This window comes from Spirillospora sp. CA-142024 (genome assembly GCF_050942325.1).
GTDB lineage: Bacteria > Actinomycetota > Actinomycetes > Streptosporangiales > Streptosporangiaceae > Spirillospora.
This window is the reverse complement of sequence record NZ_CP192077.1, coordinates 4,042,750-4,270,120: the sequence shown is the minus strand read 5'-3', so window position 1 is coordinate 4,270,120 and position 227,371 is coordinate 4,042,750. Positions and strand designations below refer to the sequence as shown.

At 71.8% G+C, this 227,371-nt stretch carries 205 protein-coding genes and 1 tRNA gene (1 of these 206 cut by a window edge); 97 read left to right on the top strand and 109 right to left on the bottom strand.

The annotated features are described in order from the left end of the window. Positions 1-113, top strand: the end of a protein-coding gene (locus tag ACQPZP_RS20580; RefSeq protein WP_433479213.1) for an SDR family NAD(P)-dependent oxidoreductase. It extends 742 nt beyond the left edge of the window; only the last 113 of its 855 coding nucleotides appear in the window; its start codon lies off the left edge, out of view; it ends in the stop codon at positions 111-113. Here ACQPZP_RS20580 and ACQPZP_RS20575 read toward each other — a convergent pair. Together ACQPZP_RS20575 and ACQPZP_RS20570 are read right to left on the bottom strand one after the other, a co-directional pair. After that, positions 104-718 carry a TetR/AcrR family transcriptional regulator gene (locus ACQPZP_RS20575; RefSeq protein WP_433479212.1) on the bottom strand — a complete coding sequence of 205 codons (615 nt, stop codon included), beginning with the start codon at positions 716-718 and terminating at the stop codon, positions 104-106. The genes ACQPZP_RS20580 and ACQPZP_RS20575 overlap by 10 nt on opposite strands. A gap of 99 nt (positions 719-817) precedes the next feature. Then, positions 818-3,802, bottom strand: coding sequence for a right-handed parallel beta-helix repeat-containing protein (locus ACQPZP_RS20570; RefSeq protein WP_433479211.1), 2,985 nt, complete (start codon positions 3,800-3,802; stop codon positions 818-820). Between the two features lie 188 nt (positions 3,803-3,990). On the opposite strand from ACQPZP_RS20570, the gene ACQPZP_RS20565 reads away from it, so the two are divergent. After that, positions 3,991-4,806: a lysostaphin resistance A-like protein gene (locus ACQPZP_RS20565; RefSeq protein ID WP_433479210.1), complete on the top strand. Its 816-nt coding sequence runs from the start codon at positions 3,991-3,993 to the stop codon at positions 4,804-4,806. On the opposite strand, the gene ACQPZP_RS20560 is transcribed toward ACQPZP_RS20565, so the two are convergent. The 8 genes from ACQPZP_RS20560 to yhfZ are packed head-to-tail and all read right to left on the bottom strand — an operon-like array spanning position 4,798 to position 12,289. Beyond that, the gene (locus ACQPZP_RS20560) at positions 4,798-6,012 is read right to left on the bottom strand and encodes a phosphopentomutase (RefSeq protein WP_433479209.1); all 1,215 of its coding nucleotides are present in this window, start codon (positions 6,010-6,012) and stop codon (positions 4,798-4,800) included. The genes ACQPZP_RS20565 and ACQPZP_RS20560 overlap by 9 nt on opposite strands. Continuing rightward, the gene (locus tag ACQPZP_RS20555; protein WP_433479208.1) at positions 6,009-7,181 is read right to left on the bottom strand and encodes an alanine racemase; all 1,173 of its coding nucleotides are present in this window, start codon (positions 7,179-7,181) and stop codon (positions 6,009-6,011) included. Before ACQPZP_RS20555 ends, ACQPZP_RS20560 begins: the two co-directional genes overlap by 4 nt. Further along, the gene (locus ACQPZP_RS20550; RefSeq protein ID WP_433479207.1) at positions 7,172-8,263 is read right to left on the bottom strand and encodes a hypothetical protein; all 1,092 of its coding nucleotides are present in this window, start codon (positions 8,261-8,263) and stop codon (positions 7,172-7,174) included. Before ACQPZP_RS20550 ends, ACQPZP_RS20555 begins: the two co-directional genes overlap by 10 nt. Further along, positions 8,260-9,189 carry a phosphotriesterase family protein gene (locus tag ACQPZP_RS20545; protein WP_433479206.1) on the bottom strand — a complete coding sequence of 310 codons (930 nt, stop codon included), beginning with the start codon at positions 9,187-9,189 and terminating at the stop codon, positions 8,260-8,262. The genes ACQPZP_RS20550 and ACQPZP_RS20545 overlap by 4 nt, the downstream gene beginning before the upstream one ends. A gap of 1 nt (position 9,190) precedes the next feature. Beyond that, a complete protein-coding gene (locus ACQPZP_RS20540) occupies positions 9,191-10,579 on the bottom strand; it encodes a YhfT family protein (protein ID WP_433479205.1) in 1,389 nt (462 codons plus the stop codon). 35 nt (positions 10,580-10,614) lie between these two features. Next, the gene (locus ACQPZP_RS20535) at positions 10,615-10,974 is read right to left on the bottom strand and encodes a DUF2620 family protein (RefSeq protein ID WP_433469434.1); all 360 of its coding nucleotides are present in this window, start codon (positions 10,972-10,974) and stop codon (positions 10,615-10,617) included. Next, positions 10,971-11,348 (bottom strand): hypothetical protein, encoded by a 378-nt coding sequence (locus ACQPZP_RS20530; protein ID WP_433479204.1) that lies wholly within the window; start codon positions 11,346-11,348, stop codon positions 10,971-10,973. The genes ACQPZP_RS20535 and ACQPZP_RS20530 overlap by 4 nt, the downstream gene beginning before the upstream one ends. A gap of 11 nt (positions 11,349-11,359) precedes the next feature. After that, positions 11,360-12,289: a GntR family transcriptional regulator YhfZ gene (yhfZ, locus tag ACQPZP_RS20525; RefSeq protein WP_433479203.1), complete on the bottom strand. Its 930-nt coding sequence runs from the start codon at positions 12,287-12,289 to the stop codon at positions 11,360-11,362. Positions 12,290-12,430: 141 nt separating this feature from the next. On the opposite strand from yhfZ, the gene ACQPZP_RS20520 reads away from it, so the two are divergent. Continuing rightward, positions 12,431-14,080, top strand: coding sequence for a glycoside hydrolase family 13 protein (locus ACQPZP_RS20520; protein ID WP_433479202.1), 1,650 nt, complete (start codon positions 12,431-12,433; stop codon positions 14,078-14,080). A gap of 4 nt (positions 14,081-14,084) precedes the next feature. Here ACQPZP_RS20520 and ACQPZP_RS20515 read toward each other — a convergent pair whose 3' ends face one another. From ACQPZP_RS20515 to ACQPZP_RS20505, 3 genes are all read right to left on the bottom strand, one after another. Then, on the bottom strand, positions 14,085-14,501 hold the full coding sequence (locus ACQPZP_RS20515) for a hypothetical protein (RefSeq protein WP_433479201.1): 417 nt from the start codon (positions 14,499-14,501) through the stop codon (positions 14,085-14,087). Positions 14,502-14,704: 203 nt separating this feature from the next. Further along, positions 14,705-14,899, bottom strand: coding sequence for a hypothetical protein (locus ACQPZP_RS20510; RefSeq protein ID WP_433479200.1), 195 nt, complete (start codon positions 14,897-14,899; stop codon positions 14,705-14,707). Between the two features lie 163 nt (positions 14,900-15,062). Then, positions 15,063-16,412, bottom strand: a complete 1,350-nt coding sequence (locus ACQPZP_RS20505) for a sugar ABC transporter permease (RefSeq protein ID WP_433479199.1) — start codon at positions 16,410-16,412, stop codon at positions 15,063-15,065. A 188-nt stretch (positions 16,413-16,600) separates the two neighbouring features. Between ACQPZP_RS20505 and ACQPZP_RS20500 the strand changes: the two genes are divergently transcribed. Then, entirely contained in the window at positions 16,601-17,008 is a 408-nt protein-coding gene (locus tag ACQPZP_RS20500) for a hypothetical protein (protein ID WP_433479198.1), read from the top strand. A gap of 85 nt (positions 17,009-17,093) precedes the next feature. Here the strand turns inward: ACQPZP_RS20500 and ACQPZP_RS20495 are convergent, their stop codons facing one another. After that, entirely contained in the window at positions 17,094-17,594 is a 501-nt protein-coding gene (locus tag ACQPZP_RS20495) for a pyridoxamine 5'-phosphate oxidase family protein (protein WP_433479197.1), read from the bottom strand. Between the two features lie 76 nt (positions 17,595-17,670). After that, complete coding sequence (locus ACQPZP_RS20490) at positions 17,671-18,219, bottom strand: cysteine dioxygenase (protein WP_433479196.1); 549 nt, start codon at positions 18,217-18,219, stop codon at positions 17,671-17,673. A gap of 103 nt (positions 18,220-18,322) precedes the next feature. On the opposite strand from ACQPZP_RS20490, the gene ACQPZP_RS20485 reads away from it, so the two are divergent. Next, complete coding sequence (locus tag ACQPZP_RS20485) at positions 18,323-20,992, top strand: ATP-binding protein (protein WP_433479195.1); 2,670 nt, start codon at positions 18,323-18,325, stop codon at positions 20,990-20,992. A gap of 26 nt (positions 20,993-21,018) precedes the next feature. Here ACQPZP_RS20485 and ACQPZP_RS20480 read toward each other — a convergent pair whose 3' ends face one another. Continuing rightward, a complete protein-coding gene (locus tag ACQPZP_RS20480; RefSeq protein WP_433479194.1) occupies positions 21,019-21,936 on the bottom strand; it encodes an NAD(P)H-binding protein in 918 nt (305 codons plus the stop codon). A gap of 114 nt (positions 21,937-22,050) precedes the next feature. Between ACQPZP_RS20480 and ACQPZP_RS20475 the strand changes: the two genes are divergently transcribed. Then, positions 22,051-22,989 (top strand): LysR family transcriptional regulator, encoded by a 939-nt coding sequence (locus ACQPZP_RS20475; protein WP_433479193.1) that lies wholly within the window; start codon positions 22,051-22,053, stop codon positions 22,987-22,989. Between the two features lie 7 nt (positions 22,990-22,996). Here ACQPZP_RS20475 and ACQPZP_RS20470 read toward each other — a convergent pair whose 3' ends face one another. From ACQPZP_RS20470 to ACQPZP_RS20455, 4 genes are all read right to left on the bottom strand, one after another. Then, the gene (locus ACQPZP_RS20470) at positions 22,997-23,980 is read right to left on the bottom strand and encodes an aldo/keto reductase (protein ID WP_433479192.1); all 984 of its coding nucleotides are present in this window, start codon (positions 23,978-23,980) and stop codon (positions 22,997-22,999) included. A 394-nt stretch (positions 23,981-24,374) separates the two neighbouring features. Then, entirely contained in the window at positions 24,375-25,817 is a 1,443-nt protein-coding gene (locus ACQPZP_RS20465; RefSeq protein WP_433479191.1) for an FG-GAP repeat protein, read from the bottom strand. Positions 25,818-25,939: 122 nt separating this feature from the next. After that, complete coding sequence (locus tag ACQPZP_RS20460; RefSeq protein ID WP_433479190.1) at positions 25,940-26,176, bottom strand: nitroreductase/quinone reductase family protein; 237 nt, start codon at positions 26,174-26,176, stop codon at positions 25,940-25,942. Further along, on the bottom strand, positions 26,173-26,751 hold the full coding sequence (locus ACQPZP_RS20455) for a dihydrofolate reductase family protein (RefSeq protein ID WP_433479189.1): 579 nt from the start codon (positions 26,749-26,751) through the stop codon (positions 26,173-26,175). The genes ACQPZP_RS20460 and ACQPZP_RS20455 overlap by 4 nt, the downstream gene beginning before the upstream one ends. Positions 26,752-26,873: 122 nt before the next feature. Here ACQPZP_RS20455 and ACQPZP_RS20450 point away from each other — a divergent pair, with 122 nt between their 5' ends. From ACQPZP_RS20450 to ACQPZP_RS20440, 3 genes are all read left to right on the top strand, one after another. Continuing rightward, positions 26,874-27,497, top strand: coding sequence for a hypothetical protein (locus ACQPZP_RS20450; protein WP_433479188.1), 624 nt, complete (start codon positions 26,874-26,876; stop codon positions 27,495-27,497). 187 nt (positions 27,498-27,684) lie between these two features. Beyond that, entirely contained in the window at positions 27,685-28,056 is a 372-nt protein-coding gene (locus ACQPZP_RS20445; RefSeq protein WP_433479187.1) for a hypothetical protein, read from the top strand. 92 nt (positions 28,057-28,148) lie between these two features. After that, complete coding sequence (locus tag ACQPZP_RS20440; protein ID WP_433479186.1) at positions 28,149-28,526, top strand: peptidase inhibitor family I36 protein; 378 nt, start codon at positions 28,149-28,151, stop codon at positions 28,524-28,526. A gap of 62 nt (positions 28,527-28,588) precedes the next feature. On the opposite strand, the gene ACQPZP_RS20435 is transcribed toward ACQPZP_RS20440, so the two are convergent. The 3 genes from ACQPZP_RS20435 to ACQPZP_RS20425 all read right to left on the bottom strand — a co-directional run bounded on the left by ACQPZP_RS20435 (position 28,589) and on the right by ACQPZP_RS20425 (position 31,349). Beyond that, positions 28,589-28,936: a hypothetical protein gene (locus ACQPZP_RS20435; protein ID WP_433479185.1), complete on the bottom strand. Its 348-nt coding sequence runs from the start codon at positions 28,934-28,936 to the stop codon at positions 28,589-28,591. Positions 28,937-29,791: 855 nt separating this feature from the next. Continuing rightward, positions 29,792-30,613, bottom strand: coding sequence for a transporter substrate-binding domain-containing protein (locus tag ACQPZP_RS20430; protein ID WP_433479184.1), 822 nt, complete (start codon positions 30,611-30,613; stop codon positions 29,792-29,794). Positions 30,614-31,130: 517 nt separating this feature from the next. After that, positions 31,131-31,349: a hypothetical protein gene (locus tag ACQPZP_RS20425; RefSeq protein WP_433479183.1), complete on the bottom strand. Its 219-nt coding sequence runs from the start codon at positions 31,347-31,349 to the stop codon at positions 31,131-31,133. Between the two features lie 93 nt (positions 31,350-31,442). Here ACQPZP_RS20425 and ACQPZP_RS20420 point away from each other — a divergent pair, with 93 nt between their 5' ends. After that, positions 31,443-31,775, top strand: a complete 333-nt coding sequence (locus tag ACQPZP_RS20420) for a DUF4314 domain-containing protein (protein WP_433479647.1) — start codon at positions 31,443-31,445, stop codon at positions 31,773-31,775. Between the two features lie 147 nt (positions 31,776-31,922). Here the strand turns inward: ACQPZP_RS20420 and ACQPZP_RS20415 are convergent, their stop codons facing one another. Next, positions 31,923-32,531, bottom strand: coding sequence for an HD domain-containing protein (locus tag ACQPZP_RS20415; protein ID WP_433479182.1), 609 nt, complete (start codon positions 32,529-32,531; stop codon positions 31,923-31,925). 147 nt (positions 32,532-32,678) lie between these two features. On the opposite strand from ACQPZP_RS20415, the gene ACQPZP_RS20410 reads away from it, so the two are divergent. The 6 genes from ACQPZP_RS20410 to ACQPZP_RS20385 all read left to right on the top strand — a co-directional run bounded on the left by ACQPZP_RS20410 (position 32,679) and on the right by ACQPZP_RS20385 (position 36,438). Beyond that, complete coding sequence (locus ACQPZP_RS20410) at positions 32,679-32,894, top strand: hypothetical protein (RefSeq protein ID WP_433479181.1); 216 nt, start codon at positions 32,679-32,681, stop codon at positions 32,892-32,894. Positions 32,895-33,119: 225 nt separating this feature from the next. Further along, positions 33,120-33,224, top strand: coding sequence for a putative leader peptide (locus ACQPZP_RS20405; protein ID WP_433479180.1), 105 nt, complete (start codon positions 33,120-33,122; stop codon positions 33,222-33,224). A gap of 36 nt (positions 33,225-33,260) precedes the next feature. Next, positions 33,261-34,301, top strand: a complete 1,041-nt coding sequence (locus ACQPZP_RS20400; RefSeq protein WP_433479179.1) for an ABC transporter substrate-binding protein — start codon at positions 33,261-33,263, stop codon at positions 34,299-34,301. Positions 34,302-34,303: 2 nt separating this feature from the next. Beyond that, positions 34,304-35,128 carry an ABC transporter ATP-binding protein gene (locus ACQPZP_RS20395; protein ID WP_433479178.1) on the top strand — a complete coding sequence of 275 codons (825 nt, stop codon included), beginning with the start codon at positions 34,304-34,306 and terminating at the stop codon, positions 35,126-35,128. Beyond that, positions 35,121-35,972 (top strand): ABC transporter permease, encoded by an 852-nt coding sequence (locus tag ACQPZP_RS20390; protein WP_433479177.1) that lies wholly within the window; start codon positions 35,121-35,123, stop codon positions 35,970-35,972. Before ACQPZP_RS20395 ends, ACQPZP_RS20390 begins: the two co-directional genes overlap by 8 nt. A 16-nt stretch (positions 35,973-35,988) precedes the next feature. Next, entirely contained in the window at positions 35,989-36,438 is a 450-nt protein-coding gene (locus ACQPZP_RS20385; protein ID WP_433479176.1) for an LLM class flavin-dependent oxidoreductase, read from the top strand. 131 nt (positions 36,439-36,569) lie between these two features. Here the strand turns inward: ACQPZP_RS20385 and ACQPZP_RS20380 are convergent, their stop codons facing one another. Together ACQPZP_RS20380 and ACQPZP_RS20375 are read right to left on the bottom strand one after the other, a co-directional pair. Beyond that, positions 36,570-37,799, bottom strand: coding sequence for an acyl-CoA dehydrogenase family protein (locus tag ACQPZP_RS20380; RefSeq protein ID WP_433479175.1), 1,230 nt, complete (start codon positions 37,797-37,799; stop codon positions 36,570-36,572). Positions 37,800-37,900: 101 nt separating this feature from the next. Beyond that, on the bottom strand, positions 37,901-39,337 hold the full coding sequence (locus tag ACQPZP_RS20375) for a helix-turn-helix domain-containing protein (RefSeq protein ID WP_433479174.1): 1,437 nt from the start codon (positions 39,335-39,337) through the stop codon (positions 37,901-37,903). 150 nt (positions 39,338-39,487) lie between these two features. On the opposite strand from ACQPZP_RS20375, the gene aceA reads away from it, so the two are divergent. The 5 genes from aceA (at position 39,488) to ACQPZP_RS20350 (ending at position 45,217) form a co-directional block, all read left to right on the top strand. Beyond that, complete coding sequence (gene aceA, locus ACQPZP_RS20370) at positions 39,488-40,771, top strand: isocitrate lyase (RefSeq protein WP_433479173.1); 1,284 nt, start codon at positions 39,488-39,490, stop codon at positions 40,769-40,771. 236 nt (positions 40,772-41,007) lie between these two features. After that, a complete protein-coding gene (locus tag ACQPZP_RS20365) occupies positions 41,008-42,525 on the top strand; it encodes a M1 family metallopeptidase (protein WP_433479172.1) in 1,518 nt (505 codons plus the stop codon). Between the two features lie 100 nt (positions 42,526-42,625). Next, entirely contained in the window at positions 42,626-43,414 is a 789-nt protein-coding gene (locus tag ACQPZP_RS20360) for an ABC transporter permease (RefSeq protein WP_433479171.1), read from the top strand. Between the two features lie 25 nt (positions 43,415-43,439). After that, on the top strand, positions 43,440-44,225 hold the full coding sequence (locus tag ACQPZP_RS20355; protein WP_433479646.1) for an ABC transporter permease: 786 nt from the start codon (positions 43,440-43,442) through the stop codon (positions 44,223-44,225). Positions 44,226-44,236: 11 nt separating this feature from the next. After that, positions 44,237-45,217, top strand: coding sequence for an ABC transporter ATP-binding protein (locus ACQPZP_RS20350; protein ID WP_433479645.1), 981 nt, complete (start codon positions 44,237-44,239; stop codon positions 45,215-45,217). On the opposite strand, the gene ACQPZP_RS20345 is transcribed toward ACQPZP_RS20350, so the two are convergent. Continuing rightward, positions 45,166-45,831 (bottom strand): response regulator, encoded by a 666-nt coding sequence (locus ACQPZP_RS20345; protein ID WP_433479170.1) that lies wholly within the window; start codon positions 45,829-45,831, stop codon positions 45,166-45,168. The two genes, ACQPZP_RS20350 and ACQPZP_RS20345, sit on opposite strands and share 52 nt — an antisense overlap. Positions 45,832-45,844: 13 nt before the next feature. Continuing rightward, complete coding sequence (locus ACQPZP_RS20340) at positions 45,845-47,473, bottom strand: sensor histidine kinase (protein WP_433479169.1); 1,629 nt, start codon at positions 47,471-47,473, stop codon at positions 45,845-45,847. 158 nt (positions 47,474-47,631) lie between these two features. On the opposite strand from ACQPZP_RS20340, the gene ACQPZP_RS20335 reads away from it, so the two are divergent. The 3 genes from ACQPZP_RS20335 to ACQPZP_RS20325 all read left to right on the top strand — a co-directional run bounded on the left by ACQPZP_RS20335 (position 47,632) and on the right by ACQPZP_RS20325 (position 50,531). Further along, positions 47,632-48,480, top strand: a complete 849-nt coding sequence (locus tag ACQPZP_RS20335; RefSeq protein ID WP_433479168.1) for an ABC transporter ATP-binding protein — start codon at positions 47,632-47,634, stop codon at positions 48,478-48,480. Then, the gene (locus ACQPZP_RS20330; RefSeq protein WP_433479167.1) at positions 48,470-49,402 is read left to right on the top strand and encodes an ABC transporter permease; all 933 of its coding nucleotides are present in this window, start codon (positions 48,470-48,472) and stop codon (positions 49,400-49,402) included. The genes ACQPZP_RS20335 and ACQPZP_RS20330 overlap by 11 nt, the downstream gene beginning before the upstream one ends. A 73-nt stretch (positions 49,403-49,475) precedes the next feature. Next, the gene (locus tag ACQPZP_RS20325; RefSeq protein WP_433479166.1) at positions 49,476-50,531 is read left to right on the top strand and encodes an ABC transporter substrate-binding protein; all 1,056 of its coding nucleotides are present in this window, start codon (positions 49,476-49,478) and stop codon (positions 50,529-50,531) included. Between the two features lie 80 nt (positions 50,532-50,611). Here ACQPZP_RS20325 and ACQPZP_RS20320 read toward each other — a convergent pair whose 3' ends face one another. Further along, entirely contained in the window at positions 50,612-51,097 is a 486-nt protein-coding gene (locus ACQPZP_RS20320) for a hypothetical protein (protein WP_433479165.1), read from the bottom strand. Between the two features lie 183 nt (positions 51,098-51,280). Between ACQPZP_RS20320 and ACQPZP_RS20315 the strand changes: the two genes are divergently transcribed. Continuing rightward, on the top strand, positions 51,281-51,988 hold the full coding sequence (locus ACQPZP_RS20315) for a hypothetical protein (RefSeq protein ID WP_433479164.1): 708 nt from the start codon (positions 51,281-51,283) through the stop codon (positions 51,986-51,988). A gap of 6 nt (positions 51,989-51,994) precedes the next feature. Continuing rightward, complete coding sequence (locus ACQPZP_RS20310; protein ID WP_433479163.1) at positions 51,995-52,495, top strand: hypothetical protein; 501 nt, start codon at positions 51,995-51,997, stop codon at positions 52,493-52,495. A 53-nt stretch (positions 52,496-52,548) separates the two neighbouring features. Here the strand turns inward: ACQPZP_RS20310 and ACQPZP_RS20305 are convergent, their stop codons facing one another. Then, positions 52,549-53,970 carry an alpha/beta fold hydrolase gene (locus tag ACQPZP_RS20305; RefSeq protein WP_433479162.1) on the bottom strand — a complete coding sequence of 474 codons (1,422 nt, stop codon included), beginning with the start codon at positions 53,968-53,970 and terminating at the stop codon, positions 52,549-52,551. On the opposite strand from ACQPZP_RS20305, the gene ACQPZP_RS20300 reads away from it, so the two are divergent. The 5 genes from ACQPZP_RS20300 (at position 53,969) to ACQPZP_RS20280 (ending at position 57,966) form a co-directional block, all read left to right on the top strand. Next, positions 53,969-54,100 carry a hypothetical protein gene (locus ACQPZP_RS20300; RefSeq protein WP_433479161.1) on the top strand — a complete coding sequence of 44 codons (132 nt, stop codon included), beginning with the start codon at positions 53,969-53,971 and terminating at the stop codon, positions 54,098-54,100. The genes ACQPZP_RS20305 and ACQPZP_RS20300 overlap by 2 nt on opposite strands. A gap of 35 nt (positions 54,101-54,135) precedes the next feature. Continuing rightward, on the top strand, positions 54,136-55,545 hold the full coding sequence (locus ACQPZP_RS20295) for an aldehyde dehydrogenase family protein (RefSeq protein WP_433479160.1): 1,410 nt from the start codon (positions 54,136-54,138) through the stop codon (positions 55,543-55,545). Positions 55,546-55,731: 186 nt separating this feature from the next. Then, entirely contained in the window at positions 55,732-56,481 is a 750-nt protein-coding gene (locus ACQPZP_RS20290) for a hypothetical protein (RefSeq protein ID WP_433479159.1), read from the top strand. Between the two features lie 35 nt (positions 56,482-56,516). Continuing rightward, positions 56,517-57,371 carry a helix-turn-helix domain-containing protein gene (locus ACQPZP_RS20285; protein WP_433479158.1) on the top strand — a complete coding sequence of 285 codons (855 nt, stop codon included), beginning with the start codon at positions 56,517-56,519 and terminating at the stop codon, positions 57,369-57,371. 52 nt (positions 57,372-57,423) lie between these two features. After that, entirely contained in the window at positions 57,424-57,966 is a 543-nt protein-coding gene (locus tag ACQPZP_RS20280; RefSeq protein ID WP_433479157.1) for a hypothetical protein, read from the top strand. Positions 57,967-57,989: 23 nt separating this feature from the next. Here ACQPZP_RS20280 and ACQPZP_RS20275 read toward each other — a convergent pair whose 3' ends face one another. Genes ACQPZP_RS20275 through ACQPZP_RS20265 form a run of 3 tightly spaced genes read right to left on the bottom strand, consistent with a single transcriptional unit; the run spans position 57,990 to position 60,374 of the window. After that, positions 57,990-58,325 (bottom strand): DMT family transporter, encoded by a 336-nt coding sequence (locus tag ACQPZP_RS20275; RefSeq protein ID WP_433479156.1) that lies wholly within the window; start codon positions 58,323-58,325, stop codon positions 57,990-57,992. Then, positions 58,319-59,188: an LLM class flavin-dependent oxidoreductase gene (locus ACQPZP_RS20270; protein ID WP_433479155.1), complete on the bottom strand. Its 870-nt coding sequence runs from the start codon at positions 59,186-59,188 to the stop codon at positions 58,319-58,321. The genes ACQPZP_RS20275 and ACQPZP_RS20270 overlap by 7 nt, the downstream gene beginning before the upstream one ends. A gap of 52 nt (positions 59,189-59,240) precedes the next feature. Further along, positions 59,241-60,374, bottom strand: a complete 1,134-nt coding sequence (locus ACQPZP_RS20265; protein ID WP_433479154.1) for a helix-turn-helix domain-containing protein — start codon at positions 60,372-60,374, stop codon at positions 59,241-59,243. A 125-nt stretch (positions 60,375-60,499) separates the two neighbouring features. Between ACQPZP_RS20265 and ACQPZP_RS20260 the strand changes: the two genes are divergently transcribed. Beyond that, positions 60,500-61,294, top strand: coding sequence for a class II aldolase/adducin family protein (locus ACQPZP_RS20260; protein WP_433479153.1), 795 nt, complete (start codon positions 60,500-60,502; stop codon positions 61,292-61,294). Here ACQPZP_RS20260 and ACQPZP_RS20255 read toward each other — a convergent pair. Beyond that, positions 61,263-61,808: a MarR family winged helix-turn-helix transcriptional regulator gene (locus ACQPZP_RS20255; RefSeq protein ID WP_433479152.1), complete on the bottom strand. Its 546-nt coding sequence runs from the start codon at positions 61,806-61,808 to the stop codon at positions 61,263-61,265. The two genes, ACQPZP_RS20260 and ACQPZP_RS20255, sit on opposite strands and share 32 nt — an antisense overlap. A gap of 57 nt (positions 61,809-61,865) precedes the next feature. Here ACQPZP_RS20255 and ACQPZP_RS20250 point away from each other — a divergent pair, with 57 nt between their 5' ends. Next, on the top strand, positions 61,866-62,267 hold the full coding sequence (locus tag ACQPZP_RS20250) for a VOC family protein (protein ID WP_433479151.1): 402 nt from the start codon (positions 61,866-61,868) through the stop codon (positions 62,265-62,267). Here the strand turns inward: ACQPZP_RS20250 and ACQPZP_RS20245 are convergent. Then, positions 62,261-63,685, bottom strand: coding sequence for an ATP-binding protein (locus ACQPZP_RS20245; protein ID WP_433479150.1), 1,425 nt, complete (start codon positions 63,683-63,685; stop codon positions 62,261-62,263). The genes ACQPZP_RS20250 and ACQPZP_RS20245 overlap by 7 nt on opposite strands. A gap of 50 nt (positions 63,686-63,735) precedes the next feature. After that, entirely contained in the window at positions 63,736-65,382 is a 1,647-nt protein-coding gene (locus ACQPZP_RS20240; protein ID WP_433469372.1) for an FAD-dependent oxidoreductase, read from the bottom strand. A 130-nt stretch (positions 65,383-65,512) separates the two neighbouring features. Here ACQPZP_RS20240 and ACQPZP_RS20235 point away from each other — a divergent pair, with 130 nt between their 5' ends. Then, a complete protein-coding gene (locus tag ACQPZP_RS20235; protein WP_433479149.1) occupies positions 65,513-66,565 on the top strand; it encodes a Gfo/Idh/MocA family oxidoreductase in 1,053 nt (350 codons plus the stop codon). 6 nt (positions 66,566-66,571) lie between these two features. Here ACQPZP_RS20235 and ACQPZP_RS20230 read toward each other — a convergent pair whose 3' ends face one another. From ACQPZP_RS20230 to ACQPZP_RS20200, 7 genes are all read right to left on the bottom strand, one after another. After that, complete coding sequence (locus ACQPZP_RS20230; RefSeq protein WP_433479148.1) at positions 66,572-67,594, bottom strand: coiled-coil domain-containing protein; 1,023 nt, start codon at positions 67,592-67,594, stop codon at positions 66,572-66,574. A gap of 199 nt (positions 67,595-67,793) precedes the next feature. Next, positions 67,794-68,234: an HNH endonuclease gene (locus ACQPZP_RS20225; RefSeq protein ID WP_433479147.1), complete on the bottom strand. Its 441-nt coding sequence runs from the start codon at positions 68,232-68,234 to the stop codon at positions 67,794-67,796. A gap of 27 nt (positions 68,235-68,261) precedes the next feature. Beyond that, positions 68,262-68,332, bottom strand: a tRNA-Asn gene (locus tag ACQPZP_RS20220). A gap of 152 nt (positions 68,333-68,484) precedes the next feature. Beyond that, positions 68,485-69,471, bottom strand: a complete 987-nt coding sequence (locus ACQPZP_RS20215) for a GNAT family N-acetyltransferase (protein WP_433479146.1) — start codon at positions 69,469-69,471, stop codon at positions 68,485-68,487. Positions 69,472-69,550: 79 nt separating this feature from the next. Continuing rightward, positions 69,551-70,534, bottom strand: coding sequence for a methylmalonyl Co-A mutase-associated GTPase MeaB (gene meaB / locus ACQPZP_RS20210; protein WP_433479145.1), 984 nt, complete (start codon positions 70,532-70,534; stop codon positions 69,551-69,553). Continuing rightward, positions 70,531-72,744 (bottom strand): methylmalonyl-CoA mutase, encoded by a 2,214-nt coding sequence (scpA, locus tag ACQPZP_RS20205; RefSeq protein ID WP_433479144.1) that lies wholly within the window; start codon positions 72,742-72,744, stop codon positions 70,531-70,533. The genes meaB and scpA overlap by 4 nt, the downstream gene beginning before the upstream one ends. Further along, positions 72,741-74,564 carry a methylmalonyl-CoA mutase family protein gene (locus tag ACQPZP_RS20200; RefSeq protein ID WP_433479143.1) on the bottom strand — a complete coding sequence of 608 codons (1,824 nt, stop codon included), beginning with the start codon at positions 74,562-74,564 and terminating at the stop codon, positions 72,741-72,743. The genes scpA and ACQPZP_RS20200 overlap by 4 nt, the downstream gene beginning before the upstream one ends. 191 nt (positions 74,565-74,755) lie before the next feature. Between ACQPZP_RS20200 and ACQPZP_RS20195 the strand changes: the two genes are divergently transcribed. The 4 genes from ACQPZP_RS20195 to ACQPZP_RS20180 all read left to right on the top strand — a co-directional run bounded on the left by ACQPZP_RS20195 (position 74,756) and on the right by ACQPZP_RS20180 (position 77,528). Beyond that, positions 74,756-74,965, top strand: coding sequence for an HGxxPAAW family protein (locus ACQPZP_RS20195; protein WP_433469364.1), 210 nt, complete (start codon positions 74,756-74,758; stop codon positions 74,963-74,965). A gap of 2 nt (positions 74,966-74,967) precedes the next feature. Continuing rightward, on the top strand, positions 74,968-75,150 hold the full coding sequence (locus ACQPZP_RS20190) for a hypothetical protein (RefSeq protein WP_433479142.1): 183 nt from the start codon (positions 74,968-74,970) through the stop codon (positions 75,148-75,150). A gap of 123 nt (positions 75,151-75,273) precedes the next feature. Continuing rightward, positions 75,274-76,362, top strand: coding sequence for a carboxylate-amine ligase (locus ACQPZP_RS20185; RefSeq protein WP_433479141.1), 1,089 nt, complete (start codon positions 75,274-75,276; stop codon positions 76,360-76,362). A 218-nt stretch (positions 76,363-76,580) separates the two neighbouring features. After that, entirely contained in the window at positions 76,581-77,528 is a 948-nt protein-coding gene (locus ACQPZP_RS20180; RefSeq protein ID WP_433479140.1) for an anti-sigma factor RsbA family regulatory protein, read from the top strand. Positions 77,529-77,537: 9 nt separating this feature from the next. Here ACQPZP_RS20180 and ACQPZP_RS20175 read toward each other — a convergent pair whose 3' ends face one another. Then, on the bottom strand, positions 77,538-78,482 hold the full coding sequence (locus ACQPZP_RS20175; RefSeq protein ID WP_433479139.1) for a phosphotransferase: 945 nt from the start codon (positions 78,480-78,482) through the stop codon (positions 77,538-77,540). Between the two features lie 404 nt (positions 78,483-78,886). Here ACQPZP_RS20175 and ACQPZP_RS20170 point away from each other — a divergent pair, with 404 nt between their 5' ends. From ACQPZP_RS20170 to ACQPZP_RS20160, 3 genes are all read left to right on the top strand, one after another. Next, positions 78,887-79,672: an SAM-dependent methyltransferase gene (locus ACQPZP_RS20170; RefSeq protein WP_433479138.1), complete on the top strand. Its 786-nt coding sequence runs from the start codon at positions 78,887-78,889 to the stop codon at positions 79,670-79,672. A 211-nt stretch (positions 79,673-79,883) separates the two neighbouring features. Continuing rightward, positions 79,884-81,182, top strand: coding sequence for an acyltransferase family protein (locus tag ACQPZP_RS20165; protein ID WP_433479137.1), 1,299 nt, complete (start codon positions 79,884-79,886; stop codon positions 81,180-81,182). A 93-nt stretch (positions 81,183-81,275) separates the two neighbouring features. Then, the gene (locus tag ACQPZP_RS20160) at positions 81,276-82,454 is read left to right on the top strand and encodes a PucR family transcriptional regulator (RefSeq protein WP_433479136.1); all 1,179 of its coding nucleotides are present in this window, start codon (positions 81,276-81,278) and stop codon (positions 82,452-82,454) included. Positions 82,455-82,669: 215 nt separating this feature from the next. On the opposite strand, the gene ACQPZP_RS20155 is transcribed toward ACQPZP_RS20160, so the two are convergent. The 5 genes from ACQPZP_RS20155 to ACQPZP_RS20135 form a co-directional block, all read right to left on the bottom strand. Continuing rightward, positions 82,670-82,840, bottom strand: coding sequence for a hypothetical protein (locus tag ACQPZP_RS20155; RefSeq protein ID WP_433479135.1), 171 nt, complete (start codon positions 82,838-82,840; stop codon positions 82,670-82,672). Positions 82,841-82,984: 144 nt separating this feature from the next. Then, a complete protein-coding gene (ligA, locus tag ACQPZP_RS20150; protein ID WP_433479134.1) occupies positions 82,985-85,099 on the bottom strand; it encodes an NAD-dependent DNA ligase LigA in 2,115 nt (704 codons plus the stop codon). A gap of 38 nt (positions 85,100-85,137) precedes the next feature. After that, positions 85,138-86,037, bottom strand: a complete 900-nt coding sequence (locus ACQPZP_RS20145) for an alpha/beta hydrolase (protein ID WP_433479133.1) — start codon at positions 86,035-86,037, stop codon at positions 85,138-85,140. Between the two features lie 81 nt (positions 86,038-86,118). After that, positions 86,119-86,994, bottom strand: a complete 876-nt coding sequence (locus ACQPZP_RS20140) for a DMT family transporter (protein WP_433479132.1) — start codon at positions 86,992-86,994, stop codon at positions 86,119-86,121. Further along, positions 86,994-87,167: a hypothetical protein gene (locus ACQPZP_RS20135; RefSeq protein WP_433479131.1), complete on the bottom strand. Its 174-nt coding sequence runs from the start codon at positions 87,165-87,167 to the stop codon at positions 86,994-86,996. The genes ACQPZP_RS20140 and ACQPZP_RS20135 overlap by 1 nt, the downstream gene beginning before the upstream one ends. 233 nt (positions 87,168-87,400) lie before the next feature. On the opposite strand from ACQPZP_RS20135, the gene pfkB reads away from it, so the two are divergent. The 7 genes from pfkB to ACQPZP_RS20100 all read left to right on the top strand — a co-directional run bounded on the left by pfkB (position 87,401) and on the right by ACQPZP_RS20100 (position 92,564). Beyond that, the gene (gene pfkB, locus ACQPZP_RS20130; RefSeq protein ID WP_433479130.1) at positions 87,401-88,327 is read left to right on the top strand and encodes a 1-phosphofructokinase; all 927 of its coding nucleotides are present in this window, start codon (positions 87,401-87,403) and stop codon (positions 88,325-88,327) included. 72 nt (positions 88,328-88,399) lie between these two features. After that, a complete protein-coding gene (gene mtlA / locus ACQPZP_RS20125; RefSeq protein WP_433479129.1) occupies positions 88,400-89,617 on the top strand; it encodes a mannitol-specific PTS transporter subunit IIC in 1,218 nt (405 codons plus the stop codon). 28 nt (positions 89,618-89,645) lie between these two features. Next, positions 89,646-89,945 carry a PTS lactose transporter subunit IIB gene (locus ACQPZP_RS20120; protein WP_433469347.1) on the top strand — a complete coding sequence of 100 codons (300 nt, stop codon included), beginning with the start codon at positions 89,646-89,648 and terminating at the stop codon, positions 89,943-89,945. After that, complete coding sequence (locus ACQPZP_RS20115; protein ID WP_433479128.1) at positions 89,929-90,411, top strand: PTS sugar transporter subunit IIA; 483 nt, start codon at positions 89,929-89,931, stop codon at positions 90,409-90,411. The genes ACQPZP_RS20120 and ACQPZP_RS20115 overlap by 17 nt, the downstream gene beginning before the upstream one ends. Continuing rightward, the gene (locus ACQPZP_RS20110; protein WP_433479127.1) at positions 90,408-91,448 is read left to right on the top strand and encodes a zinc-dependent dehydrogenase; all 1,041 of its coding nucleotides are present in this window, start codon (positions 90,408-90,410) and stop codon (positions 91,446-91,448) included. Before ACQPZP_RS20115 ends, ACQPZP_RS20110 begins: the two co-directional genes overlap by 4 nt. 11 nt (positions 91,449-91,459) lie before the next feature. Next, the gene (locus tag ACQPZP_RS20105) at positions 91,460-91,738 is read left to right on the top strand and encodes an HPr family phosphocarrier protein (protein ID WP_433469344.1); all 279 of its coding nucleotides are present in this window, start codon (positions 91,460-91,462) and stop codon (positions 91,736-91,738) included. A gap of 64 nt (positions 91,739-91,802) precedes the next feature. Then, positions 91,803-92,564: a DeoR/GlpR family DNA-binding transcription regulator gene (locus ACQPZP_RS20100; RefSeq protein ID WP_433479644.1), complete on the top strand. Its 762-nt coding sequence runs from the start codon at positions 91,803-91,805 to the stop codon at positions 92,562-92,564. A 64-nt stretch (positions 92,565-92,628) separates the two neighbouring features. Here the strand turns inward: ACQPZP_RS20100 and ACQPZP_RS20095 are convergent, their stop codons facing one another. The 5 genes from ACQPZP_RS20095 to ACQPZP_RS20075 are packed head-to-tail and all read right to left on the bottom strand — an operon-like array spanning position 92,629 to position 97,400. Further along, entirely contained in the window at positions 92,629-93,942 is a 1,314-nt protein-coding gene (locus ACQPZP_RS20095; protein WP_433479126.1) for an ABC transporter substrate-binding protein, read from the bottom strand. Continuing rightward, complete coding sequence (locus ACQPZP_RS20090) at positions 93,860-95,038, bottom strand: branched-chain amino acid ABC transporter permease (protein ID WP_433479125.1); 1,179 nt, start codon at positions 95,036-95,038, stop codon at positions 93,860-93,862. The genes ACQPZP_RS20095 and ACQPZP_RS20090 overlap by 83 nt, the downstream gene beginning before the upstream one ends. Before the next feature lie 4 nt (positions 95,039-95,042). Next, the gene (locus tag ACQPZP_RS20085) at positions 95,043-95,921 is read right to left on the bottom strand and encodes a branched-chain amino acid ABC transporter permease (RefSeq protein ID WP_433479124.1); all 879 of its coding nucleotides are present in this window, start codon (positions 95,919-95,921) and stop codon (positions 95,043-95,045) included. Then, a complete protein-coding gene (locus ACQPZP_RS20080) occupies positions 95,921-96,643 on the bottom strand; it encodes an ABC transporter ATP-binding protein (RefSeq protein ID WP_433479123.1) in 723 nt (240 codons plus the stop codon). Before ACQPZP_RS20080 ends, ACQPZP_RS20085 begins: the two co-directional genes overlap by 1 nt. After that, positions 96,621-97,400: an ABC transporter ATP-binding protein gene (locus ACQPZP_RS20075; protein WP_433479122.1), complete on the bottom strand. Its 780-nt coding sequence runs from the start codon at positions 97,398-97,400 to the stop codon at positions 96,621-96,623. Before ACQPZP_RS20075 ends, ACQPZP_RS20080 begins: the two co-directional genes overlap by 23 nt. A gap of 237 nt (positions 97,401-97,637) precedes the next feature. Between ACQPZP_RS20075 and ACQPZP_RS20070 the strand changes: the two genes are divergently transcribed. Next, positions 97,638-98,246, top strand: coding sequence for a TetR/AcrR family transcriptional regulator (locus ACQPZP_RS20070; RefSeq protein ID WP_433469338.1), 609 nt, complete (start codon positions 97,638-97,640; stop codon positions 98,244-98,246). 28 nt (positions 98,247-98,274) lie between these two features. Here the strand turns inward: ACQPZP_RS20070 and ACQPZP_RS20065 are convergent, their stop codons facing one another. The 3 genes from ACQPZP_RS20065 to ACQPZP_RS20055 form a co-directional block, all read right to left on the bottom strand. Further along, positions 98,275-99,921, bottom strand: a complete 1,647-nt coding sequence (locus ACQPZP_RS20065; RefSeq protein WP_433479121.1) for a long-chain fatty acid--CoA ligase — start codon at positions 99,919-99,921, stop codon at positions 98,275-98,277. A 130-nt stretch (positions 99,922-100,051) separates the two neighbouring features. Continuing rightward, entirely contained in the window at positions 100,052-100,504 is a 453-nt protein-coding gene (locus ACQPZP_RS20060) for a MaoC family dehydratase (RefSeq protein ID WP_433479120.1), read from the bottom strand. A 358-nt stretch (positions 100,505-100,862) separates the two neighbouring features. Continuing rightward, positions 100,863-101,894, bottom strand: a complete 1,032-nt coding sequence (locus tag ACQPZP_RS20055; protein WP_433479119.1) for a phosphotransferase family protein — start codon at positions 101,892-101,894, stop codon at positions 100,863-100,865. Positions 101,895-102,303: 409 nt separating this feature from the next. Here ACQPZP_RS20055 and ACQPZP_RS20050 point away from each other — a divergent pair, with 409 nt between their 5' ends. Next, positions 102,304-103,164: an alpha/beta hydrolase family esterase gene (locus ACQPZP_RS20050; protein WP_433479118.1), complete on the top strand. Its 861-nt coding sequence runs from the start codon at positions 102,304-102,306 to the stop codon at positions 103,162-103,164. Positions 103,165-103,170: 6 nt separating this feature from the next. Here ACQPZP_RS20050 and ACQPZP_RS20045 read toward each other — a convergent pair whose 3' ends face one another. From ACQPZP_RS20045 to ACQPZP_RS20030, 4 genes are all read right to left on the bottom strand, one after another. Continuing rightward, entirely contained in the window at positions 103,171-103,368 is a 198-nt protein-coding gene (locus tag ACQPZP_RS20045; protein WP_433479643.1) for an MbtH family protein, read from the bottom strand. A gap of 17 nt (positions 103,369-103,385) precedes the next feature. Then, the gene (locus ACQPZP_RS20040; RefSeq protein ID WP_433479117.1) at positions 103,386-104,654 is read right to left on the bottom strand and encodes a lysine N(6)-hydroxylase/L-ornithine N(5)-oxygenase family protein; all 1,269 of its coding nucleotides are present in this window, start codon (positions 104,652-104,654) and stop codon (positions 103,386-103,388) included. A 14-nt stretch (positions 104,655-104,668) separates the two neighbouring features. Further along, positions 104,669-105,685 carry an iron-siderophore ABC transporter substrate-binding protein gene (locus ACQPZP_RS20035; protein ID WP_433479116.1) on the bottom strand — a complete coding sequence of 339 codons (1,017 nt, stop codon included), beginning with the start codon at positions 105,683-105,685 and terminating at the stop codon, positions 104,669-104,671. 103 nt (positions 105,686-105,788) lie between these two features. Beyond that, positions 105,789-117,869: an amino acid adenylation domain-containing protein gene (locus ACQPZP_RS20030; RefSeq protein ID WP_433479115.1), complete on the bottom strand. Its 12,081-nt coding sequence runs from the start codon at positions 117,867-117,869 to the stop codon at positions 105,789-105,791. A 120-nt stretch (positions 117,870-117,989) separates the two neighbouring features. Here ACQPZP_RS20030 and ACQPZP_RS20025 point away from each other — a divergent pair, with 120 nt between their 5' ends. From ACQPZP_RS20025 to ACQPZP_RS20015, 3 genes are all read left to right on the top strand, one after another. After that, a complete protein-coding gene (locus ACQPZP_RS20025; protein ID WP_433479114.1) occupies positions 117,990-119,300 on the top strand; it encodes a salicylate synthase in 1,311 nt (436 codons plus the stop codon). A 591-nt stretch (positions 119,301-119,891) separates the two neighbouring features. Then, entirely contained in the window at positions 119,892-120,521 is a 630-nt protein-coding gene (locus ACQPZP_RS20020; protein WP_433479113.1) for a uridine kinase, read from the top strand. Between the two features lie 153 nt (positions 120,522-120,674). Next, entirely contained in the window at positions 120,675-123,176 is a 2,502-nt protein-coding gene (locus tag ACQPZP_RS20015) for a SpoIIE family protein phosphatase (protein ID WP_433479112.1), read from the top strand. 41 nt (positions 123,177-123,217) lie between these two features. Here the strand turns inward: ACQPZP_RS20015 and ACQPZP_RS20010 are convergent, their stop codons facing one another. Then, on the bottom strand, positions 123,218-123,652 hold the full coding sequence (locus tag ACQPZP_RS20010; protein ID WP_433479111.1) for an ATP-binding protein: 435 nt from the start codon (positions 123,650-123,652) through the stop codon (positions 123,218-123,220). A 553-nt stretch (positions 123,653-124,205) separates the two neighbouring features. Here ACQPZP_RS20010 and ACQPZP_RS20005 point away from each other — a divergent pair. The 6 genes from ACQPZP_RS20005 (at position 124,206) to ACQPZP_RS19980 (ending at position 131,393) form a co-directional block, all read left to right on the top strand. Beyond that, entirely contained in the window at positions 124,206-125,540 is a 1,335-nt protein-coding gene (locus ACQPZP_RS20005; RefSeq protein ID WP_433479110.1) for a hypothetical protein, read from the top strand. Then, on the top strand, positions 125,524-125,973 hold the full coding sequence (locus ACQPZP_RS20000; protein ID WP_433479109.1) for a hypothetical protein: 450 nt from the start codon (positions 125,524-125,526) through the stop codon (positions 125,971-125,973). Before ACQPZP_RS20005 ends, ACQPZP_RS20000 begins: the two co-directional genes overlap by 17 nt. 29 nt (positions 125,974-126,002) lie before the next feature. Further along, positions 126,003-126,500 carry a hypothetical protein gene (locus ACQPZP_RS19995; RefSeq protein ID WP_433479108.1) on the top strand — a complete coding sequence of 166 codons (498 nt, stop codon included), beginning with the start codon at positions 126,003-126,005 and terminating at the stop codon, positions 126,498-126,500. Between the two features lie 436 nt (positions 126,501-126,936). Next, entirely contained in the window at positions 126,937-127,818 is an 882-nt protein-coding gene (locus ACQPZP_RS19990; protein ID WP_433479107.1) for a helix-turn-helix domain-containing protein, read from the top strand. Beyond that, positions 127,815-128,006 (top strand): DUF397 domain-containing protein, encoded by a 192-nt coding sequence (locus tag ACQPZP_RS19985; protein ID WP_433479106.1) that lies wholly within the window; start codon positions 127,815-127,817, stop codon positions 128,004-128,006. Before ACQPZP_RS19990 ends, ACQPZP_RS19985 begins: the two co-directional genes overlap by 4 nt. Before the next feature lie 402 nt (positions 128,007-128,408). Next, positions 128,409-131,393 carry a SpoIIE family protein phosphatase gene (locus ACQPZP_RS19980; RefSeq protein ID WP_433479105.1) on the top strand — a complete coding sequence of 995 codons (2,985 nt, stop codon included), beginning with the start codon at positions 128,409-128,411 and terminating at the stop codon, positions 131,391-131,393. Between the two features lie 70 nt (positions 131,394-131,463). On the opposite strand, the gene ACQPZP_RS19975 is transcribed toward ACQPZP_RS19980, so the two are convergent. Together ACQPZP_RS19975 and map are read right to left on the bottom strand one after the other, a co-directional pair. After that, a complete protein-coding gene (locus ACQPZP_RS19975; RefSeq protein ID WP_433479104.1) occupies positions 131,464-132,717 on the bottom strand; it encodes an SMI1/KNR4 family protein in 1,254 nt (417 codons plus the stop codon). 11 nt (positions 132,718-132,728) lie between these two features. After that, positions 132,729-133,535, bottom strand: coding sequence for a type I methionyl aminopeptidase (gene map, locus ACQPZP_RS19970; RefSeq protein ID WP_433479103.1), 807 nt, complete (start codon positions 133,533-133,535; stop codon positions 132,729-132,731). 88 nt (positions 133,536-133,623) lie between these two features. Here map and ACQPZP_RS19965 point away from each other — a divergent pair, with 88 nt between their 5' ends. Beyond that, a complete protein-coding gene (locus ACQPZP_RS19965) occupies positions 133,624-133,896 on the top strand; it encodes a helix-turn-helix domain-containing protein (protein WP_433479102.1) in 273 nt (90 codons plus the stop codon). 833 nt (positions 133,897-134,729) lie between these two features. Next, positions 134,730-135,563 carry an MHYT domain-containing protein gene (locus tag ACQPZP_RS19960; RefSeq protein ID WP_433479101.1) on the top strand — a complete coding sequence of 278 codons (834 nt, stop codon included), beginning with the start codon at positions 134,730-134,732 and terminating at the stop codon, positions 135,561-135,563. A gap of 125 nt (positions 135,564-135,688) precedes the next feature. On the opposite strand, the gene ACQPZP_RS19955 is transcribed toward ACQPZP_RS19960, so the two are convergent. From ACQPZP_RS19955 to ACQPZP_RS19935, 5 genes are all read right to left on the bottom strand, one after another. After that, positions 135,689-136,816, bottom strand: a complete 1,128-nt coding sequence (locus ACQPZP_RS19955) for a glycoside hydrolase family 5 protein (protein ID WP_433479100.1) — start codon at positions 136,814-136,816, stop codon at positions 135,689-135,691. A 258-nt stretch (positions 136,817-137,074) separates the two neighbouring features. Next, a complete protein-coding gene (locus ACQPZP_RS19950) occupies positions 137,075-137,485 on the bottom strand; it encodes a VOC family protein (RefSeq protein WP_433479099.1) in 411 nt (136 codons plus the stop codon). Between the two features lie 5 nt (positions 137,486-137,490). After that, the gene (locus ACQPZP_RS19945; RefSeq protein ID WP_433479098.1) at positions 137,491-137,955 is read right to left on the bottom strand and encodes a helix-turn-helix transcriptional regulator; all 465 of its coding nucleotides are present in this window, start codon (positions 137,953-137,955) and stop codon (positions 137,491-137,493) included. Positions 137,956-138,031: 76 nt separating this feature from the next. Further along, positions 138,032-138,658 (bottom strand): glyoxalase, encoded by a 627-nt coding sequence (locus ACQPZP_RS19940; RefSeq protein ID WP_433479097.1) that lies wholly within the window; start codon positions 138,656-138,658, stop codon positions 138,032-138,034. A 134-nt stretch (positions 138,659-138,792) separates the two neighbouring features. Further along, a complete protein-coding gene (locus tag ACQPZP_RS19935) occupies positions 138,793-139,410 on the bottom strand; it encodes a TetR/AcrR family transcriptional regulator (RefSeq protein ID WP_433479096.1) in 618 nt (205 codons plus the stop codon). 292 nt (positions 139,411-139,702) lie between these two features. Between ACQPZP_RS19935 and ACQPZP_RS19930 the strand changes: the two genes are divergently transcribed. Beyond that, entirely contained in the window at positions 139,703-140,299 is a 597-nt protein-coding gene (locus ACQPZP_RS19930; protein ID WP_433479095.1) for a 3'-5' exoribonuclease domain-containing protein, read from the top strand. A gap of 121 nt (positions 140,300-140,420) precedes the next feature. Further along, complete coding sequence (locus tag ACQPZP_RS19925; RefSeq protein ID WP_433479094.1) at positions 140,421-140,573, top strand: hypothetical protein; 153 nt, start codon at positions 140,421-140,423, stop codon at positions 140,571-140,573. Between the two features lie 63 nt (positions 140,574-140,636). On the opposite strand, the gene ACQPZP_RS19920 is transcribed toward ACQPZP_RS19925, so the two are convergent. Beyond that, positions 140,637-141,785: a substrate-binding domain-containing protein gene (locus ACQPZP_RS19920; RefSeq protein ID WP_433479093.1), complete on the bottom strand. Its 1,149-nt coding sequence runs from the start codon at positions 141,783-141,785 to the stop codon at positions 140,637-140,639. A gap of 377 nt (positions 141,786-142,162) precedes the next feature. Here ACQPZP_RS19920 and ACQPZP_RS19915 point away from each other — a divergent pair, with 377 nt between their 5' ends. From ACQPZP_RS19915 to ACQPZP_RS19900, 4 genes are read left to right on the top strand one after another with little or no spacing between them, the layout of a single operon-like run. After that, on the top strand, positions 142,163-144,622 hold the full coding sequence (locus tag ACQPZP_RS19915; protein WP_433479092.1) for an ATP-binding protein: 2,460 nt from the start codon (positions 142,163-142,165) through the stop codon (positions 144,620-144,622). After that, positions 144,609-145,079: a roadblock/LC7 domain-containing protein gene (locus ACQPZP_RS19910; RefSeq protein WP_433479091.1), complete on the top strand. Its 471-nt coding sequence runs from the start codon at positions 144,609-144,611 to the stop codon at positions 145,077-145,079. The genes ACQPZP_RS19915 and ACQPZP_RS19910 overlap by 14 nt, the downstream gene beginning before the upstream one ends. A 46-nt stretch (positions 145,080-145,125) precedes the next feature. Beyond that, entirely contained in the window at positions 145,126-145,551 is a 426-nt protein-coding gene (locus tag ACQPZP_RS19905; RefSeq protein WP_433469305.1) for a DUF742 domain-containing protein, read from the top strand. After that, complete coding sequence (locus ACQPZP_RS19900; RefSeq protein WP_433479090.1) at positions 145,526-146,140, top strand: GTP-binding protein; 615 nt, start codon at positions 145,526-145,528, stop codon at positions 146,138-146,140. The genes ACQPZP_RS19905 and ACQPZP_RS19900 overlap by 26 nt, the downstream gene beginning before the upstream one ends. Before the next feature lie 25 nt (positions 146,141-146,165). Here the strand turns inward: ACQPZP_RS19900 and ACQPZP_RS19895 are convergent, their stop codons facing one another. Together ACQPZP_RS19895 and panD are read right to left on the bottom strand one after the other, a co-directional pair. Continuing rightward, positions 146,166-147,740, bottom strand: a complete 1,575-nt coding sequence (locus ACQPZP_RS19895; protein ID WP_433479089.1) for a (2,3-dihydroxybenzoyl)adenylate synthase — start codon at positions 147,738-147,740, stop codon at positions 146,166-146,168. An 8-nt stretch (positions 147,741-147,748) separates the two neighbouring features. Next, a complete protein-coding gene (gene panD / locus ACQPZP_RS19890; protein WP_433479642.1) occupies positions 147,749-148,150 on the bottom strand; it encodes an aspartate 1-decarboxylase in 402 nt (133 codons plus the stop codon). Between the two features lie 78 nt (positions 148,151-148,228). Between panD and entS the strand changes: the two genes are divergently transcribed. After that, complete coding sequence (entS, locus tag ACQPZP_RS19885) at positions 148,229-149,476, top strand: enterobactin transporter EntS (protein WP_433479088.1); 1,248 nt, start codon at positions 148,229-148,231, stop codon at positions 149,474-149,476. Positions 149,477-149,480: 4 nt separating this feature from the next. On the opposite strand, the gene ACQPZP_RS19880 is transcribed toward entS, so the two are convergent. From ACQPZP_RS19880 to ACQPZP_RS19870, 3 genes are read right to left on the bottom strand one after another with little or no spacing between them, the layout of a single operon-like run. Beyond that, the gene (locus ACQPZP_RS19880; protein ID WP_433479087.1) at positions 149,481-152,840 is read right to left on the bottom strand and encodes an amino acid adenylation domain-containing protein; all 3,360 of its coding nucleotides are present in this window, start codon (positions 152,838-152,840) and stop codon (positions 149,481-149,483) included. A 52-nt stretch (positions 152,841-152,892) separates the two neighbouring features. Next, positions 152,893-153,909 carry a FecCD family ABC transporter permease gene (locus tag ACQPZP_RS19875; RefSeq protein ID WP_433479086.1) on the bottom strand — a complete coding sequence of 339 codons (1,017 nt, stop codon included), beginning with the start codon at positions 153,907-153,909 and terminating at the stop codon, positions 152,893-152,895. Further along, positions 153,906-154,865 (bottom strand): FecCD family ABC transporter permease, encoded by a 960-nt coding sequence (locus tag ACQPZP_RS19870; protein WP_433479085.1) that lies wholly within the window; start codon positions 154,863-154,865, stop codon positions 153,906-153,908. The genes ACQPZP_RS19875 and ACQPZP_RS19870 overlap by 4 nt, the downstream gene beginning before the upstream one ends. Positions 154,866-155,079: 214 nt before the next feature. Here ACQPZP_RS19870 and ACQPZP_RS19865 point away from each other — a divergent pair, with 214 nt between their 5' ends. The 3 genes from ACQPZP_RS19865 to ACQPZP_RS19855 are packed head-to-tail and all read left to right on the top strand — an operon-like array spanning position 155,080 to position 158,292. Beyond that, positions 155,080-155,757 carry a TetR/AcrR family transcriptional regulator gene (locus ACQPZP_RS19865; RefSeq protein ID WP_433479084.1) on the top strand — a complete coding sequence of 226 codons (678 nt, stop codon included), beginning with the start codon at positions 155,080-155,082 and terminating at the stop codon, positions 155,755-155,757. Continuing rightward, positions 155,750-156,652: an ABC transporter ATP-binding protein gene (locus ACQPZP_RS19860; protein WP_433479083.1), complete on the top strand. Its 903-nt coding sequence runs from the start codon at positions 155,750-155,752 to the stop codon at positions 156,650-156,652. Before ACQPZP_RS19865 ends, ACQPZP_RS19860 begins: the two co-directional genes overlap by 8 nt. Next, positions 156,649-158,292 (top strand): ABC transporter permease, encoded by a 1,644-nt coding sequence (locus ACQPZP_RS19855; protein ID WP_433479082.1) that lies wholly within the window; start codon positions 156,649-156,651, stop codon positions 158,290-158,292. The genes ACQPZP_RS19860 and ACQPZP_RS19855 overlap by 4 nt, the downstream gene beginning before the upstream one ends. Positions 158,293-158,297: 5 nt before the next feature. Here ACQPZP_RS19855 and ACQPZP_RS19850 read toward each other — a convergent pair whose 3' ends face one another. The 9 genes from ACQPZP_RS19850 to ACQPZP_RS19810 form a co-directional block, all read right to left on the bottom strand. Continuing rightward, positions 158,298-158,444, bottom strand: coding sequence for a hypothetical protein (locus ACQPZP_RS19850; protein WP_433469295.1), 147 nt, complete (start codon positions 158,442-158,444; stop codon positions 158,298-158,300). After that, entirely contained in the window at positions 158,441-159,460 is a 1,020-nt protein-coding gene (locus tag ACQPZP_RS19845; protein ID WP_433479081.1) for a Rieske 2Fe-2S domain-containing protein, read from the bottom strand. Before ACQPZP_RS19845 ends, ACQPZP_RS19850 begins: the two co-directional genes overlap by 4 nt. Before the next feature lie 110 nt (positions 159,461-159,570). Then, positions 159,571-160,365, bottom strand: a complete 795-nt coding sequence (locus ACQPZP_RS19840) for an IclR family transcriptional regulator (RefSeq protein ID WP_433479080.1) — start codon at positions 160,363-160,365, stop codon at positions 159,571-159,573. After that, positions 160,362-161,864: an acyl-CoA synthetase gene (locus ACQPZP_RS19835; RefSeq protein WP_433479079.1), complete on the bottom strand. Its 1,503-nt coding sequence runs from the start codon at positions 161,862-161,864 to the stop codon at positions 160,362-160,364. Before ACQPZP_RS19835 ends, ACQPZP_RS19840 begins: the two co-directional genes overlap by 4 nt. A gap of 58 nt (positions 161,865-161,922) precedes the next feature. After that, positions 161,923-162,975 (bottom strand): branched-chain amino acid ABC transporter permease, encoded by a 1,053-nt coding sequence (locus tag ACQPZP_RS19830; protein ID WP_433479078.1) that lies wholly within the window; start codon positions 162,973-162,975, stop codon positions 161,923-161,925. Further along, a complete protein-coding gene (locus ACQPZP_RS19825; protein ID WP_433479077.1) occupies positions 162,972-163,835 on the bottom strand; it encodes a branched-chain amino acid ABC transporter permease in 864 nt (287 codons plus the stop codon). The genes ACQPZP_RS19830 and ACQPZP_RS19825 overlap by 4 nt, the downstream gene beginning before the upstream one ends. Next, positions 163,832-164,527: an ABC transporter ATP-binding protein gene (locus ACQPZP_RS19820; RefSeq protein ID WP_433479076.1), complete on the bottom strand. Its 696-nt coding sequence runs from the start codon at positions 164,525-164,527 to the stop codon at positions 163,832-163,834. Before ACQPZP_RS19820 ends, ACQPZP_RS19825 begins: the two co-directional genes overlap by 4 nt. An 89-nt stretch (positions 164,528-164,616) precedes the next feature. Then, positions 164,617-165,396 (bottom strand): ABC transporter ATP-binding protein, encoded by a 780-nt coding sequence (locus ACQPZP_RS19815; protein ID WP_433479075.1) that lies wholly within the window; start codon positions 165,394-165,396, stop codon positions 164,617-164,619. Next, positions 165,393-166,586 carry an ABC transporter substrate-binding protein gene (locus tag ACQPZP_RS19810; protein ID WP_433479074.1) on the bottom strand — a complete coding sequence of 398 codons (1,194 nt, stop codon included), beginning with the start codon at positions 166,584-166,586 and terminating at the stop codon, positions 165,393-165,395. The genes ACQPZP_RS19815 and ACQPZP_RS19810 overlap by 4 nt, the downstream gene beginning before the upstream one ends. Positions 166,587-166,721: 135 nt before the next feature. Between ACQPZP_RS19810 and ACQPZP_RS19805 the strand changes: the two genes are divergently transcribed. The 4 genes from ACQPZP_RS19805 to ACQPZP_RS19790 all read left to right on the top strand — a co-directional run bounded on the left by ACQPZP_RS19805 (position 166,722) and on the right by ACQPZP_RS19790 (position 171,301). Further along, the gene (locus tag ACQPZP_RS19805) at positions 166,722-167,576 is read left to right on the top strand and encodes a PaaX family transcriptional regulator (RefSeq protein WP_433479073.1); all 855 of its coding nucleotides are present in this window, start codon (positions 166,722-166,724) and stop codon (positions 167,574-167,576) included. Positions 167,577-167,699: 123 nt separating this feature from the next. Beyond that, positions 167,700-168,095: an STAS domain-containing protein gene (locus ACQPZP_RS19800; protein WP_433479072.1), complete on the top strand. Its 396-nt coding sequence runs from the start codon at positions 167,700-167,702 to the stop codon at positions 168,093-168,095. 97 nt (positions 168,096-168,192) lie between these two features. Further along, on the top strand, positions 168,193-168,822 hold the full coding sequence (locus ACQPZP_RS19795) for a TetR/AcrR family transcriptional regulator (RefSeq protein WP_433469284.1): 630 nt from the start codon (positions 168,193-168,195) through the stop codon (positions 168,820-168,822). Positions 168,823-169,057: 235 nt separating this feature from the next. After that, positions 169,058-171,301: an NACHT domain-containing protein gene (locus ACQPZP_RS19790; protein ID WP_433479071.1), complete on the top strand. Its 2,244-nt coding sequence runs from the start codon at positions 169,058-169,060 to the stop codon at positions 171,299-171,301. Here the strand turns inward: ACQPZP_RS19790 and ACQPZP_RS19785 are convergent. From ACQPZP_RS19785 to ACQPZP_RS19770, 4 genes are all read right to left on the bottom strand, one after another. Continuing rightward, positions 171,231-172,034 (bottom strand): inositol monophosphatase family protein, encoded by an 804-nt coding sequence (locus tag ACQPZP_RS19785; RefSeq protein ID WP_433479070.1) that lies wholly within the window; start codon positions 172,032-172,034, stop codon positions 171,231-171,233. The genes ACQPZP_RS19790 and ACQPZP_RS19785 overlap by 71 nt on opposite strands. Before the next feature lie 68 nt (positions 172,035-172,102). Beyond that, positions 172,103-173,872 (bottom strand): sensor histidine kinase, encoded by a 1,770-nt coding sequence (locus tag ACQPZP_RS19780; protein WP_433479069.1) that lies wholly within the window; start codon positions 173,870-173,872, stop codon positions 172,103-172,105. A 291-nt stretch (positions 173,873-174,163) separates the two neighbouring features. Beyond that, positions 174,164-174,838 (bottom strand): response regulator transcription factor, encoded by a 675-nt coding sequence (locus ACQPZP_RS19775; RefSeq protein WP_433479068.1) that lies wholly within the window; start codon positions 174,836-174,838, stop codon positions 174,164-174,166. After that, the gene (locus ACQPZP_RS19770) at positions 174,829-176,625 is read right to left on the bottom strand and encodes a sensor histidine kinase (protein ID WP_433479067.1); all 1,797 of its coding nucleotides are present in this window, start codon (positions 176,623-176,625) and stop codon (positions 174,829-174,831) included. The genes ACQPZP_RS19775 and ACQPZP_RS19770 overlap by 10 nt, the downstream gene beginning before the upstream one ends. A 329-nt stretch (positions 176,626-176,954) precedes the next feature. Here ACQPZP_RS19770 and ACQPZP_RS19765 point away from each other — a divergent pair, with 329 nt between their 5' ends. Further along, positions 176,955-177,770, top strand: a complete 816-nt coding sequence (locus tag ACQPZP_RS19765; protein WP_433479066.1) for a hypothetical protein — start codon at positions 176,955-176,957, stop codon at positions 177,768-177,770. 13 nt (positions 177,771-177,783) lie between these two features. Here the strand turns inward: ACQPZP_RS19765 and ACQPZP_RS19760 are convergent, their stop codons facing one another. From ACQPZP_RS19760 to ACQPZP_RS19745, 4 genes are all read right to left on the bottom strand, one after another. Continuing rightward, the gene (locus ACQPZP_RS19760) at positions 177,784-178,590 is read right to left on the bottom strand and encodes an SAM-dependent methyltransferase (protein WP_433479065.1); all 807 of its coding nucleotides are present in this window, start codon (positions 178,588-178,590) and stop codon (positions 177,784-177,786) included. A gap of 80 nt (positions 178,591-178,670) precedes the next feature. Next, the gene (gene dinB / locus ACQPZP_RS19755; protein ID WP_433479064.1) at positions 178,671-179,846 is read right to left on the bottom strand and encodes a DNA polymerase IV; all 1,176 of its coding nucleotides are present in this window, start codon (positions 179,844-179,846) and stop codon (positions 178,671-178,673) included. An 84-nt stretch (positions 179,847-179,930) separates the two neighbouring features. Further along, the gene (locus ACQPZP_RS19750; RefSeq protein WP_433479063.1) at positions 179,931-182,855 is read right to left on the bottom strand and encodes a glycoside hydrolase family 48 protein; all 2,925 of its coding nucleotides are present in this window, start codon (positions 182,853-182,855) and stop codon (positions 179,931-179,933) included. 114 nt (positions 182,856-182,969) lie between these two features. Continuing rightward, the gene (locus ACQPZP_RS19745; protein WP_433479062.1) at positions 182,970-184,007 is read right to left on the bottom strand and encodes a LacI family DNA-binding transcriptional regulator; all 1,038 of its coding nucleotides are present in this window, start codon (positions 184,005-184,007) and stop codon (positions 182,970-182,972) included. Between the two features lie 244 nt (positions 184,008-184,251). Here ACQPZP_RS19745 and ACQPZP_RS19740 point away from each other — a divergent pair, with 244 nt between their 5' ends. Both ACQPZP_RS19740 and ACQPZP_RS19735 read left to right on the top strand, forming a co-directional pair. Next, on the top strand, positions 184,252-185,730 hold the full coding sequence (locus tag ACQPZP_RS19740; protein WP_433479061.1) for a cellulase family glycosylhydrolase: 1,479 nt from the start codon (positions 184,252-184,254) through the stop codon (positions 185,728-185,730). Positions 185,731-185,773: 43 nt separating this feature from the next. Beyond that, positions 185,774-187,489 carry a glycoside hydrolase family 6 protein gene (locus ACQPZP_RS19735; protein ID WP_433479060.1) on the top strand — a complete coding sequence of 572 codons (1,716 nt, stop codon included), beginning with the start codon at positions 185,774-185,776 and terminating at the stop codon, positions 187,487-187,489. A gap of 55 nt (positions 187,490-187,544) precedes the next feature. Here ACQPZP_RS19735 and ACQPZP_RS19730 read toward each other — a convergent pair whose 3' ends face one another. Then, positions 187,545-188,600, bottom strand: coding sequence for a lytic polysaccharide monooxygenase auxiliary activity family 9 protein (locus tag ACQPZP_RS19730; protein WP_433479059.1), 1,056 nt, complete (start codon positions 188,598-188,600; stop codon positions 187,545-187,547). An 85-nt stretch (positions 188,601-188,685) separates the two neighbouring features. Further along, entirely contained in the window at positions 188,686-189,666 is a 981-nt protein-coding gene (locus ACQPZP_RS19725) for a LysR family transcriptional regulator (protein WP_433479058.1), read from the bottom strand. 94 nt (positions 189,667-189,760) lie between these two features. On the opposite strand from ACQPZP_RS19725, the gene ACQPZP_RS19720 reads away from it, so the two are divergent. From ACQPZP_RS19720 to ACQPZP_RS19710, 3 genes are read left to right on the top strand one after another with little or no spacing between them, the layout of a single operon-like run. Beyond that, positions 189,761-191,104: a CitMHS family transporter gene (locus tag ACQPZP_RS19720; protein ID WP_433479057.1), complete on the top strand. Its 1,344-nt coding sequence runs from the start codon at positions 189,761-189,763 to the stop codon at positions 191,102-191,104. A 20-nt stretch (positions 191,105-191,124) separates the two neighbouring features. Next, complete coding sequence (locus ACQPZP_RS19715) at positions 191,125-192,462, top strand: acyclic terpene utilization AtuA family protein (protein WP_433479056.1); 1,338 nt, start codon at positions 191,125-191,127, stop codon at positions 192,460-192,462. Further along, a complete protein-coding gene (locus ACQPZP_RS19710; RefSeq protein ID WP_433479055.1) occupies positions 192,443-192,775 on the top strand; it encodes an AtuA-related protein in 333 nt (110 codons plus the stop codon). The genes ACQPZP_RS19715 and ACQPZP_RS19710 overlap by 20 nt, the downstream gene beginning before the upstream one ends. Here ACQPZP_RS19710 and ACQPZP_RS19705 read toward each other — a convergent pair. From ACQPZP_RS19705 to ACQPZP_RS19695, 3 genes are read right to left on the bottom strand one after another with little or no spacing between them, the layout of a single operon-like run. Continuing rightward, complete coding sequence (locus ACQPZP_RS19705; RefSeq protein ID WP_433479054.1) at positions 192,750-193,580, bottom strand: carbohydrate ABC transporter permease; 831 nt, start codon at positions 193,578-193,580, stop codon at positions 192,750-192,752. The two genes, ACQPZP_RS19710 and ACQPZP_RS19705, sit on opposite strands and share 26 nt — an antisense overlap. Then, a complete protein-coding gene (locus ACQPZP_RS19700; protein WP_433479053.1) occupies positions 193,577-194,569 on the bottom strand; it encodes a carbohydrate ABC transporter permease in 993 nt (330 codons plus the stop codon). The genes ACQPZP_RS19705 and ACQPZP_RS19700 overlap by 4 nt, the downstream gene beginning before the upstream one ends. Then, positions 194,566-195,864 carry an extracellular solute-binding protein gene (locus ACQPZP_RS19695; protein WP_433479052.1) on the bottom strand — a complete coding sequence of 433 codons (1,299 nt, stop codon included), beginning with the start codon at positions 195,862-195,864 and terminating at the stop codon, positions 194,566-194,568. The genes ACQPZP_RS19700 and ACQPZP_RS19695 overlap by 4 nt, the downstream gene beginning before the upstream one ends. 268 nt (positions 195,865-196,132) lie before the next feature. Between ACQPZP_RS19695 and ACQPZP_RS19690 the strand changes: the two genes are divergently transcribed. The 3 genes from ACQPZP_RS19690 to ACQPZP_RS19680 are packed head-to-tail and all read left to right on the top strand — an operon-like array spanning position 196,133 to position 201,056. Further along, positions 196,133-197,167 carry a LacI family DNA-binding transcriptional regulator gene (locus tag ACQPZP_RS19690; RefSeq protein WP_433479641.1) on the top strand — a complete coding sequence of 345 codons (1,035 nt, stop codon included), beginning with the start codon at positions 196,133-196,135 and terminating at the stop codon, positions 197,165-197,167. Then, positions 197,164-199,536 (top strand): beta-glucosidase family protein, encoded by a 2,373-nt coding sequence (locus ACQPZP_RS19685; protein ID WP_433479051.1) that lies wholly within the window; start codon positions 197,164-197,166, stop codon positions 199,534-199,536. The genes ACQPZP_RS19690 and ACQPZP_RS19685 overlap by 4 nt, the downstream gene beginning before the upstream one ends. Continuing rightward, positions 199,533-201,056, top strand: coding sequence for a glycoside hydrolase family 43 protein (locus tag ACQPZP_RS19680; RefSeq protein WP_433479050.1), 1,524 nt, complete (start codon positions 199,533-199,535; stop codon positions 201,054-201,056). The genes ACQPZP_RS19685 and ACQPZP_RS19680 overlap by 4 nt, the downstream gene beginning before the upstream one ends. Here ACQPZP_RS19680 and ACQPZP_RS19675 read toward each other — a convergent pair. Continuing rightward, positions 201,053-202,258, bottom strand: a complete 1,206-nt coding sequence (locus ACQPZP_RS19675) for an ROK family protein (protein WP_433479049.1) — start codon at positions 202,256-202,258, stop codon at positions 201,053-201,055. The genes ACQPZP_RS19680 and ACQPZP_RS19675 overlap by 4 nt on opposite strands. A 90-nt stretch (positions 202,259-202,348) precedes the next feature. Here ACQPZP_RS19675 and xylB point away from each other — a divergent pair, with 90 nt between their 5' ends. Together xylB and xylA are read left to right on the top strand one after the other, a co-directional pair. After that, positions 202,349-203,731: a xylulokinase gene (gene xylB, locus ACQPZP_RS19670; RefSeq protein ID WP_433479048.1), complete on the top strand. Its 1,383-nt coding sequence runs from the start codon at positions 202,349-202,351 to the stop codon at positions 203,729-203,731. 11 nt (positions 203,732-203,742) lie between these two features. Further along, positions 203,743-204,900: a xylose isomerase gene (xylA, locus tag ACQPZP_RS19665; protein WP_433479047.1), complete on the top strand. Its 1,158-nt coding sequence runs from the start codon at positions 203,743-203,745 to the stop codon at positions 204,898-204,900. A gap of 45 nt (positions 204,901-204,945) precedes the next feature. On the opposite strand, the gene ACQPZP_RS19660 is transcribed toward xylA, so the two are convergent. The 4 genes from ACQPZP_RS19660 to ACQPZP_RS19645 form a co-directional block, all read right to left on the bottom strand. Then, positions 204,946-206,184: an ABC transporter permease gene (locus ACQPZP_RS19660; RefSeq protein ID WP_433479046.1), complete on the bottom strand. Its 1,239-nt coding sequence runs from the start codon at positions 206,182-206,184 to the stop codon at positions 204,946-204,948. Further along, entirely contained in the window at positions 206,181-206,810 is a 630-nt protein-coding gene (locus ACQPZP_RS19655) for an ABC transporter ATP-binding protein (RefSeq protein WP_433479640.1), read from the bottom strand. The genes ACQPZP_RS19660 and ACQPZP_RS19655 overlap by 4 nt, the downstream gene beginning before the upstream one ends. 110 nt (positions 206,811-206,920) lie before the next feature. Further along, entirely contained in the window at positions 206,921-207,949 is a 1,029-nt protein-coding gene (locus ACQPZP_RS19650) for a peptidoglycan-binding protein (RefSeq protein ID WP_433479045.1), read from the bottom strand. Positions 207,950-207,963: 14 nt separating this feature from the next. After that, complete coding sequence (locus ACQPZP_RS19645; protein ID WP_433479044.1) at positions 207,964-208,509, bottom strand: hypothetical protein; 546 nt, start codon at positions 208,507-208,509, stop codon at positions 207,964-207,966. Between the two features lie 178 nt (positions 208,510-208,687). On the opposite strand from ACQPZP_RS19645, the gene ACQPZP_RS19640 reads away from it, so the two are divergent. Genes ACQPZP_RS19640 through ACQPZP_RS19630 form a run of 3 tightly spaced genes read left to right on the top strand, consistent with a single transcriptional unit; the run spans position 208,688 to position 211,190 of the window. Further along, positions 208,688-209,344: a response regulator transcription factor gene (locus ACQPZP_RS19640; RefSeq protein WP_433469256.1), complete on the top strand. Its 657-nt coding sequence runs from the start codon at positions 208,688-208,690 to the stop codon at positions 209,342-209,344. Next, positions 209,341-210,684, top strand: a complete 1,344-nt coding sequence (locus ACQPZP_RS19635; RefSeq protein WP_433479043.1) for a sensor histidine kinase — start codon at positions 209,341-209,343, stop codon at positions 210,682-210,684. Before ACQPZP_RS19640 ends, ACQPZP_RS19635 begins: the two co-directional genes overlap by 4 nt. Next, entirely contained in the window at positions 210,681-211,190 is a 510-nt protein-coding gene (locus ACQPZP_RS19630; RefSeq protein ID WP_433479042.1) for a mycothiol transferase, read from the top strand. The genes ACQPZP_RS19635 and ACQPZP_RS19630 overlap by 4 nt, the downstream gene beginning before the upstream one ends. On the opposite strand, the gene ACQPZP_RS19625 is transcribed toward ACQPZP_RS19630, so the two are convergent. The 5 genes from ACQPZP_RS19625 to ACQPZP_RS19605 all read right to left on the bottom strand — a co-directional run bounded on the left by ACQPZP_RS19625 (position 211,160) and on the right by ACQPZP_RS19605 (position 217,239). Next, positions 211,160-212,494: a glycosyltransferase family 4 protein gene (locus ACQPZP_RS19625; RefSeq protein ID WP_433479041.1), complete on the bottom strand. Its 1,335-nt coding sequence runs from the start codon at positions 212,492-212,494 to the stop codon at positions 211,160-211,162. The two genes, ACQPZP_RS19630 and ACQPZP_RS19625, sit on opposite strands and share 31 nt — an antisense overlap. 60 nt (positions 212,495-212,554) lie before the next feature. Then, on the bottom strand, positions 212,555-213,748 hold the full coding sequence (locus ACQPZP_RS19620; protein WP_433479040.1) for an Ig-like domain-containing protein: 1,194 nt from the start codon (positions 213,746-213,748) through the stop codon (positions 212,555-212,557). Between the two features lie 194 nt (positions 213,749-213,942). Further along, positions 213,943-215,094: an Ig-like domain-containing protein gene (locus ACQPZP_RS19615; RefSeq protein ID WP_433479039.1), complete on the bottom strand. Its 1,152-nt coding sequence runs from the start codon at positions 215,092-215,094 to the stop codon at positions 213,943-213,945. A 193-nt stretch (positions 215,095-215,287) separates the two neighbouring features. After that, complete coding sequence (locus tag ACQPZP_RS19610; protein ID WP_433479038.1) at positions 215,288-216,073, bottom strand: VC0807 family protein; 786 nt, start codon at positions 216,071-216,073, stop codon at positions 215,288-215,290. 239 nt (positions 216,074-216,312) lie between these two features. Beyond that, positions 216,313-217,239 carry a LysR family transcriptional regulator gene (locus ACQPZP_RS19605; RefSeq protein ID WP_433479037.1) on the bottom strand — a complete coding sequence of 309 codons (927 nt, stop codon included), beginning with the start codon at positions 217,237-217,239 and terminating at the stop codon, positions 216,313-216,315. Between the two features lie 144 nt (positions 217,240-217,383). On the opposite strand from ACQPZP_RS19605, the gene ACQPZP_RS19600 reads away from it, so the two are divergent. The 8 genes from ACQPZP_RS19600 (at position 217,384) to ACQPZP_RS19565 (ending at position 226,080) form a co-directional block, all read left to right on the top strand. Next, on the top strand, positions 217,384-218,721 hold the full coding sequence (locus tag ACQPZP_RS19600; protein WP_433479036.1) for a pyridoxal phosphate-dependent aminotransferase: 1,338 nt from the start codon (positions 217,384-217,386) through the stop codon (positions 218,719-218,721). A gap of 282 nt (positions 218,722-219,003) precedes the next feature. Further along, positions 219,004-219,576: a hypothetical protein gene (locus ACQPZP_RS19595; protein ID WP_433479035.1), complete on the top strand. Its 573-nt coding sequence runs from the start codon at positions 219,004-219,006 to the stop codon at positions 219,574-219,576. 157 nt (positions 219,577-219,733) lie between these two features. After that, positions 219,734-220,291, top strand: a complete 558-nt coding sequence (locus ACQPZP_RS19590) for a CGNR zinc finger domain-containing protein (protein WP_433469246.1) — start codon at positions 219,734-219,736, stop codon at positions 220,289-220,291. Positions 220,292-220,471: 180 nt separating this feature from the next. Next, positions 220,472-221,506, top strand: coding sequence for a GDP-mannose 4,6-dehydratase (locus ACQPZP_RS19585; RefSeq protein WP_433470013.1), 1,035 nt, complete (start codon positions 220,472-220,474; stop codon positions 221,504-221,506). 32 nt (positions 221,507-221,538) lie between these two features. Next, positions 221,539-221,802 (top strand): ubiquitin carboxyl-terminal hydrolase 14, encoded by a 264-nt coding sequence (locus ACQPZP_RS19580; protein WP_433469245.1) that lies wholly within the window; start codon positions 221,539-221,541, stop codon positions 221,800-221,802. Beyond that, a complete protein-coding gene (locus ACQPZP_RS19575) occupies positions 221,802-223,373 on the top strand; it encodes an MFS transporter (RefSeq protein WP_433479034.1) in 1,572 nt (523 codons plus the stop codon). Before ACQPZP_RS19580 ends, ACQPZP_RS19575 begins: the two co-directional genes overlap by 1 nt. 83 nt (positions 223,374-223,456) lie before the next feature. Continuing rightward, positions 223,457-224,335, top strand: a complete 879-nt coding sequence (locus ACQPZP_RS19570) for a LysR family transcriptional regulator (protein ID WP_433469243.1) — start codon at positions 223,457-223,459, stop codon at positions 224,333-224,335. Positions 224,336-224,484: 149 nt separating this feature from the next. Then, positions 224,485-226,080 carry a Na+/H+ antiporter gene (locus ACQPZP_RS19565; protein WP_433479033.1) on the top strand — a complete coding sequence of 532 codons (1,596 nt, stop codon included), beginning with the start codon at positions 224,485-224,487 and terminating at the stop codon, positions 226,078-226,080. Positions 226,081-226,137: 57 nt separating this feature from the next. Here the strand turns inward: ACQPZP_RS19565 and ACQPZP_RS19560 are convergent, their stop codons facing one another. Both ACQPZP_RS19560 and ACQPZP_RS19555 read right to left on the bottom strand, forming a co-directional pair. Beyond that, positions 226,138-227,052 carry an Lrp/AsnC family transcriptional regulator gene (locus tag ACQPZP_RS19560; protein WP_433479032.1) on the bottom strand — a complete coding sequence of 305 codons (915 nt, stop codon included), beginning with the start codon at positions 227,050-227,052 and terminating at the stop codon, positions 226,138-226,140. Positions 227,053-227,127: 75 nt separating this feature from the next. After that, complete coding sequence (locus ACQPZP_RS19555) at positions 227,128-227,310, bottom strand: hypothetical protein (RefSeq protein ID WP_433479031.1); 183 nt, start codon at positions 227,308-227,310, stop codon at positions 227,128-227,130. Positions 227,311-227,371 lie beyond the last annotated feature (61 nt).

Below are 227,371 nucleotides of genomic sequence, written 5' to 3'. Positions count from 1 at the left end.
GCTTCTACCCGATGATCCAGCAGGCCTACGCCGACCGGCTCAAGACCTGGGCCGACGGGCAGGACCTTTCGGCCGAGGCTCACGGCGGTGCCCGGCGCGCGGCTCAGGGTTGAGGCGGCGGGGCGAACAGGCGGTCGATCATGACGTGCAGGAAGGTCTGGAAGCCGGCAAGGTCGGTGTGGCGCGGAGCGCTGCTGGGCGCGTGGCGGTGAGGTATCTCATCGGAGGTGTGGACGGCGCCGGTGTTGAGGAAGCCGTAGACGCACCACATCACGCTCCACACCAGGTAGTCGGGATCGACGTCGGGGGGCACCCGGTCGCGGATCTTGTCGGCGATCTGTGCTGATCGGGGTTGGACGTACAGCACGTCCATGCGGGCCACGTCGGCGGCGTCTCCCATCCATCCGTGCTGCCACAGCGCCAGGGCCTGCGGGTGGCCGGCGTAGAAGTCCAGGAAGGCATCCGCGAGGAGCTTGATGCCTTCCCTGTCGGACGTAAAGCGGGCGACCGCGTCCTCCATGGCCTTGTCCTCGGCCGTGTGGACATGCTGCATCACTTCGCGGTACAGGTCGGCCTTGGTCGCCGCGACCTGATGAACAGAGCCGATGCCATGCCCTGTCGCGTCGGCGATCATCTGCAGCGATGCCCCGTCGTACCCGAGCTCGGCGAAAATCCGGGTCGCGGTCTCGACCAGCCGATCCTTGTCGATCTCCCCCATGTCCTCACTGTATGTGAGGGGTCTGCGACGAGATCTGAGGGGCGACGACCAAGCTCAGCTCAAACGCTTGCACTTGGTCGCAAGAAGCGGGTGCAGGGCCTAGGGGATGTCTTCGGGCGTGAGTGTGGCGAGTTGTTCGGTGGTGAGTTCGGTGCCGGTGCTGGCGAGTTGTTCGGTGCGGCGTGCGTGTGCGGTGACGGCGGCGCGGAAGAGTTTGTCGACTTCGCGTCCGTTGCCGACCCGGAACTCGTCGCGGTTGGCCTCCAGATAGGTGGCCAGGGCCTGTTGGGTGGGTTCGGGGACGCGGTAGTCGGCGGCTTTGGCCTTGCCCAGGAAGATGGAGACCAGGCCCTCGACCGGGTAGGGCTGGAAGTTCAGGGTGCGGGCGAACCGGGAGGCAAGGCCGGGGTTGGTGGCCAGGAACCCCTCCATCTCGGTGGTGTATCCGGCGGCGATGACGATGATCTCGTCGCGGTGGTCTTCCATCAGCTTGACCAGGGTGTCGATGGCCTCCTGCCCGAAGTCGTTGCCCGTTGCGGCTTGGCGGGACAGGGTGTAGGCCTCGTCGATGAACAGCACCCCGCCGCGGGCCCGCTCGAACACATCCGCGGTCTTTTGCGCGGTGTGCCCGATGTACTGCCCGACCAGATCGACCCGTGCCGCCTCGACGACCTGCCCCTGGGCCAGCACGCCCAGCGCGGTGAGCAGTTCGCCGTAGAGCCGGGCGACGGTGGTCTTGCCGGTGCCGGGCGGGCCGGCGAAGATCAGGTGCCCGGTGAAGGGTTCGGCTTCCAGCCCGGCCGCGCGGCGCCGCCGCGCCGAGGCGATCAGGTTCAGCAGGTCACGGATGTCGTTTTTGACCTCCTCCAGTCCGGTCATCGCGGCCAGGCGGGCCATCACGGTGTCGACCTGCCCGGCGTCGCGGGCCTCCCCGAACCGGGCCGCCAGACCACCGGTGTCGAGGTCCAGGTCCTCGGCCACCAGCTGCGACAGCTGTTGCGCCGAGGGTAGTTCCTCCATCTCGCCGAGGCGTTGGGCTTGACGCTCGATCGCGGCCTCGAACACCTGCCGTGCGGCTCGCCCGTTGCCGAACGAGGCGTCCCGCTTCATTGCCGTGAAGTGCGCCAGGATCGCCTGGCGGGCGTCGTCGGCCAGCTGGTAGCCGTCGGTGTCGGCTTGGGCTTGGACGATCTGGACCAGTTCGGCGGGGGTGTAGTTCTCAAACTCCACCGTGCGGGAGATCCGGGAGGTCAGGCCGGGGTTGGCGGACAGGAACTCGCGCATTTCGGCGGAGTATCCGGCCGCGATGACCACGACTTCGTCGCGGTGGTCTTCCATCAGTTTGACCAGGGTGTCGATGGCCTCCTGCCCGAAGTCGGTGCCGGTCGCCTTGCGGGACAGGGTGTAGGCCTCATCGATGAACAACACCCCACCCCGCGCCCTCTCGAACGCCTCGGTGGTGCGCAGCGCGGTCCCGCCGATGTTCTCCGACACCAGATCGGCCCGACTGACCTCCACGACCTGACCCTGCTCGACCACACCCAACGCCGCCAGGATCCCGCCGTACAACCTGGCCACCGTCGTCTTACCCGTCCCCGGCGGACCCGCGAAAACCATGTGCCGCCCGATCGAGGGACCCGGCGGCAACCCCGCCAAACGCCGCCGCTCAGCCACCTTCTGCAGATTCGCCAACTTCCGAATCTCACGCTTCACCCCCGCCAGCCCGACCATCGCCTCCAACTCGGCCAGCAGCACATCCGCCTTCGTGCCGCCCGGTTCTTCCGGGCCGGGCGTCCCGCTCGGCGGCTCGGCCGGCGCCTGGTCCACGGGCTTGGCCGGCGCCTCGCTCTTGACCTCGGCCGGCGCCTGCTTCGTGCCGTCAGCGGTCCCGGCGTTGAACTCGAAATCGAACCGGTCCGGCTTCCCGTTGCGGACACTCGTCAGGTCGTCGATCTCCACGCTCGACCCGAGGCAGGCGAGGATGCCCCGGCCCTGGTTGTCCGCCACCGTGCAGCCACGGAGGGTGAGCTCACTCTCCGGTTCCACCCCCACGCCGGAGCGCTTGCCGCCGCTGATCGTCAACCCTTCCATCAGGACGCGGACGCCGCCGCCCTTGAGGTTGACACCGATCTTCCCCGCGTCGGCGACCCGCCCCCGGACGACCGTGACGTTCGCCTGATCGGAGAAGTAGAAGCCGTTGCCGCCGGCGCCGACGATCTCGCAGTCCTCCAGGAGCGCGACCCCCTTCTGCACTGCCACGCCGGCCTGCCGCGGCGACTCCGTCCTGACCCGCCGGGCGGTCAGCGAGCCGCCGTCCTTCACCCACACCCCGTCGGACCCGGCGTCCGTGATCAGGCAGTCCTCCGCGAGCGCGATGCCCTTGCCCGTCACGATCAGGGACGTCTTGCCCGTGCCGTGGAACGTGCAGTTGCGGATCGCCGCGTCCGCGCGGTCGTCGACCCTGATCCCGACGCTGGCCGGATTGCTGATCGTGCTCGCCTCGATCAGCGGCTTTGACCCCTCGGTCACCCAGATGCCGTGCCCGCCCGAGTCCCTGACCCTGCACGACCGGATGGTCACCGAACTGCCGCTGCGGAGCGCCACCGAATTGCCGCTCGTCCCGGTGACCGAGGTGCCCTCCATGACCCCGGACGCGGCGCTGTACACGACCCCGCCGTCCTCCACCTTGCAGTCCCGCAGGATGAGCCGACCGCCCTTCGACGCCCGCACGGCGAGTGGGGACCGGGTCACGAACTCGCACTGCTCCGCCAGAACGGAACCTTTGTCGAGCTCCACCGCGGTGCCCTTGTCACTCCAGTTCCGGACGATGAGCCCCTCAAGGATCACATTCCCGGTGACCTCGATCGTGGCGACGGTACGGCCGTCCAGCGTGACCGAACCCGGCCCCTCCACGGCCGTCATGACGAAGTCGCCCGAACTCTTGAACCCCGTGTTCGGGTACGAGCCCGGCTCGATCAGGATGTGCCGCCCAGGCGGTGCATCCGGCGGCAGCGGCGCCTTCAGCGCCTCTAGTACGGTTCGATACGCCCCAGGGGAGGTCTGGGACACGACCAGACGGTGCAAGCTCGGCTCCTCACGAATCACCGTAATGGTGCCACGAGGGGGCCCGTTCCCGCTTTTCAGCGGACCCTCGCGCCCTGAACCGGACGCCGCCGACCCGCCGCGCTTCACCCCGGCCGATGGCCTGCGGGGTCAGGAGCCGGACACATCAGACTCCACCGAACCCGCCGGACTCAAGTTACGATCAGCCGGTGCTGATCAGGTGGAAACGCCATGTAACGCACCATCCGCTACTTGGGGCCATCGAGTTGACACTCGCCTGGCACGCCGTCCTGCTGCTGGTCGCGAAGGTTCTGTTGCCGCCACTCGCGCCGGGATGGTTCCCCGACCTCGGGGCTGCCGTCGTCAACATGGTGTGCTTCGGCGCGGTCCTGCTCCTGCTGTGGAGATGGGGCTGGCTTCGCAAGTCCGGGGTGGCCGCCCTGGGCGTGGCGCGCCGCTGGTGGCTCGCTGCGCCCCTGCTGATCGTCGCGTGCTCGTACGCCCTGGCCGGCCTCGCCGGGAGCACAACGGTGGTGGTCAGCAGTCTCGTCTCGCTGATGTGGGTCGGGATCAACGAAGAGGTCTACAGCCGCGGGCTCGTCCAGCAGGCACTCACCCCGCTCGGACCGATTCGCGCCGCAATCTGGGTCGGCGTGCTGTTCGGGGTAGGACACATCCAGAACTACCTTTTCTTCGGCCAGTCCTTGGACGACACGCTCTGGCAGATCCTTTCCGCCGGGCTGTTCGGCTTCTGCTGCGCCGCCCTGCGGTTCGCGATCGGCTCGGTGTGGCCGATGGTGTTCGTCCACGGGTTGGACGACTTCATGCAGATCCGCTCGCCTGGGTCGGCGCCATGGTGGTGGGATGCGTTCGTGTACGCGTTCCACGCCGCGTTCGGGCTGTGGCTGCTGCGACGGTACGGCTCAGGGACGAGGCCCGAGCGCGACCGTTCATCCGTGTCCTTGCGAAGCGCTCCACCTTGCTCCCGCCCGGAAGGTCATGGCTGCGGCTCGGTTTCAGGCTGAGGTCTGCTTTGCGGTGGCTGAAGTCAGGTCTGTCTGTCGCCGGAGGTCGATGCCCAATGCTTCGGCTGCCGTTGCGGCGATGGTCGCCAAGGTGGAGGCGTCTGGGACGGTGCCGGGTGGGAGTAGCTGGTTGTAGTGGAGCACGGGGACGAACTCCCTTGTGTGGAACGGATGGCCGATCGTCGGGTCGTTGCCGTGGTCGCCGGTGACGATCAGGTGATCGTCGGGGCCCATGGCCGCAATGAGAGAGGCCAGTCCCGTGTCGACCTCCTCCAGAAGGGAGCCGTATCTCCGCGCGTCCTGCTGGTGCCCGGCCAGGTCGGTTTCCTGCACGTTCGCCACCACCAGGGCGTCGGCCGTGCGTGCGAGGGCCATGGAGGTCTGCTCGAGGACTTCACCGGTCTCGACGGCCGGGCGGTGCTCGGCGGACGGGCACACGATGATGTCGGCGGCCTTGCCGATGAGGGTCACCGGCAGGCCCGCCGCGGCGGCGCGTGAGGGGAGCTGCCGGGTGTGGTCGATCTCCACGGCCAGGTGGGCGACCCGGAGGCCGTCGTTGACGTAGAAACCCGAGGCGGGCGTGTCCAGTCCCGCCGTGCCGCTCGCACCGGACCGGACGGCGCGCAGGAGCGGTGGGGGGCCGTGGCCGCCGACGGCGATCACCCGGGCCGTCGGAGCCACCGTCCGGACCGTCCGCGCGATGGACAGGATCGACTCGAACGGCAGGTCGTCGAGGCGGCCGCTGACGTTCCAGCTGAGGCCCGGATCGGCTTCGAGGTTGTCGCCGACGACGGCCCCCTCGTCGACGAGGAGGACGGGGAGGTCGTCCAGCGGATGTGCCTCATGCCCGGCCGCGTGCAGTGCGGCCGCGACCGTGTCGATGTGGTCGGAGAACAGGGCGAGGGCCGTCCCGCTCATGTCGGTGCCCATCATCGTCTGGTGGCCGCTGAAGGTGTCCGCGCCCGGGTATCCGAGGGCGGACCGTCCCGCGGACGCCCCGGCGGCGATGGGGAAGGCCAGGCTCTCGTGCGGGTGCAGGAGTCCGAGTCCCAGTGTGCCGAGCGCGGGAAGGCGCAGTGTTCCCCCGGCGGTGTCCAGGACGTGGCCGAGGGTGTGCGCGGCGGCGTCGCCGGGACGCGAGGCGGATGCGTCCGGCATGGCACCGATGCCGAGGCCGTCGACCACGAGGATGGCGACACGGGTCACCAGGGCCTCCCGTGCGAGTCCGACAGGCCGAGGAGCCGGGGCCTGCCCGAGGAGACCCCTCGCAGGGCGCCGACCGCGCTGCGGGTGACGAAGATCTGCGTGCGGAAGGACAGGACGGCGGTGTCGCCGACGCGGAGTGGCGCCCCCGGGGACGGGGCGCCCAGTAGGCGGTAGTAGTCGATGTTCTCGGGCGGAGCGGGTTCGACGGGGAGGCTGAACGGCTCGCCGGCGCTGGGGAACACGAGGGCCTCGTCCGGCCGGCCCCGGGGGTAGAAGCCGCCGCCGAAGACCGCGGGCCGACCGTCCGGGAGGATGTGCGCGATCTCGGAGACGTAGACCATCGCGGGCAGTTCGGGCTGGGTGAGGTCGGTGGCGTGCAGCGGGGTCGTCGCGGTGAGCGCGTGACCGGGCTCCCCGTGGGTGACGCCGTGCGCGGCCAGCAACGGGATGCTCGCGGCGGCCGTCGCGCTGGGCGCGCTGACGACGCTGATGGGCGACCCTGCCGCGGCGAGGCGGGACTTGGCGGTCAGGAGGGTCCGCAGGTTCGGGGTGGGTGCGATCGCCGCGGACGCCTCGTCGTAGAGCAGGCAGGGGAACGAGGTGACGCCTTCGAGGGTCACGGCGTCCATGTCCCGAACCTCGGCGGCGAACTTCTCGACATCGGGCAGGGGGACGCCGCCTTCCTGCCCCGGGTAGATCTGGTCGGTCGCGGCGACCACCCGGGCCAGCAGCGGCTGGGTGATCCCGAGGTGCTCCGCGGCGGCGGACACCGCACGGGCCTGATCGGCTCCGAAGACGGTGACGTACCCGGGGCGCCGGGCCAGCACCTCCCGCATGGCGTTGAACGGGACCTGGACGAGGTGGCCGACGTTGCCCAGCCCGGCCCCGGCGTCCTGGATCGCGCGGGCGTCGCGCAGGTCGATGGCGGCGGCGAGAGGGAGGTGCTGGGCCACCGTCCGGATCACATGCGGGTTGCGTCCCACCTGTTTGAACACCGGCCACAGCCGGACGTCGTGGGCGGCGGCCACCGCGGCGAGCGTCGCGGCGTTGGCGGCGACCGCGTCCAGGTCGATCAGGTAGGTGTCGGGTGGGATGCGGCCGGATCGATGGAGCCCCGCGGCGGCCTCCACGAGCCGCGGGTTGCGCGCCAAGGTCGCGGTCAGGAACACCGGACCTCCCGCAGCGCTCCGGCCAGGATCTTGATCACGAGGTCCGCGCCCGACCGCATCGGGTTGATCCGGATCGTCCAGTCGGCCAGCTCCGGGGTGTCGGCGAGGAAGGTCTCGGAGAGCCGGTAGAAGAGCGGGGTGATCTCGTACCGGGAGTTCGCTCCGACCGGGTAGGGAGCCGCCCCGAACCGTGCGGCCGCCTCGATGACCCGCCGGGCCACGGGGGCGTCCAGCCGCACGAGCACGCACCGGTCCTGCGCGTTGGCGACGCGGACCTGGGCGACCCCGGGAACCTCGCCGGCGTCCAGCCGCTCGGCGATCTCGGTGACGACCGCGGACTGCACGGCCCACAGGACGGGGACGTGGGTCAGCGCGCGCAGGGCGTCGAGCGCCTGCGGCCCCTGCACCTGGCCGCCGCCCGAGTAGTTGTCGGCGTGCACGCGGTCGACGAGGTCGCGCGAGCCGACGACCAGCCCGACGCCCTCGGGGCCGAGCAGCTTGAACAGTGACAGCGCCGACGCCTCCGCGCCCATCTCGACGCCGGTGCGGGGGACGCGGAACGCCGCGTAGTTGTCGTCGACCAGCGCGTGGACGCCCAGGGCCGCGTACCGTGCGATCACGTCGGCCGGATCATAGGAGTCGTCAGGGCGCTGCCTGGAATGCTGGATGTAGATGTAGGGGGCCGCCGCCTCGGCCGGGGATGTGTTGAAGTCGGTCTCGACCAGGTCGAGCCCCATCGAGCGGAAGGTCGTCGCGGTCGTCGCGTAGGCGGGGGAAGCGTGCACGATCAGGCGTTCGCCCGGTGCGAGGGCCGCGGTGAGCATGGCCCTGATCGCGCCGCTGCCCGCGCCCTGGACGAGGACCGCCGCGGGGGCGCCGAGGAAGTCGGCCAGCGCGTCCTCCGTCCGGCGGGTGGCATCGGGACGTCCCCACCGCGGCGTCACGCCGACGTCGGCCGAGAACAGCCGCTGCCCGTCGAAATGGTCCGCCACGCATTCCAGCAGCCGGAACTGCCGGGCCATCGCCTCCTCCAAGGGGACGGTCGGCAGCGGGTGGGTCTCGCGCAGCTCCGGCGCGGTCATCGGGCCTCCCCCGAGGTCAGGAACCGGACGGGATTGTCGTGCAGGATCAGGTGCAGGGTCGTCTCGTCGACGCCCGCGGCCGCCAGCCGTGGCGCGAAGGAACGCAGGACGGTGCCGTATCCGCCGCCGCCGTTCTTCGTCAGGTAGCCGGCGCGGGAGACGTCCGCGCTGAGCAGGAGCCGGTCGGCATGCCCGGCCTCGATCAGGTCGAGCGCCCGCCGGAGCCGGACGTCGTCGCTCTGGTAGGACGTCTTGCCGATCGTGTCGAAGGCGACGTACGCGCCGGCTTCGGCGATCTTGCGGTGGGTCAGGGCGTCGTCCAGGAGGTCCTGGTGACCGATGCTGATCCGGCCGGGGACGACTCCCCCGGCGGTCAGCACGTCGAGCTGCGCGAGTCCGCCGCGGCCGAGGTGGGCGTGCGTGGCGAGCGGCAGATCCGAGTGGAGGGCGGCTCGGGCGGCGGCCTGCAGGCAACGCTCCTCGTCCCCCGAGGGCGTCGGGCCGCTCGTGCCGACCTCACCGATCACGCCCGGCCGGACGGCGGTGCCGTCCAGACCGTTCTCGATCTCGTCGAGCAGCCGGCGGGTCAGGTCCGCGACGCTCGATCCGGCGACGTAGGACGGGTGGAACGCGGCGTGGTAGAACCCGGTCGCCGCCACCACCGCCACTCCGGCACGCTCACTGATCCGGGCGAGCGCGGCGGCGTCCCGTCCCATGCCGAGACAGGTCAGCTCCACGACGGCCGCGAGGCCGTGCGAGCGCCGCAGCGCCGCCAGTTCGCCGGCGACCGCCGTCTCCTCGTCGAGGAGCGCCGCGGGGTCCGGTGCCCGGCCCGCGGGCTCGCGCAGGTCGACGCGCAGATGCTCGTGGGCGAGCACCGGTCCGTCCGGTACTGGGACCTCCCCGAGTACGGTCCTCAGCCTCATGTCATCCCTTCAGCGGAGTGAACAGATCCAGCCAGTGCAGGACGTTCAGCGCGATCCCGGCGACGACGACCGCGGCCGGGCCCGCCGCGAGCCGGACGACCGGCCGTCCGAGCGACTCGTTCAGCAGGTAGAGTCCGCCGACGAGGGCGATGCCGAGCCCGCCGCCCATCTTCGCGGCGGCGGCGATCGCGCCGAACAGGATCGCGATCTCCAGGGTCTTGCCGATCGCGTCGCGCAGGTGGTCCGAGGCGTCCCGGATCGACGGGAGCATCGCCAGGCCTTTGCCGATGTAGGACAGTGCCAGGATCTCCACCGTGAGCAGCACCGCGCCGCCCAGGGCCGCCACCACCACGTTGGGCGCCAGGTAGGCCAGCGGATAGATGAAGGTGAAACCGACGACCTGGTACGCGCCGCTGGCCAGTGCGGTCGTCGCGATGAGCGGCAGGAAGCCGAACGCGCGGTAGAAGTCGACCTGCGCGGCCTCCCCGTAGTCGCCCTTGGCCACCAGGAAGCTCGTCGCCTCGCCGCCGCCGAAGATGTGCAGGTTCACCATCGCGGCGAGGGCGGCGCCGAGCAGCGCGAACCACGGCAGGTGGCGGCGGAGCCGTTCCGCGTTCGCGCCGAACAACGACGCGACGGGGTCCGCGGCGGGCTTCTCGTCCACCGGGGTCTGGGGCGGGATCGTCGCGGCCCCGGGCGCGTCCGCCCGCTCCGCGGCGGCGGCGGCCGTGCGCCGCTCCCGGACGTCCTTGGCCAGGGCGAACCCGAGCAGCATCAGCACGCCCGCGGCCATCGCCAGCGCGCCTGGGAACTGGTCCGGCCACATCTTCATGGAAAGGACCACGAAGGCGACCTCCACGGCGAAGGAGACGAGCCCGTGCACCCGCCCGAACTGGGTCGCGATCGCGATCACCGGGAACAGCAGGAACATGAACAGGATCGGCGTCGCCATCTCCTGCATCGCGGTGAGGAAGTCCACCGGCAGGTCATGTGCCGCGTTGTTGGCCCCGGACAGCCCGAACACGACGAGCGCGCCCCAGGCCCCGCCGAGGATGGGGGCCGCCCAGCGCCGCGGCGCGAAGATGCCGAGGATGTCGGTCGGCAGGAACAGCAGCCAGGGGTTCAGCACCCCGGTCGACAGCGCCATCGGGGCGCCGAGCCCGAAGACGAACCCGGCCGACAGGCCGAACGACACCGCGGTCATCTCGCCGCGGTTGGTGTTCCCCCGGATGAAGTCCAGCAGGAAGGGACGGACGCCGTCGTTGAAGACGGCGAGCGCCATGTTCGAGATCAGCGCGGTGAGCGCGCAGACGGCGACGACGGTGAGGGCCTGCGGCACGGAGAAGTCGAGTTTGTCCGCCGCAGCGGCATAGGAGAGGGCGTAGGGCATGGCTGCCTCCGAGGGGGATTTTCAGGACGGGCCGATCACCCGTTCCGCCGCCGTTCGTTGATGGCACCGGCCAGGACCGGGACGACCTGGTCGGCCTGGTCGACGGAGAAGCCGAAGGCGACCTTGCCCTCGGCGAGCGCGGCCTCGGCGTCGGCCGAAGCGGCCTGGCCTCGGCCGAAGGTGAAGCATCGGGCGGCGCCGAGCAGCCCGACGAGCACACCCAGGGATCCCCCGGCCCCGGTGTGGCACGTTCCGATGTAGTAGTCGGCCTGACCGGCCATCAGCCGCGTGGCGGCGTCCATGTCGTTGGTCACGACGACCTCGAAGCCGCCGATCTCCTCCAGCCGCCTCGCCACGTCGGCCTTGCCGACGCCGCCCACCAGGATCTTCGTCATCGCGTCGCCTCCCGTTGTCCGAACAGGGCCAGATGCAGGGCGAGGAAGCGCACTTCCTGCTCGGGCAGGCCGGCGCCCAGCGCGGACCGGGCCCGTGCGGCCAGCGCCCTCGCCCGCTCCACCGCGTCCGGATGGCCGGCCAGTTCCGCCCGGACGGTCTCGTCCGCCGGGAACTCGGTCAGCGCCGCGCCGTCACGGGCGCGCTGCAGGGCCAGCAGCAGATGGCTGACCAGCGTCCCCGCGCTGTCCTCGGTGACGGCGCCGCCCGCCGTGTCGAGCGCGCTGAGCTCGTCCCGTACGAACCGGCAGATGTCCGGCGCGGCCTGACCGGTCCGTTCGAAGATGTCGAGCCGCTCCGCCAGCAGCCGGTCCATGGTGGTCTCCTTCAGTACGAGGGCAGCCGGTCGCCGGTCAGGACGGCCTGCTGCGTGCGGGTCACGAGATCGGCCGAGATGCGGCCGCGGACCGCGTCCAGCGCCGGGGAGTCGTCGGCGCGGACGGCCAGGACCGCGCTGGAGTTGCGGTCCGCGAGGTCCGCGGAGGTCACCTCGTCGAACGGGATGGTCGTGCAGTCCTCGTCGATGTGCTGGTGGACCTCGTCCAGGTTCCACACCGAGGCGTCCACCTCGCCCCGGCGGAACAGTTCGCCCAGCTGCATGTACGAGGTCTCGACGTACCGGACGGACCGCCCGGAGAAGACCAGCCGGGTGAGCTCCTGCTGGTCGGCGGAACTGGTGTCGACCGCCACGGCCAGCTCCGGATCGTCCAGCGACACCCCCGCCCGGAGCAGCACCCCGTGCGCGCCGACGTACGTCCGCGGACCGAGGTCGGCGAGCCTGGCGATGGGGAACCCCTCGCCGAACTCCTCGAACGCCAGCCGGGACACCGCGATCAGATCGACCTTCCCGTCCATGAGCGCGTCGAGGCGCGCCTGCGCCCCGCGCATGAACGTCAGCGCGAACGGGATCTCGGCGTCCTCGAACGCCGCCCGCAGGCCCGTCGCCAGCCCCTCGTACCGGCGCGAGTACGGCAGCGGCATCGCGGCGAGCATCGTCCCGAGCCCGGCCAGCTGCCACAGCCCGGCCCGGTCGAGCTCCCGGAGGTAGGTGCCGAGGTGCCCGCGCGCCTCCGTCCGCACGGCGCCGGTGTTCTCCAGCAGCTGCAAGGCCGCCTGCACCGTGCCGTTGCCGACCCCGAGCCGCTGCGCGTAGTCGCGGATCCTCGGCAACCGCGAATCCGGCTGCTGGTTGAGCAACTCCGCCGCCAGCCGACGAGCCGCCAACCCGTTCCGCGTCAGGAACCGTGCGTCCAACATGGCTCGGAACAATAACCAGGATCCTGTACAAGCACAAGAGGCCGGCCGATCCGGCCGACGGACTCCACCTCGGCCGGGTGCCGGTGGAGCCTCGTGATCACCTCAATTGCGCATCAAGTGGATCTCCAGACAGTCGCTCGTATGGATCTTTCGAGATGGCACCCTGCGGAGTCCGCAGGCACTCGAGCAGGCGACACACGCTGGTGGCGTGACGCGGTCATCTACCAGATCTATATACGCAGCTTCGCCGACGCCGATGGGGACGGCATCGGCGACCTGGACGGAATCCGCAGCCGGCTTCCTTATCTGGCCGCACTCGGCGTGGACGCATTGTGGATCACGCCGTTCTACGATTCGCCGATGGTCGACGGCGGCTACGACGTCACGAACTACCGCTCGGTGGATCCGACGTTCGGCACGCTCGCCGACGCCTCCGGCCTGATCAGGGACGCGCACGACCTGAAGCTGCGGGTCATCGTCGACATCGTGCCCAACCACACCTCTGACCAGCATGTCTGGTTCCAGGAGGCACTGGCCGCCGGCATCTCCGGTCCGGCGCGGGAGCGCTACGTCTTCCGGCCGGGGCGGGGAGCCGACGGCGAGCTGCCGCCCAACGACTGGGAGTCGGTCTTCGGCGGTCCCGCCTGGACCCGGCTGCCCGACGGACAGTGGTACCTGCACCTGTTCGCCCCGCAGCAGCCCGACCTGAACTGGGAGCACCCAGATGTGCGCGCCGAGTTCGACGATGTCCTGCGATTCTGGCTGGACCTGGGGGCCGACGGATTCCGCATCGATGTGGCACACGGCATGGTCAAGGCGGCCGGGCTGCCCGACGTCGGTGACGCGCCGCAGTCGCGGCTGCTGGGACGGGGCAAGGTGCCGTACTTCGACCAGGATGGAGTGCACGACATCCATCGAGGCTGGCGACGGCTGCTCGACTCCTACCCGGGAGAGCGGATCGGGGTCGCGGAGGCGTGGGCGCCCTCGCTCGATCGGCTCGCCAACTACGTACGGCCGGACGAGTTGCACCAGGTGTTCAACTTCGACTACATGAGGACCGACTGGGACGCCGGTGCACTGCGCTCGGTGATCGAGAAGTCCCTGGCCTCGACCGGCTCCGTCGCCGCACCCACCACCTGGGTGCTGTCCAACCATGATGTCCAGCGGCATGTCACCCGCTACGGCGACGGCGACCTCGGATGGCGGCGGGCCCGGGCGGCGGCGCTGCTCACCCTGGCGTTGCCCGGTTCGGCGTACGTGTATCAGGGAGAGGAGCTCGGCCTGCCCGAGGTGCTCGACATCCCGGCCGAGCTGCTGACCGACCCGCAGCTCGAGAGCGTCAAGGGCGGCCGGGACGGCTGCCGGGTTCCACTGCCGTGGTCCGGCAACGAGCCCCCGTTCGGGTTCGGATCGGGCGGCGGCCGGCTGCCGTCGCCGCCCGAATGGAAGTCGCTCACCGTGGAGGTGCAGCAGGACGACGAATCTTCGACGCTGAACCTCTACCGCCAGGCCCTCCGGATCCGCCGCGACCACCCCGCATTGGGCGACGGTGAGCTGCGCTGGCTGGACGGGCCGCCCGGTTGTCTGGTGTTCCAGCGCAGCGGCCGTTCCAGCGGCCCTCGAATGCTCTGCGCGGTGAACACCGGCGACCAGAGCGTCCAGATCCCGGCTCGCGGCTCGCTCCTGCTGAGCAGCGAGCCGATCCGGACGGAAGGCCAGAACGCGGTCCTCCCACCCGACACGGCCGCCTGGTGGAGCCTTACGCCCGACGGCGGTCACCCGCCGATCTAGATGATCATTTCTTGTCGATCAGTGTGTAGCCGCCGTTGAGCACCGGTGCGTCGGCTGCGGGGGCCATGCACTTGCGCAGTGGACCGTCCCCGGGCCCGGGGCCCCCGCTCAGCCCGATCCGGCCGGGTCCCGCGCCCTTGCGGGCGACGTAGAAGCTGATGCCCATGCGCTCGTGCTTCTTCAGCATTTCCTCCCATGGCCCGCCGGGGGTGGTTCTGGTGAGCGTGCCGGTGACGGTCGCGGTCGGGCCGCCAGTGGTCAGGCAGTCGACGGTGAGGTCACCCCAGTTGGTGATGAACCACGTCCCGTCGGGCATCTTGAGGCGGTGAGAGATCCGGAATGTGCCCCACGATCGGACCACGGTGAAGCCGGCGGCGACGGTCATGCCCAGGACGGACACGCAGCGGGTCCGGTTGATCACGTGGCGCTCCGATCGAGCAGGTGGCGACTTCCGACCTCACCAGCCTGTGACCGCCGCGCCGGCCGCGCTTCCCCTCCCGGATGATCAGACTCCCCCGTGCGAGCGAACCGACGGCCTCGACGTCCGCCTGCACCGGAGCGGCCAGTGGCGGTGAACCCGAGGCCGCCGTCCGACGCTCCGGTCAGGGCATCAGGTGGAGACTGCTACCGGTCCAGTTCGCGTCCCAAGTCCTCCAGTTCGCGTCCCAGGTCTTTCAGATCGCGCGGGTCCAAGCCGCGCAAGGCGTCCCTGAGGGCCTCTCGCTCTTCCTTGCCCAGGCCGCGCACGTCACGTCTCAGGTTCCGCAGGTGGCGCAGGTTCGGCAGATGGCGCCCCAAGTCCTCCAGGTCTCTGCTCACATTCCGCAGATCGCTCAGCGTTGATCATCTCCCTCGTTCAGGTCCCGCGCGGGGCGCTGCAGGACGTCTCAGAGGAGACCGTGCGCGGCTCGGGGGCGTTGTCAGACAGGGCTTGTGCAACGTCCTGAGCCGCAACGACCGTCAGGCCCCGTGACCCGGCTTGTCACGCGGGTCCGGCGGAACGGGTTCGGGGGGACGGCTGGTCACGGTTCGGTTTGCCGTCGCGGGATGCGGCCTGGGACAGCACACCGATTCCAGCCACGGCAAGCAGGAGGGCACCGGTGACGATGTACTTGACCCCGACGCTGTAGCCCATCAACTCCATACCGTTGTCGATCACGGCGACGACGGCACCGCCGAGGACGGCGTCGAGCATCCGGCCCCTTCCGCCGAACAGGCTGGTGCCGCCGATGACCGCCGCGGCGACCGCATAGAGCAGGACGTTGACTCCGCCCGTCTCCGCGTCGACCGAGTTCGTACGCGAGGTCGCGACGATTCCGCCGATCGTGGCCATCGTGGAGCAGATGACGAACGCCGAGACGCGCACCCGGACCAGGTCGATGCCGGCCTGGCGTGCCTTCTGCGGATCGCGGCCGACCGCGTACAGGCGGCGGCCGTAGACGGTACGGCGCAACACGAACGTCCACCACAGGAGCAGCAGCGCGATGCCCGGCACCACGATCGGGACTCCCTTGTGGGAGACCACTGCGGGGTTGGCGCTGCGTTCCAGGTTCAGTACGAACACGCAGGCCGCCGACAACCCCGTCACCGCGACGACGCGCCAGATCGCCCACATCGTCGATTCGCCGGACCGTCTGTGGTGCGTGCCCTTGCGCTTGCGCCGCACCTCGGTCATCCCGTACGCCAGCACGCACGCACCCCAGACCAGCCAGCCCGTCCGAGGTGAGATCGTGCTGTTGGTGATGGCCAGCACCGTCTTGTCGGAAACACTCAAGCCGGCGTTGCCTATGAGGACCAGGACCACCCCCTGGAGCCCCAGCAGGACCGCCAGGGTGACGATGAAGGAAGGGATGGCCGTCCTGGCGACGATCAGGCCCAGGCACAGGCCGACGACCAGTCCGGCCGCCAGCGCTGCGGGCACGGCGAGATACCAGGGCACCTCGCCGTTGTGGAGCAGGACGGCCATGACGGCGCCGCCCAGCCCGGCGGTGTAGCCGACCGACAGGTCGATCTCGCCCAGAATCAGGACGAAGATCAGCCCCATGGCGATGATGGTGACCGCCGCACCCTGGGTGATGAGATTGGCGAAGTTACCGGCCGACAAGAACGATGGCCGCAAGAACGAGAAGAGAGCAGCGAAGACCACCAGGCCGGCCAGTGCGGGCACGGCCCCCAGATCGCGCTCGGCGAGACGTTTCCCACGCCGCGGGCGCTCTCCTCCCGGCGGCCCGAGGCGATCCACCTGAGAGTTGACCGGCGGACCGGATCCAGGGTTCACAGGCACAAGCTCCGATCTACGCACGCCGACCCGTACTTTGAGCAGGCTTCGCACCAGATGCCGCGACGGGGGTGAACAAATTTTCCCTCACGGCGCATCACGCTGCATCACAATCTGCTCTCGATTCCACCTCCTGCCCGCAGACCGGAACCGCCGGGCCCCCCGGAACCATCGGGCTCACCGGGCCGGACGGGGTGCGCGGGGTGGTTCGGCAGCATGGCCCCGTGGTAGGGATGGCGGGCATGAGCGAGACGCCCATCCCATACCCCGGCGACCACGACGGCCCCACACGGGTTCTGCAGCTCCACACGCGCCGCGGGGTCGTGGCCAAGGCCGGCGTCACCGTCGGTATCGACGGCGCCCACTACCACCAGCCTTGGGGCAGGGCGGCCTTCGAGATCCCGGCGGACAAGCCAGTGCACGTTGCCGTGTCGCAGGGAAGCGGCCAGATTGGCGCCGCCGCCACGGTTCTCACCCCTGAGCAGCCATCCGAACTGGAGTACCGCGGCCCTGCGGCCCTCTACCTCGCAGGCGCCATCGGAGCTCCCGGCACTGTGAAGCAGCGGGGCTGCCTGCTCCAACTCGCGATCCTCGCCCTTCTCCCCCTGGGGCTGACGATCGTGATCGTGATCGGCATCCTTCTGGTCTGATGACCGCCGACCCGGCTCTGATCCCCCAGCCGCCACAGATCCGGCCGCGTCACGCCCCTGGTGCTCGAACTCCCCGCTCCCCTTCTCAGGCGCGCTGGCGTTCTGCTCGCTGCCGGATCAGCTCCTCGACCGGGCTCGGCAGAGTCGTCTCGAAGTCGATCAGCTTCGCCCAGGTCGGGGTCACGACGATCCGGACCATGCCGTCGTGGTAGAGCGAACGCACCTCCGCCTCCCACTCGACCCGTTGCTCGGGAGTCATCTCGTAGGTGCTGGTCGCCTGGAGATACTCGTCCGGGATGCCATCGACGTAGTCCAGCTCGGCCCGGCCCCGGATGAGCAAGATCTTGGGCGGGTGCACCTCGGTGTCGATCGTCAAGGCGACCATCGGGTTCTCGCTCAGGGCCTGGAGCTTCGGAGCGTTCTTCGGAGTGCACACGACGATCTCCGAGCCGTTCCAGGCGAAGATGATCGGGATGATGCGAGGTGTGCCGTCCTTGGCGACGTACGCCAGGCGGGTCATGTCGCGAGCCAGCAGTTCCCGACTGATCGGCCGGTTCAGAACCTCGGTGATCTCGTTCGGTTGCACGGTTGCCTCCTGTTGTCGTTCTCGGCCAAGGGTGGAGCCTGTGGCTGTGTCGTACTGCACCTCGCCGACAGCGTGCTCATTTGGTGGCTTCGGCCGGGAGGTCGTAGAAGCGGCGGACGCTGGAGCCGACGCGACGCAGGTCGGTTCCGTAGATGTGCAGGGAGATGGCGGTGTCGTCGCCGATGTTGCGGACGCGGTGAATGTCGCCGGGCGGGGCGAAGCCGCTGACCTCACCGGTCCGGTTCGCATTGCTGCCGATCTCGGTCAGGCCGGTGCCGTCCTCGGAGAGCGCGTACAGGTCCTCATGCTCCACGCCGGCCAGGACGCCGAACACGCACCAGGTCACGTGGTCGTGGACACGGGTCAGCGCGCCGGGGCGCCAGACGATCGCCACCATCGAGAACGATCCGTCCGGCTCCACGTGCAGGAGATGGCCACTGGAGGTGCCGCGCTCGCCGGCGAGTTGATCCGCGGTGAGCAGTTCGGGTGGCGGCAGGTGCTCGTGCAACGCCTCGGCCACGTAGGACGCGGTGTCGCGCCAGCCGGCGTCGCGGGCGACGGCTCCGCGTACCGCGGTGATCAGTTCGTCCAGCTCCACGGCGGAGCGCATGGCTAGGGTGTTCATGGTGTCTCCCCTTCGGGTGTGCTTCCAGCGTCCGCCCGGGGGACCTGCGGTCATCCGTGCTGACCGCAGAGCACCACGGATCCCACCACGGAAAGGGGACCCGGTGGCGGAGCGAATATCGGAGCGGGAGGCCGAGGTGCTGGCCGCGCTCGGCGCGCGGATGTCCAACGTGCAGATCGCGAATCGGCTGCACATATCCGTGCGCACGGTGGAGAGCCACGTGTCGTCACTGCTGCGCAAGTACGGCATGGCCGACCGGTGGGCGCTGGCGGAGCTGGCCCGCTCCGGGGAGCGGGAGCCGGGTCCTGTGGTCGGCCTTCCGGTGTCCGGCACGACGTTCGTGGGCCGCGACGCCGAGCGCGCCGCCGTACTGGCCGCGCTCGAGGAGGCCCGCCTGGTGACGCTGCTGGGTCCGGGCGGCGTGGGCAAGACCCGGCTGGCCGCGGTGGCCGCCGAGAACGCCGTCGCGTCGTTTCCGTCCGGCGGCGGGTTCGTGGACCTGGTGCCGGTGCGCGACGGGTTCGTGGCCCGCGCGGTCGCGACCACGCTCGGGGTCACCGAGGGCTCGCATCAGCCTCTGGACGAGGCGGTCGCGGCACGCCTGGGCACCGGGCGGTCGCTGCTCGTACTGGACAACTGCGAGCACGTGATCGACGAGGCGGCCGCGTTCGCCGAGCGGATCCTGGCCGCCTGCCCGGGCACCCGCGTACTGGTGACCAGCCGGGAACGGCTCGGCCTCCCGGGCGAACGCAGCGTTCCGATCGCGCCGCTGCCGCTCGGCTCGGACGCCGAGCGGCTGTTCCACGACCGGGCGCTGGCCGCCGACCCGGAGTTCGTGGCGGAGCCCGCGGTGATCGCGGACCTGTGCGCGCGGCTGGACGGCGTGCCCTTGGCGATCGAGCTGGCCGCGGCGCGGGGTGCGTCGCTGGGCGCCACGGGACTGCTCGCCGCCCTGGAGGACGCGCTGCGGCTGCTGTCGGGCGGGCGCGGCGGCGACGAGCGGCACCGGTCCCTGCGCGCGGTGCTGTCCTGGAGCTACGACCTGCTCGGCGAGGAGGAGCAGGCGCTGTTCCGCCGGCTCGGGGTGTTCGTCGGGGCCTTCGACCTGGACGCGGCGGCCGCCGTCGGCGGGGACCGGGCGAGCGTCGCGGACCTGCTCGGCCGGCTGGTGGACAAGAGCCTTGTGGTGCACGTGCGCGGTCGGGTCAGCCGCTGGCGCCTGCTGGAGACCGTACGAGCGTTCGCGCTGGCCGAGATGTCGGCCGCAGGCGAGGAGGATAAGACCAGGGCGCACCACCTTCGCTGGGCCGCCGACGCGGCGTCCACGGCGGAGGGCTGGCTCGGTGATCCCGCGTGGCGGGAGGGCTTCGACGCCATGGCCGCGGACCTGCGGGCCGCGCTGGCCGCATCCGGCGGTCCGGGCGAGGTGACGCATCGGCTGGCGAGCGCGCTGGCTCACCTGACCTTCGCCCGCCGGCACCTGCTGGAGTCCTTCGCGCACCACCGGACCGCCGCCGCGGTCGCGCCGGATGCCGCCTCGGCGGCACGCGATCTGCGCGCCGGAGCCGGGTGCGCGCACGTCAGCACCACGTCCAACCAGCACGTGTACGAGCTGCTGCTGGAGGCGGCCGAACAGGCGCGGCGGGCCGGAGACGACCGCGGCCGGGCGATCGACCTGGCCCGCGCGGTCGAGACTGCGGGCCGGTACCCCGAGGCGTTCGAGACCGGCATACCGAACGAGCGCCTGCGCGCCCTCCTCGACGACGCGGTCGCGGCCGGGTCCGGCGACGACCCGGAGGTGGCGGCGTGCGTGGCCGTGGCCCGCGCGTGGCTGGCGGGCCCGGCCAAAGGCGCGCCGGACGGCGAACTCGCCTCGGCCGCCGTCGCCGCCACCCGGGCGACCGCGGACCCGGTCCTGATCAGCTCCGGGCTGTGCGCGGCGGGGACCGCGGCACTGCACGCCGGACGGCTGCGCGAGGCCAACCGCATCACCCGCGAACGCCTGCGGCTGCTGCCGTCCATGGACCGCGACGACCCGTACTGCGCGCCGGAGATCTGCAACACCTACGGCCGCGCCTGCGTCTACGCGATCATGGCCGGCGACCTGCCCGGCGACCTGCCCGGCGGGATGGCCGCGGCGCGGGCGGGTATCGAGGACGACCTGCTGAGCGACACCCACATCACGGCCAGCCGCCTGGTCCAGCCGCTCGTGCTGACCGGCCGCTTCCGCGACGCGATCGGCTACGCCGAACGGATGTGGGACCAGTGGGAACGCGCCGGGCGGCCGGCCCCGCTGTGGATGCTCCCGGCCGTCTGCACAACGGTGCTGGCGTGCGCGATGGTCGAGGAGGACGTCGCGCTGTGGCGGTCCCGCGCCGCGGAGGTGGCCGGCGGCACGCTCGGCACGGCCGCGGTCGCGGCGTTCGTCGACGCCCGCCTCGCCCTCCACGACGTGCGGTACGACGCCGCCGACCCCCTCGTACGCCAGGCCTTCGCCGTCAACGCGCCGCTGGACCCGTACCTGGCGTACGCCCGGGCGGCGGGCGCGGAACTGGCCGTGGCGGCGGGCCTGCCCGACGCCCCGGACCTGCTGGCCGCCGCAACCCCGCACGCCGAGGAGAACGCCTGGACGGCCGCCTGCCTCGCCCGAGCGCGCGGACGCCTCCACGAAGACCCTTCCGAGCTGGCCCGCTCCATCGAAGCGTGGGAACGCCTGGACGCCCAAGCCGAACGAGCCCACACGGAAACCCTGCGAGCCCAGCTCGATGCATGAACGCGGTGACCGGCGGTTCGGTTCGGTCAGCGGGCATCGACTGCCTTCGGCATTGCGAGGACGGCGGGCTTGAGAGTCTGCGCGCACCACTGCGCGAATCCGGTGGCCGGGCCCGCCTGCGGCGAGCGGCCGACGCCCGAGTCCAGGCCCTGGTCCTTGGCGCGCTTCATGTCGACCATGCCCTCGACGAACGCCTCGTCGAGGCCGTGGCCGAGCATTGTGGACCGCAGCTCGTCGAGCGGCTGGCGCCGGTAGCGGACCGGACGGCCCAGCTCCTCGGACATGATGCGAGCCAGGTCGTTCGGCGACAGGTTCTGCGGGCCGAGCACCGGAACACTGCCGACGCCGGACCAGGAGCGGTCCAGCAGCAGCCCGGCCGCCGTCGCGGCGATGTCGGCGACGGCCACCAGCGGGGCCGGACGGTCCGCGGCGACGGTGTCGGAGAAGACGCCGTCCTCACGGATCGAGTCGGCCTCCTCCAGCAGGTTCTCGTAGAAGGACGGGCAGGCCAGGGCGCGGTAGGCGACGCCGGAGCCGGCGATCAGGTCGTCCATGGCCAGGGAGGCGGTGACCAGCCCGGCCTGGGCGGCCTGCGGGGTGCCGCGGCCGAGCGCCGAGACGCCGACGACATGGCCGACACCCCAGGCGGCGAACGCCCGCGCGGCCGGGCGGGTGAAGCCGCTGTACGCCTCGTCGGGCGTGACCGAGGCGTCCGGCGGCACCAGCCAGAAAACGGCGTCGGCGCCGGTGAAGGCGCGTTCGGCGGTCGCGGCGTCGCCGTGCGAGCCGGTGACCACCTCGACCCGTCCGCGGGCGGTCTCGGGGAGCCGGGCAGGATCGCGGACCACGACGCGCAACTCCTCTCCGCGTGCGGGCGCGGCCTCGACCAGCAGCGACAGCAGCCTCCGGCCGATGTTCCCGGTGGGGGCGGTAATGACGATCATGAAAACCTCACGGTCTCTGCCGGATCGTTGAGCCCCCTCATCGTGCAGACCTGAACCGTATTGCCACAATGGGAACTTCAGCATCCAATCATTGCCTGAAACGGAATAATGCCGGTGACGAGCCCAGCCCCGAACCTCGACGCCAACCTCGCCGTCGCCCTCGACGCCCTGCTGACCGAGCAGAGCGTCACCCGTGCCGCCGAGCGGCTGCGCACCTCCCCCGCGGCGATGAGCCGCACCCTGGCCCGGCTGCGCCGGGTGCTCCAGGATCCGCTCCTGGTGCGTGCGGGACAGGCGATGGTGCCCACACCCCGCGCCGAGGCGCTGCGGGACGAGGCCGCCGCGGTGGTTCGCCGGCTGGAGTCCCTGCTCGCCCCGAGCGGCGAGATCGACCTCGCCGCACTCCGGCGCACCTTCACCGTGCAGGCCTCGGACCTGGTCGGCGCGGCGCTGGCGCCGGGTCTGCTCGACCTCGCCCGGCGGCAGGCACCGGGCGTCTCGCTGCGGATACTGGCCGAGGAGTGGGAGGCGGGCCCCGCGCTGCGCGAAGGCCGGATCGATCTGGAGATCGGGGCCATCGACCACGTCGACCCCGAGACCCGGGTCGAAGAGCTGGTCACGCTGCGCATGGCGGTCGGCGTCAGGGCAGAGCACCCGCTCACCAAAGGACCCCTGACGCCTGCCGGGCTGGCCGCGGCCGAGCACGTGGCGGTCAGCCGCCGGGGACGCTTCACCGGCCCGCTGGACGCGGCCTTGGCCGAGCAAGGACTCAGCCGGCGGGTCGGCGCCGTCCTGCCCGGACATCTGGCGGCGATGGCGCTGGCCGCGGTCGGCGACGTGGTCTGCCTGGTGCCGACCGCGCTGCCGGGCGAGCCGCCTTCACCACTCAGCGACGCGGCGCACACGCTGGGACTGCGCCTGCTGGAAATCCCGCTGCCGCTGCCCCCGCTGACGATCGGCATGGCCTGGCACCCGCGCCACACCGCCGACGGAGCCCACCAGTGGCTGCGTGGCGCCGTACGCCGGGTACTCCGTCCGCCTCGGAAGACATGACCCCGTACTACCAGCGGTGATGGACCTGGGCTCGAATCTGACGGTCGTACAGCTCGCGGACGGCATTCAGCGTGGCCTGCGGCAGAGACGGCAGTGCCGCGGCCTGCGCGTTGGCGTGGGCCTGTTCAGGGTTGCGGGCGCCGGGAATCACCGAGGTGACGCCAGGCTGCTGGAGGATCCACAGCAGGGCCGTCTGCGCCGGGCTCGCGCCCGCCGGCGCCAGCGCCGCGAATTCTGCGGCTGCCGCGATTCCGGTCGGGTAGTCGATCCCGGAGAAGGTCTCCCCCTGGTCGAACGCCTCGCCGTGTCTGTTGAACGAGCGGTGGTCGTCGGCCGCGAAGACCGTCTCCGCGGTGTACTTCCCGGTGAGCAGCCCGCTGGCCAGCGGCACCCGGGCGATGATCCCCACCCCCGCCTGCGCCGCGGCCGGCAGAACCTCGTCCAAGGGCTTGAGCCGGAACGGGTTGAGGATGATCTGCACGCTCGCGGTGCCCGGCCGGGCGATGGCGGCCAGTGCTTCCGCGCAGGTCTCCACGCTTACCCCGTATGCCGCGATCCGCCCCTCCTCGACCAGCGTGTCCAACGCGTCGAACACCGCGTCGGAGGAGTACACCGGGCTCGGCGGGCAGTGCAGTTGCACCAGGTCCAGCCGCTCCACGCCCAGGTCGCGGCGCGACCGGTCGATCCAGGCGCGGAAGTTGTCCAGGCTGTACAGCGCCGGGTCCAGTGCCACCCGGCGCCCCATCTTCGTCGCCACCAGCACCCCGGCATCCGGATGGGACCGCAGGAACCGGCCGATCAGTTGCTCACTGCGCCCGTCCCCATACACGTCAGCGGTGTCGAAGAGGGTCACCCCCGCCTCGACGGCGCTCTCGAGCACCGCCAACGCGTCGGCCTCCCGCACCTGTCCCCAGTCCGCCCCCAGCTGCCATGTGCCAAGACCGATTACGGAGACCTTCCGTCCCGTCCGACCCAGGATGCGCTGCTCCATTCGGCTCCTTCCCCTCCTCATTCCTTGCTGACATCAGCTTCGTCGCCGACGGCGCACAAGGCCAAGCATCTGCTCAGGCCGTACCCGCAGCAGGTACGGCGGCCCAGAGGCTACCGGTCGACCTCGGGCTGCAAATTGTTGATCACTCGTGCCGTCCCCTGCGCCGATGCCGCCTTTCCGGGGGTATCGGGCTGTTCAGCGTGTGAGGAGTCAGCCGCCAGCGGCGTTGCAACCGGGTGATCAGGTGCATGCGCATGTGCGGCAGGCCGTGGAGACCGCTCCGGGCACGATCGGCCGTTAGGTGCCCTGTGGGGCGAGGTCGCCGTCGCAGGCGGGACGCACGTGCCGACCTCCGTCGGGTTCACTCAGGTGCCGTGCGGCGATCGCCCCGGGGCTACCCGGTGGGGTCCGAGGCGACGCTCGATCCGAACGCGGAACCGTCCGGTACGCCGTCGCGGGCGGCGAACCAGTTGTCCGCCACCACTGTCGTGCCGAACAGCGCCCGCCAGGGGATCGCGTGGGCGGCGCCCTTGCCGGCGTGCCCAGGGGCGCCGACCACGACTCGCGCCGCACCGGGCCCGAACGCCAGCGCCGCGCCGAAGCGAGCGCCCGCCCGCGGCTCCCCGCCCAGACCGTCGGTCTCCTGGCTGACAGACCCGTCCACCCGCGGGACGGACCCGACCTGCACCCCGTGCACCCGGCCCGCGTCGGCCAGGTCCCCCAGGTCCTCGCCGGGCACGCCGATCGCCACCGACACCTCCGGGCCCGGCAGCGACGCCGACTCGATGACTCCGGCGGCCACGCTCGCGCCGAATCCGTCGCCGTCCTCGCCGGCCCCCGGCACCCCGGGCGTGTCCTGGTGCACGGCCAGGACCTCGGTGGCCTGCCGGCCGTCATAGCCGAGGACGGTCACCATCCCGGCGTCCGCCGCGTCGCCGATGTCCTCACCGGGCGCCCCGACGGCGACGCGAACCGGCAGGGCGGGATCCCAGGCCGCCGCGACGCTCGCGCCGAACCGGTCGCCGGGCTCGGACGCGCCGCTCACTCCGGCGGAGTCCTGGCCGATCCCCATCTCCTCGATCGCCACGACCGGGTCCTCGACGATATGGACCATCCCGGCGTCCTTCTTGCCGGCGACGTCCTCTCCCGGCACCCCGATCACCGCGGTGGGCTTGTCGAACGAGCCCGCCGCCAGCGACGCGCCGAACCGGTCGCCGGCCTCCACGGTGCCGTCGAAGTCCTGCCGGTCCTGGGTCAGCACCGTGACGCCGCCGACCCGGCCACCGCCGACCGACACGACATGGACGGCGCCAGCGTCGGCCTTGGCCTCGGCGTCGCCCAGGTCCTCGCCCGGCGCGCCGACGAGCACGGTGCCGCTCATCCCGGCCACGGCCGATCCGTAGCCGTCGCCCGCCTCGGACCGGTCGGGCACCCCGCCGGCGCCCTGCCGCAGGGTGATCGGCGCGGGCTGCCCGTCCCGCCCCGGACCGAAGACCACATGTACCGCGCCGGCGCCCTCGTCCTCGCCGGGCGCGCCGACGATCAGGTCCGCGGCGCCGTTCCGATCGATGTCGGCCACCGAGACCGACGCGCCGAACCGGTCACCGGCCTCGGGCGAATCGCCGAGCCCCGCCGACCCCTGCCGCACCGGCAGCCACCGATCGCCGCACCACACCTGGACCACGCCGGCCCCGGCCTGCCCGTCGACGGTCGCGGCGGGGTCGCCCACCACCGCCCGCAACTCGCAGTTCTCGGCCGCCTCGGCGGTCCCGATCGGCACGGGCGCGACGAGCACGGCCGCCGCCGCCACTCCCACGATCCTTCGACGTCTGGTCATGAACGCCTCTCCTGCGGGGATTGCCGGCAAAGATCGCTTCTATGGAGGAGACGCCCGATGACCTTGAACGGGTTACCGTGATCTTCCCGCGCAAGACGTGGCCGTTCGGAGCTGAGCGACCACTACGAGCACACCTGATGCATGAGCACCGACTGCATAAGCTCTGACCTGCGTGGACGATATTCGGCGCCCCCACCGCCGTCCGGCCGGCGCGAGCAGGCCAGTGGCGTGACCCGCTCGATCCCCGACCGGGCCCCGACGTGGTGCAGGAGGAGCATCGGCGTGCCCGACAGCGAGCCGCCGGCGTGTCCCCCGTTCGCCCGGAACTCCTCGATGACCCTGGTGTTGAGGTCGTTCACCTGGCCGAACCGTAGACGAGGCTCACCAGGCCGCCCGGCAGTTGCTCGACCTTCAGCAGTTCCAGTCCGTGCCGCTGCTGCGTCCCCGAGAACAGGGCCTTTCCCTTCCCGGCGATGAGCGGGTAGACGATGAGGCGGAGTTCGTCCACCAGCCCGGCGTCGATCAGGCCGGCGGTGATCTGAGCGCCGCCCATCAGGTAGATGTCCTTGCCGGGCTGTTCCTTGAGCGCGGCGATCTCGTCGAGGCCGCGCAGAAACGAGGTGTTCGGCCACTGCGCCGACTCCATGGTGCCCGACAGCACATAGTGCGGGGTCCGCGCGGCGAAGCGCGCCCACTCCAGCTCACCCGGCGTGGGCGGCCGGCCGGTGATCCAGTGGTCCCCCTCTGGCTCGTTCTGGATCGCGGTCCAGTACGACTCATAGCCCGCGTACATCCCCGCGCCGAGCAGGCACGCGTCCACCTGGGCGGTCAGGTCGTAGTCGTCGGACCACGCCGCCACCCAGTCCGCATAGCCCTCCGGGCCTTCCGCCATGCCGTCGACGGAGATCTTCATCGCTGCGATGAGCTTGCGCATGTCACGCCTCCTGGCGTTCGTTGGTAGGTCACCCCACCGACGAACGGCCGCCGGAGAAATCGACAGCCCACCGGACAGACTTCGGCGGACACTGAGCTCGGCTCGCCGCGGACGTGGGCGTCGTGGCAGTGACCGCGGCGCACGACTTCTACCTGTTCTTTGTTGACGTCACGCAGGCGACTGTGGTCCGCCTGGAGCAGTTGCCCCGGCAACTCGACGCCGAGTGGACGCGCGCGGCTGCGTACGAGCGGCGACTGGCCGACGTGCGAGACCTGACGCCCCAGGACCGTGGCACACAGTTCGAGCGGCTCTGGCGGGACCTGCTCTCCTTCCACGGATGGCATCCGAAGAAGATCCGGATCCGCGACGAGGACAACGGCTTCACGGCGTTGTACAACGGCCTCCACATACTCGGCGAGACCCGCTGGTTCGCCACACCGATGAAGGGCGGCAAGATGCGCGAGTTCCTTGCCAAACTCGACACTCGCCCCCAGACCGTCGGCCTGTTCGTGTTGCACTCTGGCTATGACGACGGCGCGCTGAGCCTGCGACTTCGACGGCCATCGCCTGATGCGAGTGCTCGTCCACCCCGCACGGTCATTCCTTGCAACGTCGTACCGGAGCAGCATCGGAGCTGCTGCGGCGACGCCACAAAGGAGACACCACAATGCAGGGATCGGGTGAGACCCGACCGCAGACCAAGGGTCTGCCGACGACGTCGGACTTGGCGGCCGAGGAACGCGTGAAGGCCAAGGCGTTCGAGGCGGCCGTCGAGGCCGGCGAGGCCGAACCTGAAGAGCCGGTGCCCCCGACCTACTGGGGCCCCACCACCTGACCACAGCTGACCAGGCTGTCGTCATACAAGGGGCGCCGCCTCGCGCGGCGCCCCACCTCTTGCCTCCGGGGTTCAGGGAACGCAGGATCGCGCCGCTGGTGTCCTCGTGCCGCGTCTGGACCTTTTCATCGGTCACTGTCGGGCTCCTTGGGAGCCTCGGTGAGGTGATAGGCGACGAACTGGTCATCCCTCTCGGCGCGCTGCCCGTCCTCGACCCCGGCGGCGAGACCTTGGTGAACGCTTCGCGGGCGACGAACACCTGGTTGCGGAGGTCGGTGTTCTCTCGGACGGCTTGGAGCAGCTTGATGATGTTCCGGAGGCCGCTGGGTTTTGGTGCTGGGCTTATGCGCGCGCTGGAACTCCTACCTGGGGTGAAGCCGAGGAGAAGCAGTCGTGAAAACACCCAAGTGTTGACTCCTGATCGGCGGTTCGGGCTCAAACCCAAGAAGCTCGAACCCGTGTCCACATGACCTACGAGATCCGATGGACATGTGCGGTGGCTCGCGTTCATTCGGACATCACGGGGGACCGGCGGTGGCCGGTCTACGGCAGAGAGGGAGCAATGAAAGGTCTCAAGAGCAGGATTCTCGTCCTCGCCGCAGGTGCTGCGGTGGTCTGCGCGTCGAGCGCCATCACCGCGTCGACCGCGCACGCCGCAACCGGATGGGATCGATGCCCCAGCGGCTACTTCTGCATCTTCGACGGCCATGACGGAACCGGAAAAATGGCCTACTTCCAGTGGGGATCGCCCAACCTGGCAGGCCAAGGGATGGACAACATGACCAGCTCCTATTGGAACCGGACCAGCCGGTGGTGGACAGCCTGGGACGCATACAACTACGCCGGGCACTTCGTGTTCACCTCGCAAGCCGGCGGCAGGTCGAACATCCCCGTTGACTGGTTCGCCAACAACCGGGCGAGTTCCTTGAAGGCCACGTGAACAAGGCCGGATAACCCCGAGCAAGGGTCCGTACATCAGGTCGAGGAGCGAGACGAGGAGTTTCACCGTGTCTCCTCCTCGTCAGGTTGCCGCGCCCGCTCCCGGACGACGCGCGCCTGCTCGTCCGTGGTGCGGGCGCGCAGGGCCCTGGCGGCCGGCGTGCCGAGGGAGGACGCCTCGACCAGGTCAGCGATCGTGGCCTCGTCCGGACGGTCGAGCGCGGCGTGGAGTGGGGCGTCATCGAGCGCGCCGAGGGCCTGGCGGGCAAGCGCGTCCGGGTACGGGTCGACGTCGGCGGCGCACCTGTCGCGCGGCTGGAGATGCCAGACCGGCTGTTCGGCGTTGCGTGGCCGCGCGGGGAGATCGCGGTCAGCCTCGCCCTGTCCGGGGCGGACGTCGTCGCCGCACATCGCGCGCTGCGCCCCGCCGACAGAACACCCTCCTGCGCGCCATGCTGGTGGTCCCCAGCGCCGGTGCCGGCCGTGCAGCCGTGGCAGCGCTGCGGGATGCCCAGGCCGCCGCCTCCTCTGTGACCTCGATGGCGACGTCCACCGCCGCTGCTGCAGCCAACTCGGCGCTGCCGACGGTGACTGCGGCCGCGCGGCCGTCACCTCCTGCTACTACGCCGGGCACGGGCTCGTCGGCGGGAAGCGCCATGAGCTGTACCTCGCGCTTCCCGACAGCGAGTGGGAATCGCCCGAGTTCAGCGCCCTCGAATACGAGAAACTTCGAAGTGCGATCCTCGACAGCCCGGCGTCAAGCAAGGTCGTTATCCTCGACTGCTGCTTCTCCGGTCGGGTGCTAGGAGAGCTGATGTCGGATCCGGTCACGTCGGCGCTCGGGCAGATCAGCGACCCCACAAAAGCCGGGGTACATCATTCAGTGACTCGGCCATCGCGTTGTCATACGAATCGGCGACCGAGCCGGCCGAGGCGGTCACGCCCAGGTCGGACAGCCGGGTGGTGTAGCGGAAACTGACGTAAGCAGGCTGCTCCCGCTCTCTCGGGCCGCCACTGGCAACCGCGAGTAGCCCCGTGGCCAGCGGCGCGCTGCTTCTGCCGCGACTGTCCCCCTGCAAGCGCGGATCTGCTTGGCATTCGCTGCAAGCCACGACGCCCCAAATAGCGGCTGCCGCCCGAACAAGATCATGCATGACCGCGGTCCCGCGAGACGGACGGCATCGACGCCTCGGCCACGCGATCGGCTTCACCGGGCGCGGAAAACCCCTGCTCATCGAGCAGGGGTTTGCGTTTGCCGCAACGCGCTTAGCTCTGCCAGGGCGCCGCGAAGCCCTTGTAGGTGCCATCGTGGGTGGCCAGGTTGACCCACTGGTCGATGTACTCCTGGAACTCCTCGTCGCCTCGCGGGAGCAGATACGCCTTCTCAGCGAAGGTGAACGGCTTGTCCGGATTGATCGCACAGAGTTCAGGGTGGAGCTTGGCCTGGTACTTGGTCTCGCTCTCGTCCGTGATCATCACGTCGGCGCGACCGGCCACGATCTCGTCGAAGATGGTGTTGTTGTCGGGATGGGTGATGAGGGTGGCCTTGTGAATGTTCGCCTTGGCGAACTTCTCGTTGGTCCCGCCGGGATTGACGATGACCCGCACCCCGGCCTGGTCGATCTTGACCAGGGAGTCGTACTTGTCCTTGTCTGCGCAGCGGGCAATCGGCGCCTTGCCGTCGACCACGTAGGGCTCGCTGAAGTACGCCTTCTGTGCCCTGGCCAGGGTCACGGAGATGCCGCCCATGCCGATATCACACTTGCCTGCAGTGAAGTCGTCCATGAGCTTGGTCCAGGTGGTCGTCACGAAGTCGGCCTTCACACCAAGACTGGCGGCCAGGTGCTTGGCCATGTCGATGTCGATGCCGGTGTAAGCGCCGGTCTTGGGGTCCCGGTAGGTGAACGGACGGTAGTCACCGGTGGTGCACACCCGGAGCACTCCTCGCCGCGGCACCTTGTCCAGCAGGGTGGCCTGGCTGTGCCCGCCGGGAGCGGCTTTCGCGGGGGCGGTCGGAGCGGGGGCGGCCGTGGCGAAGACGGTGGCAAAGGTGAGGGCCAGGGCTGCTACGGCAGTTCTGCGGCGCATGGTTCTCCTCCTGTTTCGTAGCAGGGGCGAAGACAGGCGTCGATGGAGGAACATCCCCATGCCGCCTGCCGCGGTGGGGAGACGATGGCCCGGGATCGTACCAGCGGAAATGTTGAAAATGGGAGGCAGAACGAGCCTGCAGGCTGCACCACGGGGCCGTTCGTCCCGTGCCGGTGCGATGCCCGAGGCGGACTGTGGACGTTCTGCGCGCCATGCCCATCCTGACCGGCAGACTGTCGCGAGAACCATGATCACCATGCCCATCCCGCTCCCAGAAGGAGCCGTGCACCGCGCAGGTGACGCAACGCCGCCACCAGTTCACCGGTCAGGCGGCCGTGCTCTGCCTGCGAGTGGGGCAGATCATCGAATCGCCGTGCGTACGTAGCGGGTTCTCTTTCCGTTCCTTCAATCGCCTTGCTCAAGCGCAGCAAGTCGGCCGGCCATGTGGGGGCGGAGCGAACGGCCCAACTGCCAAGGCCGGCCTGGTCGAACCTCTTGAGGGCACGAGTCCTCGACTTCACTCGCCGTCGGCGAGCTCCGCCGGATCCTGCGCGAGGGCGGCGGTGTTGAGCGCCCGGGCATCACCGATCTTGCGGAGCGCGGCCTGGGCGTCGCCCTGCGACGGGTAGGCCGATGCTCGCGACGTGGCCTGCTGCGCCCGCAGGTGGGCGACCTCGGTGCGTACCGCCGGATCGGGGATCTGCCCCGCCACCCCGTCCCTCGGCGCCACGTTCACGTGCGGCGCTGATCACCATGATCTCCATGTTCCAGCCGCCCAGCCGCCCAGCCGCCGGACCCGTTCACCGATCCGCATCCCCCGACTACGACGATCAGCGGCAGGAGGCTCCGATGCCCTACCAACCCCGCGGCACGAGCCCTGGAAGGTCACAAGCCGACTCCGCAACGCTGCGCGGCCGCCGGATCCGGCTCCTGTTCACCTCCGACCCCCACGCCCGCCTTCAGCCCCGGCACCCCGGGCACCCTCACCGGCGGTGACCGCCAAGGCACCTTTCTGATCAACTGGGACAACGGCAGCCGCCTGGGCCTGCTCCCGACCAGGACCAGTTCGAGATCCTCAATCAGGCACCACCGGACGCATGTGCCACGGGCTGACCTACAGCCACCCCTGCGCGACCAGCGACGCGAAGGAGCCATGGATTGAGCCATGACGACGCCAGCAGCGATCGGCTACCACCCCGGCGCGGTGGGGTCGATGCGATATCCGGGGCGCGGCGCGGGCCAGGGGGCGGCGCCGCCTTTGTGGCGGTTCAACCCCTCACTGCTCGACCCTCAATGCATGGGAGGTCCGTCAAGCGTCGAGCGGGTTACGGGCGATGCGGTCGGCGACTCCGCCGGCCACGGACAGCGCGGCGGAACTGCCCGGCTTGTGCGCGGCCTGCTCGCGGAAGCAGGCCGTGAACTCCTTGACCAGGTCCAGGCGCGGGTAGCGCTGCAGCACCTCGCCGCGCAGCCCGGCCGGGATCCCGTCGAGGCCGCGGCCGGAGATGTCGATGCCGGTGGCCAGTTCCAGCAGATGTCCCTCGGGATCCTGCTCGATCGGCACCTCCGGCCACATGTGCCGGACGATGATCTCCGAAGCCCGTACCCGCCGCTCCCGGGGCCAGCCCGCGCCGGCACCGAAGACCCAGGCCACGTGGCCGCCCGCCTCCTCGAACGGCACCGTGCGGCTGTCGAACTCCGCCACCAGGCCGATGTCGTGCAACACGGCCGACACATAGAGCAACTCGGCGTCGAACACAATGCCGTTGCGCCGCGCGTGGGCCGCCGCCCAGAGGTAGGAGCGGACGGAATGGTTGAGCAGGGAGGGCGTCTCGTACATCGTGGCCACTTCGAGAGCGCCGCGGCAGGCCGGGCTGTCGGGGATCAAAAGATCGTCGAATCCAACAGATGCCACCATGCTTCCCCATTCTCCGACAACCGAGTCATCGTCAAGACCTGTGAATGGGGTGGGGAGCCAGCCGGCGCTGCCCTCCAAAGTGATCGCTGCGGCCAGGAAGCGGCCATCGCCGACGGCGCGAACGTCAACGCACTCGATGACCGCGGCATGTCCCCGCTGCACCATGCGGTCGCGCGGCGCCGCCCGGACGTTGTGGCGGCATTGCTCGCCGCCGGGGCCGACTCGGCCCTGCAGGCCGCGGGCGGCAACGCCCCGCACTTCGCCGCCTTCGGCCCCGGCCGGACCGTCGAGCCCATCGCCGACCACATCGAACACGACGACCACCGGCGGATCCTCCGCATGCTGGTCGAAGCAGGAGCGTGAACGCACCCAACCGGCGCGCCACGCGCCGTCTCCGGCAGGTCGTGGTCACGTCCGGAACGATCCCATGCCTCGTTTGGTCGGGAGTGACGTAGTCGTGCGGCATCGCCGACCATGTTCGCTCGGCGTCCCCGGTACGGGACGGCGCCCAGCCACACAGCGCGGCACAAGGATTTCGACCACTTTAGTAGGAAATCTTCCCTACTAATCCTATTGACTTGATAGGGAATGCTGCGCCATGCTCGCCGCGTGAGCTGCCGCGAAACCCTCATCGCGCGCCTGCACGTCGACCTCCGGCGGCAGGCCAGCGCCCTGTGTCGGCCCGGGACCTGATTCAACGTCCACGTACGTCCATCCCCGGAGAGCGCAGTGAGCAGCATCATCACGCCTACGACCAGACGCCAGTTCCTCTCGTTCCTTGCGGTGTCGGCGACGGCCGCCACCGCCGCGGCCGCCTGCGGCAGCGCCGCGGGAAGCTCTGCCGCCAAGAAGACCACGACCCTCCGCTACCAGGGCTCGGTCGGCCAGGTCACGCCGGCCGAACTGGCCCAGGACCTCGGATATCTCGGCGGCGTCAAGCTGAAGTGGGTCGGCAACACCATCAGTGGCCCGCAGGACGTCCAGTCGGCCGCCACCGGCCAGACCGACTTCGGCGGGGCGTTCAACGGCGCCGTCATCAAACTGCAGGCGGCCGGTGCGCCGATCACCTCGGTCATCGGTTACTACGGCGTCGACAGGGACCAGTACGGCGGCTTCTACGTGCCCGACGACAGCCCGGTCAAGGCCGCACGGGACCTGACCGGCAAGAAGGTCGGGATGAACACGCTGGGCGCCCACTACGAGGCCGTCCTGGACATCTACCTGCAGCGCAACGGGTTCTCCGCGGCCGACATCAAGAAGGTCGAGCCGCTGGTGGTGCCGCCGATCAACACCGAGCAGTCGCTGCGGCAAAAGCAGATCGACGTCGGCGTGCTCAGCGGGATCTTCCGGGACAAGGCGCTCGCCACCGGCGGGCTCCGCAAGCTGTTCAGCGACTACGACCTGCTCGGCGCCTTCACCGGCGGCACCTACGTGTTCCGCGACGACTTCCTCAAGCGCAACCCCGAGACCGTGCGGGCCTTCACCTCCGGGGTCGCCAAGGCGATCGAGTGGGCCCGGACCACGCCGCGCGACCAGGTCATCGACCGCTTCACCAAGATCGTCCAGACTCGCGGGCGCAACGAGAACGCCGACTCGCTGAAGTACTGGAAGTCCTACGGCGTCGCCGGCAAGGGCGGGGTCATCGCCGACAAGGAGTTCACCACCTGGATCACCTGGCTGGAGCAGCAGGGCCAGATCGCCAAGGGCAAGGTCAAGGTCGGCGACCTCTACACCAACAAGTTCAATCCCTACGCGGGCGGAGGGAGCTGACGGTGACCACGAAGATCCAGATCTCGGGGGTCGGCAAGACCTTCCCGATCCGGGGCGGCGGCGTGTTCACCGCGCTCCAGGACACCGGCCTCGACATCGCAGAGGGCGAGTTCCTCGTGGTGGTCGGGCCGAGCGGCTGCGGCAAGTCGACGCTGCTGGACCTGCTCGGCGGGCTGACCAAGCCGACCACCGGCCGCATCCTGCTCGACGGCGCCGAGGTGACCGGCCCGGCGCTCGACCGGGGCATCGTCTTCCAGCAGTACGCGCTGTTCCCCTGGCGAACCGCGTTGCGCAACGTCGAGTTCGGCCTGGAGGCCAAGGGGCTGCGACGGCGAGAACGCTCCCAGGTCGCCCGACACTACCTGGACCTGGTCGGGCTGGCCGGCTTCGAGGACCGCTACCCCCATGAGCTGTCCGGTGGCATGAAGCAGCGGGTCGCGATCGCCCGCAGCCTCGCCTACGACCCGGACGTCCTGCTGATGGACGAGCCGTTCGCCGCGCTGGACGCCCAGACCCGCGAGCTGCTGCAGGACGAGCTGCTGAGCATCTGGGAACGGACCGGCAAGACCGTCGTCTTCGTCACCCACGGCATCGACGAGGCCGTCTACCTGGGGCAGCGCGTCGCGGTGCTGACCTCGCGCCCGGGCCGCGTGAAGCAGGTCGTCGACATCGACCTCGGCTCCCGGCACGAGAGCGCGGACCTGCGGTCGAGCCCGGCGTTCGCGGCGCACCGGCACCGCGTCTGGTCGCTGCTGCACGACGAAGTCCAGGCCGCCCAGCGGCTGAACGTTCCCCGGACGCGGAAGGAGGCGATCCCCCTTGGCTAGCACGCTGCAAGCCCCCACTGCCGCCAAGCCGACCGCGACGTCCTCACCTCGCTCGCCACGGCGGCTGCTCCGCCGTGCCGCCGGGACGGCGACCGCCGCCGGCCGCCGGACGATCGCGATCATCCTGTTCCTGGCCGCCTGGGAGCTGGCTCCCCGCGCGGGGCTGGTCGACCGCACGTTCCTGCCACCGGTGTCGCAGATCGTCCCGGCGCTGTGGGAACTTGCCCGCGACGGGCAGCTGTGGACCAACACCGAGGCCAGCCTGACCCGTTCACTGACCGGTTTCGCGCTGGCGATCGCGATCGCCGTGCCCCTCGGACTGCTCATCGGCTGGTACAAACCGGTCTCCGAGCTCCTGGGCCCGCTGCTGGAGCTGTTCCGCAACACCGCCGCCATCGCGCTGCTGCCGGTCTTCATCCTGATCCTCGGCATCGGCGAGACCTCGAAGGTGTCGATCGTGCTGTACGCGTGCACGTGGCCGATCCTGCTCAACACCATCAGCGCGGTACGCACCGTCGACCCGACCCTGGTCAAGTCCGCCAGATCGCTCGGGCTGCCCGCGCCCCGGATCTTCCAGAAGGTCGTCCTGCCCGCCGCGGTGCCGGCGATCTTCACCGGAATCCGCCTCGCCGGCGCGACCTCGATCCTGATCATGGTCGTGGCCGAAATGGTCGGCGCCAAGGAGGGCCTCGGCTACCTGATCAACGCGTCCCAGCAGAACTTCGCGATCAACGACATGTACGCGGGCATCATCGCGATCTCGGTCATCGGGCTGGTGTTCAACTACCTGCTGGTCCTGATCGAACGCAGGCTCACCCGATGGCAGACCCCGCTCCAGCGGTGACGGCAGGAGAAGACCGATGACCGACGATCAACGCCTTCTTCACCTCAACGCATTCCTCATGGCCCCCGGCCACCACGACGCGGCCTGGCGGCATCCCGCCAGCCGTCCAGAGCGCGCCACCGACGTCACCTACTTCCAGGAACTGGCCAGGACGGCCGAACGCGGCAGGCTCGACTCGATCTTCTTCGCCGACGGGCTCGCGGTGTGGCACCGCATCGGCAGCAACGTGTCGGGCGGACTGGAGCCGCTGACCCTGCTGTCGGCCATCGCGGTCGCGACCCGGCACATCGGCCTGATCTCCACCGCGTCCACCACCTTCAACGAGCCCTTCACGCTGGCGCGCCTGATCGAGGTGGCCAAGAAGCTGTGGGACAGCTGGGACGACGACGCCGTCCTGCTGGACACCGCCACGGGCCGGTACGCCGACACCGCCAAGGATCTCTTCGTCGCGCCAGAGGCGGAGTAGCCGTACATCGTTTGCCAGGGCGGGTAACCGCCCGGTCTGTCACCAGTGCGGGACACCGACCGCCCGGCGGCACAGCCGATACCGTGGCGGCTTCACAAGCTGACCGTTGATACCGCTGACCTGCGGAGACGCTAGCGGACGGGGAGGCCGGTGATGGTGCGGCCGATGACGAGGCGCTGGATTTCCGAGGTGCCCTCGAAGATGGTGAAGATCTTGGAGTCGCGGTGCATGCGCTCGACCGGGTACTCGCGGGTGTAGCCGTTGCCGCCGAGGATCTGGATGGCCTCCTCGGTGACGTGCACCGCCATCTCGCTCGCCATCAGCTTGGCCATCGAGCCCTCGGCGTTCGCGAAGTCCTTGCCGGTGCGCGCCATCCACGCGGCCCGCCACACCATGAGCCGGGCGGCGTCCAGGCGGGTCTTCATGTCGGCCAGCTTGAAGGCGATGGCCTGGAAGTCGCCGATCTTCTTGCCGAACTGCTCGCGCTCCCGCGCGTACTGCAGGGCGTAGTCGTAGGCGGCGCGGCCGACGCCGAGCGCCATCGCGCCGACGGACGGGCGGGTGGTCTCGAACGTCTTCATCGCGGCCTGGCCCTTGGCGCTCCTGCCCTCGCGGGACCGCGCGATGCGCTCGTCGAACTTCTCCTTGCCGCCGACGATCAGGTGGGACGGGACGCGCACGTCGTCCAGGATCACCTCGGCGGTGTGGGAGGCGCGGATGCCGTGCTTCTTGAACTTCTGGCCCTGCCTCAGCCCGGGGGTGTTCGGCGGGATGATGAAGCTGGCCTGGCCGCGGCTGCCCAGTTCGGGGTGCACCGAGGCCACGACGACGTGGACGTCGGCGATGCCGCCGTTGGTCGCCCAGGTCTTGGTGCCGTTCAGCACCCACTCGTCCTTGGCCTCGTCGAAGACGGCGCGGGTGCGGATCGAGCCCACGTCGCTGCCGGCGTCGGGCTCGGAGGCGCAGAACGCGCCGAGCTTGATGTCGTCGGCGGTGCCGAACATCTGCGGTACCCACTCGCTGACCTGGTCCGGAGTGCCCACGGCGGCGACGGACGCGGCGGCGAGGCCGGTGCCGACGATGGACAGCGCGATGCCCGCGTCGCCCCAGAACAGCTCCTCGAACGCGACCGGGATGCCGAGGCCGGTCGGCTCCAGCCACTGGGTGGCGAAGAAGTCGAGGGAGTAGATGCCGACCTTGGACGCCTCCTGGATCAGCGGCCAGGGGGTCTCCTCGCGCTCGTCCCACTCCTCGGCCGCGGGACGGATGACGTCCTTGGCGAACTCGTGGACCCAGTCCCTGACCTCGCGAACGTCCTCGCTGGGCTCAAGGGAGAACGGCGTCTGCTCGGCGGTCGTCATGATTAATTGACCCTCTCTCCAATAAACAGCTGTTACCAACGGTAGCACCAAGGTGGGTTACCACGGGTAACACCGTGGCCGGAGTCACAGCGGGAGAGGTGTCACCCGGCGGCGTGCCGGTCCAGGAACTCGTAGACGTCCGCCTCGTCCACGCCGGGGAACGCCCCGGGCGGCAGCACCGACAGGACGTGCGAGTGCGCGCGCGCCGACGGCCAGGCCATACCCTCCCACCGGTCGGACAGCGCCTTCGGCGGCCGCTGGCAGCAGTCGCCGTCCGGGCAGGCCGACTTGACCCGCCGGGTCGTCTCCCGGCCGCGGAACCAGCGGGAGTCCTCGAACCGGACGCCCAGCGTGATCGCGAAGTCGCGCTCGTGGCTGGGGTCGATGTGCGACAGGCACCAGTAGGTCCCGTTGGGGGTGTCGGTGTACTGGTAGTAGACCGAGAAGCGGTCCGCGGCGCCGAACACGTGCCGCCCGGCCCATTCCCGGCACATCCGCTGCCCCTCGATCGCGCCGTCCTCGTCCTGCGGGAAGGCCAGGCCGTCGTTGGCGTACGCCTTGTAGATCGTGCCGTTCTCGTCGTTCTTGGTGAAGTGCAGCTCAAGGTCGAGGTGATGGGTCGCGACGTTGGTGAAGCGGTGCGCGGCCATCTCGTAGGAGACGGAGAAGACGTCCGCGAGGTCCTCCACCGACAGTTCCCGCGCGGCCTTGGCCTCCTGGAGGAAGGGGACGACGGTTCGCTCGGGCATCAGGATCGCGGCGCCGAAGTAGTTGGCCTCGACGCGCTGGCGCAGGAAGTCGGCGAAGTCGCGGGGCTGGTCGTGGTCGAGCGCGATGTGCCCGAGGGTCTGCAGCAGGATCGTCCGCGGCGTGTGCATGCCGAGTTGCTCGCGCTCCAGGTAGATCCGCCGGTTGCGCAGGTCGGTGATGGACCGGACGGAACGCGGCAGGTCCTGGACGTACTGGAGGCTGAAGCCGAAGTGGCCGACCAGCGTCATCAGCAGCCCCTGCGACACCGCGCCGCGCCGGTATCCGACGGCGTCGAGGGTCTGGGACGCGACCTGCTCGATCTCGGCGAAGTGGTTGCCGCGTTCGTGCATCTGGCGGCGCAGCTCGGCGTTGGCCTTGCGCGCCTCCTCCGGGCTCGCGGTGGGCTTGGTGCGGCTGCGCTTCAGCTCGCCGTACAGGGCGAGGATGTGCTCGATGACCTCGTTCGGCATCCGCTTGCCGACCTTGAGGTGCGAGAGGCCGAGCGTCCGGTAGAGCGGGTCGCGCTGCGCCTCCTCCAGCTCGATCTCCAGCTGGGCGCGCCGGCTGGGCGGCTGGCGGCGCAGCAGCTCCTCCACCGGGCACTCCAGCGCGGCGGCGAGGGCCTGCAGCAGCGACAGCTTGGGCTCGCGCCGGCCGTTCTCCAGCAGCGACAGCTGGGACGGGGCGCGCCCGACGCGCTCGCCGAGGTCCGACAGCGTCATGCCGCGGGCGCGCCGCAGATGGCGGAGCCGCTGCCCGAACGTCACGAGATCTACATCACTCGTCAAGTTGAGGGGTTCTTCTGGCCGCAAGGTCGTCACCGCTTCATCGTAGCGGAAATTTCGCAGTTCTTTCGTTACTCGCCAGTTCATATTGGGGTTGCGACCCGGGCATAGTCGAGCACAAGCACCCAGGGGACGACACGGAAGGGCAAGACGATGAGCGACAGTCGCCTCAAGGGCGCAGCCGAGGAGCTGCAGCAAAAGTGGGAGACCGACCCGCGGTGGAAGGGCGTCGAGCGGACCTACACGGCCGAGGACGTCATCCGGATCCGCGGTTCGGTCCAGGAGGAGCACACCCTCGCGCGCCTAGGCGCCGAGCGGCTCTGGACGCTCCTGCACGAGGAGGACTACGTCCACTCCCTCGGCGCGCTGACCGGGCTGCAGGCCGTCCAGCAGGTCAAGGCCGGCCTCAAGGCCATCTACCTGTCCGGCTGGCAGGTCGCGGCGGACGCCAACCTGGCCGGCCAGACCTACCCGGACCAGAGCATCTACCCGGCGAACTCGGTCCCGGCCGTCGTGCGCCGGATCAACAACGCGCTGCTGCGCGCCGACCAGGTCCAGTGGGCCGAGGGCCAGGGCGACACGCACTTCCTCGCCCCGATCGTGGCCGACGCCGAGGCCGGGTTCGGCGGCGTGCTGAACGCCTTCGAGCTGATGAAGGGCATGATCGCCGCGGGCGCCGCAGGCGTGCACTGGGAGGACCAGCTGGCCTCCGAGAAGAAGTGCGGCCACCTCGGCGGCAAGGTCCTCATCCCGACCTCGCAGCACATCAAGACCCTCAACACCGCGCGCCTCGCCGCGGACATCTCGAACGTGCCGTCACTGATCATCGCGCGGACCGACGCAGAGGCCGCGACCCTGATCACGACGGACGTGGACGAGCGCGACCGCGAGTTCACCACCGGCGAGCGCACCGCGGAGGGCTTCTACCGGGTCCGCAACGGCATCGAGCCCTGCATCGCCCGCGCCAAGGCGTACGCGCCGCACTCGGACCTCATCTGGATGGAGACCGGCACGCCGGACCTGGAGCAGGCCCGCAAGTTCGCCGAGGCGGTCAAGGCGGAGTACCCGGACCAGATGCTGGCCTACAACTGCTCGCCGTCCTTCAACTGGAAGGCGCACCTGGACGACGCGACCATCGCCAAGTTCCAGCGCGAGCTCGGCCACATGGGGTTCAAGTTCCAGTTCATCACGCTGGCCGGCTTCCACGCGCTCAACTACGGCATGTTCGACCTGGCGCACGGCTACGCCCGCGAGGGCATGACGGCCTACGTCGACCTGCAGGAGCGCGAGTTCGCGGCGGCCGAGAAGGGCTTCACCGCGGTGAAGCACCAGCGCGAGGCCGGCACCGGCTACTTCGACATGGTCAGCACCGCGATCAGCCCGGACTCGTCCACCACGGCGCTGAAGGGTTCCACGGAAGAGGGCCAGTTCCACTGACCCTCGGCGGCCGGTTCCGCCGGCCCGTCCCTCCGGCCTGATCCCCAGGACCCCGAAAGGCCCCCGCGTCCCTACACCCGCGGGGGCCTTCCGGTATGCCAGGGCCCCCTCCCGGGCCCCTCCCAGGCTCCTCCCACGCCCCATCCGCCCCGGCCACATGCGGCGATGGATCTCGACAACTCCCAATAAAAGGAGCATCGTGGGCGCGCTAGATGATCACTCGGAAAGGATCTCTGATGGCGCGTCACCCCCGGTCCATCCGGTCCCGGGCGATCCCCGGCCGGATGCTCCCGCTCGCCGTCGCCGCCGTGAGCGTCGTCGCGCTCGCGCCCGCCGCCTCCGCGGACGGGCACGGCCGGCAGGGGCGCTTCACCCCCGGCGCCCCCGGTGTCGGCGACTCCTACTTCCCGCTGGAGGGCAACGGCGGCTACGACGTACGCCACTACTCGCTGGATCTGAGCTACGACCCCGACTACGACCAGCTCGACGGCACCGTGACCGTCACCGCGCGGGCCACCCAGAACCTGTCGCGGTTCGACCTGGACCTGTCCGGCATGGACGTCGACAAGGTCTGGGTCGACCGGCACCAGGCCCGCTACACCCGGCGCGGCCAGGAACTGGTCATCACGCCGCGCGAGGGCCTGCGGAAGGGACGGACCTTCACCGCGGTGATCAGGTACGGCGGAGTCCCGCAGACCATCGTGGGCTCGCCGATCGTGTTCGGCTCCCCGTACGGGTTCCTGCACACGCCCGACGGCGCGTTCGTCGGCGGCGAGCCGAACGGCGCCAGCACGTGGTTCCCGGTCAACGACCACCCGAGCGACAAGGCCACCTACGACTACACCCTCACGGTGCCGAAGGGCCTGACGGCCGTCGCCAACGGGCGCCCCACGGGGCACCGTTCCGACGTCGCCTCTTTCAGCCGCCGCAGCGCGAAGACCCGCGCCGAGGTCTTCAAGTGGCGCGAGGACAGCCCGATGGCGAGCTACCTCACCACGATCGACATCGGCAAGTGGGACGTGAAGCAGGGCCGCACACCCGGCGGCGTCCCCAACTACACGGCCGTCGACCCGGTACTCCTCGCGAACCAGCCGGACGCGGTGAGCTTCTTCTACGACACCACCAGCGAGGTCACCGACCTGTGGTCGAAGACCTTCGGCAAGTACGCGTTCAGCAGCACCGGCGCGATCGCCGACGACGCCCGCTTCAACGGCCAGCCGCTCGGGTTCTCCCTGGAGACGCAGAGCAAGCCGGTCTACTCCGCGGTCCGCAGCACCGGGACGATCGCCCACGAACTGGCGCACCAGTGGTTCGGCGACGCGGTGTCCCCGGAACGCTGGAAGGACGTCTGGCTGAACGAGAGCTTCGCCACCTGGGCCGCGTGGTACTACACGGAACTGCACGGCGGCCGCAGCGTTCACGACGCGGCCCGCGCCACGTACGCCGCCCGTCCGTTCCCCGACCGTGAGGGCAACCCGTACTGGTCGGTGCTGACCGCCGACCCGCAGCGCGACACCATGTTCAACGACCGCGTCTACAGCGGCGGCGGCATGATGCTGCAGTTCCTCCGGGAGAAGATCGGCGACGAGAAGTTCCTGACCCTTCTCCGGACGTGGTACGCGCGGCACAAGTACGGCAACGGCAACACCGCGCAGTTCACGTCCCTGGCGCAGCAGATCTCCGGGCAGGATCTGAGCGGGTTCTTCAAGGACTGGCTCTACTCCCCCATCAAGCCCGAAATTCCGCAGGGCTGACCCATCTCGGAAGCGGGGCTCTGGGCGCGTCGCGCCTGAGCCCCGCTTCTGTGCGAAATTACGTGGTCGCCCTTGCGCTGTCTGTCTAGGCTCCTGGCAAGTGGGCGTTCTTCCGTGGGTGTGGTGGTACGGCCTCCGCCGCCACACCGCGTACCCCTTCGGCTCCCTGACCGAGTCGCTGACCAACACGGCGTTCGGCTTCATGCGCGCCTACGTCCTGCTGGCGCTGTGGGAGGTCCGTCCGTCGCTCGGCGGTTACAAGGCCGCCGACGCCGCCACGTTCTGCTTCGTCACCCAGGCCCTGATCGGGCCGGTCCAGATCTTCGGCGGGATGGACCTCACCGAGCGCATCCGCAACGGCGACATCGCGATCGACATGCACCGGCCGGTGGGCCTCCAGGGCTGGTGGCTCGCCGACGACCTGGGCCGCGCCGCCGGTTCGCTGCTGCTGCGCGCCGGTCCCCCACTGCTGGCCGGGGCCCTGGTGTTCCCGTTCCGGTGGCCGGGCCCGCAGGCCCTCGCGGCGTTCGCGGTGGCGCTGGTCCTGGCGGCCGTCGTCGGCTTCGCACTGCGGTACCTGGCGGCGATGGGGATGTTCTGGCTGCACGACGACCGCGGCCTGAACGCGGTCACGTTCGTCATGTCGGTGTTCTTCTCCGGGATGATCCTGCCGCTGGTCGTGTTCCCCGGGTGGCTCGGCGAGGCGGCGCGGGCGCTGCCGTGGTCGGCGCAGATCCAGGTGCCGGCGGACGTGTTCCTCGGCCGCTACACCGGCGCCGCGCTGCCGGGGGCGCTGGCGTTCCAGGCGGCCTGGGCGGTGGCCCTGCTCGGCGCCGGAGCCCTGGTCACACGGGCGGCCCGGCGGAGGCTGGTGATCCACGGTGGCTGACCCCGTGCCGGCGGGACCGGCGCGCATGTACAGGCTGCTCGCCTGGACGTGGATCCGGGCGGCGGCGCAGTACCCGGTGTCGATGGTGCTGCTGGCCCTCGTCACGGCGGTCGTCTCCACCCTGGACGCGGCCGCGATCCTGGTGCTGTTCTCGCGGGCGCCGCGCATCGCCGGGTTCGGCGCATCCGAGGTGCTCTTCCTCTACGGCACGTCGGCGCTGTCGTTCGCGTTCTCAGACATCGTCCTCGGGACGACCGAGCGGCTCGGGTACCACGTGCGGGAAGGGTCGCTCGACGCGATGCTGGTCCGCCCGGTGAGCCCGCTGGTGCAGATCGCAACGGAGGGCTTCACTCCCCGGCGCATCGGCAAGCTGGTCCCGGCGGTGATGGTGCTCGTCTACGCGCTGGACCGGCTGGACGTCTCCTGGACGCCCGGCCGGGTGGCGATGGTCCCGGTCATGGTGCTGTCCGGGACGGCGATCTTCGGCGGGCTGTGGGTGCTGACCGGCGCGGTGCAGTTCGTGCTGGTCGACAGCCACGGGGCGAGCAAGTCGCTGACCTACGGGGGCGCGTTCCTCACCCAGTACCCGATGACCATGTTCGCCCGCGACTTCGTCCGCGGGGTGACGTTCGTCGTCCCGCTGGCGTTCGTCAACTGGCAGCCCGCGCTGTACGTCCTGGACCGCCCCGACCCGCTCGGGCTGCCGGGCGCGGTCCGGTTCGCGTCCCCCGCGGTCGCCGCCGTGCTGGGCGCGGTCGCGGCGCTGGCATGGCGGGCGGGGCTGCGGCACTACCGATCGACGGGGAGCTGATGCCGATGGCGATGATCGAGGCCGAGGACGTCGTCAAGTCGTTCACCGTCCGGACGCGCGCGGGCCTGCTGCGGCGGACGCGGACGTCCCTGCACGCCGTGGACGGCGTGTCGTTCACCGTCGAGCCGGGCGAGTTCGTCGGGTACCTCGGCCCGAACGGCGCCGGGAAGTCCACGACGATCAAGATGCTGACCGGGATCCTCACCGCGTCGTCCGGCACCCTGCGCGTGTGCGGGCTCGACCCGTCGCGGCGGCGCACGACGCTCGCCCGCCGCATCGGGGTCGTCTTCGGGCAGCGCACGACGCTGTGGTGGGACCTTCCGCTGCGCGACAGCCTCGCCCTCGTCCGCCGGCTCTACCGGGTCGAGGCCGCGGCGCACCGGGCGCGGCTCGCCGAGCTGACCGCGCTGCTGGAGCTGGAGCCGTTCCTCGGCACCCCGGTCCGGCAGCTCAGCCTCGGCCAGCGGATGCGCGGCGACCTGGCCGCCGCGCTCCTGCACGACCCGGAGCTGCTCGTCCTGGACGAGCCGACGATCGGCCTGGACGTGGTGAGCAAGGCGACCGTCCGCGACTTCCTGGAACGCGTCAACGCCGAACGCGGCACCACGATCCTGCTGACCACGCACGACCTCGGCGACATCGAACGGCTCTGCCGCCGCGTCATGATCATCGACCATGGCCGGCTCGCCTACGACGGCGGCCTGGACGAGCTGCGCCGCACCGTGGACACCGACCGGCTCCTGGTCGTGGAGCTGGCCCGGCCGGGCCCTCCGATCACGCTGGATGGGATCGTGGCCGAGCGGGTGGAGGGGCCACGGCAGTGGCTCCGGCTGCCGCGCTCGGCGAACGCGGCTGCGGTCGTGGCCGAGCTGGCGCGCGACCATGAGGTCCGCGACATCTCCCTGCGGGAGGCCGGCATCGAGGAGGTCCTGGCGGGCCTCTACCGCGGCGACCACGCGTACTGGTGCTCGGGACGCCCTGTGGCGCCGTAGCGGAGCGTCACCACGACCCGCCCGGCCTGGGCGAGGGCGGCGAGGTAGCGCTGGGCCGTGGCGCGGGAGATGCCGACCTGGTCGGCGACCTCGGCGGCGGACCGCGGCTCCTCCGCCCCCCGCAGCGCGTCGGCGATCAGCCGCGTCGTCACCGGCGACTGGCCCTTCGGCGCGGGCGGCTGGCCGTGCAGCGGCGCGTACAGGGCGCGGACCGCGCCGTCCAGGGCCGCCTGGGACAGGTCGTTCTCGCCGGACAGCGCCTCGCGGTACCGGGCGTAGGCCGTGAGCCGCGCGTTCAGCGCGGCGGCGGTGAACGGCTTGACCAGGTAGTGCAGGGCGCCGTGCCGGAACGCCTCCCGGACGACGGCGGGGTCGGCCGCCGCGGTCGCCATGATGACGTCCGCGTCCAGCTCGGGCAGCAGGGTCAGGCCCGAGGCGTCCGGCAGGTAGACATCCAGCAGGACGAGCGCGGGCGCCAGCTCGGCGGCCTTGGACCTCGCCTGCGCCGCGGTGTGCGCGAGCCCGGCGACGGAGAACCCGCGCAGCGCCGCCACGAACCCGGCGTGCACCTGCGCGACACGGAAGTCGTCGTCCACCACCAGCACGTCGATCATGGCCTCGCCTCGTTCATCGCAGGGCCTCCGCGCCGAGCACCCCGGGGAGCCGGGCGACCGCGACGGCGCCGCTGCCGGCCGGCCCGTCCGAACCGGCCTCCACGAACCGCACGTCGCCCTCGCGGGCGCGGGCGGTGCGGCGCGCCAGCCCGAGCCCGAGCCCGCGCGACCGGCCCGCCGCGATGTCCCGGGTCGAGACGCCGTCGTCGAACACGGCGTCTCGGAGCCCGTCCGGCAGCCCGTCCCCGGAGTCGGTGACGGTGACGTGCAGGTCGCGGCCGTCGCCGAGCAGTTCGACCTCGACGCGGGCTGGCCGCCGCCGCCCGAGCCGTGCCGCCTCGACCGCGTTGTCGACGAGGTTGCCGACCACCGTCGTCACGTCCAGGGGGTCGGCGACGCGGCCGGGGACGAAGCTGCCCGCGCCGATGTCGAGCCGGACGCCCTTCTCCGCGGCGACGGCGGCCTTGGCCGACAGGAACGCCCGCAGGTAGGGGTCCGACACCGGGTCGGGCAGGTTGTCGGGGGCGGGCGCGCGGCGGGCGGCGTCCTCCATCAGCGTCCCGATGTAGTCGGCGGCCTCCTCGCTGTGGCCCAGCTGGAGCAGGCCGGAGAGGGTGTGCAGCCGGTTGGCGTACTCGTGCCGCTGCGCGCGGAGCGCGTCGAAGAGGGTGCTGACCGAGTCCAGCTCCCGGGCGAGGGTCTCCAGGTCCGTGCGGTCGCGCATCGTGATCACGGCGCCGAGGTCGCGGCGGTGCCGGCGGACCTCGCGCCGGTTGACGACGAGCACCCGCTCCCCCGCGGTGACGAACAGGTTCGCGGCCTCCCGCTCCCCCGTCAGGACGTCCCGCAGCGTCCCCTCGGGGGCGAGGTCCCCGGCGGGCGTGCCCGGTTCGGGTGTGACGCCGAGCAGCCGGGACGCCTCGTCGTTGCAGACCGCGACCCGGCCGGCGGCGTCCACCGCGACGACCCCCTCGCCGACGCCGTGCAGCACCGCCTCCCGCTCATGGACCAGCTCCACCAGCTCGTAGGGTTCGAAGCCGAGCGTCTGCCGTTTCAGCCTCCGCCCGATCGCTGCGGACGCGAACACCCCGAGCAGCACGGCGCCGGCCACGAAGAGCGACATCTCGCGCAGCAGCTGGCCGAGTTCCTGGTCGATCGCGCGGGCGTCGAACCCGACGCTGACCTCGCCGAGGATGCGCCCGTCCCGCCCGTACAGCGGGACCTTGCCGCGCGCGGACAGGCCGAGGGTGCCGCGCTCGACACGGACGACCTCCCGCCCGGCGAGCGCGTCGGAGGGGTCGGTGCTCACGTGCCTGCCGAGCTCCAGGGGATTCGGGTGGGAGAAGCGGATGCCGCGGTTGTCGGTCACGACGACGAAGAGCGCCCCCGTCCGGACGCGGACCCGCTCGGCGCGGTCCTGGACGATGTGGCCGGGATCGCCGCCGGCGACCGCGTCGGCGATCTCCGGGTCGACGGCGACGGTGCGCGCCACCGTGAGGGCCCGCTGGCCGTACTGGTCGCGGAGCCTGCCGTCGAGCATCCAGGCCACCAGACCGTATCCGAGGACCGCGACCACGACGACCACGCCCACCTGCAGGATCAGCACCTGGCGGGCGAAGGAGATGCGCGGCCGGACGGACATGTCGTGCACGGTAATCGATGCCGGGCCGCCCGCCCACCCGGGCCGCGAGCAGAACGCGCAAAACCCGGGCTAACGCGCGCAACGTGGGGTTTCGCGACTTGCGAGCACATCGCGGGCAAGGGTTCCGGTGACGCGCGCCACATTCGTACGGTTCCGGCGTGTCCAGAACAGCATCGCCCAAGCGAGACAGCACCGAGCGCACCCCCGGCGCGCCCGTGATCGAGCTGGAGAGCGCCACCAAGCGCTTCCGGTCGGCGGGCGGCGTCCACACGGCCGTCCGGGACCTGAACATGTCCGTGGGTCCCGGCGAGTTCGTCGCCGTGGTCGGCCCGACCGGCTGCGGCAAGTCGACCACCCTCTCCCTGGTCTCCGGCTTGGAGCCGGCGTCCGAGGGCCGTGTCCTCGTCCAGGGCCGGCCCGTCGACGGGATCCCCGACGGCGTCGGCTACATGTTCCAGAACGACGCCGTGCTGCCTTGGCGGTCCGTCCTGGACAACGTGGCGGCAGGCCCCCGCTACCAGGGCATGTCCAAGCGGGCGGCCCGCGACCGCGCCCGCGACTGGGTCGAGCGGGTCGGCCTCGCCGGCTTCGAGGGCTACTACCCCCACCAGCTGTCCGGCGGGATGCGCAAGCGCGTCGCGCTCGCGCAGACCCTCGTCAACGAGCCGTCCGTGCTGCTCATGGACGAGCCGTTCTCCGCCCTCGACGTCCAGACCCGCGGCCTCATGCAGGACGAGCTGCTGCGCCTCTGGTCGGGATCGGGCGCCGCCGTCGTGTTCGTCACCCACGACTTGGAGGAGGCGCTCGTCCTGTCCGACCGTGTCGTGGTCATGACCGCCGGCCCCGCGACGATCAAGGGCGTGTTCGACGTGCCGCTCGACCGGCCGCGGAACGCCGAGGAGGTCCGGCTCACCGGCGAGTTCCTCGACATCTACCGCGAGGTGTGGGACTCGCTCCGCGAAGAGGTTCAGATCACCCGCGAGAGAGGGGCCGGCCATGCCGCGTGACGCGGAGACGACCACGACCGAGGCCGTGGTGACCATCGACAAGGCCGCTTCGGCCCCCGGGACCACCGCGTCCGGCGGGGCGGGCGACCGCGGCGAGCTGGCGGCGATCGCGCGGGCGCGCACCGCCGGGCTGCGCCGCGCCCTCGGCATCAACGGCGTGCGGATCGCGCTCGTCCTGGTGTGGCTCGGGTCGTGGGAACTGGCCGCCCGGCACCTGATCGACCCGTTCTACTACTCGATGCCGTCCAAGATCTGGGAGCGGCTCGTCGGATGGTTCACCGAGGGCACCGCGCAGGGGTCGATCTGGGAGCAGATCTCGGTCACCCTGCAGGAGGCCGTCGCGGGCTTCGCGCTCGGCGCGGCCGGGGGCGTCGTCCTCGGCATCGTGCTCGGCCGCAGCCGTTTCCTGTCGGACGTGTGCGCGCCGTTCATCAAGGCCGTCAACGCGATTCCGCGGATCATCCTGGCCTCGCTGTTCATCATCTGGTTCGGCCTCGGCATGCAGTCCAAGATCGCGACGGCGTTCGTGCTGGTGTTCTTCGCGGTGTTCTTCAACGCGTTCCAGGGCGCCCGCGAGGTCGACCGGAACCTCGTGAACAACGCGCGGATCCTCGGCGCCGGCCGGTTCCAGGTGCTCTGGACGATCGTGGTGCCGAGCGCGACCTCCTGGATCCTCGCCTCACTGCACTCGGCGTTCGGGTTCGCCATCATCGGCGCGATCGTCGGCGAGTACACCGGCGCCGACAAGGGCCTCGGCCTGCTCATCAACCACTCGCAGGGCACCTTCGACTCGGCCGGCATCTACGCCGGGATGATCATCATCACGGTGCTGGCCCTGCTCGCCGAGTACCTGCTCACGCTGCTGGAGGGCCGGCTGCTGCGCTGGCGTCCCGCCGCGTCCGGTCACGACGTCCAGATCTGACCCCTCCCCCAAGACGTCCGGACCCGCCCCGGACCCTCCCACCCCGCATTCCGCACGACCAGGAGAAACCGTCATGCCCAGCAAATCCTTCCGAGTGGGCGCCGCGGCGCTCGCCGCGCTCACCGCCCTGTCCTCCCTGTCCGCCTGCCGCGACTCCCGTGCCGGATCCGGCGGGGACGGCGGCTCCGGCGGCACCGTCAAGATCATGGTCGGCGGGATCGACAAGGTCATCTACCTGCCCGCGAAGCTGACCGAGCAGCTCGGCTACTTCAAGGAGCAGGGGCTGAACGTCCAGCTGCTCACCGAGCCCGCCGGCGCGCAGGCCGAGAACGTCCTCATCTCCGGGGACGTCCAGGGCGTCGTCGGCTTCTACGACCACTCCATCCAGCTGCAGACCAAGGACAAGTGCGTGCAGAGCGTCGTGCAGATGGCGGACGTGCCCGGCGAGGCGGAGATGGTCTCGACGTCCAAGGCGGGCTCGCTGACGTCGCCGGCCGGGTTCAAGGGCAAGAAGCTCGGAGTCACCAGCCCGGGCTCGTCCACCGACTTCATCACCCGCGCGCTGGCCGTTCGCAACGGCGTGAAGACGTCCGACTACACGACCGTCAAGGCGGGCGCGGGCCAGACGTTCATCTCCACCATGGAGAACGGCGGCATCGACGCGGGCATGACGACCGACCCGACCATCGCCAAGCTGGTCAGCACCAACAAGGCCAAGGTCATGGTCGAGATGCGCACCGAGGAGGGCACCCGCAAGGCGCTCGGCGGGCTGTACCCGTCCACGTCCCTCTACATGGACTGCGCGTGGGTGAAGTCCAACGGCGAGACCGTGCAGAAGCTCGCCAACGCGTTCGTCAAGACGCTCGGCTGGATCAAGCAGCACAAGCCGGCGGAGATCGCGGCGAAGATGCCGAAGGACTACGCGGGCGGCGACCCGGCGCTGTACGAGAAGGCGGTCGGCGACTCGATCAGCATGTTCAACGGGGACGGCGTCATGAAGCCGGACGCCGCCGAGAACGTCCTGAAGGTGCTGGCGCAGTTCTCGCCCGAGGTCGCGGAGAAGAAGGACAAGATCGACCTGAGCAAGACCTACACCACGCAGTTCGTGACCAAGGCGAAGCAGGGATGACCGGACCGGAGAACGTCTGACCGGACGCGGTACGCGGGCCGGGCCTCGCGCGGAGGCCCGGCCCGTCAGCGTGCCCGCCGTCAGCGAGCCATGCGGTCGCGGTGCATGGCGTTGTAGAAGTCCCGGTCGGCGGCGTCGTCGTCGCGGTCGGCGCCCCAGCGGCGCGGCGCCCACGAGGGCATCAGCAGCGCGAGCCCCATCATCGCGTAGATCCCGGAGCCGAGCAGCATGCGCAGCCCGAAGTCCAGGTCGCCGGCGGGCGGCACCTTGCCCGGCAGATCGAGGACGCCGCCGGGGTCGACCAGGAAGTAGCCCGACAGGCCCAGCAGCGCCAGCGCCGGGACGAGGGACACCAGCGGCGACGCCCACCGGGCCACGATGATCACCCCCATCACCAGGCCCACGGCGGCGAGGAGTGCGAACGCGCCGTAGATGCGGGTGCGGTCGGTGATCGCCTGCCCGGTGCCGTCGAAGGACTGGCCGGCCTGGACGTAGCCCCAGGCCGCGCCGTACACCAGCGCGGGGGTCAGCAGGACGCCGAGAACGAAGCCGAACGCATGGCGCACCGCGCATCACATCCATTCGAACGCGCCCGCCGCCGGGCGCGCATGGTTCCGGTAGCGCCTCAATCAGAACACGCACGCCAGGGATGGCGCACGCAATCCGTACCGTTTTGCGGTGGTTCGTTTTGACGGCCGTTACCCGGGCATCGGCGAGTCATCCGATCCGACGCACGTTGGAGGAACGACATGTCGACCGCGATATGGGTCGTCATCGCCATTGTCATCGCCGCCGTACTCGTCGCCGCCGCCTACCTGGCCCGGGCCAGGTCGCGCTCCGCGCGGCTCCGGCGGCGGTTCGGTCCCGAGTACGAACGGACCGTGGAAAGCGCGGGCAGCCGCGCCGCCGCCGAGCGGGAGCTGCGCTCCCGCGAGCAGCGCCATGAGCGGCTCGAACTGCACGACCTCGACCCCCGCCGCCGCGAGCAGTACCGCGAGCAGTGGGTCCGTGTCCAGGAGCGGTTCGTCGACACCCCGGAGGCGGCGGTCGAGCAGGCCGGCGGCCTCGTCACGGTGGTGATGGGCGAACGCGGCTACCCGACGCACGGCTTCGAGGACAAGGTCGCCCACCTGTCGGTGGAGCACGGCCGCACGATGGACCACTACCGGCGCGCCCACGCGATCAGCGGCAAGGCCTCGTCCAAGGAGGCGTCCACCGAGGACCTGCGGCAGGCCATGGTGCACTACCGCGCCCTCTTCGAGGAACTGCTGGCGCCGCACGACGGGCGGCGGCCCGCAGGCCGCGCCGCCGAGGAGCGCTCCGCAGGAGAGCACACCGCGGACGAGCCCAAGGGCGAGGCGCCCCGCGTGCCTCCCGCCGGGCTGCCCCCTGCCCCTCCCGCCGCGGCGGCCGGCCCTGTGGACGGTCGCCGGGGCGACCGCACGCCGAGGAGCTGATCCCCGATGCAGCACAGGCGAACCGACGACAGCGCGGCGGAGCCCGGCGAGCGCGCCCGCGCGGCCGGAACGGCCGAGCCCGGCGTTCCCGGTGACCTGCGCGTCGCAGGTCCTCCCTCCAAGCCCCCGGTGATGGACGCGCCGGAGCCCGTCCCGGACACGATCCCGGACCCGATCCCCGTCCCGGACGCCGGACAGCGCGAGGCGGCCACCGGGTTTCACGCCCCCTCGGGCGGACCGGAGAAGCTGATGGACCTCGCCGAGGCCGAGCGGTTCCGCGAGCGCTGGCACGCCGTCCAGTCCGCGTTCGTGGACGACCCGGGCGAGTCGGTCCGCAGGGCGGACGACCTCGCGTCCGAGGCCGTCGACGCCCTCGGACGCGCGATCGCCGCACACCGGCGGAAGCTCTCGGAGGCGCTGGGCACGGGTGAACGCGCCGACACCGAGCGGCTCCGCCTGGCGTTGCGCGGCTACCGCGATCTCCTGGACCGCATCTTCGCCGCCTGAGAGCGGCGGACGGGCGCCCACGGATCCGCCGTGGGCGCCCGCCGGTGTCCGGATCAGCCGTTCAGGAACCTGACGACCGCCTCGCGGCCCTGGGTCCCTCGTTCGCGGTTCTGGATGGAGTGGGCGGCGCCCCTGACCACGACGAGCTCGCCGCGCGGGGCGTAGCGGAGTGCTTCGCGCGCCCATTCGAGGGGCGTGGACAGGTCGTGGTCGCCGTTCAGCAGCAGGACGGGAACCGGCAGCCTCGTCCGCCTGGGCTCGGCGGTATGGCGTGCCCACGGCCAGTGCAGGCATTCCTGGATGAACCCGTTGCCGACGGCCGTGTCCGAGGTGAACGGCCAGGTGGCACGGGCGGGGAGGTGCTTGCGCGTCAGGTCCAGCGCGGCCTGGCGGCGAGCGGGAGAGGTCTCGGACGTCCCCCATGGGAACTGCCCGTCCCCGCAGATGGTGGCGATGTGCAGTCCCGAGCTGTACTCCGCGGGGTCGCCGCCGCCCGAGTCGAGCACCTGGAGCAGCCGGTCCAGATGTCCTGGGTTCCCGTGCCGCGCGTCGTGGATCGCCGAGACCACGTCGCCCAGGCCGCCGATGGCGCTCGCGTCCCGGTAGGTCGGATCGAGGAACTCGTAGGCCACCAGCATGTCCCAGATGAGGACGGCGTCCTCGCGGTTGCGGGCGAGCCAGGCCAGGTCCTCGGCAGGGTCGAAGCCGCAGGCGGGTGCGGCCCGGCAGGCGTCCCGCAGGACGCGGGCGGTGGCGCGCAGGCCGGTGAGGTAGAGCATGTCGTCGTGCTGCGGGTCCACGTGCGGCAGCACGGAGTCGAGGACGAGCCTGGTCACGTTCTGCGGGTGGGACGCGGTGTAGGTGGCGCCGGTCATGGTGCCGTAGGAGACGCCGTCCACCGTCCATTTCCGCACGCCGAGGGCGCGGAGCAGCAGGTCGAGGTCGCCGACGGTCTGCTCGGTGGTGAAGTAGTGCCGCCGGTCGCCGAGCACGCCGGCGCATTCCCCGACCGCCGCGGGCGTGGGCGGCTCGATGTCGCTGCCGTCGACCTCCGCCTGCAGCCGCGGGCAGTCGATCGCGCCGAACTCGCCGGTGCCGCGCTGGTCGATCATGACGAACCGGTGGCTCTTCGCCAGCTCCGGCATCCGCTTGGAGATGCCGTCGATGAACGGGACGCCTGGCTGGCCCGGACCGCCGGTCAGGAACAGGAGCACCCCGTTCGGCGCGCCGGCGTTGTCGGCGATGGCCACCTGGAGCCTCAGGGTGTCCTTCCGCCCCGGATGGCGGTGGTCGAGGGGAACGGTCAGGAACGAGCAGGTGAAGCCCGGCTTGCCCGCGCACGGGTGCGGATCGGCCAGCCTCGGGGCGGACGTGGGCGCCGTGTGCGGCGACTGGGGTGCAGCGGCCGCCGTCGCCCCGCCGGATGCGGCGAGGGCGAGGGTGAGGGCGAACACCGCTGTGAAACGTGATCGCATGCGGAGATCATCGCCCGCGGGACGCGGGCCGGCCGCGATCTCGCCGGAACAGGCCATGTCGCCGGCCACCGCCGCCCGCGTCCTCCGGCTCGGCCCGCTCGTCACGAAGGGCGGCGAGGGTGAATACTGAATCCCGTTCGGTAACCCCGTGAGCGGAGGATCAAGGTGTCCGAGAACTTCTCGATGACCATCGACGGCCTGGCCGTGACCGCACCCCGCACCTTCGGCGTGATCGACCCGGCGACCGGCGAGGTGGCCGAGCAGGCGCCCGACGCGTCCAGGGAACAGCTGGACGCGGCGATGGCCTCGGCGCAGGCCGCATACGCGGAGTGGCGCCGCGACGAGTCCGCGCGCCGCAAGGCGCTGCTCGCGGCGGCCGACGTCATGTTCGCCAAGTCCGAGGAGATCGGCCGGATCCTCACACTGGAGCAGGGCAAGCCGCTGTCCGACGCGACCATGGAGGTCGTCGGCGCCGGCGTGTGGCTGAAGTACTTCGCGGACCTGGAGCTGCCCCGCGAGGTCATCCAGGACGACGCCAACGCCCTGGTGGAGGTCGTCCGCCGCCCGATGGGCGTCGTCGCCGCGATCACCCCGTGGAACTACCCGCTGCTCCTCGCGGTCTGGAAGCTCGCCCCGGCCCTGCTCGCGGGCAACACGATGGTCCTCAAGCCGTCCCCGTTCACCCCGCTGTCCAGCCTGAAGCTCGGCGAGGTGCTGCGGGACGTCCTGCCGCCCGGCGTGCTGAACGTCGTCACCGGCGGCGACGACCTCGGCGCCTGGATGACCGCCCACGACGTCCCGCGCAAGATCAGCTTCACCGGCAGCGTCGCGACGGGCAAGCGGGTGGCCGCCGCGGCGGCGCCCGACCTGAAGCGCGTCACGCTGGAGCTCGGCGGCAACGACCCGGCAATCCTGCTGGACGACGCCGACCCGGCCGCGGTCGCCGACCGGCTGTTCGGCGCCGCGTTCCAGAACAACGGGCAGGTCTGCTCGGCGATCAAGCGCGTGTACGTCCCGGACGCGCTCTATGGGGACGTGGTGGACGCCCTCGCCGAGCGCGCGAAGGCCGCCAAGGTCGGCAACGGCATGGACGAGGGCGTCCAGTACGGGCCGATCAACAACAGGCCGCAGTACGAGCGGGTCGGCGAGCTGGTCGCCGACGCGATCGCCGGCGGCGCCCGCGCCGCGGCGGGCGGCAGGCCGATCGACGGGCCCGGCTACTTCTTCGAGCCCACCATCCTCGCCGACGTCTCCGACGGCACCCGGATCGTGGACGAGGAGCAGTTCGGCCCGGCGCTGCCGGTCGTCAGGTACACCGATGTGGAGGAGGCCCTCGCCCGCGCCAACGGCACCCACTTCGGGCTGTCCGGGTCGGTGTGGGGCGCGGACGCCGACCGGGCCGCCGAGGTGGCCGGACGGCTGGAGTGCGGCACCGCCTGGGTCAACACCCATCTGGCCCTCGCCCCGAACCAGCCGTTCGGCGGGTTCAAGTGGAGCGGCGTCGGCGTCGAGAACGGGCCGTGGGGCCTGTACGGGTTCACCGAGCTCCAGGTGATCCACCGCTCGAAGAGCTGAGCGAGCGCGCGCACGGGGCCCGGCGGCCGGCCGCCGGGCCCTCCCCGTTTCCGGCACGTACTACAAGAGCGGAAAGTCACGACTTCGAGTCCGGAAAGTGACATCGCCACTACTGGCAGTCGGTCCCCGGAATGGGACACTTTCTGAACAGGGGCGTGGACCACCGCACCTACCGTGGAGGGCCGGATGCAAACCTGGGACGTCACGCGCCAGGACGACCTCGGCAACACGTTCCACGTAGCGACGCACGACTCGCGCATCTCCGCGCTGGCGCAGGTCATGGTGTTGGAGAGCGGCGTCCCCCACAAGCAGACGTACCGGGTGGACGGCCCGCCGGGGCCGGCCGTCCGCACCAACCGCGACCTGTACCTGGTGTTCCTGCAACTCGGTCAGGAGGCCAGGGCGGCGTCCTGGTCGCTGTCGGCGTTCCTCCGGTCGCTGTGGAAGGTCAGCGTCCCACTCGGCGACCAGGCACGGCTGGAGCCCGACGACGTGGCGGCGATGTTCGCGGCGGCGTCCACCACACCGCCCCCCGCCTTCGACCCCGCGTGGAGCGGCAAGGACCTGTCCCTGCCCGGCGAGGAGCCCGACGGGTACGCCGACTGGGAGCGGGTCCTGCTCTCCCAGATCGCCGACCTGGAGGACTTCCTGGCCACGCCCCCGGGCCCGCAGGCCCGCTTCGGGGTGGACGCGCCGCGCCCGCCCGGCTCCGGGCCCCGCGCCACCCCGGCCCGCTGGTACAACTTCGATCCGGCGACGTACCTGGAGTGCGCGGTCGCCGGCAGCCTCGGCGGCTGGGACGCGGCCGACGGCGCCCGGGTGCCGCTGCCCACCGGCCCGGGCGAGCCCCCGGCCCGCTCCTACGTCCGCACGATCACCACCATGAGCTGGACCGACCTGGCGCGCATCGCGGTGTGCGGGCAGATGTACGAGTAGCGGGTTTCGTCCTTCCCGCATGGTAGGACTGGGGCATGAGCGGCAGGCCGGTCGAGATCAGCGACCGGGGCGGCTGGTGGCTCGCGCAGGGGCGCCCGCACCCGGCGCTGCGGCCGTTCCTGCACTCCTACCACGGCTACTGGGAACCGGAGATCGTCCCGACCCGGATGCGGACGCTGCCCACCCGCATCACCGTCGTGATCATCAACCTGGGTCCGCCGCTTCTCCTGCGGGTCCCCGACCCCGGGGTCGGCGACCGCGAGTACGGGTCGTTCGTCGCCGGGATGCACGACGGGCACGGCATGTACCTCAGCCCGGGCGGGCAGCGCGGCATCCAGCTCGACGTGACCCCGCTCGGCGCCTACACCCTGCTCGGTGCCCCGATGGGCCGCCTGGCCAATGCGGCCGTCGAGCTGCCCGACCTGATGGGGCGCGAGGCGCGCACGCTGGTCGAACGGCTCGCCGACGCCCCAGGCTGGGGTGCGCGCTTCGACATCCTGGACGGCTTCCTCCTGCGCCGCCTCGACTCCGGCCCCGTGCCCGACCCGGAGGTGACGCGAGCCTGGCGGCTGCTGAACGGCGATCTCACCGTGTCGGTCGCCGACATCGCCGCCGACGTCGGCTGGAGCCGCAAGCACCTGACCAACCGGTTCCGCGACCAGGCGGGCCTGCCGCCCAAGGTGATGGCGCGGGTGCTGCGTTTCCAGCGCGCCGTCGACCTGCTCACCGGCGGCGCCGGCTTGGCCGAGGCGGCGTTCTCCTGCGGCTACTACGACCAGGCCCATCTCAACCGCGAGTTCCGCGCCCTGTCCGGCTGCACGCCGACCGAGCTGATCGGCGGCCAGCTGGACCAGCAGCGCGTCACCACCCTCGCCGAGATCCCCGCCTGATCCTCGCCCGCCGGGGCTGGACGCGGAACGGGCGCGGGGTGACGATCGGGACATGCCGCGCCTGATCCTGCTCGGCACCGGAACGGCCCGCTCGCCGGCGCACGCCCCGGCAGGCCTGCTGGTCGAGTACGGGCACGCCCACGTCGGGCTGGACGGCGGGCCGGGCTCGGAGCCGCCGGAGATCTCGGTGGCGTGGCTGGTCCGCGACGAGAAGGGCCCCTGCCAGCCCGCCCGCCGCCGGATCGCCCGGGAGTGCGGGATGCCCGAGCCCGTCCTCGCCCCGTTCCGGCACGGCGCGCTGCGCATCGAGCCGCTGCCCGTCCCGCATCGCGGCGGCGCCATGCACGGCTACCGCATCTCCGCCGGTCACCGGACGTGCGTGTGGGCACCGGAGTTCTCCGAGCCGCCCGGTTGGGCGCGGGACGCCGACCTGATGTTCGCGGGCGTCCCCGGGGACGACGCGGCGGAGACGGCCCGCGCGGTGCGGCGGCTCGGCGTGGCCAGGCTCGTCCTCGTCCGGCCACCGGCGGCCGGACGCGGCGACCCGCCGCCGTTCGGCGAATGGGGCGTGGCGGGCGCCCTGTACCGGATGTGACGCGCCGGCTCCCGGACGCCTGCTCAGCCCTGGTGGACACCGCCGCCGAAGTTCATCACGATGACGCCGATCACGATGATGACGGCGCCCGCGATGGTCACCGGCTTGACCGGCTCGTCGAACAGCAGCACGCCGCCCACGAACGCGCCGATCGTGCCCAGCGCGGACCAGATGGCGTAGACGGGCCCGACGTTCAGTGACGTCAGCGCCCTGGCCATGAAGACGAACGAGATCAGGTACCCGGCCACCACGATGGCGATCGGCACCGGCTTGGTGAACCCGTCGGAGGCGCGCATCGCCAGCGTCGCGGTCACCTCGAAGGCGATCGCGAGCCCGAGCAGCACGAACGGCATCAGCATGCCTCGCCGTACTCGGCGGCGATCGCCTCGAAGACCTTCATGTCGGCCTCGAACCGGGTGCCCGGACGGGGCCAGTGCAGCGCGATCTCGGTGATGCCGAGTTCGGCGTACCGGCCCGCGAGGTCGGCGAACGACTCGTGCGACTCCAGCCACGGCTCTTCGGAGAAGCCCGTCAGCAGGATGAGGTCGTCGAGTTCACGTCCCTCCGCCTCGCACGCGGTGCGCAGGGCGCCGAGGCGGGAACGCACGGTGTCCAGCGGCTCGCGGCCGCCGCCGTGGGGGCTCGTCACCCAGCCGGTGCCGTGCCGGGCCGCGACGCGCATGCCCCGCGGTCCGTCCCCCGCGATGACGAACGGCACGCGGGGGCGCTGGACGCAGCCGGGCTCCTGCACCACCTCTCGCGCGGTGTAGTACGTCCCCTCGAAGGACGTCTCCGGGGCGGTGAGCAGGCGGTCGAGCAGCCCGACCCATTCGGCGAAGCGGGAGGCGCGCTCGTCCGGGGTCCAGTCGTCCCCGCCGAGGATGCCGGCGTCGGAGTTGCGGCGGGTGCCGCCCGCCCCGATGCCGACGGTCACGCGCCCGCCGCTCACGTGGTCGATCGTCCTGATCGCGTGCGCGGCCGGGACCGGATGCCGGAAGTTCGGCGAGGTCACCAGCGTGCCGATACGGATCCGGGAGGTGACCGCGGCGGCCGCGGCGAGCGTGGTGTAGGCGTCGTACCAGGGTGTCGTCCCGCGCCACGCGACGTGGTCGTACAGCCAGGCGTGCCGGAACCCGAGGTCCTCGGCGCGCCGCCAGAGCCCGCCGGCCTCCGGCCAGGACTGCATGGGCCACATCAGGGTGCCGATCCTCGGTGTGGTCACCGGTTCCTCCGTTCTGGTGCCGGACGTCCCGTCGCCGGTCGTCCCCAATAGATCATGACGTGGCGCGGGCGAGCCACCGGTGCAGGGCCCACCACCAGTTCGCGGTGCGGGACACCGCCGCGCCTCGCGCCGGGTCGAGCAGCGGGCGTCCGGTCAGCTCCTGGAAGCGGCGGATCCGGTACTTGACCGTGTTGCCGTGGACGTGCAGCGCGGCGGCGGTCGCCTCGATCCGGCCGCCGTGGTCGAGGTAGGCGAGCGCCGTCTCCGCCAGCTCCAGGTGGAACGGTTCGTCCGGGTCGAGCCCGGACAGCAGCGCCGCGGCGAGGATGCCGCCCAGTTCCGGCTCGGCCTCGGTGACGGTGAGCAGCGCGAGGTCGGCCAGCTCCCGCATCCCGGTGAGCCCGGCGGCGGCGCCCGCCCGCAGCGCCCGCCGGCCGAGCGCGTACATCGGGGCGACGCCGCCGGGACGGGCGGGCGGCGCGGCCACCAGCAGCGGACCGGGCGGCGGCGGGTCGGGGAGCCGGGCCACCAGCGCCGCGAGCCGCCCGTCCACCAGCCCGCACAGGCCCGGCCCGGCGGCGGTCAGGCCCGCCTCCAGCCGCGCGGCCACCGCCGGGTCGCTGACGTCGGAGACCACGCAGTGGTAGGCGCCGAGCGGATCGAGCGGAGCGAGGACGGGGACCGTCTCGCCGTGCAGGAGCTGCCGGAGCATCTGGACGCGGCCCTCGTGGACGGTCCGCGCCATCTCCAGCTCGGCGACCCGGTGCGCGTGCACCATCCGCTGGACGAGCGCGGTGGTGATCTCGTCGATGCGGGTCACGCCGTCCAGCAGCGCGGCGTCGGGGACGCCCATCCGGCGGCCGTCGGCGACCAGCGTCCGGACGAGGTGGGCGCGGCCCGCCTGGAAGCCGTCCAGGAACGCCGCGACCGGCACCCCCTGCCTCGCCCGGTCCGACCCGAGCCGCTCCGCCGCCGCGAGGACCTCCTCGCTCGGCCCGCCGTCCTCCAGCGCGGCGAGCACCCCGCGGACCAGCGCGCGGGTGTGCCGCCTGGTCTCCTCCTCGGGCAGCGCCGCCACCAGCTCCGACCTGCTCCGGGCTGCGCGGACCGTCGCCTCCAGGAGCACCGGGTCGTCGCTGTGCTCGATCAGCAACCGCAGGAACCGGTCGCTCGTGCTGGGCTCCATCCCCACATTCTGCGTCCTGGTTGTCCCTTCGGGACAATCCGCTCCTCGGGCGTTGGGTCCGGCCGGTCTAGCCGGGGCCCGGAGAATGGTGTTCGGTGGTGGCAGACGAGTCCAAGGAGTACCGGATGTCCGACGATGAAGAGTTCCTGGAGAAGCTGCCGACCGACCTGATCTTCCGGCTGCCGCCCACGTTCGACGACGTCGCGGACGAGCGCCGGCACCGCAAGGAGCGCCTGGCGGCCGCCCTGCGCATCTTCGGCAAGTTCGGCTTCGAGGAGGGCGTGGCCGGGCACATCACCGCCCGCGACCCCGAGCACACCGACCACTTCTGGGTCAACCCGTTCGGCATGTCCTTCAAGCACATCAAGGTCAGCGACCTGATCCTGGTGAACCACGAGGGCAAGGTGGTCGAGGGCCGCTACCCGGTCAACGAGGCCGCGTTCGCGATCCACTCGCAGGTGCACCAGGCGCGCCCGGACGTGGTGGCCGCCGCGCACAGCCACTCCACCTACGGCCGGGCGATCTCGGCGCTCGGCCAGAAGCTGGAGCCGATCACCCAGGACGTCTGCGCGTTCTACCAGGACCACGGCCTGTTCGACGACTACACCGGCGTCGTGACCGATCTGGAGGAGGGCAAGCGCATCGCCGCCGCCCTCGGCGGCGGCAAGGCCGTCATCCTGCGCAACCACGGCCTGCTCACCGTCGGCGACACGGTCGACGCCGCCGCCTGGTGGTTCATCACGATGGAGCGCTCATGCCAGGTGCAGCTCCTCGCGAAGGCCGCCGGGCAGGTCGTCCCCATCGAGCACGACAACGCCGTCCTCACCCACGGCCAGATCGGCAACGACCTGGTCGGCTGGATCAACTACCAGCCGCTCCACGACCAGATCACCCGCGAGCAGCCCGACCTGTTCGAGTAGGTCTCTCGGCCGCAGGCCCCGGCGCCCCCGCGGGCGCCGGGGCGTTCGCGTGTCCGGAACGGGCCCGCGGATCGTGGTGCGCGAGCAGGACGCGGGCGATGCGCTCGAAGACGGCCCGGTCCTCCGGGGTGAGCGGCGCCAGGAGCTCGGCGTCGAGCTCGGCGGCGCGCCGGGTGACCTCGTCCAGCTCGGCGCGTCCGCCGGGGGTCGGCTCGACCACGTAGCGGCGGCGGTCGGACGGGTCCCGCTCGCGGCGGACGAGCCCGGCGGCCTCCAGCCGCCCGACGACCTCGACGAGGTCGCTCGGGTCGATGCGCAGGCGGACGCCCAGCTCGCGCTGCGAGGCGGGCGCCGAGTCGTCCAGCGCGGCCAGGACGGCGAAGTGCCAGAGCCCGAGGCCGTGCTCGTCCATCATGCGGCCCATCCGCACCCGGCCGGCGCGCCCGACCTGGGCCAGCACGAAGGTGGTGATCCCGAGCAGGCGGGGCGGCAGCGGCCCGGCGGTCTCGTCCATCCGCCTATTGTAGGGTTACCCCAATCATTGGTGAGCACCCACGAATAGAGGGACCGCATGGACGCGCTGTATCCGCGCCTTCTGGTGGACGACTTCGGCGCCTGCGCGCGCTTCTACGAGGCGGCGCTGCGCGAGCTGCTGCACATCGAACCGGTCAAGCTGATACCCGAGGCCGAATACGCGAACTGGGACCTGAAAGGCGAGGGCGTGCTGGTCCTCATGGGGCGGGCCCGGATCGCGGACGCCGTGGGCACCGCGGATCTGCCCGCCCCGTCCGGCCAGGACGGCTCGATGCTGGTCTTCCGCGTGGACGACGTGGACGCCGCCGCCGTGACGCTCCGCGTGCTCGGCGCCGTGCAGGTCACCGGGCCGCAGAACCGTCCCGACTGGGGGCCGCGGCTGCGCACCGCCCACCTGCGCGACCCCGGCGGCAATCTGCTGGAACTCCAGTCCTACTGATCGGGCTCCTCGGCGGCGGGCTCGGTCAGCGGCAGCAGGACCTGGAAGCGGGTGTCGCCGGGCAGCGACTCCACCCGGATGTCGCCGCCGTGCCGGTCGGCGACGATGCGCCAGGAGATGTCGAGGCCGAGACCCGTGCCCTGCCCGACCGGCTTCGTCGTGAAGAACGGCGTGAAGATCCGGTCGAGGTTCTTCTCGGGGATGCCCGTCCCGGTGTCGGCGATCTCCACGAGCGCGTTGTCGTTCTCGCGGGCGGTGCGGATCGTGAGCGTGCCCGACCCCTGCATCGCGTAAAGCGCGTTCACGATCAGGTTCGTCCACACCTGGTTCAGCTCGGCCGCGTAGACCGGGACGGGCGGCAGCGTCTCGTCGTAGACGGTCTTCACCGTCACGCCAGGGCCGATCTTGCGCTTGAGCATGGTGAGGGTGCTGTCCAGCAGCTCGCGAAGATCGGTGCGCCCGTAGGGGGCGCGGTCGAGCTGGGAGTACTGGCGGGCGGAGTCCAGCAGCGCGGTGATGCGGCCCGTCGCCTCGGAGATCTCCGCCTGGAGCTGGGTCACCTCCATCACCTCGGCGAGCCACCGCATCGCCGCCGGCAGGTGCTCGCCCGCGGCCCGCGCGACCTCCTCGGCCTGCTCGATCCCGACCCCGCAGGCGACGAGGCCGGGCGCGAGTTCCCAGGCGTCGCCGACGCCGCGCTCCTCCAGCCAGTCGCCCAGCTCGTCCTCGGCGTCGCTCACCTCCAGCGGGCTGCGGCGGGTGCCCGGCCCGTCGGGCAGCGCCGGGCGCAGCGAGACCAGCGCGCTCAGATGGGTGCAGTCGACGCCCTGCGCGGCGAGGTCGGCCAGGCTCTTCTGCGCGCCGAGCAGCCGGTCGCCGAGCTCGGCGCTGGCCCGGGCGGCGGCCGCGGCCGGATTGTTCAGCTCGTGGGTGAGCCCGGCGGTGATCGTGCCGAGCGCGGTGAGGCGCTCGCGCTGGTCGACGGCCCGGCGCAGGTTGGTCATCCCGAAGAAGATCCCGGCCAGCAGGTGCGTCGCCATCGGGAACCACTTGCGGACGGCCTTGCCGAACTTGCGGGCCGGCAGCACGAACAGCCGCGACGGGCGCGTCGCCCTGAGCGTGTGCTGGTACTTCTGCTCGATCTGGTCGCCCAGGTACGCCTGGACGGCGCCGCCGTAGGTGCCGGGGCGGTCGGTCCGGGTGACCTCGACCGTGTGGCCCCGGACGTTCTGGCTCATCGCCATCTCGCCCTCGAGCAGCACGTACAGGAACTCGGCGGGATCGCCCTGCGCACAGATGATCCCGTCCACGGGATACTCCTCGACCGTCCCGCACAGCGACAGCCAGCCGAGCTTCTCCTCGTCGAGATCCTCGAAGAGGAACAGTTCCCGCAGTTCTTCCGGTGATGCCGTATTCATGCCTGCCTCTCGCGGGGGGACGACCCCCCGCACCCCCCGGTTCGCTTCGCTCATGCCTGTTCCAAGTAGCGATGGACGAGCGCCACGGCCATCGCACCGTCGCCGACCGCGGACGCGACGCGCTTCATCGACTCCGAGCGGACGTCGCCCGCCGCGAACACCCCCGGCACGCTGGTCTCCAGGTGGTAGGGCTGGCGGGCGAACGGCCACCCGGCCGGACGGCGGCCGCCGGCGACGAGGTCGGGCCCCGTCACGACGTAGCCGCGTCCGTCCCGCTCGACGAAGCCGTCCAGCCATTCCGTGCCCGGTTCGGCGCCGATGAACACGAACAGCCAGTGCGCGTCGATGGTCTTCTTCCCGCCGGGCCAGGCGAAGGTGAGCCGCTCCAGCCGGTCGGCGCCCTCCGCCGCGCACACCGTCTTGCCGGTGTGGACCTCGATGTTGGGCGTCGCGGCGATCTGCTCGATCAGGTAGTGCGACATCGACTTCTCCAGGCCGTCCGCCCGGACGATGATGTGCACCTTCTTGGCGTATCCGGCCAGGTACACGGCGGCCTGCCCGGCGGAGTTGGCGCCGCCGACGACGGCGACCTCCTCGTCCCTGCAGGACGGCGCCTCGGTGAGCGCGGCCCCGTAGAAGACGCCGCGCCCGACGAAGTCCTCCACGCCTTCGGCGTTGAGGCGCCGGTAGGAGACGCCGGTGGCGAGGATGACGGCGTGCGCGGCGATCTCCGTGCCGTCCGACAGCCGCGCCACCCGGGCCGTGCCGCGCGACTCCAGCGCGGTGACCTCGCCGGCCTGCAGCAACTCGGCGCCGAACCGGTCGGCCTGCCGGCGGGCCCGCTCGGCGAGCTGCGCCCCGCTCACCCCGTCGGGGAAGCCCAGGTAGTTCTCGATGCGGGAGCTCTGCCCGGCCTGGCCGCCGAGGGCGCGCCGCTCCACCACGACGGTCTTCAGGCCCTCGGACGCGCCGTACACGGCGGCGCCGAGCCCGGACGGCCCGCCGCCGACGACGATCAGGTCGTAGAAGCCGGTGGACGGGGTGCTCGGCAGCCCGATCACGTCCGCCAGCTCGGCGTCGGACGGGGCCGACAGCGTCGCCCCGTCCGAGGTCACCACCAGCGGCAGCTCGGGCGAGCCGGCGGCCGCGACCAGCTCGGCGCCGTCCGGGTCGGCGTCCATCAGCCAGGTGTAGGGCACCTGGTGGCGGGCCAGGAAGTCGCGGACCTCGTAGCAGCGCGACGACCAGCGGTGCCCGACGACGCGCAGTTCGCCGGGCACCCGCCGGTCGGCGCGCGACCACGCGTCCAGCTGCTCGTCGATCACCGGGTAGAACTTCTCCTCCGGCGGGTTCCACGGCTTGAGCATGTAATGGTCGAGGTCGACGTCGTTGATCGCGCGGATCGCCGCGTCGGTGTCGGCGTAGGCGGTGAGCAGGACCCGGCGCGCGAACGGGAACAGGTCCATGGCCTGCTCCAGGAACTCGACGCCGTCCATCCCGGGCATCCGGTAGTCGGCGAGCAGCACGGCCGTGTCGTCGCCGCGCAGCCGCAGCTCGCTCAGCGCGTCCAGCGCGTCCCCGCCGGACTCGGCGCGCACGACCCGGTACGTCTCGGCGTACCTGCGGCGCAGGTCCCGGGCCACGGCCCGGGAGACGCCCGGATCGTCGTCGACCGTCAGCAGCACTGGTTTGGACAACGCGTCCCCCTCGATCCAACAGATCCCGGACGAAAGCCTACGTCGATCCGTGGCGTTCCCGCCCGCGCCGGACCACCGGATCCGGACCCCGCTCCCCGGCCGCCGCCGCGCCATCGGTCATGATCGGGGGATGGATCTGCGTGTTGCGCTCATCGGATACGGCACCGGCGGCTCGGTGTTCCACGCCCCCCTGATCTCGTCCGTCCCGGGGATGCGGCTGGCCGCGGTCGTGACCGGGTCCCCGGAACGGCAGCGGGCCGTGCGGGAGCGGTACCCGGAGGCGGAGGTCGTCGAGAACGCCGACCGCCTCTGGGGCGCGTCGGGCGCCTGCGACCTGGTGGTGATCGCCGCGCCGAACCGGCAGCACGTGCCGCTCGCCCGGGCCGCGCTGACCTCGGGCGTCCCGGTCGTCGTGGACAAGCCGGTCGCGGCCTCGGCGACCGAGGCGCGGTCCCTCGCCGCGCTGAGCGCCGTGCGCGGCCTGCCGGTCTTCCCGTTCCACAACCGGCGCTGGGACGGGGACTACCAGACGGCGTGGCGGCTGGTCACCTCGGGCGCCCTGGGGGACGTGCAGCGCTGGGAGTCCCGGTTCGAGCGCTGGCGGCCCGAGGTCAAGAAGAGCTGGAAGGAGAGCGCCGACCCCCGCGACGCGGGCGGCATCCTCTACGACCTCGGCTCCCACCTCATCGACCAGGCGGTCGCGCTGTTCGGCCGCCCCACCCGCGTCTACGCCGAGGTCGACACGCGCCGCCCCGGCGCGACCGCTCCCGATGACGTGTTCGTGGCCCTCACCCACCCGGGCGGCACCCGCTCCCACCTCTGGATGAGCGCCACCGCGGCCCAGCTCGGCCCGCGCTTCCGCGTTCTCGGCAGCCGCGCGTCCTACACGGCGCCGGGCATGGACGGGCAGGAGGAGCAGCTGCGCGCGGGCCTCACCCCGAAGCACCCCGGGTACGGCATCGCCCCACCCGAGTCGTACGGCCTGCTCGGCACGCCCGGACACGAGACCCCGGAGGCCACCGCCCCGGGCGCCTACCAGGACTTCTACGCGGGCGTCCTTCGCACCCTGCGCGAGGACGCCCCGCCCCCGGTCACGCTCACCGACGCCATCAACGGCCTGGAGGTCATCGAGGCCGCCCTCCGCTCCGCCCGCGAGGCCACGGTCATCGAACTCGATCAGTAACGCCGGTCAGAGGACTGAGACGTGGACGTGGTCGAAGTGGTTCTGGGTGACGCTGCCGCGGTCCTCCATCTGGCGCCAGCCGCCGCTGCCGCGCATGTCGTAGATGCGCTGCTTCCAGATGACGTACTTGATGCCGAGGCGGGAGGCGTTGTCGATCACGTACTGGGCGACACGGTCGCCGTGGGCCTGGGCGGAGGCGCTCGGCATCTTGCCGCCGGTGCTCTCCATGAAGTCGCAGGCGGTGCCGGAGCCGTGGTCCTGCGGGTCGCCGGGGCGCGAGCAGCCGATGGTGGGGAACGGGCCGAACTTCCCGTCGATCGCCAGCAGGGCCGTGCGCATCCGCGCGGTCATCGAGTTGCCGACGATCGGGGACTTGGTGCCGCTCACCCCGTCCGGACGGCCGCCGCCCGCCGGGGCGCTCGTCCTGGTCACCTCGGGCTTGTACTTTGCGAGCAGCTTCTTGACCCGGGCGCGCTGGCCTTCCAGGTCGTCCAGCTCCTTCTTGACCTCGTCCAGCTTCTGTTTCGCCGTCGCCTGCGACTGCGTCGCCTTGTCGTTCAGCGCCCGGAGGGTCTGGATGCGGCGGCCGTTGTTGCGGCTGATGTGCTCGACGACCGCGGCGTCGCGGACGGCGGCGCCCGGCTCGGCCGAGGAGATGATCGGGACCACGTCGAGGCGGCCGGTCATGTAGGTGGTGGACGCGATCCGGGCCACGGCGACGCGGGCGGCGTCGTACTCCCGGCCCGCCTTCGTGGCGTCGGCGCCGGCGCGGACGGCGGCCTTCTTCGCCTCCTCCAGGGAGACGAGCTCGCCCCGGTACTCCTTGGACAGCTTGTCGGAGCGCGCCTTGAGCTTCGCGTACTCCTTCTTCAGGTCCTTCGGCTCCTGCGGGAGGCTCGCGGCGCTCCCGGACACCGGCGGAAGGGCCGCCGAGACGCCCGCCGCGAGGGCCAGCGCCGCGAGGCGCTTCGCCGTCCTGCGCCCGCGCGAGAAGCGGGGCGTCCTGCCGAGTGGATCGAGGGCCGCCACAGATCTCTCCTAGATAACAAAGCTCAAGATTGGCGGCACGCTACCACAATCACCCATTTCGCCTCAGAAGCTTCAGAAAACACACAGAGTCACCCGTAGGCTACCGAAGGGCCGCGCGGTACAAGATTCAGGGGCCGGACCGCTCGATGCGGTCCGGCCCCTGTCCCCTGTGCGCCCGGGCGTCCCGGACGTTCTCGCGTCACGGCCCGACGAGTTCCTCCCAGCGCGGCACCCGCGGCTCCGACAGCAGTCGCAGGCCGGCCTGGGAGACCGTCCGGTCCCCCTTGCGGTTGTTGCACTTCCCGCAGGCCAGGACGGTGTTCTCCCAGGTGTCGCCGCCACCGCGCGACTGCGGGTGGACGTGGTCGATCGTGTTCCCGCGCTTCCCGCAGTAGCAGCAGTCGCCACGGTCGCGCAGGTACACGCCGCGCTTGCTCCAGGGCGGGCGCCTGCCGTGCCGCCAGCGCATCGCGACGTACCGGACCAGCCGCAGGACCCGCGGCACCGGGAAGCTGCCGAAGGTGCGCCCCTCTTCCGCCTCCTCGACGACCGCCACCTCGCGCACCAGCATGCGGATGGCGTGCCGCAGGTCCACCCTTTGTAAGGGCTCGTACGACGCGTTCAGGACGAGCACGTTCACCGGGTCACCTCCCTAGCCCGTGTGCCGCTCCCCCGCCAGGATTCGAACCTGGATATCCGCATTAACGGTGCGGCGTTCTGCCGTTGAACCACAGGGAAATGCTTCGGCAATTCTCCGCCTTCCGGGCATTTCCCGGAAGACCTCCATTAGAGTGCCGATCCACGGGCGGCGGGGGCAACGTATTTTCGGCCCGTCCGCTCCGGGACGGGCCTGGAGGCGGCGACGCGGCGGGTGTGTGGGCCGGCGCGGGTCAGGCGCCGGACGCGGGCAGGGCGCCGGTGGCGGCCTGGTATTCCAGGGACTCGCGCTCGACGCGGAAGCCGAGCTCCTCGTTGACGGCGAGCATGTGATCGTTGTCGCCGGAATTGTCCGTTTCGATTTCCCGGACCTCGGGGCGTTCCTCCGCCAGCCAGCGCAGCATCTCCGCCTTGACCGAGATGCCGAGGCGCCGGCCGCGGTGCTCGGGCACGACCGCCGTGTCGTACTGGGCCGCGCGGCCCGCGCACCCGGACGGCACCACGACCTCGGTGAACCCGGCGATGGCGGCGCCGGAGAGCGCGGCGACGGTGTACAGGTCGTCCCCGCGTTTGGCGACGATCTCGGCCATCTCGCGGACGCGGAGCGCGTCCCAGAGCGTCCCCTCGTACTCGGAGAAGTCCGCCATGGCGTGCTTGGCCCGGGCGAGGGCGGCGGCGAGGTCGTCGGGCACGACGCCCCGCCAGCGGACGAGGCGGTAACCGGCGGGCGCCTCGGCCAGCAGGCGCGCTACGCGCTCGGCGGGGACGTCGTCCAGCCGCAGCAGCATGCCGCGCAGGGTGAGCACGCACTCGAAGCCGTGCGACTCCAGGAACGGCACGGCGGGGGTGCCGGCGAGCACCTGGGCGATCACACTGGAGCGTCCGTCGGCGCGCAGTCCCTCGGCGGCGACGGCGAGGAGCCGGCCGCCGAGTCCGCGGCGCCGGTGGTCGGGGCGGACCTGGATGTCGATCTCGCCGGGACGGTCCGCGCCGGGCTCGCCGGGCAGCCGGAGCGCGGCCACCGCGACCAGCCGGGCCCCGTCGGCCGCCGCCCACAGCCGCCGCCGCGCGCCGGGCTCGGCGCCGAGCAGCCCCCGCGCCGTGCGCTCCAGGTCCGGCGCGGGGTCGCCGGCCGGGTCGCCGGCGTGGACGGCGGCGACCACGTCGTGCCATTCCCGGATCTGTGCCTCCGTCGGATCGTCGAGCGCGATGACGTCCATCCGACTTTTGTACCTGATCCCCGTCCGCCGCGACCGGGACCCTGGCCAACCCGTGGTTTCGGACACAGGGAAACGGGGTTCAGCGGTCCCGCGAGAACGCCTCCAGGATGCGCTCCGCGGCGAGCGCCGGCGTCAGCGCGCCGTCGGCGACCTCCCGCTCCAGCCCGGGCGCCAGCTTCCGCACGGCGGGGTGGGAGTGCAGGTCGGACAGCAGCCGCTCGCGGACCATCGCCCACGTCCAGCCGACCTGCTGGCGGCACCGCCTGGCCTCCAGCTCGCCGGACTCGCGGAGCCGTTCCTGGTGGTCGACGAGCTTGCCCCACACCTCGTCGAGCCCGGTGCCCTCCTTGGCGCTGCAGGTCAGGACGGGGGTGTCCCGGACGCGTTCGTCGCTGCGCAGCAGCCGCAGCGCCCCCGACAGCTCGCGGGCGGCGCGCCCGGCCTCCATCGTGTGGTCGCCGTCGGCCTTGTTGACGGCGATGACGTCGGCGAGCTCCAGGACGCCCTTCTTGATGCCCTGGAGCTGGTCGCCGGTGCGGGCGAGGGTGAGGAACAGGAACGAGTCGACCATTTCGGCGACCGTCGTCTCGGACTGCCCGACACCGACCGTCTCGACCATGACGACGTCGTATCCGGCGGCCTCCATGACCACCATCGCCTCGCGGGTCGCCTTGGCGACGCCGCCGAGCGTCCCCGCCGTGGGCGAGGGCCGGATGAACGCGTGCGGGTCGGCGGCGAGGCGCTGCATGCGGGTCTTGTCGCCGAGGATGCTGCCGCCCGTCCGGGTCGAGGACGGGTCCACGGCCAGCACCGCGACCTTGTGGCCCTCGCCCGTCAGCCGGGTGCCGAGCGCGTCGACGAACGTGGACTTGCCGACCCCGGGCACGCCGGTGATCCCGACGCGGCGGGCGTTCCCGGCGTGCGGGGTGAGCTCGACCAGCAGCTTCTGCGCCAGCTCCCGGTGGTCGGGACGGGTCGACTCCACGAGCGTGATCGCCCGGGCGATCCACGCCCGCGCCCCGTCTCGTACCCCGGCCGCGTAGTCGTCGAGGCCCGGTCTCACTTGGCCGTGTGCCCGAGCTCGGCGGTCAGCTCGTCCAGCAGGCCGACGGCCGCGTCCGCGAGGACGGTGCCGGGCGGGAAGATCGCCGAGGCGCCGGCGGCGCGCAGCTCCTCGAAGTCCCCGGGCGGGATGACCCCGCCGACCACGATCATGATGTCGTCGCGGCCCAGCGCGGCCAGTTCCTCGCGCAGCGCGGGCACCAGCGTGAGGTGGCCGGCGGCGAGGGAGTTGACGCCGACGATGTGCACGTCGGCCTCGACCGCCTGCCGGGCGACCTCGGCCGGGGTCTGGAAGAGCGGGCCCACGTCGACGTCGAAGCCGAGGTCGGCGAACCCGGTCGCGATCACCTTCTGGCCGCGGTCGTGGCCGTCCTGCCCCATCTTGGCGACGAGGATGCGGGGGCGGCGGCCCTCGGCGTCCTCGAAGGCGGCGGTGGCGGCGCGCGCCCTCTCGATGCTCGTCACCCGTCCCGCCTCTTCCCGGTACACACCGGAGATCGTACGGATCTGCGCGGCGTGCCGCCCGTAGGCCTTCTCCAGGGCGCCGGAGATCTCGCCGACGGTGGCCTTGGCGCGGGCGGCGCCGATCGCGAGCGCGAGGAGGTTCCGCTCCAGGCCGGGCGGGCGGGTGCCGTTCTCGGCCGCCTCGGCGGCGCGGGTCAGCGCGTCCAGCGCGGACATCGCCGCGGTCTCGTCCCGCTCCTCCCGCAGGCGGCGCAGCTTCTCGATCTGCTGGGCGCGGACGGCCGCGTTGTCGACCTTCAGGACCTCGATCTCCTGCTCGGTGTCCGGGCGGTACTTGTTGACGCCGATGACCGGCTGCCGCCCGGAGTCGATGCGGGCCTGGGTGCGGGCGGCGGCCTCCTCGATGCGGAGCTTGGGCAGCCCCTCGTCGATCGCCTTCGCCATGCCGCCGGCCTGCTCGACCTCGGTGATGTGGCCCCAGGCCCGCCGGGCGAGGTCGTAGCTGAGCCGCTCGACGTAGGTGCTGCCGCCCCACGGGTCGATGGTCCGGGTCGTCCCGGACTCCTGCTGGAGGACCAGCTGGGTGTTGCGGGCGATGCGGGCCGAGAAGTCGGTCGGCAGGGCCAGCGCCTCGTCCAGCGCGTTGGTGTGCAGCGACTGGGTGTGGCCCTGCGTGGCGGCCATGGCCTCGACGCAGGTGCGGGCGACGTTGTTGAAGGCGTCCTGCGCGGTCAGGGACCAGCCGGACGTCTGCGAGTGCGTCCGCAGCGACAGCGACTTGGGGTTCTGCGGGCCGAAGGTCTTCACGAGCCGCGCCCACAGCAGCCGGGCGGCGCGGAGCTTGGCGACCTCCATGAAGAAGTTCATCCCGATCGCCCAGAAGAACGAGAGGCGGGGGGCGAAGGCGTCGATGTCCAGGCCGGCCTCGCGTCCGGCGCGGATGTACTCGACGCCGTCGGCGAGGGTGTAGGCCAGCTCCAGGTCGGCGGTGGCCCCGGCCTCCTGGATGTGGTAGCCGGAGATCGAGATGGAGTTGTACTTCGGCATCCGCTGGGACGTGAACGCGAAGATGTCGGAGATGATCCGCATCGACGGCTGCGGCGGGTAGATGTAGGTGTTGCGGACCATGAACTCCTTGAGGATGTCGTTCTGGATGGTCCCCGCGAGCGCCTCCGGCTTCACCCCCTGTTCCTCCGCGGCGGCGATGTACAGCGCCAGGACGGGCAGCACGGCGCCGTTCATGGTCATCGACACGCTCATCTCGTCCAGCGGGATGCCGTCGAAGAGCTGCCGCATGTCGTAGATGGAGTCGATCGCCACCCCGGCCATGCCGACGTCGCCCGCCACCCGGGGGTGGTCGGAGTCGTAGCCGCGGTGGGTGGCCAGGTCGAATGCGACGGACAGGCCCTTCTGCCCGGCCGCGAGGTTGCGGCGGTAGAAGGCGTTGGACTCCTCGGCGGTGGAGAACCCGGCGTACTGCCGGACCGTCCACGGCTGCGTCGCGTACATCGCCGGGTAGGGGCCGCGCAGGAACGGCGCGATGCCCGGATAGGTGTCGAGGAAGTCGAGCCCGGCCAGGTCGTCGCCCGTGTAGAGGGGCTTGACGCCGATGCCCTCCGGGGTGTCCCAGGTCTGGGCGTCGGGGTCGGTGCCGGTGGCGTCGGCGACCGCCGCGCGCCACCGTTTGGCGGCCTCGTCGGCGGGGGGCGCCGTCCCGAGGTCGATCTCGGTGAAGTCGGGGATCATTCGTTCACTCCCAGATCGCGGAGGGTGGTCTCCAGTACCTCGATCGCGTCGCAACCCGCGTACACGTGAGCGTCGACTCCCTCATAGGTTCCTTTACCCGCCAGCCAGACCTTCACAGCACCCGCGTCGTGGAGAACTCGCGCAGCCTCCGCGGCCCGCTCCTCGTAGAGCCTGTCGCTGGTGCAGAGGCAGGCGACGGTGGCGCCGGACGTCCCGAACTCCTCGGGGGCTCCACTGACCGTCTCGATCCCGCCCGCCTGGAACAGGTTGGCGGCGAACGATGCGCGCGCCGTGTGGACCGCGATGGGCCCGAGCGTCGCGAGGAAGACCTTGGGAGGGGCGCCCGTGGCCTCGGCGTGGGCGTCGGACCGGTCGCGGAGCGCCTCGAAGTCCTGCGCGTACGTGACGGCCGGCAGGCCGCCGCCGGGCGGGCGCGGCGCCGGGTCGCGCTGGGGCAGCGTCTCAGCGAGGTTGGGGAACTCGCTGACGCCGGTGAGCGGGGCCCGACGACGCGCGATGTCCTTGCGGCGGCGCGCCCAGGTCGTGGCGAGCCGGTCCGCGACGAGGCCGGATTCGAGGGCGGCGGCGAGACCCCCGGCCTTCTCGATCTCGGTGAACCAGGCCCAGGCGGCCTGGGCGAGGCCCTCGGTGAGGCTTTCGGCGTACCACGAGCCTCCGGCCGGGTCGACGACGCGGGCGAGGCTCGACTCTTCCAGGAGCAGCGTCTGGGTGTTGCGGGCGATGCGGCGGGCGAAGTCGTCCGGCAGCCCGAGCCGGGCGTCGAACGGCTGGACGGTCACCGCGTCGGCCCCGCCGACGCCGGCCGCGAACGTCGCGATGGTGGTGCGGAGCATGTTCACCCACGGGTCGCGGCGCGTCATCATCGCCGACGACGTGACGGCGTGGACGCGCGCGGCCGTGCCGTCCGCGGCCCCGCTGACCTCGGCCACCCGCGCCCAGAGGCGGCGGGCGGCGCGCAGCTTGGCGATCGAGGCGAACTGGCCGGCGTTGACGGCGAGACGGAACTCGATCTGCCCGAACGCCTCGTCGACGCTCAGCCCGGCGCCGGTCAGGGCGCGCAGGTAGGCGACACCGGCGGCGACGACCGCGCCGAGTTCCTCGGCGTCGCCGCCGCCCGCGTCGTGGTACGGGGTGCCGTCGGCGACGATCGCGCGCAGCTTCGGGAACTCGCGGGCGCAGCGGACGGCCAGCGCGGCGGCCTCGTCCATCGACCCGGGCGTTCCGGTGCGTGCCGCGAGCCCCAGCGGGTCGGCGCCGAGGTTGCCGGCGGCGTCGGCCGCGTTCCCCCGCTCGGTGACCAGGGAGAGGAAGGCGTCCGCCGCCGCGCCCGTCGCCGCGCCCGCGTCCAGCACGACGGGCGCCAGGTCGAGCAGGACTCCGCGCAGCGCTTCGGTCAGCCCGGTGATCGGCAGGCCGCCCTCGCCCAGCCGCAGCCAGACCGACGTCGCGCCGTTCTCCAGGTCGGCCAGGACGGCCGCGCGGGTGACGGCGGGGTCGGGGTGCGCGTGCCGCTGCCGGACGTCCCAGCCTGCGATGCCCTCGCCCTCGGGGCGCACCTCCCGGACGTACGGCGCCAGCCCCGGACGCCCCGACGGGGCGTCGTCCCGCGTGTAGAGCGCGGCGACCGGCACTCCGTCGTAGGACTCGCGGGTCAGCAGACCCTCGATCTCTTCGAGGGGGGTGTCCTCGCCCGCCGCGCCGGACTTGCGCAGCACCCCCTTCACCATCTCCCGCCACCGGTCGCGCTCGGCCGGGGGGAAGGCGGCTGCCAGTTCGAGTTCCTCAGGCGGCACCGTCATGCCCTGGATCGTAGGTGAGCGACCGAATCCCGCTCGAAACCGGGTCCCGCTGACCAGAACCCAGGCGCGGAACAGGCGGCCGGTCGGCGCCGTGTCGGCAGGCACCCCGGAAGGCCCTGCGGCAAAGGGCGTTGCTAGAGTTCGGCGTCGTAGGCCCCCAACCCGAACCTGTGAAGAGGGAAGACGAACGCATGTCGAGTGGCAGCCACGCCGGGCGCCCGAAGTCCTGGGTCGCCGTGGCCATCATCTTCATCGGTTTCGCCATCGGCGGCGTCGGCATCACCCTGGGCCCCGACTGGGTCGTGTTCGGAGTGGGCGCCGCGGTCACCGTGATCGGCGGCATCATCGCGCTCGCCGTCGACATCATGACCGACGTCGTCGTCGACGACCCCCGCCAGTAGCGATGTTCGGCCGTCCTCCGATCGAGGAGCGGATCGCCGCGCGGCAGCGCGAGCGCGGCCCCCTCAAGCCGGGGAAGGTCTTCCCGCACGGCCCCGCGAAGATGCTGTTCTTCTTCGGCATCGGCGTGGTAGTGGTCACGCACATCATCGCGCTGTCGATGTACTTCGTGGATCCCGGTCCCTGACCGCGGGCGAGCGAGCACGAGGACGGGTTTTCGGGCCGTCCGGCAGGTGCGAACAACGCGTCGGCCACGTACGGTCGAAGTGACCGTGGCCGCCTGCGTCGCCCCCGAGCCCGAGGTGGTGGGATGGCCCTGCGATTCGGAATCGAGGAAGAGTACTTCGTCGTCGATCCCGTCTCCCGGGAGGTCGTCCCAGGCGCCGGTGCCGTGGTGCGGCGGGCGAGCGCGGCGCTGGGCGAGCGCACCTCCACGGAACTGGTCGAGTTCCTCGCCGAGGCCAAGACGCCGCCGTGCGACGATCTCGACAAGCTCGGCGAGCAGGTCCACGCGATGCGGGCGGCGATGGCGGCCGCCGCGGCGGCGGAGGGCGTCCGGCTCGCCGCGACCGGGACCCCGGTGCTTGGCGAGGTGGTGCCCGCGCCCATCGCCGCCGGCGCCCGCTACGCCGAGAGCCGCGCCGTGTACCGGGGCCTGGACGACGAGCAGAGCATCTGCTCGTGCCACGTGCACGTCGAGATGCCGGACCGGGAGCGCGCCGTCCAGGTCAGCAACCACCTGCGGCCCTGGTTGCCGACGCTGCTGGCCCTGACGGCGAACTCGCCGTACTGGGCGGGACGTGACACCGGGCACGCCTGCTGGCGCGTGCTGGCCTGGTCGCGGTGGCCCGTGGCGGGGCCGCCGCCGTTCTTCGAATCGGCCGCCCACTACGACGACCTCGTCGGGACGCTGCTGGGCTGCGGCGCCCTGATGGACACCGGGACGATCTTCTGGGACGTCCGGCCGTCCGCGCGGCTGCCCACGGTGGAGATCCGGCTCGCGGACGTGGCCACCACCGCCGCCGACGCCACGGTGTTCGCCGCGCTGGTCCGGGCCCTGGTCCAGGTCTCGTCCGACGCGGTGGAGGCGGGCGTGCGGGCGCCCGATCCGTCCCCGGAGACGCTGCGCGCCGCGTACTGGCTGGCGGCGCGGGACGGCCTCACCGGGCGGGGCATGGACGTGCGCACCGGCCGTCCCGCGGGGTTCGGAGCCCTGGCGGGCGACCTGCTGGCGCACGTGCTGCCCGCGCTGCGCGAGGCGGGCGACCTCGACGTGGTCACCCGCGGCGTCCGCCGGCTGCTGGCGGGCGGGACGGGCGCGGAGCGGCAGCGCCGCGCCTACCGCAGGCGCGGGCGGCTGACCGACGTGGTCGACGCCGCACTTCTGCACGACCGGTGAGGGTGGTGGCCGGGCCGGGGATGCGGTTCGACGGCTCGAATCCGGTTCTTCCGGATTTCATCCGTTTCGTCGCGCGCGACGCGGGTAGCGGAAGGGCTGGACGGCAGATCAGCCGACCTCGGGGGATGTCCGGACGGGTCCGTCTCACACGGCCACCGTCCTGCGCGTACCCTCGATCGGATGCAGGTGACGGCAGTACCGGACGGAGCGACCGCGCGATGAGCCTCAGGCCGGGCGGACCGGAGGTCGCGCCACGGGACGCGTTCTTCCACCCGGCGCTCTTCTACCACGGCGACCAGGAGTATCTCGCCGGCACCGTGCCATTCATCCGGACCGGCCTGGACGCGGGCGAACCCGTCGCGGTGGCCGTGCCGGGCGCCCGCCTCACCGTGCTGCGCGACGCGCTGGGCGCCGCCGCCGGCGAGGTGACGTGGCTGGACATGTACGAGGCGGGACGCAACCCCGGGCGCATCATCCCCGGCGTGCTGCGGCGGTTCGCCGACCGGCACACCGCCGGGCGGGTGCGGATCATCGGAGAGCCGATCTGGCCGGGCCGCTCGGCGGCCGAGTACCCCGCGTGCGCCCAGCACGAGGCGCTGATCAACCTCGCCTTCGAGGGACGCGAGGCGACGATCCTGTGCCCCTACGACCTCGCGGGGCTGGACGCCGTGGTGATCGAGGACGCCCACGCCACCCATCCCGTCGTGATCGACCGGAACGGCGAGCGCGCGAGCGGCGACTACGCGCCCCACCGCGTCATCCGCGACTACAACCGCCCGCTGCCGGAGCCGTCCGGCGCGGTGGCGATGAGCTTCGACCTCGACGCGCTCCCGCTCGTCCGCGAGTTCGCCTGCCGCTGGGGCGCGCGGTTCGGCCTCGGCGCCGACGCGGTGGGCGACCTGGAACTCGCCGTGAACGAACTGGCCGCCAACTCGTGCCTGCACGGCGGCGGCACCGGCACCGCGCGGCTCTGGACCGAGGGCGGCCAGGTCGTCTGCGAGGTCCGGGACACCGGGACGATCACCGACCCGCTCGCCGGCCGCCGTCCGGCGGGCATGAGCCCGTTCGGCGGCCGCGGCATCCTCATGGTCAACCACCTGGCCGACCTCGTCCGCGTCCACACCGGCCCCGGCGGCACGACCATCCGCGTCTACCTGCGCACCTGACGCGCCCCGTCACTCTCCGACCGCGCGGCGGAGCCCGGCCAGCGACTCGGCCAGCAGCGCGTCCCGCCCGGTGGACGCCGCGTACTCGGCCAGCGTCGCGCTGAGGTTCAGCGCCAGCGTCCGCGCGGCCGCCGTCCGCTCCGCCGGAACCGGCCCGTACTCGCCCAGGAACGCCGCCCGCGCGGCGCCGGCGAACCCGGCGTAGGCGAGCGAGAGGTCCACGGCCGGGTCGGCCAGGCACACGTCGCCCCAGTCGATCACTCCGGCGGCCCGGCCGCCCGGGCCGAGCAGGAGATGCCGGACGTGCAGATCCCCATGCACGATCACCGGATCGCCGCCCGGCGGGCCCCAGCCCTGCGCGGCGGCGACGAACTCGTCCACCGCCGGGTCGCGCTCCCACACCCCGAGCGCGGCGAGCGCGTCGAGGCGGCCGACCGTCCGGGAGGCCCGCACCGCCGGGTCGGCGCGTCCCATCGGGTCGACCGGCAGCCGCTCCCCCGCCGCGGGAACGAGCGCCGGATCATGGAGGGCCCGCAGGAAGGCCCCGGCCTCGGCGGCGAGGGCGACCCTCCGGTCCTCCGGGGGCCGGACGTCGGCGAGCTCCCTGCCAGGGAGCCGTCGCGCACCCCAGAACGGCCACGGGAAGTCGTCCGACGGCTCGCCGGCGAAGCACGGCACGGGCACCGGCAGCGGCAGCCGCGGCGCCAGGACTGGCAGGACCGCGAGTTCGCGCTCGACCCCGGCGACCGCGATGCGGCGGCGCGGGAAGCGGAACACCCACTCGCCTCCGACGAGGAAGACGGTGTTGTCCCAGCCGGTGGCGAGCCGCTCCACCGGTGCGCCGCGAAGCCCGGGGAAGCGCCGCCCGATCAGGGTGGCCGCCAGCTCCGCGCCGACCTCGTGTTCGGGGGCCCATTCCGGGACCGCCGGCGGCCCGTCCGGTGGAGTCGTCACGCGGACGAACGCTACCCCGGCAGGCCGAGACCGGCGGAGCTCATGCGGCCGCGTGCCGAACGCCGCGGCCGCTGCTGACATGCGCCCCTCGATTTCCACAGCGGATCGGTCCCTTCGGTCAGATACCTGTCATGGCCGGAAACGGTCACGTGTTCGAAGGGGGCGCGCGGCGGGACGCGCACGCGGCGACCACCCGTTTCCTCGCCGCGTTCCTGATATCCGTCACCTGCGGCGTCGGATGCGGGCGTGCGCCGTCAAACGCGATTGGCCCCATGCGGCCATACGGGAGGCGGGTTTCGGTCGGTCCACCGCCCGCATCCGAGCCATGGCGGCCCAGGCGGCCTAACGTCGGGAGGGAGCCATTGCACCACTCCCCTCTGGTGGAAGGCGATAGGTGAAGGACCATGACCACGGCCGGCATGAGGGCGCCGGAGACGCCGCTCGCCCTGCACAGGCCGGGTCCGGCGCGCGTCCAGGACTTCCTCCTCGGCGGCAAGGACAACTACGCCTCCGACCGCGATCTCGCGCAGCGCGTCCTGCGCGTCCTCCCGCAGGCGGCGGGCACCGCCCGTGCCGCCCGCGGCTTCCTCGCCCGGTCCATCGCGCTGCTCGCGGAACGCGGCGTCCGGCAGTTCCTCGACCTCGGCTGCGGGCTGCCCCGGGCCGACAACGTGCACCAGATGGCGGCACGCCACACCGGCGGCACGCGCGTCGTCTACGTCGACCATGACCCGCTCGTCATCGCGCATGCCCGCGCGCTCCTCATCGACGGCGGCAACATCGCGGCGCTCCTGGCCGACCTCCGCGACCCGGGCGCGATCCTGCGCAGCCCCGAAGTGCGGCGGCTGATCGACCCGGCCGAGCCGGTGGCACTGGTGTTCTCCTCCGTCCTGCACTTCCTGCCCGGCGCCGGCGAACTCGTCGCCGAACTCGCCTCGGCCGCCGTGCCGGGCAGCGCCATGGTCGTCTCGCATGCCACCGCGGACTTCGCGCCGCGAACGGTCGCCGAGGCCGCGCGCCTGTACCGCGAGGGGAGCTCCGTGCCGATCCACCCGCGCGGCGGCGCCGAGATCGCGCGGCTCCTCGGACCGTTCCGCCCCCTGCCGCCCGGCCTGACGCCGATCGCCGGCGAGGGGTCCGCCGGCCCTCCGGGCGATCCGATCATGTACGGCGTTGTCGGCGTCCGCTGACCCCGCCCCCGGCGCAATGTGGGGTTGATCACATTCGCCCGTCCCGGGCCGGTTCCTGCTCCCGCGCCGCCCGCCGCACGGCGGCCCTGCTCTCACCGGCGCTCCGGCGGCCTGGGCGGTCACGCTGAGTCCGGCCGCCCGAGCACGGCGTTAAGGGAAATCTCATTCAGTCGTTAGAAACGGTAACGGTTCGGCCCCTATGGTGGCCCGGATGCCGACGAACACCCTGATCCCCCCGGAAACGAAGATCGGCGCTCCCACGGCGAGGGCGCCCCGGATGAGCTGGCTGGACGCCCTGCGCGGCCTCGCCGCCATGGTGGTGGTGTTCGAGCATTCCCTTGACGTGCTGCTGCCCGAGGTCCGCCGGACGGCCAGCCCGTGGTTCGACTTCGGCCGGTACGGGGTGTTCGTGTTCTTCCTCGTCAGCGGCTACGTGGTGCCCTTCTCCCTGGAGCGGCGCGGCAGCGTCCGGCAGTTCTGGGTCGGGCGGTTCTTCCGGCTGTACCCGGCGTGGTGCGCGGCGGTCGCACTGGCGCTGGTCCTCGGGACGGCCGGCCTGTCCTACGGGATTCCCGGAGGGATCGGCGACCGTCCCTGGGCCTCCGCCCTCGCGCACCTGACGATGCTCCAGGACCTGCTGGGCGTCCCGAACGTCGTCAACGTCTTCTGGACGCTCTCCTACGAGATGGTCTTCTACCTCCTCGTGACGGCGATGTTCGTCGCCGGAGTCCACCGCTCCAGCGCAAAGGTGGCGCTGGGGTTCGGCGTGGGCGCCGCGATCATGGGCGTCGCGCTGCCGTCCGGCCTGCTGGCCTCCCGGTGGCCGGGCGGCACGGTCCTCGCCGCCGCGCTGTGCCTCGCCGGGGGGCTGGCCGCCATGGTCAGCCGGCGCCGGGCGGTGCGCCGGACCGGCGTCGCGGCCGTGGCCGGGCTGGCCCTCACCCTCCTCGTCCTGAACAGCCGCATCGGGGCCATCGAGAGCCTGTGCATCATCGCCACCATGTTCGCCGGGACCGCGATCCGCGGCATCCAGGACGGGCGGCTCCGGCCCTGGCCCGCCGCGGCGATGGTCGCGGTCGTCCCCGCCCTGTCGCTGGCGGCCGGCATGCGCACCCCGACCAGCTGGGCCCTGCACGCCAACCCGAACCCCCTCGGCCGGGACTGGTCCCTCGCCGTGGCCGCCGCGTGGCTGACCTTCCTGGCCGGTCTCGCGCTGCGGCACCGTCCCATGCCCCGGTTCCTGGTCTGGCCGGGCCTCGTGAGCTACTCGGTCTACCTGCTGCACCCGATGATCATCCAGGCGGTCTGGCACGCCGCCGGTAAGGACACCTGGGGCCTGCCCGCGCCGCTCCGGGCGGCCTGGGGGGTGGTGCTGCTCACGACCGTCCTCACCTCCGCCGCGCTCGCGCACCGCTACGTCGAACGCCCGGCACAGAACCTCGGCCGCCGCCTGACCGCGCGGCGGCGGCGCGCACCCGGGGCGGCGGCCCCGCAGCCCGCGCAGGCCTGACGAGCCCCGGCGCCCGGGTGATGACACCGTTCGCTTTCTTGCCTAAGGTGAGGCCGATTCGCCCGAGCCCGCCCCCGGCCGAACGGACACCGGATGACCGAAGGGCCCATGCCCGCCGAGCTGCCCGACGTGCTGCGGCAGCATCTTCAGGCCGCCGTCGAGGAGATGGAGCGGGAGATCCGCGACCAGGTGCCCGAGTACGCGGGCGCCGACGGCGGCGAGTACGCCCGGAGGGTGGAGCGGACGGTCAGCGACACCGTCGCGTTCTTCGTCGACTCGGTCGACCATCCGAGGGCCGACGCCCGCAACATCACGGAGCTGTACATGCGGCTCGGCGAGGAGGAGGCGCGGCACGGCCGGAGCCTGGCCGCCCTGCAGAACGCGATGCGGGTGAGCAGCCAGGTCGCGTGCCGCCGGTTCATCAAGGACGCCTACCGGCTCGGCTGGTCACGCGAGACCCTGGGCCGGCTGACGGACTCGCTGTTCCTGCTGCTGGCGCGGGTCGCGGACGCCGCCGCGCAGGGGTACGCCCGCGAGCAGGGGCAGCAGGCGACCGAGCGGGAGCGCCGCCGCGACCGGCTCCGGGACCTGCTGGTCGCCGAGCCGCCGCCCGGGCAGGAGGCCATCGCCGAGCTGGCGGTCGCGGCCCGCTGGGAGCTGCCGAAGAGCATCGGGCTGGTGGCGCTGCCCGCCGGGGCGCCCGCGGGCGCGCGGATCCTGCCGCCCGCCGTGCTGGCCGACTGGGACGCGCCGATCCCGTTCCTCGTGGTGCCCGACCCGGAGGGCCCCGGGCAGGACCGGCTGTGGCCGGCGCTGCACAGGCTCGGCACCGCCGCGATCGGCCCGACCGTCCCGATCGGGCAGGGCGCCCTCTCGCTGCGCTGGGCCCGGCACGCCCTGACGCTGGCGGAGCGGGGGCTGCTCCCGGACGACGTCCCGGTCCGCTGCGTCGACCACATCGCATCGCTGGCCACGCTCGCGGCTGACGAGCTGGTCGGCGCGACCGCCGGGGCCGTCCTCGGCCCGCTGCTGGACCTGGCCCCGGCGCGCCGGCAGCCGCTCGCCGAGACGCTGCTCACCTATCTGCAGAGCGGCGACAACGCGGTGATCGCCGCGGAGCGGCTGCACATCCACGAGCAGACCGTCCGGTACCGGCTGCGCCGCATCGCCGAGCTGACCGGCGGGCGGTTCACCGAGCCGGACGGGCGGCTGGACGTCATGCTGATGCTGAGCTGGCTGGTGCGGACGGGCCGCGCCGAGCAGCCGGCGTAGATGGCGGAGCGCCTCACAGGCCACCAGCGAGCCGAACTGCATGGTGAGAGGTCCGATGAGCGCGTCGACGAACGGCCGGGACCGGACGAGCCGCTGCGCGGCGGCGCCCGCCGGGTGGCCAGGGCCGGGCAGCGCCGCCTCGTTGCAGCGCAGTCAGCGGGTGCGGCCGGGATCGACCGAGCAGTACAGCAGCCAGGTGCAGGTCATGCCGCCGGTCACGAACGGGACGCCCGCCCGCACCGGCGCTTCGCGGCGGCCCGCCCGCCGGCGGCGGGTTCTCCCGGGCCGGGTTCGACGAAGCCCAGGCCGCGGAGGGTGCCGATGAAGTCGGGGACGTCCACGGGCTCGCCGGCGAACTCCTCGGCCTCGCGCGCCGCCTGCGCCACGGTGGCGCCGCGATCACGACCGCGCCCACCGGGGGCATCGCCACGAACGTCCCGGTCTCGGGGTCGCCGACTCAGCGTCGTCGCCGTCCGCGACGACGCTGAGCGGGCGAAGGCGGACCGTGCCGCCACCGGAGACCCCGCCGGTCACAGGAACGCGGCGACGCGGGCGGCGAACTCCTCCGGCGTGACGACCTCGACACCGAGCTTCTCGGCCTTGGCCTTCTTCGACCCGGCCTTCTCGCCCGCGACGAGCAGGGACGTGCGGGCCGAGACCGACGAGGACGCCTTGCCCCCGGCGCGTTCGATCAGCTCGTTGACCTGGTTGCGCGACAGCCCGTCCAGCGCGCCGGACATCGATCCGGTGGCGACCACGGACATCCCGGCCAGTGGCAGGTCCGAAGCTCCGGATTCGGCCGTTTCGGCGGGGCCGGTGGCTCCCGGCTCGGTCATCGTGACGCCGGCGTCGACCAGCTTGTCGATCAGCGGGGCCAGTTCGGCGATCTCGGCGACCAGGATCGCGGCGCGTTCGGGGCCGATGCCCTCGACCTCCTGGAACCCCTCGGCGTCGGCGGCGCGGATCGCGTCCATGGTGGCGAAGTGCCGGGCGATGCGCCGTGACATGGACCGGCCGGTGCCGCGCACGCCGAGCGCGCAGAACACCTTGTTCAGCGGCTTGGCCTTGGCGCCCTCGATCGCGGCGAGGAGCGCGGCGGTGCTGGTCTCGCCCATCCGCTCCAGGGCGATGACCTGTTCGTGGGTGAGGGTGAACAGGTCGGCGAAGTCGCCGATCAGGCCGGCGTCGACGAGCTGGTCGATGCGGTTCTCGCCGAGCCCCTCGATGTCGAGCTGGTCGCGGCCGACCGCGTACCGGACGGACGCGACGGCGTGGCAGGCACGGCCGCGCACACACCGCCACCGCTGCTGGGACGCGTCGATCCCGTCGCCGCACCGCGGGCACGCCGACGGCACCTCGATCGGCCGCTCCTCCCCGGTGCGCAGGTGCACGACCGGCGCCTCCACGCGCGGGATCACGTCGCCGGCCTTGTAGACCGTGACGTGGTCGCCGAGCATCAGGCCGCGCCGCTCGATGTCGGCGGCGTTGTGCAGGGTCGCGTAGGTGACGGTGGAGCCGTCCACCTCGACGGGTTCGAGAACGGCGCGCGGCGCGATGATCCCGGTGCGGCCGACGTTCCACTCGACGTCCAGCAGCCGGGTGATCTTCTCGACCGCCGGCAGCTTGTAGGCGATCGCCCAGCGGGGCGCGCGGGAGGAGATCCCGGCGTCGGCCTGGTCGGCGGCGGCGTCCGCCTTGATCACGATGCCGTCGATGCCGAAGTCGAGTTCGGCGCGCAGCCCGGCGATCTCCTCGACCCGCTTCTGCACCTGCTCGATCGTCGCCGCGACGATCGCCGGCACGGGCGTCGAGGCGGTGGTGTTGGCGCCGAGACCGGCGACCAGCTCCATGATCCCGCTGTGCGGCAGTTCCCGCAGGCGGGCGGCCGTCGCGTCGTCGGTGCCGTCCATCGGGAGGGCGCCGTAGGCGAAGAACGTCATCTCCACCTGGTACGGGCGGTCCTTGGCGCGCAGCGACCCGGCGGCGGCGCTGCGCGGGTTGGCGAAGGCCGCTCCCCCGGCGCCGGTCCGCGCGGTGTTGGCGGCCTCGAACTGCGCGCGGGTCATCAGCACCTCGCCACGCAGTTCGACGGTGACCGGCTCGGCGAGCCGCCCCGGCAGGCCGACGACCATGCCGATGCCGTGCGAGACGTCCTCCCCGGCGGCACCGTCGCCGCGCGTCACCAGCTGGACGAGCCGCCCGCCGCGGTAGCGGGCCGAGATCGCCAGGCCGTCCAGCTTCGGCTCCACGCTCCAGATCCCGACCTCGCGGCCGAGCCTGCGGACCAGGCCCGCGGCCCACGACTCCAGGCCCTCGGCGGAGAACACGTTGTCAAGGCTCAGCATCGGGACGGTGTGCGGCACATCGCCGACGACCGCTCCCCCGGCCACCTTGCCCGTCGGGGAGTCCGGCAGGACCTCGTCCGGGTGCCCGGCCTCGTAGGCGGCGATGCCGCGCACCAGCCGGTCGAAGGCGTCGTCGTCGAGCGGCGAGTCGCCCTCGCCGTAGTAGGCGGCGGAGGCCGTGACGGCGGTCTGGACGGCGGCGGCATAGGCGGCCTGGTCGCCGATCTCGGTGCGGGCCGGTCCCCTGTGGGGGGACGACCCCCCACGCCCCCCGGAAGAGCGCTTCGGTGTCTCGGTCATGACCACATCATGCCTGGTACCACCGACATTTCCGGGTCTCAGCGGGCGGCCAGATGGTGCCCCAGGAAGGCGAGCTGCGGGCGCAGACGCGGCCGCCAGAAGGCGCCGTCATGGCAGCCGCCCTCCAGCGCGCCCTCCGGATGCATCCGGTCGTGGAAGTCGCGCACCCGGTCGGCGAACGGGTCGCTCGTCCCGCAGTCGACGCGGAGCGGGACGCCCTTCAGCTCGTCCAGGGCCGCGAAGATGTCGTTGCGGGCGTAGTCCGCGGCGCTGTCGAACGACCGGGGGTTGGTGGCGAGCGCGTCCTTGTAGGAGGTGAACAGAGCTGGGGACGAGGCGACGACGGCGGCCATCCGCCTGGCACCGAGCCGGCGGGTCAGGACCAGGGCGCCGTAGCCGCCCATCGACCAGCCGATGGCGCCGATGCGGTCCGTGCGGGCACCGCGCCGGTGCAGCCGCGGCAGCAGCTCGTCCACGATCATCCCGATGGGGTCGTCGCCGTTCGCGCGGTGGTGCCAGTAGGTGTCGGGTCCGCCGTCCACGGTGACGAGGGCGAACGGGGGAACGCCGCCTTTCGCGACGGCGTCCGGCAGGTAGTGGTCCAGGGCCAGGTTCCGCACGACGGAGGGCCCGGTGTCGCCGCTGCCGTGCAGCGCGACCACGACCGGCAGCCCGCGCAGCGAGCGGCCGGCGGCCGGCGGCACGATGGTCGCGGTGACGGTGGTGCGGCGTCGCGCCGAGCGCCACGTCATCCGCTCGACGCGGGCCGACGCGGCGGGCGGCGCCGGCAGGTCTCCGCACTTGCCGAGCGCGCGGTCCAGCCGGACCTTGCCGGGCAGGACCTCGTTCTCCACCAGGGCGTACCCGGTGCCGCCCATGGCCGCGGCGGCGCCGATGCCGCCGAGTCCGCCGAGCAGGAGCGTGCGTCTGCTGATCAAAACCGGGATCCTTCCTGGGAGGAGCGTTCGGGTCTTGGACGCCGCCGGGGCGGCCGGGTTCCATCGGGCGAAGGTAGCGGGTCAGGGCGCCGCCTCACTCCCGCGGGCGGCGTGCGCCGAGCGGGAGAGCAGCGCGACGCCGCCGGTGAGCAGGACGACGCTGAACGAGACGGCCACGAAGGCCGCGGCCGTCCGGGGCGGCAGCGTGTGGAAGGCGAAGGCCGCCACCAGGTAGGACGCGATGGGGTTGGTCATCGTCATCGCGGTCATCGCGGCGGGCAGCGACCCGGCCGCGAACGCCCGCTGCTCGATCACGAGGCCGAGCAGCGTGCTGCCCGCGAGCGCGTAGCCGGGCCAGTCCGCGGCGGTGGCCGCGACGCCGCGGTCGACGAGGTCGGCGGTGGTGAGCTTGATCAGCACGGCGGTCGCCGCGAAGCACAGCCCGGCGCAGACGCCGAGCAGCGCGGCCCGCACCGGGCCCTTGCGCAGCCACGCCGCCCGGGACAGCACGACGACGAGCGGCGCGGCGATCAGCCCCGCGAGGAGGATCCGGGGACGCGACGGCGCCCCCTCGGGCGGGATCGCCCCCGGCACCGTGAACAGGACGGCCAGGCCGGCCGACACGGCGATGCCGCCGAACAGGTCCATCCGGGCGGGCGGGCGGCCCGTCCCGATCGTGCCGAGCGCGATGGTGAAGACCAGCTGGGTGACCAGCAGCGGCTGGACGATGGCGGTCGAGCCGAAGTGCAGCGCGATCGCCTGCGCGCAGAACCCGGCGAGGTTGACACCCCACCCGGTCAGCCACACCGGGTCGCGGAGCAGGCGGCGGAGCAGCCCGTGCACGGCCGAGGCGTCCGATACGCCGTGCACCGCACGGCGCGCGGCCCGGTACTGGAGAGCCGCCGCCCCGGCGAACAGGAACGCGGCGAGCAGGCTGAAGCAGACCGACCACCCCATCAGGCCGTCCCGCCCTGCGCGTAGGTGGCGGCGCGTTCCCCGCTGAAGGCATGGGTGAACACCAGGTACACGACGAGGACGGCCGGCGCGGTCGCGATCTCCCGCGCGGCCGACGCGGCCCGTCCCCCGTCCTCGTCCTCCGTCCCGGACGCGACCGCTTCGCTCCGGTTCACGACGCCTCCCGCCTCGCGCATCGCACCGCCCTACCGATCATCCTCCCCACGATCAGGCGGGGCCGACCATGCCGGCCCGTTCTTCCGGGTTCTGCCTCCGGAACGGGTTTTCCTGCGGAAACTCCCGCCCAACCCTTGACCTCGGCGCTAAACGGGCATAAAAACAAGAGAATCAAACTCAAACAGGAGGGAAACCACATGGAGCGCGGAACGGCCCGCACATGATCGTGACGGTGACGCTCAACCCGAGCCTCGACCGGACGATCGAGGTGGACGTGCTGACCCGCAGCGCGGTCATCCGGGCCAGGTCCGCGCGGCTCGACCCGGGCGGCAAGGGCGTCAACGTGTCCCGGGCGCTGCTCGCCAACGGCGTCGCCTCCACCGCCGTGGTCGCGGTGGGCGGCTCGGACGGCGACCAGCTGCGCCGGCTGCTGGAGACCGAGGGCATGCGGGTGCACGCCGTCCAGGTCGCGGGGCGCACCCGGTCCAACGTCACGATCGTCGAGCCCGGCGGCGTCGTCACCAAGCTGAACGAGCCCGGCGGCCCGCTGTCGCCCGCGGAACTGGACGAGGTCGGCGCGGTCGTGGCGGCCGAGGCCGGCGCCGCCAGCTGGGTCGTCGGCTGCGGCAGCCTCCCGCCGGACGTCCCGGAGACGACGTACGCCGAGATGTGCCGCCGGTTCGCGCCGGACGGCATCCGCGTCGCGGTCGACACCAGCGGCCCCGCGCTGCGCGCCGCCGTCACCGCCGCGCCCGACCTGATCAAACCGAACCGTGAGGAGCTCGCCGAGGCGGCCGGCGGCCCGGTCGACACCGTCGCCGACGCCGTCGAGGCCGCCGGGGAGCTGCGGGCGCGCGGCGCCCGCGCCGTCCTGGTCAGCCTCGGCGCGGAAGGGGCCGTGCTCGTCGACGACGACGGGGTCCTCACCGGCGAGGCGCCCGTCGCCCGGCCGCGCAGCACCGTCGGGGCGGGCGACGCCCTGCTCGCCGGGTTCCTCGCCGCCGGAGCCCGCGGCTCCCGCGCCCTCGCCGAGGCCCTCGCGTGGGGCGCCGCGGCGGTGCGGATGCCGGCGAGCCGGATGCCCGGCGCGGCCGACGTCCGGCGCGACATCGTCCGCATCCATCCGCGCCCCGACCTCGCCCGTCCCCTCCTCACCTGACCCCCTTTCATCAAACCCCTGTTCACCCGACCCCTGCGAGCAGTCCCACCCCCGATCGACAGGAGGCCCGAGATGGCCACCACGTACACCCCGGAGCCCACCGGGAGCGGGTTCCGCGCGAACATCCAGCGGCTCGGCGGCAAGATGGCCGGGATGGTGATGCCGAACATCGGCGCGTTCATCGCCTGGGGCCTGATCACCGCCCTGTTCATCCCGACCGGATGGCTGCCCAACAAGGAGCTGGGCGAGCTGGTCGACCCGATGATCAAGTTCCTGCTGCCGCTGCTGATCGGCTACACCGGCGGCCGGATGGTGCACGGCCAGCGCGGCGCCGTCGTCGGCGCGGTCGCGACCGTGGGCATCATCGTCGGCGCCGAGGTGCCGATGTTCCTCGGCGCGATGATCGTCGGCCCCCTGGCGGCGTACCTGCTCAAGCTGTTCGACGGCCTCATCGAGGACCGTGTCCGGACCGGGTTCGAGATGCTCGTCGACAACTTCTCCGCCGGGATCATCGGCGGCGCCATGGCGGTCGCGGGCAACCGGGTCATCGGCCCGGTCATGAACACCTTCACCGAGTGGGCCGGGGACGGGGTGAGCTGGCTGGTCGACCACGACCTCCTGCCGCTCACGTCGCTGCTCATCGAGCCCGCGAAGGTGCTGTTCCTGAACAACGCCGTCAACCACGGCGTGCTCGGCCCGCTCGGCGTGCAGCAGGCCGCCCAGCACGGCAAGTCCGTGCTGTTCATGCTGGAGTCCAACCCCGGGCCCGGTCTCGGCGTCCTGCTCGCCTACTGGTTCTTCGGGCCGCGGCGGCTGCGCCCGAGCGTCCCGGCGGCCGCCATCATCCACTTCTTCGGCGGCATCCACGAGATCTACTTCCCGTACATCCTGATGAAGCCGCGGATGATCCTCGCCGCGATCGCGGGCGGCATGACCGGCGTCGCGATCTTCGTGGCGACCGGCGTCGGCCTCGTCGCGACCCCGTCGCCCGGCAGCATCTTCGCCTACCTGGCGCAGACGCCCCGCGGCGTCGGCAACTGGATCGGGGTCTACACCGGCCTGTTCGCCTCCGCCGCCGTCTCCTTCGGCGTCGGCGCCGCGCTGCTCGGCTTCGGCCGGCTCGCCGAGGCGCGCGCCGAAGGCGACGACGGCGCGGGCGGGGAGACCACCGACGCCGAGTCGCAGGACGCCGGCCCGAGCGAAGCGTCCGCGAAGGACGCCGCCGCTCCGGAGGACGCCGAGGCGAAGGGCTCCGGCGACGGTGCCGCCAAGGAAACGACCGCCCACTGACCACCCACCATCGGAAGGCACATCCACGATGAACGGCAAGGACATCCGCAAACTCGTCATCGCCTGCGACGCCGGGATGGGCAGCAGCGTCATGCTCGCCGGGCAGCTCCGCAAGGCGCTGAAGAAGAGCGACGTGACGGTCGAGCACACGCCCGTCGACGCGATCCCCGGCGACGCCGACGTGGTCGTCTGCCACACCGGTCTCGCCGCCCGCGCCCGGCGCGGCGCCGGGGACACCCCCGTGATCCCGTTCGAGGTCTACCTCGGCGACCCCGCCGTCGACCGGCTGGTCAAGGCGATCAAGGACGGTGGTGAGGTCGGTGCCTGACCGGGCCGCCGGCCTGCTCGCCACGGAGGCGATCCGGCTCGACGCCCGGGCCCGCGGCCGCGACCACGCCATCCGGATCTGCGGGCAGGTGCTCGTGGACGCCGGCGCCGTCGAGCCCGCCTACATCGACGCGATGCTGGAGAGGGAGCGCTCCATCTCCACCTACCTCGGCGAGGGCGTCGCGATCCCGCACGGCACGTCCGGGGGCCGCGACCTCATCCACCGCGACGCGCTCGCCGTGGTGAGGTTCCCCGACGGGGCGGACTGGGACGGCGACACCGTCACCGTCTGCATCGCGATCGCGGCGCGCGGCGACGGCCACATGGAGATCCTCGCCGAGCTGGCCCAGGTGCTCATGGACCCGGACCGGGCACGCGCGCTCCGCGAGGCCACCGAGCCCGGGCAGGTCCTCGCCCTGCTCTCACCGCAAGAACAGCAACCGACAGAACAGGAACATCCCGTATGAAGGTCGCCCGTTTCTACGCCCCCGGCGACATCCGCCTGGAGGAAGCGCCCGAACCGGCGCCCGGGCCCGGCGAGCTGAAGATCCGCGTCCGCAACTGCTCGACCTGCGGGACCGACGTCAAGATCTCCCGTTTCGGGCACCACCACATCGTCCCGCCGCGGGTGATGGGCCACGAGATCGCCGGCGAGGTCACCGAGGCCGGGGCGGGCGTGGAGGGCTGGACGGCGGGCGACCGCGTCCAGGTCATCGCCGCGATCCCCGACGGAACGTGCGCGGAGTGCCGCCGCGGCCGGATGACGGTCTGCACCGCGCAGGAGTCGATGGGCTACCACTACGACGGCGCGTTCGCCGAGTACATGATCGTTCCGGCGAAGGTGCTCGCGGTGGACGGGGTGAACCGCATCCCGGACGGCGTCTCGTTCGCCGAGGCGTCGGTGGCCGAGCCGCTCGCCTGCGTGCTGAACGGCCAGGAGCTGGCCCGGGTCGGCGAAGGCGACGACGTCGTGGTGTTCGGCTCCGGCCCGGTCGGCTGCCTGCACGTGCGGGTCGCGCGGGCCCGCGGCGCCGCCCGGGTGTTCCTCGTGGAGGTCAACGCCGAGCGGCTGCACCAGGCCGCCGCGATCGTCAAGCCGGACGCCGCGATCGACGGCAGCGTCACCGACGTGGTCGAGGAGGTCCTCGAACGCACCGGCGGACGCGGCGCCGACGTCGCGATCACCGCCGCCGCGTCGGGCGCCGCGCAGGAGCAGGCGCAGCGGCTCATGGCGCCCGGCGGACGGGTGAGCCTGTTCGGCGGGCTGCCGAAGGACGCCCCGGTCATCTCCGTCGACGCCAACCGCGTCCACTACCGGGAGCTGTCCCTGGTCGGCGCGAACGGGTCGAGCCCCGCGCACAACGCCCGGGCGCTGGAGCTGATCGGGTCCGGGCGGGTGCCGGTCGAGGACCTCATCACCCACCGGCTTCCGCTGGACGCCCTGCACGACGCCCTCGACCTCGTCACCCGGGGCGCCGCGATCAAGGTCACCATCGAACCCTGAAGGAGACGGCCATGGCCGAACGGAACGTCGTCATCGCCGCGGCGCAGGGCCTGCACGCCCGCCCGGCGCAGCTCTTCGTCCAGGCGGCGGCGCGGCAGCCGGTGCCGGTGTCGATCCGGGTCGGGGACGGTTCACCCGTCCCGGCGAACAGCATCCTCGGCGTGCTGTCGCTCGGCGCCCGCCAGGGCACCGAGGTGACCCTGTCCGCCGAGGGCGACGCGGCCGGCGGGGCGCTGGAGGAGCTGGCCGGGCTCCTCGCCCGCGACCTGGACGCCGAACAGCCCGCCTGACCCCCGCGAAACCGGCAGAATGGACGCGCACCGCGACACGGACGGGACGGGTGAGACGACGGTCATGTACGCCGAGGAACGACAGCACGCGATCCTCGCGCTGGCTCGCTCGAAGGGCCGCGTGGACGTGGTCGCGCTCGCCGAGGAGCTCTCGGTCACGACCGAGACGATCCGCCGCGACCTGACCGTGCTGGAGCGCGCCGGGACGATCCGGCGGGTGCACGGCGGCGCGATCCCGGTCGAGCGGCTCGGCTTCGAGCCGGAGCTGGCGGCCCGGGACGCGGTGATGACCGAGGAGAAGCAGCGCATCGCGAAGGCGGCGCTGGAGGAGCTGCCCGCCGACGGGTCGGTCATCGTGGACGCGGGGACCACCACGGCCTGGTTCGTCCAGCTGCTGCCGACCGACCGCGAGCTGACCGTGATCGTCAACTCGCCGCCGCACGCGGCGGTGCTGGCGACCCGGCCCAACCTGACGGTGATCATCCTGGGCGGCCGGGTGCGCGGCCGGACGCTCGCCACGGTGGACGACTGGGTGCTGCGCCCGCTGGCCGACCTGTGGGTGGACGTGGCGTTCATGGCGACGAACGGCTGCTCGGTGGAGCGCGGGCTGACCACGTCCGACCAGGCCGAGGCGGCGGTGAAGCGGGCGATGATCGCCTCGTCCCGGCGGCGGGTGCTGCTCGCCGACCGCACCAAGATCGGGCACGACCATCTGGTGCGGTTCGGCGACCTGTCCGACATCGACGTGCTGATCACCGACACCGGGCTGGACACCGACCTCGCCGCCGACCTCGCCGCCGAGGGCCCCGAGGTCGTCCGCGCCTGACCGGACGGGGCCCGGGGGCCGCCGTCCCGCGCCCGGGGGCTGCGCGGGACGGCGGCGAGCTCGGTCAGCCCGCGGCCGGGACGCCGTTGGCCGGCGCCTGCGGCTGCGAGCCCGTGTACGGCTGGATCGGGCCGTCACCGTCGTCGGTGGTCATCGGCTGCCCCTGCGGCACGACGTTCTCGCCCTTGATGGTGCCGATCACCGCACCGGTGTAGCCGGCGTGCGACCCCGCGCTGTAGGCGAACGGGACGACGCCCGGCCCGGTGAAGTGCGACTTCTCCAGTGCCTCCACGATGCCCTTGCGGGTCGGGTTCTTGCCGGCCGCCTGGAGCGCCTGCACGAAGGTGTAGGCCACCGACATCCCGTAGACGATGTTGCCGTTGAACGGCAGCTTCGGGAGGTACTGGTCGTGGACCTTCTTGAACAGCGCCGTCCAGCTGTTGGAGGTGTCGCCCGGTGCGGACAGGTAGCCGTCGGTGACCATGCCCTGGATGAGCGGGCTGCCCTTCACCTCGCTGCCGCCCTTCTTGGCGAAGCTCTCCAGCAGCCCGGTGAGGGTGATCGGGTCGGACCCGACGTTGCTGACGGCGAACGTCGGCTTGTAGTTCAGCTTCAGCGCGGCGAGCCGGAACAGCGCCGTGTAGGTGGGGATGCTGAACAGCACGACGACGTCCGCCTTGGACTGGGCGATCGCCTGGGCCTGCGCGCCGATGTCGGTGTTGCCCGGCTGGTAGGACTGCCGGGACACGACCTGGTCCTTCGGGATGTACTTGTCGAGGCCCTTCACCCCGTCCTGGCCGAAGTCGTCGTTCTGGTAGAAGTAGGCGACCTTCTTTCCGGCGTAGGTCTTCTTGATGTAGTCGCCGAGGATCTTGCCCTCGCGGATGTAGTCGACCTGCCAGCCGAACGTCTGCGGGTGCTTCTTCGGCTCGTCCCAGCAGCCGCAGCCGGACGCGACGAACAGGTCCGGGACGCGCTGGGCGTTCAGGTAGTCGACCACCTTGGAGTGGGTGGGCGTGCCCAGCCCGTTGAACATCGCGAAGACCTTGTCCTGGAGGACGAGCTTCTGCGTCACGCTGACGGTCTGGGTCGGGTTGTAGGCGTCGTCCACGTACTTGTAGACGATCTTGCGTCCGTGCACGCCGCCGTTGGCGTTGACGTAGTCGAAGAACGCCTTGGACGCCGCGGAGTTGGCGCTGTAGCCGGGCGCGGCCGGCCCGGTCAGCGGCTGGTGGCTGCCGATCGTGACGGTGGTCGCGGTGACGCCGGGCGCGGAACCTCCGCCGTCCCCGCCGTCACCGCCGCAGCCGCTCGCCGCGACCGCCAGCGTCGCCGCGGTCATCAGGGCGAGCGCCCGCCTTGTCTGAGGTCGCTTCATCTGCTCCTCCTGGGTGCGTTGTGGTAGGCCCCGATGGTGATGCGCCCGGTCCGGGGACCGGGTCGCGTCTGTTGCGTGCGCGGCGCCGGACGGCGCCGCCGATGTCGCGCAGTCCTCCTTGGAGGCCGCGCGGGAAGGCCAGCGTCACCACGATGAGGACGAGGCCGTAGATGGCGAGGGGCAGATTCGACGCGATGTTGTGCGAGAAGCCGGACGAGGAGGACAGGTCGGACGCCCACGTCGGCACGTACACCAGGATCAGCGCACCCCAGACGGCGCCGGACAGGCTGCCGAGGCCGCCGATGATGATCGCGGCGATGAGCTGGAGGGACAGCGTGAGCGGGAACGCGCCCGGGGCGGCGAGCGTGGCGACCACGGCGAGCAGCCCGCCGGCGAGGCCGGCGCAGGCCGCCGAGACGACCGTCGCGGCGATCCGCAGCCGGGCCACGCGGACCCCGTTGAGCGCGGCGGCGATCTCGTCGTCGCGGCTTGCGCGCAGCGTCCGGCCGAACCGGCCGCGGGTGAGGTTGGCGAGCAGGAACAGGGTGACGACGGCGCCCAGGCAGGAGATCCACGCCTGCCAGCGCTCCAGCGGGAACGTCTCACCGAGCCCCGCTGGCGGGACCGGCGGGACGACCGTCAGCCCGTTCTGCCCGCCGAGCTCGTCGGTGAGCGGCTTGTAGTTGGCGAGGCCGGGCAGCCCGACGGCGAAGGCGAGGGTGGCGCCGGCCAGATAGGGGCCGTGCAGCCGGGCGGCGACCGCGCCGACCACCACTCCGGCGACGGCGGTGACGCCGGCCGCCGCCGCGAGGACCGCCGCGAGCGGCCAGCCCCAGTGCCCGATGACCAGCGCGGCGGTGTAGGCGCCCACCGCCATGAAGGCGCCGTGCCCGAGGGAGATCTGCCCGCCGAGCCCGGTCAGCACCGTCAGGCCGGCGACCGCGCAGGTGAGGTAGGCGGCCTGCGCGATCTGCAGGTCGCGGTAGGGGCCGACGGCCGTGGTCAGGAAGTAGAGCGCGACGATCGCCGCGAGGGCGCCCGCCGTGTGGCGGGTCAGGGTCGATCGGCGCAGGACGTTCAGCGCAGCGGTGCTCACCGTGTCACACCCTCCGTCCGGTGCTCGCCGCGAACAGGCCGTTCGGTCTGATCATCAGGACGGTGATGAGCGCGGCGAGCGCGCCGAAGGTGACCAGGTCCGAGCTGACGTACCCGGACACGTAGCTGAGCGCGCAGCCGAGCAGCAGCCCGCCGACGACGGCGCCCACCGGGCTGTCCAGCCCGCCGATCACCGCGGCCGTGAATCCGAAGACGAGCATCGAGTCGAACTGGGCGGGCCCGACGAACACCGACGGGGCGATCAGCACTCCGGCGAGCGACCCGACGAGAGCGGCCAGCGCCCACCCCAGCGTCAGCATGCGGCCGACCCGGACGCCCTGCAGCCGGGCGATCTCCGGCGCGAACGCCGACGCCCGCAGCCGCAGCCCGAGGTCGGTGCGGACGAACAGCAGCGTCAGCAGCACCATCACCGCGGCGACCGCGCCGATGACGAACAGGTCGAACGGCGAAAGCAGCAGCCGTGTCCCGCCGACCGACAGGCCCTCGATGGTGAAGGCGGGCGGATAGGAGTGCGGCGTGTCGCCCCAGATCATGCCCGCGCCCGACTGCAGCAGGACGAACAGCCCGAGCGTGACGATGACCGCGTTGAGCGGCGGCTTGTTCTCCACCGGGCGGACCACGACCCGCTCCACGACGGCGCCGAGCACCAGCCCGGAGGCGAGCGCGACGCCGAGCGCGAGCCAGTAGGAGCCGCCGTTGTCGATGACGCTCCAGGCGAGGAACGTCGTGAACATCAGCATCCCGCCCTGCGCGAAGTTCACGATGCGGGTGGAGCGCCAGATCAGCACCAGTGCGAGCGCGACCGCCGCGAACACCACGCCGGAGGTGATGCCGGCGAGCGTGAGATTGATGAAACGGACCATCAGAACCCCAGGTATGCGTGGCGGAGGCGGTCGTCGGCGGCGATGGTCGCGGCGGCCTCGGCCGCCACCACCGCGCCGAGGTCCAGGACGATCGCGCGGTCGGCGACGGACAGCGCGCTGCGGGCGTTCTGCTCGACGAGCAGGACCGTGCGGCCGTCCTCGTCGCACAGGCGCCGCAGCACGGCCATGAGCTGGGCGACCACGCGCGGCGCGAGGCCGAGGGACGGCTCGTCCACCAGCAGGAGCCGCGGCCCGCCGGTGAGCGCCCGGGCCAGCGCGAGCATCTGCCGCTCGCCGCCCGACAGCGTGGCGGCGGTGCGGGCGCGGCGCTCCGCGAGCGGCGGGAACAGCTCGTACATGTCGGCGACCTGCCGGTTGAGGGCCGCCCGGTCGCGCCGCCACAGCCCGCCCAGCCGAAGGTTGTCCTCGACGGTGAGCTCGGTGATGACGCCGCCGCTCTGCGGGACGTGCGCGACGCCGAGCCGGACGATGTCCTCGACCGGCAGCCGGGTGAGGTCGCGGCCGTCCAGCTCGACGCGTCCGGCACGCGGCCTCAGCAACCCGGAGACGGTCCGCAGCAAGGTGGTCTTCCCCGCACCGTTCGCACCGAGCACCGCGGTCACCGAGCCCTCGTCCACCGACAGGTCCACGCCGCCGAGCGCGCGGGCGGCGCCGTAATGGACGGTGAGGTCCTTCACCTCAAGCACCGGCGACCTCCTCACCGAGGTAGGCGTCCAGGACGGCCGGGTCGTCGCGGACCTCGTCGGGCGTCCCGGTGGCGATGACCTTGCCGAAGTCCAGCACGACCACCTGGTCGCAGACGTTCATCACGAGGTCCATGTGGTGCTCGACGAGGACGACGGCAGGCCCGCCGCGCAGGCCGCGGATCAGTTCGGCCAGCTCGTCCATCTCGGCGGAGGACAGGCCGGCGGCCGGCTCGTCCAGCAGGAGCAGCTCGGGCTCGGCGACGAGCGCGCGGGCCAGCGCGACCCGCTTCTGCACGCCGTAGGGCAGCTGCCCGGGCAGCCGCCCGGCCTCGTCCGCCACGCCGAGCTCCGCGAGCCGCGTCATGGCCCGCTCCCGCAGGGCCGCCTCGTCCCGGTCGGCGCGCGGCAGCGCGAACAGGCCGGACCAGAACCCGGTCTTCGCGTGCGGGTCGGCGCCGACCATCACGTTCTCCAGCACGGTCAGCCCCGGGAAGAGCCCGAGCCCCTGCAGCGTGCGGGAGATGCCGAGCCTGGTCAGGTCGTGCGGCCGATGCCGGCCGAGCACCCGGCCCCGCCAGCGCACCTCGCCCGACCTCGGCCGGACGAACCCGCACACCACGTTGAAGAGCGTCGTCTTGCCGGCGCCGTTCGGCCCGATCACACCCGTGACCCGGCCCTGCGGCGCCGTGAGAGACACACCGTCCAATGCGACGAGCCCGGCGAAGCGGACCGTCACATCTCGAAGTTCAAGTAGGGAAGAGGAGCCGGGCATGTCGCCTCACCTCGCCGCCGAATCATCGCGAATCCCCCGAGGCCAGAATGCACATACCGACTGGTCGGTTCCATGAAGATAGAATCACTGGGCGGCTCCGGTCAACAGCCAAATCGCAGGTCCCGATACCTAGCGCGCCGAATCACCCTCGGCCCGGTAGGCTGATCGGCGATCTGCGGGCGGCCGCGCCGGGGCGGCACGAGACCCGGGGGGCATTCCCCGGCTGGAGGTGGAGTGATGACGCAGGCGCCCGCGGGCCGGGTATCCGGCAACCTGCCGCTGCCGGACCGGCTGCTGGCCGTGGCGACCCGGATGTTCGCCGAGAAGGGCTTCGAGAGCACCTCGGTCCAGGAGATCGTGAACGCCGCCGGCGTCACCAAAGGGGCCATGTACCACTACTTCGGCTCCAAGGACGATCTCCTCTACGAGATCTACCACCGGCTCCTCGGCCTGCAGATGTCACGCCTGGAGCAGATCGCCGACGGCCCCGGAACCGCCGAGGAGCGCCTCCGCGCGGCGGCGGTCGACGTCCTCAACACCTCGTTCCTCTACCTGGACGACTTCACCGTCTTCTTCCGCTCGACGCACCTGCTCCCCCGCGACCGCCGCGAGGCCGTCCGCGCCGAACGGCGCCGCTACCACGAGCGCTTCCGCGCCCTGGTCGAGGAGGGCCAGCGCGAGGGCACGTTCCGCGGCGCGACCCCGGCCGACATCGCCGTCCACTTCTTCTTCGGCACCGTCCACCAGATCGGCACCTGGTACCGCCCCGGCGGCCGCCTGAAGACGGCCGCCATCAGCGAACACTACGTGGACCTCTTCCTCAACGGCCTGTCCTCCCAGGGGTAGCGTTCCCTCACAAGGCGGCCGGCGCCGGTCAGCGTTCCACGCGCTCGACCTTGAGTGCCTCTTCTTTGTGGCGGGCGCGGAGGGGCTTCTTGTCGATCTTGCCGACGGTGGTCTTCGGGATCTCGTCCATGAACGTCCAGTACTCGGGGACCTGCCAGCGGGCGACCTTGTCCGCGAGGAAGGACGCGAGCTCTCCGGGCGTGGCCGCGGCGTCCGGGCGCAGGACGACGCAGGCGAGGGGGCGCTCGTCCCAGCGGGCGTCGGGGATGCCGATGACGGCGGCCTCCGCCACCGCCGGGTGCGCCATCAGGTGGTTCTCCAGTTCGACCGAGGAGATCCACTCGCCGCCCGACTTGATGACGTCCTTCGCCCGGTCGGTGATCTGGTAGAAGCCGCGGTCGTCGACGGTGCCGATGTCCCCGGTGCGCAGCCAGCCGTCGTCGAACTTCTGCGGCGCCGGGTCGCGGTGGTAGGCGCCGGTGATCCACGGCCCGCGGACCTCGATCTCGCCGACGGCCTCGCCGTCCCAGGGCAGCTCGGCGCCGGAGTCGTCCACGATGCGCATCTCCACCCCGGCGGCGACGCGTCCCGACTTCAGCCGCCAGTACATGTCCTCGTCCGTCCCGGGCTCGACGCCGGGCGGCGGGAACGCCATGCCGCCGAGCGGGCTGGTCTCGGTCATCCCCCAGCCCTGGATGATGCGCAGGCCGTACCGCTGCTCGAACCGCTCCAGCAGGACGCGGGGCGCGGCGGCGCCGCCGGAGGTGCCGGCCCGCAGGGACGACAGGTCGATCTCCTGCTGCTCTCCGAGGGTGAGGATGCCGTTCCAGATGGTCGGGACGGCGGACGCGAGCGTGCTGCGCTCCTCCGCGATGAACGCCGTGAGGTGCTCCGGCTGCATGAACGGGCCGGGCATGTGCAGCGTCGCCCCGGACAGGAACGCCCCGTACGGCAGGCCCCAGGCGTTGACGTGGAACATCGGGACGATCGTCAGGACACGGTCGGCTTCGGTGATGCCCACCAGCGACGCCGACTGCACGGCCATGGCGTGCAGGAACGTGGAGCGGTGCGAGTACACGACGCCCTTGGGGTCGCCGGTGGTGCCGCTGGTGTAACACATGGACGCGGCGGAGCGCTCGTCCACGTCCGGCCACGCGTAGCCGGGCTCCTCGGCTGCGAGGAGCTCGTGGTAGCGCAGGACGGGCGCGCCGTTGCCGTTGCTCTCCAGCGGTGAGGCGTCACCGTCGCCGACGACCACGAACGCCTCGACTGCCGGGAGTTCGTGGACGACCCGCGCCAGCAGCGGGACGAGGCTGTCGTCCACGATGACGACCTGGTCGTCGGCGTGGTTGATGATGTGCGAGAGCTGCTCGGGGAACAGCCGGATGTTCAGCGTGTGCAGCACCGCGCCCATGGCGGGCACCGCGAAGTAGGCCTCCAGGTGCTCCTGGTTGTTCCAGCAGAAGGTCGCCACCCGGTCGCCCTCCCGGACGCCGAGCCCGGCCAGGGCGGACGCGAGCCGCTCGGCGTTCCGGGCGATCTCCGCGAAGGTGGCCCGCCGGGGCGTGCCGCCGCCCGTCCACGTGACGCACTCGCTGCGGCCGTAGATGCGCGCCCCATGCCGCAGGATCGCGGCGACGGACAACGGAAAGTCCTGCATCGTGCTGAGGATCATGGCAATTCTCCGAGAAGACCCGTGACGCCGTAAGAAGTACCGGCCCGCACGATTCTTCACACATACCGACCGGTCGGTTCACCATATTTTCAGCCCGGCCGTTCGTCAACGCTCCGGCAGGCCGCCGCGGTCAGTCGACCAGGACGGAAAGGATTTCGGCGACGCAGACCGGCTTGTCTCCGTCCGCGCGCTCGATCGTCACGCGGACGGTGGCGCGGGCGCCGGCGGGGCCGCGTTCCAGCGACAGCAGCTCCGCGCCCGCGCGGACCCTGGATCCGACCGGCACGGGCGCGGGGAAGCGCACCTTGTTCGCGCCGTAGTTCACGCCCATCCGCAGCCCGTCGACGCGGTAGATCTGCGCGGCGAGCATGGGGATCAGCGACAAGGTGAGGTAGCCGTGCGCGATCGTCCCGCCGAAGGGCCCCTGCGCGGCCCGCTCCGCGTCGACGTGGATCCACTGGTGGTCGCCGGTCGCGTCCGCGAACAGGTTCACCTGCTCCTGCGTGATCGTGTGCCACTCACTGTGGCCGAGGTGGGTTCCGACGGCCTTCTCGTAGTCGTCCACGCCGTTGAACGTCCTCATCCGGGTGACCTCCGTGCGCTGGGCGCCCGCGCGGCGGACGCGCGTCCTTCCGGGAACGCCACGATGACAACATACCGACCGGTTGGTATGCAATGGGGGGTACGGAGCCCGGGCCGGAGAGGCCGGCGGGCTGGACGGTTCCGCGGCGTCCGCCCCGGCGCCGCGGAACCGTCCAGCCCGCCGGCAGATCACCGGCATGCGGCTGACGCGCGGGCTCCCCTCCTGCACGCCCGCCGGCAGGTCCGCGATCCGGCTCTCACCATGCACAGCGCCTACAGGGCGTGAAGTGTCACTCGCCCGGCCGGCACCATGGTCTACCTGGGAGGATGTGATGGAGCGGTCCGGGGCGGACCAGTTCCTAGACCCGCCCGTCGAGGGCGGCGAGGCCCGAGCGCAGCAGGGGCTCGACGGCGTCGCCCACCGTCTCGAACCCCTCCCCCACGGTCTGTCCGTGGATGTACCGGTAGTGGATCCCCTCGGAGATGACGGCGAGCTTGAAGCACGCCAGCCCCACGTAGAAGCCGATCGCGGACACGTCCCGTCCGCTCCGGCGGGCATAGCGGGCGAGGACGTCGTCCGGCGCGGGGAAGCCGGGCGCGCTCGACGCGTCGGCCGTTCCCGGTACGGGGGTCTGGCGCCGCATGTAGACGAGCAGCAACGCCAGGTCGGTCAGGGGGTCGCCGAGCGTCGCCATCTCCCAGTCGAGGACGGCGGCGATCCGGTCTCCGGAGTCGACGAGCAGGTTGTCGAGCCGGTAGTCGCCGTGCACGATCGCGGGCGTGGCCCCCGCCGGGACGTTCGCCTCCAGCAGCGCGTGCAGCTCGGTGGCGGCCGGGAGGTCACGGCTGCGGGACGCGTCGAGCTGCCTCTTCCAGCGCCGCACCTGCCGGGCGAGGAACCCCTCCGGGCGTCCGAAGTCCGCGAGGCCGACCTGCTCCGGGTCGACGCGGTGCAGCTCGACCAGAGTGTCGATCATGCGCTCGGCGATCCGCCCGACGCGCTCCGCGCCGAGGGGCTCCAGCTCCGCCGCGCTCCGGTACGGGACGCCCTCGACCATCTCCATCACGTAGAACGGCGCGCCGATGACGTCCGGGTCCTCACAGAGGGCGTAGGTCGCGGGAACGGGCACGCCGGTCCCGGCCAGCGCCGTCAGCACCCGGTACTCGCGCGCCATGTCGTGGGCGGTGGCGAGCACATGGCCGAGCGGCGGACGCCGGACGATCCAGGAGCTCCGCCCGTCGGTGACCTCGTAGGTGAGGTTGGACCGCCCGCCCTCGATGACCCGCGCACGCAGCGGCCCGGCGGCGGCGCCCGGGCGGGCGCGGGCGAAGAAGCCGCGGAAGCGGTCCAGCGCGAGCCCGGGGACATCGCCGTCGTCGAACACCCGCAATGTGTCTCCTCAACGATCCAAGCCCTTGTACCGTCCGGTCGGTATGGCGCAGGATGCCGGGGCGGACCTGCGCGCGACTGCGCCCGGCCGGGTCCCCGGCGCGCGCCGCCGCCAGGCGGGTATCCGCATGTAGATGAGACCATACCGACTGGTCGGTTTTCAATGGTGAAAGTCGTCGCCATTTCGATCGGTGGACCGGCTTCGCCCCTCGGCGATCACGAACCCGCACTTCGCCGCCGGGCCCCGCCCTCGGCGAGGCGGGGCGCCCCGGAAGAGCCTGGCGGGGTGGGCGCGGGGAGGCCGGTCCGGCCCTGGTTCGCGGCGGCTGCGCGTCCGGTGCCAAAAGACGCCGATCTTTTGTGCGTGCGGGTGCGTAGCCCGGCGTGCCCCGAGCGCGTTGGATCACGCTATGAAGATCGCCGCGCGGGCGGCGGTGATCGCGGCGTTGCTCGCGGCGCTCATCGCCCACCCCCTGCCCGCCGGGGCGTCCGAGGACGCCCCAGGAACGACCGAGCACACGATCGCCATGGGCGGCTGGGACCGCCCCTACCTGCTGCACGTACCACCGGGCAGGCTCCGTGAACCGCTGCCCCTGATCGTGGCGCTGCACGGCGGCCTGAACGACGCCGACTACGTCCGCAAGCAGAGCGGGCTCGACGAGGTCGCCGACCGCGGAGGGTACGCCGTCGCATACCCGGACGGTTTCCTCGGCACGTGGAACGCGGGGGCCTGCTGCTCGTTCGCCCGCTGGGCGGGGATCGACGACGTCGGGTTCCTCGACAAACTGATCGACACGCTCGCGGAGCAGGGCGTCGCCGACCCGCGCCGGGTGTTCATGACCGGCTTCTCCAACGGCGGCGGCATGGCCTACCGCTACGCGTGCGAGCGGTCCGGGCGGCTCGCCGGGATCGCCGTGGTGTCGGGCGCGCTCGCCATCGGCTGCACGCCGGAGAAGCCGGTGTCGGTGCTGGCGTTCCACGGAACGCTGGACCCGTCCGTCCCCTACACGGGCGGCGGGAACATGGACGCGGACGTCCATTTCCCGTTCATCGCCGTCCAGATCGTGATGGAGTTCTGGCGCTGGGTCGACAAGCTGCCCGCGCTGTCGTGGCCGGTGCCGGGCGGTCCGGACGGGTGTGTCGGGACGGGCCCCGGCCCGCTCGCCGTCGCATTGTGCACGAAGCAGGGCGGCGGGCACGAATGGCCCGACTACGCGAGCGGGCTGATGGCCCGCTTCTTCGCGGCCCGGCCGTCCCTGCCGAAGACGTGACCCGGGTCAGGCGGGCAGGCTGCGCGGGCGGATGTCCTTCCAGTTGGCCGTGACGTAGCCGATGCAGTCCGACCGTGACTCCGGGCCGAAGACCGTCGTCCAGCCGGCGGGCACGTCGGCGAACGCCGGCCACAGCGAGTGCTGGCCTTCGGCGTTGACGAGGACGCGGAACGTGCCGTCGGGGTCGTCGAACGGGTTGGTCATCATGCCTCCCTCTCTCTTCAGGCGACCGGGGTGACGCGGGCGGACCGCAGGGCCATGGACCGGACGATCTCGCCGGTGCGGACGGCGGTCATGGACAGCAGCGACGAGGCGATCCCATGGCTGTGCTCGGTGGCGCCCTGCAGGTAGACGCCCCATTCGCGGCCGGGCTCGGTGGCGATGCGGTAGTCGCGTTCCACGACGGGACGTCCGCCGGGGCCGGTGCGGCAGTGCGCGCCCGCCTCGCCGAGCAGGTCGAACGGGTCGCGTTCGCGGTAGCCGGTGGCGTAGACGACGGCGTCGGCGTCGAGGTCCGCGACCTCGCCGGTGGGCAGGAACGCGATCCTCGCCCGCACGCCGTCCGCGTCGTCCCGGACGCCGAGGACGCGGGAGGCGTTGAGGATGCGCAGCCGTTCGGCGCCCGCGACCTTCTCGGCGTAGGCGCGCCGGTACAGCTCGTCGATGAGGTCGAGGTCCACCACCGAGTAGTTGGTGTTGCGCGAATACTCGAACAGCATCTGCTTCACGTCGCCTGGCGCCGCGTAGTAGTGGTCGACGGCCTCCGGGTCGAAGATGCGGTTGGCGAACGAACTGTCGTCGGCCGGCGAGTACCCGTACCGGGCGAAGACCGCGCACACCTCGGCGCCGGTGAACGTCCGGTGCAGGTGTTCGACGGCCTCGGCGGCGCTCTGGCCGGCGCCGACCACGATGATCCGCCGCGGGTCCCAGTCCTTCCGCTCGCCCAGCCGGGTGAGGAGGTCCTCGGTGTGCCAGATCCGCTCCCCCGGCCTGATGCCCTCGGGCAGGACGGGTTCGAGCCCGGCGCCGATGACGACGTTGCGGGCGAGGTGCGTCTCCAGCTCGTCGTCGCGGCGGACGACGACTTCGAGCGTCTCGTCGTCGTGCGGGCGGAGCGCGACGACCTCCGTCCCGTAGCGGACGCGGCCGGCGAACGCGGCGGCCGCCCATTCGAGGTAGTCGTGGAACTCCAGCCGGGTCGGGAACATCGTCTTGTGGTTGACGAAGTCGACCAGCCGGCCCTTGGCGTGCAGGTAGGCGAGGAACGAGTACGGGCTGGCGGGGTTGCGCAGCGACACCAGGTCCTTGAGGAAGTGGACCTGCATCGTGGCACCGTCGATCAGCATGCCCCGGTGCCAGCCGAACCCCGGCTGCTTCTCGAAGAACACCGCGTCCGCGCCGGGGCCGTGCTCTTCTTCGAGCGCGACGGCGAGCGCCAGGTTGGACGGGCCGAATCCGATTCCGGCCACGTCGTGGACGGGTGTGTGCATGCGCTCCTCCGGCATCAGGCGGGCTTGGCCGCGGTCGCGGCCTTGGCGATCTTCGGGACGACCTGGTCGACGACGTAGGGGATGGCGAGCGGGGTGGGGGTGCGCAGCGGCCAGAAGGACCTCAGGTCGAGCGGCACGTAGGAGCCGCGCTTCACGACGTCCAGACCGGCGAACAGCTTGTTGCCCTCGATCTTCTTCTGCGTGGCGGGGTCGTCGTTGTAGTGGCTGAGCAGGACGTCCACGTCCAGGACGGAGACCTTCTCCATGCTGATCTCGGCGGCGAACCCGTCGCCGGGCAGCCTGCTCAGCGAGTCGGGCAGCTTCATGCCGAACTGCTGGAGCAGCTTGACGCTCGTGTCGTCCCCGGACTTCATCACGCCGATGTTCCCGTTCGGGAAGACGCTGGTGAACGCGAACTCCTTGCCGTTCAGCTCCGGATGCTCCGTCTTGACCTGGGCGATCTTCGCCTCGGTGCCGGCGACGAGCTTCTCGCCGTCCTCGGGACGGCCGATCGCGGCGGCGGTCTGCTGGGTGATCTGCTGCCAGGTGTCCTCGGCGGGCCCGGTCTGGTAGGCGACGGTCGGCGCGAGCTTGGAGAGCTTGTCGTACTCCTTGTCGATGGTGAAGTCGCCGCCGGCGAGGACGAGGTCGGGCCGCAGCGCGGCGATCTCCTCCAGGTTGAAACCGGCCTCGCCGGCCTTGAGGAGCTTGGGCTTCGCGCCGGTCAGCTTGGGCGCGCTCCACGGGGCGAGGCCGTCGGCCTGGACGCCCGTCAGCTCCGCCATGCCGACGGGCGTGACGCCGAGGGCGAGCAGCGCGTCCTGGTCGACCTCGCCGAGCGCGACGATCCGCTTCGGCGCGGACTCGATCTTCGTGGTGCCGAGCTTGTGGGTGACCGTGACCGGGAACGTCCCGGCGTTCGTGCCGCCGGAGCCTCCGCCGGCGGGCTCGTCGCCGCCGCACGCGGCGGCCGTGCCGAGGCTCAGGACGAGCGCTGCGGTGACGGCGAGGAGCCGCATCGTGGTGCGCATAGCGGACCTTCCACTTTCAGGGGCGGGGGTTCCCGGGCTGTTGATCAAGAATATTAGGTTAGCCTCACCTAACTTCGCAATGGGTGTCCGGGTATGAGCCGCCTCACTCCAGCCGGGCGAGCAGACCGGCCACGGTCGGCGCGGTCATCAGGGTCGCGATCTTCAGGTCCGCGCATCCGGGTTCCCGCCGGATCCGCCGGACGAGCTTCATGGCGAGCAGCGAATGGCCGCCGAGGTCGAAGAAGTCGTCGTCCGGGCCGACCTCGGGGACGCCCAGCTCGTCGGCGAAGATCCTGCACAGCGCCGCCTCCCGGTCGTCCGCCGCGTCGTCCTCCGGGCGCGCGGCCGGGGCGGTCGCCTCCGCGGTCACCGCCCGGGCGGTCAGCACGGCGGGCAGCGCGCCGACCTTCATGCCGGGATCGTCCGCGACGGCCGTGAGCAGCGCGGTCAGGCCGTCCGCCAGCGCGGCGGCGGTGCCGCGGTCGAAGAGGTCGGCGGAGTAGTCGACGATCAGCCGGAGGCCGTCCGGGCCCTCACGGAAGATGAAGTCCAGGTCGAACTTCGCCGCGCCCGGCCCGAACAGGGCCTCGCGCTGCTCCAGGCCGGGGAACCGCACATCGCCGACGCCCTGGTTCTCGTACCCGACCATCACCTGGAACAGCGGGTTGCGCCCGGGGACGCGGCGCGGCCGCAGCGCCTCGACGACCGCCTCGAACGGCAGGTCCTGGTTGGCGAGTCCGCTCAGGGCCGCCTCGCGGACACGGGCGAGCACCTCCGCGAACGTGGGATCGCCGGACAGGTCGGCGCGCAGGACGAGCGTGTTCACGAAGAACCCGACGAGGTCGCGGGCGGCCTCTTCGGTGCGCCCGGCGACGGGGCTGCCGAGCGGGACGTCGTCGCCCGCGCCCGTCCGGTGCAGGAGCGCGGCGACGGCGGCCTGGCACACCATGAACATGCTGGCGTTCGCGTCGCGCGCGGCCCGGCCGAGCCGCCGGGACAGGCCGGGCGGGAGGTCCACGGTGAGCGTCCCGCCGCGCTGGCCGACGGTGCCGGGACGCGGCCGGTCCACGGGCAGCGGGATCTCCTCGGGCAGGTCGGCGAGCGCGCCCGTCCAGTGGGCGAGCTGCCGGGCGTGGACGCTGCCGGGGTCGAGCGGGTCGCCGAGCAGTTCCCGCTGCCAGAGCGCATGGTCGGCGTACTGGACGGGCGGCGGCTCCCAGGCCGGCGCGGCACCGTCCAGCCGGGCCGTGTACGCCTCGGCGACGTCGCGGGCGAACGGACCGAACGACCATTCGTCGAACGCGATGTGGTGGAAGACAGCGAGCAGCAGATGTTCGTCCTCGCCCTCGGGGAACACGGCGACCCGCAGCGGGATGTCCTTCGCGAGGTCGAACGGCCTGGCGATGACGTCCTCGGGCGCGCAGGTCGCCACTTCGAGGACGGGCCTCGCGTCGTCCGGATCGATGATCCGCTGGTAGGGGGCGCCGTCGTGTTCGGCGAAGACCGTCCGGAGGCTCTCGTGCCGGGCGGTCACGTCTGCGATCGCCGCTTCGAGGGCGGCGAGGTCGAGGCGGCCCCGGAGCCGGACGGCGAGCGGCAGGTGGTATCCGTCGCGCGGCCCGTCGTCCTCGCGGAGCAGCTGGTCGAGCATCCACAGCCGCCGCTGCGCGGACGACAGCGGGACGCGCCCGGGCCGTTCCCTCGGCTCCAGGACGGGCCGGGGTTCCGCTCCGGCGCCGCGGTGCAGGCGGCCGGCCAGTTCCGCGACGGTCGGCGCCTCGAACAGGTCGCGGATGGCCAGCTCCGTGCCGAGCACCGCGCGCGCCCTGCCGACGAGCCGCGTCGCGAGCAGCGAGTGCCCGCCGAGATCGAAGAAGTCGTCGTCGATGCCGGCGCCGGGCGCGTCGAGCACCTCGGCGAACAGCGTGCACAGCAGGCGTTCGACGGGTGTGCGGGGCGGACGTCCCGTCCGGCGCGGCCCGTCCCGCCCGGGGTCGGGGAGCGCGCGCCGGTCGAGCTTGCCGTTGACCGTGAGCGGCAGCGCGTCCAGCGTCATGATCGCGCTCGGGACCATGTAGCCGGGAAGGCGCGTCTTGAGACTCTCCCGCACCCGCGCGGCCAGCACCCCGTGGTCGCGGGCCGCGACCGGATTGTTCGCATACGAGGCGGGCGCGCGCCCCGGCTCGGCCGGGAGGAAGGCCGCTCCCCCGCCGAACACGGCGTCATAGCATCCGGTCTCTGCGGACGGGGTGAGCACGACGCCCGGGAACAGCGAGTAGAACGTCTCCGGCTCGATCCCCTCGGGCGAGGAGAACAGGGCCTCCCGCGCCTCGTCCGCCGACGCCCCGTCGCGCAGCATCCGCAGTGCGGCGACCTCGCCCGACAACCGCGGGTCGGGGATTCCCCGCACCCGCAGGACGCCTCCGGACCCGGCCGGCGACGCGCCGCGCATTTCCTCCGGCGACGCGCCGTCGCGCAGCGCACGCAGTGCGGGCAACACGGCATGCGCCTCATCCGCCGTCGCGCCGATGGCCTGCTTCTGGCCGGTTCCGGGACGCGATATGAAGTCGTCCAACCTGTCCCAGTCCACGACAGGTGCGACCGGGGCGGGTGGGGCGTCCTTGTGGAGGACGACGTCGTAGCGGTGGCGGGTCAGTTCGTTGTGGTGGGTGCCGCGCCTTGTCAGGACGTCCACGCAGCCGGGGCCGTCGAGGGCGGCGAAGAAGGCGGGGTCCAGGAGGAGTTCCTTCTCCATCCGGACGGCGCGGTCGACGGCCTCCAGGTCACCGCCGCCACGGCCGAGCCGGATGGCCGCGTGCAGGCAGCGGACCGTGCGCAGGTCGCGGACGTCCCCGATGAACAGGGCGCCACCCGGCGCGAGCAGCCGCATCGCCTTGCCGATCACGTCCTGGAGATAGGCGGCGCCCGGGAAGTACTGGACCACCGAGTTGATCACGATCGTGTCGAAATGGTTCTCGGGCAGCCCGCCGATGTCGTGCGCGGGCCGGCAGCTCAGCCGGACGGCCGAGTCCGCACCGAGATCAGCGCGAAGTTTCGCTATGACCGGTTCGGAGAAGTCGGTTCCCCAGTACTCCTCGCTCTCGGGGGCGAGGCGGGTGAGGAGGAGGCCCGCGCCGACGCCTATTTCCAGGACCCGGCCGGGATCGAGCTCGCGGATGCGCTCGACCGTCGTCTCGCGCCACTCGCGCATGTCGTCGAGCGGGATGGGGGTGCCGTCGTAGCTGCTGTCCCAGCCGGCGAACTCCTCGTTGTGGACGACCGTGCCGACCTCGGTGTACTCGGCGTCGTAGATCTGCCGCCATTCGGCGAGTTGCTCGTCGGCGGCGCCCTCGCGGGAGCCGTCCGGGACGACGTAGCCGACGAGGCGCCTCACGCCGGGGACGTCCGTCTCGGCGGCCACCACCGCGGCCTGCCCGACGCCGGGCTCGGCGGCGAGCGCGGTCTCGATCTCCTCAAGTTCGACCCGGTAGCCGCGGATCTTGACCTGGTCGTCGGTGCGGCCGAGGAAGTCGATGTTGCCGTCGTCGCGGACGCGCACGAGGTCGCCCGTCCGGTACATGCGCCCCCCGGAGAACGGGTCGGCGACGAAGCGCTCCGCGGTCAGGTCGGCGCGGCCGAGGTAGCCGCGCGCCAGGCCGGCGCCCGCGATGTAGAGCTCGCCCGGCGCGCCGGGCGGGACGGGACGCAGCCACGCGTCGAGGACGTGGCCGCGGGTGTTCCAGATCGGCCTGCCGACGGTCGGGGTCGCGCTGTCCTCCGTGCCGCCGCCCAGCGTGTTGATCGTGTACTCGGTCGGTCCGTAGAGGTTGTAGCCGAGGACGCCGTCGGCCTGAGCGAGCCGGTCCCACACCGACGCCGGGACGGCCTCCCCGCCGAGGAGGACGAGCGGCGGACGGTGCTCGCCGTCCAGGAGGCCCTCGTCCAGCAGCTGCTGGGCGTAGGTGGGCGTCACGTTGATGACGTCGATGCGGTGCTGCCGCAGGTAGGCGGTCAGCGCTTCGGCGTCGCGGCGCAGGTCCTCGTCGCAGACGTGCACCTCGTGGCCCTCGATGAGCCAGAGGAGTTCCTCCCACGACATGTCGAAGGAGAACGAGACGGTGTGCGCGATGCGCAGGCGGCGCCCCGCCGACGCGACCACCGGGTCGAAGATGTTGGCGCGGTGGTTGAACTGCATGTTGGTGAGGCCCCGGTAGGGCGTCACGACGCCCTTGGGACGTCCCGTCGAGCCGGACGTGTAGATGACGTAGGCGGGATGGTCGAGCCGGCCGGGGGTGCCCGGGGAGAAGCCGGGCAGTTCGTCCGGTTCCAGGTCGGCGCCGGGCTGCGCGGCGAGGGCCGTGGCAGTTTCCGGGTCGTCCAGCGCGAGGATCGTGCCGGAGCAGGTGAGGCCGGCCGCGATGTCGCGGTGCGAGACCAGGCAGGTCGGCGCCGCGTCCTGGAGCATGTAGTCGAGGCGGTCGGCCGGGTAGTCGAGTTCCAGCGGCAGGTAGGCGGCGCCCGTGCGGAGGACGGCGAACAGCGCGACCACCATCTGCGCCGAGCGGGGCAGCGCCAGCGCGACGACCTTCTCGGGGCCCGCGCCGTTCGCTAGCAGGAGCCGCGCGAGCCGGTTGACCTCGGCGTTCAGTTCCCCGTAGGTGAGCCGGACGTCCGGGAGCGAGACGAGCGCGAGGTCTTCCGGCTGTTCCGCGGCGCGTTCGGCGAGCAGTTCGGCGACCGTCAGCTCGGGGACGGGATGCCACGCCTCGTCCCAGTCGCGCCGGCGCCGGTCGTGCTCGTCCGGGACGAGCAGGTCGACGCGGTGGCAGGGGCTCCCCGGGTTCTCCGTGAGCTGCCGGAGGACCTGGACGTACCGGTCGGTGATGCGTTCCGCTTCGGCCTCGGTGAACGCGTCGCCCCGGTACATGACACGCAGAGAGGTGCCCGGCTCGACGACCATCGTGATCGGATAGTGGGTGGCGTCGCGGACCTCGCGGCCGGTCACGCGCAGGGCGCCGTCCGGGCCGAACCCGCGGCCGGTCGGCATTCCGGGGAAGTTCTGGAAGACGAACAGCGTGTCGAAGAGCGTGCCGAGACCGGTGGCGCGCTGGACGTCGGCGAGCGCGACGAAGGAGTGGTCGAACAGCTCCGACTGGGCTGCCTGGACACGGTCGAGCACGGTGGTGAGGGCGTCCGCCGGTCCCGCCTGCACCCGCACCGGGACCGTGTTGAACAGCAGGCCGACCACGGATTCGACGCCGTCCACGTCGGGGTGGCGCCCGGAGACGGAGGCGCCGAAGACGACGTCGTCCCGTCCGGTCAGGCCCATCAGGACCATGCCCCATGCGGTCTCGAAGAGCGTGCCGGGCGTGACGCCCTGCTCCCGGGCAACCTCGTCGAGGCGCTCGGCGAGATCGGCCGGCAGCGCCCGGTGCACTTCGCCGGTGCCGGTGAGGTCGGCCGGCTTGTCGACCAGGCCCGGACGCACGAGGGCGGGTTCGTCGAAGCCGTCGAGGGCGCGGCGCCAGGCGTCCACGGCGGCCGCCCGGTCGCGGCCGTTCACCCAGTCCAGGAAGGCGCGGAAGGGCGGGACGGGACGGGCGGCCTCGGCGGCGGCGTCGGTGTAGGAGTCGAGGAGCGAGGTGACGAGGAGCCCGCCCGACCAGCCGTCGAGCAGGATCAGCTCGGAGGTGAGGATCAGCCTGTGGTCGTCCTCGGCCAGGCCGGCGAGGGCGAACCGGATCAGCGGCGGTTCGGCCGGGTCGAACGGTTCCGCGCGCTGGGCGTCGACGAACGCTTCGAGTTCGTCCGCGGACACGTCGGCGTGCGTCCAGGGGACGTCGAAGTCGTCCGGGACGAACTGGACCGCGCGGTCGCCGTCCGTCCGGAACCCGGCGCGCAGGTTGGGGAACTTCTCCAGCGTGGCGCGCACCGCGTCCGCCATCCGCCCGGGATCGACCGGCCCGGACAACGTCACCACGGCCTGCTGCACGTAGATGTCGCGGCCTTCGCCGGCCAGCATCAGGTGGAAGAGCAGGCCCTCCTGGAGCGGCGAGAGCGGAAGCTCACCGGCGGGGTCCGATGCTCGGGCGCGCTCCCTCTCTTCGGGGGGTGCGGCCGCGCAGGCGAGGGCTTCGACGGTCCGCAGCCGGAAGACGTCCCTGACGGTGAACGACAGTCCGGCGCGGCGGGCGCGCGCGACCAGGAGCGCCGCGCTGATGCTGTCCCCGCCGGTGCGGAAGAAGTCGTCGTCGGCTCCCACGGCGTCGCGGCCGAGGACGTTGGCGGCGAGCCGGGCGAGGACGCGTTCCGCCTCCGTGGACGGGGCTCGTCCGGCGGCCGGGCGCCCCGGCTCGGGCAGTGCGCGCCGGTCGACCTTGCCGTTCGGGTTGAGGGGCAGCTCATCCAGGACGACCAGCTCGGACGGGACGAGGTAGCCGGGCAGCAGCGCGCGCAGCGACTCGTGCAGCGCCTCGGTGTCGACGTCGCCCACGAGGTAGCCGACGAGGCGCGATCCGTGGGCGGCGACGGCCGCCCGCCGGACGCCGGGCCGCGCCGCGAGCACCGCCTCGATCTCGCCCGGCTCGATCCGGAAGCCGTGGATCTTGATCTGCTCGTCGGCGCGGCCGAGGAAGTCCAGCCCGCCGTCCGGGCGGCGCCGGACGCGGTCCCCGGTCCGGTAGAGGCGGGAGCCGGGCGGGCCGAACGGGTTCGCGACGAACCGCTCGGCGGTCCGCGCCGGGTCGCCGAGATATCCGCGCGCCAGCCCGTCGCCCGCGAGGTACAGCTCGCCGACGGGCACCTCGCGGAGCGCTCCGTCGAGGACGTGGGCGCGGGTGTTGGCGATGGGCCGCAGTCCCCCGGCTTCGGCGATGAGGCTGTCGCCCGCGGCCTCGGAGCACCCGTAGAGATTGACGAGCCGGGCCGGGACCTGCCCGGCGAGCGCCGGCGGCAGCGCCTCCCCGCTGCTGATCCAGGTGGTGACGGACGGGGGGAGCCCGTTCTCCACCAGCGCGGAGAGCAGGCTCGGGACGAGTGTGACGAGTCCGGCGCCGTGCCGTTCGATGAGGTCGGCGAGCGCGACGGCGTCGGTGGCGGTCGCGTCGTCGGCGATGACGACCGTGTCGCCGGCGACGAGACCGCCGAGCAGCTCGGTCGTGCCGTCGATGAACGCGGGCGAGCTCTTGGCGACGCGGACGCCGGGCGCGGCGAGGCCGGCGCCCCACGCGAGCCGGTTGGCGAGAGCGCGCTGGGTGCCGGCCACGGCCTTGGGCGTCCCGGTCGAGCCGGACGTGAAGATGACGTAGGAGGTGTGGTCCGGGTGGACGTCCGGCCGTTCGCGGGGCGGCGCTGCCGACGGCGGCTCGTCCCGTCCGAGGACGAGCAGCGGCCGGGCGGTGTCAAGCATCGTCCGGACGCGGGCGGGCGGATACGCCAGGTCGATGGGAAGGTAGGCGGCGCCCGTCTTGAGCACGGCGAGCAGCGCGACGGCGAACTCGTCCGAGCGCGGAAGGGTGAGCGCGACGACCTGTTCGGGGCCTGCGCCGGCGGCGGCGAGCCGGTCGGCGAGACCCTCGGCGCGGCGGTCGAGGTCGGCGTAGGTCAGGACGGTGTCGCCGAACACGAGCGCGGTCTTGTCCGGGGTTCGCGCCACCTGCTCCTCGATGAGGGCGGCGACCGTCCGGACGGGGAACTCCCGGGCGGTGTCCGGGTGCTCGACGGGCGCCCCGAGTGACGACAGGCGCCGGCCCGGGTCTTCGGTGACCTGCGCGAGGAGTCCGCTCAGGTCGTCCAGCATCCGCTCGACGGTCGCGGCGTCGAAGAGGTCGGCGGCGAACGCGGCGAACCCCTCGACCTCGCCGTCCCCTTCCGCGAAATAGAGGTCGAGGTCGAACTTCACCCCGCCGGTCTCCGGGAGGAACGGCTCGGCGTGCGCGCCCGGGAGGGCGAGGCGCACGTCGTCCAGCCGCTGGTGGACGATCATCACCTGGAACAGCGGGCTGCGGGCGAGCGACCGTTCGGGCGCGAGCCGGTCCACGACCCGCTCGAACGGGACGTCGGCGTGGGAGAACGCGGCGAGGTCGGCGGCGCGGACCCGTTCGAGCAGCTCGGCGAACGTGGGGTCGCCGGACAGGTCGGTGCGCAGGACGAGCGGGTTGACGAAGACGCCGACGAGGTCGGCGAGGTCCTCGTCGGCTCGTCCAGCGATGGGCGAGCCGAGCGCGATGTCGTCGCCCGCCCCGGTCCGCTGGAGCAGCGCCGCGACGGCGGCGTGCAGGACCATGAACACGCTGGTGCCGGTCTCGCGGGCCAGGCGCCGCGCCCCGGCGACCGGCAGCCGGAACGGGACGAGCCCGCCCCGGTGGCTCGCCTCCGCCGGCCGCGGCCGGTCGAAGGGGAGAACGGTCTCCTCGGGCAGCCCGGCGAGGGTCTCCTCCCAGAAGCCGAGCTGTGGCGTCGTGTCGGGTGCTGCCTCGCGCTGCCAGGCCGCGTAGTCGGCGTACTGGACGGGCAGCGGCTCCCAGCCGGGTTCGCGTCCGGCGCGGCGGGCGTCATAGGCGTGGGCGAGGTCGGCGAGCAGGGGCGTGAACGACCATTCGTCGGCGGCGGCATGGTGCAGCAGGATGATCAGTGACCACTTGTCCCCGGCCGTCCGGACGAGGGTGCCGCGGACGGGCAGGTCCCGGCCGACGTCGAAGACGTGCGCGGCGGCGTCCCGCTCGATCGCCGCGCGCCGCGCCGGGGTCTCGTCCGGGGCGTCGACGAGGGTGAGGTGGAACGGGACGTCCGGGCCCATGACGCGCTGGACGGGCAGACCGTCCGGCCCCTCGACGAGGAGCGTGCGCAGCGCCTCGTGCCGGGCGACGACGTCTCCGAACGCCCGGTCGAGCGCGTTCGCGTCCACGGGGCCGTGCAGGCGCAGGCCGAGCGGCAGCGCGTAGGACGCGGACGGGCCGCGGAGGCGTTCCTCCAGCCAGAGCCCGCGCTGCGCGGCCGACGCGGGCACGGTCTCGGGCCGCTCGACGTCGCGGACGCGCACGGTGTCGGTCCCGACCAGCCTGGGCGCGAGCGCGGCGACGGTCGGCGCCTCGAACACGTCGGCGATGGACAGCGAGCCCCCGAGAACCGCCCTGGCCTTGGCCGCGACGCGCGTCGCCAGCAGCGAGTGCCCGCCGAGCGCGAAGAAGTCGTCGTCGATGCCGATGCCCTCGACCCCGAGAAGGTCGGCGAAGATCGCACAGAGGGCGGTCTCGCGGGCGTCGCGTGGTGCCCGCCCGGAGACCTCGGCCTCGGGCACGGGCAGGGCGGCGCGGTCGAGCTTGCCGTTGACCGTCCGGGGCAGCGCGTCGAGGGCGATGAGCGCGGTCGGAACCATGTACTCCGGCAACGCCTTGGCGAGCGCGCCGCGCAGGCCGGCCTCGTCCAGCTCCCGTGCGGGGACGTAGTAGCCGACCAGCCTGGCGTCCCCAGGACGGTCTTCCCGGACGACGACCGCGGCCTGCGCGACGCCCGGCTGCAGGGCGAGCACCGCCTGCGCCTCGGCCGGCTCGATCCGGAACCCTCGGATCTTCACCTGGTCGTCGGTGCGGCCGAGGTACTCGATGGACCCGTCGCGCGTCCGCCGCGCCAGGTCGCCCGTCCGGTACATGCGGGATCCGGGCGGACCGTACGGGTCGGCGACGAACCGCTCCGCGGTGAGGTCGGGCCGTCCGACGTAGCCGCGGGCGAGCTGCGCGCCCGCCAGGTACAGCTCGCCCGGCACGCCCGCCGGGACGGGCCGGAGCCTCGCGTCCAGGACGTGTGCACGGGTGTTCCAGAACGGGCCGCCGATACCGGACGCGGGCAGGTCCGCCGAGGTCGCCCAGATCGTCACCTCGGTAGGCCCGTACATGTTGGTCGCGAGGGACGCCGCGCCGGCCAGCGATTCCGCGAGCGCGGCGGGCAGCGCCTCACCGCCGACCAGGACCCGCAGGCCCGTGAACGCGGCGGGGTCGAGCGTGCCGAGCAGCGAGGGGGTGCCCTGGACGATCGTGGCGTCCTCCAGCAGCGCGGCGAGCGCGGCCGGGTCGCGGACGGTGTCGCGGCCGGCGAGGACGACCGTCGCGCCGCTGATCAGCGGCGCGAACAGCTCCAGCGCGGCGATGTCGAACGCGATCGTCGTGACCGCGACGAGCCTGTCGCCGGGGATGAGTCTCAGCCGGGCCTTCGTCGTGATCAAGAAGTTCGCCAGCGCCTGGTGCGGGATCGCGACGCCCTTGGGGCGGCCGGTCGAGCCGGACGTGTAGATGACGTACGCGAGGTCGTCCGGCCGCGGGTCCGTCGCCTGCGCGGCGCCGGCGTCGCCGATGGGGCCTTCGAGAACGAGGAGGGCCGTGTCGTCCGGCAGCAGACGCGCCGTCTCGGCGGTGACGATCGCGCAGAGCGGGGCCGCGTCGTCCAGCATGTACGCGAGCCGGTCGGCGGGGTGGTCGAGGTCGAGCGGCAGGTACGCGGCGCCCGACTTCAGAATGCCGAGCAGGGCCACGACCAGGTCGGGCGTGCGCGGCAACGCGACCGCGACGACGGTCTCGGCGCCGGCCCCGCGCACGCAGAGCTCCGCCGCGAGCGCGGTGGACCGTTCGTCCAGCGCGGCGTAGGTGAGGGTCTGGTCCCCGGCCTCGATCGCGGTCTCGTCCGGAGTGCGGGCCACCTGCTCCTCGAACAGCGTGATGACGTTCGCTTCCGGGAGGGCACGTCCGGTGGCGTTGGCCCTCTGTATCAGGGCGCGCTCATCCGCGTCCATGATCTCAAGCGTGCCGATCGGGCGGTCGGGATCGGCGAGCGCGTCCCCGAGCAGCGTCTCCAGATGGCCGAGCAGCGCGTCGATGCGCGCGTCGTCGAACAACTCCCGGCGGAACGTCGCCTCGACCGTCATTCCGTGCGGCCGGACGAACGCCTCCAGCGACAGGTCGAAGTGCGTCGTCCCGTTGTGGATATGCGTCCAGCTCGACGTGACGCCGGGAAGGTCCAGCTCGCCGATCTCCTGGGCGAGGAAGAGGAGCATCGTGTCGAAGAACGCCGACCGTCCGCGTCCTCTCGCCGGGCGAAGCTCCTGCACGAGGCGGTCGTACGGGAGCGCCTGATGCGCGAAACCTTCGGTGACCGTGCGGCCGACCCGATGCAAGGCCTCACGGAACGTCGGCGTGCCGGACAGGTCGGTGCGCAGCACGAGCGTGTTTCCGAAGTTGCCGACGAGCCGCTCGACCTCGGTGTGCTCGCGGTTCATCACCGAGGACCCGATCGCGATGTCGTCCGCTCCGGCATAGCGGTGCAGGAGGACGGCGTAGCCGGCCATCATCACCATGTACGGGGTGAGGTTCTCCTCGGCGGCGAGCTTCCGCATCCCCTCCGTCACGAAGTCGTCGAAGCGGCGCGCCCGCCGTCCGCCGCGCTCGGACACGACGGCGCCGCGCGGCCGGTCGGCGGGAAGGTCGGGCGGCGCGGGCGGCGGGTCGAGACGCTTCCGCCAGTAGGCGAGGTCGTCCTCGGAGAGGGGGCGCTTCTGCTCCCATTCGGCGTAGTCGGCGTACTGGACCTCCAGCCGCGGAAGTCCGTCCGGCTTTCCGGTGACGGCGGCACGGTAGAGGGCCGAGAGGTCGCGCGACAGCGAACCCCAGGTCATGCCGTCCCACGCGATGTGATGCACGACGAGGACGAGCGCGTGCTCGTTCTCGCCGAGCCGGAGCAGCTCAAGCCGGATGGGCCGCTCGTTGCGGAGATCGAACGGCACCGCCGCCAGCTCCGCCGCCCGTGCTTCAGCGTCCTCGCAGTCGGCCGGCGTGAGGTCGAGCGAGTCGTCCGCACCGACGATCTGCACGGCCGCGCCGCCGGCGGGCCCTTCCGTGCGACTGTCCGCATAGGTCGTCCGAAGGATGGCGTGGCGGCGTATCAGCCCCCGCAGCGCGTCCCCCAAGGCCCCCGCATCGAGCATTCCGGACATCCGGACGAGCAGGCAGACGTTGTAGGCGGGGCTGTCCGGGAAGGCGCGATGGTGCAACCACATGCTCTGCTGCGCGTAGGACAGGGGCGCCGGCCCGTCCGATCCGCGGGGGGTGAGCCGGGCGGTGTCCGAGCCGAGCCCGGCCTCCGCCATCATCCGCCGCATCAGTTCGCGTCGCCGTGCCGTCGTCGTCTGCTCCTGCACGCTCAACTCTTTCGTTGTCGGCTTCGCCACCGCGGGTTAGGTTAGCCTTGCCTGAGAAAATCATGCAAGGTTAGCCTTACCTAAGTTTGACCTTCCGGCCGCGAAAGGGAGTTGGCTGCCTTGTCCTCTGGTCTGCGCACCGATGCGAAACCCGCCGAGCTGGTCGTCGAGCACGCCTCGGACCCGCTCGCACTCATGGCCCGGCTGGCCGGATCCGGACTGTTCGCCGACTACGTCGTCTACGAACGCCCCGGCTCATGGACGTTCGCGGGCGGCATTCTGGGCGAGGTCGTCCTGGACGCGAGCACCGTCCAGGCCCACTGGCCCGGCCACGCGCCGACCACTCGCCAGTGGACGGGACGCCCCGCCGACGCGTTGCGGGACGCCTTCGCCTCAGCCCCGCTCCCCACGTGGAACGCCTACGGCTGGATAGCGTTCGAGTTCGCGACGCCACCTCACTTTGGGCGCCTCGCTCACCTGATCGTCCCCCGCACCGAAGTACGGGTCGAGCAGGGCCGCGCCACCATCACGGGCATCGACGAGACCGACACCGACCGGATCGCCGAGTTCCTGGCGAGGCCCGATGTGCCCGCCATCGGAACGCCATCGCCCGTCAACGTCCGGGTCGACGGCGACCCCTACCGGACGCGCGTCGCCCAAGCCGTGGCCGAGATCAACGCGGGCCGCTACCAGAAGGTCATCGTGTCCCGCCGCCTGGACATCCCCCACCCCGTCGACGTGATCTCAACGTTCGTCCAAGGCCGCGAGGCCAACACGCCCGCCCGCTCCTTCCTGCTCGACCTGGGCGGATTCCAGGCCACCGGTTTCAGCCCCGAGGTCCTCGCCAGCGTGGACGCCGCCGGCCGCGTCATGACCCAGCCCCTCGCAGGCACCCGCGCCTTCGGCTTCGGCGCGGACGCCGACGCCCGCACCCGCCACGACCTGGAGACCGACCCCAAGGAGATCTACGAGCACGCGGTCTCCGTCCGCACCTCGCAGGACGAGCTGTACCGGGTGTGCGAACCGGGAACCGTCCAGGTCACCGGCTTCATGACGGTCAAGGAACGCGGCAGCGTCCAGCACCTCGGCTCCAGCGTCAGCGGGATCCTCTCCCCCGGCCGCACCGCCTGGGACGCCCTCGACGCCCTCTTCCCCGGCGTGACCGCCTCCGGCATCCCGAAGCCCGAAGCGATCGAGGCCATCACCCGCCTGGAAGAACACCGCGGCCTCTACTCCGGTGCCGTGGTCGCCGTCTCCCACACCGGCGCCCTCGACTCGGCCCTGGTCCTCCGCGCCCTCTACGCCGAGAACGGCCAAGCCTGGCTCCGCGCCGGCGCCGGCATAGTAAGCGCCTCGACCCCCGACCGCGAATACGAAGAAACCTGCGAAAAACTCTCCAGCATCGCCCCTTACGTCGTCCCCCGAACCTGACCGGCAGAGCACTTCGACGACGCATCGGTGTTGCCGATGGTGACCATCCGTACCCGAGTCTGCATCAGGACGGTGCCTCGGAGTCCTGCTCTTGCCTGGCCGCCGGGTCAGGGGACGGTCACACCATGGAAGGAGGGCTGGTCCCTCGTCAACCCCGCGGGAAACGGGGTGGGTTGCCAGCCACTCGAACAATGAAGAAGAAAACAAAATGGTTGAGCGTGGGAGCGCTCGTCCTCTTCGTGGGGTTCGGCGGCACTGTGACTGTCCCCGGCTCCGATTCCACCCCGAGCAGCCCCGCTGGCCCGAGCAGCCCGGCCAGCCCGAGCAGCGAGGGGTTGTATGTGACCCGGCAGGTCTGGTACATCCCGACCAAAATGTGGAGGCTCACGCTGAGTGACGATTCCACGAAGGAAGAGCCAGAACGCAGGGGCCGCAACTGCCGCTGGCACGAGCCCTTTCCCGAATGCCTGACGGGATAGGGCCTGGAGAAATGACCGGGAGTCCCCGGAGCGCACTATGGCTCCGGGGACTCTTACTCAGCTGTGATCTCCAGGTACCGCCCGGCGCGGGGCCATGTTGCAGGATGGTGTGATGCGCGCACGGCCGATCGCACCCGGGCTCGTCGTCGGGGAACTGGTTGCGCGGATCGACGACGCGCCGCGCGATGCGTGGCGGCGGGTCGCGGTCGACGGTCCGCCCGCCGCGGAGCCCTGGGCGCTCGCCGACGCGCTGGTAGGGCCGCTGCGGGAGGTGGGGCGCGACGTGGTCCGAGTGTCGGCCCGCGACTTCCTGCGGCCCGCGTCGTTGCGGTACGAGTTCGGCCGACACGACCCGGACGTCTACTACGACCAGTGGCTCGACATCGCCGGGCTCGTCCGGGAGGTGCTGGCGCCGCTGGAGCGGGGCGGCACCGGGCGCGTGCTGCCGAGTCTGTGGGACAGCGCCTTGGACCGCGCGACGCGGGCCGCGTACACCCGCCTCGCCACCGGCGGCGTACTCCTGCTGGACGGCTCCCTCCTGCTCGGGCGGGCTCTGCCGCTCGACCTGACCGTCCACCTGACGTTGTCGCCCAGCGCGCTCGCTCGCCGCACCCCGGACGCCGACGCCTGGACGCTTCCGGCATTCGCCCGCTACGAACGTGAAGCCGATCCCGTGCGAACGGCCGACGTCGTCATCAAGACCGACGACCCACGCCACCCCGCCCTCATCGAAGCCGTGTAGCCGGGCGTCGTCAGGTGGCGGCGGTGGTCGCACAACGCGGGCCCATGACCTGCGAATTCACGATGGCATTTCCTCAGTGGCCGGGGCGTGGCATCCCTCCCAGGACGGGGAAGGGTCAGCAGTGAAGGGGATGTGGCCAACCGGGGGGCTGTCATGGCGACACCCGAGAGGAACGACCTGATCGGACAACGAGCACCGTTCGACGTCGCCGATGCCGCGACTGTGCTGCTCGATGCGCAGGGAGTCGTCACGAGCTGGTCGCGGCGCGCTGCGGACCTGCTCGGCCACCCGGCGGCGAACGTCCTCGGACGGCAGGTCACCTCCCTGCTCGCCCCCGCCGACGCGGCGCGTGTGGGCGCCGTCGCGGAGCGGTGCCGGGCGGTCGGCAGCTGGTCCGGACTGCTCTCGGCACGGCATCGCGACGGACGCTCCGTCGGTGTGGAGGTGCACGTCATCCCGTTGAAGGACGCTCAGGGGCACATGATCTGGCTGATTCTGGGCGTCGACGCGGCCTCGTCCGCAGGATCCGCCATGGAACGGTCCGTACTGCTGGAGCGGATGGTCACCCAGTCGCCTGTCGGTCTCGCCGTCCTGGACACCGAGCTGCGGTACGTGTGGTCCAACCCCGCTCTGGAGCAGTTCGGCGGTGGCACGGCCGAACAGCGTCGCGGACAGCGTTTGGAGGAGATCCAGCCGGGTGTGGACTCCGAGATGCTCACGGCGTTGATGCGCCAGGTGCTGGAGACCGGGGCACCGGTCCTCGACTACGAATTCCTCGGCCGCATCCGTTCCCTCCCGGACCAGGAACGTGCCTTCTCCATGGATTTCATGCGCCTGGACGATGAGAACGGACGACCACTTGGCGTGTGCTATTTCGTCGTCGACGTCACCGACCGCTACCGGTCGAAGCAGCGCCTGTCCTTACTGGATCGTGCCAGTGAGCACATCGGCCGCAGTCTCGACGTCATGCAGACGGCGCAGGACCTGGCCGACGTCGTCGTGCCCGACCTCGCCGAGTTCGTCGCCGTCGACCTGCTGGAATCGGTGCTGAGGGGCGCAGAGCCCGTCCCCGGGCCGGCAGGCGACGCGGACACGGTGCCGCTGTATCGCGCCGGGCAGCAGTCCATCCACTCAGGTGTACCGGAGGCCGTGGTCGCGGTCGGGAGCATGGCCCACTATCACGCCTGGTCTCCCCCGATCCACTGTCTGACCAGCGGCACCTCCTGGCGATCACCAGAACTGGACCCTCTTGCCATGGAGTGGGCGGCCGACCTCGCGGAAGGCCGGGCCTCTCGCTTCGGCGAACTGGACCTCCACACGTCGATGGTGGTGCCGATCCGGGCGCGGGGCATCACGCTGGGCATCGCCACGTTCTTCCGGCTGCATGCCGAGCCCTTCGAGGAGGAGGACCTCCGCCTCGCCGAGGACACCGTCGCCCGGGCGGCCGTCTGCATCGACAACGCCCGCCGCTACACCCGGGAGCGCGACGCCGCCCTGACGCTGCAGCGCAACCTGCTGCCCTGGCACATCCCCGAGCAGGACGCCGTAGAGGTCGCCTCCTGCTACCTGCCCGCGGACGAACTGACCGGCGTGGGAGGCGACTGGTTCGACGTCATTCCGCTGTCCGGAGCCCGGGTCGCGCTGGTGGTGGGCGAGGTCGTGGGCCACGGAATCGATGCCGCCGCCACCATGGGACGGGTGCGAGCCGCTGTACAGACCCTCGCCGATCTGGACTTCCACCCCGAGGAGGTGCTGGCCTACCTCGACGATCTGGTGGGCCGCGCCATGCGCAAGGAGCCGACCGGTCCATCGGCCGACGGCCCCTCGGCCAAGGGCACCAGTTGCCTGTACATCGTCTACGACCCGGTCAGCCGACACTGCAGCATGGCCAGCGCGGGGCACCCCGCACCCGCCACCGTCGCGCCCGACGGCATCGTCACCTTCCCCGACCTGCCGATCGGACCGGCACTGGGAGTCGGGGGCCCGCCTTTCGAGGCCATCGGACTCGAACTGGAGGAGGGCAGCATGCTCGCCCTCTACACCGACGGTCTCCTCGCCGCCGGCGACGAGGGCCCGGATCGAGAGCGCCTGCGTCCTCTGCTGGAGGGAAGCCACCTGCGGCTCGACGGCCTGTGCCAAGCCGTCGTCGGCGGCCTGGCCCCCGCCCGTCCGCACGACGATGTCGTACTCCTGCTGATCAGGACGCGCACCCTGGCAGCCGAGCGGGTCGCCTCCTGGGATCTGCCCGCCGACCCGGCAGTGGTCGCTCATGCCCGGGAGAGGGTCAGCCGGCAGCTGGGGGCGTGGGGGCTGGAGAAGCTTGCCTTCACCACAGAACTCGTCGTCAGCGAACTGGTCACCAACGCGATCCGGCACGCGACCGCTCCGATCCGGCTGCGCCTGATCCTGACCGGCACGCTGATCTGCGAGGTGTTCGACGGCAGCAGCACCTCCCCCCATCTGCGTCACGCGCGGGCGACCGACGAGGGCGGCCGGGGACTGTACCTGATCTCGCAGTTCACCGACCGCTGGGGCGCCCGCTACGCCACCGAAGGCAAGATCATCTGGGCCGAGCAGCGCCTCACCGCCGACGGCTCTGACCCGCAGACCGAAGCGAAGACCGCTCCGGCCACTCCCACCGGAACCGCGCCGTGAAGCGGTGGGCGGCGGTCCTCCCCCCGCAAAGTCGTGGGAGCTCACGCGGCCTCGCTCAGGGCAGCGCCGAACAGGGCGGTGACGGTCCGGGAGCGGTCGTTGCCGAACCAGCCCCATCCGGCGGCCATGAGGGAGACGGTCCGCAGGCCGCGGCCGGACTCGGCGTCGTCGTCGGCGTCGGCCACGGCGGGTTCGGAGGGTGCGCCCTCATCGGTGACGGCGACGGCGACCGCGCCGTCCCAGCGGGTGATCTCGACGGTGAACGTCCCGCCCGGCTGGCCCGACTTGGTATGCCGCAGGGCGTTCACCACCAGTTCGTCCACCGCGAGGAGCACGTCGTCCAGTTGCGAGCAGCCTTCGAGAAGCGCCGTGGTGAAGCGACGGGCAGCACTGGCCTGGACGAGTTCGCCGGGGAAGTCGCGCCGCCAGCGCTGCGCGCTCACCGGGACGGACATGACGGATACGGGATAGGACATCGGATTCCTCAGCGCGTAGTGACCGATTCGTCATCGTGCATGTTCATCGTCACAGCACGCACCGGCACGCACACGCAAATCCCCACGTCAGGCAGTGGATTCGCACGCTCACGACGCGTGAGTTGCCGCTTCACGCGTGCGCTGCACGAACGTCGCCCGAAGTGAACGTTCGCAGACTCGGACGGTGAACGCAGGGGCGTGCGGGCAGAGCCTCCGACAGAACCGATCCGCCATCCCGGACGAGAACGTTGCAGATTGATGTGATGTTCACGTCCCGACAATCCATACGGCAAGGAAAGAGGACGTTCGGACACAAAAGGCCATCACAGGGGCCGTCAGCCCACCGACTCCCAGAAACATGAGGCGCACGCTTCGGACGGTGAACGTGCAAAGACCGAACGTTCGCGATTACATGGGCGATGGCGCCTCCGGAGGTCGACCCCGCACGCCCCTCGGATGCATGTCCGACATGTAGCAGAAAGGGCGATAAGTCCGCTGTCAGGTTGATTGCGGATGGCAGGGCCCCCGTCCCCCGGCGGAAAGGATCGAAAGCGTGGGCATGGACCGGCCCGGCACCGATACCCGCGTAGAGAACGCCGACAATCCCCAGCCCCCTGACCATCCGCCGGCGCCGCCGCCCGACCGGCCCGGGGCACCCGGCTCCCGGTCCCGCATCGCGGACCGCCGCGCGGCGAACGAGGGCGCGTTGGCCGAGACCGAGGCCCGGCAGACCGCCTTGCAGGAAAGCCGCACCGGGGAGAACGACGAGCAGCGGCGAGACGAGGCGACATCGTCCTTCGAGACCACTGGCGAGGAACAGGACGCCACAGCCGGCGCGGAGACCGCCGACGAGGATCGGGAGGTCAGCGAGAGCGGGGCCGAAGCGAGCTCCGCCACGGGCGAGGTGAAAGGGCAGGACGAGCGCGGCGAGGACCCCCGCGACCAAGAGGATGGCGAGCCCCTCGAAGAGACGCGCGACGACAGCGACCAGCCCGAGATCCCCAAACAGGACGGCGAGGACTCCCAGGATCAACAGTCGCTCCCCGACCAGGATGATCAGACGTCCGAGACCGACAAAAAGCCGGAGGCCCTGGCCGAGCCACAGACCACCGAGGCGGGACGAGTTGACAGGCCCGGCGAGGAACCCGCCACCGAACACGTCTCCCAGACCGAGGTCGAGCCGACCGATCAGGACGAGCCCGCCCCCGTCCCAGCAGATGAACAGGACGGTGGCGCGGATCCGCAGTTGCCCGCCGAAGGCGGCGCCCATCAGATCCCCGAGGACCTATCCCGCACAGACGAAACGACAGACCAGCCCAATACGCAGCAAATCCAGCTTGCCTGGCCACCAGCCCAAGAAGGCGTCACACGCTTGGCGACGCCTGTCCTCCACTTCGATCAGGCAAGGCTGCGCAACCTGCGCGAGAACCGTGATAGGAATGCCGAAGGACAACCGGAAACCCCGGCAACCACGGACAACGAGCCGAACAAATTCAGCCGCCTTCCCGACCGGGCACTGGCCAGAACTGCCGACCGCGGCGAACCCATCCCACCAGAGGAAGACCCTGCGGACCGAAATCCGTTCAAGCCCGATCCCGAGCGTGGCCAGCGGAACCGGTGGGAGAACTTCGATCGAAGCAATACCGCATTCAGCGCAACCAAGAATATCCTTAAAGGCGTGAAGGACCTACAAGCAAAAGCACCACCAACGGGACATGCGGAAACCAGAAGCGGCGCCAACATCCACCGGCCGGACGTTCATGTCGGCAATCCGACCGATATGATAGGCAATGGAATAATATTTACCGCTGCAGCCCTCGGTGGAATATTGAGTACATACCGAAATTTCAAGTCTTCTCAGCGGAGCGCACATGCCTATAACCGATGAGCAGGTCGCTACTCTGCACGCCCAACTGGCGGGACGAATCGACGAGCACGAGCGACTTCTGGATCAACTGACCACTGAGGAGGCTCAAAGCGGTTACATCACCCTAGTGACCGCGGCCTTCTTCGAAGCCGTTGACCGGAAATTCATCATCAACGACACGGCGGCCGACGAGGCGGAGATAATCGAATTCATCGCCTATCAACGATCCGCACATCCGATCGCGGCCGAACAACTCGACCCGAGCGTGGCAGAAGATGTAATCCTGCACGCATTGGGCAAGGGATCAATAGGTGAAGATGTAGATGCCGAGACACTTCTCGGCACAAAGATTCTCCTGCTCGCCGCATTGATCGGCGAAGCTGATCTCGGTGAAGCTGAACTTGAGAAGTTTCTCGTAAAAGCCCGTTCCGAAGCAGACGCACACATGGGCTGACGCAGCCGACGGCAGGAGGGAGGGGCAAGATGACGGACAATGTCTCCACGGCGGTCAGCGACCTGCACGTGGCAGCGTTGCGAACGTTCCTCATTGAAGGCCCTGACGTTTGGCAGGAGCAGTACGGGGAGCAAATCAAGGACGAGACTGACACTGGATACTCGCTCCTGATCTATTGCACGCTCGCCAAGGCGGCGGCACTGAAGTTCTCACCCGCCTACAGCTTTCCCCAACTGATCCGATACGTCGCCGACCTTCGCCTCAGCCTTGAAGAACATGCGCATGAGTTGAACCCACGGGTTGCCGAAAACACGCTCCGCCTCGCCCTCGGCGACAAGACTCTCAGCGAACGTCCACCATTCGGGGTAGACCAGGTAACCGTGGTACGCGCCCAGATCTACCTTCTCATGGCACTCGTCTTGGATGCAGAGTTCAATGAGACGGAATTGGAGCAATTCATCAGAGACTCTGGCGAGTCCGCCAGGGAGTGGGTCGCCACCTGGTGGAACGAGGCCCGCAGCATTTAGGCGAGACATGCCCCCTGGGGACGCCCAAGGGGCGGGTATGCGAGCCGGAACGCTGGCATGGCCGGCCGGCAAGGCGCTCAGAGCCGGTCCAGCGAGATCTGAACGTTCGACTATCGTGCCGATTGGCGCATGTGGAGTGCGCATCCCGGACAATGGGCTTGTAGCTCAGGTGCGCTGCGACGCCCCTAGAAGACGGCCAGGCCGATCTCATGGCGCAGGTAGGACGCCCCTAAGTGGCTCGGTGTGGAAGAACTTACACGTAGCACCTCGTAGCGCTAGACAAAGCAAGCGCCACAATTCCTGACACAAGTTACGTGTTCGATATAAATATGTATCCGCGTTCGGGCGACCACCCGTTCATTCTCCGGTCCAGGATCGCGATCATCGTGTACATACGGTAGTGACACGATCACGTTCCTGTTCCCCGGGGGTCGACATGGTCAGCCCGTTCGTACGACGCCGGCGTCTCGCGGACGAACTCCGCACGCTCCGCGAAGAGCATGAGATGACGGCGGACGAACTCGCCAAGCGCATCCACTACTCACGCATGAAGGTCAGCCGCCTGGAGAACGCCCACGGCCGACCCGATGTCGCTGACGTGATCAAGATCCTCGACACCCTCGGCATCAGCGGCACCAGGTGGGAGGAGCTTGTACGCCTCGCCAACTCCGCCGCCGCGAAGGGCTGGTGGGACTCTTACGGTGACACCATGGGGCCACGCCAGCGGCTCTATGCCGATATCGAGTCCGGTGCGGACACGATCCGTGAGTTCAACCTCAGCACGATCCCCGGCATCCTCCAGACCCCGGAACTCACGACCGCCTTGGTCGAGTTGGCCAAGAACGACGGGCCTCTCGACTTCCGCCCCGACAAGATGGCGAGGGCACGACTCCAGCGCTTGGAGACGATTCTCCGGACGGACGGCCCGACCTACGACTTCATCATCGATGAGGTGGTCACTCGCCGCCTCAACGTCGCCCCATTCATCATGGCGGCTCAACTGCGCCACATGGTCGAACTGGTCGCAGCGGAACCAAGGCTTACCGTACGGGTCCTCCCGGTGGACGCGTATCTCACCGAGACGCTTCTCCCCAAGGTGACGTTCTCGCTCTTCACCTTCCCTGACCCACTCGACCCGCCGATCGCCGTCGTCGAGACGCTCACCGCAGACCTGGTTCACACTAAGCAGGGCGAGTTGAAACGGTATAGACAGAGGTACGAACACCTCGCTCAGGCAGCGCTTGCGCCACAGGACAGCCTTGCGCTGCTGACCGAGGCGGCCAACCGGCTAGCCGACAAGGTGGGACCCCCCGTATGACGGAGAAGTACGCGCACTGGCGCAAGTCACGTCACAGCGACCCGGGTGCCTCGTGTGTGGAGGTAGGACGGTCAGCTAGCGGCGTGATCGGCGTCCGCGACACCAAGGCTGCTGGGCAAGGACCGATCTTGGAGTTTTCGCGTCGGGAATGGGGCGCCCTTCTCAGAGCCATCCGGGCGGATCAGTAGGCCATCCCTGAACTCGCGACTTGGGTCGGCACCAGCCGGAGCTGCCCTTGCTCCTAGCAGCGATCTACGTTTGGCACGGTCCGCATATAGCCCGTTCCGTCGCTGGGAGTGCTCGGCACCCAGTTCCGGATCTTCTTGCGGCTCTAGCATCCGGCCGACGCCGAGAAGCTCATCAACCGGGTCATCAACGTCGGCTCTGCCGTCGTGCGCCCGTCGGCATGGGCCGGAACGCAGAACAGGGATGTGAGAGAGGCTGACCTGCGGCGTTGCCACCTAACCAGCCGGTGAGGTGTCCACACTGTCGGCTCAAGGGCGCTGACTAGGATGGTCGGAACAGCGTGTCTGGAAGGGCCGGTCCGTCCACGGCTCTAGCGTGAACATGCTGGTGGAGGCGAGGCAGCGATGGACTCCGAGTCCGCGCACGGCGGCAGACCCGGCCGGTCGGCGGACGACGATCTGCGGCGAGGGTGGGTGGCGGACCTGCCCTCCGATGCGGACGTGACCAAGGTGCTCGCGCTCGCCCTGTCGCACGCGGTCGCCGGCGTCGGCGGCCTGGGCGGGCTGGTCCACCTGGCCGGCCGGGAGCCGGGCAGCCTCGACCTGGCCGCGGCCATCGGCCTGCCCCCGGACCTGACCGAGGAGTGGGACCACCTCACCGACAACGCCGCGCCTGGACTGGCGCCGGCCCGTGCCGTCGCCACCGGGCGCCCCTTCTGGTCACGGGCCCGTCCCCATGCCGCGGCCAGGACGCGGGGACACCCGCGGGGCGTGCTGTCCGTCCCCCTCATCGCCGGCGGAACGCCGATCGGCGCCCTGTCGGTCCTGGCCGATCGCGAGCCGCCGCAGGACCGCACCGATTACCTGCGCGAAATGGCCGGGCTCGTCGGGGAGCGGCTGGCCGGCGCCCGGCGCTGGCGCAGCGCCGAGACCCGGTGGTGGGAGATCGGCGCCGACGAGACCCCCGCCGCCCGCCGGATGATGCGCTCGGTGCAAGCCGGCCGCTGGTCCCGGGACCTGGCCACGGACCTGACCGACACGGACGACACCACAGACGGACTGCTCATCAAGGCCGGCATCGATCCACACGGCTGGGATCACCACATGCAAACCTGGCTGGCCCACGTCCACCCGGCCGACCGCGACCAGGTCGTGCGGGAGTCCGCGCGCGCCCAGCGTGAGGAGGCGCCGTATGTGGTGGAGTACCGCGTCCAGGACTCCTCCGGACGGCTCTCCTGGCTGCTCGTCTGCGGCTGGTGGGAGCACGACGACACCGGGCGGACCGTCCGGATCACGGGCTACGCCTGGGACATCACGGACCGCCGCAGCTCGGAGACGTGGCTGGCGGCACTGACCGACTCCTACCCGCTGCCCACCTACGTGATCACCGCGGACAACCGCGTGACGTGGGCCAACGCGGTCGCGCGAGAGGTGGCGGCCCGGCAGCACGCCGACATCGTGGGCCGGGCCCTGTGGGAGGTGTTTCCTTCGCTCCGCGAACAGGGGGCGCCTGACCTCCTCGCCGCCGCCCGCGCCGCTCCCGGCCGCCCCGCCGTCAAGACCGTGACGTTCTGGGACGAGTTCCGCGGCGAGGGCGGCGGCCTCGGCCATTACGAGATCGCGGCCGTCGGCATCGCCGACTACACATCCGTCACACTCACCGACGTGACGGAAAAGGCGGAGGCCGCCGAGGCGGCCGCCGAGCGCCGCGAGCGCCTGACCGGCCTCAACGCCGCTCTGATCCAGGCACGCTCCCCGCGGAACGTTGTGGACGCCGTCCTCGCCCACGTCGTGCCCCTGGTCGCCGCCGACGGCGCGCTGATCCATTCCCTGACCGGGCCGGAACCGGAGGTCGCCGGCTCCTACGGCTACCCCCCGGAGTTCCTGGAGAAGATCGCCACCCACCGCTGGCCGGAGCTCATGGGGGCGACCGCCGTCGCCGACGCCCGGATCCAGTTCGTCGGCTCCCCCGACGCTCTGCGTGAGCGGTGGCCGCACCTGGTGCCGCTGGCCCGCATGGGCCGTAAGAAGGCGTGGGCCGTCGTCCCGTTGGTGACGGCCGACGCACAGGTCGGCAGCCTGGTCCTGAGCTGGGATGCCCCCCGCGTCTTCGATGCGGACACCGAGGCCCTGCTGGGCACGATCGCGGTGGCCGTCGCGGCGGCCCTGGCCCGGGCCGCCGAGTACGAAGAGGCGCGAGCGCGGGCCGAGCGGTTGCAGCGCGAGCTGATGCCCGGTCGGCTGCCGGCGCTCACCGCCGCGGCCGTGGCCGCGCAGTACCGCACCGCCACCGGCACGGGTCTTGGTGGGGACTGGTACGACGCCATCCGGCTGCCCGGCGGCCGCACCCTGGCCGTCATGGGAGACGTCAGCGGGTACGGCGCGGACGAGCCGAGTGTGATGGGCATCCTCCGCCAGGCGATCACCGCGATCGCGGCGCTGGATCTCCCGCCGGACGAAATCCTCGCCCACATCAATGACGTGGCACTGCGGCTGGGGTCACAAACCCTCGATCCGGTCCGGGCCACGGTCCTGCTCGCGCTGTACGACCCGACGACCGGCGTCCTGTCCATCGCCAGCGCTGGCCACCCGCCCCCGCTGTCGATGACCCCCGGCTGGCCCCCGACCGTGCTGGACATGTCAATCGGTGCGCCCCTGGGGATGCCGCACGTACCGCCGGAAACCACCGATGTCACCCTGGCTGAGGGGACGTTGCTCGCCCTGTACACAGACGGGCTGCTCGGCGCCGACCCGGATCCCGCACGCCTGGCAGCGGTGATCACCCGCCACGCGGCCACGGCCCCTCCGCCAGCGGATCCTGCCCGGCGTACAGCGTGGTTGGGGGATCTGTGTGACACCGCGATGACCACCCTGCTGCCTGAGACGCGCGCTGATGACGCTGCCCTCCTGGCGCTGGTCGCCGACCGTGTACCGGCCGAACACATCGCCTCCTGGGACATGCCGCGTGTACCCGAGTCCGCACCGGCCGCACGCGCCGCGGTCGACGACCACCTGGCCCACTGGAAGCTGGACGATCTGGCCTGGCCCATCGATCAGGTGATCAGCGAGCTGGTGGGCAACTCCGTCCGTCACGCAGTGGGAATCGGCGTCTCCGCGTCAGACCCCGCCGCCGGCGACATCCGCGTGCGACTCCTCCGCCTGGAGGATGAACTGATCGTCGAGGTGTACGACGGCTCGGAGGCGGCACCGCACGTCAGACATGCTGCATACGATCAGGAATTCGGTCGTGGTCTGCCCATCGTCAGCTTCCTTTCAAGCCGCTGGGGCGCCCGCCATACCGGATCCAGGGACCCGGACGTGGACGACTCCGCCCGCCGGAACGCCAGCAAATGCGTATGGGCCGCCTTTGCTCTCGACACAGGCGACTGAAGCGCGAACGTCGCTGTGAACCCGGCGGCCGCGTCCAGTGAGCTGGGTGAACCCCTCACCCGGCACCGTTTCAAGGTGTTGGTGAAGGAGGCTCGTCAAAGGCGGTGAGCCAGGGGGTTCCGCCGTTGCGTTCGGGGCGGTGTGGGTGGATGCCGACGACGGCCAGCGACGGCAAGTCTCCGAGTTCGGACAGCTTCCGCCATTGATCCTGGGTCACCTCCAGGAATCGCAATCCGTCCAGCTCAGTTACCGTGGCGATGTCGGTGACGGGTGCCGTCGAGATGTCCAGCGCCCACAGGTTGGGCGCCGAACGCAGTGGAGCCAATTCGACGGGCCGTGCGCAGGTGACCGACAGCGAACGCAACTCCCGGTTTCGGGCCGGCGCCGTCAGGTCGACCGACTCCGCATCGAGTTCCAGAAACTCCACCGGGCAATCAGCGAGCGGGGTCAGGTCGGGTGAACCTTTGCTCGACAGCGCCAGCGAGCACACGTCGGGCATCTCGGCGAGGAACGCGCAATTCTCCACGCCGGACACCCGGACCTCCTGCACACCCGGACCCGACTGCCTGGCCCACGCGTAGGAGGGCGGATCGTCGCTGTACAGGACCTGCCGGTCGGTCCGATCCGGCAGGTCCGCGTCGATCCACAGGCTCTCATCGTGACGGCTGTAGTCGCCGCGCTCCAGCGCTTCCACCAGACGGCGGAGGAACGTTGTCACCGAGTCGGCGACGTACGCCGGCCCCTCTGTGTAGTCGACTCCGACGGCGATGACTTGCCCAGGGCGACCGTTCGGCGCGGGATCCATGTCCACGGCGAGCCAGTTGCCGCCGGTGTCGTCCGCGAACCGGATCCAACTCGGGCGCAGCGGCGACCTCCGGACGGTGTTCGGAGGCTGGGCATCGAACACCGTCCGACGCCAGGGTTCGTACCGCCATTCCCGCGCGATTTCGAGCCACTCGTCGTCCTGGCCACCGATCTCGGCAAGGGGAAGCCAATCTTGCCGGTCGAACAGCGGGTTGATGAGGTCGCCATCACCATCGGCGATGCCGTAGAGGGCGCGGAGGTCAGGGGGCGGTGATACGCCGAGATCCTCCTCGACCGCGACAAGGTCCTCCTCCAGCGCGGGATCGGGGAGTTCCTCCTCGTACCCGAGAATCTGCGCCATCAGCCGCCGGTAGTGGTGGAAGAGCCGCACCGCCTCATCCGGGTCACCAGCGGGAATTGCAGACTCAGGCCCTTCCTGCTCGTCACCCCGATCGGACATGACGAACTCTTCATCGATCACATAAAGGATCGGCGGCTTCCGCCGGGAGGATATCGCCACGCCACCGGAACCTACCGGACTGACGAATCCGCCCTCGTTGCAGGGCGTTCCGATTCGCGCCGGGTGAGCACCAGGGGGCCGTCCTCGGTGATGGCCACCGTGTGCTCGGAGTGGGCCGTGCGCGAGCCGTCGGCCGACCGGATGGTCCAGCCGTCAGGGTCGTAGACGATCCGGTCGGTCGTACGGGCGAGCCAGGGTTCGAGCGCGAGGGTCAGGCCCGGCCGGAGCGTGAGGCCGCGCCCCGCCTTGCCCTTGTTCGACACGTGCGGCCCCTCGTGCATGGTGCGGCCGAGGCCGTGGCCGCCGAACTCGTCGTTGACCGGATAGCCGTAGTCGCGGGCCACCGCCCAGATCGCCGCCGAGATGTCGCCCAGGCGGTTGCCCGGGCGTGCCATCTCGATCGCCGCCTCCAGCGCTTCCTCGGTTGCGCGAATGATTCGCAGGTCTTCCTCGGCGGCGGTCCCGACGACGACCGTGCACGCCGAGTCCGCCACCCAGCCGTCGATGCCGACCGCGAGGTCCGCGCTGAGGACGTCCCCGTCACGCAGCACGTAGTCGTGGGGCAAGCCGTGGAGGACGGCGTCGTTGACCGACAGGCAGATGACATTGCGGAACGGACCGTTGCCGAAGGACGGCGCGTAGTCCCAGTAGCACGACTCCGCTCCACGTCGCTTGATCATGGCGCGCGCGTGGTGTTCCAGGTCCAGGAGGTTCACGCCCACGTCGGCGAGTCCGCGGACCTCGGAGAGCACCTCGGCGACGAAACGCCCGGCCACGTGCATGCGCTCGATCTCCGCGGGCGTCTTCAGTTCGATCACAAGTACCTCACGTACGGGGAGTGTCGGTATTTCTATACCAACACTCTAGTGCTTGACGGTATAGAAATACCAGCCCTACCCTGTGGACATGGTCCGCCAACCGCTCACGCCCGAGCAGATCGAATCCGGCAGGCGTCTTGGTGCCCTGCTGCGCCACGCGCGGGCAGGACGCGATCTCGCGGAAGTCGCGCACGCGGCCGGCATCTCGCCGGAAACCCTGCGCAAGATCGAGACCGGGCGCCTGCCCTCCCCCGGGTTCGGCACGATCGTCTGCCTCGGCCAGGCGCTCAACGTTCCGGTGCAGGAGCTGGCGGCCACCTGGCGCGGCAGCGGCGACCCGCCTCTGGAAGCCGTCTCGTAGCGGCCGATCCGCCAGTTCACGCAGAACACGGCCCGGCCCGTAGCGGGAGATGAGAAAGCCGTCTTCCGGATGGACGGCGGCCTCCCACGGAGGACGACCGGCACCGTCAACGACCAGGCCCTGGCCGTCCTGGCGGTCCACTTCCCGCCAGGCGAAGTCCAGGCCGCCCACCTCGGCGGCCTCCCGAGCCAAGCGTTCCTCTCACACAGCGCTTGCACGAACGGTACGAGGCGACGACCGCCGCCAGGCTGGCCTGCTCGGCCCCCAAGAGCACGATTCGGCAACACATCTCTTCGCCTGTCGTCGCCCTGATTTGTGGCTCGACTGGCGGCCAGCCATGGCGGGACGGCCCTTGATGCGACCTGTCATCTAGGCGATGACCAGCATCAATGCGGAGTCGCGGATCACGCCGGTGATCGCCGATGGCCATGAAGCCGGCTCTTGGGTGTTGACGAGACTCCGACCGCCGCCACCACACCTCCCGGGGCGGCACGGCAGCGCGCGTGCGGCGGTGGGGCCGTATGGGCGGTTTCGCCTTCCTGCAAAGGGCTTCCGGCCATCTGCGAGCCTCGCGATTCCGGCCGCCTCGCCGTGAAATGAAACGTCCGTAACTACACACCGTGCATGACGGATGCACAGAGATGATCTTGCAATCGCCGCGGATGGTGTGTTGACTTGGGCACCCTCTCCGGCCGGAGCGTCAGCGCAACTTCAATGAGGCGAACCACGACCCCTGACAGTTACTCAACGTAGTCGATTATGGTCCATCCGACCGGCTGCGTTCACAGCACCGCTCTTCTCAAGAAGAGGGTTTGGAGCACGCCTTGGGCCACATGGAAACTGGAATGGGGCACTGGACGTATGCCCCTCTGCTCGCCTATCTGGTGTCTTGTCTCGGCTGCGGACTCGGCCTGGTGTGCACCAGCCGGGCATGGGTGGGTACCCGCGCCGTCCGCAACCTGTGGCTGGCCTGGTCAGCGGTGTCGATCGGCGGCACCGGAATCTGGGCCATGCACTTCACCGCGATGGTGGGCACCACCGTCGAGGGTTCGGATGTCACCTGGAACATCCCCCTGACCGCTCTGAGCCTCCTGATGGCAGTCGGCATAGTCGCGGTCGGCATGTTCGTGGTCAGCTACAGCCGGGCGAAGCTGCCGGCGCTGCTGCTGGCCGGCCTGCTCACCGGCATCGGCGTCGCCGCCATGCACTACACCGGCATGGCGGCGATGCAGGTCCAGGGATCGATTCACTACGACATGCGCATCGTCGCACTGTCCGTGGTCATCGCCGTCGTGGCCGCTACCGCCGCTCTGTGGGTGACCCGCGATGTCCGGAGCAAACTGGCGATGGTCGGCGCGATCCCGATCATGGCATTGGCCGTCAGCGGTATGCACTACACCGGCATGGCGGCCGCCAGCTTCACGATGGACCACAGCGCACCGACCCCGGCGGGCGCGGGCGTGCTCTCCCTGACCTGGCCACTGATCATCTGGATCGGCGGATGCCCCGTCATCACCCTGATGCTCATCGCCCTGGTGCCGACCGGGAAGGAGGCCCTCGAAGACAGGTACCACCAGGAGATCTTCGACCGGCTCTCACGCCAACGTCAGGCCACCCAGCGCCCGCACCACCGCCCCGATCCCCCGCACGGCATCGACCGCGCTTGATCTTGAGCACCCCGAACTGGTCTCGCGCGGACCGGGCATCCGGGCTCGACCACGCCACAACGGCCCGGCCTCCACCCCGCGATGGGGTGGAGGCCGGTTCTTCTTTCGGTGCCGTCCGTCCAGGGTCAGAGGAGGAGGTTCACCCAGGCGTTCCAGGCGTCGTTCTCATCGACCATGCTGAAAGTGCCGTCGTCGTAGTATTCCCACCAGGCGTAGCCGAGCCCCTTGGACTTGTAGAGGGCCACCTTGTCCCTGATGTAACCGTCGTGGCCGGCCGCGCCGGAACCGATGCCGAACTCACCGATCCAAAGCGGCATGCCGGCCTTGCTCGCCGTGTCCAACTGGACCTGGAGGTGGGCGGCGAGGTTGGCCTTGTCCGCGGGGTCGTAGCCGGTCGTGCCGTCCGACGGGTTGGGGCTGATGGCCACGTCGTCGTCGCCGTAGCCGACACCGTCGTTGCCCGCGTAGTAGTCGTGCACCGACCAGATCAGGTTGCTGCGATCGGTCGGGGTGAGCGCCGCGAGATCCGCGTCCGGTACCCGTGCGTCGCCGTAGGTCGGCTCGACCATGATGGGCGTGGCGGAGTCCTTGGTACGGATCGCGTTGATGATCTTGGTGTAGTCGGCCAGGACGCTTCTGTGGTCCACGGGCCAGCGGTACGGCTCGTTGACCGGGTCGTAGGCGGCGACCGTGTCGGCGAACTCGGTGTTGGCGCCGTAGCGGGTGGCGAGCTGCTGCAGGTAACCGAGCCCGTTGGCGGCCACCGCGCCCATGCCGTCCGCGGTCCGCGCCCATTCGGGCACGCGGGACTGTCCCTCGGGCTGCCCGTACAGGTGGACGCCGTCGAACACGACGTACAGGCCGGCGGCCTTGGCGCGGCGCAGCGCGGTGGTCAGTGTGGTGAACGCGTTCTCGTTCCACACGCCCTTGCTCGGCTCGAAGTCGTCCCAGAACAACACGAACCGCACGGAGGTGAACCCCTTGGCACTGATCGCCGTGTACGTCCCCTCGCCCCAGGTGTCGGTGCCGTCCGGGTCCCAGACGGGCTGCAGGTTGGGCCCCTTCAGCTGCTCGGGCCCTTGGCTGCCGACGAACGCCTGCTGGGGCGTGGCGCGCAGCTTGCCGGCGGGCGCGGCTGCCGGGGTGGCCGAACGTTCGGCGGGAGCCTGGCGGGACACGGCGTATGCCGTCCCGGCCCCCAGGGTCCCGATCGTGAGGGTCGTCGCGGCGAGAAGGCGAACCAGGCGGCGCATGGAAGCATCCCTTCGATGATCTTCTAGAGAAAGATCATCGAGCCGGGATCCCGTGCGCAGGTGCACCCGAAGATCGTTACCCGACCGTTGCCGCCGAGAGCCCCCGCCTCATCGCGATCTAGAACTGGCCGCGGGGTGGCGTCCTTGTGTCCCGCAGTGCCGTCACGGCCTTCTCGTAAGCGGCACGGGCGGACGGATCGGCGGCCAGGGCGCGGGCGAAGTCCGCGGGCTCCACGACGACACGCTGCTCCTGCGGGCTCAGCCCACTTCCTGGATGCGGACCAGATTCCCCGCGGGGTCACGGAATGCGCAGTCGCGGATGCCGTACGGCTGGTCGGTCGGCTCCTGAACGACCTCGGCTCCGCCGGCCACCACCTTCTCGAATGTGCCGTTGAGATCGGTGGTGGCCAGCAGGATCCAGCCGTAGGTTCCCTTGGCCATCATCTCGGTGATGACACGGCGCTCCTCGTCGGTGATCCCCGGGTCGGCGAACGGCGGCGCCAGAAGGATGCACGTGCTGGGCTGGCCGGATGGGCCGACGGTGATCCAGCGCATCTTGCCCTGCCCGACGTCACTGCGGACCTCGAAGCCGAGGACGTCGCGGTAGAAGGCCAGGGACTCCTCCGGGTCGTCGTGCGGAAGGAAGCTGGTGTGAATGGTGATGTCCATGCTGGTCAGGCTAGCTGCGGCTCCGCGACGCGCGCTTCTCGATTCCTGACCGGTCTGGTCACTTGTTTGGCCACGCACGCCGGCATCTCCACCGCCTGCCGAGCCGTGCAGGCCCGGTAGGCACTCGGCGACATGCCGACCAGCTCGGTGAAACGCGTGCTGAACGTGCCCAGCGACGAGCACCCGACCGCGAAACAGACATCGGTGACGCTGAGGTCGCCACGGCGAAGCAGCGCCATCGCCCGCTCGATGCGCCGCGTCATCAGATACGCGTACGGGGATTCGCCGTAGGCGAGCCGGAACTGGCGGCTGAGGTGCCCGGCCGACATGTTCGCGCCGCGGGCGAGCGCCTCGACGTCCAACGGCTGCGCGTACTCCCGGTCCATCCGGTCCCGGACGCGCCGCAGCCGCGTCAGGTCGCTCCGGCGCTGCGCCTCGGCGCGTGCACGGCCCCACGAGGGGTGACACATGCGAGAACTCCTCTTCATCGATGTTCGGCTGAGGCAGGTGCGCGCTCGGCCCTGGCGGGGTGCCGAGCCGCAGGGCTCAGAGCGATGCGGTCGCCGCCGCGTTCTCCCACGCGAACCCGTCCGGGTCGGTGAGGGGCCCGGCATCGCTGCCGATCACGAGCCGGTGCGATCCGGTTCCGTCGGGAGAGACTCCGGCGTCCTTGGCAAGGGCCCGGCGCCCGTAGAGCGCCATCTTGACCGGACCGTCCGCGGAGGCGAACTCCACGTACTTGCGGCCGAAGCTCTTCGCCACCGTCAGGCCGTTGTCGACGTAGAACCGCTTGCTCGCGGCGACGTCCGCGACTCCCAGGAGGAGCACCATCTCGTCGATCTGCCGGGTGTCCGGGCCGGTGTCCTTCTTCGCCGACGTCGCGACCTTCCAGATCGTCCCATCTGGCGCTTGGACGACCCCGCCGTAGCCCCAGAACGACTTCGCGACCGGCTTCAGCGGCGACGCGCCGGCATCGAGGGCGGTCTCGATGAGACTCTTGACGGTAGAGGGCTGGGACACCGTGAGCGACATCGTGAACCCGCGGAAGCCCGTGGTCGGTGCCTCCGCGGCCCGCAGCCGCACCTGAGCGCCCAGGCCGAAAGCAGTGGCGTAGAACTGGCCGGCGGCCGTGAGGTCTGCCACCTCGAGGGTGACGAATTCGATGGAAGTCATGCCGATGAGGCTAGGAGCGCCCACACGACCAGCGCTTCTCGATTCCTGACCAGTCTGGCCACCCGCCCGCCACACGACGGCGTCTTCGGGTGCCTGCCGACCCGATCACCACACAACTAACGGAACTCAGTAGGTCATGGGTAGTTCTTCGGGGAGACCATGCGGAGGATGAGGGAGTGCAGGTTGGTGCGGAATTCTTCGAGTGCCTCCGGGGCAATGGCGGCCCCCTCTCGATTGGGCCAATTCGGTGGGTGGTCACTGTGCAGCATGCCACCGGTGATGAAACCCGCGACTGCCCAAATGACCGTCCAAGTGATGAAGTCGGTATCGACATCGTCCGGCACCATGTATCCGACCGCATCGGCGACCATGGTGATAATCGGCCCCCGGTATCGGACGTCCAACTCGGCAGTGGCCGAAGCGTCGCCCATCCAGCGGTGCATCCACAACAACGAGGCGTGAGGGTTGCGGACATGGAAGTCCAGGTAGGCGTCCGCCAACTCTGTCAGCCCTTGCAGGGTGTGGGGAATCGAGGCCAGGGCGGCCCCCACGACTTCCATTTCGGCCTGATGGACGCGCAGCATCACAGCCTTGTACAGCTCGGTCTTGCCACCCGTCAGTGCAGTGAGCGTTGCGGCATCGACACCGGCTGCTTCGGCGATCAACTCGGCGGGGGTTCCATCGAAGCCGAGCTCGGCGAACAGCCTGGTAGCGACGTCGACGATCCGTTGAACCTCCGGGTTGTCCTCCACTCACCCAACGTAACCGATCGTTGTGCCACCGGACCGGGACCGAGACGCTGAGCCCGCACAAGTTACTGGTGACCGCTTCTTTGCGAACCAACCCATGGGGATCACTCCCCGCTCTGTTGAGGCTCTTGGCTCTCCGCTAACCCGCGGTTTCGGGCCAACGACAGAGGTAACACCGGACAAGCGGTACCGAGAGCGCCTCGAACATGTGGAAGGCTGTCATCGACTCGGCGGGGCGACTGGCCCGCAGACGAGGTCGGCGGACTGCCGAAAGATGTCAGCGCAGGGAGCAACGGTGCCCAGACGTGAGGTCTACATCTCAGCCGATATCGAGGCCGATGGGCCGATCCCCGGCCCGTACTCGATGCTCAGCTTTGGAATGGCCGTGTGCGGCATCTTCGACGGGGCCGTGTTCACGCCTGCAGACCCGGCCGAGCGGACGTTCTACGCCGAACTGAAACCGATCAGCGATGACCACGTCCCCGAGGCACTGGCGGTCAGCGGCCTCGACCGCGAGAAGCTCGCCGCCGACGGCCGCGACCCCGCCGAAGCAATGAACGCGGTGAGCCTGTGGGTCGACGAGATCGCCAAGTCCGATAGCGCGGCACCGGTACTGGTGGCCTATCCCCTGGGCTTCGACTGGATGTGGCTGTACTGGTACTGGATGCGGTTCGCCGACTCCGGCTCCCCGTTCGGGCACTCCCGCCACCTGGACCTCAAGACCCTGTACGCGACCAAGGCGAACGTTCAGGTCGTCCGCTCGACCAAGCGGCAAATGCCGGCCGAACTCCTGCCCGACCGCCCGCACACCCACAACGCCCTGGACGACGCGATCGAGCAGGCAGAACTCTTCCAAAACCTGGTCCGATGGACCGGCCGCCCCGTCGGCTAGTGCCGGTCGCTTCAAGTCGTGAATCCCTCGCCCCGGAGGTGGACACCAGCGGGCGTCTACGGACGATCTGTCTCGTGAAGCGTGCGCGTTGGGCGCACGCCAAAGGAGAACTGGAGATCTCATGGGTGCCAACCAAGCTGGGGTCCAGGCGGCGTCCGCCGAGGCGAGGGACGCCGAAGAGACGGCCGGGGCCGAGCACGTCCAGGACCTGACGGTCTACGCCGACGAGAGCTCCGGCAGGGTCGAGGCCCGGGAGGCAGGACGGCGCGCGTAGCACCGGTCTGCGGAAGTAGCAACAACTGAACCCGGTGGTGCGGCACACACCGCACCACCGGGTTCACCTGTTCCAGATCTTGCGGTAGGTGGCGCGGTAGCCTTCGGCGTCCCAGGACAGGGCGCCGCCGCTGTTGGCGGCGGTCGTGATGTGGACGGGGGCGACGTAGCCGCTGGCGGGCTTGCCCGCGAAGGCGCGGTTGAACTCGTCGATGATCTGCCAGCCCTGCTCGGACAGCGGCTCGGGCACGGTGGCGGCCTGGAATCGCCTGCCGTTGATGCGCTGGAAGGCCGACGGGTCGCCGTCGCCGGCGCCGATGTTGAAGGGGGCGCCGGCGCCCTGCTTGCCCGCGGCGCGCAGGGCGGGGGCGGCGTCACCGAAGTACAGGTCGTTGATGGCCGCGGAGTAGGTCCACTTGTCGCCGAAGCGGGAGAGAAGCGAGGGGACCGCCTGGATGGTGCGGCTGTTGGATTCGGAGATGGGGATGCGCTCGTAGCTCAGCAGCTTCACGTCGGAGCAGGTGGCGAGCTCCGTTTTGATCAGGTCGGACTTCTTCTTCGCGAAGGGGATCGAGGCGTCGGTGAACAGGACGACGCCCGCGCGGCCGTTGGAGCGGGCGATGATCCAGTCGGCGCTGATCTTCGCGACGTCCTCGACCCTGGTGGTGATGTTGCTGAAGAGCTTCGGGTCCTTGCTGGGGCCGGGGCCGGGGACGGCGTGCCAGCCGATCAGCGGGATGCCGACGGCGCCGGCCCGCCGGACCTGCGGGGCGGTGGACCGGGGGTCGAAGCCGCCGAGGACGATGCCATCCGGTTCGAGGGCGATGGCCTTGTTGAAGGCGTCCTGGATGCCGGCGGGGGTGCCGCGGCCGTCGATGGTGCGAAGGTCCCAGCCGACCACCTTCGCGGCTTCCTGGGCGCCCTGGGCGACACCGGCGACGCCGGGGTTGGTCATGGTCTGGGCGACGTAGACGAGGGTCTTGCCGCGGACGGCTTTGGGCCCGGTGGTGGGACCGGTCCAAGGGGCGTTGACGTCTTCGGCCTTCTCAAGGGCCTGCCTGGCCTTGGCGAGGACGGTGGGGCAGCCCGGTTCGGAGGATCCCGTGGCGGGCGATGCGGTCGTGTCCGGACCGTTCTCGCAGCCGGCGACGGCGGTGACGGCCACGGCCAGGAGTGCGGCGGACGTCAGCGCCGCCCTGCGGGCAGGGTGCATTTCGGGCTCCTCGGAGGGGTGAGGCTGCCGCGGCCTGGGGGGAGTTGGGCGACGCCGACGATCCAAGCGAGGGCTCCGACAGATCGTCAAGGCGGTGGAGCATTCCAACCGCCGAAAACCGTGGCCGGTGGACAATCCACGAAGGATTCGTAATCAACTCTTGATGGGGCAGAACACCTGAACAGTTACATGAGGGACGGCGCAAACGGTAATCTGCGCAGCCTGCAACCTCGGTCCGGACACGTGGCGCACGATCCCGTTCGCCCGCATTCGGGTACGAGCTGCGACAGGGTCACCTTCCGCGCTCCGGTCGTCATCGGCGGTCCAGCAACAACGACGCCCGGTCGCCGCTCAAGAGCACAGCGAAGGAGGCCCGGGTGTCGGCGAGCACAGTGGAGCCGCGACTCGCGCTCCCCCCGTCCGGGCAGGAACATCCGACGCCGCGCCGGAGGGCGAGCGCGGTCCTCGACCGATGGCCGTTCCGGAGGAAGCTCAACGTCCTGGTGATCGTGCCCATCGTGATCGTCGGCGCACTGCTCGGCGTCGGCGTCTACGGGCAGGCGCAGCGGGCCCGGGACGCCGGGCGGATCGCGGAGCTGGTGCGCGACAGCGAGCAGGTCGCGGGACTGATCAATGACATCCAGGCCGAACACTGGCAGGCGCTCCTGCTGTCCGTGCAGTACGAGTCGACCCGTCCCGGAGCCGACCTGCCCTCGACCGCCTCCTACCGCCGGGCGCAGCAGGACACCGACGCCCAGGTCGCCAGGGTGCGTTCCGCGTTCGGGTCGAGCCTGCCGGACGAGGAGGCGCAGGCGCTCAAGTACATCGACGGCCTCGCCATCCTGCGCGAGAAGCTCGCGCGCGAGTACGTCCCCGCGGCCAACATCGACCCCGCGTACGCCTCCGCGGTCGACTACCTGATCGACGGGATCGGGCTCGGCCGCTTCTCCGGCACCTCGTCGTCCTCGGCCGTCGAGCTGCTCGACGCGGTCCTGCGCGCCGACGCCGCGCACGCGGCCTTCGAGAGCAGCGTGTTCTCCGCCCAGACCCGGGACGCCAACGCCATCACCGAGTTCACCCGCGCGGTCGGCGCCCACAGGCTCTACGACGACCAGTCGGCCCGGTTCGGGCGGATCGCCGCTCCGGACCAGGTCCTGCGCCTGGACGGCATCAGGCGCAGTGCCGAGCAGAACGGCATCGCGTCCCAGTTCGCGGAGCTCCAGATCGATCCGGGTTCCCTGCAGGGCCAGACGCCGCAGCAGCTGCGCAAGGTGATCGCCACCGGAACGCGGCAGGCCGAGGCCCGGCTGGGCATCACGCGGTCGCTGATCGGGCAGATCGCCGCGCAGGCCGACAGCGTCTCCGAGAACGCCCTGCGGAAGGCGTCGGCCCTGCTCGGCCTCGCCCTGCTCGGCTTCGCGGCTTGGCTGACCTTCTGCGTCCTGGTCCGGCGCTCGGTCGTGCGTCCCCTGGCGACCCTGACGGACACCGCCCAGCAGGTGGTCGACGTGGCGGGCGAGGAGCTCGCCCGGATCTCCGACGACGAGTCCGCCGGCAGCGCCCCGCTGCGGCCGCGGGAGATCCCCGTCCCGGTCCGCGACGAGATCGGGAGGCTGGCCGAGGCGTTCAACCAGGTGCAGGTCACCGCCGCCCGGCTGCTGGAGCGGCAGGTCCTGAGCCGCCGCAACGTGGCCGAGATGTTCGGCAACGTCGGGCGCAGGGTCAGCAACCTGACCTCGCGCCAGCTCATGCTGATCGACGCCGTCGAACGCGAGGAGACCGACCCCGACGTCCTCGAACGGCTCTACCGCATCGACCACATCGCCGTGCGCCTCCAGCGCAACGCCGACAGCCTGATGCTGCTCGCCGGGATCCGCGAGGACGGGGTCGAGGCCCGGCCGACCACCATAGCCAACGTGATCCGGGCGGCCCTCGGCCAGATCGAGGGATACCAGCGGGTGTCCCTGCGGTCCGAGACGGAGGGGACCATCGCGCCCGACATCATCGGCGACATGACGCTGATGATCGCCGAGCTGCTGGACAACGCGGTGACGTTCTCCCCGTCCCACGCACCCGTCGAGGTGGTCGTCCGGCCCGGCATCGAGGTCACCGCGGACGGCGGCGCTCTGGTCGAGGTCATCGACCACGGCCTCGGCATGAGCACGGAACGCCTCGCCGAGGAGAACGCCCGGCTGGTCCGCCGGGAGCGGCTCGACCTCGTTCCGACCAAGGTGCTCGGCCTCTTCGTGGTCGGCACCCTCGCCCGGCGGTGGGGCATTCGGGTCAATCTGAGCCGGACTCCGGGCGGCGGAGTCACCGGCACCGTCTGGATCCCCTCCACGCTGCTGCTGACGATGAACCCCGCGGACCCGGCGCCGCGCCCGGCCGTGAAGCCGGCCGGGCAGGTGCCCGTGCTCCCCGCGAGTGCCGAACGGAAGCCCGTCACACCCGCGCCCATGTCCGCGCCGCCCCGTGGCCCCGTCAGCGCCGAACGGCCGGGCCCACCGCTGGAGGACGGTCTCCCCCGCCGTATCAGGACCCGTCCGGGCGCCGTGCAGACCACCACCCCGGGCGAACCGTCCGGAGAAGAGTCCCCTCGGCCCCTGCGGCGGCGGGTGCGGGGCGCGACCCTCGCCGCCACCGGCCCGCCGGCCGACGGGGGGATCGCCGCCGTGCGGCAGCCCGCCGACGCCGACGCGGTCCGCTCGGAGCTCGAAGAGTTCGAGGCGGCCGTGCACCAGGCGGAGCGTGACAGCGCCCTCGCTCAGCCGGAACCGGCACCATCGCAACACCAGGAACCCAGGGAGGAGTCGGGCAGTGACCATGTCGACAGGTGAAGGCATGCCCGAGCGGGCGGAACCCACCGACCTGCGAGCCGCCGCGACCGACTTCACCTGGCTGCTCAACCAGTTCGCCACCGAGACCGCCGGAGTGGTCGACGCCATCGCGGTGTCATCCGACGGCCTGCTGATCGCGGTCTCCCAGCTGCGCGCCCAGGCCGATTCCGAGCGGCTCGCCGCGATCGTGTCCGGCATCACCAGCCTGGCCGCGGGCGCCTCCGGCAACTACGGCCTGGGCGGCCTCAACAAGGTCATCATCGACCTGGAGGGCGGCCATCTGCTGGCCTCGGCCATCGGCAACGGCGCCGTGCTCGGCGTGGTGGCCTCGAAGGAGGCGAAGCTGGGCAACATCGCCTACGAGATGACCCTCTTCGCCAACCGCGCCGGGGCCGCGCTCACCCCCCAGCTGGTGCTGGAGCTGAAGAACGGCGCCGGCGCGGCGCCGGCCGGCTGACCCGCCCCGCGGCCAGGGTCACGGATTCGGGCACGGAGGAGGGATCATGACGGCCGTCGGCGGACCGGAACCACCACCACACGAAGCGGCAGAGGACGGCCGGGTCTCACCGGAGCCGGCCGGCCGTGCCCCCGCGATCAGGCCGTTCCTGCTGACCACCGGGCGCGTGTCGGGAGGCGGCGCCGCGCCGTCGATTCCGCTGGAGACCCAGGTCGTGTCCACCACGACCGGGCTCTCCGTCCTCGGCTCGCTCACCTTCGAACACCACGACATCATCGACGCCTGCCGGTGGCCGCAGTCGGTGGCGGAACTCGCCGCCCGGCTGCGCCTGCACCTCAACGTGGTCCGCGTCCTGGCCGAGGACCTGTGCGCGGCCGGGTACCTGGAAATCCACGTGCCGAACGCCAGGGCAACCCATGACGTCTCCGTACTGCGAAGGATCATCGATGGTCTCCGTGCCGTCCCCGACTGACAGGGCACACTCCAGCGCGGCGGCCGAACGGCCGCCGCTCCCGGTCAAGCTGGTCATCGCCGGCGGCTTCGGGGTCGGCAAGACCACGGCCGTGGGCTCGATCTCCGAGATACGGCCGCTCACCACGGAGGCCTCGATCACCGAGGTCGCGGCGGGCGTGGACGATCTGAGCCACACCCCGGGCAAGACCACCACCACGGTCGCCATGGACTTCGGCTGCATCACGATCGACCCGACGCTGAAGCTGTACCTGTTCGGCACGCCGGGCCAGGAGCGGTTCGGGTTCATGTGGAACGACCTGGTCGAGGGCGCCCTCGGCGGCCTGGTGATCGTGGACACCCGCCGCCTGGACGACTGCTACGCGGCGGTGGACTACTTCGAGCACAAGGACATCCCGTTCGTGGTCGCGATCAACGCGTTCGACGGCAAGGTCCAGCACAGCCTGGACGAGGTGCGGTGGGCGCTGGACATCACCGAGCACGTGCCGCTGATCGTCTTCGACGCGCGGCGGACGGGCTCGGTCCGGGACGCCCTGCTGGCCGTCCTCGAACTCGCCCTCTCCCGCGCCGAGGCGACCCCGGCGACCTGACTCCCGCACCGGCCGGCCATGGACGTCAGCGAAGGCGGGCGGCCAGGGCTTTCTTGCTTATTTTCCCTACTGGGGTGCGGGGGAATTCGGTGGTCGTTTCCAGGCGGTCGGGGTACTTGTAGGCGGCGACGCCGCGGGTGCGGAGGAAGTCCTTGATCTCGCGGAGGCCGGGCGTCTTCTCGCCCGCCCGGATGATCAGGAAGGCGCAGGTCCGTTCGCCCATGACGGGGTCGGGGAGGCCGACCACGGCGGCGTCGTGGACGGCCGGGTGGGCCAGCAGGTGGTTTTCGAGCTCCTCGGCGGAGATCTTGTCGCCGCCCCGGTTGATCTGGTCCTTCTCGCGGCCTTCGACCACCAGGTGGCCGGACGGGAGCTGCCGGACCAGGTCGCCGGTGCGGTAGTAGCCGTCCGGGGTGAAGGACCGGGTGTTGTGTTCGGGGGCGCGGTAGTAGCCGCGGAGGGTGTACGGGCCGCGGGTCAGGAGTTCCCCCACTTCGCCCGCGGCGACCTTCTTGCCGTCCTCGTCGACGACGCGGATCTCGTCGGCCGGGGACAGGGGGCGCCCTTGCGTCCGTTCCACGAGGTCCCGCGGGTCGTCCAGGCGGGTGTAGTTGAGGAGGCCCTCCGCCATGCCGAAGACCTGCTGGACGGCGCAGCCGAGGACGCCCGGCACCTCGGCGGCGCGTTCGGCGGCGAACTTGGCGCCGCCCACCTGGAGGAGCCGGAGGGACGAGATGTCCTCGTCCGACCAGGTGACGGCGTCCAGCCAGAGGAGCGCGATCGGGGGGACGACCGCGCAGACCGTCACGCGCTCGCGTTCCATGAGGGGGAACGCCTCGTCCGGCGAGCCGGAGGGTGACAGGACCACCGTGCCGCCCGTGGCGAAGACGCCGAGGATGCCGGGGCAGGCGAGCGCGAAGTTGTGGGCGGCCGGGAGGACGACCAGGTAGACCGTGCCGCGGTCGAAGCCGCAGACCTCGGCGCTGGCCTCCAGGTTGTAGACGTAGTCGCGATGCGTCCGGGGGATCAGCTTCGGCAGCCCCGTGGTGCCTCCGGAGAGGAGGAGGACGCCCACATCCGACGGATCTGGGCCGGGCACGTCGACCGGGTCTGCGTCCACGGAGGCGAGGGTGGTGAACTCTTCGGCGTCGCCGTCCACGATCACGTGGTCGACGGGGAGGGTGCGCGCCATCGCCCGGTAGTCGAAGTCGCCGTCGCGGTCGGCGCAGATGTAGGCGCGGGCTTCGGACAGCTCGCACAGGTAGCGGATCTCGCTCCCGCGGTGCGCGGGAAGCGCCAGTACCGGCGCGGCGCCGATCCGGACGAGGGCGAGGAAGGCCACCACGAATCCCGTGGTGTTCGGGAGCTGGACGACGACCCGGTCGCCGCGGCGGAGGCCGAGGCGGACGAAGCCGGCGGCCGTGCGGGCGGCACGGTCGTCCAAGTCGGCGTAGGTGAGACGGTCGTCGCCGGCGACCAGGGCGACGTGGCCCGGGTCGCCGCGCAGGACGTCGCCCAGGAGCCGGTCGCTCCAGTAGCCCTCGGCCTGGTAGCGCGCTTCGAGGTCGGTGGGCCAGGGGGTGAAGCCCTCCATGCTCATCCGCCGGGTCACCGCCCGGCGAGCTGGGCCGGGGCGCCGGGAACCGGCTCGGCCGGGTCGGAGCCGAGCGCGACGATGCGGTTCGCGGTGTCCACGTGGACGACGTGGGGCTCGTGCCGCGACGGGTCGTCCACGGACGCGTACGTGATAATGATCACGAGGTCGCCGGGCTGGACCTGGCGGGCCGCCGCGCCGTTGATGCCGATGACGCCGCTGCCCGCCTCTCCGGTGATCGCGTAGGTGACGAGCCGGGACCCGTTCGTGATGTCGACGACGTGGACCTGTTCGCCCTCCACGATGTCGGCCGCCGCCATGAGGTCGGCGTCGATCGTCAGCGAGCCCACATAGTGCAGGTCCGCCTGGGTGACGGTCGCACGGTGGATCTTTCCGTTCATCAGCGTCCGCTGCACCGGTTCGCCCTCTTCTCTCAAGACCAACTAAGGCTAGGCTTACCTTAGCTACTCCCTCGGCAGAGGAGAACCCCGACCATGCTCCGGCGTCTGGTCATGGACATCGGCCCGCTGCGCGACAGCAGGCCGTTCCGCAACGTCTTCATCGCCCGCACCGTCTCGGTCGTCGGCATCGGGATGCTGGCCGTGGCCCTTCCGGTGCAGGTCTACGAGATGACCGGGTCGACCGTGCACGTGGGCGGGGTCTCCGCCGCGGAGGGGTTCGCGCTGCTCGCCGGGTTCCTCTGGGGCGGTGTGCTGGCCGATCGGCACGACCGGCGGCGGCTCATGCTGCGGGCGCGGGCGGCCGCCGGGGCCGGTTTCGCCCTGCTGGCGCTGAACGCCTTCCTGGCCGCACCGTCACTCGCCGTCCTGTACGCGCTCGCGGCATGGGACGGCCTCATGACCGGCGTCAGCATCACCGCCCTGCTGGCCGCCACGCCGTCGCTGGTCGCGCCGGACAAGCTCGTCGCGGCGGGAGCGCTCAACGCGCTGACCGTGCGGCTCGGGTCCATGGCCTCGCCCGCGCTCGGCGGCGTCGTCGTGTCCGCGTTCGGGGTCGGCTGGAACTACGCGGCCGCGGCCGCGGGAACCCTCGGCACGATCGGGCTGCTGACCGGCCTGCCGCCCCTCAAGCCCGCCTCAGGGGACGAGGCGCACCCGAACCCGCTGAAGGCCATCGGGGACGGCTTCCGCTTCGTCGTCTCGCATCGCGTCGTCGGCTCACTGATGCTCCTCGGCCTGCTGTTCATGGTCGCGGGCGGCATCCCCGTGCTGATGCCCGCGTTCGCGAGCCGGAGCCTGGACGGCGGCGCCACCACGGTCGGGCTGCTCTTCGCGGCGCCCGCGTGCGGCGCGGTGCTCGCGTCCGTGACCAGCGGCTGGGCCGGATCGTCCCGGGCGCCGGGTCTGGCGCTGCTCATCGCGTCCGTCACCGGTTTCGCCGCCCTCGCCTGCCTGGGCCTCGCCCGCCATCCCGCGCTCGCCGTGGCCGTCCTGTTCGTGTACGGGTTCGTGCAGTCGATCGAGGAGATCATGCGGTACGGGCTGATCCAGTCCCACACGCCCGACTCACATCTCGGCCGCGTCAACGCGCTCTGGGCGGCCCAGGAGACCGGCGGCGGGGCCGTCGGCTCGCTGGGCGCCGGAGCCCTCGGCCGTTTCCTCGCACCCGGTGCCGCCATCGTCGTCTACGGGACGGTCAGCGCCGTCCTCGCGCTCGCCCTGGCGCTCACCCTCACCGGGCTCCGGACGGCGACGCTGCGCCCGGAACCGGAGCCCGGCTGATCGGCTACCCGAGGCGGGCCGTGAGCTCGTCCTCGGTCATGGCCTCGACCTCCAGCCAGATGCCGGCGACGGCCGCCAGGCGTCCCGGCGTCTCCTCCAGCTCGGTGAAGCGGCGGCCGATCCGCGCGACGGTCCGCTCGGCGAACAGCACCCGGACCGGCAGCGTGGTCGTGTCGAGGGCCTCGCGCAGCCGCGCGATCACGGTGGTGGCGAGGACGGAGTCGCCGCCGAGGGCGAAGAAGTCGGCGTCCGCGCCGACGCGTTCCCTCCCCAGCACCTCGGCGACGATCCGGGCCAGCACCTTCTCCAGTGGCGTCTCCGGCTCGACGTAGGCCGTGGCCGCCTCACCGGCCTCGGCGGCCGCCAGCGCGGTCAGCGCCTTGCGGTCGACCTTGCCGTTCGCGGTGAGCGGCAGTTCGTCCACCCGGACGAGCAGTTCCGGAACCATGTGCGGCGGCACGAGGTCCCGGACGCGGGCGAGCGCCGCGTCCCGGTCCAGGCGGGCGGACGCCACGACGGCGGCGGCCAGCCGTCCGTTCGCGAGGAGGGCGACCGCCCGGTCCACACCGGGATGATCCTGGAGTGCGGCCTCGACTTCGCCCAGCTCGATCCGGAACCCGCGCACCTTCACCTGGTGGTCGCGGCGTCCGAGGAACTCCAGCGTCCCGTCCGGGCGATAACGGGCGAGGTCGCCCGTCCGATACCAGCGGACGCCCTCGTGCAGGACGAACCGGTCGGCGGTGCGCTCGGGGTCCCCGGCGTAGCCGTCCGCGACACCGGCGCCGCCGATCCACAGTTCGCCCGTCACCCAGTCGGGACGGTCGCGGCCCAGCTCGTCCACGACCCGGCACGCGACTCCGCGCAGCGGCACCCCGTATGGGACGGCGTGCCAGTCGGACGGCACCTCGCCCGCGACCTCCTGCACCGTGGAGTGGATCGCGGTCTCCGTGGTCCCGCCCAGCGCCACGAACCGGCAGCCGGGCGCACGCTCCTGCAGCAGCGCGGGCAGGTGGGTGCCCACCCAGTCGCCGCCGAGCAGCACCAGCCGCAGGCTTTCCGCCCGGCCGGCGTGCAGCAGCATCTCCAGCACCGACGGGACGCAGTTCAGGACGGTCACCGACCAGCGCCGCACCAGTTCGTTCCACCGCGCGGCGTCGCGGCGCTCGTCCTCACTTGGCAGAACGACCGCGCCTCCGGCGTGCCAGGCCGCGAACAGATCGAAGACCGACAGGTCGAAGTCGAGCGCCGACACCCCGAAGGTGACGTCGTCCTCCTCCATCCGGAACCGTTCGACCAGGTCGCGGATGGTGTTCATCGCCGCGCGGTGCGACACCTCGACGCCCTTGGGCTCACCTGTCGACCCGGACGTGAACAGCACGTACGCCACCTGGCCTGGGCGAACCGCGACCGGTTCCGCCAACGGCTCCCCCGCACCGGGCGGGCCGGCCAGGGACGCCGCGACGCCGGCGCTCGCGCGGATCTTCTCCCGCCGGGCCTCCGGCTGCTCCACTCCGATCGGGACGTAGGCGGCGCCCGCCGCCAGCACGCCCAGGACCGCGGCGGCCTGATCCGGGCCTTTGGGAAGCTCGATCGAGACGCGGTCGCCGGGCCGCACACCCTCGGCCACCAGGCCGGACGCGATCCGCAGGGCACGGTCGGCCAGCTCCCCGTACGTCAGGGTGCCGTCGTCGCCCCAGTGCAGGGCCGGGGCGTCCGGATGCCGCCGGGCGTGGTCGAAGAAGCCCTCGGTCAGGGTGCGCGGCGGCGGGGCCTCGCCGGCGTTCATCCGGTGCCGGACGCCCAGCTGCGACGGCGTCGCGCCGATGCCGAGCGGCACGCCCCAGTCGGCGCCGGGCGCACCGAGACGGGTGATCGCGGACGTGTAGGCGTCGAACATCGCCTCCGCGACGCCGTCCGGGAACGCGGGGCGGCGCACGTCCCAGTTCAGCAGCAGCCCGCCGGACACCTCGGTCACCTGCGCGTCGAGCAGGACCTGCGGCCCCTGCGAGATGATCCACTCCGGTTCGCCGAACGACTCTCGGACGCGGTCGCCGAACAGCTCTCCCAGGTTCAGCGCGCTCGTGTAGACGATCGGCGCCAGCACCTGCTCGCCCCGCAGCCTCGACAGGTCCCGCAACACCTCCAGCCCGGAGTAGTCGCTGTGCGCACCGGCCATGTGCAGGTTCGCCTGCAGAGCGCGGGCGCGGTCGACGAACGAAAGCCCCTCCGTCAGGTCGGTCTCAAGCATGATCGACCCGGTGAAGTCCCCGACCACCGAGTCCACGTCCGGGTGGACGGGCTCGCGGTGGAACAGCGGCAGGTTCAGCAGGAAGTGCGGCGTCGCCGACCAGGCCCCGATGACCTCGGCGAACACCGCCGCCAGGGCCATGGCCGGGGTCACGCCCTCGGCGTGGGCGCGGGCGATGAAGCGGTCCTTGCCGCCCGGCGACAGCCAATGGTGCTTGCGCTCGACACGGTTCCCCGGCTCCGGCACGACCGGCAGCTCGGGCGGGCCCGGGAGGTCGGCCAGCCGGCCGGCCCACCAGCGCCGGTCCTGTTCCCTGGCCTCGGCCCGCGGGTCGTCGGCGAGGTAGCGGGCGTATCCGTAACGGATCGGCGCGAGGGTCCCGCCCTCGTACAGGGCGGCGAGGTCGGCCAGCATCACCCGGTAGCTCATCGCGTCGGCGGCGACCATGTCGACGTCGAGGTGAAGGCGGGTCCTCCCGGCGGGCAGCAGGCTGAGCCGGGTGTCGAAGACGCGGCCGTCCTCGATCGGGAGCCGCTGCTCCGACATCTCGTCCCGGATCCTCTCCAGCTCGCCGTCCGGGTCGTCCGACGAGCACAGGTCGTGGACGGTCACGGCGGGCCCGGGACGTTCCGGCAGGATCCGCTGCGTCCCGTCGTCCGACACGGCGGCGCGGAGCATCGGGTGGCGCCGCACCAGCGCGCGCACGGCGTCCTCGAAGCGGGCCGGATCGATCGCCCGGCCGTCCAGCTCGACGTAGAGGTGCGCGGCGACCGAGCCGAGCGACTGTCCGGAGTCCCTGCCGATCCAGTAGGCGTGCTGCATCAGCGCCAGCGGGAACGGGCCGTCCGGTTCGGCGCCGTCCGGTCGGGCATCGGGTGCGGGCCCCGCCGAGGCTTCGACCTGGCCCTTCTCGGCGAGCAGCTCCCACCACTGCGCGAGGGTGGGGCGTTCGGCCAGCTCCGCGAAGCGGATCTCGATGCCGCGGCGGCGGAGCCCGCCGGTCAGCTGCATGAGCCGGATGGAGTCCATCCCGAGCTCGATGAGGTTGTCGTCCGCCTCCGCACGCTCACCCAGCACCTCGGCCAGCGCGGTGTGGAGCTCATCCCAGGTCAGCACGGAACTCCTCTCAAATTAGGTAAGGCTAACCTAATTAAGTCGCTCCGGATCGTCAACGCCGTCCCGTCGTGGACAGCAGCCACGCCAGGTAAACACCGCCCAGGACACCGGTGACGACACCGACCGGCACCGCGACCGGGAGGTGCAGCGAGAGCAGATCGCCGCCGGCCAGCAGCGCGGCGCCGGTCAGCGCTGCGGGCAGCAACTGCGCGCCCGGACGCCGGGTCAGCCGCCGCGCGAGCTGCGGGGCGGCCAGCGCGACGAACGGGACGGGCCCCGCCGCCGCGGTCGCCGCCGCGACGAGCCCGACCCCCGCGACCGTCAGCAGCGCCCGGGTCCGCTGGACGGGCACGCCGAGCGCCTGCGCGGCGTCGTCCCCCAGCTCCCCCATCCCGAGCGGACGGGCCAGGACCAGCGTCGCCGGGACGAGCACGGCCAGGGCGAGGGCGAGCGGCACGGCCTGGTCCCAGTCCCGCCCGTTCAGGCTGCCGGTCAGCCAGAACGCGGCCTCGTACGCCTCGCGCAGCTCCGCGCGGGTGATCAGATAGGAGTTGAGCGCCTCCAGCATCGCCGCGGCCGCGACGCCGATCAGCACGAGCCGGACGCCGTGCACACCGCCGCCCCGCCGGTAGGCGACCAGGTAGACGGCCAGCGCGGTCAGCACCGCGCCCGCCACCGAGCTGACCGTGATGGCGACCGCACCGCCTCCGAACACGAGGATCTGCAGCAGCGCGCCCGTCGCCGAGCCGGTGGTGAAGCCGATCAGGTCGGGGCTGCCGAGCGGGTTGCGGGAGATGCTCTGGAAGATCGCGCCGCTGAGCCCGAGCGCGAGGCCGGCGAGCAGCCCGGTGACCGCGCGCGGCAGCCGGAGCGTCGTGACGATGAACTCGGTGGCCCGGTCGCTCCGGCCGACGAGGACGCGCACCACGTCCGGCGGCGAGATCGGGAACTCCCCCGAGCCGACGACGAGGACGGCGGCGCAGGCCGCGACCGCCGCCAGCACCCCGCACACCGCCGCCGCCCGCGGTTCCCATCGCAGCGACACCCCGCCCGCACGGATGACTCTCACAGCTCGCGCGTCCTCCCCCGCCGGACCATCACCGCGAACAGCGGCGCCCCGAGGAACGCGGTGACGATGCCGGTCTCCAGCTCGCCGGGCGCGATGACGCGCCCGGCGATGTCCGCGCCGAGCAGCAACACCGGCGCGAGCAGCAGCGAGCAGGGCAGGACGATCCGCTGGTCCGGCCCCACCACCGCCCGGACGATGAAGGGCACGGCCAGCCCGAGGAACGTGATCGGCCCGGCCGCGGCCGTCGCGGCCCCGCACAGCAGGACCACCGCGAGCGCGCCGAGCGCCCGCGTCCGCCCGGGACTCGAGCCGAGGGCCCGGCCGGCGTCGTCGCCCAGGCCGAGCGCGTTCAGCGGACGGGCGAGCAGCAGCGCGAGGACCGTTCCCGCCGCGACGAACGGCAGGACGCGGAGGAGGACCGCCATGTCCCGCCCGCCGAGCGAGCCGACCTGCCAGAACCGGAAGCCGCTGAAGTTGTGCGGGGTGAACAGCATGACGCCGGCCGTCATCGCGCTGAAGGCGGCGTTGACCGCGGCCCCCGCGAGCACCAGCCGCGCCGGGGAGGCGCCGCCGCGCCCGCGCGCACCGATCAGGTAGACGAGCGCCGCCGCCCCCGCCGCGCCGGCGAACGCCGCCCAGACGTAGACCAGCACCTCGTCCACCCGGAACGTGCCGATGACGACAACGACCGCGAGCGCCGCGCCGCCGTTCACGCCGAGCAGTCCCGGCTCGGCGAGCGGGTTCCGGGTGAGGGCCTGCATCACGGACCCCGCCAGTCCGAGCGCCATTCCGACGGCGACGCCGAGGAGTGTGCGCGGCAGCCGCAGCTCATGGACGATCAGCTCGTCGCGCGACCCGCCGTCCGGGGAGAGCACACCGGGCAGCACGGCCCTGAACGGGACGTGCTCGGCGCCGATGGCGAGGCTCGCCACGATCGTCAGCAGGAGAAGGGCCACGAGAACGGCCGGCCACCGGACGCGGGCACCGCGCGATCGCCCTGGCCGCTCCGGAGCCTTCGGCGGGCGCCTTCGCACGGGGGACAGCACCAGATAAGGCTAGCCTAAGCTAACTCCCCCCTCAAGGTCACCTCACCCGCCCATGCGCGCCAACAATACAGACGTATGGTATACATGCATATTGGAAGCTGAACGTCTGTATTGGAGTGGGCCGATGACGGCACCCGGCCGGGGCAGAGGCCCGGCACAGGAGGATCTGACGGCACGTGCCCGGATCCGGGACGCGGCGATGGAGCAGTTCGCCGAGCACGGCATGAAGGGCGCGACGTTCCGCGCGATCGCCGAGGCCGCGGGGGTCTCGGTGGGACTCGTCCAGCACCACTTCGGCTCGAAGGAGTCGCTGCGCGAGGCGTGCGACGCCTACGCGCTCGACAGGATCCGCGAGCTCAGCTCCGCGAGCGCCGCCGGCGGCATGCACGACCCGGGGTTCCTGGCGGCGACGGTGCGGGCCGACCTGCCGCTGCGCCGCTATCTGGCCCGTGCGCTCGTCGACGGGTCCATGGCCGCGGCGCGGATGTTCGACGACCTGGTGGTCACCACCGAGCAGTACTTCACGGACCTGCCACCCGGCTTCAATCCGCCCACCACCCGCGACCCGCACGCCTACGCGGCCGCGCTGGTCGCGATGACCGTGGGGATGGAGGTGCTGCACGAGCACCTGTCCCGCGTGCTGGACGCCGACACCTTCACCCCCGAGGGCTCGCTGCGGCTGCGTCGCGCGGTCCTGGAGGTCTTCGGTGACCGGCTGCTGAGCGAGGAGATCGTCGCGGACGTGCACGCGGCGATGGACGAATACGAGGCGACCCTCTCCAAGGGAGACGAGAATGACTGATGTGGTCCAGGCCGACGGCCTGGTCAAGACGTTCGGCCGGACGCGCGCGCTCGACGGCCTCGACCTGCGGGTGGCGCCGGGCGAGGTGCACGGGTTCCTCGGCCCGAACGGCGCCGGGAAGTCCACGACGATCCGCGTCCTGCTGGGGCTGATGCGCGCCGACTCCGGCACCGCGAGCCTGCTCGGCGGCGACCCCTGGCGGGACGCCACCGCCCTGCACCGCCGCATCGCCTACGTGCCGGGCGACGTCACCCTGTGGCCGAACCTGTCCGGCGGCGAGGTCATCGACCTGCTCGGGCGCCTGCGCGGCGGGCTCGACCAGGACCGCCGGGCCGAGCTGCTGGACCGTTTCGAACTCGACCCGAAGAAGAAGGGCCGCGCCTACTCCAAGGGGAACCGGCAGAAGGTCGCCCTCGTCGCGGCGTTCGCATCGGACGCGGAACTACTCATCCTGGACGAGCCCACGTCCGGTCTCGACCCGCTCATGGAAGAGATCTTCCAGGAGTGCGTGCAGGAGGAGAAGCGGGGCGGGCGCACCGTGCTGTTGTCGAGCCACATCCTCAGCGAGGTCGAGGCGCTCTGCGACCGCGTGACCATCATCCGCAAGGGCCGGACGGTCGAGACCGGCACGCTCGCGGATCTGCGCCACCTGACCCGCACGTCCATCCACGCCGAGCTCGCCGCGCCGCCGGACGGCGTCCCGCTGCCGGGGGCGCACGACGTCCGCATCGACGGCAACGCCATCACGTTCGAGGTCGAGACCACCGAACTGGACGCCGCGCTCAGGCAGCTCACCCAGATCGGCATCCGGACTCTGACGAGCCGTCCGCCCACGCTCGAAGAGCTGTTCCTGCGCCACTACGAGGACGACCTCGCCAAGGAGCCGGTGTCATGACCACCACCACCGTGAACGCCCCCGCGCTCGCTTCGGGGCGGGACGGCGGGCTGACCGGCACCGGCATGCTGCTGAAGATCTGGCTGCGCCGAGACCGCGTCATGATGCCCGCCTGGATCTACGGGCTGACCGCGCTGGTCTCCAGCACCGTCTACAGCTTCAAGCACGAGTACGACACGGCGTCCGCCCTCCAGAGCTTCGCCCGCGGGATCAATGACAACCCGTCCATGCGGGCGCTGTACGGGCCCGTCCTGAACTACCAGGACGTCGGCGGGGTCAGCGCGTGGCGCCTCGGCGCGACCGGCACCGCGATGGTCGCCGTCATGTGCGTCCTGCTCGTCGTCCGGCACACGCGCGCCGAGGAGGAGACCGGCCGGCTGGAACTCGTGGGGGCCGCGTCCGTCGGGCGCCGCGCGCCGCTGACCGCCGCGCTGCTGACCGCCGTGACGGCCGCCGGCACGCTGGGGGCCGTCGCCGCGCTGGTCATGATCGTCTTCGGTCTTCCCGTGGCCGGGTCGATCGCGTTCGGCCTCTCCTGGTTCGGCGCGGGGCTGGTGTTCGCGGGAGTCGCCGCGCTCACGGCCCAGCTCGCGGAGAGTTCGCGCCTCGCCAACGGCCTGGCCCTGGGCATCCTCGCGGCGGCGTTCATGCTGCGCGCCGTGGCCGACGCCGGCTCGTCGGCGCACTGGCTGTCGTGGCTGTCGCCGATCGGCTGGGCCCAGCGGGTCCGGCCCTGCGCGGACGAGCAGTGGGCGGTCCTCCTGCTCCCCTTCGCCGCCTTCGTGCTGCTGGCCGGCGCCGCCTACGCGCTGACGGAACGCCGCGACCTCGGCGCCGGGATCCTGGCCCCGTCCCTCGGCCCGGTCAACGCGCCGCCGTCCCTGCGCGGTCCGCTCGCCCTCTCATGGCGGCTCCAGCGCGGCACGCTCTTCACCTGGTCGGCGGGGTTCCTGCTGTACGGGATGGCGCTCGGCGGCGTCGTGGACGGAGTCGACGACCTGGTGAACGGCAGCGACGCCGTCCTGGACGACATCCGCAAGATGGGCGGCGGCCAGCAGGACATCGCGGACGCCTTCCTCGCCACCGCCATGGGCCTCATGGCCCTCTTCACCGCCACCTACGCGGTGCAGAGCGTCCTGCGGCTGCGCGGCGAGGAGAGCAGCGGGCGCCTCGAACCCGTCCTCGCGACCACCGTGGGCCGTACCCGCTGGGCCGTCGCCAACCTGGCCGTCACCGCCGCGGGCACGGTGGTCCTGCTGGCCCTGACCGGCCTCGGCGTCGGGCTCGTGCACGGGGCCCGCTCCCACGACCTGGCAGGCCAGCTCCCGCGCGAACTCGGTGCCGCGCTCGCCCAGCTCCCCTCGGTGTGGGTGATCGCCGCCGTCACCGTGCTGCTGTTCGGCGCGCTCCCCCGCGCGTCGTCCGCCGGCTGGGGGGTCCTGGCCGTCTGCCTGCTCCTCGGCCAGGTCGGGCCCCTGCTGAAGCTCCCGCAGGCCGTCATGGACATCTCCCCGTTCACCCACACGCCGAAGCTCCCCGGCGGTGACGCCGACCCGCTCCCGCTCGTCGCGCTCACCGCGGTGGCGGCCGCCGTGACGGCGGCCGGCCTGATCGCCTTCCGGCGCCGCGACGTCACCTGATCCCGTCAGCCGGCCGGGTGGTCGGGGTGGGCGAGGAGCCAGGCCCAGATCTCGATCGGGTCCTCCGCGGTGTGCTGGGCACCGCAGTGGCAGATGCCGGTGAGACGGTCCGAGCCGGGCGACCACTCCACGCGCAGGCGGCCCGAGCTCATCGGGCCGCCTGCCGCTGCAGGATGCGGCGGGCGGCCAGGCCGCCGGTGTCGATGTTGATGGAGAGCTCCTGGTAGCCCTCCGGCTCGGACGCGATGACCTTCTCCAGGACGTTCAGCGCCTCCACGTCCTGGAGGACGACCGTGCGGTTGTTGTCGGCCATGAACGCCGAGACCTTCTCGTCGTCCTGGGCGAAGTCGCGGGCGACGAGCCAGAAGTCGTGCGTGCTGTTCTCGGTCTCAGGGGTGATGGCGTAGCCGACCTCGACGTGGAACGCCTTCGAGTCGTCGCCGTCCGGGCCGGGCTCCACGCCGGTGGGCGCGATGCGGCTGTGCAGGAGGTAGAGGCACGGCGGGTGGTACTCGATGTCCTGCCAGCGGTCGATGCGGCCCTCGATGCCGGTGGACTCGGAGTAGAAGGGCGGGCATTCCACGTCCTTCATGCGCCGGCTCACGAAGACGATGCCGGCCTCCTCGTCGACCTCCGTGTTGATCGGGGTCTGCGCCACCTCGGGCGTCCCGATGTAGCCGGCGTGCAGGTACGTCTCGTGGGACAGGTCGAGGAGGTTGTCGACGAGCAGCTCGTACCGGGCGGCGAGCGGCTCCATCCCGCGGACGGTCGTGTACTCCGGCGAGTCGAACCACGTCGCGCGCGGGATCGCGGACGCCTCGCCCTCGCCGTCCCCGATCCACACCCAGACGAACGAGTCCTGCTCGACGACCTGGAAGGCCGGGACGCGGGCGGTGCGGGGAATGCGGGTCTGGCCCGGCACCGCGACGCACACGCCGTCGGGCGCATAGGTGAAGCCGTGGTAGCCGCAGACGATCCGGTCGCCGTCGCGGCTGCTCTCGGAGAGGGGGAAGCGGCGGTGCACGCAGCGGTCCGCGAGCGCGACGGCCTCACCCGCCCGCGTCCGGTACATGACGAGGGGCTCGCCGCAGATGGTGCGGGCGAGCAGATCGTCGCCGACCTCCTGGCTGTAGGCGGCCACGTACCACTGGTTGCGTGCGAAGACCATGACGGCGCTCCTCCTGGTCGACGATGAGCGGAGACGATGGGGTCACGACGACCCTCCCGGCGGGACGGTGAGCCGGGCCACACCGCTTCCGTCCAACGGAAGAACGCCCGTCAGCGGCCGTGCATCGCGGTCTCCGGGGAACGCAGGGCGCGCGGCGCGCCGAGGGCCCGGGAGATGCCGCGGGCGCTGGCGCGGACGACGGGAACGAGCGCCCGCGCCTCCCAGCCGTCGGCGGGGACGACGATCGCGACGGCGGCGACGACGGTGTCGTCCGCCCCGTACACGGGGGCGCCGACCGACAGGGCGAACGTCTCCACCTGGCCGTCGCTGATCGCCACCCCGGTGCGGCGCACCTCGGCGAGGACACGGCGCAGGTCGGCGCCGGAGGAGATCGTCTTTCCGGTGAAGCGGCGCAGCGGCCCGGCGATGGCGCGCTCCTGCACGGCGGTGTCGGCGTGCGCGAGCATCGCGAGGCCGACGCCCGTCGCGTGAGCGGGCCAGCGTCCGCCGACGCGGGAGAACACGTGGACGGCGTCGCGGGCGGAGATCCGCTCGATGTAGACGACCTCCAGCCCGTCCAGGACGGCGAGGTGGACGTTCTCGTGCGTCGCCTCGTACAGGTCCTCCAGGAACGGCATCGCCGCCTCGCGCAGCGCGGGCCCGCGGGGCGCGAGCGCGGCGACCTCCCAGAGCCGCAGGCCGACCCGGTAGAGCCCGTCGGCGTCGCGTTCGAGCGCGCCCCAGCAGGTCAGCTCGCCGACCAGCCGGTGCGCGGTGGACAGCGGCAGGCCCGCGCGGCGGCTGATCTGCGTGATGTTCAGCGCGGTGCGCTCGGCGGAGAACGCCTCCAGGATGTCCAGGACGCGGCTGGTGACCGTCGGGCGTCCCGCGTCGCGCGTCGTCATGGACCGCCGTACTCCTCCCGCAGCCGCGCCTTGAGGATCTTACCGGCGGCGTTGCGGGGGATCTCCTCCGCCAGCACGGCCGACTTGGGGATCTTGTAGCGGGCGAGCCGGCCGGACAGGCCGGCGAGCACCTTGTCCGGGCTCACGTCCGCGCCCGGACGCGGGACGACGACGGCGCGGCCGACCTCGCCCCAGGCGTCGTCCCGGACGCCGATGACCGCGCACTCCAGGACGTCGGGATCGTCGAGGATCGCGTTCTCGACCTCGGCCGGGTACACGTTCTCACCCCCGGAGATGATGACGTCCTTGATGCGGTCGACGATGAAGGCGTAGCCGTCCTCGTCGAGGCGGGCCGCGTCGCCGCTGCGGAACCAGCCGTCGCTGAACACGGCCGCGGTCTCGTCGGGCCGCCCCCAGTAGCCGCGCATGACGTGCGGGCCCTCGACGACGACCTCGCCGGTCTCGCCGGGCGGAACGTCCGCCATGTCGGGGCCGACGACGCGGACGTCGCTGAAGAAGTGCGGCACCCCGGCCGAGCCCGCCTTGGACACCGCGTGCTCGGCGTCGAGGAAGAGCGTGCCGGGTGCGGCCTCGGTCATCCCGTATCCCTGCAGGAACGTCAGTCCCCGCTTCTGGTAGGTCTCGATGAGCGACGGGGGCACCGGGGCGCCGCCGCAGGTCAGGATGCGTAGGGAGGACAGGTCGGCGTCCGCCCAGCCGGGTTCCCGCGCGACCCGCTGGAACATCGTCGGCACGCCGAACATGAACGTGATCCTCCGCTCCTCGATCAGCCGCAGCGTGGCCGCCGGGTCGAACGCGGCGACCAGCACGCACGTCCCGCCCTTGAGCAGCACCGGCAGCGTGAGCATGTTGAGCCCCGCGGTGTGGAACAGCGGCGCCGACACGAGCGCCACCTCCCCCGCGACCAGGTCGTGGTCGATCAGCACGTTGATCGCGTTCCAGGTGATGTTGCCGTGCGTGAGGACCGCGCCCTTGGGCCGCCCGGTCGTCCCCGACGTGTACATGATCATGCAGGGCTCGTCGAGTGTCACCGGGAGGTCGAGCGGGTCGTCGTCCGCCCCGGCGAGCAGCTCTTCATAGTCGCCGTCGAGGGCGATGTGCGCCCGGACGGGGGTACCGCCGCGGATCCCGTGCACCAGCCCGGCGTGCGAGGGCCCGTGGACGAGCACCGACGTGCCCGAGTCGTCCAGCTGGTAGGCGATCTCCGGGCCGGCAAGCCGCGTGTTGAGCGGGACGAAGATCCCGCCGAGCATGCCGGTCGCGAACAGCGTCTCCAGGAAGGACGGATGGTTCGGTCCGAGGTAGGCGACCCGGTCGCCGTGCCGGACGCCGAGGCCGCGCAGCGCGTGGGCGAGGCGCGCCACACGGGCCGGCAGGTCCGCGTAGGTGAGCGTCCGCCCCTCGTGGACCAGGGCGGCCGCCTGCGGGGTCTTGCGGGCGCGGCGCACCGGCCACGATCCGAGTCCTTCGTTGCGCATTCGGGCTGTCCTCTCCTCGGACGGTCAGTTCAGCAATACCGCCGGGCGGGTGCACTCGTCATCCCCTGTCATCCCTCTGCCCGTTCGGGGACGAGCGTCTCTCCCACCAGGCGGCGGCGGACGGCACGAGCCCCCTCGGCAGGAACAGCACGACCAGGATGAGGAGCAGCCCGTAGACGGCGTACGACAGGACGGTCGGCGCGGACGCCGGCATCCCCTCCCGCGTGCCGATGTCGTTGAGCAGCTGGAGGAGAAGGGTGATCGCGGTGGCCCCGGCGAGCGCGCCCCAGATCGTCCCGGCTCCCCCAACGACGACCATCACGACGTATTCGAACGAGAGCAGGACGGGGAACGAGCCCGGCGCGACGTACCCGATGTAGAAGGCGTAGACGCCGCCCGCCAGCCCGGCGAACCCTGCGGACAGGCTGAACACCGCCTGCTTGTAGAGGGCGACCGGCACACCGGAGGACGCGGCGGCGACCTCGCTGGTGGCGAGCGCCCGCAGCCCGCGTCCTGGACGGGACGTCACGATGTGGCGGGTGACCAGCACGACCAGCCCGAGGGCGCCGAGGGCCAGGTAGGCGTAGGAGACCTCGCTCGCGAACTCGTACCCGGCGACCCGCAGGCGCGGGACGCCCTGCAGCCCGATGTCGCCGCCGGTCCACTCCTGCCGTCCGACGAGGCTCAGCAGGATGAGCTGGATGGCGAGGGTGCCGAACGCGAGCTGATGGCCGCGCAGCCGCAGCAGCGGGACGCCGACGAGCGCGGCGCACGCCGCCGCGACGACCGGGGCGAGCAGCAGCCCGAGCCAGGTCGGCAGGTCGTGCGTCGCGGTCAGCGCCGCCGTGTAGCCGCCGATCATGGTGAAGGACGCCTGGCCGAGCGAGACCTGCCCGGCGTATCCCATCAGCATGGACAGGCCGACGGCCACGATCGCCGCCAGCAGGAGCAGCACGTACACCGACACCTGGGTCTCGGGCAGCAGCAGCGGGACGAGCAGGGCCACGACGGCGACGGCCGCGGCGACGGCCGTCCCGAAGGCGGGCCGCCGCCGGGACGCCGGTCCGGCGGCCCCGGTCACCGGCCGGTTCTTGCGGACGGACACGCTCATCGGGCGGCCTCCTCCTGCAGCGCGGTCCTCCGCGAGGCCCGCACCATCATGATCGCCAGCATCAGCGCCAGCGCGACGACGGTCTGGTAGGACGCCTCGCCGTAGCCCGCGACCATCGCCTCGGCGACACCGAGCGTCAGCGCCCCGGCGAGGGCGACGGCCGGGCGGTTCAGGCCGCCGAGCACGGCCGCCGCGAACCCGTTGGTGATGAGCAGGACGTCGCTGTTGTAGGAGATGGGCTGCAGCGGGGTGAGCAGCACCCCGGCGAGGCCGCCGAGCATCCCGCCGAGCGCGAACGCGACCAGGCCCATCCTCAGCGGGTCGATGCCCATGGCCCGCGCCGCGTAGGGGTTGGACGCGCAGGCGCTGAGCGCCTTGCCCGCGTAGGTGCGTCCGAAGAACACCGCGAGCAGCGCGAACACGGCCGCGGTCACGGCGATGACGAGGAACGACTGCTTCTGCACGTGCGCGCCGAACAGCGTCACGGCGCCGCCGAGCCCCGTGAACGAGCGCGGGTTGTCCCCCCAGATCATGATCTCCGCCGCATACGCCAGGAAGCCGAGCCCGAGCGTGACGATCAGCGCCGACTGCGGGGATGTCCCCCGCCGCCCGGTCGCGACGATCCCGGTCGCGAGGCCGGTCGCGCCCGCCACGATCACGGCGGCGGCCTCCGCCGCGCCGTGCGGCAGCCCGGCCGACAGCATCGAGCCCGCCGTCATCCCGCCGACGACGGCGAACATGCCCTGCGCGAAGTTCACCACGCGGGTCACCCGGTGGATCGTGACGAGGCCGCTGGCCAGCAGCGCGAAGCCGCAGCCCGCGGCGATCCCCGAGATGAGGTACTGCAGGAAGGCGCTCATGTCCCCGCCTCCGTGTCGGTGCGTCCGCCCAGGTAGGCGTCCGCCACGTCGGGGCCCGCCGCGAGCTCGGCGGCGGTGCCCTCGGCCCGGATGCGGCCCGCCTCCAGCACGTAGCCGCGCCCGCACAGGTCGAGCGCCAGCCGGGCGTTCTGCTCGATCAGCAGGACGGCGAGGCCGCGCTCGGCGTTCAGCGCCCGCAGGTGCTCGGCGAGGTCGGCGGTGACGAGCGGCGCGAGGCCGAGCGACAGCTCGTCCACGACGACGACGTCGGGCTCGGCCATCAGCGCGCGACCGAAAGCGACCATCTGCTGCTGCCCGCCCGACAGCGACCCGGCCCGCCGCCTTCGCAGGTCGGCGAGCTGCGGCAGCACCTCGTACACGCGCCCGGTGTCGCGCGCCCCCTTCGCGCGGCGGCGGCGCCAGGCGCCGAGGGCGAGGTTGTCCTCGACGGTCAGGTCGTCGAACATCTGGCGCCCCTCGGGAACGAGCGACACCCTTCCGCGCACGTCCACCCGTCCCGCCGCCGGGCGCAGCACGCCGGCGATCGCGTTGACGAGCGAGGTCTTGCCCGCCCCGTTCGGGCCGATGAGCGCCACCAGCTCCCCGGCCCGCACGGTCAGCCCGACATGGTCGAGCGCGGTCGCCGTCCCGTACCGGACGACGAGCCCGTCCACCTCGATCAGGGAGGTCATGCCGTCCCCCTGTGGGGGGCGACCCCCCACACCCCCCGGCAAGGGCTGCCGCATGCCCTCCCTCCGCTCGCTGCGCTCGCTGCGGTCGGTCATGCGGCTTCCTTCCCGAGGTAGGCGGCGATGACGGCGGGGTCTTCGCGGATCTCGTCCGGGGTGCCCTCGGCGATGAGGTTGCCGAGGTCCAGGACGCTGACCCGGTCGGCAAGGCGGGCGACGAACGCCACGTCGTGCTCGACGAGCATGATCGTCAGGCCTTCGGCGCGCAGGCTCTCGACCAGTTGCGCGAGGGCCTCCCGCTCGCCGGCGCGCAGCCCGGACGCCGGCTCGTCCAGCAGCAGGAGCCGGGGGCGCGCGCACAGAGCCCGCGCCACCTGCAGCGACCGCTGCTGGCCGAGCGGCAGGACGTCCGCCGAGCGGTGCGCCCAGTCGCGCAGGCCGACCCGGTCGAGCGCGGCCAGCGCGTCCGCCCTGATCCCGGCCTCCTCGCGGCGGTGGGACGGGAGCCGCAGCGTCGCGGCCAGGAAGCCGTGCCGGGTGCGGGCGTGCGCGCCGACCATGACGTTCTCCAGCGCGGTCATCCCGTGGAAGAGCCGGGCGCCCTGGAAGACGATCGCGATGCCGAGCCGGGCCCGCGCGTGCGGCGGCAGCCGGTCGATCCGGCGGGGTCCGTCGCCCGTCCCGTACCGCAGCGTCCCGTGGTCCGGCACGAGGTGGCCGCTGATCAGGTTGAACAGGGTGGACTTGCCCGCGCCGTTCGGGCCGATCACGGCGCGGGTCTCGCCCTCGGCCACCGTCATGGCGACGTCGCGGACGGCGTACACGCCGCCGAACGCGCGCCCGACGGAGCCGATCTCCAGCAGCGTCGTCATCCGGCGGCCTTCGCGGTCTCGGCGAGCTGCTTGACCGACCAGTCGGTGGGGACGAGCTTGCCGTCCTTGACCTGGTTCATGGAGATGTCGCTGGGCCGGAGGCCGGAGTGGTCGTTCTTCGTGTAGGTGTACTTGCCGCACGGGGTGACGAGGGTGAGGCTCTCCAGCGCGTCCCGGATCTTCTCCCGGTCGGTGCCGCCCTTCTCGATCGCGGCGGCGAGGAGCTTGACGCCCGAGTAGCCGTCCATGGCGAACTGCGGCGGCTGGTATCCGTACTTCTGCTCGAACGGCCCGGACATCTCCTGGATCGCCTGCTTGAGCTTCCCGTCCGGCAGGTAGTCGCCGACGACACCGATGGCGGACTGGACGTACACGCCCTCGGCCGACTTCCCGACCGGGTCGAGCCACAGCTTGCTGGCCTGCGAGGCGGTCATGTAGAGCGGCAGCTTCAGCCCGGACGACGGGTACTGCTTGGCGAGCGTCACGCCGGGGGCGCCGCTCGCCCAGGCGACGAGCGCCTGGGCGCCGGAGTCGCGGACGTGGGTGAACAGCGGGCTGAAGTCCGACGCCGTCGTCTCGTAGGTCTCCGCCTTGACGATCTGCACCCCGTACTGGCCGGCGTACTTCTGCATGCCCCCGAAGCCGGCCTTGGCGTAGGCGCTCTTGGTGTCGTAGGCGACGGCGACCTTGGTGATGTCGTGCGCCTTGAAGTAGCCGAGCATCGCCTGCGCGTAGGTGGACGAGACGGCCGGGACGACGAAGGTGTACTTGCGGATCGGGTTGACCTGCTCGTCGGCCGGGGCCAGGGAGATGTAGGGGATCCGCTCGCGTTCGGCGAGCGGCTCCACCGCGAGGCCGACGTTGGAGAACGTCGACCCGATGATCGCGGTGACCTTCTCCGATTTGAGCTTGTTGAAATGCAGCACCCCCTGGTCGGGGGCGGTCTTGTCGTCGAGGGTGATGAGCTTGATCTTGCGGCCGCCGATGCCGCCGGCGGTGTTGATCTGGTCGACGGCCAGCTCCACGGTCTTCTTCGCCTCGCCGCCGAGCGGCGCGTAGTTGCCGGTCAGCGACTCGATGAAGCCGATCTTGAGGGCGGAGCCGCCCGATCCGCCGGAGTCGCCGCACGCGGCGGTGAGCCCGGTGGTGGCCAGCACCGAGGCGGCCAGAAGGGGGACGAGTGTGCGCACTGGGGACCTCCCGGGGTGGGCGTGCCCCGAAGTTAGGCGTATTCTTCACGGCAGTCAATGATCTGCCCAACATCATCGGGACGGCGGTCCGGGCGCATCGCGCCGTCGTTACGCTGGCGGGATGACGGGAGCCGAATGGTGAGTGCACAGATCGAGGCCGGGCCGATGCCCGCGGGCGGGCAGTCCCCGAGGCTGCGGCCGCAGTCGCTGATGCTGACCTACCTCGGCAACTACGTGCTCGGACGCGGTATCGCCGTCTTCTCCGGCAGCTTCATCGACACCTTCGCCGGGCTCGGCGTCGGCGAGCACGCCGTCCGCTCGACCCTGACGCGCATGGTCGGCAGGGGCCTGCTGGAACGGCACCGCGAGGGCCGGCGCATGCACTTCGGCCTCACCCCGCGCTCCGAGGAGATCCTGCACGACGGTGAGGAGCGCGTCTGGCGGCGCGGCGTCCTCAACACCGACTGGGACGGCAACTGGACCGTGCTGGCGTTCTCCATGCCCGAGTCGTGGCAGCGCGTCCGGCACGACCTGCGGGCCCGCCTCACCTGGGCCGGGTTCGGGTCGCTCGGCAACGGCACGTGGATCGCGCCGTCCCGGGTGGACGTCCGGCCGATCGTGTCGGGCCTCGGCCTGAACGGGCATCTGAAGGTGTTCGCCGGCCCGGCCGAGGAGCCGACCGACGTCCCGCACATGCTCCGCGAGGCGTTCGACCTCGACGGCCTCGCGAGCGGCTACCGGGCGTTCCTCGACCGCTGGGACCGCCCCGACCCGCTCCCCCACGCACCCGACGACCTCGCCCGCTACCTGTGGATGACCACCGAGTGGCTGCAGCTGGTCCGGGCCGACCCGCGGCTGCCCGTCGAGCACCTGCCGGAGGGCTGGCCGGCGGTCCGCGGGCAGCACGTGCTGCTGGAGTTGCGCGACCGGTACGAGGCGACCGCGCGGTCGCTGGCGGACGCGGCCATCGAGTACGTCCAGGTGAGCTGATCGTCACCCGCCCTCCCGCAGGCGCGGTGGTCCTCCCCCGCTGCGGACCCGCCCGGCGGCAGGGCGCATGACCTCCTCTTTCGCGGGTACGCCGGGTGCCTGCGACAACGGGAGGTGATCGGCATGTCCCTCGGAGCCGGCGAACCGTCGGACGCGGCTCCGCCCGATCAGCTGCGGGTCCGCAGCGGACTCCGCGGGGCCTGCCTGCTCGTGGAGGCGGAGGGGGAGTTCACGATCCTCACGGCCGACATGCTGCGCGAGCGCGTCCTCGCCGACATGCGGGATCTCACCGGGCCGCCGCTCGTCGTCCTGGACGTCGGCGAGGTGAGCTTCTGCGACTCCTCGGGACTGAACGCCCTGGTCGTCCTCTGGAAGGCCGCGCACCGGCGCGGCGGCGAGTTCGTCCTCGCCCGCCCCCGGCGCCGGTTCCACGCGATCATCGAGCGCAGCGGCCTGGACCGCCATCTCATCGCCCACCCGACCGCCGACCAGGCCATCGACGCGCTGACCCCGCGCTGACCCGCGCGCGCCCGCGACCGGACGGCCCCCGTCCCCCAGGGCCGCGCGGCCGGCGGGAGGCGGCCCGGAGAGCGCGGCGGCTAGAGTCGGCCGCACGATGACGAGCGACGACGAACTCCTGCGGAACCTGCTCACCGGAGCCCCGGAGAGCGAGCCGCAGACCGACCGGATCCTGGACGCCGCCCTGCGCTCCTTCGAGACCTACGGGCCGCGCCGCACCACCATGGACGACGTCGCGCGCGAGTCCGGCCTCGGCCGCGCCACGATCTACCGGCGGTTCCCCACCAAGGGCGACCTCGTCACGGGCGTGCTGCTGCGGGAGGCGCGGCGGTTCTTCGCCGAGCTGGACGAGGCGGTCCAGGCGTTCCCCACCCTGGAGGAACGCCTCGTGGAAGGGTTCGCGGTCACCCTGCGGATCAGCCGCGAGCAGCGGCTGATGACCCGCCTCATGGTCGTCGAGCCCGAACTGTTCCTCCCGCACTCCACGGTCAAGGCCGGGCCGCTGCTCGCCGCCGCGCGCGGCTACCTCGCCCGACGGCTGCGCACCGCGCAGCGGCTCGGCGCCGCCCCCGCGGACGTCGACCCGGAGCTGGTCGCCGAGATCCTCGTCCGCCTCACCCACTCGCTCGTCCTCACCCCGGACGGCCACATCCCGCTCGACGACGCGGGCGCCCGCGACTTCGCCCGCCGCTACCTCGTCCCGATCATCCGCGGCACCCCCTCCTGACCGCGCCGGACGCTCCGGAAACCGGAATCCGGTACGGGGCCGGACAGGTCGGCGTGCACAAATCCTCAGTTTGCGGATGTGTGCCGGGAACGGAAGTGTGCTCAACTATGAACCGGCGCCGGAAACGGTATCGAAGGTCGGCCGGGCGATCGCCTCGCCCTTGCGGGCAGGGGGTCAGCACTTCATGAGTCGTCCGGTCAGGCGCTCTTCACGGCAGGGGTCCGGGATACCGCAGGTGAAAGCCGCCCGGGAACTGCTGGACTGGATCGAGCGACTCGGCACCCTGGCCGCCGTCCCCGCCGTCGCCGTCCTCTTTTTCGCCTTTCTCGCGTCCCACTGGCCGGCGGCCGCCGGCGCCGCCCTTCTCCTCGCCGCCGTCGGCGTCCGGTTCCTGACGTTCCGCCGCCGGTTCGGAATCCTGGAGCGCCGCAGGCTCAGCGCCTACCACCGCGCCGAGGTCGAGGCACTCGCCGCGCGGCTTCCGGTCGACGGAAGCACGCCACTCGATACGCACGAGGAACGGCTGCGCACCGGTTTCGGATTCGTGGACCCGTCCTTTTCCGGATCGGGGGCACTGCGGGACGGCAGGCCGATCGTCGATGTCGTCACCGACATTCTCCGAAGCGGGGACAAGGTGATGCTGATGGGCGAGCCCGGATCGGGCAAATCCCTCATCGCCGCCCTCGTCTTCGCCCGGCTGGCCGACGAGTTCGCCGCGTCCCCCCGAAAGGCGCGCTGCCCCCTCTTCCTGCACCTCAACGCCATGAAACCGCAGGCGGACCCGCCGGACACGGGGCTGACCCGGGCCGAGGAACAGGCGCTCTGGCTCAAGGACCAGCTCGCCGCCGAGGTCACCCTTCCCGACGCGGGCAAACTCGCCAGGCTCCTGGACGACGGCCGGATCGTCCTGGTGTGCGACGGCCTCGACGAGGCTCCGGTGATGCGCTCCCCGCACCTGCTCACCAGCATCGTCCCGGAGAGCCTCTTCGGCCTCTTCCGGGTCCCGTCCATGCTGACGTCGCGGACGGCGTTCTACAGCATCTACGTCGACGCGACCGAGCTCATGTCCGGGTTCACGAGCGCCGGGCGGCTGCTGCCCCTGCGGTTCGAGGAGCAGGGCGCGGCCTTCCTCCGGTGGTACGCCACCGCCCGGGGCCATCCGGAGCTCGCCGGCGAGCTGATCCGGATCATCGGCGGGAACCCGTCCCTGCGGGAGGCCGTCGCCAGGCCGCTCATCCTGCGGATGACGGCCGAGGTGCTCCTCGACCTGGTCCTGCAGGATCACGATGCCGAGAGCCTCCTGTCGGCCGGCCACGGCGGAGAGACCTCGGCCGTCTACAGCCGATACGTCGACAAGTGGCTGCAGCGGGAGCAGGCCAAGGAACCCTCGAAGCTCACCTGGTGGCAGAAGGGCGAGCTCATCGAGTGCGTGGCCTGGGAGATCTTCTCCAAGTCGCTGGCCTCGGGACGCGGGTGGGGGCACTTCGAGCTGAAGGACCTGCTCGTCGAGGCCGACGAGCTGCGCCGGATCGCCGGGCGCTGGCTCGAATCCAGCATCCTCGTGGACGCGACCGTCGACGAGATCTGCCGCGAGCTCGTGCACCGGTCGTTCCTGATCATCTCCAACGACCGGCGGCGCTACCGTTTCGTCCACAAGTCGTTCTTCGAGTTCTGCGTGGCGCGCCACGTCGTCCGGTGCCTCGACGAACGCCGCGCGGAGCACCGCGCCGACCGGACGGAGCTGCTGCTGCATCCGCTTCCCGACGAGGTCATCGACTTCGTCCGGGAGCTGCTGCTCGCCGTCTCGTCCTCTCCCGACGAACGCGCCGCCACCGAGGCGACGTTCCTCGCGATCCTCAACCGGGTCGACATCGACGCGGGCACCGGTTACCTGATGGCGGCTCAGCAGGCGGCCAACCTCCTGCCGATCGTCGCGGGCTCACGGACGATGGAGCTGCTGCGGTCGGGCGAGCTGTTCCCCGAACACCCCTTCCTGCAGCGCGCGGTCGCCGTGGCGGACGCCCTCCACCACGACCGGCACGAACTCCTCGACGAGTTCGTCAAGCGGATGGAGACCGACCACGAGGCCGAGTCGTTCCACATGGGCTACAACCGCATCTACTACGGCGACCAGGCGTTCGGCGACGGGCTGTGGCTGGACGACAACCACCCCGAATGCGGGCGCTTCTTCCGGGCCACCATCCGGCATGTGAAGTCCCCGGCGTACCGCCGCATCAGGGTCATGGACCTCTACACGGTGCGCGCTCTCCTGGGCAATCCCGACCGGCGCCGTTACCTGATCGACCGGGAGGAGCGGGCCCTGCGGGAGCTCGAGTCGCTGACCGCCGACCCCGATCCGGAGCTCGGTCCGGAGTGCGACCGGCAGCGGGTGCTGCTTCGCGAGGAGCTCAGGGCGTCGCTGCCGGAGACAGAGCGCCGACCAGAGGAAGCGTCACCGCCGGAGATCCCACGAAGCTGAGCTCGGGGAGGTCGGCGAGCCGCCGCACGAGTTCGCCGTCCGCTCCGCGGATCTCGGCCCCGGCCTCCCGGAGAAGCAGCAGCGAGCCCAGCAGCTCGGTGCCCGTGCACTGGTAGACGGTGAGCGCGTCGAGCCCGCCGCGCAGGTAGAGGAAGACGTCGATCGTCGGCGCCCACGTCGAGAAGAGCCGCCGGCTCCGGGCGTGCAGCAGCGAGGTGAGGGCATCGAGCCGCTCGTCCCCCTGGGTGTGGTAGCCGACCCAGAGAGCGGTGGCGGGCAATGCGGCCGGGAGCGGGCTCGTCCGTTCGAACGGGCGGCCGTTGACCCTCACGCCCCGGCCCGCCACCGCGCAGGCGACGTCCCCGGTGTGCGCCTCCCCGATGGCCGCCACGATCGGCTCGCCCCGACGGCACAGGGTCACGGCCGCGCCGTAGACGGGCAGGCCGTAGGCGTAGTTGTTGGTTCCGTCCAGCGGGTCGACGAGCCACACGTGATCGGACCCGGCGAAGAGGGTGCCCGACTCCTCGGCCTCGATCGTGTGGGTGGGGAAGCGCTCGTGGAGGCTGGCGACGATCAGCCGCTCCGCCTCCCGGTCGACCTGCGTCACGACGTCGCCGCGCGGCCCCTTGACCTCGACGTCCAGCGTCCGGCCGAAGTGCGCGCGGGCCACGTCGAGCGCCGCCGCCACGGCCTGCCCGGCCACGTCCGCATGGAGATCGGCATCGTCGTGCATCTGCCCAGCCTAAACCTGCCCGGGCCGCCCGCGCGTCGACCGCCGCCGCCACACCCCGACCGCCCTGCTCAGGCGCCTTCACCGGCGGGAAGTGTGATCAGGATCCGGGTGCCTTCGCCGGGCGGGCTCTCGATGGCGACGTGGCCGCGGAGGGCGCGCACCCGGTCGGTGAGGCCTGCCAGGCCGCCGCGCGGAACCGGGCCGGCGCCGCCGACGCCGTCGTCGCGGACCTCGGCGACGATCCCGTCCGGGCCGGGACGGACGGTCAGCTCGATCGACCCCGCCTGCGCGTGCTTGACGGCGTTGGTGAGGGCCTCGCAGAGCGCGAAGTAGAGGGTCGACTCGATCTCGGGCGGGAAGCGGGCGGCGGGCAGGTCGAGCCGGACGGGCACCCCGGCGCGGGCGGCGACCAGTTCCATCGCCGGGGCGAGGCCCGCGTCCGCGAGGATCGCCGGATGCACGCCGCGGGCCAGGTCGTCCAGTTCGGCGACCGCCTCGGCGAGCTCGCGGCGACAGGTCCGGGCCTGCTCCCGGGCACGCGGGTCGGCCGCCGCGTCCTCCAGGAGCGCGAGCATCTCCTCCAGCGCGCGGAGCCGCTGCTGGGCGCTGCGCTTCAGGTCGGCGGCCAGCCGTTCGCGCTCCGCCGCCTGCACCCGGACCAGGCGCTCCTGCGCGTCGCGGGCCCGTTCCAGGGCGGCCTGCGCGGCGGCCTGCAGCCGGACGGTCTCCAGCGCGCGGCCGCCCGCGATCAGCGCCGCCTCGACGAGCGGCTCGTGGTCGCGGAGCGCGACGGCGACGTCGACGGTGGCGAGGGGCTCACCGCCGGACGTCCGGACCTCGTGCCGCCACCGCCCCGGCTCGCCGCCGGGCGCGCCGGGCGTCCGGCGGCCGGCCACATCGACGTAGCCGCCGTCGGCCCACAGCCACAGGTCGAGGGTGCCGTCGCGCAGCACGGCCCGCAGCGCGTCGCGGACCTTCGCCACGGAGACGGGGTCGGTGAGCAGCCGCTGCATCCGCTCCGCGACGGTCAGCTCGGCGAACCGGGCGCGCAGCGCGGTGCCGAGGAACACCAGCGGCAGCACCGTTGCGAAGATGCCCTGGGCGAGGTAGACGTCCAGCACGTCGTCCAGGTCGACGGCGGTGCCGAACAGCGTGCCCTGCACGGCGAGGGCGCCGGTGACGCCGACCGTGACGGTGAGCGCGACGGGGACCATGAGCGCGCGGTCCAGCCGGCCGGTCCGCGGCAGCCGCGCCACCAGGATGACGACCAGGGCGCCGGCCAGCGCCGCCATCGCGGCCGCCAGCCCCCGCTGGACGCTTTCGAACAGCTCGCGGTCCGGACGCACCGCCGGCCAGGCCACCGTGCCGGCGAATCCGTTCCAGCGGGGCCGGGAGAAGGCGCACAGCAGCACCTGCCCGCCGACCATGATCATGACGGCGGCGGCGGTCCACAGCCGGGCGACGGCGCCCTCCAGGCGTGCGCCCGGATACAGCAGCACCCCGACGCCGATCGCGAGGAAGAACACCGACTGGGCGAACACCGACACCAGCGGTGCCGCGCCGGTGTTCCAGGCCGCCGACCACGTGACCGCCCAGGCCCCGGCGGCGACGACGAACGCCGCACCGGTCCGCCGTCCGAGCCGTCCGGCCGCGAACAGGCCGCCCGCGACGGCGAACCCGCCGCAGCACGCGAGGGTGACCGCGGCCTCGGCGGGATGCCCTCGCCAGTGCGGCCAGCCGCACGCGAGCGCCGCCGCGGCGGCCGCCGTGCCCGCCGCCAGGGCGCGGCGGACCCGCGCGCCGAGCCACAGTGGCGGCCACGAGGGGACGGGCCTCACCGCGATCCTTTCCATCTCGTACCGGGAAATCACCGTCCGGCAGTGGGGTTTTCCCGGATGCGCCCAGGATGCGGTACCGGGAGCATGGGAGCGTGCCGGAGACGGCCTTGTGAACGAGCCCGAGGGCCCTTGGCGCGTCCCGGTGGCGTGCGGGGGCCACCACCGGGTCACCCAACGCGACCCGGCTCGCACGGTCAGTTTTCACCACCGTGCGCCGGGAACGCGAGGGGCCGTTATCCGATTGATGCGCTGGAGGCGTGGTCCGCGATGGGCGGGCGTGTCCGCATCCGGTCAGCGGGTCTCGGCGGCGCGCAGCCACGTCAGGACGGCGAGCACGCGCTTGTTGCTGTCCTGCGGACCCGGCGGGCCGCCCGACGAAGTGATCTTGAGCTTGGTGAAGATGGCCCGCACGTGGTCCTCGACGGTGCGGGCGGACAGGTGCAGCCGCTTGCCGATCCCCGCGTTGGAGTGGCCCTCGGCCATCAGCGCCAGTACCTCGCGCTCGCGCCCGGACAGCAGGGCGAGTTCGTGCTCGCGGTGCCGGGCCTCGACGAGCCGGGTCACCACGTCCGGGTCGATGACCACCTCGCCGCTCATGACCCGCTCCAGCGCCGACCTCAGGTTCTCCACGTCCGTGACGTGGTCCTTCAGCAGGTAGCCGACGCCGCGCGGCTGGTCGCGGAACAGCTCCATCGCCTGCGGGGTCTCGTTGAAGGCGGACAGCACGAGGACGCCGAGGCCGGGGTGGCGGTCGAGGAGCCGGCGCGCCGCGACGACGCCCTCGTTGGTGAACGTCGGGGGCATGTGCAGGTCGACGATGGCCACGTCGGGCGGGTCGTCGGCGACGCGGGCCAGCAGTTCCTCCCCGGAGCCGGCGGACACCACGACGTCGATCCCGACCGTGGTGAGCAGGGTGACCAGCGCCTGCCGGAAGATCCCGCTGTCCTCCGCCACGGCTACTCGCATGGCAGATCCATCCTTATCCTCGTGCCCGCGCCGGGCTCGCCGCCGATGTCGACCTGGCCGCGCAGCGCCCTGATCCGGCCGGACAGCCCGGCCAGTTCCGCCTCCGGGTCGGTGGAGCCGCGGGCGTCCAGGCCGACCTCCGCGACCAGCCGTCCGTCCTCCTCGCCGACCCGCACGGACACCTGGGTCGCACGCGCGCGGTCGACAGCGTACGACAGCGTCTCGCAAAGCGCCGAGTAAAGCGTGGACTCGATCTCGCGGGAGTACCGCCGCGGCGTGACGTCGAGCTTGACGCGGATGCCGAGCCGCTCGGCGACCACCTCCAGCGCCGGGCCCAGGCCGTCCTGGACGAGCAGCGCCGGCTGGACCTCGCGGGCGAGCGCGCGCAGTTCGGCGAGCGCCCCCATCAGCTCGGCGCGGCAGGTCCGGGCGTGCTCCTTCACCGCCGGGTCGTCGGTGACGGCCTCCAGCGTCCCGAGCATGGCGCCGAGCGCCAGCAGCCGCTGCTGCGCGCCGTCGTGCAGGTCGCGGGCGAGCCGTTCGCGCTCGGCCGTCTCGGCCCGGACGAGGCGCCGGTACGCGGACCTGACCTGTTCGAGGCCCGCCTGGACGCTCGCCTGCAGCCGCGCCGTCTCCAGCGCCCGGCCGCCCGCGACGAGCGCGGCCTCCACGAGGGAGCCGTGGTCGCGGAGGGCTCCGCCGAGCTCCACGACGGCGAGCGGATCCCCGGCGGCGCTGCGCACCCGGTGCCGCCAGCGTCCCCCCTCACCGCCGTCACCCTCGTCGTCGCCCGCCAGGTCGAGCGGGACGGGCCGCCCGGCGGTGTCGACGTAGGTCTGCTCCATCGGCGCCCAGAACCAGAGCTCCAGCGTCGGGTCGTGCAGGACGTCCCGCAACGCGTCGCGGATACGTTCGACCGACACGGGGGCGGTGAGCCGGAGCAGCCGGCCGGCGACCGTCAGCTCGGCGATGCGGACCCGCAGCCCGGACGCCAGCAGGGTGAGCGGGACCAGCACGACCACCGCGCCCTGCACCACGTAGACGCGGAGCAGGTCGTCCAGTGGGATCGAGTCCTCCATGATCGGCTTCTGGGTGAGCGCGGCCAGGACGCCGACGAACCCGACCGCGACGGTCACCGGGAGGGTGAGGAGCCGCCGCATCCTGCCCATCCGCGGCAGCCGGAGCAGCAGCACGACGGCGAACGCCAGGGCCAGGAAGACGTACAGCACACCGGACACCTCCAGGACGATCCGGAAGGCCTCCCTGTCGGGGAACGGCGCGGGCCACCACACCGACTCGCCCTGGAAGGCGGCCCATTCCGGCTTGGACGTGACCCACAGCGCGGTCGGGCAGCCCCAGAGGATCACGCACGCCAGACCCGTCCAGATCCGGTCGGCCAGGTACTCCAGCCGCCCGCCGGGGTACAGCAGGACGCCCACGGCGAGGGCGAGGTAGAAGTCGGCCTGGGCGTACGGCGACATGATCGGCCCGACGGTCGCGTCCCAGCTGGCCGCCCAGTTGACCGCCCAGAAGAACGACGCCGCCACGAACAGCAGCCCGGTCCGGCGGGTCCGCCCGCCGGTCGCCAGCAGCACGCCCACCACGGCGATCGCCGCGCAGCTCACCAGCGTGATCGCGGCGGCGGCCGGATGGTGCCGCCAGTACGGCCAGCCCGCGAGGAGCGCCAGCCCCGCCGCCGCCAGGCCGGCGACGAGGGCGCGCCTCGTCTCCGCCCCGAACCACGGCGGCGACCTGCGCCTCCGCGGTGCGGAAATCACCACGACCATCCTTTCCATGCTGGGACCTCGGCCCGCGTCCTGCCACCGGAAACCCACGGTGCGCGGGTCCGTGCTTTCCCGGAACGCGGCAGCGCCGCGCGGCTCCCGGCCGGCGGCCGCACCGGAAGTCTCCCCGACTCCGCCGCGCGCCCACAGGGCCGTTATCCGATCGATGCTCGGCGCCGTTCCGGCCTCTTGCCGGCGGAAAAGAATTGACATTCACCGGGAAAACCCGGTGAATCGTCCGGGGAGAGCCTGGGTTGCCGGTGCGGGCGGGTAATGCCAGGATCGTTTTCCGCCGGACAATGGGGTGACCGGTGGAAAGGGGCACGGGGGAAATGAACCACGAGACGGCCGTGCGGGGCGGGTGGCCGGTCCGCACCGGGCCGGACACCGCCGCGGACGGCACGGGCGGGGCGGGGGCCCGGCGGCCCGTGCTCGTCGACGCGTCCGCCCCGGCGCTCCCGATCGTGGACCGGGCCCGGGTCCGCCCGCGCTACCGGGCGATCCTGGCGGTGGACATCGAGGGCTCGACCACCCGCACCGACCCGGTGAAGGCCGAGCTGCGGCGCACCCTTTACCGGCTGCTGGAGGAGGCGTTCCTGCGGGCCGGAATCGAGGAGCGCTACCGCGAGGCCTACGTCGACCGGGGCGACGGGGCGCTCGTTCTCGTGCACCCTTTCGACGAGGTCCCGAAAACGCTGCTGCTGCACCCGGTCGTGCCGATCCTGTCCGCACTGCTGGCCGAATACAATTCGAGAATGACCGAGGCGGCGGACCTCGACCGGCGCATTCGCATTCGCGTCGTCGTGCACGCCGGCGAGGTGCACAACGACGGCCGCGGCAATTTCGGTGAGGCGCTCGACGTCGCCTTCCGGCTGCTGGACTCGGCGGAGGCGAGGAGCGCGCTGCGGCGCGCCGGGGCACCGCTCGTCCTGGTCGTGTCCGAGGACATCTACCACTCGATCGTGCGGCACGGCTACGAGGGGATCCGGGCCGACTCCTACGCACCGCTCGTCCGGCTGGAGGTCACCGGCCGCAGCCATCAGGGCTGGGTGCACGACGCCGCCGCGGCGGCCGCGGCACGGAGCCGGTTCGGTGTCCGGGGGCGGTTCGGCGTGCGCGGCCGCTATCGGCGGCTCGTTCCGTCCTGAGCGCCGGCCCCGTTCAGAGGCGGTGGCCCACGCCCGCCAGGGTGAAGGTGCGCTCGGGGTGGGAGACTCCCGCGGCGGACAGGTCGGGCCGCCACAGCGAAGTGTAGGTCAGGCCCGGTTCCAGGAGGTCGAAGGAACCGACGATCTCCTCGATCTCGGCGCGGCTGCGGCCCCAGAAGTGACCGGCGGTCGGCTTGAACACCTTGCCGACGTCGCTTCCGGACTCGGGCTCGGGGTCCTGGGTGATGTGCGTGAACACGAGGTGGCTGCCCGGCGCCAGAGCCGCGTGCAGGCGGCGGACGGCGGCGGCCGCCTCGGCGGTGTCGTCGATGAAGTGCAGGACGCGGTCGAGCACGACCGCCACCGGCTGCTCGAAGTCGATCAGAGCCCGCACCTGCGGGTCGCCGGTGACCGCCTCGGGACTCTTCGGGTCGCACTGGACGACGGCGGCGCGCGCGGTCCTGGCGAGCAGGGCCCGGGCGTGCGCCAGGACGACGGGGTCCCCGTCCGCGAACACGACCGTGGAGGCGGGCGCGACCTCGACGACGACCTCGTGGACGTTGCCGCGCGCGGGCAGCTTGCAGCCGATGTCGATGAACTGCCGGACGCCCTCCCGGGCGAGATGACGGACCGCGCGCCCGACGAACGCCTGGTTCTCCCGCGCCGCCATCCGCGCCTCGGGGATGACCGCGAGCAGCTGCTCGGCCACCTCCCGGTCGGCCGCGTAGTTGTCCTTGCCACCGAGCAGGTAGTCGTAGATCCGGGCCGTGTTCGGCGTCACCAGATCGACCTCGGCGGGAGACCACCTCTCATCGTCCATCGCGACTCCACTCGCTCCCCGGAAGATCATCGTCTCATGGAGCGCGGAGTGCTCGCACCCGGACCGACCGTGAGCGCCGGTCAGTCCGGGAGCATCGGGACCGAGACGCCCTGGTCGCGGCCCAGCAGGACGGCGCGGGTGATGGCGGACGAGCCGAACCGGCTGCGGACGTCGTCGACCGCCGTGTCCACGGCCGTGGCCTGGTCGAACGGGAGCGCCAGCTGGACGGCCCGGTCGTCGTGCAGATTGCCGAGCGACACGCCGATGAGGGTCAGGCCCCGGCTCTCGATCAGCGGCGCCGCGGCGGCGAGCAGGCCCCGAGCGGCGGCCAGGATCGCCGGGGTCTCGGCGGTCGCCTGGGCCAGCGTGTGCGAGCGCGTGGCGCGGGCGTAGTCGCCGAAACGCAGCCGGAGCGTGATCGTCCGGCACACGCGCCGGGCCTTGCGCAGCCGGCCGCCGAGCCGGTCCACGAGGCCGACCAGCATCGCGTCGAGTTCCTCGGGCGAGCGTCGGCGGCGGCCGAGCGCCCGCTGCGCGCCCATCGACCGCCGGCGTACCCCCGTCCGCACGGGACGGGGGTCGCGGTTGAGCGCCAGAGCGTGCAGGTGGCGCCCCGCACCCGGGCCGAGCATCGACACCAGCGTGGACTCGGGCATGTCCGCCACGTCCCCGACCGTGGTGACGCCGAACCCGGCGAGCTTGGCGGCGGTGGCCGGGCCGACGCCCCAGAGCCGCCGCACCGGGAGCGGGCGCAGGAAGTCCAGCTCTCCGTCCGGCGGCACCACGAGGAGCCCGTCCGGTTTGGCGACGCCGCTGGCGACCTTGGCGAGGAACTTGGTGCGCGCCACCCCGACCGTGATCGGCAGCCCGACCTCCTCGGCGATCTCCCGCCGCAGCCGCGCGGCGACCTCCGCGGGCTCCCGCCGCAGCCCGTCCACGTCCAGGAAGGCCTCGTCGATCGACAGCCCCTCCACCAAGGGCGTCGTCGCCCGGAACACGGCGAACACCGCCTTGCTCGCCGCGCTGTAGGCGCTCATGCGCGGCGGGACGACGATCGCCCGCGGGCACAGCCGCCGTGCCTGGCCGCCGCTCATCGCCGTCCGCACGCCGTGGGCCTTGGCCTCGTAGCTGGCGGCCAGCACGACGCCGCCGCCCACGATCACCGGCCGCCCGCGCAGCGCCGGATCGTCCCGCTGCTCGACCGACGCGTAGAACGCGTCCAGGTCGGCATGCAGGATCGAGGCACCACCGGACACGAACATATGTTCGCATACCCGAGCGGCCCGTGGCAGGGGTGCCCCCACGGGCCGCCGCAGGTCAGGCTGCGAACTCCTTCCAGGTCACTCGCTGAAGAGGCGGCCGTAGTCGGCCATGGCCAGGGCCACGTCGGCCTGGGCCCAGAAGCGGTGGTAGGTGAACACCGGTGCGGTCGAGCTGGTGCCGTTGGCGTAGGCCGCCACGCGGGCGTAGTCGGGGTCGCTCTTGTAGAAGGAACGGATGGACAGGAAGGTCGAACTGGAGTTGATCGGGTCGCCGTTCGGCATCTTGCCGCTCCAGCCGGACGGGACGTAGACCGGATCCGTGACGCGCCTGTAGTCGGTCTTGGTCTCCTGGACCGAGACGCCCTTCGCGTCGGTGTGCTTCCAGATGGCGTCGAGCAGGTCCTTGGCGGTCTGCTTGGCGTCGGCGTCACCGGACTTGGCGGCGTAGTACGTCAGAGTCTTGGCGTACGCGGCGGCCACGCCGACGTCGTCGGTGTAGTCCTGCACCGAGACGTGCAGGCCGGTGTTCGCGGACGGCATGCCGGAGGACGAGGACCAGTTCGCATCCGGCTGTCCGGTCCACTTCAGCGTGGACGGGATCTTGATGCTGCCGGTGGACGGGTCGGCCGTCGTCTGCGCCAGCGCCCACGAGACCCACTTGTCGAGGATCGCCTTGGCGGACGCGTCACCGGTGACCTGGTAGTACTCGGCCACGCGTTCCATCGACCACGCCTGGAAGCCGAACCACTGGTTGCTCGGCGGGTCGTGGTAGACGGGCTGCCAGTCGTAGGCCATGCCGAAGAACTCGGTCAGGCCGGCAGGCGGGGTGCTGTAGCTGCCCTCCCAGCTGTTGGTGACGCCGCCTGCGATCGCGCCCTCGGCGGACTGCAGCCATTTGTAGAGCTGCAGCTGCCGGGTGAGGCTCTTCCCCCAGTCGGCCTTGGCCGTCGCGCCCTTCGGCGCCAGCGCCGCGTCGTTCACGAGCGCGTATGCGGTCAGCGGGTTCTGGTAGCCGAAGTGCGAGGCGCCGTCGCCGATGCGCCAAGCCCAGCCGGCGCTCGTGTCCGTCGCGCCGCCCCATGCGTAGTACCAGGACAGCAGGTAGTGCTCGCTGTCCTTGCCCGTCCCGGCCGGGCAGGACGAGGCCGGGCGGCAGGCTCCGATCTTCTTGAAGTACTTGTCGAAGAACGAGTAGCGCAGGTAGTCGCCCATCTTTCCGGCCTTCGCCACGGTGGCCGAGACGTCGCCGGACTTGCCCTGGTCCTTGGCCCAGGCGTTCGCCCAGTACGCGGCCTGGATGGCGCGCGCGTCGGCGTCCGGAGCGTCGGTGAACTTCCACTGCCGGGCGTAGGACGAGTCCTTGATGAACAGGTCGAGGTACCCGTTGGTGCCGCCGAAGGCGAACTTGTCGCACGTCGGCTGCGGGACGGTCTCGAACACTGACTCCTGCGAGCCGCGCTGGTAGGTGTTGATGTAGGACGGGCCGTCGGCGCCCGGGCCCTCCTCACAGCCGCCGCCCGGCGTGTTCCCGTAGCCGTAGACGTTGTCGACGTCCTGCAGCCAGTGCATGCCGTAGATGTCGTCGGTGCCGTAGGCGGACTTCAGCTCGCTCGCGATCGGGTCCTGCCCGACGGGGATGCCCCCGTCGATCTGCGACGGGTAGTCGCTCACCTCGGGGTGCTCGGCGGCGTAGGTGGCGGGCTTGGACGCGTTGTAGAACGAGTTCGTCGGCTGGTCCGTGTGCGTCGGGATCATGTACTTCTCCATCAGCGCCCAGGAGGCGTTGAAGGGAGCCCAGTTCTGCGTGACCTTGCCGTACATGGCCTCCAGCCAGATGAGGTAGCTGTACGCCTCGGACGTCGTCTCGTGCCCGTGGTCGGGGGCCTCGACCATGAACGTCTCCACCGAGTGGTACGGGATGCCCTCGGGGCTGAAGTAGCCGTTCGCGGGGTCCTTGATCTTGTTGTACTGGTCGAGGAACCGCTGGGTGTAGGTGTCGCCGGAGGTCGCCACCTCGGTCGCGGTGACCTTCGCCGCCGCGTGGCCGGGCGCGGACGAGGTGAACGTCGCCTGGCCCGTGCCCGAGGCGTCCGCGGTGATCGTGACGTTCTGGGCGGTGGACCAGTTCTGCGGCGTGAAGGTGAGCGTCCCGCCTGCGGTCACGGACAGGCCGCTGTTGCCCGCGGTCCGGGTCGTCGCCACGGTCACGTTCGCGGACGGCGCCTCCGACAGTTTCACCGCGTACGTGGCCTTGGCGCCCTGGGCGACCGTCAGCGCGGCGGGGCTCGCGACAACGCTCGCCTCGGCGGTCACCGTGATGCCGACCGGCGCGGACTCGGCCGTCGCGCCGGTGCTGTCGGTCACCTTGGCATAGATCGAGTGGTCGCCCGCCTTCGACGGCGTCCAGGTCAGCCCGTAGGGCGCGCTCGTGTCGGCATCGCCGAGCAGGCCGTCCTGGTCGTAGAACTCGACCTTGGACACCGATGCCCCGGACCCGGCGGTCGCGGTCGCCGCAAGCGGCACCGCGGCGCCCACCGAGTAGGTCGCGCCGGCGGACGGGCTGGTCAGCGCCACCGTCGGTGCGGACGAACTCTGGTTGCAGGGGGTGCCGTTGAGGCTGAACGCGGAGGGGTCGGTGTTGGTCCCGCTGTAGGTGAACTGCGCGCCGACGTTCACCGACGCGCCGGAGGCCAGCGTCCTGTTCCAGCTTTCGTTCTCGACGGTGACGGCCTGGCCCGACTGCGACCACTTGGCCGACCAGCCGCTGGTCAGCTTCTGGTTCCCCGAGTAGGAGTACGTCAGCTTCCAGCCGTCCAGCGTGTCACCCTGATTGCTGATGTCGATGCTCGCGGTGAAGCCGCCGCCCCAGTCGTTCTTCTTGTAGACGACCTTGCAGGACGCCGCCGCGGCATGCGCCGGGGCCATGACGCCCAGGCCGCCGCAGAGCAGCGTCAGCGTCGCGCCCACCGCCGTGAACGCGCGCCATCGTTGACGTCTTCTCACTGTGTTCCTTCCTGTTGCGCCCGATGTCCGGGCATGGCGGGCTCCACCACCGGCGGAGCCCGGCGGCGGTGGTCGCGTGGGGTGCGGGACGGGGCCCGCGTCAGCCCGGGGCCGTCAGCCGGACTCCCGGATGATCAACTTGGTGCGCAGCACGACGCCGCGGTCGGTGCTCGGCCTGCCGCCGGTACAGGCGCGCAACTCGCGGGCGAGCCGGGCGCCGAGGTCCTCGGCCGGTTGCCGGACGGTCGTCAGCCGGGGCCGCACCTGCCGCGCGACCGGGGCGTCGTCGAACCCGACGACCGCGACGTCGTCGGGCACGCGGCGTCCCGCCCGGCGCAGCGCGCTGAGCGCCCCGACCGCCATCTGGTCGGACGCGGCGAGCACGGCGTCGACGTCCGGACGCCGTTCCAGCAGCCGGCGCATCGCCCGCTCGCCGGAGAGCCGGCCGAAGTCGCCCTGGCAGACGAGCCCGTTGACGCCCATCCCGGCCTCCTGCGCCGCGAGCCGGTAGCCGGCCAGCCGGTCGACGGCCGCGCCCATGTCGGCGGGCCCGGCGATGGTGCCGATGCGGCGGCGGCCGGAGGCGAGCAGGTGCCGGACGGCGGCGTGCGCGCCGCCCCGGTTGTCGACGTCGACGTACGGGAGCGCCACCTCGTCGAGGGGCCGCCCGGCGAGCACGACGGGCGCGCCGGCCGCGGCCTGCACGAGCGGGGCGACCTGGTCGCGGCGGGCCCCGACGAGCAGGACGCCCTCGGCGCGGCCGCCGCGCAGGTAGCCGGTGGTCGCCCGCCACTCGTCCGCCCGGCCGGCCAGGAGCACGACGAGCGGCGCGCGGCCGTCCAGCTCCCGCCGGACGCCCCACAGCAGGCGGGCGAAGAAGGGGTCGCCGAGGACGCGGCAGCCGTCCTCGCACACGACGGCGGCGATCGTGCCGGACGACTCCCGGTCGGGGGAGGCGGCCCGGCGCCGGACGTAGCCGAGCCGCTCGACGGCCGCCTCGACCTGGAGGCGCGCCGACCTGCTGACCCGGGCCGAGCCGTTGAGCACGCGGGACGCGGTGGCGGGCGACACGCCGGCGAGCTGCGCGACGTGGGCGAGGGTCGGGGGGCGGCCGGGGACGGCGGGGTCTTCCGGGGGGTGGGTGATGGTCACGCTTTCGGCACTCCCTTCGAGGGTTCCCGGCCTTTCGCGGGGGTGGACCGGGTCGGGAGTAGTGGGAGCGCTCCCAAGAATCCGTTCGGAGGCCGATCGTGTCAAGGCCGCCGCCGGAACGAATTACTCCGTGAAAGGAATGGAACAAGGCTTCCATGCCACGTCGGGGGCGTTCTACGTTCACCGCAGTCCAGGAGTGGGAGCGCTCCCAAACGGAAACACCCGATGTGAAAGCGGAGATCCAATGAGATCGCTTTCCCCCCGCACCGCCGCGGTGGCCGCGCTCACCGGTGCCCTGTGCACCGCGGGCTCGCTGGTCGCCGGAACCGGGAACGTGCTCGGCGCGCCGGCGGCCCATGCCGCCGTCGCCTGCCAGGTCGACTACTCCACCAATGACTGGGGCACCGGATTCACGGCCGCCGTCACGATCACCAACCGGGGACCGGCCATGAACGGCTGGACGCTGACGTATTCCTACACCGGGAACCAGCGGCTCACGAGCGGCTGGAACGGCCGGTGGTCGCAGTCCGGCGCGGCGGTCACGGTCGCCAACGAGAGCTGGAACGCGTCCCTCGCGACCGGCGCGGCGATCCAGGCCGGCGCGCAGTTCACCTACAGCGGCACCAACTCCGCCCCGGTCGGCTTCGCCGTCAACGGGACGGCCTGCAACGGCGGCACCGGTCCGACCGACCCCCCGTCCGACGGGCCGGCGCCGAAGCTGAAGGTGTCGGGGAACAAGTTCGTCGGCGCGGACGGCGGCACGGTGCGGCTGCGCGGCGTGAACCGGTCCGGCGGCGAGTTCGCGTGCGTCCAGGGCAACGGAATATGGGACGGCCCGATGGACGCGTCCTCGGTCACCGCCATTAAGAGCTGGAACGTCAACGCCGTCCGTGTTCCGCTCAACTCCGACTGCTGGCTGGGCTTGGACAACGTCGACTCCGCCTATCGCGGCGCGGCCTACCAGAACGCCGTCAAGAATTACGTCGCCCTGCTGGAGAACAACGGCATCACGCCGATCCTGGAACTGCACTGGAGCCACGGGCTGTGGGCGGGCTACGACAGCCATTGCCAGACCGCCGGCGCCGAATGCCAGAAGCCCATGCCGGACGCCCAGTACGCGACCGAATTCTGGAAGCAGCTCGCCACCGCGTACAAGGGCGACACGGCCGTCGTGTTCGACCTGTTCAACGAGCCGTACCCGAACAACCTCCAGGTCATGGACTACGCCCAGTCGTGGAAGTGCTGGCGTGACGGCGGCTCGGCCTGCACGGGCCTGACCTACGAGGCCGCCGGGATGCAGGACCTCCTGGACGCGGTCCGGGCCACCGGCGCGCAGAACGTCGTCATGGTCGCGGGCAGCAGCTACTCCAACGATCTCGGCCAGTGGCTCGCCCAGAAGCCGTCCGACCCCACCGGGAACCTGGCCGCGGCCTGGCACTCCTACAACTTCAACTACTGCAAGGACGCGTCCTGCTGGGACCAGCAGATCGCACCCGTCGCCGCGCAGGTCCCGCTCGTCGCCGGCGAGATCGGCGAGAACACCTGCGGCCACTCCTACGTCGACACGCTGATGGCCTGGCTGGACGCGCGCGGCGCGTCCTATCTCGGCTGGACGTGGAACACCTGGGACTGCTCCACCGGCCCCTCGCTGATCAGCTCCTACGACGGAACGCCGACAGCGTACGGCGCCGGGCTCCGCGACCACCTGCGGTCCGCCCCCTGAACCCGCCGGAAGAAGTCCACCCCAACCAGATGGAGGAATCCGGATGAAACACCCCCCTGCGCGCAGGAGCCGCGGCGCCCGCCGCGGTGTCGCGGCCGCCTCCGCGGCCGTCCTGCTCGCCTCAGGCACGGTCGCGCTGGCCCAGGCCCAGGCCAGCGCGGCCGCCGGCTGCAAGGTCGACTACACCACCAACGACTGGGGCACCGGCTTCACCGCCACCGTGAAGGTCACCAACCTCGGCGACGCGATCGGCAACGGCTGGACCCTGGAGTGGGACTTCGCCGGAAACCAGCAGGTGACCTCGGGATGGAACGGGACGTTCACGCAGTCCGGCAAGCACGTCACCCTGAAGAACCCGAGCTGGGCGACGACGCTGGGCACGAACGCGTCGGTCAGCCCCGGCTTCCAGGGCACCTACTCCGGCACGAACCAGGCCCCGGCCCAGTTCAAGCTGAACGGAACCGTCTGCGACGGGTCGACCGGCCCGACCGACCCCACCGATCCCCCGCCGTCCGGTGACCGCGCCGACAACCCTTACGCCGGGGCGAAGGTGTACGTGAACCCCGAATGGTCCGCCAAGGCCGCGGCCGAGGCTGACGGCGGCGCGATCGCGAACCAGCCGACCGGCGTGTGGCTGGACCGGATCGCGGCCATCCAGGGCGCGAACGGCGGGATGAGCCTGCGCGACCACCTCGACGAGGCCCTCGACCAGGGCGCCGGGCTGATCCAGCTCGTCGTCTACGACCTGCCGGGCCGCGACTGCGCGGCGCTCGCGTCCAACGGCGAGCTCGGCGCGACCGAGCTCGACAAGTACAAGACGCAGTTCATCGACCCGATCGCGCAGATCCTCGGCGACGCCAAGTACGCCGATCTGCGGATCGTCACCGTCGTGGAGATCGACTCGCTGCCGAACCTGATCACCAACACCGGCAGCCGGCCGACCGCCACCCCGAACTGCGACACGATGAAGGCGAACGGCAACTACGAGAAGGGCATCGCCTACGCGCTGCAGAAGCTCGGCGCGCTGTCCAACGTCTACAACTACCTCGACATCGGCCACCACGGCTGGCTCGGCTGGGACGACAACTTCGCCCCGTCCGCGCAGCTGCTCGCCGACGTCGCGCAGGCGTCCGGCTCGAAGGGCAACGTCGCCGGCTTCATCACCAACACCGCCAACTACGGGGCGACGCAGGAGCCCTACTTCACCATCAACGACAGCGTGAACGGCACGTCCGTCCGGCAGTCCAAGTGGGTCGACTGGAACCGGTACGTGGACGAGCTGTCCTACGCGCAGGCGTACCGCCAGCAGCTGATCAGCGACGGCTTCGACCCGGGCATCGGGATGCTCGTCGACACGAGCCGCAACGGCTGGGGCGGCGCGAACCGTCCGACCGGTCCCGGACCGAAGACGAGCGTGGACGCCTACGTGGACGGAAGCCGGACCGACCGGCGCATCCACCTCGGCAACTGGTGCAACCAGTCGGGCGCGGGCCTCGGCGAGCGGCCGAAGGCGGCCCCGGCGTCCGGTGTCGACGCCTACGTGTGGATGAAGCCCCCGGGCGAGTCGGACGGGGCCAGCAAGGAGATCCCGAACGACGAGGGCAAGGGCTTCGACCGGATGTGCGACCCGACGTACGGCGGCAACCCGCGTAACAACAACAACATGAGCGGGGCGCTGCCGGACGCGCCGCTGTCCGGGCACTGGTTCTCCGCGCAGTTCCAGGAGCTGCTCAAGAACGCCAACCCGCCCGTCCGGTAACCGGCCGCGAGCAAGAGCAGGCCCCGTGACCCGCTCCGGTCACGGGGCCTCTCCGTCAGGAGGTCATGCAGTGCGGTTCGAGCGCGGTCGCCGAACCGGGCGCCTTGACCGTGAACCCGAACGTCGCCGAGGCGCCGACGGCCAGCGCGCCGTTGTAGTTCGCGTTCTTGACGGTCACGTCCGGGCCGGACTGCGTGTAGCTGCCGTTCCAGAGGCTGTCGACCGTCTCGCCGTTGGCGAAGGTGAAGTGCGCCATCCATCCGTTGAGCGGGAGCGTGCCGGAGTTGGTGACGGTGATCTCGCCCTGGTAGCCGCCGGACCAGCTGCTGGTGGAGCGGTACGCGGCGGTGCAGACCATCCCCGGGTTCCCGGGCGGATCGGTCGGAGAGCCGTCGCCCTCGCCGACGCCGGTCACCTCGCCGTTGCCGCCGTCGAAGACCACGTCGGAGCAGCCGTAGAACGTCTCGTTGCTGTCGGAGCGCTGCCACACCGTGTAGATGATGTGGCGGCCGCTCTTGCCGGACGGCAGCGTGGCGTTCCAGTGGTAGTAGGCGTCCTCGTTGCCCGGCGATCCGACGCTCGGCGGGTCGGTGACGCTGTAGAACGGCTGGTCCTCCAGGTCGTCCCAGCTGAGCGGGCGGGTCGGGCTCCAGGTGTCCTTGGTGATGTAGGTGCGGAACGTCCCGGGGTGGGCCGCCCACTTGTTGTACCGGAACTCGATGCCGGCCCCCGACGTCAGGTGCGTGACCGGCCAGTCGTCGCGGGCCAGGTCGTAGCCGCCGAAGTCGTAGACGACCGCGCCGCCGCTGCACGGCTTCCCGTCGGGGATGAAGCCGCGGGTGCGGCCCGCGCCGTCCGAGCGCAGCACGGCGAACCAGTTGTAGAGCGAGGTCGTCCCGCTCTGCGCGACCGCCGCCGCGCAGGCGGGGTTGTGCGGGATGATCTGGCCGGTGGAGGACAGCCCGTCCTTCCAGCACAGGTAGGTGCGGCTGCCGGGCACCATCATCGCGCCGTGCGCGGACGCCGGCGCGGCGGTCAGCAGCGCGCCGGCCAGCATCGCGGGGCCGAGCACCGCCCCGGCGGCCAGTGCCCGTCGTCTTCGCTTTCCCATGTTCCTCCCGTCACGGGCCAAGGAGTGTCGTGTGAGCGGACGCTAACTCCGCTCCGTCACGCCCGTGAACGGTCCTTTCAGCCTTTCACCGGCCGTTCGCCGCAGAGGTCCATTCGGCGCCCTCGGGCAGGTCGAGACCGAGCCGCGGGCTCGCCTCCAGAAGCTCCAGGAAATGCCGGACGGCCGGCGCCTGCGGCCGCCGCGGGTCGAAGACGACGCCGATCGGCCGGGTGAGGGAGGGCCGCTCCAGGGGGCGCCGTTCCAGCCGGGCGAACTCGATGAGCGGGAGCACCAGCCCGGGCACCGCCGACACCCCGAGCCCGGCCGCCGCGAGCCCGGCGACGGCGGCGATGTTGCGGGCCTCGGTGACCGGGCCGGGTCGCACGCCCGCCTCCCGCAGCCCCCGGTCGGCGAAGATCCGGACGCTGCTGGCCCGGTCGAACGCGATGAACTCGCGTCCGCCGAGGTCGGCCCAGGGGACGGGCTCGCCGGCCCGGCGGCGGCCGAGCGGGTCGCCGGGCGGGAAGGCGCAGAAGAAGTGGTCGGCGGCGATCTGCCGGAATCCGAGCGGGCCGGGCGGCTCGGTGAGGACGGTGACGGCGAGGTCGGCCTGCCCGCCGACGACGCGTTCCAGCACCTGGCCGAGCAGCGCGTCCTCGATCTGGACGCGCACGTCGGGACGCTCGCGCCGGTACCGGGAGACGACGGGCGGCAGCAGCGTCGCCGCCAGGGACGGCAGCGTGGCGATCCGGACCAGCCCGCGGGTCCCGGCGAGGAACCCGGTGAAGTGGTTGACGCCCCGGTCGAACTCGCCGACGATCCGCTCGGCGACGGCGGCGAACTCGTGCCCGGCGGGGGTGAGCAGCACCTGGCGGGTCGTACGCTCGAACAGCGTGACTCCCACCCGCCGCTCGACCTCGGCGACCGTCCGGCTGAGGGACGACTGGGCGAGGCGCATCCGCTCCCCCGCCGCCGTGAAGCCTCCCTCGCGGGCCACCGCGAGGACGATCCGCAACTGCTGGATGGTCAGGTCCATGCCCTCGCCCGATTCATGCGCCCAATTCATGCGTGTACCGCATCAATGCATGTCCAATTGATGTTGGACCCACAAGAGTGCCGTGGCTCACACTCATGGGCAACTCCGGACAAGGGAGGTCCCCATGGTGGCCACGCTGGGTTTCGTGACCATCGGGCTGTTTCTGGCCCTGACCGTCACGCGGCGCCTGTCGGTTCTGCTCGGCCTGGTGCTGGTGCCGGTCGCGACGGCGCTGGCCGGCGGGTTCGGCGGCGAGCTCGGCGAGATGATCGCGGACGGCGTGGCCAAGGTCGCCCCGGTCGCCATCATGATCACCTTCGCGGTGCTGTACTTCAGCCTGATGATCGACACCGGGCTGTTCGACCCGGTGATCCGCCGGGTGCTGCGCTGGGCGAAAGGCGACCCGACGCGGATCACCGTCGGCACCGCCGTGCTGACGCTGTGCGTCGCGCTGGACGGCGACGGCGCGTCCACCTTCCTGATCACGGTGTCCGCGCTGCTGCCGATCTACAAGCGGATCGGGATGCGGCCGCTCGTGCTGTCCGGCGTGGTGTGCCTGGGCGCCGGGGTGATGAACCTCGTCCCGTGGGGCGGCCCGACCGCCCGCGCCATGGCGGCGCTGAAGCTCGACAGCTCCGAGCTGTTCGTGCCGCTGCTGCCCGCGATGGCCGCCGGCATCGCCTGGGTGCTGTTCGCCGCCTGCATGATCGGGCGCCGTGAGCGGGCCCGGCTGCGGGACGAGGGGCGCGGCGAGGTCGTCCTGGAACCCGGGACCGAGGCCGGGCGGGAGACCGGGGTGCCCGGCGGCGGCCCGGGAACGCCCGCCGCCGCGGAGCTCCGCACGCCCGCCGGATGGCGGCTCTCGTTCAACCTCGCGCTGACGATCGCGCTGATCGTCGCGCTGGTCGCCGAGCTCATGCCGCTGGAGGTGCTGTTCGCGCTGGCGTTCGCGGTCGCGGTGCTGGTCAACCGGCCCGCCTGGACCCAGCAGCGCGAGCTGCTCGACCGGCACGGCCCGAACGTCGTGCTGGTCACCACGATGATCTTCGCGGCCGGGGTCTTCACCGGCGTCCTCGGCGGCACCGGAATGATCAAGGAGATGGCGGAGGCGCTGGTGTCGGTCGTCCCGGACGGGGCGGGAGGCCTGCTGCCGGTCGGCACCGCGGTGACGAGCATGCCGCTCAGCCTCGTCTTCACCCCGGACGCCTACTACTTCGGCGTCATGCCGGTCATCGCCGAGACCACGTCGAGCCTCGGCGGCGACCCCGCGGAGATCGGCCGCGCCGCACTGCTCGGCCAGATGACGACCGGGTTCCCGCTGAGCCCGCTGACCGCGTCGACGTTCATCCTCGTCGGGATGACGAAGGTCGAACTGGGCTCGCACCAGCGGTTCATCTTCGGCTGGGCGTTCGGGACGACGATCGTCATGACCGCGGCCGCCCTGCTCACCGGGGCGATCACGGCGTGACCACCGGATCGGGGGACGACATGGCACGACCGGACCGCAGCGTGCGGATCGGCAGCGGCGCGGGGTTCGGCGGCGACCGGATCGGACCGGCCGTGGACCTCGCCGAGCGCGGGAACCTGGACGCGCTCGTCCTGGAATGCCTGGCCGAGCGGACGATCGCGCTCGGCCACCGCCGCCGCCTCGCCGACCCCGGCCAGGGCTACGACCCGCGCCTGCAAGCCCGCCTGACGGCGCTGCTGCCGCCGGCGGTGCGGGGAGGCGTGCCGATCCTGTCCAACATGGGCGCCGCCAACCCGCGCGCCGCGGGCGAGGCCGCCCGCGCCGTCGCGGCCGGACTCGGGCTGGACACCCTGAAGATCGCCGTCGTGACCGGTGACGACGTGCTCGACCGGATCGACCTGGACGCGCCCGCTCTGGAGGACGGCCGCCCGATCGGCGAGCACGGCCCGGTCATCTCCGCCAACGCCTACCTCGGCGCCGACGCGCTGCTCCCGGCGCTCGACGCGGGCGCCGGCCTGGTGCTCACCGGCCGCGTCGCGGACCCGTCGCTGTTCCTCGCGCCGATCGCGCACGGGCTCGGCTGGGAGACCCGCGACTGGCCCCGCGTCGCGGCGGGGACGCTCGCCGGCCACCTGCTGGAGTGCGCCGGGCAGATCACCGGCGGTTACTTCGCCGACCCCGGGGTCAAGGACGTCCCCCGCCTGGCCGACCTCGGCTTCCCGTTCGCCGACGTCCGCGCCGACGGGTCCGCCGTGATCGGCAAGCTGCCGGGCACCGGCGGCCTCGTCTCGCGCGCGACCGTCCGGGAGCAGCTGCTGTACGAGATCACCGACCCGGCCGCGTACCGCACCCCGGACGTCCTGCTGGACGTGCGCGGAGTCACCGTCGAGGAGGCGGGTCCCGACCGCGTCCTCGTGCGGGGCGCGGCCGGGCGGCCGCGTCCGGGCACGCTGAAGGTCAGCGTCGGCTACCACGCGGGTCACCGCGCCGAGGCCGAGATCTCCTACGCGGGGCCGAACGCCAGGGCCCGCGCCGAGCTGGCCGGCCGGATCGTCGCGGAACGGCTCGCCCCGGCGGGCCTCACCCCGCGCCTTGATGTGATCGGACCGGCCGGCCCGGCGGACGACCCCGGCGGCGAGTGCCGGCTGCGGGTCGCCGCGCTCGCCCGCGACCCCGGGCACGCCGAGGACGTGTGCCACGAGGTCGAGGCGCTCTACACCAACGGCCCGGCGGGCGGGGGCGGCGTCCGCACGCGGGTCGACGACGTCGTCGGCATCGTGTCGACGCTGCTGCCCCGTGAGGCCGTCGTCCCCGCCACCGAGATCCTGGAGGCACCCGTTGCCCGTCCCACTGCATGAGATCGCGCACGCGAGGGCGGGCGACAAGGGCGACACCTCGACGCTGTCGGTGTTCCCGTACCGCGACGAGCACTACCCGGACCTCGTCCGGGAGCTGACGGCCGAGGCGGTGCGGCGGCATCTCGGTGCCCGTGTGCGCGGCGAGGTCGTCCGGTACGAGCTGCCGAACCTGTGCGCGCTGCAGTTCGTCTGCCGGCAGTCGCTGGACGGCGGCGTCACGACGTCGCTGGCACTGGACGCGCACGGCAAGGGGCTCGGCTCGCGCCTGCTCTCCCTGGAGATCGAGCTCAGCCCTTCGTCGCGCCCGCGGTGAGCCCGCCGATCAGCTGGCGTTCGGCCACCGCGTAGAAGGCGATCGCGGGGACCATCGCCAGCACGATGTAGGCGATGACGAGCGCATAGTTGGTCGCGTACTGCCCCTGGAACTGCTGGATCCCGACGGGGATCGTCTGCCATTTCGGGTCGGCCAGCACCAGCAGCGGCAGGAAGAAGTTGTTCCAGCTCGTCACGATGGCGAGGACCGACACGGTGCCGAGGGCGGGCCGCGCCATGGGCAGCAGGATGCGCCAGAAGAATCCGAACCGGGTGCAGCCGTCCATGATGGCGGCCTCCTCCAGCTCCGCGGGGATCGTCCGGAAGAAGGACCGCAGAATGATGATCGTGATGGGCAGCGCGAACGCGGCCTGCGGCAGCACGATGCCGAGCGGGTTGTCCAGGAGCCCGAACGAGCGCAGCAGGACGAACAGCGGCAGCACCGCCACGGCGGGCGGGAACATCAGCCCCGCCGCGAACAGCGTGAAGAAGAACTCGCGGCCCCGGAACGCGTAGCGGGCGAACGCGAACGCCGCCAGCGCCGACACCGCGACGGTGATCAGCGCGGTGGCGGCGGCGATCATGACGCTGTTGCCGATCTGCCGCCAGAAGTCGCCGGACGAAAGGATGCCGGTGTAGTTCGACACCTTCCAGGGATGCGGCAGCCCGATCGGGTTCGTGGTGAGGTCGCCGGTGGTCTTGAACCCGGAGATGACCGCGTACAGAAGCGGGACGACGATGAAGGAGCCGAGCACCCACACGAGTGTGTGCCGGGACAGGCTCCGCGCGACCGTGGGACGGCTCATCGGCGGCCTCCCGCCGAGGTGACGGCGCCCTGCAGGTCACGGCGGAGCGCGTAGCGCTGGTACAGCAGGGAGAAGACCATGCTGATCAGGAACATGGCCACGCTGATCGCGCCGGCATAGCCCATCTGGTACCGCTTGAAGCCGAACTGGAACATGGTGACGGCCATCGTCTCCGTGGAATTCGTCGGCCCGCCGGTCGTGGTGACCCACACGAGGTCGAACAGCTGGATCGAGCCGATGACGGACAGGAACACGCTGATCCGCAGGGTCGGGCCGAGCAGCGGCAGCGTGACGGCGCGGAACCGCCGCCACGGCCCGGCCCCGTCGATCGAGGCCGCCTCCAGGACCTCCGCCGGGATGCCCTGCAGCCCCGCCAGGTAGATCATCATGTGGAAGCCGAAGTACTTCCAGGTCATGACGGCGAACAGGGTGGGCAGCGCGGTGCCGGGGTCGGAGAACCACTTCCCGGCGAGGCCCCCGAGCAGGGGCAGGTCTTCCACGAGCTTGTCGGCGAGCCCGGTGCCCGGCAGGAAGATGATGCCGAACAGGACGCCCGCGATCACCTCGGACAGGATGTAGGGCGCGAAGAAGATCGCCCGGTACACGGCCCGGCCGCGCATCCGCTGGTTCAGCAGGACGGCGGTGCCGAGCGCGATCGGCAACTGGACGAGGATCGACAGCACGACCAGGACGAGGCCGCGCCACAGGTCGCCGCGGAAGACGGGGTCGCCGGACAGCTTCCGGTAGTTGTCCAGGCCGACGAAGTCCTCGGGCCGGCCGAAGCCGCCCCACTTGAAGAAGCTCGTGTAGAACGCGACGAAGATCGGGATCAGGACGAAGAAGAAGAACAGCAGCAGTGCCGGCAGCAGGAACCAACTGGCCGAGATCCAGCCGCGCAGCCGTTTCCCCGCCGGCGCCGAGCGGCCCCGCCTGCGCGGGGCCCGTACGGCGGGCCGCGGCCGGTCGTCGGTGGTGGCGGACAGCGTCATTGGCTCTTGGCCACCTTGGTGACCTGCTGCGCGACCTCCTCGGCGGTCTTCTTGCCGCCGATGAGCGCCGCGACGCTGTCGTTGACCTGCTGCCCGACGGCGGGCGGGAACGCCTGGTCCAGGTACAGCTGGAACCCGGTGGAGTTGTCCAGCGCCTCGGCGACCATCTTGCGGTTCGGGTCGCTCAACGATTTCTCGGCGCCCTTGACGACCGGCATGAAGGCGCCCGAGGAGACGAGCTTGCTCTCGTTCTCGTTGTTCATCAGGAAGGTGAGGAAGTCCATGGCCTCCTTGGGCGCGTCCTTGCCGAGCGAGTGCCCGTTGCCGCCGCCGAACACGTCGGTGACGGTGCCCTGGCCGCCGTCGACGGTCGGGAACGGGAACCAGCCGAGGTCGTCGCCGATGCCCTTCCCGGAGGCGTCCTTCTCCACCGCGGGCGCCCACTGGCCCATCAGCTCCATGCCGGCCTTCCCGGCACCCATCGTGGCGGCCTCACCGCCGGGCGTGTCGTACCCGGCGTTCTGGAAGCCGGCCTGGAAGGGCTGCAGGTCGACCAGCTCCTTGAGGTGCCCGCCCGCCTGGACGAACGCCGGGCCGCCGAAGTCGTTGCTCTTTGCGGCCTGCTCCATCGCGGCCATGCCGCCGACGCGCATCGCGAGGTAGGCCCAGTAGTAGTGGCCGGGCCACTTGTCCTTGCCGCCGAGCGCGATGGGGGTCACGCCCGCGGACTTGAGCTTGCGGACGGCGTCCAGGAACTCGGCCCAGGTCTTCGGGGTGTCCTTGATCCCGGCCTTCGCGAAGTGCCGCTTGTTGTACCAGAAGCCCGCCATGCCCATGTCGTACGGAATGGCGTAGGTCTTCCCGTCGAACTGGTACGCCTTCTGCGACACCGGCGTGATGGTGCTCAGGAGGCTGCCTCCGTCGGAGGTGAGGTCCTTGACCAGCCCGGCGTCGATCTGCTGCTTCAGCACGCCGCCGCCCCAGGTCACGTAGATGTCCGGCAGCTTGCCGGAGGCGACGAGCGCCGTCATCTTCGACTTGAAGGCCTCGTTCTCCAGGTTGGTGAGCTTGATCTTGACGTTCGGGTGCGCGGCCTCGTAGGCCTTGGCGACCTGCGGGTAGATCGACTTGGACGGCTCGGTGGTCGCGATGTCCATCCACTCGATGGTCACCTTGCCGTTCCCCGACCCGGAGTCGCCACCGCAGGCGGCGAGCATGGGCGCGGCCGTGACGAGGACGGTGCCGGCGGAGACCGCGGTGAGGAAGGAACGGCGCGACAGGTGTGGGGTGCCCATGGTGGCCTCCTGGATCGGGGGTGGGCGGGGCCTGGGGCGGCGGGACGGACGGCCGGCCGCTCGAAAGATTTCGAAACTCTTCGATGTTCCGTTGCCGTGGAACTCTAAGAAAGGGGCCCTCCACGGTCAAGGGTCCAATGGGTATTAGCCATCAAACCCCGGGAAGAAAGTCGGAACTCGGGGCTAGGAGAGAGCGAAACATTGCGATACTGTTCGCAATCGTTTCCTCGGGGAGGAGTGAAGCGTGCCCGTGCGCACCACCGACGAGATGCCGGATCCGCCGTCCCGGCCGACGCTGGCACTGATCGCGTCCGAGGCGGGGGTCTCCCCCGCCACGGTCTCCAAGGTCCTCAACGGACGCACCGACGTGGCCGCCGCGACGCGCGAGCGCGTGGAGGCGCTGCTGCGCACCCACAACTACCCCGGCCCGGGCGGGACGCGCCGCGCCCGCAGGTCCGGCCTGATCGACCTGGTCCTGGCCGGCCTCGACAGCCCGTGGGCGGTCGAGATCCTGCGCGGCGTCGAGGCCGAGTGCGCCGAGCACGGCACCGGCGTCGTCGTCTCGCTGGTCCGCGAGGACGACGCCCGGCCGCCGAGCTGGCAGAACCTGCCCGCGCTGCACCACAGCGACGGGGTCATCCTGGTGACGTCCCGGATGACGCGGCGCCAGCGCGAGCAGCTGGAGCGGGCCGGCGTCGGGCTCGTCCTGGTGGACCCGGTGAACCTGCCGGACGCCGAGATCGCCAGCGTCGGCGCCACCAACTGGGCGGGCGGCCTCGCCGCGACCGAGCACCTGATCGGGCTCGGCCACCGCCGCGTCGGGATGATCGGCGGCCCCGCCGACATGCTCTGCACCCAGGCCCGGGTGGACGGCTACCGGACCGCGCTGGAGCGCGCCGGGATCGAGGTCGACAAGGACCTCGTCCGGTACGGCGACTTCCACCACCAGGGCGGTTTCGCCCGCACCCGCGAGCTGCTGGAACTGCCCGGGCCGCCCACCGCGATCTTCGCGGGCAGCGACGAGCAGGCCATGGGCGCCTACCAGGCGGCCCGGCTCGCCGGGCTGCGCATCCCCGAGGACCTGAGCGTCGTCGGCTTCGACGACCTGCCCACCTGCGAGTGGCTGTCGCCACCGCTGACGACCGTCCGGCAGCCGCTGGAGGAGATGGGCCGCGTCGCGGCCCGCACCCTGCTCCAGCTGCTGGACGGACGGCCGCCGCTGACCCCCCGCGTGGAGCTGGCCACCGACCTGCGCGTCCGGGCCTCCACCGCACCGCCGCCCCCCTCGGAGGATGACAAGTGAGCGAAGCGATCCGGGGGGTGCGGGGGGTCGTCCCCGCACCCGGAACGGAGACCGGAGCCGTCCCGGCCGCGAGCGCGACCCGCGAGCCCTGGCGGGACCGCGGGCTGCCGGCCGCCGAGCGGGTCGCCGACCTGCTGGCCCGGATGACGCCGGAGGAGAAGGCGGGCCAGCTCGCCGGCTTCTGGGCGATGCCCGCCGAGCCGGGCGAGCCCGTGGCGCCGATGGAGGACGACTCGCACGAGGACGCCCCGTCCCTGGAGGACGTCCTGGACCGCGGGCTCGGCCAGCTCACCCGGGTGTTCGGCACCGTCCCGGTCACGCCGGCCGAGGGCGCCGCCCGGCTCCGCGACCTGCAGGGCCGCGTCGCCGCCGGGAACCGGTTCGGCGTCCCGGCGATCGTGCACGAAGAGTGCCTCAACGGCTTCATGACCTGGGGCGCCACCGTGTTCCCCAGCCCGCCCGCGTGGGGCGCCACCTTCGACCCCGAGCTCGTGGCCGAGATGGCCGCGGCCATCGGTGCGAGCATGCGGGCGGCCGGCGTCCACCAGGGCCTCGCGCCGGTGCTGGACGTGGTCCGCGACGCGCGCTGGGGCCGGACGGAGGAGTGCATCGGCGAGGACCCCTATCTCGTCGGGGTCCTCGGCACCGCCTATGTGAGCGCCATGGAACGGTCCGGCATCGTCACGACCCTCAAGCACTTCGCGGGGTACTCCGCGTCCCGCGCCGGCCGGAACATGGCCCCGACGCCCATCGGGCCGCGCGAGTTCGCCGACGTCGTCCTGGAGCCGTTCGTGATGGCGCTGCGCGACGGAGGCGCCCGCTCGGTCATGCACTCCTACACCGACGTGGACGGGATGCCCGCCGCGGCCGACGAGCGCCTGCTGACCGGCCTGCTGCGCGAGGAGCTGGGCTTCACCGGCCTCGTCGTCGCCGACTACTTCGGCGTCTCGTTCCTGGAGACCCGGCACCGGGTGGCCGGGTCGCGGGGCGAGGCCGCCGCGCTCGCGCTGCGCGCCGGCGTCGACGTGGAGCTGCCGACGGTCCGCTGCTACGGCGCTCCGCTGATCGAGCAGGTCCGGCGCGGGACCGTCCCGGAGGAGCTGCTCGACCGCGCCGCCGGCCGCGTCCTGACCCTGAAGGCCGAACTCGGCCTGCTGGACGGGGATCCCGCCGGCGGGGACGGGGCCGCCCTCGACTTCGATCCTCCCGAGCACCGGGCGCTGGCCCGCCGGCTGGCCGAGGAGTCGGTCGTTCTGCTGGCGAACGACGGCGTGCTGCCGCTGCGCTCCGGCTCCGGCGTCGTGCTGGCCGGGCCGCTCGCGGACGACCCGTCGGGGATGATGGGCTGCTACACCTTCCCGAGCCACGTCGGCCGCCAGCACCCGGAACTGCCGCTCGGCGTGGAGATCCCGACGCTGGCGGACGCGCTGCGCGCCGAGCTCCCCGGCGTCCGGGTGGCCGGCTCGGACGACGTCTTCGTCGCCGACGACGCCGACATCGAGGCGGCGGTCGCGGCGGCGCGGGACGCCGAGGTGTGCGTGCTCGCGCTCGGCGACCGGGCCGGGCTGTTCGGCCGCGGCACGTCCGGCGAGGGCTGCGACGCCGAGACGCTCGCGCTGCCAGGACGGCAGGCCGAACTCGCCGCGGCCGTCCTGGACACGGGGACGCCCACGGTCATCGTGATGCTGACCGGGCGTCCCTACGCGATCGAGACCATCGCCGACCGGGCCGCCGCCGTAGTGCAGGCGTTCTTCCCCGGCGAGGAGGGCGGCCGGGCCGTCGCGGGGATCCTCGCGGGGCGGGCCGAGCCGTCCGGGCGGATGCCGATCAGCGTGCCGCGCCGCGCGTCCGGGCCGCCCGTCACCTACCTGCGGTCGCTGATGGACGGCGGGCACGACTGGAGCATGGTCGACCCCGTCCCGCTCTACCCGTTCGGGTACGGCCTGACCTGGACGTCCTTCGAGTACTCGGACCTGAAGGCCGGCGAGCGGGCGGCCACCGACGGGACGGTCACGGTCAGCGCCGTCGTCCGCAACACCGGGGAACGCGCCGGAACGGAGGTGGCGCAGCTGTACCTGTCCGACCCGGTCGCTTCGGTGGTGCGCCCGGCGCGCTGGCTCGCCGGCTGGGCGAGGATCCGGCTGCAGCCGGGCGAGGCGGCACGGGCCGAGTTCCGGGTGCACGCCGACCGGACCTCGTTCACGGGTCCCGACCTGCGGCGCATCGTCGAACCGGGCGTCGTCGAGGTCGCGGTCGGCCGGTCGAGCGCCGATCTGCCGCTGCGCGGCTCGTTCACGCTGGACGGCCCCGTCCGCGAGCTCGGCCCGGACCGCGTCATGACCGTCCCGGTCGAGGTCACGCCGCTATGACCGTGTTCGGCAACCCGGTGCTGCCGGGCTTCCACCCCGACCCGTCGATCTGCCGCGCGGGCGACGACTTCTACCTGGTGACCTCGACCTTCGAATGGTTTCCCGGCCTGCCGGTGTTCCACAGCCGCGATCTGGTGCACTGGCGGCAGATCGGGCACGCGCTGGACCGGCCGGAGCAACTCCCCCTGGACGGGGTCCCCGCCTCCGGTGGCCTGTACGCGCCGACGCTGCGCCACCACGACGGCACCTTCTACCTGGTCTGCACGCTCGTGGACGGCACCGAGTGGTCGGGCCACTTCGTGATGACCGCACCCGATCCCGCCGGGCCGTGGTCGGACGCCCGCCGGCTCGCCGGCGACGGGATCGACCCGTCCCTGTTCTTCGACGACGACGGGCGCGCGTGGTGCACCGGCACCCGGCCGACCGGGAAGTACGAGGGGCACACCGAGATCTGGCTGCGCGAGTTCGACCCGTCCGCACTGGCCCTGACCGGTACCGAGCACGTGATCTGGGACGGGGCGGTCAAGGGCGCGATCTGGTCCGAGGGCTCCCACCTCTACAAGATCGACGGCCGGTACCACCTGCTCACCGCCGAGGGCGGCACGGCGATGGACCATGCCGTGATGGTCGCGCGCGCCGACACCGTCACCGGACCGTACGAGGGGAATCCGCGCAACCCGGTGCTGACCCACCGGAACCTCGGAACCGGGCACCCGATCGTCGGGACCGGACACGCCGATCTCGTGGAGACCCCGGACGGCGAATGGTGGATGGTCCTGCTCGGCATGCGGCCGCACCACGGCGACCGGTGCAACCTCGGCCGGGAGACGTTCCTGACCCCGGTCACCTGGGAGGACGGCTGGCCGGTCGCCGGGGGGCGGGTCGAGCCGAGCCACCCGGTCCCGTCGCTGCCACCGCATCCGTGGCCGGCGGTACCGAGGTGCGACCAGTTCGACGGGCCCGAACTCGGTCCCGTGTGGAACATGCTGCGGACTCCCCGCGAACGCTGGTGGAGCCTGGCCGATCGTCCGGGACATCTGCGGCTGCGCGTCCGTCCGGAGAGCCTCGCCGACGTCGCCAACCCCTCATTCGTCGGGCGACGGCAGCAGCACCGGGCCTTCGCCGCCTTCACCGCGCTGGACTTCACCCCCGTCTACGAGGAGTGGGCGGGGCTCGCCCTCGTCCAGAACAGCGACTTCCACGTGCTGCTGGTGTCGACGAGCCAGGGGTTGCGCCTCGTCAAGCGGGAGCAGGGCGTCGAGACGGTGCTGGCCAAGGGGCCGGCCGTTCCAGGCCCTGTCCGGCTGGGTTTCGAGGCCCACGGACGCTGGTACCAGGCGTCGTACTGCACCGTGCCAGGGGATTGGACGCCGCTCGGCGAGCCGGTGGACGGCGACATCCTGAGCAGCCAGGTCGCGGGCGGTTTCACCGGCGCCTACATCGGCCTCTACGCGACCTCCAACGGCCGGGCGAGCGGCAACCACGCCGACTTCGCCTGGTTCGAGTACGTCCCGCTCTAAAGGAGGAGCGCGGGGTCGGCGATCACGCGCTCCACGACGAGGCCGGCGGCGCCGAGGACCGCGGCGCCCTCCGCCAGCCCGGAGACCTCGACCGGCGGCGCGCCCCGCCGCAGCGCTCCGGAACCGTCCGCGAGGACGGACTCCAGCGGCGGCCGGACCCACGCGGCCAGCGGCGAGAAGACCCCGCCGAGCACGATGGTGTCGGGGTCGATCAGGTTGACGGCCGAGGCGAGCGCGCCGCCGAGCGCCCGCCCAGCCCGCGTCACCGCCTCCAGGGCCGCCGGGTCGCCCGCGTTCAGCCGGTCGACGAGCCGGCCCACCGATCCCTCGGGGCCGGCGGCCGGGCGCGTCACCGGGAGGCCGGCCGCGCGGAGCATCGCGTCCTGGCCGGCGATCTGCTCCAGGCAGCCGCGCCCTCCGCAGGAGCACGGGGGGCCGGACGGCTCGGCGACGAGATGCCCGAGTTCACCGGCGAAGCCGTGCGCGCCGCGGAACACGCGCCCGTCCACGACGATGCCGGCGCCGATCCCGATCTCGCCGGAGACGTGCACGAAGTCGCCGAACCGGGCGCCGTCGCCGAACCACAGCTCGCCCAGGGCGGCCAGGTTGGCCTCGTTGTCGTACTCGGCGGGCAGCGCCATCGCGAGGCCGGGTGTGCCGGTGATGGCGACGTCCGTCCAGCCGAGGTTCGGGGCGTGCCGCACCACGCCGGTGTCGCGGTCGAGCAGTCCGGGCAGGGCGACCGCGGCGCCGGCGACGGTCAGCCCCTGCCCGGCGGCGGCCGCGACCGCCTCGTCCGCGAGTGCGGAGAGGGCGGCGAGGACCGCGCCGGGCTCCCGGTCGCGGTTGTCGGAACTGATCACATGCCGGTAGCGGACCTGCTTGGCGAGGTCCAGGACGCAGGCGGCGAGGTAGTCGACGTTGACCTCAAGCCCGAGCCCGGCGGCGCCGTCGCCGTGCAGGGACACGCCGACGCCGGGACGCCCGCGCTCCCCCTCATGGACGGGCGCCCCGTCCCGGACCAGTCCCGCGCCCTCCAGCAAGGCGACGAGGTTGGACACGGTGGTCTTGGTGAAGCCGGTGAGGTCGGCCAGGCGCGCCCTGGTGACCGGCTGGTGACGCGCCACCTGCTCCAGGACGACGGCGAGGTTCCGCTCACGCATCGTCGCGTGCCGGACGGGGGCGTTCGCGGACTTCGTCATGGACAAACCCTAAATGAATCGGGTGTATAGGCAGGGCGGAGACCCTCTGCTAGGTTAATTAGTCCAAGCTCTTTACGAAAGGCGGGACGGATGTCCGAGCGCCTGGTCGCGGGCATCGACTCCTCGACCCAGTCGACGAAGGTCGTGCTGTGCCGCGCGGACGACGGCGCCGTGGTGGCGGAGGCGTCCGCACCGCATCCCGACGGCACCGAGTGCCACCCCGACCACTGGCAGGACGCGCTGTCCCAGGTCCGGGAGCTGCTCGAACGGGCCGACGCGGTCGCGGTCGCCGCCCAGCAGCACGGCATGGTCGCGCTGGACGGCGCGGGCGAGGTCGTCCGCCCCGCCCTGCTGTGGAACGACACCCGCTCGGCGCCGCAGGCCCGCGCGCTCGTCGAGGAGTGCGGCGGCGCGAAGGCGTGGGCGGAGCGGACCGGCAGCGTGCCACTCGCGTCGTTCACCGTGACCAAACTGCGCTGGATGGCCGAGCACGAGCCGGAGAACGCGCGGCGCACCGAGCGGGTCATGCTTCCCCACGACTGGCTGACGCTGCGGCTGGGCGCGCGCGAACCGGTCACGGACCGCGGTGACGCCTCGGGCACCGGCTACTGGTCCCCCGCGTCCGGCGCCTACCTGCCGGACCTGCTGCGCGCCGCGCTCGGCCACGACGCGGAGACGCCGCGCGTCGCCGCCCCCGGCGAGCGCGCCGGCGAGACGGCCTGGGGCGCCACGCTCGGGCCCGGCACCGGCGACAACATGGGCGCCGCGCTCGGCCTCGGGCTGCGGCCCGGCGACGTCGTGGTGTCGATCGGCACCTCCGGGACGGCGTTCGCGGTCGCGGACGGGCCCGCCGCCGACCCGTCCGGCCTGGTCGCGGGCTTCGCCGACGCGACCGGCCGGTTCCTGCCCCTCGTGTGCACGCTGAACGCCGCGCGGGTCCTGTCGGCCGCCGCCGCGATGACCGGCGCCGCCCTGGACGAGCTGTCCGCCCTCGCCCTGGCCGCCGAGCCCGGTGCCGGAGGCCTGACGCTGCTGCCCTATCTCGACGGCGAACGCACCCCCGACCGCCCGGACGCGACCGGCGTGCTCGCCGGGCTGACCACGTCCAACGCGACGCGGCAGAACGTGGCCCGTGCCGCCGTGGAGGCTCTGCTGTGTTCGCTCGCCGACGCCGTCGACCATCTCGCCGCGCAGGGCGTCCGGCCGCGCCGCACCCTGCTGATCGGCGGCGGCGCCCGGTCCGCGGCCGTCCGCGCGCTCGCCCCGGCGATCTTCGGGACGCCGGTGACCGTCCCCGAACCCGCCGAGTACGTCGCCCTCGGCGCCGCCCGCCAGGCCGCCTGGGCACTCGCCGGGACGCCGGAACCCCCCGAATGGCCCGCACGGCCCTCGACCGAGCACACCAGCGAGCACACCGGGACGGACGTCCGCGAGCGCTATGCGGCGCTGCGCGACTCCGCCCCGGAGATCTGAGGAGGATTCCCTTGAGCGACTACACACCGGTGCCGGAAGACCGCTTCTCGTTCGGCATCTGGACGGTCGGCTGGCAGGGCGTCGACGTGTTCGGCCCCGGCACCCGCCCGCCGATGCCCGCCGACCGCGCCGTGCGCAAGCTGGCCGAGGTCGGCGCCTACGGCGTGAACTTCCACGACAACGACGTGTTCGACTTCGACGCCACGGCCGCCGAGCGGCAGGAGAGGATCGACGCGTTCCGCAAGGCCCTCGACGAGACGGGCCTGGTCGTCACCACCGCCACCACCAACCTGTTCGGCCACCCGATCTTCAAGGACGGCGCGTTCACGGCCAACGACCGCGACGTCCGCCGGTTCGCGCTCCGCAAGGTCATGGACAACCTGGACCTCGCCGCCGAGCTCGGCGCCCGCACCTACGTGTGCTGGGGCGGACGTGAGGGCGCCGAGTCCGGCGCCGCCAAGGACGTCCGGGCGGCGCTGGACCGCTACAAGGAGGCGTTCGACGTGCTCGGCGCCTACGTCGCCGACCAGGGCTACGACCTGCGCTTCGCGATCGAGCCGAAGCCGAACGAGCCGCGCGGCGACATCCTGCTGCCCACCATCGGCCACGCCCTCGCGTTCATCCAGACCCTGGAACGCCCCGGCGACGTCGGCCTGAACCCCGAGGTCGGGCACGAGGAGATGGCCGGCCTCAACTACGCGCACGGCCTCGCCCAGGCCCTGTGGCAGGGCAAGCTGTTCCACATCGACCTGAACGGGCAGCACGGCCCCCGCTACGACCAGGACCTCCGCTTCGGAGCCGGCAACACGCGCGGCGCCTTCTGGGTCGTCGACCTGATCGAGAACAGCGACTACAGCGGCCCGATCCACTTCGACTTCAAGCCGCCTCGCACCGAGGACGACGAGGGCGTGTGGGAGTCGGCGGCGGCCTGCATGCGCAATTGGCTGATCCTGCGCGAGAAGGTCCGCGCGTTCCGCGCTGACCCCGACGTCCAGGAGGCCCTGCGCCAGGCCAAGCTGGACGAACTCGCCCAGCCCACCCTGGCCGACGGCGAGGACTGGCGCTCCGTCCGCGACGCCACCGCAGACGCCGAGACCCTCGGCGCCCGCCGCACCGCCTTCGAACACCTCGACCAGCTCGCCCTGGAACACCTCTACGGCGTGAGATGAGAGCGTCGGCCCAGGCGGCGGCCCCTGGGCCGACGGCCTGCATCGTCACGGTGCCGCGAGGGCCTCGGTGGGGGCCAGGCGGGCGGCGCGGAGGGCCGGGTAGAGGCCGGCGACGCCGCCGATGAGCAGTGTGGCGAGGACGCCGCCGGCCATCGCCCACACCGGGACGACGGTCGGCCAGCCCTGCGACACGGCGAAGACCGCGGTGACCACGATGCCGATCGCCACGCCGCCGACGCCGCCGAGCGCGGCGAGCAACTGCGACTCGGTGAGGAACTGCAGCCTGATCTGGCCGCGGGTCGCGCCGAGCGAGCGGCGCAGGCCGATCTCGGCGCGGCGTTCCAGGACGGAGATCACCATCGTGTTGGCGACGCCGACGCCGCCGACCAGCAGCGCGACGCCGCCGAGTCCGAGGAGCAGGCCGGTGAACGCCTTGTCGGTGGCGTTCTGGGCGGCCAGCGCGTCCGAGGGGCGGCTGACCTCGACCTCGTTCGGCGCCTGCGGGTTCGCGGTGGCCGCGAGCAGGTCCCGCACCTTCTCCACAGCGTCCTTGCGGGCCCGGGTGTAGACGGTGGTCGGATGGCCGTCGAAACCGAGGTGGGCCGCGGCGGCGTCCCAGCCGACGAGCGCGGCCGAGTCCAGCTCCGGCGCCAGCTGGGTCGGTTCCAGGATGCCCACGACCGTGAACCACTGCGAGCCGAGCCACACCTGGACGTTCGGCGTCGACACCCCGAGCTGCTCGGCTGTGTCCGAGCCGAGCACCACCGCCGGGTACTTCGCCGTGCCCGCGTTCAGCCACGTCCCGGTGGCCATCGTAAGGCCGACGGTCTTCGGCAGGTCGAGACGGGCCGCGAAGACGCTGATCCCGCCGCTCTCGCCCTCCGGGATGTGGTCGTTGCGGTAGACGTTGGTGTCGCTCAGCTTCGCCGTCGCGGACGCCGAGTCCACCTCCGGCATCCGGCTCACCATGCCGACGGACTCCTCCGGCAGCTTCGAGTCCTCCCCGAAGAAGTCCCGGCCGGGCCCCACCGTGAGCAGGTTGGTGCCGAGCCGGTCGAGCGTCGCCTGCAGCTGGGCCCGGCTGGACGTCGAGATGCCGACCACGCCGATCATCGCGGCGATGCCGATCGCGATGCCGAGGGCGGACAGGAACACCCGCATCGGGCGGGACCGCAGACCGGCGGCGCCGACCCGCAGCACGTCGCGCGGGCCGAGCCGCGCCGGCCCGTCCCCGGGCGGGGCCGCCGCGTTCACCGTGCCGTCCTTCTGTGCGCCGCGCTTCATCGGGCCGCCTCCAACCGTGCGTCGTCGTGCACGATCCGGCCGTCGCGCATCCGCACCTGCCGGGGCAGCAGCGCGGCGATGTCCCGGTCGTGCGTGATCAGCACGACCGTCGTCCCGCCGCCCGACAGCTCGCGCAGCAGGTCCAGCACGCCCGCGCCCGACGCCGAGTCCAGCGCGCCGGTCGGCTCGTCCGCCAGCAGCAGCGCGGGCTCCCCGACGACCGCGCGGGCGATCGCCACGCGCTGCTTCTCCCCGCCGGACAGCTGATGCGGCCGGTGGCCGAGCCGGTGCCCGAGCCCGACGCGCTCCAGGGCGCGGCGCGCCTTGCGGCGCCGCTGGGCGAGCGGCACGCCCCCGTACAGGAGCCCGTCCGCGACGTTGTCGAGCGCGCTGACCCCGGCGGCGAGATGGAACTGCTGGAACACGAAGCCGATCCGGCGGGCGCGCAGCGCCGACAGCCGCCGGTCCGAGAGCCGCGACACGTCCGTGCCCTCGACCAGCACGGTGCCGGCGCTCGGCCGGTCGAGCGTGCCGATCAGGTGCAGCATCGTCGACTTCCCGGACCCGGACGGCCCGACGATCGCGACCAGCTCGCGCTCCTCCACGGTCAGCGACACCCCGTCCAGCGCGGTGACCCCGCCCGGATAGGTCTTGGTCGCCTCGCGAAGCTCGACGACCGCGCTCCCGGCCCGCTGCGGCGGAACGACCTCCCATTCCCCTTCCCGCGCTTCGCCGCTCACGAGGGCACCCCGACCTTCATGCCCTCGGACAGCCCCGATCCGGAGATCTCGACCTGGCCGTCGGTGAACACGCCGGTCTCCACCGGCACCGTGCGGACCCGCCCGCCCTCCACGACCTGGACGGCGTAGCCGCCGTCGCCCTGGGCCAGCAGCGCGCCGATCGGCACGGCGAGGACGCCGTCATGCTTGTTCGCGGTGATGTGCACCTCGACGGGCGCCTTGTCGTAGGAGCCGAGCTTCTGCTGGCTCGCCACCGCGATCTCGACCTCGACGGTCGTCGGCTGGTCCTGCTGCCCCTCCTTGGCGACCTTCCCGACCGAGGTGATCCGTCCCTTGACCGTGTCGCCGGACGGCAGCTCGATCTCCACCTCACCGCCCTTCTTCGCGAGCCTCTGGTACTCGACGTCCAGGTCGACGCTCACCACGCGGGTCGTGCCGGTGTAGGTGAGGACGGCGCCGCCGATGCGGTCGCCGACGTTCGCCTTGCGTTCGGCCACGCGGATCCGGCCGGGCGCGACGACCGCCGAGCCCGGCTGGATCCGGCCGGTCTCCTCCAGGCCGAGGTCGTCCTGCCAGCGCTTCACGGCCGTGGTGGTGGAGGCGCCGAACGTCTTGTCGACGGTGAACCCGGTGTAGCCGAGGGCCCGCAGGTTCCGTTCGAACTGCAGGACGTCGGCGCCCTCCGTCCCTTCGGAGAGCGCCCGGTACAGCGGCAGCCTCCCGTACAGCAGCGGCACCGGCTTGTTGTCGACCCGGTACACCGACCTGCCCCTGGGGATCACCGAGCCGGGCCCCGCCAGCCAGGTGAGGGTGCCGTTCCCGGCTCCGGCGATGGTGCGCGTGTTGCCGTAGCCGAGCGTCCCGTCCACGTCCTGCGTCTCGACGAGCGTCGTCCGCTCGATCGCCGCCGTCGCGGGCGGCAGGGAGCTGTGCGCGGCGGCCGGGTCGCCGCCTCCGCCCAGCCCGGCCGTCGCGAGACCCGCGCCGCCGGCCACGATCACGCCCGCCGCGCCGAAGACGATCACGCGTGTCCTGGCCACTAGTCGCCGCCGACGGTCGTCGAGGGGCCCTTGCCGCCGTCCGGCGAGAACTTCGAGCACGCCTTCTGCGCGTTCTTGAACTTCTGGCTCCCCGGGTCGATGCCGGTGCCCTTGCCGGCCTGGATCTTGATGCCGCCGTCGGGGTCGGGGTCGGGGAACTCGCTGATGCCGTTGTCGCGCATGCACTTCGACATGGCGCGCATCTTCGCCAGCTCCTCCGGCTTCGGCTTGGGCGGCTTGCCGCCGTTCGGCATCAGGTGCGCGCACTTCTTCTGCGCCGCCTGGATCTTGCCGTCCGGCTTGTCGGGGCCGCCCTTGCCCGGTCCGGCGGACGACCGGATCTCGATCCGGCCGTCCCCGCTCGGGTCCTTCATGTCCACCCCGTTGTCGCGCATGCACTGGGCGAACTTCCGCATCTTCTCCTGGTCGCTGGCCTTCTTGGCGGTGCTGCTCGCCCCCGCGCCCTTGCCCTCGGCCCCGCAGCCCTGCAGGCCGAGGGCGAGGGCCGGAACCAGCGCCAGCGCCGCGAGCGTCTGTCGTCGCATCGGTCGGTCTCCTCGTCGGTCCCCGCCGGACGGTGCGCCGGCGGCGACCGCAAGTTCAGTCCCGGGCCGGTAACCCCGGCGTAACCGGATCGCGTTATGCCGGCGTTACGCCGCCTCCCCGAAGCTTGGGCAGGACGCGCCGGGCGGCGCGTCCCGGAGACGGCAGAGGACGGAAGACGTGCGAGTACTGATCGCCGAGGACGAGCGGATGCTCGCCGATTCGATCGCCGAGGGGCTCCGGGCCGAGGCCCTCGCCGTGGACGTGGTCTACGACGGGGACGCCGCGCTCGAACGGCTCGGCGTGAACGACTACGACGTGCTCGTCCTGGACCGGGACCTGCCCGTCGTGCACGGCGACGACGTGTGCCGCGCGCTCGTGGAGTCCGGGGCGCTCGTCCGGGTGCTGATGCTGACCGCCGCGGTCACCGTCCCGGCCCGGGTCGACGGGCTGCGCCTCGGCGCGGACGACTACCTGACCAAGCCGTTCGCGTTCGAGGAACTGGTGGCGCGGATCCTCGCGCTCGGCCGCCGGGCCCGCCCGGCGGCGCCGCCGACGCTGGAGCGCGCGGGGATCCGGCTCGACCCGTCCCGCCAGGAGGTGTTCCGCGACGGCCGGTACGTGCACCTGGCCCGCAAGGAGTTCGGGCTGCTCGCCGAGCTGCTGCGCGCGGACGGGACGATCGTGTCCGCCGAGCGGCTGCTGGAGAAGGTGTGGGACGAGCACACCGACCCGTTCACCAACACCGTCCGGGTGACGCTGATGAAGCTGCGCCGCAAGCTCGGCGATCCCCCGGTCATCGAGACCGTCCCGGGAGTGGGGTACCGGATTCCATGACGACGCACACCACGACCACGCACGCCACGAGGGCCCACACCGGCACCACGTGGTTCAACGACCGGCTGCGGCCGACGATCAGGATGCGGCTGACGCTGCTCTACACGGGCCTGTTCGTGTGCGCGGGCATCGTCCTGCTCGGCCTGACGTACCTGCTCGTGCAGAACAACCTGCAGAGGCAGGGCGAGCCCGCGAAGGCGGACCAGGTCTTCCAGGCAAACGGGGCCGGCGGGAAGACCGCGGGGGCCGGCGGGCAGGTCGTCGCGCCGCCGCCCGGCGAGGCTCCGCAGGTCACCCTCCAGAAGGTCCAGGGTGTGCTGGTCAAGGGACGCCAGGACTACCAGCGGGAGACGCTCAACGCGCTGCTCACCCAGGGCGGCATCGCGCTCGGCCTGGTGGGCGCGGCCGGGCTCGGCTTCGGCTGGCTGCTCGCCGACCGGGCGCTGCGGCCCGTCCACACGATCACCGACACCGCGCGGCGGGTGGCGCGCAGCCACGACCTCACCGAGCGGATCGCCTACGAGGGGCCGCGCGACGACGTCAAGGAGCTGGCCGACACGTTCGACACCATGCTCGGCCGGCTGGCCGGCGCCTTCGACGGGCAGCGAAGGTTCGTCGCCAACGCCTCGCACGAGCTGCGGACCCCTCTCGCGATCAACCGGACGCTCGTCGACGTGGCGGTGCGCCGCCCGGACGCCACCGACGACGTCAAGCGGCTCGGCGAGTCGCTGCTGGTCGTCAACGGGCGGCACGAACGGCTCATCGACGGGCTCCTCACCCTCGCCGACACCGGGAACGTCGTTGCCGACGCCGCTCCGCTCGACCTGGCGGACGTCGCCGGGCACGTCCTCCAGCAGGCCGCCCCGGAGGCCAGGGCCCGCGGCGTCGGAACCGACCGGCTGCTGGGCCCGGCGCCCACCTCGGGCGACCCGGTGCTCGTGGAGCGGCTCGTGCAGAACCTCGTCGAGAACGCGATCCGGCACAACCGCGAGGGCGGCGACCTGCACGTCGCCACCCGGGGCCGCGACGGGTGGGCCGAGGTCGTCGTCACCAACACCGGGCCCGTCGTCCCCGCCTACGAGGTCGAGACGATCTTCGAGCCGTTCCGGCGGCTCGGCAACGACCGGGTGCGCTCCGACCGCGGCTCCGGGCTCGGCCTGTCGATCGTCCGCGCCACGGCGACCGCCCACGGTGGCGGAGTGACCGCGGAGCCGCGCCCGGACGGCGGCCTCGTCGTGACCGTGCGGCTGCCCAGCCGGGTGGACGGCCCGCGGCAGGAGGTCGCCCCGGGGGCGCCTGCCGGAAACGCGGGGCGGATCACGGTAGCGTCGGATCAATGACCAGTGCGCAACTGCTCACCGACGCCTTCGACAGGATCCAGCAGGTCGTCCACGGGGCGGCCGGGGGGCTGCCCGCGCGGCGGCTCGCCGAGCGGCCCGCCGAGAGGGGCAACTCGATCGCGTGGCTCGTCTGGCATCTCACCCGCATCCAGGACGACCACGTCGCCGACGCCGCCGGCACCGCCCAGGTCTGGACCGAGGACGGATGGGCCGACCGGTTCGGCCTGCCCCTGGATCCGTCCGACACCGGGTACGGCCACAACGCCGCCCAGGTCGCCGCCGTCCAGGTGGAGTCGGCCGATCTGCTGACCGGGTACCACGACGCCGTGCACGACCGGACCGTCCGGTACGTGGCCTCGCTGACCGACGACGACCTGTCCCGGGTCGTCGACCGGGCCTGGGATCCGCCGGTCACGCTGGCCGTCCGGCTGATCAGCGTGGTCTCCGACGATCTGCAGCACGCGGGCCAGGCCGCCTACGTCCGCGGCCTGCTCAAGGGCGCCTGACGGCCGGGCTGCCCGCCCCGGACGCTGGCGGGCGCGCCGAGGCCGGCGATGAGGCGCGACCACAGGGGGCCGATGCGGTCCAGGTGATGGGCGCGCACGGACCGCAGGGCCGCGTCGCCGAGCCGATCCCGCAGTCCGGGGTCCGCGATCAGCCCGCGGAGCGCCTCGGTCAGGGCGTCCACGTCCCCGGCGGGGACGAGCAGCCCGTCGTGGCCGGGTGTGATCAGCTCGGCCGGTCCGGTCGGGCAGTCGAACGACACGACCGGCAGCCCCATGCCCATGGCCTCGATGACGACCATCGGCATGCCCTCGCGGCGCGACGACAGCACGTGGATCGACGCCCGTGCCATCTCCGCGTGCAGGTCGCGGGTGCGGGGGCGCAGCTCGACCCGGCCGGTGAGCCCGAGGTCGCCGATGAGCGCGCGGAGCCGGTCCCGGCGCGGCCCGCCGCCGAAGATGCGCAGGGTCCAGTCGGGGTGCTCCGCGGCGATCGGCGCGTAGGCGCGGATGAGCAGGTCGAAGCCCTTGGCGTGGACGAGCCGGCCTGCCGCCAGCACGACCTTGTGCTCGCGCCGGGACGGCCGGCCCGGCAGCGACGGCGCGGCGTTCGGGATCCGGACGACCCGCGCGGCGGAGCCGGCGAGGGCGGCCTCGTAGCCGGCGCGGGCCTCGCCGGTGAGCGTGGCGACGACGGTGAGCCGGCGGTAGGCGCGGACGATCTGCCGCCGGAGGGCGGGCCGGTAGGACCCGAGGTTCATGTGGTCCTGCCCGATCGTGGCGACACCGCCCGGCGCGAGCTCGGCGACCAGCAGGATCAGCGACGGCCTGGTCGCGACGAGCACGTCGGGCGGCCTGCCGCGCATCAGGGCGCGGTGCAAGAGGCACAGGTCGGTCCAGAGGCTCATGTGGCGGAAGGACGCCTCGTCCGCGGGCGTCAGCAGGCTCGGCAGCCTGGCCAGGGCACGGACCGCCCGCCCCTTGGCGGCGAAGCGGTCGTCGGCGTAGGTGACCGTGACGCCGTCCGGGATCGTGAAGAACGGTTTCGTGCTCCGTCTCAGGACGCTGACGATCTCGACGTCGTGGTCGCGGACCAGGTGGCCGCAGAGGTTCAGGACCGTGCGGATCGTCCCGCCCGTCCCGTGCGCGTTCTGCAGCAGGATCCGGACGCGGAGCCGCTCACCGGGCGGCGGGACGCGCCGCAGCCGCAGCGGGCGCAGTGCCCAGAGCGCCGAACGGCGCAGGACACGGTGTGCCCTGCGCCGGGCGCGGCGCCGCATTCGCAGCGGGCGCGCTGACTCGTTCACCGGCTCCCCGATCGCAGACGGCCGTCTCCGGCTCGTTCCCCGGGCGGGGCCCGGCGATCGTCACCCGGTGGTCACGGTTCGGTCGAGCGCACTGCCCTTGACCCACCGGTTCCACGACATCTGGTAGTAGCTCGTGCCGTTGAACGGCTCCAGCTTGCGCTTGGTACCCGTGATGATCACAGGGTCGCCGATGTAGGAGAACTTGTAGAACCACTGGGCGTCCTTGGGCGGCGAGTTGACGCAGCCGTGGCTGACGTTCTGGCGGCCCTGCGCCCACACGGTGGCGGCCATCGAGTGGATGTACTCGCCGCTGTTGGAGATCCGCACCGCGAACGGGATGACCTCCTTGTAGCCGCCGTTCGCCTTGTCCTTCGGGTCGACGCCCATCCACTCCGACGTCATGATCGCCGGGTTCTCCTTGCCCATGGTCAGGTGGATGCCGCTGGTGGTGAGGTAGGTGTCGACGCCGTTGACGACGCGGCCGCCGCGGCCCGCGCTGATCGGCCAGCTGCGGACCTTCTTGCCGTTCTTCTCGACGACGGCCCGCTTCTTCTTGGTGCTGATGGTGATGATGTGCGAGTCGCCGATGCGGAACCTGCGGCTGAAGTCCGACACGCCGTAGGTCTTCTTGCCCGACTTCACGCCGGCCAGCTTCGCCGTGAACGTCACGTTCTGGTTGGGCTCCCACCAGGTGCCGTTCTTCGTGCGGAAGATCGCCGTGGTGTCGTTCGACCAGTACCAGGCGCCGGTGGCCGGCTTGGTCGACTTGACCTCCAGGGCGCTCTCGACGGCCTTCTTGTCGCCGACCGGGCGGTTGAAGGTCACCTGGATCGGCATGCCGACGCCGACCTTCTCGTTCTTGCCCGGGGTGATGTCCACGATGCTCAGCGCGTTCGCCGCCTTCTGCGTGGCGAAGGTGGCGTTGACCGTGGTCGACTTGCCCTTGGGGCTCTTGGCGACCGCCGTGACCTGGTACTTGGCGCCGGGACGCAGCGTCCGCGACTTCCAGCTGGTCTTGTCGGCGGTCATCGCGCCGTCCACCGGCTTGCCCTTGAGGGTGACCGTGACCTGTTCCAGGGTGCCGCCCGCCGCGGTGACGACGACGCCGTTCTCGGGCGCGGCCTTGGTGTTGCCGTTGCCCGGGTTGATCGTCACCTGCGGGACGGTCGCGTCGCCCTTCTCCCCGACGGTCACGCCGGAGTCCTTCTCTCCCCCGCTGCAGGCGGTCGTGAGGAGCAGCACGACTCCCGCCATCCCTGCGCCCGCACGAACCCCTGCGGAAACCCTCCGCTGCACCACAACCTCCAGAACCCCGCCGTCTACCACAGCGACATTAGCGACAAAAGTCGACGATCATGCCATGACCCGGGGGTTTGGGGGGCGTCCGAGATCAAAGCGTTGCAAGAGGGCGTTGTGACGATCACTCTCTGCGATATTCCGCTCGTGGCTCAGCGGAGGGCGCTGCCCTCGCGCCACTTGTCGAACGGCAGCTGGAAGACGGACCAGCCGTTGTCCCATTCGACCTCGCGGTCGCTGCCCGTCAGCTTGATCACGTCGCCGCGCTGCATGATGTCGTAGAACCACTTGGCGTTGGCCGGGCTGACGTTCAGGCAGCCGTGGCTGACGTTCGCCGAGCCCTGCGAGCCGAGCGACCAGGGCGCCGAGTGCACGTACTCGCCGCTGTTGGAGAAGCGGACGGCGTAGTTCACGACCGTCTTGTAGTAGCCGGCGTCGCCCTCCTTGCGGCCCGGCGACGTCATCGTGACCGGGTTGCCCTTCTCCATCAGGAGATGGACGCCGCTGGTGGTGGTGAACTCCCGGGTCTGGCCGTTGCCGGCGCTGAACGGGATCGTGCGCAGCTTCTTGCCGTCGCGGGTCACCGTCATGTGGTGATCGCCGATGTCGCCGGTGGTGATCTGCGAGGCGCCGATGGTGAGGTTCGCCCGCGCGTCCTTGGCCCCGTAGACGCCGCCGCCCGCGTTCACCCCGGCAAGGTCCGCCTGGAAGCGGACCGTCTGGTGCGGCTGCCAGTACGTCTTCGTCCGGTAGATGACCTGGTCGGAGCCGACCCACCGCCACGCGCCCTCCACCGGCTTGTCCGGGGTGACGTGCAGCGTCCGCTCCACGGCCGCCTTGTCGGTGACCGGGCGGTTGAACCGGACGAAGATCGGCATGCCGACGCCGACCTTCTCTCCCGTGAGGTTCGGGGTGACGTCCACGATCGACAGCGTCTCGGACGGCTTCAGCGTCGTGAACGAACTGGTCGCCGTGCGGGTCTTGCCGCCGCCGCTGGCCTGAGCGGTGACCGTGTAGGACGTCCCGGGCGTCAGGGTGCGGGTGGAGCGCCACGTCTTGTGGCCGTCGCCGTACTTGCCGGTGATGGTGGCGCCCGCGCCCTGGACCGTGACGTTCTGCAGCTTCCCGCCGTCGGTCTTGACCTCGACCGTCCCGTCCGGCTTGACCTGGGCGGTCCCGGTGGCCGGCGTGATCGTCACGGTCGTGTCCGACCCGCCCGAGGCGAGCCTGCCCGCGCCCCCGACCGAGCAGCCGGTCACGAGCAGCGCCAGCGTGCCCGTGCCGCCGGCCACCACAAGCCCCACCCGACCCTTAGTCCCCACAAAGACCCCCAAGCCCATGAATTCACCTAGTGTCCGGTGAAATTGATTCAAGGATGGAGACGCCCCGAACGGGGCGCGGGTTCGGACGGAACCGAAGATTTGCCGTTCGAGCCGGCGGCAGGGCGCCGCTCAGGCGGCCGTCGAAGAGCCGCTCAAGCGGCCGACGGAGGCCGTGTCAGGCGGCGGAGCCGGTGGAGGACTGCGGGGCGGGCTCGCGGTTCACATGGCGCACGACGCGCTTGAAACCCCAGACCGACAGGGCGATGCCGATCCCGCCCAGGCCCGCCACGATGCCGGTGCGGATCCACAGGTACATGCTGATCGACTCGTTGAACAGCATCCACAGGCTGATGCCCACGTTCGCGAGCAGCACCGCCGACCACAGCAGCGAAATGCGCAGGAAGAACTGGTGGACCCTGGCGTGCTTGTAGAACGCCTCCGGAATCGGCGCCATGTCCTTGGCGAGCTTCATCGCCAACGGCCGTCCGAGCGGCACCGAGGCGAGGAAGGCCATGCTGACGGCGAGCGTGCCGAGGGTCGGCTGCAGGAAGTAGATGACCGCGCTGTGCGTCGCGGCGGCGAGCCCGGCCCTGACCGTCACGCCGACCGCGGCCAGCATCAGCATCCCCGACACCGGGTGCCCGCGCACGTACCGGTAGATGATCCCGCCGTACACCCAGGCGACGGCGGCGATGAGCGCGCCGTTCAGCCCGAGGATCATGAGGGCGCCATAGAAGACCGCGACGGGGGCGATGACCCCCTCCACGAAACGCGGCAGGGCGTGCATGAGCAGCGCCGTCACCCGCGGCAGTTCGAAGACGTGGTGGCCTCCCGCGTGTCCCTTGCCGTCCTGTGGCCTGGGCGCCCGGACCAGTCCGGGCGGCTCCGCGGTCGTGCTCGCCGGTCGTTCCATCGAGCGCTGCGCTCCCCAATCGGTCTGCATGGACTCGGATCTGCTCACGATTCGCACCACCGTACGTGATGATCCGCACGTTGCCGTCCGTTTTCGAACGATCCGTGACGCGCGGGTTGTTCCCTGCTTAGTTCGGCCGCGGGGGCGGCAAGGTGCGGATCAAGGCCGGATCCGGCCAGAGTCGAACCATTCGGTCCCGGCCCTCCTCCGCCGGATTTCAGGAGCTTCCGGGCTCGGCCCTGACCTGGGCGTTTCACCCGGATACCCGAGCCCGGACGGGACATGCGTCAGGCTTCGGGAGTCGTGGGCTGGACGTCGCGGGCGGCGGCGTAGATGGCGCGCAGCGTCACCGCCACCGACGGCCTGCGCACGCTGGCCGTCCGGGTGACGGCGTAGACCTCCCGGGCCAGCGTGCACTCGGGGATGCGCCGCACGGCCACGCCCTGGTCGCCGGCGGCGAGCGCCAGCGCGGGGACCGCGGTGATGCCGATGCCCCGCGCCACCAGGCTCAGGATCGTGTGCAGGCCCTCGAACTCCCAGGGGACGGGGCGGGCCCCGCCGACGGTGTCCAGGAGCCGCTCGACGGCCTGCCGGGACGGCTCCCCGGGCGGCGCCGCCATCCACGGCTCCTCCCGGAGCTGCTGCAGGTCGACGGGCCGGTCCGGATGCGACATGGAATGGGTGTCCGGGACGACCAGGACGAGCGGATCGCGGCGCAGGTGGAAGAACTCCAGTGCCGCGGGCGACTGATCGGGGACCTTGCCCGTCCAGTCGTCGATGAGCGCGATGTCGACCTCGCCGTTCTGCACCTGGCGGATGCCGGCCCCCGGCACGGACTGCCGCAGGACGAAGGTGAGCCCGGGATGGTCGCCGAGGCTCTTCGCCAGCGCGGGCGCGAAGGCGACGGCCGCGGTCGGGAACGCGGTGACCACCACCCGCCCCATGGGGGTGTCGGCCTGGGCGGACAACTCGGCCTCGGCCGACTCCACGAGTCCGAGGATCTCCTCGGCGCGTTCGGCGAGGCGGCGCCCGGCGTCGGTCAGCTCGGCGCTGCGGGCGGTCCGGTCCAGCAGCGGGACGCGCGCCTCCCGTTCGAGCGCGGCCAGTTGCTGGGAGACCGCGGACGGCGTGTAACCGAGGGCGGCGGCGGTCGCCGCGATGCTTCCGCGGCGGGCGAATTCGGCGAGCAGCCGCAGGCGGCGCAGCTCTAGCATCAGCCCATCTTACGGTCACCATCGATGAGACTCGCTTGTGATGATGCTGAAAGCGGGCAAGCATTAGGCGAACCCGGCCGGGTCGCACACACGGGGATTCCACGGTCACCCACCGTCTATCTCGCCATGCCCTTTGGAGTATTCATGCCTGCCCAGAATGTGCCCGCATCCGTCCGGCCGCTGTCGTTCCAACCGCGCCCGGTCCCCCTGTCGGCGACGCTCGCGGTCAACGAGGCCATAGCCCGCAAGCGCAGGCGGGGGGAGCGCGTCCTTCCCCTTGGTTTCGGGGAGGCCGGGATCCCCATACATCCGGCGCTCACCCGGGAGCTCTCCGCGGCCGCGGGCCGGGGCGGTTACGGGCCGGTGGCCGGGTCCGCCGCGCTGCGCGCCGCGGCGGCCGGGTACTGGGCGCGGCGGGGGCTGGAGACCGATCCGTCCATGGTGGTCGCCGGTCCCGGCAGCAAGCCGCTGCTGTTCGCGTTGCTGACCGCGCTGGGGGGTGACGTCGTCGTCGCGGCCCCGAGCTGGGTGAGCTACGCGGCGCAGGCGTCGCTGGCGGGCGTGGAGCCGATCCGGGTCGCCACCCCGCCGGGCGAGGGCGGCGTCCCGAGCCCGGCGCTGCTGGCCGACGTCGTCGTGCGGGCCCGCGCCCGGGGCCGCGACGTCCGCGCCGTGGTGGTGACGCTGCCCGACAACCCGACGGGGACGATCGCGTCCGAGGACACCGTCCGGCGGCTGTGCGCGGTGGCACGCGAGCAGGACCTGGTCGTCATCTCGGACGAGATCTACCGGGACCTGGTGCACACGCCTGGGAGAACGGTGCCGGCCCCTGCGCGGTACGCGCCCGAGCGGACCGTCGTGACCACCGCGCTGAGCAAGAGCCTGGCGGCCGGCGGCTGGCGGCTCGGCGTTGCGCGGCTGCCGGACGGGCCGTTCGGCCGCGCGCTGCGCGACAGCGTGCTCGGGGTGGCGAGCGAGATCTGGTCCAGTGCCCCGGCCCCGATGCAGCACGCCGCCGCGTACGCGTTCGCCGAGCCGCCCGAGCTCGTCGAGCACATCGACCGCAGCAGAAGGCTGCACGCCGCGGTCACCGGCGCGGTCGCCGACCGGTTCGCCGCCGCGGGCGCGCGGGTCACGCGGCCGGAAGCGGCCTTCTACGTCTACCCGGACTTCGGCCCGATGCGGGACGTGCTGGAGGCCAACCACGGCGTCCGCACGGCCGCCGACCTCACGCACCTGCTTTTGGAACGTTACGGAGTCGGCGTGCTGCCGGGCAGCTCCTTCGGGGACGCCCCGGCGGCGTTGCGCATGCGGGTGGCGCCGAGCCAGCTCTACGGGGAGAACGACGAGCAGCGACTCGCGGCCCTGGCGGCTCCGGCACCGGCATCGCTGCCCTGGATCGCCGACGCTCTGGACCGGCTCGGCGAGGTGCTCGGCGACCTTTCCGCCGCCATCACAATGGGTGAGCCTGCGATCGCTTAAAGCGAGCGCGGAACCGCGGGCCGTCCGGTCTCCGGACGGCCCGCGGTCCGCTGCGTGAAGCGCCGGACGCACACCGTCACAGGCGCCCGGAGCGGCCGCTTCAGGGATCGCCGTCCGGCCCGACCGGCGCGTATAAGCGTGGTGTAAGGTCCAACGACGCACGGGGCGAACGTCACCGAACGACCCGCGGCAGGCCAAGGGACGTCCTGTCCGCCCTGCCCGTGGTAAACCCAGGATGAGCGCGAGTCACTCAGGTGATGGAAGAAGGCGAGGGGGCCCGCCATGAGGCATGCACGGGACGGGGCTGCCGCGGCGATGAACGCCGCCTCCAGGATTCTGGTCGCGCGAGGCAAGAACGAGCCCCAGGAGATGGAGAACCCCGACGTCGCCTGGGGGCAGCGGGCCCGTGACGGGGTGTGGGTGCCGACCAGGGACGGCCAGCGGATCCACCTCGGCATCGACGTCGCGGCCGCCGACACGGTCGCGCAGATCCTGCGTCCCAGCCTGCGGGTGTTCGTCGGCGTGGACGTCGACACCGACATCGTCGCCCAGACCACGGCCGGCGGGGTGCGGCTGCTCACGGTGATCCACGGTCCCGACGCCCCCACGGAGTTCCGGTTCTCCGTCTCCCTCGCCGACGGCCTGACGCTGGAGTCGATGCCGTCCGGCGGCTACGACGTCGTCCATCTGCGCTACGGCGCCACCGTCGGGCGGCTGTACAACCCGTGGGCGAGCGACACGATGTTCCGGCAGGTGAAGGCGGACTACGCGCTGGAGGGCTCGGCGGTCACGATGCGCGTCCAGCACACCGACGCGTACTACCCGGTGGTCGCCGACCCGCACTACGAGCGCTGACCGGCCGGATCAGGCCTCCGGCGTGCCAGCGTGTCCTGGCGGGGTGGGCATGGACGTGCGCGATCGGCGTCATATGGTGGGGGCGACGGGCCGCGTTCCGGCCCCGGCGCCGCCGCCGGACACCCGACCGCCCCGGTCCCCCGAGACTGGAGTCCCTGTGATCTTCACCCATGACACCGAGCACGCGCTCACCGTCGTCGTCGACCTGATCAACACGGGCGCGGCGGCGTCCGGCGCGGAGGAGCTCGGCGGCCTGCCCGGCCTGCGCGCGTTCGTGGACCGCAACGCCTTCAGCGACGTGGGCGAGCTCTCGGCGGCCGACCTCGCCCGGGTACTGGACCTGCGCGACCGGTTCCACGCGGTGTTCCGCTCCGGGGACGTCCCGTCCGCCGTCCGGCGGATCAACGAGATCGTCGGCGAGGTCCGCACCACGCCGCATCTGACCGACCACGACGACTACGACTGGCACGTGCACTTCTTCGCGCCCGGCGCGCCGCTCGGCGAGCACCTGGCCGCCGACTGCGGCATGGCGCTGGCGTACGTGGTGGCCGCGGGCGAGCTGGACCGGCTGCGCACCTGCGAGGCGCCGGACTGCTCCCGCGTGCTGGTGGACCTGTCGCGCAACCGATGCCGCCGCTACTGCGACAGCCGGACGTGCGGCAACCGCATGCACGTCGCCGCCTACCGCGCCCGGCAGCGCGAAGCCGCCCACTGATCCCGGGCCGCCGCGAAGCGCCCCGCCCGGCCCCGGCGAGCGAACCAGAAGGGAATTCGGTTCAAAGGGCGCCCTCTCTCGTCATCGCCGTGGCCTGGTCGGTAATCTCATATTTCACGCTCGTTGCGGGTTACGCCCGTGGTGGGCCCCGTCGGACCTATTTCAGCCATGGAGGATCCGCTGTCCAGGCGAGCACTCATCACCGGCATCACCGGACAGGACGGCTCGTATCTGGCCGAGCATCTGCTTGCGCTGGGGTACGAGGTCTGGGGCCTGGTGCGGGGGCAGGCGAACCCCCATGTGTCGCGGTTGCGCAAGCACATCGGCGACGTGCAGATCACCACCGGGGACCTGCTGGACCAGGGCAGCCTGATCTCGGCGGTGGAGCGGGTCCAGCCCGACGAGGTCTACAACCTGGGCGCGATCTCCTACGTGCCGATGTCGTGGCAGCAGGCCGAGCTGACCGCCGAGGTCACCGGGATGGGCGTGCTGCGGGTGCTGGAGGCGATCCGGGTGGTGTCGGGCATCAGCCCGTCCCGGACGCCGGGCCGCGAGCAGATCCGGTTCTACCAGGCGTCGTCCTCGGAGATGTTCGGGATGGTGCGGGAGACGCCGCAGAACGAGAAGACGCCGTTCCACCCGCGCAGCCCGTACGGGGTGGCGAAGAGCTACGGGCACTACATCACGCAGAACTACCGCGAGTCCTACGGGATGTTCGCGGTGAGCGGGATCCTGTTCAACCACGAGTCGCCGCGCAGGGGCGCCGAGTTCGTGACGAGGAAGGTGTCGCTGGGGGCCGCGCGGATCAAGCTGGGCCTGGCCACCGAGCTGCGGCTCGGCAACCTCGACGCCCGGCGTGACTGGGGCTTCGCCGGCGACTACGCCCGCGCGATGCGGATGATGCTGGCGCAGGACGCCCCCGAGGACTACGTCATCGGAACGGGCCAGACCCAGTCGGTGCGGGAGCTGGTGGAGTTCGCGTTCCGTACCGCGGGCCTGAACTGGCAGGACCACGTCGTCCTGGACGAGAAGTACACGCGCCCGGCCGAGGTCGACCTGCTGTGCGCGGACCCGAAGAAGGCCCGCGAGCAGCTCGGCTGGGAGCCCGAGGTGACGTTCGAGGACCTGGTCACGATGATGGTCGAGTCGGACCTGCGGCTGCTGTCGGAGTCCGCGCGTCCCGAGGACGAGCCCTTCAGCCCCGACCACTGGTGATCCTCTCACCGGCGCCGTGGCACGATGCAAGCATGGCCACTTGTGAGCACGTGCAGACCGTCCCCGTGGAGGACCCGTCCCCGAACACCCCGCAGGGGTGCCAGGAGTGCCTGGAAGAGGGCACCCGGTGGGTTCATCTGCGGCTTTGTCTCGGCTGCGGGCACGTGGGCTGCTGCGACTCCTCCCCGATGCGGCACGCGAGCGCGCATTTCCAGAAGGAGGGGCACCCGATCGTCCGGTCGTTCGAGCCGGGCGAGGACTGGCGCTGGTGCTTCGTCGATGAACTGATCGTCTGATGCCCGACGTCCGCCTGCGCAGCGGCCCCGGACGCTGGATCCTGCTGGCGACGGTGCTCGGGTCGAGCGTGGCGATGCTCGACGCCACGGTCGTGAACGTGGCGCTCCCGAAGCTGGCCCGCGACCTGAACGCCGACATGGCCGACCTCCAGTGGACGGTGAACGCCTACACGCTGACCCTCGCCGGATTCATCCTGCTCGGCGGCTCGCTCGGGGACCGGTTCGGGCGGCGCCGGATCTTCCTCGTCGGCGTGGTGTGGTTCGCCGTCGCGTCGGTGCTGTGCGGCGCCGCGCCGAACACCGAGATGCTGATCGTGTCGCGGGCGCTGCAGGGCGTGGGCGGGGCGCTGCTCACCCCGGGATCGCTGGCGATCATCCAGGCGTCGTTCACGCCCGGCGACCGGCCCCGCGCGGTCGGCGCCTGGTCGGGCCTCGGCGGCGTCGCGGGCGCGATCGGCCCGTTCGCGGGCGGCTGGCTGGTGGAGGCGGCCGGGTGGCGGTGGGTGTTCCTGCTGAACGTGCCGCTCGCCGCTGTGGTGGTGCTGGTCGCGGTGCGGCACGTCCCGGAGAGCGTCGACCCGCAGGCCCGCGGGCGCTTCGACGTGCTCGGCGCGGCGCTGGCGGCGCTGGCGCTGGCGGGGACGACGTACGCGCTCACCGAGGCGCCGGGCGGCGGCGCCGCCGCGCCGGTCATCGTCGCCGCGGCCGCCGCGGGCGTCGCCGCGGCCGTCGCGTTCGTGCTCGTCGAGCGGGCGCGCGGCAGAAGCCGGCATCTGCCGGGCAGGCGGCCCGGGCGGGAGACTCCGCAGCCGATGCTGCCGCTGGACGTGTTCGCCTCCCGGCAGTTCTCCGCCGTCAACGTCGTCACCTTCATCATGTACGGCGCGATGGGCGTGCTGTTCTTCCTGTTCGTCCTGAACCTGCAGGTCGTCGGCGGGTTCTCCCCGATCGCCGCGGGGACGGCGCTGCTCCCGGTCACCGTGCTGATGCTGCTGCTGTCGGCGCGGGCGGGCGCGCTCGCGCAGAAGATCGGCCCGCGGCTGCCGATGACCGTCGGCCTGCTGGTCGCGGCCGCCGGGATGCTGCTGGTCGGCCGGATCGGCGAAGGCGCCTCCTACGTCCGGGACGTGCTGCCGGCCGTGGTCGTGTTCGGGCTGGGGCTGGCGGCCGTGGTCGCACCGCTCACCGCGACCGTCCTCGCCACCGCCGACGAGCGTCACGCGGGCGTCGCCAGCGGCGTCAACAACGCGGTGGCGCGGGCCGCGGGGCTGCTCGCGGTGGCGGCGATCCCGCCGCTGACCGGGCTCACGGGCGACGCCTTCGACGATCCGGACGCCTTCTCGCGCGGGTTCTGGCACGCGATGGTGACGTGCGCGATCCTCCTGGTGGCCGGGGCCGTGCTGACCTTCCTCACCGTCTCCGGCGACGCGCTGCGGACGCCGGCCGGGGAGGCGGTCGAGCCGGAGTGCAGGAGCCACTGCGGTGTCGGCGCACCGCAGCTCCAGCCCGAGCGGGAGACCGTGCCGTCCGCCGAGCCCGCCGGTGGCGCGCCGCCCGAGACCAAGGCCTGATCATCGGCCCGGCGGGCCGGATTGCCGGGTCCGGATCCGGCTATGTCCAGGACCGCAGCGGTTCGTTGGCATACGGTCGGTGCATGAATCTGCGGCAGCTGCGCTATGTCGTGGCGACCGCCGACCACGGCACGATGACGTCGGCGGCCCAGGCTCTCTACGTGGCTCAGCCCGCGCTGTCGCGGGCCGTCCGCGAGCTGGAGCGCGAACTCGGCGTGGAGCTGTTCGCCCGGTCGGGCCGGGGCGTCGTCCTCACCCCCGTCGGGGAGCAGGTCGTCCGGCAGGCCCGGATCGCGCTGGACGCCGTCGACGCGATCGAGGGGCTTTCGGTCACCCGGGCCAACGGCCGCGGCGCGGAACTGCGCATCGCCGTCACCGCGTCCCTGGAACCGGAGCTGACCGGGCGGCTGATCCCCCGCTTCGCCCGCGACCAGCCCGCCGTCCGGGTCCGGGTCGTGCGCTGCGCCGACCGCGACCAGGTCGCGGGCGCGCTGCGCACGGGCCGCGCCGACCTCGCGCTGACCGACCTGCCCGTCCCGGGCGACATGACCGCGCACCCGTTCGAGCAGCGGGAGGTGGTGCTGATCTCGCCGCCGACGCTGAAGGTCCGCGAGCCGGTGCAGCCCGCGGCGCTGGACGGGATGCGGCTCGTCCTGCCCGCCCGGGGCAGCGCGCGCCGCGCCGAGATCGACACGATGCTGCGGCGGATCGGCGCGACGCCGGTCGCCGCGGTGGAGTCCGACGAGCGCGGCGCGTGGCTCGGCTGGGTCCGCGCCGGCATGGGCTCCCTGCTGTGGTACCGCAACCAGATCGACGACACGGAGGGCGTGACGATCCGCTCGTTCATGCCGCCGCTCACCCGCATGATCGGGCTCGTCCACGCGCACCGCCGGCTGCCTCCCGCCGCACGGGACTTCCTCACCTTCGCCAAAGAGACGCCCCGCGAGACCCACCCGCGCTGACCCGACGACTGAGCGCCGGCGAAGGAGCGGGTCAGCGGCTTTGCCGGGGGTCTGGGGGGGGTCGCCCCCCAGATGGGTGCTGACGGCCGGCCCCGCCGATCGTGCCCGCGGGGGCGTCGGGTTTCCGCGGTCATGCCATCATCTGGCAGGTGGAGACGACGCACGCACTCTGGCTGCTGGCCGTTCCGGTCGGCGCGCTGATGGTGGCCGCGGCGGCGCGGCGCATCGGGCTGTCGGCCCCGCTGGTCCTGGTGATCGCGGGGCTGGCCTTCTCGTTCGTTCCGGGCGTCCCGGAGTTCGAGCTCGACCCCGAGTTCGTGCTCTTCGTGTTCCTGCCGCCGCTGCTGTTCTCCGCGGCCTGGAAGAGCTCGTTCACCAACCTGCGCCAGAACGTCTGGTCGATCGGGCTGCTGTCGATCGGGCTGGTGCTTTTCACCACGTTCGCCGTGGGATACGCGGCGTACCTGCTCGTCCCCGGGCTGCCTCTGTCGGCGGCCTGCGTGCTCGGCGCGATCGTGGCGCCGCCGGACGCGGTCGCGGCGGTGAGCGTCGCGCAGCGCCTCGGCCTGCCGCGCCGGACGGTGACGGTCCTGGTCGGGGAGAGCCTGTTCAACGACGCGACGGCGCTGACCGCGTTCCGGGTCGCGCTGATAGCGGCGACGGGGGCGGGGTTCACGCTCATGGAGGGCGTGTGGCGGTTCCTGTTCGCCGCCGCCGTCGGGGCCGCCGTCGGGCTGCTGCTCGGGCCGCCGCTGCACTGGCTGCGGACCAGGCTGAACGACCCGCTGGTGGAGAACGGCGTCGCGCTCGTCGCGCCGTTCGCCGCCTACCTGATCGCGGAGAGCGTGCACGCCTCGGGCGTCATCGCGGTGGTGGTCAGCGGCCTGTACCTCGGCAACCGGGACACCGAGTCCGGGGCGGTGACCCGGCTGATCGGCCACTCGTTCTGGAAGGTCATGGTGTTCGTGCTGGAGTCGGTGGTCTTCCTGCTGATCGGCCTCCAGCTGCCGCCGGTCGTCAACGAGCTGTCGGGACGCAGCTGGCAGCAGCTGACCTGGTGGGCGGTCGCCGTCTTCGCCGTCACGGTCGCCGCGCGGTTCGTGTGGGTGTTCCCCGCCTCGCAGCTCCCGCGGCTGCTGTCCCGGCGGGAGCGGTCGCTCGGGAACGTCGGCTGGCGCGGCATGGTCGTCGTGTCGTGGGCGGGGATGCGGGGGGTGGTGTCGCTCGCCGCCGCGTTCGCGGTCCCGTTCGTCACCACGGGCGACAAGCCGTTCCCGGGACGGGACCTGATCCTGTTCCTGACCTTCACGACCGTCCTCGGGACGCTGCTGGTGCAGGGGCTGACGTTCCCGGCGCTGATCCGGGCGCTCGGCATCGGCGGCGGCCGCGAGCGCTACACCGACACCGTGGCCGAGGCCGGGGCCCAGCACGCCGCCGCGCAGGCGGCGTTGGACCGGCTGGAGGAGCTGTACGCCGAGGAGCGGCTGGACGAGTCGGTGGTGGAGCGGCTCCGGCAGCTCGCCGAGCACCGGCAGCTGCGGGCCTGGGAGCGGCTCGGCGGCGGGACCGGCCCGGAGGGCGAGGAGCTGCCCACCGCGACGTACCGGCGGCTGCGGCGGGAGATGCTGCTGGCCGAGCGCCAGGTGTTCGTGCGGATGCGGGACGAGCGCCGCATCGACGACGAGGTCCTGACCCGGGTCATGTGGGAACTCGACCTGGAGGAGGTCGCCCTCACCCGCGACTGATCGGGAGCGGGCGATGCCCCGGCCACGGAGCATGCCGTGGCCGAGGCGACGGCTCGGTCAGGACGCCCCGTTGAGGGGCTGCTCGGGGAGCTCGACGGTGTAGGACTCCTTGACCACGTCCAGGTGGTGCCAGGACTCCCGCACCGTGGCCCCGGGCACCGACCGGATGGCGTCGAGCACGGCCACCAGCTCGGCGCGTGAGGCCGCCTCGGCCTGCCCGACGATGTCGTAGCGGCCGAACCCGGTCGCCAGGTACCGGACGCCGTCCTGGGCCGCGACCGCCTCGGCGACCTTCCGCAGCCCGCCGGTCACCAGCAGCCCGAACCCGCCGAGCTCGGCGGCGCCGAGGGCCAGCGGGTCGGCCAGGCCGGTGACCTGGATGACGCCGGTGCGCATGAGCCTGACCACCCGGGCGCGGGTCGCGGCCTGCGAGAGGCCGATGACGTGCGCGAGCCGGGTGTAGGGGGCGCGCCCGTCGCGCTGCAGCTCGTGCAGCAGCCGCCAGTCGATGTCGTCGAGGGTGACCTCGCCGAGCTCGCGCACCACCGCGTGCGTGTCGCGCACGGTGGACACCGACCGGAAGACCTCCGCCGCGCGCACCCCGGGGACGGACCGGACGTGGTCCACCTCGGCCGCGAGCGCGGCGTCGTCGCGGGTGCGCACCTGCGCGACCAGGTCGTGCGGGCCGGCGGTCAGCGCGGCGAAGCTGACGGCGGGGCGCTCGGCGATGGCCGCGGCCACCTCCCTGGCCGAGCCGTCCACGGTGACCGACACGTGCCCGATCGCCTCCGCGCCGACGACGGCGGCGTGCACGATGCCGACGACGCGGACGACCCGCGTTTCGAGAAGGTGCTGCACCCGTGCCCGCACCGCCGTGCGGGAAAGCCCGACACGGTCGGCGAGCGCCTGGAACGTCGCCCTGCCATCCCGCTGGAGCTCGCGGACGAGCACGGCGTCGACCGCATCCAGCACGGCTCTCCTCCTCGACATGTAATGAATCGTTTTGCCAGCGTCTGCAAGATCATTCCATTTCAAGACGGTATGACGTCAAATATTGATCTTGCTCGTGTTCGCCATGCCCGGCGGCCGTCGAAGCGTCGGCGGCCGGTTCCGGACGGCGACGTTTCCGATGCCGCGTAAACCGGCGCGAAAGCGCAACGCGGCCGGGCTCACGCCGCGCACCCGGCGCGGCGCGCCACCGTGGCGGCGGGCGCGCACGGTGGCGATCATCACTCCGGTGACCGCCGCGCGGCCGGGACGCCCCGCGGCGCGAACGGGCACGGCCGACCGG

Excerpts from the sequence above, each read along its gene's own strand:
- ACQPZP_RS20575 (WP_433479212.1), bottom strand. The coding sequence starts at position 718 with ATGGGGGAGATCGACAAGGATCGGCTGGTCGAGACCGCGACCCGGATT.
- ACQPZP_RS20550 (WP_433479207.1), bottom strand. The coding sequence starts at position 8,263 with ATGACCGCGCCGGAGCTGCGCGAGACCCACCCGCTGCCGACCGTCCCC.
- ACQPZP_RS20545 (WP_433479206.1), bottom strand. The coding sequence starts at position 9,189 with ATGAGGCTGAGGACCGTACTCGGGGAGGTCCCAGTACCGGACGGACCG.
- ACQPZP_RS20540 (WP_433479205.1), bottom strand. The coding sequence starts at position 10,579 with ATGCCCTACGCCCTCTCCTATGCCGCTGCGGCGGACAAACTCGACTTC.
- ACQPZP_RS20535 (WP_433469434.1), bottom strand. The coding sequence starts at position 10,974 with ATGACGAAGATCCTGGTGGGCGGCGTCGGCAAGGCCGACGTGGCGAGG.
- ACQPZP_RS20530 (WP_433479204.1), bottom strand. The coding sequence starts at position 11,348 with ATGGACCGGCTGCTGGCGGAGCGGCTCGACATCTTCGAACGGACCGGT.
- yhfZ (WP_433479203.1), bottom strand. The coding sequence starts at position 12,289 with ATGTTGGACGCACGGTTCCTGACGCGGAACGGGTTGGCGGCTCGTCGG.
- ACQPZP_RS20520 (WP_433479202.1), top strand. The coding sequence starts at position 12,431 with ATGGATCTTTCGAGATGGCACCCTGCGGAGTCCGCAGGCACTCGAGCA.
- ACQPZP_RS20500 (WP_433479198.1), top strand. The coding sequence starts at position 16,601 with ATGAGCGAGACGCCCATCCCATACCCCGGCGACCACGACGGCCCCACA.
- ACQPZP_RS20490 (WP_433479196.1), bottom strand. The coding sequence starts at position 18,219 with ATGAACACCCTAGCCATGCGCTCCGCCGTGGAGCTGGACGAACTGATC.
- ACQPZP_RS20480 (WP_433479194.1), bottom strand. The coding sequence starts at position 21,936 with ATGATCGTCATTACCGCCCCCACCGGGAACATCGGCCGGAGGCTGCTG.
- ACQPZP_RS20470 (WP_433479192.1), bottom strand. The coding sequence starts at position 23,980 with ATGGAGCAGCGCATCCTGGGTCGGACGGGACGGAAGGTCTCCGTAATC.
- ACQPZP_RS20465 (WP_433479191.1), bottom strand. The coding sequence starts at position 25,817 with ATGACCAGACGTCGAAGGATCGTGGGAGTGGCGGCGGCGGCCGTGCTC.
- ACQPZP_RS20455 (WP_433479189.1), bottom strand. The coding sequence starts at position 26,751 with ATGCGCAAGCTCATCGCAGCGATGAAGATCTCCGTCGACGGCATGGCG.
- ACQPZP_RS20440 (WP_433479186.1), top strand. The coding sequence starts at position 28,149 with ATGAAAGGTCTCAAGAGCAGGATTCTCGTCCTCGCCGCAGGTGCTGCG.
- ACQPZP_RS20435 (WP_433479185.1), bottom strand. The coding sequence starts at position 28,936 with ATGTGCGGCGACGACGTCCGCCCCGGACAGGGCGAGGCTGACCGCGAT.
- ACQPZP_RS20430 (WP_433479184.1), bottom strand. The coding sequence starts at position 30,613 with ATGCGCCGCAGAACTGCCGTAGCAGCCCTGGCCCTCACCTTTGCCACC.
- ACQPZP_RS20415 (WP_433479182.1), bottom strand. The coding sequence starts at position 32,531 with ATGGTGGCATCTGTTGGATTCGACGATCTTTTGATCCCCGACAGCCCG.
- ACQPZP_RS20410 (WP_433479181.1), top strand. The coding sequence starts at position 32,679 with ATGTCCCCGCTGCACCATGCGGTCGCGCGGCGCCGCCCGGACGTTGTG.
- ACQPZP_RS20405 (WP_433479180.1), top strand. The coding sequence starts at position 33,120 with ATGCTGCGCCATGCTCGCCGCGTGAGCTGCCGCGAAACCCTCATCGCG.
- ACQPZP_RS20385 (WP_433479176.1), top strand. The coding sequence starts at position 35,989 with ATGACCGACGATCAACGCCTTCTTCACCTCAACGCATTCCTCATGGCC.
- ACQPZP_RS20380 (WP_433479175.1), bottom strand. The coding sequence starts at position 37,799 with ATGACGACCGCCGAGCAGACGCCGTTCTCCCTTGAGCCCAGCGAGGAC.
- aceA (WP_433479173.1), top strand. The coding sequence starts at position 39,488 with ATGAGCGACAGTCGCCTCAAGGGCGCAGCCGAGGAGCTGCAGCAAAAG.
- ACQPZP_RS20365 (WP_433479172.1), top strand. The coding sequence starts at position 41,008 with ATGGCGCGTCACCCCCGGTCCATCCGGTCCCGGGCGATCCCCGGCCGG.
- ACQPZP_RS20355 (WP_433479646.1), top strand. The coding sequence starts at position 43,440 with ATGTACAGGCTGCTCGCCTGGACGTGGATCCGGGCGGCGGCGCAGTAC.
- ACQPZP_RS20350 (WP_433479645.1), top strand. The coding sequence starts at position 44,237 with ATGATCGAGGCCGAGGACGTCGTCAAGTCGTTCACCGTCCGGACGCGC.
- ACQPZP_RS20345 (WP_433479170.1), bottom strand. The coding sequence starts at position 45,831 with ATGATCGACGTGCTGGTGGTGGACGACGACTTCCGTGTCGCGCAGGTG.
- ACQPZP_RS20340 (WP_433479169.1), bottom strand. The coding sequence starts at position 47,473 with ATGTCCGTCCGGCCGCGCATCTCCTTCGCCCGCCAGGTGCTGATCCTG.
- ACQPZP_RS20330 (WP_433479167.1), top strand. The coding sequence starts at position 48,470 with ATGCCGCGTGACGCGGAGACGACCACGACCGAGGCCGTGGTGACCATC.
- ACQPZP_RS20325 (WP_433479166.1), top strand. The coding sequence starts at position 49,476 with ATGCCCAGCAAATCCTTCCGAGTGGGCGCCGCGGCGCTCGCCGCGCTC.
- ACQPZP_RS20315 (WP_433479164.1), top strand. The coding sequence starts at position 51,281 with ATGTCGACCGCGATATGGGTCGTCATCGCCATTGTCATCGCCGCCGTA.
- ACQPZP_RS20310 (WP_433479163.1), top strand. The coding sequence starts at position 51,995 with ATGCAGCACAGGCGAACCGACGACAGCGCGGCGGAGCCCGGCGAGCGC.
- ACQPZP_RS20300 (WP_433479161.1), top strand. The coding sequence starts at position 53,969 with ATGCGGAGATCATCGCCCGCGGGACGCGGGCCGGCCGCGATCTCGCCG.
- ACQPZP_RS20305 (WP_433479162.1), bottom strand. The coding sequence starts at position 53,970 with ATGCGATCACGTTTCACAGCGGTGTTCGCCCTCACCCTCGCCCTCGCC.
- ACQPZP_RS20290 (WP_433479159.1), top strand. The coding sequence starts at position 55,732 with ATGCAAACCTGGGACGTCACGCGCCAGGACGACCTCGGCAACACGTTC.
- ACQPZP_RS20285 (WP_433479158.1), top strand. The coding sequence starts at position 56,517 with ATGAGCGGCAGGCCGGTCGAGATCAGCGACCGGGGCGGCTGGTGGCTC.
- ACQPZP_RS20280 (WP_433479157.1), top strand. The coding sequence starts at position 57,424 with ATGCCGCGCCTGATCCTGCTCGGCACCGGAACGGCCCGCTCGCCGGCG.
- ACQPZP_RS20275 (WP_433479156.1), bottom strand. The coding sequence starts at position 58,325 with ATGCTGATGCCGTTCGTGCTGCTCGGGCTCGCGATCGCCTTCGAGGTG.
- ACQPZP_RS20265 (WP_433479154.1), bottom strand. The coding sequence starts at position 60,374 with ATGGAGCCCAGCACGAGCGACCGGTTCCTGCGGTTGCTGATCGAGCAC.
- ACQPZP_RS20260 (WP_433479153.1), top strand. The coding sequence starts at position 60,500 with ATGTCCGACGATGAAGAGTTCCTGGAGAAGCTGCCGACCGACCTGATC.
- ACQPZP_RS20255 (WP_433479152.1), bottom strand. The coding sequence starts at position 61,808 with ATGGACGAGACCGCCGGGCCGCTGCCGCCCCGCCTGCTCGGGATCACC.
- ACQPZP_RS20250 (WP_433479151.1), top strand. The coding sequence starts at position 61,866 with ATGGACGCGCTGTATCCGCGCCTTCTGGTGGACGACTTCGGCGCCTGC.
- ACQPZP_RS20245 (WP_433479150.1), bottom strand. The coding sequence starts at position 63,685 with ATGAATACGGCATCACCGGAAGAACTGCGGGAACTGTTCCTCTTCGAG.
- ACQPZP_RS20235 (WP_433479149.1), top strand. The coding sequence starts at position 65,513 with ATGGATCTGCGTGTTGCGCTCATCGGATACGGCACCGGCGGCTCGGTG.
- ACQPZP_RS20215 (WP_433479146.1), bottom strand. The coding sequence starts at position 69,471 with ATGGACGTCATCGCGCTCGACGATCCGACGGAGGCACAGATCCGGGAA.
- scpA (WP_433479144.1), bottom strand. The coding sequence starts at position 72,744 with ATGATCCCCGACTTCACCGAGATCGACCTCGGGACGGCGCCCCCCGCC.
- ACQPZP_RS20200 (WP_433479143.1), bottom strand. The coding sequence starts at position 74,564 with ATGACGGTGCCGCCTGAGGAACTCGAACTGGCAGCCGCCTTCCCCCCG.
- ACQPZP_RS20195 (WP_433469364.1), top strand. The coding sequence starts at position 74,756 with ATGTCGAGTGGCAGCCACGCCGGGCGCCCGAAGTCCTGGGTCGCCGTG.
- ACQPZP_RS20190 (WP_433479142.1), top strand. The coding sequence starts at position 74,968 with ATGTTCGGCCGTCCTCCGATCGAGGAGCGGATCGCCGCGCGGCAGCGC.
- ACQPZP_RS20185 (WP_433479141.1), top strand. The coding sequence starts at position 75,274 with ATGGCCCTGCGATTCGGAATCGAGGAAGAGTACTTCGTCGTCGATCCC.
- ACQPZP_RS20180 (WP_433479140.1), top strand. The coding sequence starts at position 76,581 with ATGAGCCTCAGGCCGGGCGGACCGGAGGTCGCGCCACGGGACGCGTTC.
- ACQPZP_RS20170 (WP_433479138.1), top strand. The coding sequence starts at position 78,887 with ATGACCACGGCCGGCATGAGGGCGCCGGAGACGCCGCTCGCCCTGCAC.
- ACQPZP_RS20165 (WP_433479137.1), top strand. The coding sequence starts at position 79,884 with ATGCCGACGAACACCCTGATCCCCCCGGAAACGAAGATCGGCGCTCCC.
- ACQPZP_RS20160 (WP_433479136.1), top strand. The coding sequence starts at position 81,276 with ATGACCGAAGGGCCCATGCCCGCCGAGCTGCCCGACGTGCTGCGGCAG.
- ligA (WP_433479134.1), bottom strand. The coding sequence starts at position 85,099 with ATGACCGAGACACCGAAGCGCTCTTCCGGGGGGCGTGGGGGGTCGTCC.
- ACQPZP_RS20140 (WP_433479132.1), bottom strand. The coding sequence starts at position 86,994 with ATGGGGTGGTCGGTCTGCTTCAGCCTGCTCGCCGCGTTCCTGTTCGCC.
- mtlA (WP_433479129.1), top strand. The coding sequence starts at position 88,400 with ATGGCCACCACGTACACCCCGGAGCCCACCGGGAGCGGGTTCCGCGCG.
- ACQPZP_RS20120 (WP_433469347.1), top strand. The coding sequence starts at position 89,646 with ATGAACGGCAAGGACATCCGCAAACTCGTCATCGCCTGCGACGCCGGG.
- ACQPZP_RS20110 (WP_433479127.1), top strand. The coding sequence starts at position 90,408 with ATGAAGGTCGCCCGTTTCTACGCCCCCGGCGACATCCGCCTGGAGGAA.
- ACQPZP_RS20105 (WP_433469344.1), top strand. The coding sequence starts at position 91,460 with ATGGCCGAACGGAACGTCGTCATCGCCGCGGCGCAGGGCCTGCACGCC.
- ACQPZP_RS20100 (WP_433479644.1), top strand. The coding sequence starts at position 91,803 with ATGTACGCCGAGGAACGACAGCACGCGATCCTCGCGCTGGCTCGCTCG.
- ACQPZP_RS20095 (WP_433479126.1), bottom strand. The coding sequence starts at position 93,942 with ATGAAGCGACCTCAGACAAGGCGGGCGCTCGCCCTGATGACCGCGGCG.
- ACQPZP_RS20085 (WP_433479124.1), bottom strand. The coding sequence starts at position 95,921 with ATGGTCCGTTTCATCAATCTCACGCTCGCCGGCATCACCTCCGGCGTG.
- ACQPZP_RS20075 (WP_433479122.1), bottom strand. The coding sequence starts at position 97,400 with ATGCCCGGCTCCTCTTCCCTACTTGAACTTCGAGATGTGACGGTCCGC.
- ACQPZP_RS20070 (WP_433469338.1), top strand. The coding sequence starts at position 97,638 with ATGACGCAGGCGCCCGCGGGCCGGGTATCCGGCAACCTGCCGCTGCCG.
- ACQPZP_RS20065 (WP_433479121.1), bottom strand. The coding sequence starts at position 99,921 with ATGATCCTCAGCACGATGCAGGACTTTCCGTTGTCCGTCGCCGCGATC.
- ACQPZP_RS20060 (WP_433479120.1), bottom strand. The coding sequence starts at position 100,504 with ATGAGGACGTTCAACGGCGTGGACGACTACGAGAAGGCCGTCGGAACC.
- ACQPZP_RS20050 (WP_433479118.1), top strand. The coding sequence starts at position 102,304 with ATGAAGATCGCCGCGCGGGCGGCGGTGATCGCGGCGTTGCTCGCGGCG.
- ACQPZP_RS20045 (WP_433479643.1), bottom strand. The coding sequence starts at position 103,368 with ATGACCAACCCGTTCGACGACCCCGACGGCACGTTCCGCGTCCTCGTC.
- ACQPZP_RS20040 (WP_433479117.1), bottom strand. The coding sequence starts at position 104,654 with ATGCACACACCCGTCCACGACGTGGCCGGAATCGGATTCGGCCCGTCC.
- ACQPZP_RS20035 (WP_433479116.1), bottom strand. The coding sequence starts at position 105,685 with ATGCGCACCACGATGCGGCTCCTCGCCGTCACCGCAGCGCTCGTCCTG.
- ACQPZP_RS20020 (WP_433479113.1), top strand. The coding sequence starts at position 119,892 with ATGCGCGCACGGCCGATCGCACCCGGGCTCGTCGTCGGGGAACTGGTT.
- ACQPZP_RS20015 (WP_433479112.1), top strand. The coding sequence starts at position 120,675 with ATGGCGACACCCGAGAGGAACGACCTGATCGGACAACGAGCACCGTTC.
- ACQPZP_RS20010 (WP_433479111.1), bottom strand. The coding sequence starts at position 123,652 with ATGTCCTATCCCGTATCCGTCATGTCCGTCCCGGTGAGCGCGCAGCGC.
- ACQPZP_RS20000 (WP_433479109.1), top strand. The coding sequence starts at position 125,524 with ATGCCTATAACCGATGAGCAGGTCGCTACTCTGCACGCCCAACTGGCG.
- ACQPZP_RS19995 (WP_433479108.1), top strand. The coding sequence starts at position 126,003 with ATGACGGACAATGTCTCCACGGCGGTCAGCGACCTGCACGTGGCAGCG.
- ACQPZP_RS19990 (WP_433479107.1), top strand. The coding sequence starts at position 126,937 with ATGGTCAGCCCGTTCGTACGACGCCGGCGTCTCGCGGACGAACTCCGC.
- ACQPZP_RS19985 (WP_433479106.1), top strand. The coding sequence starts at position 127,815 with ATGACGGAGAAGTACGCGCACTGGCGCAAGTCACGTCACAGCGACCCG.
- ACQPZP_RS19980 (WP_433479105.1), top strand. The coding sequence starts at position 128,409 with ATGGACTCCGAGTCCGCGCACGGCGGCAGACCCGGCCGGTCGGCGGAC.
- ACQPZP_RS19965 (WP_433479102.1), top strand. The coding sequence starts at position 133,624 with ATGGTCCGCCAACCGCTCACGCCCGAGCAGATCGAATCCGGCAGGCGT.
- ACQPZP_RS19960 (WP_433479101.1), top strand. The coding sequence starts at position 134,730 with ATGGAAACTGGAATGGGGCACTGGACGTATGCCCCTCTGCTCGCCTAT.
- ACQPZP_RS19955 (WP_433479100.1), bottom strand. The coding sequence starts at position 136,816 with ATGCGCCGCCTGGTTCGCCTTCTCGCCGCGACGACCCTCACGATCGGG.
- ACQPZP_RS19950 (WP_433479099.1), bottom strand. The coding sequence starts at position 137,485 with ATGGACATCACCATTCACACCAGCTTCCTTCCGCACGACGACCCGGAG.
- ACQPZP_RS19945 (WP_433479098.1), bottom strand. The coding sequence starts at position 137,955 with ATGTGTCACCCCTCGTGGGGCCGTGCACGCGCCGAGGCGCAGCGCCGG.
- ACQPZP_RS19940 (WP_433479097.1), bottom strand. The coding sequence starts at position 138,658 with ATGACTTCCATCGAATTCGTCACCCTCGAGGTGGCAGACCTCACGGCC.
- ACQPZP_RS19925 (WP_433479094.1), top strand. The coding sequence starts at position 140,421 with ATGGGTGCCAACCAAGCTGGGGTCCAGGCGGCGTCCGCCGAGGCGAGG.
- ACQPZP_RS19920 (WP_433479093.1), bottom strand. The coding sequence starts at position 141,785 with ATGCACCCTGCCCGCAGGGCGGCGCTGACGTCCGCCGCACTCCTGGCC.
- ACQPZP_RS19910 (WP_433479091.1), top strand. The coding sequence starts at position 144,609 with ATGTCGACAGGTGAAGGCATGCCCGAGCGGGCGGAACCCACCGACCTG.
- ACQPZP_RS19905 (WP_433469305.1), top strand. The coding sequence starts at position 145,126 with ATGACGGCCGTCGGCGGACCGGAACCACCACCACACGAAGCGGCAGAG.
- ACQPZP_RS19900 (WP_433479090.1), top strand. The coding sequence starts at position 145,526 with ATGGTCTCCGTGCCGTCCCCGACTGACAGGGCACACTCCAGCGCGGCG.
- ACQPZP_RS19895 (WP_433479089.1), bottom strand. The coding sequence starts at position 147,740 with ATGAGCATGGAGGGCTTCACCCCCTGGCCCACCGACCTCGAAGCGCGC.
- entS (WP_433479088.1), top strand. The coding sequence starts at position 148,229 with ATGCTCCGGCGTCTGGTCATGGACATCGGCCCGCTGCGCGACAGCAGG.
- ACQPZP_RS19865 (WP_433479084.1), top strand. The coding sequence starts at position 155,080 with ATGACGGCACCCGGCCGGGGCAGAGGCCCGGCACAGGAGGATCTGACG.
- ACQPZP_RS19860 (WP_433479083.1), top strand. The coding sequence starts at position 155,750 with ATGACTGATGTGGTCCAGGCCGACGGCCTGGTCAAGACGTTCGGCCGG.
- ACQPZP_RS19855 (WP_433479082.1), top strand. The coding sequence starts at position 156,649 with ATGACCACCACCACCGTGAACGCCCCCGCGCTCGCTTCGGGGCGGGAC.
- ACQPZP_RS19850 (WP_433469295.1), bottom strand. The coding sequence starts at position 158,444 with ATGAGCTCGGGCCGCCTGCGCGTGGAGTGGTCGCCCGGCTCGGACCGT.
- ACQPZP_RS19845 (WP_433479081.1), bottom strand. The coding sequence starts at position 159,460 with ATGGTCTTCGCACGCAACCAGTGGTACGTGGCCGCCTACAGCCAGGAG.
- ACQPZP_RS19840 (WP_433479080.1), bottom strand. The coding sequence starts at position 160,365 with ATGACGACGCGCGACGCGGGACGCCCGACGGTCACCAGCCGCGTCCTG.
- ACQPZP_RS19835 (WP_433479079.1), bottom strand. The coding sequence starts at position 161,864 with ATGCGCAACGAAGGACTCGGATCGTGGCCGGTGCGCCGCGCCCGCAAG.
- ACQPZP_RS19830 (WP_433479078.1), bottom strand. The coding sequence starts at position 162,975 with ATGAGCGTGTCCGTCCGCAAGAACCGGCCGGTGACCGGGGCCGCCGGA.
- ACQPZP_RS19825 (WP_433479077.1), bottom strand. The coding sequence starts at position 163,835 with ATGAGCGCCTTCCTGCAGTACCTCATCTCGGGGATCGCCGCGGGCTGC.
- ACQPZP_RS19820 (WP_433479076.1), bottom strand. The coding sequence starts at position 164,527 with ATGACCTCCCTGATCGAGGTGGACGGGCTCGTCGTCCGGTACGGGACG.
- ACQPZP_RS19815 (WP_433479075.1), bottom strand. The coding sequence starts at position 165,396 with ATGACGACGCTGCTGGAGATCGGCTCCGTCGGGCGCGCGTTCGGCGGC.
- ACQPZP_RS19805 (WP_433479073.1), top strand. The coding sequence starts at position 166,722 with ATGGTGAGTGCACAGATCGAGGCCGGGCCGATGCCCGCGGGCGGGCAG.
- ACQPZP_RS19800 (WP_433479072.1), top strand. The coding sequence starts at position 167,700 with ATGTCCCTCGGAGCCGGCGAACCGTCGGACGCGGCTCCGCCCGATCAG.
- ACQPZP_RS19795 (WP_433469284.1), top strand. The coding sequence starts at position 168,193 with ATGACGAGCGACGACGAACTCCTGCGGAACCTGCTCACCGGAGCCCCG.
- ACQPZP_RS19785 (WP_433479070.1), bottom strand. The coding sequence starts at position 172,034 with ATGCACGACGATGCCGATCTCCATGCGGACGTGGCCGGGCAGGCCGTG.
- ACQPZP_RS19775 (WP_433479068.1), bottom strand. The coding sequence starts at position 174,838 with ATGCGAGTAGCCGTGGCGGAGGACAGCGGGATCTTCCGGCAGGCGCTG.
- ACQPZP_RS19770 (WP_433479067.1), bottom strand. The coding sequence starts at position 176,625 with ATGGTCGTGGTGATTTCCGCACCGCGGAGGCGCAGGTCGCCGCCGTGG.
- ACQPZP_RS19765 (WP_433479066.1), top strand. The coding sequence starts at position 176,955 with ATGAACCACGAGACGGCCGTGCGGGGCGGGTGGCCGGTCCGCACCGGG.
- ACQPZP_RS19760 (WP_433479065.1), bottom strand. The coding sequence starts at position 178,590 with ATGGACGATGAGAGGTGGTCTCCCGCCGAGGTCGATCTGGTGACGCCG.
- ACQPZP_RS19740 (WP_433479061.1), top strand. The coding sequence starts at position 184,252 with ATGAGATCGCTTTCCCCCCGCACCGCCGCGGTGGCCGCGCTCACCGGT.
- ACQPZP_RS19735 (WP_433479060.1), top strand. The coding sequence starts at position 185,774 with ATGAAACACCCCCCTGCGCGCAGGAGCCGCGGCGCCCGCCGCGGTGTC.
- ACQPZP_RS19730 (WP_433479059.1), bottom strand. The coding sequence starts at position 188,600 with ATGGGAAAGCGAAGACGACGGGCACTGGCCGCCGGGGCGGTGCTCGGC.
- ACQPZP_RS19725 (WP_433479058.1), bottom strand. The coding sequence starts at position 189,666 with ATGAATTGGGCGCATGAATCGGGCGAGGGCATGGACCTGACCATCCAG.
- ACQPZP_RS19720 (WP_433479057.1), top strand. The coding sequence starts at position 189,761 with ATGGTGGCCACGCTGGGTTTCGTGACCATCGGGCTGTTTCTGGCCCTG.
- ACQPZP_RS19715 (WP_433479056.1), top strand. The coding sequence starts at position 191,125 with ATGGCACGACCGGACCGCAGCGTGCGGATCGGCAGCGGCGCGGGGTTC.
- ACQPZP_RS19705 (WP_433479054.1), bottom strand. The coding sequence starts at position 193,580 with ATGAGCCGTCCCACGGTCGCGCGGAGCCTGTCCCGGCACACACTCGTG.
- ACQPZP_RS19700 (WP_433479053.1), bottom strand. The coding sequence starts at position 194,569 with ATGACGCTGTCCGCCACCACCGACGACCGGCCGCGGCCCGCCGTACGG.
- ACQPZP_RS19695 (WP_433479052.1), bottom strand. The coding sequence starts at position 195,864 with ATGGGCACCCCACACCTGTCGCGCCGTTCCTTCCTCACCGCGGTCTCC.
- ACQPZP_RS19690 (WP_433479641.1), top strand. The coding sequence starts at position 196,133 with ATGCCGGATCCGCCGTCCCGGCCGACGCTGGCACTGATCGCGTCCGAG.
- ACQPZP_RS19680 (WP_433479050.1), top strand. The coding sequence starts at position 199,533 with ATGACCGTGTTCGGCAACCCGGTGCTGCCGGGCTTCCACCCCGACCCG.
- ACQPZP_RS19675 (WP_433479049.1), bottom strand. The coding sequence starts at position 202,258 with ATGACGAAGTCCGCGAACGCCCCCGTCCGGCACGCGACGATGCGTGAG.
- xylB (WP_433479048.1), top strand. The coding sequence starts at position 202,349 with ATGTCCGAGCGCCTGGTCGCGGGCATCGACTCCTCGACCCAGTCGACG.
- ACQPZP_RS19660 (WP_433479046.1), bottom strand. The coding sequence starts at position 206,184 with ATGAAGCGCGGCGCACAGAAGGACGGCACGGTGAACGCGGCGGCCCCG.
- ACQPZP_RS19645 (WP_433479044.1), bottom strand. The coding sequence starts at position 208,509 with ATGCGACGACAGACGCTCGCGGCGCTGGCGCTGGTTCCGGCCCTCGCC.
- ACQPZP_RS19635 (WP_433479043.1), top strand. The coding sequence starts at position 209,341 with ATGACGACGCACACCACGACCACGCACGCCACGAGGGCCCACACCGGC.
- ACQPZP_RS19630 (WP_433479042.1), top strand. The coding sequence starts at position 210,681 with ATGACCAGTGCGCAACTGCTCACCGACGCCTTCGACAGGATCCAGCAG.
- ACQPZP_RS19620 (WP_433479040.1), bottom strand. The coding sequence starts at position 213,748 with ATGGCGGGAGTCGTGCTGCTCCTCACGACCGCCTGCAGCGGGGGAGAG.
- ACQPZP_RS19605 (WP_433479037.1), bottom strand. The coding sequence starts at position 217,239 with ATGCTAGAGCTGCGCCGCCTGCGGCTGCTCGCCGAATTCGCCCGCCGC.
- ACQPZP_RS19600 (WP_433479036.1), top strand. The coding sequence starts at position 217,384 with ATGCCTGCCCAGAATGTGCCCGCATCCGTCCGGCCGCTGTCGTTCCAA.
- ACQPZP_RS19595 (WP_433479035.1), top strand. The coding sequence starts at position 219,004 with ATGAGGCATGCACGGGACGGGGCTGCCGCGGCGATGAACGCCGCCTCC.
- ACQPZP_RS19580 (WP_433469245.1), top strand. The coding sequence starts at position 221,539 with ATGGCCACTTGTGAGCACGTGCAGACCGTCCCCGTGGAGGACCCGTCC.
- ACQPZP_RS19575 (WP_433479034.1), top strand. The coding sequence starts at position 221,802 with ATGCCCGACGTCCGCCTGCGCAGCGGCCCCGGACGCTGGATCCTGCTG.
- ACQPZP_RS19570 (WP_433469243.1), top strand. The coding sequence starts at position 223,457 with ATGAATCTGCGGCAGCTGCGCTATGTCGTGGCGACCGCCGACCACGGC.
- ACQPZP_RS19555 (WP_433479031.1), bottom strand. The coding sequence starts at position 227,310 with ATGATCGCCACCGTGCGCGCCCGCCGCCACGGTGGCGCGCCGCGCCGG.